This is a genomic window from Ruegeria sp. CDSB113 (assembly GCF_059611045.1).
The window spans coordinates 224029-403869 of record NZ_JBXWOU010000004.1; the positions used below are offsets into that span (position 1 = coordinate 224029).

General features: G+C 56.4%; 179 protein-coding genes, 3 tRNA genes, 2 pseudogenes and 2 riboswitches (1 of these 186 only partly in view). Of the genes and pseudogenes, 78 read left to right on the forward strand and 106 right to left on the reverse strand.

Annotation, left to right across the window (positions count from 1 at the left end; all coding sequences use genetic code 11):
• The 3 genes in view from AC2FIS_RS09990 to rfbC (AC2FIS_RS10000) are tightly spaced (at most 35 nt apart) and all read right to left on the reverse strand, a layout consistent with a single transcriptional unit that may run on beyond the window.
• On the reverse strand, positions 1 to 284 hold the 5' end (the start) of the coding sequence (locus tag AC2FIS_RS09990; RefSeq protein WP_496773167.1) for a protoporphyrinogen/coproporphyrinogen oxidase. 1039 nt of this gene lie to the left of the window's left edge; the window shows 284 of its 1323 coding nt (coding positions 1-284); its start codon is at positions 282 to 284; its stop codon lies beyond the left edge, outside the window.
• 1 nt (position 285) lies between these two features.
• Positions 286 to 1224: an NAD-dependent epimerase/dehydratase family protein gene (locus AC2FIS_RS09995; protein ID WP_496773169.1), complete on the reverse strand. Its 939-nt coding sequence runs from the start codon at positions 1222 to 1224 to the stop codon at positions 286 to 288.
• Positions 1225 to 1259: 35 nt separating this feature from the next.
• Positions 1260 to 1790, reverse strand: a complete 531-nt coding sequence (rfbC, locus tag AC2FIS_RS10000; RefSeq protein ID WP_496773170.1) for a dTDP-4-dehydrorhamnose 3,5-epimerase — start codon at positions 1788 to 1790, stop codon at positions 1260 to 1262.
• Between the two features lie 319 nt (positions 1791 to 2109).
• On the opposite strand from rfbC (AC2FIS_RS10000), the gene AC2FIS_RS10005 reads away from it, so the two are divergent.
• On the forward strand, positions 2110 to 3279 hold the full coding sequence (locus AC2FIS_RS10005; RefSeq protein WP_496773171.1) for a glycosyltransferase family protein: 1170 nt from the start codon (positions 2110 to 2112) through the stop codon (positions 3277 to 3279).
• Positions 3280 to 3312: 33 nt separating this feature from the next.
• Here AC2FIS_RS10005 and AC2FIS_RS10010 read toward each other — a convergent pair.
• Positions 3313 to 3388 (reverse strand) — tRNA-Lys (locus AC2FIS_RS10010).
• Positions 3389 to 3599: 211 nt separating this feature from the next.
• Here AC2FIS_RS10010 and dapF point away from each other — a divergent pair.
• Together dapF and mtaB are read left to right on the forward strand one after the other, a co-directional pair.
• Positions 3600 to 4442, forward strand: coding sequence for a diaminopimelate epimerase (gene dapF / locus AC2FIS_RS10015; RefSeq protein WP_496773172.1), 843 nt, complete (start codon positions 3600 to 3602; stop codon positions 4440 to 4442).
• A complete protein-coding gene (gene mtaB, locus AC2FIS_RS10020) occupies positions 4439 to 5695 on the forward strand; it encodes a tRNA (N(6)-L-threonylcarbamoyladenosine(37)-C(2))-methylthiotransferase MtaB (RefSeq protein ID WP_496773173.1) in 1257 nt (418 codons plus the stop codon). The genes dapF and mtaB overlap by 4 nt, the downstream gene beginning before the upstream one ends.
• Positions 5696 to 5786: 91 nt before the next feature.
• On the opposite strand, the gene AC2FIS_RS10025 is transcribed toward mtaB, so the two are convergent.
• The 3 genes from AC2FIS_RS10025 to petA are packed head-to-tail and all read right to left on the reverse strand — an operon-like array spanning position 5787 to position 8521.
• The gene (locus AC2FIS_RS10025) at positions 5787 to 6572 is read right to left on the reverse strand and encodes a cytochrome c1 (RefSeq protein WP_058272709.1); all 786 of its coding nucleotides are present in this window, start codon (positions 6570 to 6572) and stop codon (positions 5787 to 5789) included.
• A gap of 17 nt (positions 6573 to 6589) precedes the next feature.
• Positions 6590 to 7921, reverse strand: coding sequence for a cytochrome b (gene petB, locus AC2FIS_RS10030; RefSeq protein WP_108860628.1), 1332 nt, complete (start codon positions 7919 to 7921; stop codon positions 6590 to 6592).
• Between the two features lie 15 nt (positions 7922 to 7936).
• Positions 7937 to 8521: a ubiquinol-cytochrome c reductase iron-sulfur subunit gene (gene petA, locus AC2FIS_RS10035; RefSeq protein ID WP_058279154.1), complete on the reverse strand. Its 585-nt coding sequence runs from the start codon at positions 8519 to 8521 to the stop codon at positions 7937 to 7939.
• A 488-nt stretch (positions 8522 to 9009) separates the two neighbouring features.
• Between petA and AC2FIS_RS10040 the strand changes: the two genes are divergently transcribed.
• A complete protein-coding gene (locus AC2FIS_RS10040; protein WP_496773175.1) occupies positions 9010 to 9453 on the forward strand; it encodes a c-type cytochrome in 444 nt (147 codons plus the stop codon).
• Between the two features lie 52 nt (positions 9454 to 9505).
• On the opposite strand, the gene AC2FIS_RS10045 is transcribed toward AC2FIS_RS10040, so the two are convergent.
• Together AC2FIS_RS10045 and AC2FIS_RS10050 are read right to left on the reverse strand one after the other, a co-directional pair.
• Positions 9506 to 10114 carry a glutathione S-transferase gene (locus AC2FIS_RS10045; RefSeq protein WP_496773176.1) on the reverse strand — a complete coding sequence of 203 codons (609 nt, stop codon included), beginning with the start codon at positions 10112 to 10114 and terminating at the stop codon, positions 9506 to 9508.
• 74 nt (positions 10115 to 10188) lie between these two features.
• Positions 10189 to 10800, reverse strand: a complete 612-nt coding sequence (locus AC2FIS_RS10050; protein ID WP_496773177.1) for an FMN-binding negative transcriptional regulator — start codon at positions 10798 to 10800, stop codon at positions 10189 to 10191.
• Positions 10801 to 10853: 53 nt separating this feature from the next.
• Positions 10854 to 11001: riboswitch (FMN riboswitch) on the forward strand.
• Between the two features lie 72 nt (positions 11002 to 11073).
• Between AC2FIS_RS10050 and AC2FIS_RS10055 the strand changes: the two genes are divergently transcribed.
• The 5 genes from AC2FIS_RS10055 (at position 11074) to cobO (ending at position 14992) form a co-directional block, all read left to right on the forward strand.
• Positions 11074 to 11514 (forward strand): 6,7-dimethyl-8-ribityllumazine synthase, encoded by a 441-nt coding sequence (locus AC2FIS_RS10055; RefSeq protein WP_496773178.1) that lies wholly within the window; start codon positions 11074 to 11076, stop codon positions 11512 to 11514.
• A gap of 94 nt (positions 11515 to 11608) precedes the next feature.
• The gene (aroC, locus tag AC2FIS_RS10060; protein WP_496773179.1) at positions 11609 to 12709 is read left to right on the forward strand and encodes a chorismate synthase; all 1101 of its coding nucleotides are present in this window, start codon (positions 11609 to 11611) and stop codon (positions 12707 to 12709) included.
• The gene (locus AC2FIS_RS10065; RefSeq protein WP_496773181.1) at positions 12693 to 13355 is read left to right on the forward strand and encodes an HD domain-containing protein; all 663 of its coding nucleotides are present in this window, start codon (positions 12693 to 12695) and stop codon (positions 13353 to 13355) included. Before aroC ends, AC2FIS_RS10065 begins: the two co-directional genes overlap by 17 nt.
• 44 nt (positions 13356 to 13399) lie before the next feature.
• Positions 13400 to 14335, forward strand: a complete 936-nt coding sequence (locus AC2FIS_RS10070) for a DMT family transporter (RefSeq protein WP_496773182.1) — start codon at positions 13400 to 13402, stop codon at positions 14333 to 14335.
• Between the two features lie 57 nt (positions 14336 to 14392).
• Complete coding sequence (cobO, locus tag AC2FIS_RS10075) at positions 14393 to 14992, forward strand: cob(I)yrinic acid a,c-diamide adenosyltransferase (RefSeq protein WP_496773184.1); 600 nt, start codon at positions 14393 to 14395, stop codon at positions 14990 to 14992.
• Between the two features lie 34 nt (positions 14993 to 15026).
• Here the strand turns inward: cobO and AC2FIS_RS10080 are convergent, their stop codons facing one another.
• From AC2FIS_RS10080 to AC2FIS_RS10095, 4 genes are all read right to left on the reverse strand, one after another.
• Positions 15027 to 15224, reverse strand: coding sequence for a hypothetical protein (locus AC2FIS_RS10080; protein WP_496773185.1), 198 nt, complete (start codon positions 15222 to 15224; stop codon positions 15027 to 15029).
• A gap of 373 nt (positions 15225 to 15597) precedes the next feature.
• A complete protein-coding gene (locus AC2FIS_RS10085) occupies positions 15598 to 15963 on the reverse strand; it encodes a hypothetical protein (RefSeq protein WP_496773186.1) in 366 nt (121 codons plus the stop codon).
• Positions 15964 to 16072: 109 nt separating this feature from the next.
• Positions 16073 to 17023, reverse strand: a complete 951-nt coding sequence (locus AC2FIS_RS10090; RefSeq protein ID WP_496773344.1) for an AraC family transcriptional regulator — start codon at positions 17021 to 17023, stop codon at positions 16073 to 16075.
• 128 nt (positions 17024 to 17151) lie between these two features.
• Positions 17152 to 18018: a branched-chain amino acid aminotransferase gene (locus AC2FIS_RS10095; protein WP_058272722.1), complete on the reverse strand. Its 867-nt coding sequence runs from the start codon at positions 18016 to 18018 to the stop codon at positions 17152 to 17154.
• A gap of 158 nt (positions 18019 to 18176) precedes the next feature.
• On the opposite strand from AC2FIS_RS10095, the gene AC2FIS_RS10100 reads away from it, so the two are divergent.
• The 7 genes from AC2FIS_RS10100 (at position 18177) to AC2FIS_RS10130 (ending at position 24080) form a co-directional block, all read left to right on the forward strand.
• Positions 18177 to 18689: a MarR family winged helix-turn-helix transcriptional regulator gene (locus AC2FIS_RS10100; RefSeq protein WP_113791046.1), complete on the forward strand. Its 513-nt coding sequence runs from the start codon at positions 18177 to 18179 to the stop codon at positions 18687 to 18689.
• Positions 18686 to 19387: a response regulator gene (locus tag AC2FIS_RS10105; protein ID WP_058272724.1), complete on the forward strand. Its 702-nt coding sequence runs from the start codon at positions 18686 to 18688 to the stop codon at positions 19385 to 19387. The genes AC2FIS_RS10100 and AC2FIS_RS10105 overlap by 4 nt, the downstream gene beginning before the upstream one ends.
• A gap of 69 nt (positions 19388 to 19456) precedes the next feature.
• Positions 19457 to 20383: a histone deacetylase family protein gene (locus AC2FIS_RS10110; protein ID WP_496773187.1), complete on the forward strand. Its 927-nt coding sequence runs from the start codon at positions 19457 to 19459 to the stop codon at positions 20381 to 20383.
• Positions 20380 to 20622 carry an exodeoxyribonuclease VII small subunit gene (locus AC2FIS_RS10115; protein WP_058272726.1) on the forward strand — a complete coding sequence of 81 codons (243 nt, stop codon included), beginning with the start codon at positions 20380 to 20382 and terminating at the stop codon, positions 20620 to 20622. The genes AC2FIS_RS10110 and AC2FIS_RS10115 overlap by 4 nt, the downstream gene beginning before the upstream one ends.
• Positions 20623 to 21489, forward strand: a complete 867-nt coding sequence (locus AC2FIS_RS10120) for a polyprenyl synthetase family protein (RefSeq protein WP_496773188.1) — start codon at positions 20623 to 20625, stop codon at positions 21487 to 21489.
• A 14-nt stretch (positions 21490 to 21503) separates the two neighbouring features.
• Entirely contained in the window at positions 21504 to 23432 is a 1929-nt protein-coding gene (dxs, locus tag AC2FIS_RS10125) for a 1-deoxy-D-xylulose-5-phosphate synthase (protein WP_496773190.1), read from the forward strand.
• A 213-nt stretch (positions 23433 to 23645) separates the two neighbouring features.
• Positions 23646 to 24080: a hypothetical protein gene (locus AC2FIS_RS10130; protein WP_282170662.1), complete on the forward strand. Its 435-nt coding sequence runs from the start codon at positions 23646 to 23648 to the stop codon at positions 24078 to 24080.
• A gap of 78 nt (positions 24081 to 24158) precedes the next feature.
• On the opposite strand, the gene bfr is transcribed toward AC2FIS_RS10130, so the two are convergent.
• Positions 24159 to 24644, reverse strand: coding sequence for a bacterioferritin (gene bfr, locus AC2FIS_RS10135; RefSeq protein ID WP_108860610.1), 486 nt, complete (start codon positions 24642 to 24644; stop codon positions 24159 to 24161).
• 349 nt (positions 24645 to 24993) lie between these two features.
• A tRNA-Thr gene (locus AC2FIS_RS10140) sits at positions 24994 to 25069 on the reverse strand.
• Positions 25070 to 25292: 223 nt separating this feature from the next.
• On the opposite strand from AC2FIS_RS10140, the gene AC2FIS_RS10145 reads away from it, so the two are divergent.
• Genes AC2FIS_RS10145 through arsB form a run of 4 tightly spaced genes read left to right on the forward strand, consistent with a single transcriptional unit; the run spans position 25293 to position 29402 of the window.
• Positions 25293 to 26126 (forward strand): arsenate reductase/protein-tyrosine-phosphatase family protein, encoded by an 834-nt coding sequence (locus tag AC2FIS_RS10145; RefSeq protein WP_496773191.1) that lies wholly within the window; start codon positions 25293 to 25295, stop codon positions 26124 to 26126.
• On the forward strand, positions 26123 to 27121 hold the full coding sequence (locus AC2FIS_RS10150) for an ArsJ-associated glyceraldehyde-3-phosphate dehydrogenase (RefSeq protein WP_496773192.1): 999 nt from the start codon (positions 26123 to 26125) through the stop codon (positions 27119 to 27121). The genes AC2FIS_RS10145 and AC2FIS_RS10150 overlap by 4 nt, the downstream gene beginning before the upstream one ends.
• The gene (gene arsJ / locus AC2FIS_RS10155; protein WP_496773193.1) at positions 27118 to 28383 is read left to right on the forward strand and encodes an organoarsenical effux MFS transporter ArsJ; all 1266 of its coding nucleotides are present in this window, start codon (positions 27118 to 27120) and stop codon (positions 28381 to 28383) included. The genes AC2FIS_RS10150 and arsJ overlap by 4 nt, the downstream gene beginning before the upstream one ends.
• On the forward strand, positions 28380 to 29402 hold the full coding sequence (arsB, locus tag AC2FIS_RS10160; RefSeq protein ID WP_496773194.1) for an ACR3 family arsenite efflux transporter: 1023 nt from the start codon (positions 28380 to 28382) through the stop codon (positions 29400 to 29402). The genes arsJ and arsB overlap by 4 nt, the downstream gene beginning before the upstream one ends.
• A 26-nt stretch (positions 29403 to 29428) precedes the next feature.
• On the opposite strand, the gene glf is transcribed toward arsB, so the two are convergent.
• Genes glf through AC2FIS_RS10175 form a run of 3 tightly spaced genes read right to left on the reverse strand, consistent with a single transcriptional unit; the run spans position 29429 to position 32266 of the window.
• The gene (gene glf / locus AC2FIS_RS10165; RefSeq protein WP_496773195.1) at positions 29429 to 30577 is read right to left on the reverse strand and encodes a UDP-galactopyranose mutase; all 1149 of its coding nucleotides are present in this window, start codon (positions 30575 to 30577) and stop codon (positions 29429 to 29431) included.
• Position 30578: 1 nt separating this feature from the next.
• Complete coding sequence (locus AC2FIS_RS10170) at positions 30579 to 31469, reverse strand: hypothetical protein (protein WP_496773196.1); 891 nt, start codon at positions 31467 to 31469, stop codon at positions 30579 to 30581.
• Complete coding sequence (locus AC2FIS_RS10175) at positions 31466 to 32266, reverse strand: glycosyltransferase family 25 protein (RefSeq protein ID WP_496773198.1); 801 nt, start codon at positions 32264 to 32266, stop codon at positions 31466 to 31468. Before AC2FIS_RS10175 ends, AC2FIS_RS10170 begins: the two co-directional genes overlap by 4 nt.
• A gap of 587 nt (positions 32267 to 32853) precedes the next feature.
• Here AC2FIS_RS10175 and AC2FIS_RS10180 point away from each other — a divergent pair.
• The 3 genes from AC2FIS_RS10180 (at position 32854) to AC2FIS_RS10190 (ending at position 37064) form a co-directional block, all read left to right on the forward strand.
• Positions 32854 to 34632, forward strand: a complete 1779-nt coding sequence (locus AC2FIS_RS10180; protein WP_496773199.1) for an ABC transporter ATP-binding protein — start codon at positions 32854 to 32856, stop codon at positions 34630 to 34632.
• A 301-nt stretch (positions 34633 to 34933) separates the two neighbouring features.
• Positions 34934 to 35944 carry a glycosyltransferase family 8 protein gene (locus AC2FIS_RS10185; RefSeq protein WP_496773200.1) on the forward strand — a complete coding sequence of 337 codons (1011 nt, stop codon included), beginning with the start codon at positions 34934 to 34936 and terminating at the stop codon, positions 35942 to 35944.
• Positions 35934 to 37064, forward strand: coding sequence for a rhamnan synthesis F family protein (locus AC2FIS_RS10190; protein ID WP_496773202.1), 1131 nt, complete (start codon positions 35934 to 35936; stop codon positions 37062 to 37064). Before AC2FIS_RS10185 ends, AC2FIS_RS10190 begins: the two co-directional genes overlap by 11 nt.
• Positions 37065 to 37085: 21 nt before the next feature.
• Here AC2FIS_RS10190 and AC2FIS_RS10195 read toward each other — a convergent pair whose 3' ends face one another.
• Entirely contained in the window at positions 37086 to 37430 is a 345-nt protein-coding gene (locus AC2FIS_RS10195; protein WP_496773204.1) for a hypothetical protein, read from the reverse strand.
• A gap of 67 nt (positions 37431 to 37497) precedes the next feature.
• Between AC2FIS_RS10195 and AC2FIS_RS10200 the strand changes: the two are divergent.
• Positions 37498 to 37659, forward strand: a pseudogene (locus AC2FIS_RS10200) (integrase core domain-containing protein); the annotation flags it as partial.
• Between the two features lie 365 nt (positions 37660 to 38024).
• On the opposite strand, the gene rfbA reads toward AC2FIS_RS10200, so the two are convergent.
• From rfbA to AC2FIS_RS10225, 5 genes are all read right to left on the reverse strand, one after another.
• A complete protein-coding gene (gene rfbA / locus AC2FIS_RS10205) occupies positions 38025 to 38933 on the reverse strand; it encodes a glucose-1-phosphate thymidylyltransferase RfbA (RefSeq protein WP_496773206.1) in 909 nt (302 codons plus the stop codon).
• Positions 38930 to 39793 carry a dTDP-4-dehydrorhamnose reductase gene (rfbD, locus tag AC2FIS_RS10210; RefSeq protein WP_496773207.1) on the reverse strand — a complete coding sequence of 288 codons (864 nt, stop codon included), beginning with the start codon at positions 39791 to 39793 and terminating at the stop codon, positions 38930 to 38932. Before rfbD ends, rfbA begins: the two co-directional genes overlap by 4 nt.
• Positions 39790 to 40839, reverse strand: coding sequence for a dTDP-glucose 4,6-dehydratase (gene rfbB / locus AC2FIS_RS10215; RefSeq protein WP_496773208.1), 1050 nt, complete (start codon positions 40837 to 40839; stop codon positions 39790 to 39792). The genes rfbD and rfbB overlap by 4 nt, the downstream gene beginning before the upstream one ends.
• On the reverse strand, positions 40839 to 41408 hold the full coding sequence (rfbC, locus tag AC2FIS_RS10220; protein WP_496773209.1) for a dTDP-4-dehydrorhamnose 3,5-epimerase: 570 nt from the start codon (positions 41406 to 41408) through the stop codon (positions 40839 to 40841). Before rfbC (AC2FIS_RS10220) ends, rfbB begins: the two co-directional genes overlap by 1 nt.
• Positions 41409 to 41696: 288 nt before the next feature.
• Positions 41697 to 41773 (reverse strand) — tRNA-Arg (locus AC2FIS_RS10225).
• 114 nt (positions 41774 to 41887) lie between these two features.
• Between AC2FIS_RS10225 and AC2FIS_RS10230 the strand changes: the two genes are divergently transcribed.
• The 6 genes from AC2FIS_RS10230 (at position 41888) to AC2FIS_RS10255 (ending at position 49618) form a co-directional block, all read left to right on the forward strand.
• The gene (locus AC2FIS_RS10230; RefSeq protein ID WP_108860587.1) at positions 41888 to 42913 is read left to right on the forward strand and encodes a LacI family DNA-binding transcriptional regulator; all 1026 of its coding nucleotides are present in this window, start codon (positions 41888 to 41890) and stop codon (positions 42911 to 42913) included.
• A gap of 4 nt (positions 42914 to 42917) precedes the next feature.
• Positions 42918 to 44132 carry a winged helix-turn-helix domain-containing protein gene (locus AC2FIS_RS10235; RefSeq protein WP_496773210.1) on the forward strand — a complete coding sequence of 405 codons (1215 nt, stop codon included), beginning with the start codon at positions 42918 to 42920 and terminating at the stop codon, positions 44130 to 44132.
• A gap of 229 nt (positions 44133 to 44361) precedes the next feature.
• On the forward strand, positions 44362 to 45390 hold the full coding sequence (locus tag AC2FIS_RS10240) for a glycosyltransferase family A protein (protein ID WP_496773212.1): 1029 nt from the start codon (positions 44362 to 44364) through the stop codon (positions 45388 to 45390).
• 582 nt (positions 45391 to 45972) lie between these two features.
• Entirely contained in the window at positions 45973 to 47352 is a 1380-nt protein-coding gene (locus AC2FIS_RS10245; RefSeq protein WP_496773213.1) for a glycosyltransferase family 61 protein, read from the forward strand.
• Entirely contained in the window at positions 47349 to 48521 is a 1173-nt protein-coding gene (locus AC2FIS_RS10250; protein WP_496773215.1) for an ATP-grasp domain-containing protein, read from the forward strand. The genes AC2FIS_RS10245 and AC2FIS_RS10250 overlap by 4 nt, the downstream gene beginning before the upstream one ends.
• 116 nt (positions 48522 to 48637) lie before the next feature.
• Positions 48638 to 49618 carry an FkbM family methyltransferase gene (locus AC2FIS_RS10255; RefSeq protein WP_496773216.1) on the forward strand — a complete coding sequence of 327 codons (981 nt, stop codon included), beginning with the start codon at positions 48638 to 48640 and terminating at the stop codon, positions 49616 to 49618.
• A 5-nt stretch (positions 49619 to 49623) separates the two neighbouring features.
• On the opposite strand, the gene AC2FIS_RS10260 is transcribed toward AC2FIS_RS10255, so the two are convergent.
• From AC2FIS_RS10260 to hpaR, 5 genes are all read right to left on the reverse strand, one after another.
• Positions 49624 to 50685 carry a Gfo/Idh/MocA family oxidoreductase gene (locus AC2FIS_RS10260; RefSeq protein WP_496773217.1) on the reverse strand — a complete coding sequence of 354 codons (1062 nt, stop codon included), beginning with the start codon at positions 50683 to 50685 and terminating at the stop codon, positions 49624 to 49626.
• Positions 50682 to 51797 (reverse strand): DegT/DnrJ/EryC1/StrS family aminotransferase, encoded by a 1116-nt coding sequence (locus AC2FIS_RS10265; protein WP_496773219.1) that lies wholly within the window; start codon positions 51795 to 51797, stop codon positions 50682 to 50684. The genes AC2FIS_RS10260 and AC2FIS_RS10265 overlap by 4 nt, the downstream gene beginning before the upstream one ends.
• Entirely contained in the window at positions 51794 to 52210 is a 417-nt protein-coding gene (locus AC2FIS_RS10270) for a sugar 3,4-ketoisomerase (protein ID WP_496773221.1), read from the reverse strand. The genes AC2FIS_RS10265 and AC2FIS_RS10270 overlap by 4 nt, the downstream gene beginning before the upstream one ends.
• A gap of 574 nt (positions 52211 to 52784) precedes the next feature.
• A complete protein-coding gene (locus AC2FIS_RS10275) occupies positions 52785 to 53492 on the reverse strand; it encodes a fumarylacetoacetate hydrolase family protein (protein WP_496773223.1) in 708 nt (235 codons plus the stop codon).
• 512 nt (positions 53493 to 54004) lie between these two features.
• Entirely contained in the window at positions 54005 to 54439 is a 435-nt protein-coding gene (gene hpaR, locus AC2FIS_RS10280) for a homoprotocatechuate degradation operon regulator HpaR (protein ID WP_496721294.1), read from the reverse strand.
• A gap of 240 nt (positions 54440 to 54679) precedes the next feature.
• Between hpaR and AC2FIS_RS10285 the strand changes: the two genes are divergently transcribed.
• Entirely contained in the window at positions 54680 to 56092 is a 1413-nt protein-coding gene (locus AC2FIS_RS10285) for a pyridoxal phosphate-dependent decarboxylase family protein (RefSeq protein ID WP_496773225.1), read from the forward strand.
• Between the two features lie 15 nt (positions 56093 to 56107).
• Positions 56108 to 56878: an HpcH/HpaI aldolase family protein gene (locus AC2FIS_RS10290; protein ID WP_496721296.1), complete on the forward strand. Its 771-nt coding sequence runs from the start codon at positions 56108 to 56110 to the stop codon at positions 56876 to 56878.
• 4 nt (positions 56879 to 56882) lie between these two features.
• Here AC2FIS_RS10290 and AC2FIS_RS10295 read toward each other — a convergent pair whose 3' ends face one another.
• Positions 56883 to 58025: a DUF3095 domain-containing protein gene (locus AC2FIS_RS10295; protein WP_496773227.1), complete on the reverse strand. Its 1143-nt coding sequence runs from the start codon at positions 58023 to 58025 to the stop codon at positions 56883 to 56885.
• Between the two features lie 139 nt (positions 58026 to 58164).
• Between AC2FIS_RS10295 and AC2FIS_RS10300 the strand changes: the two genes are divergently transcribed.
• The 3 genes from AC2FIS_RS10300 (at position 58165) to AC2FIS_RS10310 (ending at position 61529) form a co-directional block, all read left to right on the forward strand.
• On the forward strand, positions 58165 to 59337 hold the full coding sequence (locus AC2FIS_RS10300; protein WP_282153584.1) for an MFS transporter: 1173 nt from the start codon (positions 58165 to 58167) through the stop codon (positions 59335 to 59337).
• Positions 59338 to 59360: 23 nt separating this feature from the next.
• On the forward strand, positions 59361 to 60395 hold the full coding sequence (locus AC2FIS_RS10305) for a glycosyltransferase family 4 protein (RefSeq protein ID WP_496773230.1): 1035 nt from the start codon (positions 59361 to 59363) through the stop codon (positions 60393 to 60395).
• A 111-nt stretch (positions 60396 to 60506) separates the two neighbouring features.
• Entirely contained in the window at positions 60507 to 61529 is a 1023-nt protein-coding gene (locus AC2FIS_RS10310) for an aspartate-semialdehyde dehydrogenase (protein WP_058275078.1), read from the forward strand.
• Between the two features lie 146 nt (positions 61530 to 61675).
• Here AC2FIS_RS10310 and AC2FIS_RS10315 read toward each other — a convergent pair whose 3' ends face one another.
• The 3 genes from AC2FIS_RS10315 to AC2FIS_RS10325 all read right to left on the reverse strand — a co-directional run bounded on the left by AC2FIS_RS10315 (position 61676) and on the right by AC2FIS_RS10325 (position 64173).
• Positions 61676 to 62821, reverse strand: coding sequence for a M24 family metallopeptidase (locus AC2FIS_RS10315; RefSeq protein ID WP_496773345.1), 1146 nt, complete (start codon positions 62819 to 62821; stop codon positions 61676 to 61678).
• 60 nt (positions 62822 to 62881) lie between these two features.
• Positions 62882 to 63418, reverse strand: a complete 537-nt coding sequence (locus AC2FIS_RS10320) for an SRPBCC family protein (RefSeq protein WP_496773232.1) — start codon at positions 63416 to 63418, stop codon at positions 62882 to 62884.
• A gap of 104 nt (positions 63419 to 63522) precedes the next feature.
• The gene (locus tag AC2FIS_RS10325; protein WP_113791237.1) at positions 63523 to 64173 is read right to left on the reverse strand and encodes a carbonic anhydrase; all 651 of its coding nucleotides are present in this window, start codon (positions 64171 to 64173) and stop codon (positions 63523 to 63525) included.
• 153 nt (positions 64174 to 64326) lie between these two features.
• On the opposite strand from AC2FIS_RS10325, the gene AC2FIS_RS10330 reads away from it, so the two are divergent.
• From AC2FIS_RS10330 to AC2FIS_RS10340, 3 genes are all read left to right on the forward strand, one after another.
• Positions 64327 to 64707 carry a hypothetical protein gene (locus tag AC2FIS_RS10330; RefSeq protein WP_496721301.1) on the forward strand — a complete coding sequence of 127 codons (381 nt, stop codon included), beginning with the start codon at positions 64327 to 64329 and terminating at the stop codon, positions 64705 to 64707.
• 63 nt (positions 64708 to 64770) lie between these two features.
• Positions 64771 to 66153, forward strand: coding sequence for a leucyl aminopeptidase family protein (locus tag AC2FIS_RS10335; protein WP_496773234.1), 1383 nt, complete (start codon positions 64771 to 64773; stop codon positions 66151 to 66153).
• Positions 66150 to 66887: a C40 family peptidase gene (locus AC2FIS_RS10340; RefSeq protein WP_496773235.1), complete on the forward strand. Its 738-nt coding sequence runs from the start codon at positions 66150 to 66152 to the stop codon at positions 66885 to 66887. Before AC2FIS_RS10335 ends, AC2FIS_RS10340 begins: the two co-directional genes overlap by 4 nt.
• On the opposite strand, the gene AC2FIS_RS10345 is transcribed toward AC2FIS_RS10340, so the two are convergent.
• From AC2FIS_RS10345 to AC2FIS_RS10410, 14 genes are all read right to left on the reverse strand, one after another.
• Positions 66884 to 67234 carry a DUF2794 domain-containing protein gene (locus AC2FIS_RS10345; protein ID WP_058275250.1) on the reverse strand — a complete coding sequence of 117 codons (351 nt, stop codon included), beginning with the start codon at positions 67232 to 67234 and terminating at the stop codon, positions 66884 to 66886. The two genes, AC2FIS_RS10340 and AC2FIS_RS10345, sit on opposite strands and share 4 nt — an antisense overlap.
• Positions 67235 to 67310: 76 nt before the next feature.
• On the reverse strand, positions 67311 to 68975 hold the full coding sequence (locus AC2FIS_RS10350) for an ABC transporter permease (RefSeq protein WP_496773237.1): 1665 nt from the start codon (positions 68973 to 68975) through the stop codon (positions 67311 to 67313).
• 119 nt (positions 68976 to 69094) lie between these two features.
• Complete coding sequence (locus tag AC2FIS_RS10355; protein ID WP_496773346.1) at positions 69095 to 70312, reverse strand: phenylacetate--CoA ligase family protein; 1218 nt, start codon at positions 70310 to 70312, stop codon at positions 69095 to 69097.
• A gap of 19 nt (positions 70313 to 70331) precedes the next feature.
• Positions 70332 to 71165 carry an ABC transporter ATP-binding protein gene (locus tag AC2FIS_RS10360; RefSeq protein ID WP_058275083.1) on the reverse strand — a complete coding sequence of 278 codons (834 nt, stop codon included), beginning with the start codon at positions 71163 to 71165 and terminating at the stop codon, positions 70332 to 70334.
• A 75-nt stretch (positions 71166 to 71240) separates the two neighbouring features.
• Positions 71241 to 72521, reverse strand: coding sequence for an ABC transporter substrate-binding protein (locus AC2FIS_RS10365; protein ID WP_496697506.1), 1281 nt, complete (start codon positions 72519 to 72521; stop codon positions 71241 to 71243).
• 75 nt (positions 72522 to 72596) lie between these two features.
• Positions 72597 to 73673 carry a branched-chain amino acid ABC transporter permease gene (locus tag AC2FIS_RS10370; RefSeq protein WP_113791111.1) on the reverse strand — a complete coding sequence of 359 codons (1077 nt, stop codon included), beginning with the start codon at positions 73671 to 73673 and terminating at the stop codon, positions 72597 to 72599.
• Positions 73674 to 73676: 3 nt separating this feature from the next.
• Complete coding sequence (locus tag AC2FIS_RS10375) at positions 73677 to 73934, reverse strand: hypothetical protein (protein WP_108860572.1); 258 nt, start codon at positions 73932 to 73934, stop codon at positions 73677 to 73679.
• A gap of 4 nt (positions 73935 to 73938) precedes the next feature.
• Complete coding sequence (locus AC2FIS_RS10380; RefSeq protein WP_496773238.1) at positions 73939 to 74925, reverse strand: branched-chain amino acid ABC transporter permease; 987 nt, start codon at positions 74923 to 74925, stop codon at positions 73939 to 73941.
• A 29-nt stretch (positions 74926 to 74954) separates the two neighbouring features.
• Positions 74955 to 75773, reverse strand: coding sequence for an ABC transporter ATP-binding protein (locus AC2FIS_RS10385; protein WP_058275088.1), 819 nt, complete (start codon positions 75771 to 75773; stop codon positions 74955 to 74957).
• Positions 75774 to 75851: 78 nt separating this feature from the next.
• Positions 75852 to 77795 carry an AMP-binding protein gene (locus AC2FIS_RS10390; RefSeq protein WP_496773347.1) on the reverse strand — a complete coding sequence of 648 codons (1944 nt, stop codon included), beginning with the start codon at positions 77793 to 77795 and terminating at the stop codon, positions 75852 to 75854.
• Between the two features lie 353 nt (positions 77796 to 78148).
• Positions 78149 to 78358: a hypothetical protein gene (locus AC2FIS_RS10395; RefSeq protein ID WP_496773239.1), complete on the reverse strand. Its 210-nt coding sequence runs from the start codon at positions 78356 to 78358 to the stop codon at positions 78149 to 78151.
• A 330-nt stretch (positions 78359 to 78688) separates the two neighbouring features.
• Positions 78689 to 79087, reverse strand: a complete 399-nt coding sequence (gene mutT, locus AC2FIS_RS10400) for an 8-oxo-dGTP diphosphatase MutT (protein ID WP_496773241.1) — start codon at positions 79085 to 79087, stop codon at positions 78689 to 78691.
• Complete coding sequence (gene argJ, locus AC2FIS_RS10405; RefSeq protein WP_496773243.1) at positions 79084 to 80310, reverse strand: bifunctional glutamate N-acetyltransferase/amino-acid acetyltransferase ArgJ; 1227 nt, start codon at positions 80308 to 80310, stop codon at positions 79084 to 79086. The genes mutT and argJ overlap by 4 nt, the downstream gene beginning before the upstream one ends.
• Positions 80311 to 80315: 5 nt before the next feature.
• Positions 80316 to 81164, reverse strand: coding sequence for a peptidylprolyl isomerase (locus AC2FIS_RS10410; RefSeq protein ID WP_496773245.1), 849 nt, complete (start codon positions 81162 to 81164; stop codon positions 80316 to 80318).
• A 176-nt stretch (positions 81165 to 81340) separates the two neighbouring features.
• On the opposite strand from AC2FIS_RS10410, the gene secA reads away from it, so the two are divergent.
• The 3 genes from secA (at position 81341) to AC2FIS_RS10425 (ending at position 86666) form a co-directional block, all read left to right on the forward strand.
• The gene (secA, locus tag AC2FIS_RS10415; RefSeq protein WP_496773247.1) at positions 81341 to 84058 is read left to right on the forward strand and encodes a preprotein translocase subunit SecA; all 2718 of its coding nucleotides are present in this window, start codon (positions 81341 to 81343) and stop codon (positions 84056 to 84058) included.
• Between the two features lie 100 nt (positions 84059 to 84158).
• The gene (locus AC2FIS_RS10420) at positions 84159 to 85085 is read left to right on the forward strand and encodes a hypothetical protein (protein WP_496773248.1); all 927 of its coding nucleotides are present in this window, start codon (positions 84159 to 84161) and stop codon (positions 85083 to 85085) included.
• Between the two features lie 24 nt (positions 85086 to 85109).
• Positions 85110 to 86666: a phosphate ABC transporter substrate-binding/OmpA family protein gene (locus tag AC2FIS_RS10425; protein WP_496773249.1), complete on the forward strand. Its 1557-nt coding sequence runs from the start codon at positions 85110 to 85112 to the stop codon at positions 86664 to 86666.
• A gap of 3 nt (positions 86667 to 86669) precedes the next feature.
• Here the strand turns inward: AC2FIS_RS10425 and radC are convergent, their stop codons facing one another.
• From radC to dnaK, 13 genes are all read right to left on the reverse strand, one after another.
• Positions 86670 to 87425, reverse strand: a complete 756-nt coding sequence (gene radC, locus AC2FIS_RS10430; protein WP_496773251.1) for a RadC family protein — start codon at positions 87423 to 87425, stop codon at positions 86670 to 86672.
• Positions 87426 to 87460: 35 nt separating this feature from the next.
• A complete protein-coding gene (locus AC2FIS_RS10435; protein ID WP_496773252.1) occupies positions 87461 to 88195 on the reverse strand; it encodes an ABC transporter permease in 735 nt (244 codons plus the stop codon).
• On the reverse strand, positions 88192 to 88920 hold the full coding sequence (locus AC2FIS_RS10440; RefSeq protein ID WP_496773253.1) for an ABC transporter ATP-binding protein: 729 nt from the start codon (positions 88918 to 88920) through the stop codon (positions 88192 to 88194). Before AC2FIS_RS10440 ends, AC2FIS_RS10435 begins: the two co-directional genes overlap by 4 nt.
• Positions 88917 to 89591 (reverse strand): thiaminase II, encoded by a 675-nt coding sequence (gene tenA, locus AC2FIS_RS10445; RefSeq protein WP_496773254.1) that lies wholly within the window; start codon positions 89589 to 89591, stop codon positions 88917 to 88919. The genes AC2FIS_RS10440 and tenA overlap by 4 nt, the downstream gene beginning before the upstream one ends.
• On the reverse strand, positions 89588 to 90523 hold the full coding sequence (locus AC2FIS_RS10450; RefSeq protein WP_496773255.1) for an ABC transporter substrate-binding protein: 936 nt from the start codon (positions 90521 to 90523) through the stop codon (positions 89588 to 89590). The genes tenA and AC2FIS_RS10450 overlap by 4 nt, the downstream gene beginning before the upstream one ends.
• Before the next feature lie 20 nt (positions 90524 to 90543).
• Positions 90544 to 91506: a HesA/MoeB/ThiF family protein gene (locus AC2FIS_RS10455; protein ID WP_496773256.1), complete on the reverse strand. Its 963-nt coding sequence runs from the start codon at positions 91504 to 91506 to the stop codon at positions 90544 to 90546.
• Positions 91503 to 92099: a thiamine phosphate synthase gene (locus tag AC2FIS_RS10460; RefSeq protein WP_496773257.1), complete on the reverse strand. Its 597-nt coding sequence runs from the start codon at positions 92097 to 92099 to the stop codon at positions 91503 to 91505. The genes AC2FIS_RS10455 and AC2FIS_RS10460 overlap by 4 nt, the downstream gene beginning before the upstream one ends.
• Positions 92096 to 92860 carry a thiazole synthase gene (locus AC2FIS_RS10465; RefSeq protein WP_496773259.1) on the reverse strand — a complete coding sequence of 255 codons (765 nt, stop codon included), beginning with the start codon at positions 92858 to 92860 and terminating at the stop codon, positions 92096 to 92098. The genes AC2FIS_RS10460 and AC2FIS_RS10465 overlap by 4 nt, the downstream gene beginning before the upstream one ends.
• Before the next feature lie 3 nt (positions 92861 to 92863).
• The gene (thiS, locus tag AC2FIS_RS10470; RefSeq protein ID WP_058279229.1) at positions 92864 to 93058 is read right to left on the reverse strand and encodes a sulfur carrier protein ThiS; all 195 of its coding nucleotides are present in this window, start codon (positions 93056 to 93058) and stop codon (positions 92864 to 92866) included.
• Positions 93042 to 94019 (reverse strand): FAD-dependent oxidoreductase, encoded by a 978-nt coding sequence (locus AC2FIS_RS10475; protein WP_496773260.1) that lies wholly within the window; start codon positions 94017 to 94019, stop codon positions 93042 to 93044. The genes thiS and AC2FIS_RS10475 overlap by 17 nt, the downstream gene beginning before the upstream one ends.
• On the reverse strand, positions 94016 to 94819 hold the full coding sequence (gene thiD / locus AC2FIS_RS10480) for a bifunctional hydroxymethylpyrimidine kinase/phosphomethylpyrimidine kinase (RefSeq protein ID WP_496773261.1): 804 nt from the start codon (positions 94817 to 94819) through the stop codon (positions 94016 to 94018). Before thiD ends, AC2FIS_RS10475 begins: the two co-directional genes overlap by 4 nt.
• A 45-nt stretch (positions 94820 to 94864) precedes the next feature.
• Positions 94865 to 94970: riboswitch (TPP riboswitch) on the reverse strand.
• A gap of 129 nt (positions 94971 to 95099) precedes the next feature.
• Positions 95100 to 96254, reverse strand: a complete 1155-nt coding sequence (gene dnaJ / locus AC2FIS_RS10485) for a molecular chaperone DnaJ (protein WP_496773262.1) — start codon at positions 96252 to 96254, stop codon at positions 95100 to 95102.
• Positions 96255 to 96328: 74 nt separating this feature from the next.
• Positions 96329 to 98239, reverse strand: a complete 1911-nt coding sequence (gene dnaK / locus AC2FIS_RS10490) for a molecular chaperone DnaK (RefSeq protein ID WP_058275103.1) — start codon at positions 98237 to 98239, stop codon at positions 96329 to 96331.
• 212 nt (positions 98240 to 98451) lie between these two features.
• Here dnaK and AC2FIS_RS10495 point away from each other — a divergent pair, with 212 nt between their 5' ends.
• Positions 98452 to 99054: an alpha-ketoglutarate-dependent dioxygenase AlkB family protein gene (locus tag AC2FIS_RS10495; protein WP_496773263.1), complete on the forward strand. Its 603-nt coding sequence runs from the start codon at positions 98452 to 98454 to the stop codon at positions 99052 to 99054.
• Here AC2FIS_RS10495 and AC2FIS_RS10500 read toward each other — a convergent pair.
• On the reverse strand, positions 99051 to 99872 hold the full coding sequence (locus tag AC2FIS_RS10500) for an ABC transporter permease (RefSeq protein WP_496773265.1): 822 nt from the start codon (positions 99870 to 99872) through the stop codon (positions 99051 to 99053). The two genes, AC2FIS_RS10495 and AC2FIS_RS10500, sit on opposite strands and share 4 nt — an antisense overlap.
• A gap of 123 nt (positions 99873 to 99995) precedes the next feature.
• Here AC2FIS_RS10500 and cysQ point away from each other — a divergent pair, with 123 nt between their 5' ends.
• The 7 genes from cysQ to AC2FIS_RS10535 all read left to right on the forward strand — a co-directional run bounded on the left by cysQ (position 99996) and on the right by AC2FIS_RS10535 (position 107994).
• Positions 99996 to 100793, forward strand: coding sequence for a 3'(2'),5'-bisphosphate nucleotidase CysQ (gene cysQ, locus AC2FIS_RS10505; RefSeq protein ID WP_496773266.1), 798 nt, complete (start codon positions 99996 to 99998; stop codon positions 100791 to 100793).
• A complete protein-coding gene (locus AC2FIS_RS10510; protein WP_496773267.1) occupies positions 100793 to 101593 on the forward strand; it encodes a 3-deoxy-manno-octulosonate cytidylyltransferase in 801 nt (266 codons plus the stop codon). Before cysQ ends, AC2FIS_RS10510 begins: the two co-directional genes overlap by 1 nt.
• Positions 101594 to 101661: 68 nt before the next feature.
• A complete protein-coding gene (gene galE, locus AC2FIS_RS10515; RefSeq protein ID WP_496773268.1) occupies positions 101662 to 102645 on the forward strand; it encodes a UDP-glucose 4-epimerase GalE in 984 nt (327 codons plus the stop codon).
• 55 nt (positions 102646 to 102700) lie between these two features.
• Positions 102701 to 103711, forward strand: a complete 1011-nt coding sequence (locus tag AC2FIS_RS10520; RefSeq protein WP_496773348.1) for a glycosyltransferase family 2 protein — start codon at positions 102701 to 102703, stop codon at positions 103709 to 103711.
• A 147-nt stretch (positions 103712 to 103858) separates the two neighbouring features.
• A complete protein-coding gene (locus AC2FIS_RS10525) occupies positions 103859 to 104845 on the forward strand; it encodes a glycosyltransferase family 2 protein (protein WP_496773269.1) in 987 nt (328 codons plus the stop codon).
• Complete coding sequence (locus AC2FIS_RS10530) at positions 104842 to 106542, forward strand: DUF5927 domain-containing protein (RefSeq protein ID WP_496773270.1); 1701 nt, start codon at positions 104842 to 104844, stop codon at positions 106540 to 106542. Before AC2FIS_RS10525 ends, AC2FIS_RS10530 begins: the two co-directional genes overlap by 4 nt.
• Positions 106543 to 106548: 6 nt before the next feature.
• Complete coding sequence (locus tag AC2FIS_RS10535) at positions 106549 to 107994, forward strand: nodulation protein NodH (protein WP_496773271.1); 1446 nt, start codon at positions 106549 to 106551, stop codon at positions 107992 to 107994.
• Here AC2FIS_RS10535 and AC2FIS_RS10540 read toward each other — a convergent pair.
• The 8 genes from AC2FIS_RS10540 to hslO all read right to left on the reverse strand — a co-directional run bounded on the left by AC2FIS_RS10540 (position 107978) and on the right by hslO (position 117199).
• The gene (locus AC2FIS_RS10540; protein WP_496773272.1) at positions 107978 to 108496 is read right to left on the reverse strand and encodes a L,D-transpeptidase family protein; all 519 of its coding nucleotides are present in this window, start codon (positions 108494 to 108496) and stop codon (positions 107978 to 107980) included. The two genes, AC2FIS_RS10535 and AC2FIS_RS10540, sit on opposite strands and share 17 nt — an antisense overlap.
• Positions 108497 to 108553: 57 nt before the next feature.
• Positions 108554 to 109339, reverse strand: a complete 786-nt coding sequence (locus AC2FIS_RS10545; protein ID WP_496755493.1) for an ion transporter — start codon at positions 109337 to 109339, stop codon at positions 108554 to 108556.
• Between the two features lie 21 nt (positions 109340 to 109360).
• Entirely contained in the window at positions 109361 to 110584 is a 1224-nt protein-coding gene (locus tag AC2FIS_RS10550) for a class I SAM-dependent RNA methyltransferase (protein WP_496773273.1), read from the reverse strand.
• A 39-nt stretch (positions 110585 to 110623) separates the two neighbouring features.
• Positions 110624 to 112456 carry an ABC transporter ATP-binding protein gene (locus AC2FIS_RS10555; protein ID WP_496773274.1) on the reverse strand — a complete coding sequence of 611 codons (1833 nt, stop codon included), beginning with the start codon at positions 112454 to 112456 and terminating at the stop codon, positions 110624 to 110626.
• A complete protein-coding gene (locus tag AC2FIS_RS10560) occupies positions 112453 to 114291 on the reverse strand; it encodes an ABC transporter ATP-binding protein (RefSeq protein ID WP_496773275.1) in 1839 nt (612 codons plus the stop codon). The genes AC2FIS_RS10555 and AC2FIS_RS10560 overlap by 4 nt, the downstream gene beginning before the upstream one ends.
• A 190-nt stretch (positions 114292 to 114481) precedes the next feature.
• Positions 114482 to 115636 carry a CCA tRNA nucleotidyltransferase gene (locus tag AC2FIS_RS10565; protein ID WP_496773276.1) on the reverse strand — a complete coding sequence of 385 codons (1155 nt, stop codon included), beginning with the start codon at positions 115634 to 115636 and terminating at the stop codon, positions 114482 to 114484.
• The gene (locus AC2FIS_RS10570) at positions 115633 to 116238 is read right to left on the reverse strand and encodes a CoA pyrophosphatase (protein ID WP_496773277.1); all 606 of its coding nucleotides are present in this window, start codon (positions 116236 to 116238) and stop codon (positions 115633 to 115635) included. Before AC2FIS_RS10570 ends, AC2FIS_RS10565 begins: the two co-directional genes overlap by 4 nt.
• On the reverse strand, positions 116222 to 117199 hold the full coding sequence (gene hslO / locus AC2FIS_RS10575; protein WP_496773279.1) for an Hsp33 family molecular chaperone HslO: 978 nt from the start codon (positions 117197 to 117199) through the stop codon (positions 116222 to 116224). The genes AC2FIS_RS10570 and hslO overlap by 17 nt, the downstream gene beginning before the upstream one ends.
• A gap of 76 nt (positions 117200 to 117275) precedes the next feature.
• Between hslO and AC2FIS_RS10580 the strand changes: the two genes are divergently transcribed.
• The gene (locus tag AC2FIS_RS10580; protein WP_496773280.1) at positions 117276 to 117719 is read left to right on the forward strand and encodes an NUDIX hydrolase; all 444 of its coding nucleotides are present in this window, start codon (positions 117276 to 117278) and stop codon (positions 117717 to 117719) included.
• Here AC2FIS_RS10580 and AC2FIS_RS10585 read toward each other — a convergent pair.
• Entirely contained in the window at positions 117716 to 118987 is a 1272-nt protein-coding gene (locus tag AC2FIS_RS10585) for a PP2C family protein-serine/threonine phosphatase (protein WP_496773282.1), read from the reverse strand. The two genes, AC2FIS_RS10580 and AC2FIS_RS10585, sit on opposite strands and share 4 nt — an antisense overlap.
• Positions 118988 to 119138: 151 nt before the next feature.
• Between AC2FIS_RS10585 and AC2FIS_RS10590 the strand changes: the two genes are divergently transcribed.
• Positions 119139 to 119462 (forward strand): Hpt domain-containing protein, encoded by a 324-nt coding sequence (locus tag AC2FIS_RS10590; protein ID WP_496773283.1) that lies wholly within the window; start codon positions 119139 to 119141, stop codon positions 119460 to 119462.
• Positions 119463 to 119493: 31 nt separating this feature from the next.
• Here the strand turns inward: AC2FIS_RS10590 and AC2FIS_RS10595 are convergent, their stop codons facing one another.
• The 3 genes from AC2FIS_RS10595 to AC2FIS_RS10605 form a co-directional block, all read right to left on the reverse strand.
• Positions 119494 to 120375, reverse strand: coding sequence for a hypothetical protein (locus AC2FIS_RS10595; protein WP_496773284.1), 882 nt, complete (start codon positions 120373 to 120375; stop codon positions 119494 to 119496).
• 115 nt (positions 120376 to 120490) lie between these two features.
• Positions 120491 to 121717, reverse strand: coding sequence for a threonine ammonia-lyase IlvA (gene ilvA / locus AC2FIS_RS10600; protein ID WP_496773286.1), 1227 nt, complete (start codon positions 121715 to 121717; stop codon positions 120491 to 120493).
• Between the two features lie 56 nt (positions 121718 to 121773).
• Positions 121774 to 122541 (reverse strand): hypothetical protein, encoded by a 768-nt coding sequence (locus AC2FIS_RS10605; protein WP_496773288.1) that lies wholly within the window; start codon positions 122539 to 122541, stop codon positions 121774 to 121776.
• A gap of 139 nt (positions 122542 to 122680) precedes the next feature.
• On the opposite strand from AC2FIS_RS10605, the gene AC2FIS_RS10610 reads away from it, so the two are divergent.
• The 3 genes from AC2FIS_RS10610 (at position 122681) to msrA (ending at position 125107) form a co-directional block, all read left to right on the forward strand.
• Positions 122681 to 123907, forward strand: a complete 1227-nt coding sequence (locus AC2FIS_RS10610) for an argininosuccinate synthase (RefSeq protein WP_472722508.1) — start codon at positions 122681 to 122683, stop codon at positions 123905 to 123907.
• A gap of 148 nt (positions 123908 to 124055) precedes the next feature.
• Positions 124056 to 124337, forward strand: coding sequence for an SCP2 sterol-binding domain-containing protein (locus AC2FIS_RS10615; protein WP_282153633.1), 282 nt, complete (start codon positions 124056 to 124058; stop codon positions 124335 to 124337).
• Between the two features lie 98 nt (positions 124338 to 124435).
• Complete coding sequence (gene msrA / locus AC2FIS_RS10620; RefSeq protein WP_496773289.1) at positions 124436 to 125107, forward strand: peptide-methionine (S)-S-oxide reductase MsrA; 672 nt, start codon at positions 124436 to 124438, stop codon at positions 125105 to 125107.
• Here the strand turns inward: msrA and AC2FIS_RS10625 are convergent.
• The gene (locus tag AC2FIS_RS10625; protein WP_496773290.1) at positions 125104 to 125976 is read right to left on the reverse strand and encodes a ribokinase; all 873 of its coding nucleotides are present in this window, start codon (positions 125974 to 125976) and stop codon (positions 125104 to 125106) included. The genes msrA and AC2FIS_RS10625 overlap by 4 nt on opposite strands.
• 3 nt (positions 125977 to 125979) lie before the next feature.
• Positions 125980 to 128235: an NADP-dependent malic enzyme gene (locus AC2FIS_RS10630; RefSeq protein ID WP_472722505.1), complete on the reverse strand. Its 2256-nt coding sequence runs from the start codon at positions 128233 to 128235 to the stop codon at positions 125980 to 125982.
• 161 nt (positions 128236 to 128396) lie between these two features.
• Between AC2FIS_RS10630 and mutS the strand changes: the two genes are divergently transcribed.
• Positions 128397 to 131012: a DNA mismatch repair protein MutS gene (mutS, locus tag AC2FIS_RS10635; RefSeq protein ID WP_496773350.1), complete on the forward strand. Its 2616-nt coding sequence runs from the start codon at positions 128397 to 128399 to the stop codon at positions 131010 to 131012.
• Positions 131013 to 131070: 58 nt separating this feature from the next.
• Here the strand turns inward: mutS and AC2FIS_RS10640 are convergent, their stop codons facing one another.
• Both AC2FIS_RS10640 and hrcA read right to left on the reverse strand, forming a co-directional pair.
• Positions 131071 to 131634, reverse strand: a complete 564-nt coding sequence (locus AC2FIS_RS10640; protein WP_108860525.1) for a nucleotide exchange factor GrpE — start codon at positions 131632 to 131634, stop codon at positions 131071 to 131073.
• Between the two features lie 10 nt (positions 131635 to 131644).
• Entirely contained in the window at positions 131645 to 132709 is a 1065-nt protein-coding gene (hrcA, locus tag AC2FIS_RS10645; protein ID WP_282170592.1) for a heat-inducible transcriptional repressor HrcA, read from the reverse strand.
• Positions 132710 to 132821: 112 nt separating this feature from the next.
• Here hrcA and rph point away from each other — a divergent pair, with 112 nt between their 5' ends.
• Genes rph through AC2FIS_RS10665 form a run of 4 tightly spaced genes read left to right on the forward strand, consistent with a single transcriptional unit; the run spans position 132822 to position 135647 of the window.
• Positions 132822 to 133535, forward strand: a complete 714-nt coding sequence (rph, locus tag AC2FIS_RS10650; protein WP_496773292.1) for a ribonuclease PH — start codon at positions 132822 to 132824, stop codon at positions 133533 to 133535.
• Positions 133532 to 134146 carry an RdgB/HAM1 family non-canonical purine NTP pyrophosphatase gene (gene rdgB / locus AC2FIS_RS10655; protein ID WP_496773294.1) on the forward strand — a complete coding sequence of 205 codons (615 nt, stop codon included), beginning with the start codon at positions 133532 to 133534 and terminating at the stop codon, positions 134144 to 134146. Before rph ends, rdgB begins: the two co-directional genes overlap by 4 nt.
• Positions 134139 to 135290, forward strand: coding sequence for a radical SAM family heme chaperone HemW (gene hemW / locus AC2FIS_RS10660; protein WP_496773295.1), 1152 nt, complete (start codon positions 134139 to 134141; stop codon positions 135288 to 135290). Before rdgB ends, hemW begins: the two co-directional genes overlap by 8 nt.
• Positions 135291 to 135293: 3 nt before the next feature.
• Positions 135294 to 135647, forward strand: coding sequence for a YbaN family protein (locus AC2FIS_RS10665; protein WP_282119793.1), 354 nt, complete (start codon positions 135294 to 135296; stop codon positions 135645 to 135647).
• Here AC2FIS_RS10665 and AC2FIS_RS10670 read toward each other — a convergent pair.
• The 7 genes from AC2FIS_RS10670 to AC2FIS_RS10700 form a co-directional block, all read right to left on the reverse strand.
• Entirely contained in the window at positions 135637 to 136533 is an 897-nt protein-coding gene (locus tag AC2FIS_RS10670) for a ParB/RepB/Spo0J family partition protein (RefSeq protein ID WP_496773298.1), read from the reverse strand. The two genes, AC2FIS_RS10665 and AC2FIS_RS10670, sit on opposite strands and share 11 nt — an antisense overlap.
• Before the next feature lie 20 nt (positions 136534 to 136553).
• Positions 136554 to 137357, reverse strand: coding sequence for a ParA family protein (locus tag AC2FIS_RS10675; RefSeq protein ID WP_058279264.1), 804 nt, complete (start codon positions 137355 to 137357; stop codon positions 136554 to 136556).
• Entirely contained in the window at positions 137350 to 137964 is a 615-nt protein-coding gene (gene rsmG, locus AC2FIS_RS10680; protein ID WP_496773300.1) for a 16S rRNA (guanine(527)-N(7))-methyltransferase RsmG, read from the reverse strand. The genes AC2FIS_RS10675 and rsmG overlap by 8 nt, the downstream gene beginning before the upstream one ends.
• On the reverse strand, positions 137961 to 139829 hold the full coding sequence (mnmG, locus tag AC2FIS_RS10685; protein ID WP_496773301.1) for a tRNA uridine-5-carboxymethylaminomethyl(34) synthesis enzyme MnmG: 1869 nt from the start codon (positions 139827 to 139829) through the stop codon (positions 137961 to 137963). Before mnmG ends, rsmG begins: the two co-directional genes overlap by 4 nt.
• 12 nt (positions 139830 to 139841) lie before the next feature.
• Entirely contained in the window at positions 139842 to 141128 is a 1287-nt protein-coding gene (gene mnmE, locus AC2FIS_RS10690) for a tRNA uridine-5-carboxymethylaminomethyl(34) synthesis GTPase MnmE (protein ID WP_496773303.1), read from the reverse strand.
• Positions 141129 to 141158: 30 nt separating this feature from the next.
• Positions 141159 to 142430 (reverse strand): transcription termination factor Rho, encoded by a 1272-nt coding sequence (rho, locus tag AC2FIS_RS10695; RefSeq protein ID WP_113791245.1) that lies wholly within the window; start codon positions 142428 to 142430, stop codon positions 141159 to 141161.
• A gap of 122 nt (positions 142431 to 142552) precedes the next feature.
• Complete coding sequence (locus AC2FIS_RS10700) at positions 142553 to 143002, reverse strand: CopD family protein (protein WP_282170586.1); 450 nt, start codon at positions 143000 to 143002, stop codon at positions 142553 to 142555.
• Positions 143003 to 143405: 403 nt separating this feature from the next.
• On the opposite strand from AC2FIS_RS10700, the gene AC2FIS_RS10705 reads away from it, so the two are divergent.
• Genes AC2FIS_RS10705 through dnaQ form a run of 4 tightly spaced genes read left to right on the forward strand, consistent with a single transcriptional unit; the run spans position 143406 to position 146140 of the window.
• Positions 143406 to 144005 carry a Maf family protein gene (locus AC2FIS_RS10705; protein WP_496773305.1) on the forward strand — a complete coding sequence of 200 codons (600 nt, stop codon included), beginning with the start codon at positions 143406 to 143408 and terminating at the stop codon, positions 144003 to 144005.
• Entirely contained in the window at positions 144002 to 144835 is an 834-nt protein-coding gene (locus AC2FIS_RS10710; RefSeq protein ID WP_496773307.1) for a shikimate dehydrogenase, read from the forward strand. Before AC2FIS_RS10705 ends, AC2FIS_RS10710 begins: the two co-directional genes overlap by 4 nt.
• Positions 144832 to 145425 (forward strand): dephospho-CoA kinase, encoded by a 594-nt coding sequence (coaE, locus tag AC2FIS_RS10715; protein ID WP_282119800.1) that lies wholly within the window; start codon positions 144832 to 144834, stop codon positions 145423 to 145425. Before AC2FIS_RS10710 ends, coaE begins: the two co-directional genes overlap by 4 nt.
• The gene (gene dnaQ / locus AC2FIS_RS10720) at positions 145418 to 146140 is read left to right on the forward strand and encodes a DNA polymerase III subunit epsilon (protein ID WP_496773309.1); all 723 of its coding nucleotides are present in this window, start codon (positions 145418 to 145420) and stop codon (positions 146138 to 146140) included. The genes coaE and dnaQ overlap by 8 nt, the downstream gene beginning before the upstream one ends.
• Positions 146141 to 146167: 27 nt before the next feature.
• Here dnaQ and secB read toward each other — a convergent pair whose 3' ends face one another.
• Entirely contained in the window at positions 146168 to 146665 is a 498-nt protein-coding gene (gene secB, locus AC2FIS_RS10725; protein ID WP_496773310.1) for a protein-export chaperone SecB, read from the reverse strand.
• Between the two features lie 54 nt (positions 146666 to 146719).
• The gene (locus AC2FIS_RS10730) at positions 146720 to 147220 is read right to left on the reverse strand and encodes an FxsA family protein (RefSeq protein WP_496773312.1); all 501 of its coding nucleotides are present in this window, start codon (positions 147218 to 147220) and stop codon (positions 146720 to 146722) included.
• Between the two features lie 107 nt (positions 147221 to 147327).
• On the opposite strand from AC2FIS_RS10730, the gene AC2FIS_RS10735 reads away from it, so the two are divergent.
• Genes AC2FIS_RS10735 through AC2FIS_RS10745 form a run of 3 tightly spaced genes read left to right on the forward strand, consistent with a single transcriptional unit; the run spans position 147328 to position 149605 of the window.
• Positions 147328 to 147987: a Tim44/TimA family putative adaptor protein gene (locus AC2FIS_RS10735; protein ID WP_282119801.1), complete on the forward strand. Its 660-nt coding sequence runs from the start codon at positions 147328 to 147330 to the stop codon at positions 147985 to 147987.
• Entirely contained in the window at positions 147984 to 149018 is a 1035-nt protein-coding gene (mltA, locus tag AC2FIS_RS10740) for a murein transglycosylase A (RefSeq protein ID WP_496773313.1), read from the forward strand. The genes AC2FIS_RS10735 and mltA overlap by 4 nt, the downstream gene beginning before the upstream one ends.
• Positions 149018 to 149605 (forward strand): Smr/MutS family protein, encoded by a 588-nt coding sequence (locus AC2FIS_RS10745; protein ID WP_496773314.1) that lies wholly within the window; start codon positions 149018 to 149020, stop codon positions 149603 to 149605. The genes mltA and AC2FIS_RS10745 overlap by 1 nt, the downstream gene beginning before the upstream one ends.
• Here AC2FIS_RS10745 and AC2FIS_RS10750 read toward each other — a convergent pair.
• The 3 genes from AC2FIS_RS10750 to hslU all read right to left on the reverse strand — a co-directional run bounded on the left by AC2FIS_RS10750 (position 149602) and on the right by hslU (position 153325).
• Complete coding sequence (locus AC2FIS_RS10750; protein ID WP_496773316.1) at positions 149602 to 150822, reverse strand: MFS transporter; 1221 nt, start codon at positions 150820 to 150822, stop codon at positions 149602 to 149604. The genes AC2FIS_RS10745 and AC2FIS_RS10750 overlap by 4 nt on opposite strands.
• Positions 150819 to 151919 carry an alpha/beta hydrolase gene (locus tag AC2FIS_RS10755; RefSeq protein WP_496706979.1) on the reverse strand — a complete coding sequence of 367 codons (1101 nt, stop codon included), beginning with the start codon at positions 151917 to 151919 and terminating at the stop codon, positions 150819 to 150821. Before AC2FIS_RS10755 ends, AC2FIS_RS10750 begins: the two co-directional genes overlap by 4 nt.
• 98 nt (positions 151920 to 152017) lie before the next feature.
• Positions 152018 to 153325 carry an ATP-dependent protease ATPase subunit HslU gene (gene hslU, locus AC2FIS_RS10760; RefSeq protein ID WP_108860507.1) on the reverse strand — a complete coding sequence of 436 codons (1308 nt, stop codon included), beginning with the start codon at positions 153323 to 153325 and terminating at the stop codon, positions 152018 to 152020.
• A 197-nt stretch (positions 153326 to 153522) separates the two neighbouring features.
• On the opposite strand from hslU, the gene AC2FIS_RS10765 reads away from it, so the two are divergent.
• Positions 153523 to 153924, forward strand: coding sequence for a DM13 domain-containing protein (locus tag AC2FIS_RS10765; RefSeq protein WP_058279372.1), 402 nt, complete (start codon positions 153523 to 153525; stop codon positions 153922 to 153924).
• A gap of 115 nt (positions 153925 to 154039) precedes the next feature.
• A complete protein-coding gene (locus tag AC2FIS_RS10770) occupies positions 154040 to 155281 on the forward strand; it encodes an MFS transporter (protein WP_472722488.1) in 1242 nt (413 codons plus the stop codon).
• Here the strand turns inward: AC2FIS_RS10770 and hslV are convergent.
• Entirely contained in the window at positions 155278 to 155829 is a 552-nt protein-coding gene (hslV, locus tag AC2FIS_RS10775; protein ID WP_472722487.1) for an ATP-dependent protease subunit HslV, read from the reverse strand. The genes AC2FIS_RS10770 and hslV overlap by 4 nt on opposite strands.
• 197 nt (positions 155830 to 156026) lie before the next feature.
• Between hslV and AC2FIS_RS10780 the strand changes: the two genes are divergently transcribed.
• Positions 156027 to 156221 carry a DUF1127 domain-containing protein gene (locus AC2FIS_RS10780; RefSeq protein WP_109313874.1) on the forward strand — a complete coding sequence of 65 codons (195 nt, stop codon included), beginning with the start codon at positions 156027 to 156029 and terminating at the stop codon, positions 156219 to 156221.
• 61 nt (positions 156222 to 156282) lie between these two features.
• On the opposite strand, the gene AC2FIS_RS10785 is transcribed toward AC2FIS_RS10780, so the two are convergent.
• From AC2FIS_RS10785 to regB, 10 genes are all read right to left on the reverse strand, one after another.
• On the reverse strand, positions 156283 to 156645 hold the full coding sequence (locus AC2FIS_RS10785) for a Lin0512 family protein (RefSeq protein WP_496773317.1): 363 nt from the start codon (positions 156643 to 156645) through the stop codon (positions 156283 to 156285).
• Positions 156642 to 156992, reverse strand: a complete 351-nt coding sequence (locus AC2FIS_RS10790; RefSeq protein WP_496773319.1) for a Lin0512 family protein — start codon at positions 156990 to 156992, stop codon at positions 156642 to 156644. Before AC2FIS_RS10790 ends, AC2FIS_RS10785 begins: the two co-directional genes overlap by 4 nt.
• Positions 156993 to 157083: 91 nt before the next feature.
• The gene (gene trxA, locus AC2FIS_RS10795; RefSeq protein ID WP_058275159.1) at positions 157084 to 157404 is read right to left on the reverse strand and encodes a thioredoxin; all 321 of its coding nucleotides are present in this window, start codon (positions 157402 to 157404) and stop codon (positions 157084 to 157086) included.
• 59 nt (positions 157405 to 157463) lie between these two features.
• Positions 157464 to 160823 carry a double-strand break repair helicase AddA gene (gene addA / locus AC2FIS_RS10800; RefSeq protein WP_496773320.1) on the reverse strand — a complete coding sequence of 1120 codons (3360 nt, stop codon included), beginning with the start codon at positions 160821 to 160823 and terminating at the stop codon, positions 157464 to 157466.
• Positions 160820 to 163759: a double-strand break repair protein AddB gene (gene addB / locus AC2FIS_RS10805; protein ID WP_496773321.1), complete on the reverse strand. Its 2940-nt coding sequence runs from the start codon at positions 163757 to 163759 to the stop codon at positions 160820 to 160822. The genes addA and addB overlap by 4 nt, the downstream gene beginning before the upstream one ends.
• Positions 163752 to 164438: a nucleotidyltransferase family protein gene (locus AC2FIS_RS10810; protein ID WP_496739291.1), complete on the reverse strand. Its 687-nt coding sequence runs from the start codon at positions 164436 to 164438 to the stop codon at positions 163752 to 163754. Before AC2FIS_RS10810 ends, addB begins: the two co-directional genes overlap by 8 nt.
• Entirely contained in the window at positions 164435 to 165439 is a 1005-nt protein-coding gene (locus AC2FIS_RS10815) for an aminoglycoside phosphotransferase family protein (RefSeq protein WP_496773323.1), read from the reverse strand. The genes AC2FIS_RS10810 and AC2FIS_RS10815 overlap by 4 nt, the downstream gene beginning before the upstream one ends.
• On the reverse strand, positions 165436 to 165909 hold the full coding sequence (tsaE, locus tag AC2FIS_RS10820; protein ID WP_496739293.1) for a tRNA (adenosine(37)-N6)-threonylcarbamoyltransferase complex ATPase subunit type 1 TsaE: 474 nt from the start codon (positions 165907 to 165909) through the stop codon (positions 165436 to 165438). Before tsaE ends, AC2FIS_RS10815 begins: the two co-directional genes overlap by 4 nt.
• 41 nt (positions 165910 to 165950) lie before the next feature.
• The gene (locus tag AC2FIS_RS10825) at positions 165951 to 167459 is read right to left on the reverse strand and encodes a PAS-domain containing protein (protein WP_496773324.1); all 1509 of its coding nucleotides are present in this window, start codon (positions 167457 to 167459) and stop codon (positions 165951 to 165953) included.
• A gap of 85 nt (positions 167460 to 167544) precedes the next feature.
• Positions 167545 to 168942, reverse strand: a complete 1398-nt coding sequence (regB, locus tag AC2FIS_RS10830; RefSeq protein WP_496721370.1) for a sensor histidine kinase RegB — start codon at positions 168940 to 168942, stop codon at positions 167545 to 167547.
• A gap of 92 nt (positions 168943 to 169034) precedes the next feature.
• On the opposite strand from regB, the gene AC2FIS_RS10835 reads away from it, so the two are divergent.
• The 3 genes from AC2FIS_RS10835 to AC2FIS_RS10845 all read left to right on the forward strand — a co-directional run bounded on the left by AC2FIS_RS10835 (position 169035) and on the right by AC2FIS_RS10845 (position 171232).
• Entirely contained in the window at positions 169035 to 169655 is a 621-nt protein-coding gene (locus AC2FIS_RS10835; protein WP_058275262.1) for an SCO family protein, read from the forward strand.
• A gap of 86 nt (positions 169656 to 169741) precedes the next feature.
• Positions 169742 to 170296, forward strand: a complete 555-nt coding sequence (locus AC2FIS_RS10840; protein ID WP_058275167.1) for an ActR/PrrA/RegA family redox response regulator transcription factor — start codon at positions 169742 to 169744, stop codon at positions 170294 to 170296.
• A 564-nt stretch (positions 170297 to 170860) separates the two neighbouring features.
• Positions 170861 to 171232, forward strand: a complete 372-nt coding sequence (locus tag AC2FIS_RS10845; protein ID WP_496773326.1) for a VOC family protein — start codon at positions 170861 to 170863, stop codon at positions 171230 to 171232.
• Here AC2FIS_RS10845 and AC2FIS_RS10850 read toward each other — a convergent pair.
• Positions 171229 to 171822 (reverse strand): HD domain-containing protein, encoded by a 594-nt coding sequence (locus AC2FIS_RS10850; RefSeq protein WP_496773328.1) that lies wholly within the window; start codon positions 171820 to 171822, stop codon positions 171229 to 171231. The two genes, AC2FIS_RS10845 and AC2FIS_RS10850, sit on opposite strands and share 4 nt — an antisense overlap.
• 204 nt (positions 171823 to 172026) lie before the next feature.
• On the opposite strand from AC2FIS_RS10850, the gene AC2FIS_RS10855 reads away from it, so the two are divergent.
• The 3 genes from AC2FIS_RS10855 to AC2FIS_RS10865 all read left to right on the forward strand — a co-directional run bounded on the left by AC2FIS_RS10855 (position 172027) and on the right by AC2FIS_RS10865 (position 174599).
• Positions 172027 to 172341, forward strand: a complete 315-nt coding sequence (locus AC2FIS_RS10855; protein ID WP_282170565.1) for a hypothetical protein — start codon at positions 172027 to 172029, stop codon at positions 172339 to 172341.
• A gap of 105 nt (positions 172342 to 172446) precedes the next feature.
• Positions 172447 to 173835 carry an adenosylhomocysteinase gene (gene ahcY, locus AC2FIS_RS10860; protein WP_496773351.1) on the forward strand — a complete coding sequence of 463 codons (1389 nt, stop codon included), beginning with the start codon at positions 172447 to 172449 and terminating at the stop codon, positions 173833 to 173835.
• 14 nt (positions 173836 to 173849) lie between these two features.
• On the forward strand, positions 173850 to 174599 hold the full coding sequence (locus AC2FIS_RS10865; protein ID WP_496773330.1) for an extensin-like domain-containing protein: 750 nt from the start codon (positions 173850 to 173852) through the stop codon (positions 174597 to 174599).
• A 17-nt stretch (positions 174600 to 174616) separates the two neighbouring features.
• Here AC2FIS_RS10865 and AC2FIS_RS10870 read toward each other — a convergent pair whose 3' ends face one another.
• Positions 174617 to 175264 carry a DUF899 family protein gene (locus AC2FIS_RS10870; protein ID WP_496773331.1) on the reverse strand — a complete coding sequence of 216 codons (648 nt, stop codon included), beginning with the start codon at positions 175262 to 175264 and terminating at the stop codon, positions 174617 to 174619.
• 198 nt (positions 175265 to 175462) lie between these two features.
• Here AC2FIS_RS10870 and AC2FIS_RS10875 point away from each other — a divergent pair, with 198 nt between their 5' ends.
• On the forward strand, positions 175463 to 175804 hold the full coding sequence (locus AC2FIS_RS10875) for a DUF2853 family protein (RefSeq protein WP_282153670.1): 342 nt from the start codon (positions 175463 to 175465) through the stop codon (positions 175802 to 175804).
• A 213-nt stretch (positions 175805 to 176017) separates the two neighbouring features.
• On the opposite strand, the gene AC2FIS_RS10880 is transcribed toward AC2FIS_RS10875, so the two are convergent.
• From AC2FIS_RS10880 to tsaD, 4 genes are read right to left on the reverse strand one after another with little or no spacing between them, the layout of a single operon-like run.
• Complete coding sequence (locus AC2FIS_RS10880; RefSeq protein WP_109313844.1) at positions 176018 to 176440, reverse strand: EVE domain-containing protein; 423 nt, start codon at positions 176438 to 176440, stop codon at positions 176018 to 176020.
• Positions 176440 to 176709, reverse strand: coding sequence for a YciI family protein (locus AC2FIS_RS10885; protein WP_496773332.1), 270 nt, complete (start codon positions 176707 to 176709; stop codon positions 176440 to 176442). The genes AC2FIS_RS10880 and AC2FIS_RS10885 overlap by 1 nt, the downstream gene beginning before the upstream one ends.
• Before the next feature lies 1 nt (position 176710).
• Positions 176711 to 177673, reverse strand: a complete 963-nt coding sequence (locus AC2FIS_RS10890) for an NAD(P)H-dependent glycerol-3-phosphate dehydrogenase (protein WP_496773333.1) — start codon at positions 177671 to 177673, stop codon at positions 176711 to 176713.
• A complete protein-coding gene (gene tsaD / locus AC2FIS_RS10895; protein ID WP_496773335.1) occupies positions 177670 to 178767 on the reverse strand; it encodes a tRNA (adenosine(37)-N6)-threonylcarbamoyltransferase complex transferase subunit TsaD in 1098 nt (365 codons plus the stop codon). The genes AC2FIS_RS10890 and tsaD overlap by 4 nt, the downstream gene beginning before the upstream one ends.
• Positions 178768 to 178863: 96 nt before the next feature.
• Between tsaD and AC2FIS_RS10900 the strand changes: the two genes are divergently transcribed.
• Together AC2FIS_RS10900 and AC2FIS_RS10905 are read left to right on the forward strand one after the other, a co-directional pair.
• Positions 178864 to 179577 carry a uroporphyrinogen-III synthase gene (locus AC2FIS_RS10900; RefSeq protein WP_496773336.1) on the forward strand — a complete coding sequence of 238 codons (714 nt, stop codon included), beginning with the start codon at positions 178864 to 178866 and terminating at the stop codon, positions 179575 to 179577.
• A gap of 54 nt (positions 179578 to 179631) precedes the next feature.
• A pseudogene (locus AC2FIS_RS10905) lies at positions 179632 to 179841 on the forward strand (hypothetical protein); the annotation flags it as partial.

Below are 179841 nucleotides of genomic sequence, written 5' to 3' on the forward strand. Positions count from 1 at the left end.
ACCCACGCCCCGTGGTAATAGTTGTTCACATAGGCCTGCAGCTTTTCGTATTCGCCGCCGACGTTTTCAGCAAACAGATCCTGAATGCGCGGGTCTTTTGAGAACGAGATATGCGGGCCATCGTCAAAGATGAAACCGCTGTCGTGGATGAATGTGGCGGTGTGACCGCCGGCGAAAGCGTTCTTGTCGTACATTCGCGACGGGATGCCCTGACCATGTAATTGGTGGGCTGCACCCAGACCAGCCATGCCGGACCCAAGAATAACTATGTTTTCGTTGCTCATATCAATTTTCTTTCGCAATTTCGCGGCGCCACCAAGCGATGGTATCCGCTACTCCGGTTTCCAATGTGAATTTCGGGGACCAGCCTAACATTTCGCGCAGGCGCGTCGTGTCAGCCTCAACCAAAGGCGGATCCCCTGCCCGCGCCTCGCGGGCGCCCAGGCGAACCAATTCTTCTGCGCCGATCTGACGGGCAATTTCGGCAATCAAGTCAGCAAGCGGAATAGCTGTGCCGCTGCCAATGTTGAACGGTCCTTCGAGATCGCTGTTCAGCAAACCAACCATCGCGCTGGCCACGTCGTCAACATGCAGAAAGTCCCTTTTCTGCCGCCCATGGGAGCACAAGGCCTCGCGCCCCTCCAGCAAGGACAAGATAACATCTGCAGCGAGGCGCTTGGGGTTCTCGCCCGGTCCGTACAGAAAGAAAGGTCGCGCCCAGACGCCAGACAGGCCCAACGCATTACACATCCGACCAAATGCAACAGACAGCCCTGCCTTTGCGGCCCCATACTCGGTCGCCGGATCAAGGGGCGTGGAGTCTTCGCACAGCTTTACGGGCTGGCTCCAGTCATACTCCATGCACGACCCGCAGAAGGTCACGCGTTGACCACCAGCTTCGGCAAAGGCGAACAAAAGGTCGATCGAATGCTGCATCCAACGGAAGTTGTCCAAAGCCTGCTGGTTGCCCGGCCCCATGTACCAGGCCAGCGCCAACAGATGGCTGGGTTGATGGTTCTGCAAGACCGCAGCAACTGCAGCTGCATCCGTCATATCGACCCGGACCCAACACACATCGCCGTCGACCTCGGGATGCGGATCACTGCGGTAGGTGGCGATCACCGAATGACCGGCGCTTGCAAGCTGTTGAACACAGGCGCGACCGATGAAGCCAGCGGCCCCTGTCACCAGCACTTTGGGTGTATCCATCTTCGAACTCGTCATGCTGCTGTCTACCGTTCTGAGAATCTGTTCAGGAATCAGGCGTTAATCAAAGGCCAACTGGCGTCTTTTTCGGAAACAATTGTAACAGGTATTGGCCATTGTATATCCAGAGCTGGGTCATCGTATCGAATCCCCTGTTCGACGCCCGGCGTATAAAATTCGCTGGCCGAATAGAAAGCCTGTGCTCCGTCGGTCAGCGCAAGATAGCCATGTGCGAACATCTCGGGCACATACAGCGCGCGTCTGTTCTGGACCGAAAGCTCAATCCCAAAATGCTGCTGAAAGGTCGGGCTGTCCGGTCGCAGGTCCACAATCACATCATAAATCGCGCCGGTAATACACCGCATGAACTTGGCCTCAGTCGCCGGGGCCTGTTGATAGTGAAGCCCGCGGATCGTCCCTTTTTTCTCATTAAATGATAGGTTTACCTGAGCGACGGCTGGTTTCAGACCGTGTTGTTCGAACTCATTCGCGCAAAAAGCACGGGCAAAAAATCCACGGTCGTCCGAAATTTCCTTCAGGTCGACAACAAATGCACCCTTTAAAGGGGTTTCAATAAAAATCATTAAACTCCCGCCTTTTTCAACAGCACGCAAACAATACGCCAGTCGGCTGCCTTGAAATCTGGCAAAGATGTCCGGGCGAATTCACCGCTTCGCAAGGATCCTAAAGATAGCGCCTGACATGAAAACTTAACCAGACACGCGATGTGTTTTCCATAGTTTTTAACCCGCACCAAAGCTAGCGTTGGCCGCGTACGGAAAACTTACTGATCCAGCGGGCCAAACCGCATCCCTGACGGGCTTCTGGCAAGAATTTCTTTGAAACGGTGCCTCTCGGGGTGTGTAATATGTCTGTATTTAATTTCTTTTGAAGGATTAAGCTTTGACCCGTCCAGCCGCGCCCATATCAGCGACCCGAGAGCTTTTGATCTTTTCCCAGCGCAACCTGAACGACAATGTGTCCCGCTGTTCCGGGTTCGAGTTCGAAGACGTGATCGCCGACATCGAAACCGCCGAGATCATCGCGCCGCGTCGCACCAGGGAACCGCGATTGCCATACAATCCAAAACGCTGGCTTTCCAAACGGACGGATCTGTTCAGATATTGGCCGTCCGGGGTCCCAAAAACGCACCTTGATCGGGACTATGACATCTTCTTTTGCGACGTTCAAAAGCCCCAGGAACTTTTGGTGCTTGACGCATTACCCAATTGGCGCGAGCGCTGCGGTGTTGCCATCTGTGTTCTTGAAGAGGTTTGGACCCAGGAACTGGAACGCCATATGCCGCTGGTCCGGACACTTGCCGATTTTGACCTCATCGGCTGCGCCTTTGCCGAAACCTGCGATGCGTTACGCCGGATTACCGGAAAGCCAGTCATTCACCTTCCGGGTGCCGCGGACATGGTTCGGTTCACGCCAGATTCCCTAGCCGCGGATCGTCCAATCGATGTCTATTGCATGGGCCGGCGGCGTCCCGAGATTCATGAAAGGCTGTTGAAAGTCATCAAGGACCGCGCGGGGTTCTATTTGTACGATTCCGCAACCAAACCACCGATTGCTGCGGATCACGTCGTTCACCGCGATCTGCTGGCCAATCTGGTCCAGCACACAAAGCTTTTCATGGTCGATATCGCCAAGATCGGTCACGCGGACCAAAAGCGCGGTAATGTTGCCTGGGGCCCCCGGCATGTCGAAGGCATTGCAGGCGGGGCCGTTCAGATCGGGTATGCACCGGATACCGAGGACTATCATCAGTATTTTGACTGGCCTGAATCAGTTGTCAGACTGCCGGAAGACCCGGACGAAGCGGTTGATCAGATCGTAAAGCTGCTGGACGACCCGGCCAAACTGGATCGGATGCGCCACATCAACCTCGCCGCCGCCCTGCACAAGCATGACTGGGTGCATCGGTGGGCCCAGCTTTTGGAGCATCTGCAGATACCCGAAACCGAAGGTATGACTCAGCGCCGCCAGCACCTGTTAGACATGGCTGATCGGCTAACCTTGCACAGCCGACCTCAGTTGGCATCGGCAAATCAGTCAGCAAAGCGCTGACGCGGATTGGCTCATACTTTGATTATAAAAAAGTGGTGAGCCGTGCAGGATTCGAACCTGCGACCCACTGATTAAAAGTCAGTTGCTCTACCAACTGAGCTAACGGCCCACTCTTTTGTTGGATCTTGTCGATCCGTGGCGCTCTTTAGGTCATTTTCCCAACCGGGTTCAAGACCTTATTTGCACCTCGTATCGCCAAAGTAATCAGTGTTTCCGGCGACCCGATAGGCGGCCTAATTAGGCAGGTGGCGCTGGGGGGTCAACCCCCTTTTTAAAGGAATCTGCGTCGCAGGGTGGATTCCTTTCAGGCGCAGGGTTATATGCGCGCCATGCAAGGATTACAGAACACTGGTTTGCCCTTCATGAAGATGCACGGGCTGGGCAATGACTTTGTCGTTGTGGACGCGCGCGCGTCTGCGACGCGGATTAGCCCGGCACTTGCGCGGGGAATCGGGCATCGTCAATTCGGCGTAGGTTTCGATCAGCTTGCCGTAATCGAAAACGGCAGGTCGGATGCGCATCTGGTGTTCTACAATTCAGATGGATCTACCTCGGCAGCATGTGGAAATGCCACCCGTTGCATCGCCCGCTTCCTGATGCAGGAATCGGATAGATCCGACCTGACACTGACGACCGAACGCGGCACTCTTTACGCCAAGGACGCCGGAGACGACCTGACCTCGGTCAATATGGGGCACCCCCAACTGAACTGGAACGAGGTTCCGTTGTCTGAGGAGGTCGACACGCTGGAACTGCCCATCGAGGGAGCGCCGACGGCCACCGGGATGGGCAATCCGCATTGCACCTTTTTTGTTGATGATGCCGAGGCTATCCCTCTGACCGAGTTCGGTTCGCGTTACGAGCACCATCCACTCTATCCTGAGCGTACGAATGTCCAAGTGGCACAAATCATTGGACCGGACCACATCCGCATGCGCGTGTGGGAGCGTGGCGTGGGCATCACCCTGGCTTCGGGATCATCCTCATGCGCCACAGCCGTTGCTGCTGCGCGTCGCGGCCTGACCGGGCGCAAAGTGCAAATTGAACTGGATGGCGGGACGATCTGGATCGACTGGCGCGACGATGGCGTCTGGATGACCGGACCAACCCGCCACGTCTTCTCGGGCACGTTGACACCTGAATTTCTGGAATCACTGGAATGAGCGCGCCGAAGTTCACCACCCTGGGCTGCCGCCTGAACGCCTATGAGACCGAGGCGATGAAAGAGCTGTCGGCGCAGGCCGGGCTCACCGACGCGGTGATCGTGAACACCTGCGCTGTCACGGCGGAAGCGGTGCGCAAAGCCCGGCAAGAGATTCGCAAGCTGCGGCGGGAAAACCCTGACGCGCGGCTGATTGTGACTGGCTGCGCGGCCCAGACCGAGCCTGACACCTTTGCCCGAATGGATGAGGTCGACGCGGTCATTGGCAATACCGAGAAAATGCAGCCCGAGACCTGGAAAGGCATGGCGGCGGACTTTATCGGCCAGACCGAGGCCGTGCAGGTCGACGACATCATGTCCGTTACCGAAACCGCAGGCCACCTGATCGACGGTTTTGGCACCCGCTCACGCGCGTATGTTCAGGTCCAGAACGGCTGTGACCATCGCTGCACTTTCTGCATTATCCCCTATGGCCGTGGGAACTCGCGCAGCGTCCCTGCCGGCGTTGTTGTGGATCAAATCAAGCGGTTGGTGGATCGGGGCTATAACGAAGTCGTACTGACCGGCGTTGACCTGACCTCATGGGGCGCCGACCTGCCTGCGCAGCCCAAGCTGGGCGATCTGGTCATGCGGATCCTAAAGCTGGTGCCCGATCTGCCGCGCCTGCGGATCAGTTCCATCGACTCGATCGAAGTGGATGAGAACCTGATGCAGGCCATCGCGACCGAACCGCGCCTGATGCCGCATCTGCACCTGTCCCTGCAACATGGCGACGACCTGATCCTGAAACGGATGAAACGCCGCCATCTGCGCGATGACGCCATCCGGTTCACCGAAGAAGCCCGCAAGCTGCGCCCCGAGATGACCTTTGGCGCCGATATCATCGCTGGCTTCCCGACTGAAACGGATGATCATTTCGAAAACTCGCTTAAGCTGGTGACAGATTGCGATCTGACTTGGTTGCACGTGTTCCCTTATTCCAAACGTGACGGCACGCCAGCCGCCCGCATTCCGCAGCAGATCAATGGTAATGTGATCAAAGATCGCGCCGCCCGACTGCGCGCGGCAGGCGAGGTGCAGGTCACACAGCATCTGCAGGCCCAAATCGGCAAAACCCATCACATCCTGATGGAAAACCCGCATATGGGCCGCACCGAACAATTCACCGAGGTCGCTTTTGAGGCACCACAGCCCGAAGGGCAAATCGTGAAGGCAACAATCACAAGCGTCACCGGCACGCAGCTACAAGCCTGATCCGGCCTTCATCTGGCTCCCTACCCGATTGCTACAAAAAAACCCCCGCAGCCGGTGGCGCGGGGGTTCAAACATTTCGGGACTGTGAAACTCAGTCTCGTTTCTTGCCTTTGACACCCGCCCACAGGCGCTTGTTCACAAGGTACAGAAGCACCGACAACAGCGACAGGAACAGCACGCCGACAAAGCCCGAGTATTTGCGCTCCATCATCTTCGGCTCGGCCGTCCACATCAGGAAGGCAGCGATGTCTTCGGACAAGGCTTCGACAGTGGCCGGGTGGCCATCGGCGAATTCAACCTGATCTTCGGACAGCGGGGGCGCCATCGAGATCCAGCCTCCGGGGAAGGCTTTGTTCTCATACAGGATGGTGCCTGCTTCTTCTTTTTCTTCACCAGTATAGCCGTCCAGCAGCGAGGCGATGTATTCTGCACCACCCATGCCTTTGAAGAACTGGTTGATCCCCAGACCATAAGGCCCGTGGAACCCCGCGCGGGCCTTGGCCATCAGGCTCAGGTCCGGTGCGCCAACACCGTCATTAACCGGGAAGTGGTCGGTCGGGATTGCCGGACGGAAATCGTCCAGCTCCGGATCGAACACTTCGAAGTTTTCTGCCGAATAGGCAATGACTTCTTCTTCCGAATACCCCAGCGCTTCGAGATCACGCAGAGGCACATAGCGCAGGCCGTGGCAGGCTGCGCAGACCTCGGTATAGATCTGAAGGCCACGCTGCAGCTGGTTTTGATCCCAAGTGCCAAAGGGGCCCTCAAACGAGAAGTGGAAGTCTTCGATGTGCTGCTCGCCCCCACCTGCTGCGAAGGACGCAGCAGGGGTAAGGGCCAAAGCAAACGCGGCACCGATTGCAAGTTTCTTGAACATGTTTCCGGTCCCTCTTCTTACTCGGCCGGCGTGGCGTCGGCGTCAGCCTTGCCATAATGCGCGTTGAAGTCTTCTTCGATGGTTTCTGGCTGCGGCAGCGGTTTTTCGATGACACCCAGGATCGGCAGGATCACGAAGAAATAGGCGAACCAGTAGGCGGATGCGATCAGCGAGAAGGTCGCATAGGGCTCTTCCGCGGGCATCGCACCCAGCCACATCAGGGCAAAGAAGTCGATGATCAGCAGGTAGAACCACCATTTGAACATTGGGCGGTATTTACCCGAACGCACGGTCGACGTGTCCAGCCAAGGCGCCAGCGCCATTGCCAGGATCGCACCGAACATCGCAATCACACCAAAGAACTTGGCGTCGACGATGCCACCGGTGATGAAGCTGGCGAATTGTACAACCCAAACTTCACCGGTGAAGGCGCGCAAGATCGCGTAGAATGGCAGGAAGTACCATTCGGGCACGATGTGTGCAGGCGTGACCAGCGGGTTGGCTTCGATGTAGTTGTCCGGGTGGCCCAGATAGTTCGGCATGTAGCCGACGATGGCCCAGAACACGACCAGGATCACGGCCAGTGCGAACAGGTCCTTGATCACGAAGTACGGCCAGAATGGCAGGGTGTCTTTCTCGGCATCGGCTTTCGACGTGCGGCGAACTTCAACACCTGTGGGGTTGTTGTTGCCGGTGGTGTGGAAGGCCCAGATATGCACGATGACCAGCGCCGCAATGACAAACGGCAGCAGATAGTGCAGCGAGAAGAAGCGGTTCAGCGTGGCATTGTCCACCGCGGGTCCGCCCAGCAGCCAGGTCTGAATTGCGTCACCCACAAACGGGATCGCGCCAAACAGGCCGGTGATAACGGTCGCACCCCAGAAGGACATCTGACCCCAGGGCAGAACGTAGCCCATGAACGCGGTGCCCATCATCATTAGATAGATAAGCATACCGATGATCCACGTGATCTCACGCGGGGCTTTGTACGAGCCGTAGAACAGGCCACGGAAGATGTGGATGTAGACCGCAACAAAGAACAGCGACGCGCCGTTCATGTGAATGTAGCGCAGCATATAGCCGCCATTCACGTTACGCATGATGTGCTCGATGCTGGCGAAGGCCAGATCGACATGCGGGGTGTAGTGCATCACCAGAACGATACCGGTGACGATTTGCAACGCCAGGCAGAACGCCAGGACGATGCCCCAGATCCACCACCAGTTCAGGTTCTTTGGGGTGGGGATCATGATGGTGTCGTAAATCAGGCCGACGATGGGCAAGCGGCTGTTCAGCCACTTCTCGCCGTTTGTCTTCGGCTCGTAATGATCGTGGGGAATTCCGGACATAAGTTTGGGTCTCCCTTAGCCGAGTTTGATGGTGCTGGCGTCGGTCCACTCAGCGGGCGGAACGGGCAGGTTTTCAGGTGCGGGACCCTTGCGGATACGTCCGGCCAGATCGTAGTGCGATCCGTGGCAGGGGCAGAACCAGCCGCCAAAGTCGCCAGCATCGCCCAGCGGCACACAGCCAAGGTGCGTGCATACGCCCATCTGAACAATCCACGCGCCCGGCGCTTCGCCCTCGGGCGACGGCATCACGCGGTTGGCGTCGGTTGCCGGAGCATCCGCGTTCAGGTTGAAGTTGCGGGCCAGCGGATCAGGCAGTGCATCAACGCCTTCGGCGTCCTGTTCCTGCGCTTCTTGAATTTCGGCACCGGTGCGGTGGCGGACAAACACAGGTTTACCCAGCCATTTCACGGTCAACTGCGTACCGGGTTCAACGCCGCTCACATCCACGCGGATCGAGGACAGCGCCTGAACGTCTGCCGATGGGTTCATTTGATTGATCAGGGGCCATACGGCTGCACCCGTCGCGACGACACCTGCGCCGCCTGCGACGTAGTAGAGGAAATCTCTGCGGGTGCCTTCGTGGTCTTCTGCGTGGGACACGAGGTTTTCTCCGATTCCGGCGCCCGGGGTCAGCCGGGCAAACATGCATCAGCACCGCATCAAAGCGGCGTCTCATCGCGGCTATCTAGCCGGGAGAAATCGGTTCGTCCAGCGGTCATAGGCGCGCAGTGCGCCGTATCTGGGCTTTCATGTCACAACGAAGGGCTGAATTTTCAAGTTGTCGGCGCATTTATGCGAGGAAATCTGCCAACCGCCGCTGATCAGTTCCAATGTGATTCGCTCGGGGTACGCATGCCTAAGATCTGTCGATCTGTTCCTGTCCCAGACGGTTCATCGGGTGCAGATTTGCGAAATCCTGACCTTGTTTTGCCACTCAGGCCTTATTGTCCAGCAGGTCGGAAACGGCGGATAAATTGAGTAGAAAATACATATTTTACAATGACCTAGCCTTGCTTGTTTTCGATTGTACTTTTGGTGGAAATCGACGATGGCCCTGAAGATATCCGAACCACTTTAGGACGTTCTCTATGTCAAAGCTCTATGCACCCGTACTGACATTCGTGCTGACCATGTCATCTCAGGCCGCCGCGGCTGGTGATCCGGCGAAAGGTGAAAAACTCTACAATCGCTGCTCTTCTTGCCACGCAATCATCAAAGATGGCCAAGTTCTGGTCAAAGGCGGCATCACTGGCCCGAATCTTTTCGGCGTCGTCGGTCGCATCGCCGGAACCGAGTCAGATTACCTGAACGGAAGCGAGCGTTTGCCCATCGGAATGTTCACCGACGACTTGATCCGGGCGGGCCAGGAAGGGCTGGTTTGGACGCAGGAGAATATCGCCACCTACTCCAAAGACCCGATCGCATTCATCAAGGAATATCTGGACGATGAGACGGCGCGCCCCAACATGAGCGTCAAACTGAAAAAGGGCGCCGATGACATCGCGGCCTATCTGGCGACGTTCAACGAGTGATGACTGTCGCTGGCCGTTCTGCCATCAGAGCGACCAGCGCATTGATCCCCGATTAGGCTGGCGGTTGCGTTGCGGCCATGCTGGGACGTTCCGAAAACTTCTCGTACCAGGCGGCCAGCGCGTCACTTCCCTTGCGCCACCCGCGCGCATCGTGACGGAAATCGACATAGCCCAGCGCGCAGGCCACTGCGACCTGCCCCATATCCAACGGTCCGGACAGATGCGCCATCCACCGCTGGTTCAGCGCGGCGCAGGCGCGTTCTATCTTGTCCCACTGCGCATCGGCCCAATCATCCCATTGCTTGTCTTCGGGCCGCATCCGAGCCTCATAGGTGATCAGCAACGCAGCATCCAGAATACCATCCGCCAGCGCCTCAAGCGTCAGCACGTCCCAATGCCGGGCACCGTCCTGATAAAGACCAGCCTGCGCGCGCGCGTCCAGAAACGCACAGATAACACGGCTGTCGAACAGGGTCGGCCCATCGGGGCGCTCTAACGCGGGCACCTTTGTCAGCGGAGCCTTGGCCAATAGGGGCTCGGCCGGGGACATTGGCGTTGTTGCAACATTCAGCAGCTCGACATCCTGCAACTGGTCTGTTTCATGCAACAAAACCATGACTTTGCGGACATAGGGCGAAGTGGGGCTGAAGTAGAGTTTCATTAGCGATCTCCCTGAATTGCCGGAACTCTACAGCACCCCATGCAAAACAAAACCCGTCAATTGGTGCGCCAACCTCACCCTCTCATCAACTCTTGCAGAGCACCAAGCTCGGACCCGATCCCGTCGTTTGCGATGTGATCTGCCGCGCTCAGGCGGACTGCATCGGGCTTGTTCTGGTTTAGCTTCCAGGTGCCTTGAATGTCGTCAATGCGAAACCGGAACGGCACGATCATGCGCATCATCTTATCCAACGCGTCCTGGCTCATCTTGCCGGTGGTCCAAGGGGGCTTGGGCAGCAAGTGCGCCTCATAAAAGGCGGACTGGCGATTTAACAGGTCCAGCAACTCCGCGTGCGGCCGCTGTTCTAACTGACCGATCAGATGCACAGCGACATAGTTCCATGTCGGAACCTGATCGGCGATCCCGTACCAATCCGGAGATACATATCCGTCTGGTCCTGTGATGGCGATTCTCGCTGGTTTAGGCTCTTTCAGCATGCGGACGATCGGATTGGATCTGACAAGATGCAGCTCGGCCAGCGCGCCATCCTCAGACAGCAGAAACGGCACGTGGCTAATCAACGGCGCTTCATCCGTCGACACCGCAAGAACCCCGAACGCGCGGTCACGCGCAAAGGTAACATTGCGCTCTGTCTCTTCTGCGCGGAAGGCTGGATTGGGGTGCATGGCTATCCTCCTGCAAAATCTCTTGCAGAACCGGCCGCACCTTGGCAAGGTCCCGCTGTTCTCAGGGCGGGGTGAAATTCCCCACCGGCGGTATGCGGGCGATGACCCGTAAGCCCGCGAGCGGCCCCGGTGTACGGGGTGTCAGCAGATCTGGTGAGAAGCCAGAGCCGACGGTCATAGTCCGGATGAAAGAGAACGTGCAGCGCGTCGGCCCTGGCTTGCGCCTGCCCGTGATCGCCTTGGGTGACGTGTCTGTTGCGAAAGGAGATCATGATGACACACACCCGCTATGCTTTTGTGAAAGCCAACTGGCATTCCGATATCGTTGACCAGGCTCTCGAAGGGTTTCTAGAACTCATCCCCGCCGAACAGGTTGACGTTTTCGACGTCCCCGGCGCATTCGAAATGCCCCTGCTCGCCCGCGATCTGGCTCAGACCGGCCAATATGCAGCCGTCGCCTGCGCAGCGTTTGTGGTGGATGGCGGCATATACCGGCACGATTTCGTCGCGCAAGCCGTTGTCGATGGGCTGATGCGCGCCAGCATGGATACCGGTGTTCCGGTTCTGTCGGTCTCGCTGACGCCGCACCAGTATCAGGAAACCGATCACCACAATGCCATCTACCGCGCGCATTTTGTCGAGAAGGGTCGCGAGGCGGCTCAGGCGGCCCTGAAGATCACCCAAACCCGTGCGTCGTTGACCCGTGCCGCATAGGCACAGCTGGTTGGGGTTCCCCTGCCCCAACCGCAAATCCGCTTGAGGCCAAGGGCCTTGCCCGCTAATCACAACGCGCAAAGGAGCATGCCCCATGTCGATGAACAGTTTTGGCCACCTTTTCCGCGTCACCACCTGGGGTGAAAGCCACGGGCCCGCATTGGGTGCGACCGTCGATGGCTGCCCTCCGGGTGTTACGATCGACGAGGCGATGATTCAGCAATGGCTGGACAAGCGCAAACCGGGTCAGAACAAGTTCACCACCCAGCGGCGCGAACCCGATCAGGTGAAAATCCTGTCCGGTGTATTCGAAGGCCAGACCACGGGCACACCGGTGCAGCTGATGATCGAGAACACCGATCAGCGCTCGAAAGACTACGGTGATATCATGGACAAGTTTCGTCCTGGGCACGCCGATATCACCTACTGGCAGAAGTACGGCATCCGTGACTATCGCGGCGGCGGGCGCAGTTCGGCCCGGGAAACCGCATCGCGTGTGGCGGCAGGCGGACTGGCGCGTGAAGCGATCAAGCAAATCGCGCCCAATGTACAGATTACCGGATACATGACCCAGATCGGCCCGCACAAGATTGACCGGGGCAATTTCGACTGGTCTCAGATCGAACAGAACCCGTTCTGGACCCCGGACGCACAAGCCGCCGAATACTGGGCCAACTATCTGGACGAATTGCGCAAATCCGGGAACTCGGTTGGTGCGATTGTCGAGGTTGTGGCCCGAGGCGTCCCGGCAGGCGTAGGCGCGCCGGTTTACGCCAAGTTAGACACTGATTTGGCCGCCGCTATGATGTCGATCAACGCGGTGAAAGGCGTTGAGATCGGCGAAGGCATGGCTGCCGCCGAACTGACTGGCGAGGCCAATGCGGACGAGATTTTCATGGGTCAGAATGGTCCGCAATACAGCTCGAACCACGCGGGCGGCATCTTGGGCGGGATTTCAACTGGGCAGGACGTTGTTGTGCGTTTTGCGGTCAAGCCTACCTCATCCATTCTGACGACGCGCAAAACCATCACCAAATCGGGTGAAGAAACCGAGATCATCACCAAAGGCCGTCACGACCCCTGCGTAGGCATCCGCGCCGTTCCGGTGGGTGAGGCGATGATGGCCTGCGTGATCCTCGACCACTTGCTGCTGCATCGCGGCCAGATCGGAGAGAACCGTGGACGGATCGGCTGATCTGCGCACGCGCCTGCGGGCCGTCGTTGCGCAACGTATGGAAACCGACCCTGCGCATGATCTGGCCCATCTGGACCGGGTCTGGGTAAACGCGCAGACCATTGCAAACGACCAGACCGACATGCCGGTGCTGCTGGCCGCCGCTTATCTGCATGATCTGGTAAATTTGTCCAAGGACGACCTAGACCGCCATTTGGCATCGCGCCGATCGGCCGAAGAATCAGAGTCTATTTTGGCAAACTTGGGCTATTCTGCAGGTCAGATCCACGCAATCAAACATGCTATCGAGGCACATAGTTTTTCGGCCAACATAACGCCGGAAACGCCCGAAGCCTGCATCCTGCGTGATGCTGACAGGCTGGACGCGCTGGGGGCGATTGGAGTTGCCCGGAATTTCTCGGTTTCCGGTGCCTTGGGACGTTCGCTTTATGATCCGGCAGATCCCTTTGCCGCCAACCGCCCGCTGGACGACCTGCATTTTTCAATCGACCACTGGAAGGTCAAACTATTGGGCCTTCCCGGCGATATGCTGACCGAGGGTGGCAAAGAGATCGCGCAGCGCAGAATCACACGCATGATCCGCTTTCTGGAAGAGTTCGCGCAAGAGATCGGCAGCCCACTGCCGACCGATTGGACCAATCTGTAAACAACGCGTTGATCTTTCCCTACCAAAAGCGCAGGTTCGCGCCGATGGCAAAACCCTTAACATCGCATCGACCTTTGCTGGCCGTCGCTCTGAAAACGAGCGCGGTGTTTTTGTTCACGGTCATGGCGGCGATTATCAAAGCGCAGTCCGATCACTTCCCACCTGGCGAGATGGTGTTTTTCCGATCCCTTTTTGCCATTCCGGTGATCGTCATCTGGCTGATGGCGCGCGGAGAATTGGCGCAAGGGTTCAAAGTCCGTAAACCCTCGGGCCATTTCTGGCGCGGCGTGCTGGGCACCACGGCGATGGGGCTTACATTTACCGGCCTTGGCTTGATCCCGCTGCCCGAAGCGACAGCGATTGGCTATGCCACCCCGATTTTCACCCTGATCCTTGCCGCAGTGATGTTAGGCGAACGCATCCGTAAGATCAGAATCGCCGCCGTGTCCATCGGCTTGTTGGGTGTCCTGATCATGATTTGGCCCAGACTGGGCGGCAACAACATGGAAGCAGCGGCCACCTTCGGCGCATTGTGTATTCTGGTTGCGACCGTTGCACGGGCCTTTGTGCAGATCCACATCAGGCAGCTGGTGCAGGTCGACCATCCTGCGGCCATTGTCTTCTATTTTTCGATGACGGCGACCATCCTGTCAGGGCTAACCATCTTTTGGGGGTGGGTCATACCCACATGGGAACAGGCTGGCTTTTTGATTCTGGCTGGTCTGATCGGAGGTGTGGCACAGATTCTGGTGACTTCGTCCTATCGCTTTGGGCAGGCTTCGATGCTGGCGCCCTACGATTACACCTCGATGCTCTTTGCCATCGTCATCGGTTATGTCTGGTTCAGTGAACTGCCAACCCTGGTCATGCTGGCCGGGGCGGCGCTGGTGATTGTGGGGAACGTCGTGGTGATCTGGCGCGAACATCAACTGGGCTTGGAGCGTGGCAAGGCTCGCGCCGTCACCGATCCCAAAGCCTGACCTTTACCTTTGCAGAACTTCCCCTAGGGTGTGCCCAACACAAGATGAGGGTTTCCCATGAACGACGCACAGGATCACAAGGAAAAGATGCAAAAGGTGCAGGCCCAGCACCGAAAGAAAGTGTCCGAGGCAGTTGATCCGGACCGCGGGCTGGTGCTGATCAACACTGGCAAGGGCAAAGGCAAATCCTCGGCCGCGTTCGGAGTCGTGATCCGTGCACTGGGTTGGGGTCAGAAGGTCGGCGTTGTTCAATTCATCAAGGGTAAGTGGAAAACCGGCGAACGTCGCTTTTTTGAAGAACGCGATCTGGTGACCTGGCACACGATGGGTGAAGGCTTCACCTGGGATACTCAGGACCGCGAACGCGACATTGCCGCCGCAAACTCTGCCTTTGACAAGGCACGCGCCCTCATGTCCAGCGGCGAATACGATCTGATCGTACTGGACGAGATCAACATCGCGCTTCGGTACGAATACCTGTCGGTCGAACAAGTGATCGATGGGCTGAAAGAACGGTCTGACAAGACCAGTGTTTTCCTGACGGGTCGGGACGCACCACAGGCGTTGCGGGACTATGCCGATCTGGTCACCGAGATGACCGAAGAAAAGCATCCGTTTCAAGCCGGAATCAAAGCCCAGCGCGGCGTGGATTTCTGAGCATCAGGGTCTAAACAGCCCCACTTAGGGGCTGTTACGCTGGCGGATTTTCGTTGAGAAACCTAACTGACCCGCGTCGGCAGGTGGCGCTGTCCGGCAACGGTTGTTCAGCCCTGTCGCCTTGGGCTGCCTTGGGTTTGTCGACATAGGCACAATAGTCGTCGTCACAGCAACATCCGCAAGCGGTGGCCGCTTCGTGCCGAGCCATGATTTCATCAAGTGGGTCACCCATCGTCATTTCCTGTTGCGCGTGTCGTTTCCGAGGCGGTGGCGCGCTCTCACCAGGCGATACGCTAAGCCCGCAGACCGCCTCGAAACCCCGTGCTGGATGCTAACACATCTGGCCTTGATCTTTATCTGATTATTTTTGTCGGAATTTGCAAGATCAAAATAACACATCCCGAGTAACCCCGAAGTTGATCGACTTGGAACGGAATTACTTCAGGCGTTTTGAGAAAACCAATTTCCTGAAATCTCCCGTTTTAGGGCCACATATGCTGGTACACGGCGCAATACACCGACCAAAGAGCCGCCTGTCGGTTAGACAAGCGGCTCTGGGGTTTTGGAAATTCACGTTGTTGCGGTGAACCCAAGGTGCGTCTGGTTCAGGCCGTAACACCCTGCTCTGGCGCGCTAAGCGAGATGACGGCGACAACCGCAGCCCCGTTCAGCCAGTAAAAGATCGCATCCATTCCCGAAAACCCAAACAGGCTGGGCGCGGCCAGGAAAACGACGCCGACCAGAAGATCAACCGCCAAGTGAAAGTTGTAGGGAAGAACACGCCAGATCCCCAAATGGTGATCGGTCAACACCGTCAGGACAAACGCCGCGACACCGGTGACCACCGACAGCCACAAGGCCAACGGGTTGGATTGCCCCAGTCCAAGCAAAAAGGGCAGCCCCATCAGCGCAAAGGCAACAGGGTAGTCCAGATAGGCGTGAATATTGCGGGTGACACAGCGAAGAGACATGAGAGTTCCTTTCCAGATATGAGACAGCTTCAAACTAGGAAAGGAACTCAGAACGTTTAATTCTGGATCGTTCGCGAAACGTTGCAGATCGTCCAGAGTTTCAACTCGATCAGTGCATTGATCGATAGACGGCTGGCGATACGCCAACTTGCTTCTTGAACACCCGCGAAAAGGCGGCTTCCGAGGCATAGCCGACCTCGGCCGCGGCGTCGGCCACGTTCCAACGGGCCTCAGTCAATCCGTGACACGCAATCTGCATCCGCCAATCGGTTAGATATTGCATGGGCGTTGTCCCCATCTTCTCTGCAAAGAGCTGTGCGAACGCAGTGCGAGACATTCCGGCCTCACGTGCCAGGGACTCGACGCTCCACTCTTGCGCGGGCGAATGATGAAACGCGGTCAATGCACGCGAAATGCGGGAATCGGCGAACCCGGCAAGCGCGGTATCGCTGGGGCTTTGATGTTCAAGATGGGCGCGGATGGCCTGCGCAAACAGGACCTCGGACAGTTTCAACGCTATGAGGTCACCACCAATCCGCGCGCCGTTGATCTCGGACCCGATCATACGCAGGGTGGCTTCGATCCAGGCCCCGGCTTCCTCGCCATAGTTTTCGATCAGGATGTATGGGGGAAGCCGATCAATCAGCATATGCCCGGTTCCCTGTCGCCCCGGCGGTCCGGTGAAAGAGAAATGACCGCAGATTAACTGCGTATCGCGGCTTTTGTCTTCGCCGCCATAAATCAGAACCCCGTCGCCCTTGTACCCGGCCTCTTCCAAAACCTGTTCAAGCGGCAGGGCATCCAGCGGTTGAACCTCATTGCACAATAACGCATGGGCGGATCCGTGCGGGATCACGATCAGGTCCCCTTGCTTTAATCGCAAGGTTTGTCGTGTGTTAGAGACGAATACTTTCAGCTCTCCGCGCTGTACAAAGTGAAATCTGGCCACATTTTGATAGGCCGGCACCTGTATACCAAAGGGCGGCGTGAAAGAGGTTCGAAAGTAAAACGTGCCCTTCAAGGACAGGCGGGTGAGAATATCGCTAAGCAGATCCAACATTGGTTTAAGATAGGCGCGGCTGCGCGTTCGTCCAGCCATGCGGACGATCTGCAAGTCTTTATGAACAAGCGGCAATGAAAAAGCCCCCGCGATAGCGCGAGGGCTTCTGTCAATGCATCTGAGTGTTATTAGGCGCGCACAAGTGCCTCATAATCGGCGGCGATCTCGCGGGTCAGGTCTCCGACCTCAAACGTATAATCGCCGATCTGACCCACTGGGGTCACCTCGGCTGCAGTGCCGGTCAGCCAGCATTGTTCGAAATCCGCCATTTCCTCGGGCTTGATGCGGCGCTCGTGGACGGTGATACCTTTGTCTTTCAGCATCTGAATGACGGTCTGACGGGTGATCCCGTTCAGGAAGCAATCGGCCAGAGGCGTATGAACCTCACCATCTTTTACGAAGAACACATTCGCACCGGTCGCCTCGGCCACGTAACCGCGCCAGTCCATGAACAGCGCGTCCGAGCAGCCCTTGGCCTCGGCCTTATGTTTCGAGATGGTGCAGATCATGTACAGACCCGCCGCCTTGGCGTGCACCGGGATAGTTTCCGGGCTGGGGCGTTTCCATTCCGCGATATCCAGCTTGGCACCCTGCATCTTGGCGTCACCATAGTAGGCGCCCCAAGGCCACACGGCGACGGCCATCCGGACCGGGTTCTTGGCTGATGCCACACCCATGTCTTCCCCCGAGCCACGCCAGACCAGCGCACGGACATAGGCGTCCTGCAGACCGCTGGCTTTCAGCGCTTCGTCCTTGGCGGCCTCGATGTCGTCCACCGAATAGGGCATAGGCATGTCCAGCGCTTCGGCCGAGGCAATCAAACGCTCAGAATGTTCGCGACTTTTGAAAATCTTGCCGTTATAAGCACGCTCACCTTCGAACACCGAAGACGCATAGTGCATCGCGTGGGACAGGATATGCACATTGGCTTCGCGCCAGGGCACCAGTTTGCCATCCAACCAGATGACGCCATCACGATCATCATACCCCGCCATGCGAAACCTCCTGACATGGGATCAATTTTCGATTGTTGCGTAAATTAAGTCCACATCGGACATAAAGTTGCGCAAAAACTGCGATTCGATACCCGTCCACTCTTGGAATGTCAATAACGCTGACATAAACTCGCGTCGAGTAACGAATGAGGCATACTATGTCGGATACCCGTCCCGCCCCAGCCTTTGGTGGCGAGAGCCTGTTGTTTTTGACCGACGAACAGTTGCGGCAGGGGATCGAGGCGATGTTTTTCGCCTATCGCGGCTTTACCGCAGATCCTGATCGCATACTGACCGAAATGGCCTATGGACGGGCGCACCACCGGGCAATCCACTTCATCAACCGCGCGCCGGGCACGACGGTCAATAACCTTCTGGCCATTCTGGGCGTAACAAAACAGTCTCTGAACAGGGTTTTGCGGACGTTGATCGACGACGGTCTGGTCGAAAGCCGGGTCGGATCAGTGGACAAACGCGAAAGACACCTATTTCTGACAGAACAGGGCAAGGCGTTAGAGGCCAAACTGTCTGAGGCCCAGCGCGTCCGAATGCGTGCAGCGTACAAAAAGGCGGGACCCGAGGCTGTGACGGGGTTTCGTAAAGTGCTTGAAGCGATGATGGATGCTGATATGCGTCATGCCTATACGAAACTGCGGGATACCACCTCATGAACGAAATGGATGCCCATCTGCTGATCGTCGACGATGACGAGCGCATTCGCGATCTGTTGAAGAAGTTTCTGATGCGGAACGGATTTCTGGTCACGGCTGCACGGGATGCAGCACATGCGCGGCGGGTGCTTTCGGGCTTGGATTTCGACATGATCGTGCTGGACGTGATGATGCCCGGCGAGGATGGGGTCAGCCTGACCAAGGCGCTTCGCGAGACCCATACCACTCCGATCCTGCTGTTGACCGCGCGCGGCGAAACCGAGCATCGCATTGCCGGGCTTGAGGCCGGAGCGGATGATTACCTGGCCAAACCGTTCGAGCCGAAAGAGCTGTTGCTGCGGATCAATGCGATCCTGCGGCGGATGCCGGAAACACCAGCACAGGATGCGACTGCCAAGATTTTGCACCTTGGCCCGATCCGGTACGATATCGAACGGGGCGAGATGTGGCAGGGAGAAGACCCGGTACGTTTGACGGCGACCGAAAGCCAGTTGATGAAGATTTTCTCGGCCCAGCCCGGTGAACCAATCAGCCGCACCAAACTGGTCGAGGATCTGGGTCGCGACAAGGGTCAGGCGCAAGAACGCGCGGTGGACGTTCAGATCACCCGTCTGCGCCGCAAGATCGAACAGGACCCCAAGCAGCCGCGTTACCTGCAGACCGTCCGCGGCGCCGGATATATGCTGGCACCAGATTGATTCAGCCGCGGCGCGGCGCTTTCTTGCCTTCGGCGAGGATACTTTTGGCCAGATGAAGATGGGATCCCGATGACAACCGCCCTTTTGACCCACGCCGATTGCCTTGATCACGTGACACCGCAAGGTCACCCCGAGAGGGTGGCGCGGTTGGAGCATATTCTGCATGCGCTGGAAGGGCTGGACCTGAACCGCATGACGGCCCCTATGGCCGCAGATGACGACCTGCTGCGTGTGCACCCTGAAAGCCATATCCGCAATATCCGTGACGCAAGACCTGCCGACGGGTTCAAACAGATTGACGGGGACACGTTCATGTCCTCGGGATCGGTGGATGCGGCTTACCGGGCAGCCGGTGCGGTTGTGCGTGCAGTAGACATGGTCTTAGGCGGCGACGCACAGAATGCCTTTTGCGCGATCCGCCCGCCCGGTCACCATGCCGAAACGGAAACAGCGATGGGCTTCTGCCTGTTTGGCAATGCAGCGCTGGCGGCCAAGCACGCATTGGATCATCACGGATTGAAGCGTGTGGCTGTCGTGGATTTCGACGTTCACCATGGAAACGGAACGCAGGATTTGCTGTGGGACGAGGCCCGCGCGCTGGTGATCACCAGCCAGCAGATGCCTTTGTGGCCCGGATCGGGTCGTCCGGATGAGACCGGTGCCTTTGAGACGGTTCTGAATATCCCTCTGGCCCCCGGCTCTGGCGGGGCCGAGATGCGGACAGCTTACGAAACGCAAGCCTTCCCGAGACTGCGCGCATTCAAGCCGGAGCTGATCATCATTTCGGCAGGTTTCGATGCGCATCAGGACGATCCGCTGGCCAACTTGAACTGGTCCACAGGCGATTTTGCCTGGGTTACGACTGAGCTGTGCAAGATCGCCGATGAGCTGTGTGAGGGCCGTATCGTCTCGACTTTGGAGGGCGGGTATGATCTGAACGCCCTTGCCGAGGCCACTCGTGCCCATGTGGAAGAACTGATGAAGGCAGCCCGATGACCGATACTCCTGTTGATCAGATGACATTCGAACAAGCGATGAAAGAGCTTGAGGCCGTTGTCGGCCAGTTGGAGCGTGGTGACGTGGCGCTGGATCAGTCCATTGCGCTGTATGAGCGCGGTGCCGCGTTGAAGAAACGCTGCGAAGACGAATTGAAGCGGGCTGAAGAAAAGGTCGCAGCCATTACTTTGGATGCCAATGGGCAGCCAACCGGGACGACGCCTGTCGAAGGTCAGTAAATGTTCAAGGAAATTCTGGCGCAGGATGCCGCGCGGATTCAGGCCCAATTCGATCTGGTCCTGAGCGCGCTGGACGAATTGGACGTTACCCGGGCGATGGCCTACACCACGCAGGGCGGCAAGCGATTGCGTGGGTGTCTCGTGATGGAAAGCGCACGGATGCATGGCATCGACGCAACACAGGCAATCTGGCCTGCGACAGGCATCGAAGCCCTGCACGCCTATTCTCTGGTCCATGATGACCTTCCCTGCATGGATGATGACGATCTACGACGTGGACGTCCGACCGTGCACGTAAAGTGGGACGAAGGCACCGCCGTTCTAGCCGGTGATGCCCTGCAGACATTGGCCTTTGAGCTGTGCACCCGGCCCGAGGTCGGAAGTGCAGAGATTCGTTCTGAATTGGCTCTAACGCTGGCCACAGCAAGCGGTGCGCAGGGTATGGTGCTGGGGCAAGCGCTGGATATGGCGGCTGAAACAGCGGCCGTGCCCCTGACACTGGAGCAGATCAGCACGCTTCAGGCTGGCAAAACCGGTGCTTTGATTGAATGGTCCGCCTGCGCCGGTGCGCGTTTGGCCCAGGCAGATCCCGAACCCTTGCGCCAATATGCCCGGGCGCTTGGCCTTGCTTTTCAGATCGCTGATGACATTCTGGATGTAGAAGGTGATGCCGAGAAGGCCGGTAAACGATTGCAAAAGGACGCTGAGGCGGGCAAAGCCACGTTTGTTTCGCTTTTGGGTCTGAACGCCGCGAAATCGCGCGCCGCAGAACTGGTCGATCAGGCCTGCGCCGCGTTGGATGGTTACGGTGCCAAGGCTGAAACCTTGAAGGACGCGGCACGCTTCGTTATTGCCCGGGACAGCTAAGCCAGGAACGCCATATGTCTGACCGCCCGAATACGCCCCTGCTGGACCTTGTGAACCGCCCTGCGGATCTCAAGCAGTTTTCGGACGCACAGTTGCATCAGTTGGCGCAGGAATTGCGGACCGAGACAATATCGGCCGTGTCTGTCACCGGTGGGCATCTGGGCGCAGGCCTGGGCGTGGTGGAATTGACGACCGCCCTGCACGCCGTGTTCGATACGCCGCGCGACAAGATCATCTGGGACGTTGGTCACCAATGCTATCCGCACAAAATCCTGACCGAACGGCGCGATCGCATCCGCACCCTGCGGATGAAAGACGGGTTGAGCGGCTTCACCAAGCGCAGCGAAAGCCCCTATGACCCGTTTGGCGCAGCACACAGCTCAACCTCGATCAGTGCCGCGCTGGGGTTTGCCGTTGCGCGCGATCTAGGCGGTGTGACGCCCGAGGGATTGGGTGACGCGATTGCCGTGATCGGTGACGGTTCAATGTCTGCAGGCATGGCCTTTGAGGCGATGAACAACGCCGGACACCTGAAGAAACGCCTGATCGTCATTCTCAATGACAATGAAATGAGCATCGCACCGCCCGTCGGCGCGCTGTCCAATTACCTGTCGCGCATTTACGCCGAAGAACCATTCCACGATCTGAAAGCCGCCGCCAAAGGTGCAGTGTCTTTGTTGCCGGAACCCTTCCGCGAGGGCGCCAAGCGCGCCAAGGAGATGCTCAAGGGCATGGCCGTGGGCGGCACATTGTTTGAGGAGCTAGGCTTTTCTTATCTCGGTCCGATCGACGGGCACGATATGGATCAGCTGTTGCCTGTCCTGCGCACGGTCAAGGCCCGCGCCACGGGCCCGATCCTGATTCATGTGCTGACAAAGAAGGGCAAGGGGTATGCCCCAGCCGAGCAGGCCCGCGACAAAGGCCATGCGACAGCGAAGTTCGACGTCGTCACGGGCGAGCAGAAGAAAGCACCTTCTAATGCTCCGTCTTACACGTCGGTCTTTGGCAAAACTCTGGTGGAAGAGGCCGCGCGCGATGACAAGATCGTTGCGGTCACCGCTGCGATGCCCGACGGCACCGGGCTGAACTTGTTTGCGGAACGCTACCCGTCACGCTGTTTCGATGTGGCGATTGCCGAACAGCACGGCGTGACCTTCGCCGCCGCTCTTGCCGCCGGCGGGATGAAGCCCTTCTGTGCAATTTATTCCACGTTTTTGCAGCGTGGCTACGATCAAGTCGTGCATGACGTAGCCATTCAGCGCCTGCCGGTTCGTTTTGCGATCGACCGTGCAGGGTTGGTGGGCGCGGATGGCGCGACCCATGCGGGGTCGTTCGATATCGCCTATTTGTCAAACCTGCCCGGTATTGTGGTCATGGCCGCAGCGGATGAGGCCGAGCTGGTGCATATGGTGGCCACCGCCGTCGCGCATAATGAAGGCCCGATTGCGTTCCGCTATCCTCGCGGTGAAGGTGTCGGCGTCGACTTGCCGGAACGTGGCGAGGTTCTGGAAATCGGCAAAGGCCGGATCATCCAAGAAGGCGCGCGGGTCGCACTGTTGTCCTTCGGGACACGGCTGGCCGAAGTGCAGAAAGCGGCCGAAGCTTTGACTGCGCGTGGGATCGCCCCCACTATCGCTGATGCTCGATTTGCCAAGCCCTTGGACCGCGACCTGATATTGGATCTGGCGGCCAACCACGAAGCACTGATCACCATTGAAGAAGGTGCCATCGGCGGTTTTGGCAGCCATGTTGCCCAGCTTTTGGCCGATGAGGGCGTCTTTGATCAAGGCCTCAAGTACCGTTCAATGGTTTTGCCCGATACCTTTATCGACCAGGCCAACCCCGCTGATATGTATGCGGTAGCGGGCCTGAATGCCGAACAGATCGAGGCCAAGGTGCTATCCGTTCTGGGTGTTGCAACCATCGGCGAAAAACGCGCCTGAGGCACGACGCTAGGCAACTGAATTTTGCCGTTGTTTGAAAATCCGTAAGCAGCGTTTTTTGCGTAATTTTCGGAAAGCCGTCGAATTCATCCGGTTTCGGGTGAGTCCTTGAGAACACAGAAACCACTTGCGTCCCGGCGCGCCGTTCCTGCACGCCCGCTTTTCTGATAATGGTAAGAAAAACGAAAACTCCACCCTTGAGCAGGCGGGCGGATGAGAAACACGATAGCAGCGTTGGCGACGCTCGTTCTGATGAGTATGCCGGCAAGTTCGAAAGAGATTCAGGTTGGCAATGATCCGGGTGGGCGGATTGTGGATCGCATGGTTCAGATCGAAATCGCCAACCGGACAAACGCGCAGTTTCAAATCATCGGAGATTTTTGCCACTCTAGCTGCACCATGCTGCTGGGTGCGGACGAAGTTTGCGTTTCGCCCGAGACTATCTTTGGCTTTCATGGCCCCCATCGCTCGAACCGAAAGAAAATGACGGCAGATGAGTTCGACAGGAAAAGCGCGTCACTGTCCAGCTACTACCCAAACCCGGTCAGAAACTGGTTCATGTCCAAAGCGCGGTTCGCCGGACCAAATGAGCTTTTGTTCGTGACCGGTGAATACTTGATAGGTCTCGGCGTGCAGGAATGTGTTTAGGGCAACGACGCCCTAATCCTGCAGCCTCCCGCTGATAGGAACCCCAATGCCCGCGACCATCGTCGCCAACACGACCACCTATTCGGCGTCTTCCATTTTAGTTGCATTGAGTTGCGCGAAAAGTTCGGGCCCGACGCGATCATACAGTTCGATCTGAGTCTCCAGAAAGTCGATATGGCCTTCCTCATCCGACATCAGGCTTTCGAACAATCCCATCGAGACATAGTCTCCGGCCTCTTTGCAGACATCCCGCGCCTCTTTGTAAAGCGCCCGCGCGCTTTGTTCCGCCGCAAGATCGCATTCCAGCGTTTCCCGGGGGTTTTCGCCGATCCGCAGGGGATCAAGTTTTTGCAGGTTGGGATGACCTTCCAGGAAAATGATCCGCTCGATCAGTTTGTCGGCGTGTTCCATCTCTTCAATGGATTCTTCACGGCTTTTCTTGGCCATGCTGCCAAGACCCCAATCGTCTTGCAGGCGATAGTGCAGCCAGTATTGGCTGACGGCCGTTAGTTCGTGACGCAGAGCTTTGTTCAGGTATTCGATTACCTTTTTGTCACCTTTCATGATGAAACTCCTTGGCTGTGTCAAAAAACTGGTAAGAAAACAACTTTTTAAGCTGAATGCTACCACCAGAGCAGCTTAACCCAAAACCTTCAAATATCTGTTTTAAAACAGGTAATTGAGGATATCCTGACGATTCTCATTTGGAAAAGAACACGTCATCCAAAAGCGTTCTTCCCGCAGGTACGCGATGTCCTGCACCTACCTACCGATCGAGCGCATAACTCCGGAGGATCATACTCAGGCAGGTAAAAACACCCGAGCGAGCGCTTCCGACGGAGGCCCAAAAGGGCGAACGAAATATGAGATTACTAGGTAAGTTGCTAATTGAGCATAACTATGCAGGGGAAAGTGGTGCCTCAAGAGGGACTCGAACCCCCGACCTTGTCCTTACGAAGGACCTGCTCTACCAGCTGAGCTATTGAGGCAAGCGACGGTTCCTTTAAACCCTCGGGCAGATGCGTGCAAGTCTCGATATCCTTGGACGCCTACCGGTGTGTGATGGTGATTCCCACAGCTCAGATTGCTTGAAGCCCTGTCCATCACCACACTCCAGCCAGAATATCACGCCTATTCGGACGCTTACCCACACCTTCGATGATCGTGTAATTTCGGTTGACTGGGTTGTCTTATTTTAATATTTCATGAAATATGATAGAACAGATAACAGACCAATTGGCCATCCTGGGTCATCCGCAGCGTATCCTTGTGTTTCGCATGCTCATGCGACGTTTTCCTGACAGCGTCCCGGCAGGCGAACTGGCGGCGGAACTCGACGTGAAGGCCAGCACCTTGTCGAACTATCTGAACGCGCTTCAGCGTTCGGGGTTGGTCACGCAGGAACGTTCCGGGACATCTCTGCTCTATTCGATTGAAATGAAGAACGTGCAGCAGATGCTCGATTATCTGATTGTCGATTGCTGTCGCGGTCGCCCTGATATCTGCATGCCATTTGCTCAGGGAAATAAGGCGGCGACGGATCGGAAATTCAACGTCTTGTTTTTGTGTGTGGGCAATTCTGCCCGCTCGATTTTTGCGGAATCCCTGCTGCGCACGCTGGGGGGTGACCGGTTCAACGTTTTCTCGGCCGGTACGCAACCCACATCCGAGCTCAACCCGATGGCCGTGCAAGTTCTGGACGACAAAGGGCATGACACATCCATCCTGCGGTCCAAGAACATGTCCGAATTTGCAGACCCCGGCGCGCCCGAGATGGATTTCGTCTTCACGGTCTGCAATCAGGCCGCAAATGAGGAATGTCCGGCCTGGGAAGGCCAGCCAATCAGTGGCCATTGGGGCATGCCGGACCCGGTCAGGGCCGAGGGCACGGATGCCGAAAGAAGCCTTGCATTTCAACATGCATATGGCGCGCTCAAGCGCCGGATTGAAGCCTTTACGTCTTTGCCGGTCGAAAGCCTCGACCGGATCGCACTGCAAACTGCTGTTGATGACATCGGCAGAACGCCCACTGAGGACATGAAATGACGACTTATGCTGTGAATGGGTTGGGCCGGATGGGAAAGCTGGCCTTGAAACCGCTGCTCGACAAAGGCGCCAAGATCGCCTGGATCAATGATGCGGTGGGTGACCCCGAAATGCACGCGCACCTGCTGGAGTTTGACACTGTTCATGGGCGCTGGGATGCCGCGTTCGCGCATGACGCCGACAGCGTTACGATCAACGGCATCCGCCTACCCTTTGTCGGCACCAGAGATCTGGCGGAACTACCGCTGGACGGTGTCGATGTGGTGATCGACTGCACCGGTGTCTTCAAGACCGAGGCCAAGCTGGCCCCCTATTTCGAAGCGGGTGTTAAGAAGGTTGTTGTCTCGGCCCCCGTCAAGGATGGCCCGACCGCCAACATCGTTATGGGCGTGAACGAGGCCACTTATGATCCGGATGTCCACAGCATCGTGACGGCGGCCTCCTGCACCACGAATTGTCTGGCCCCGGTGGTCAAGGTCATCCATGAAAACCTTGGTATTCGCCACGGATCAATGACCACAATTCACGACGTGACCAACACGCAAACCATCGTGGACCGCCCCGCCAAAGATCTGCGCCGGGCGCGATCTGCTTTGAACTCTCTGATCCCGACCACCACCGGGTCGGCTACTGCAATCACGCTGATCTACCCGGAACTCAAGGGGCGGCTGAATGGTCACGCCGTGCGGGTTCCGTTGCTAAACGCCTCGCTGACGGATTGCGTCTTCGAGGTTGAGCGTGAAACCACCGTCGAAGACGTCAACGCGCTGTTCAAGGCCGCTGCCGAAGGTGAGTTGAAAGACATCCTCGGCTATGAGACGCGACCGCTGGTTTCAACCGACTACACCAACGACGAACGGTCCTCGATTGTGGATGCGCCTTCGACCATGGTGGTGAACGGGACGCAGGTGAAAATCTATGCCTGGTACGACAATGAAATGGGTTACGCCCATCGTTTGGTCGACGTTGCCCTGATGGTTGGTGCCTCGCTGTGACCCAAAGGCCCGAAGGTATGTCGGCCTATATCACGGTCACAGCAGCCTATTGGGCCTTCATGCTGACTGACGGGGCCCTGCGTATGCTGGTGCTGCTGCACTTTCACAGCATGGGATTCTCACCGGTTCAGCTGGCGTATCTGTTTGTTTTGTATGAGATCGCCGGCATTGGCACGAACCTTGCCGCAGGTTGGATCGCGGCGCGGTTCGGGCTGACCTCGACGCTTTATGCGGGGCTGGCACTGCAGATTGGAGCGTTGCTGGTTCTTACGCAATTAGACCCTAATTGGGCGATTCCGGCGAAAGTTGTCTTTGTGATGATCGTGCAAGGGGCCAGCGGGGTTGCAAAGGATCTGGCCAAGATGTCCTCAAAATCCGCCGTCAAACTGCTGGCCCCGACCGAAGGCGGAGGTTTGTTCCGCTGGGTCGCGATTTTGACCGGCTCGAAGAACGCTGTGAAAGGGTTTGGGTTTCTGCTTGGAGCGGCACTGTTGGCGACAGTGGGCTTTATGTGGGCCGTTCTGGCAATGGCGATCATTCTTGCCGCATTCCTCGTCGCCGTCATCCTGTTCATGCCGACCGGCCTGCCCAAAGGGCGCAAAAGCGCCAAATTCTCCGAGGTCTTCTCAAAATCCGCCAACGTGAATTGGCTGTCCGCCGCTCGTGTCTTCTTGTTTGGCGCGCGGGATGTGTGGTTTGTAGTCGGCATCCCGATCTATTTCTACGCGGTGCTGTCGGATGGAACTGAGGATGGCAACCGTGCCGCATTTTTCATGATCGGTACATTCATGGCCGTTTGGGTCATACTTTACGGCGCTGTTCAGGCCAGCGCGCCGAAAATCCTGCGTGCAAAGGAACGCCCGGAAGGGGATCTGATCCATGCAGCCAAGAATTGGGCCGCGGCGCTGTTCTGCGTGCCTGCTGCCTTGACCATCGCAGTTCTGCTCTCATCCGGCCCCGAGACATGGCTGACCGTTACGCTAATCGCGGGCCTATTGGCTTTCGGGGCGATCTTCGCCGTCAATTCAGCGCTGCACTCATACCTTATCCTGGCTTTCACCAAGTCCGAGCGTGTGACGATGGATGTGGGCTTTTACTACATGGCCAACGCGACTGGCCGCCTGGTCGGCACTGTCCTGTCAGGACTTACCTATCAGATTGGCGGGCTTCCACTGGTTCTGGGCACCGTTGCTGCTATGGTCGCGCTGGCCGCCCTGACCTCCGGCAAACTAACCGACCAGACAACCGAGGCATATACATGAGCATCTTCGAACGCTACCTGACCGTCTGGGTCGCGCTGGCAATGGTCGGCGGCGTATTGATCGGACTGATTGCACCCGGGCTGGTTCAACTGATCGCCTCGGCCGAAGTGGCTAGCGTCAATCTGGTTGTGGCCTTGCTGATCTGGGCAATGGTCTACCCCATGATGGTCGGCGTCGATTTCGGTGCGGTGGCAGGCGTTGCACGCCAGCCGCGCGGGTTGATCGTAACGCTCGTCGTCAACTGGCTGATCAAACCATTCACCATGGCCTTTTTGGCAGTGCTGTTCTTTGAGCATGTCTTCGCACCATGGATCGAACCTGAAGACGCGTCTCAATACACCGCCGGGCTGATCCTGCTAGGTGCTGCACCGTGCACCGCAATGGTGTTCGTCTGGTCTCAGCTGACCAGGGGCGATGCGACCTATACGCTGGTACAGGTGTCAGTGAACGACTTGATCATGGTGGTGGCATTCGCCCCGATCGTGGCCTTTCTGCTGGGGGTGACCGATATCCAGGTGCCATGGCAGACTCTGGTTCTGGCAACTGTGCTGTACGTCGTTTTGCCGCTGATCGCCGGCCTGATAACGCGCCGTACATTGGGATCGCCCCAGGCCATCGACGCGTTTTCCGCACGAGTCAAACCCTGGTCGGTCATCGGCCTGATCGCCACTGTCGTCATTCTGTTCGGCTTGCAGGGACAGACTATTCTGGCCAAACCGCTGGTGATCGTCCTGATCGCAGTACCCATCCTGATCCAGAGCTACGGCATCTTTGCCCTGGCTTATGGTGCAGCCTATGCACTGAAGGTGCCACACCGGATCGCCGCACCTTGCGCGATGATCGGAACGTCGAACTTCTTTGAGCTGGCCGTCGCCGTGGCCATCAGCCTGTTCGGACTGAACTCGGGCGCGGCGCTAGCGACTGTGGTCGGCGTTTTGGTAGAGGTTCCGGTGATGCTGTCGCTGGTTGCCTTTGCAAACCGTACACGGGCGCGGTTTCCCGAACCCGCGCCGTCGTAGACCTAACTAACGCTCCATCGTGTGTGTCAGAGAACTGGAACAAAGAACGGCTTTAACCGTTCCTTTTCCGAGATCGCAGACAGCACCGCCCGGGCGGTATCCAGCGACTCGCGGATCGTGACATCCATATCCAGATATCGATAGGTGCCCAGACGACCAACAAATGTGACGTTTTGGGTGTCTTCCGCCAGCGCAACATACTCACCCAGCAGCGCTTTTTCCTTTAGCTGACGGATCGGGTAATACGGTATGTCATCCGGACCAGCGGCTCGAGAAAACTCGCGATAGCAGACCGAGCCGTCATGCGTTTCCCATGGCGAAAAGTGTTTGTGCTCAGTAATCCGGGTAAAGGGCACCTCTTCCTCGCCATAGTTCATCACCGCGCAGCCTTGATAGTCGCCGTCATAGGTGAACCGTTCGAAGTCAAGCGTGCGATAGCCCAGGCGGCCAAGCTCATAGTCGAAATAGCCATCCAGCGGGCCAGAATAGAACACGTGATCGAAGTTATCCGCCATGCTGCGATCGAAAGTGGTTTTCAGCTTCACCGTGATGCCGGGGTGATCGAGGATACCGGCGATCATATCGGTGTAACCGCTCTCGGGCATGCCCTGGAAATTATGGAAAAAGTAATTGTCGTCGTAGTTGAACCGAACCGGCAGGCGTTTCAGGATCGACGCCGGCAGCTCGGATGGGTGACATCCCCACTGTTTGATCGTGTAGCCTTTGAAAAACGCCTCATAAAGGTCGCGACCGACGAACCGCATCGCCTGTTCCTCGAAACTCTGCGGGTCGGTGATGGATGTATCAGCCTGTTCTTCGGTGATAAACGTGCGGGCCTCGTCCGGGTGCATGGTCTTTCCAAAGAACTGGTTGATTGTATGCAGGTTCACCGGCAGCGAGTAGACCTGCCCTTGGGACGTGGTTTTGACCCGGTTTTTATAGGGCAGGAAGTTGGTGTATTGGTTCACATACTGCCAGACCTCTTCATCATCAGTATGGAAGATGTGTGGCCCGTAGACATGAACCATGACGCCGGTATCGGCGTCACGTTCCGTGTGGCAATTGCCGCCGATATGGTCACGGCTGTCGACCACGGTGACATCATGCCCTTGTTCCGCAAGTTCCCGACCGATCACAGCCCCAGACAATCCGGCCCCAACCATCAAAAACTGCATATCAGGGGCTTTCCTGTTTCATCGAAATCGTCGTCATGTCGAGGGGTTTGATCAGCTGACGGCGGGCAATTTTGAAAATTCCCGAGCGCGCCTCGCTGGCACTGCGGAACTTCGGCAGGACCGACATCCATGCCCGGCACATGTGCCATCCCAACTGCAAACGACCTGAGATGGGTTGCCCACCTTGCAGGATCGCGGCAAAGACGACCGGAACGGTACGCCGCGACAGATCAAACATCTGCTTTAGAACGGCCTCTTCTTCCTCTGAGCTGAGGTTATTCGACTCGGCCATCGCAGCTTTCAGGTTCTTTCCGATCGGCCGCGTGTGGTGCATCGCGATCTCGTCCAGAATGGCGGTTCGAAACGCGCCAGCCTCAGCCCATCGGCACCAGATATAGTCCAGACCATAGCCACTCATGGTGCCCTGAAACAGCGGCAGTGCTTTCTTCAGGATATCCTTGTGCAGGCACGGGGCCATGATCTCAATATAGTTTGTGTACCGCAGCACGAAGCCCGGGCATTGGCTGAACACAAAATGCGAGAAATAGCTTTCGGGGGTCAGCGACGGTTGTGCAATACGCAATCCGTGAACCTGCATGGCATCAAACAGCGCATTTACATCCGCAGCGCTGATGTCCAGATCGTCATCCGGCAGCCAATAGTAGTCATACTTATCAAGGTCACGGTCGGCGAGGGTTTTGAACAATCCGTCCCATTTGCCGCCTTTTACCAGCACAGCCTCGACACCGGGTTCAGGTTTGAATGCCGCAAATGCCTCGTCTGAGAAATAGCTGATCAGAAGATCGTAGGTGCGATCTTCATAGGGGATTTCTTGCCACCGATGGTGCAATGACTTGTTGCCCGCACGGACAACCACAAGGCTATTCTTCATGCGCGGTTCCGAACCCGATTACCGGCCTGCATCAAAGGGCCGAGCCCCTCGATCATGTCTGGGTTCAACGGATGGCTCAACCGTCCGTACGTGTATTTTGTCTGGTACATTAGGTTTCGAACGAATCTGGCCATGGGCGAGCCGGGTTTCATTTTACTGCGGCAGTGGTCAATCGTGCTGTCTGTCTCTTTACGCTCTGCAACCATTTGCTCGGCGAGGGTGAGAATGGGCACGTTGTGTTCCCAATAGAACTTGAGGTCTATGTCGATGGGGCGCGTAATCGGGGCCTCGATCGCCAAAAGCTGAGCGGCGGCACGACGGCCAATGATGTAACCTGTGGTTCTGGGTGGCAGACGGTCCGACAGGACAAGATCCTGATCCGCAACGGATTTAATAACCTGCCCGTTGTTTCCGGACACACCATCGATCTTGATCATGACGTCTTCAAAACATTCACCACACTCAGCCAGTTCATTAAAAAATGGCCTGGGGTCCTGCACGAAAGTTGCGTCATCTTCCAAAACAAGGCTGACATAGTCGGAAGAGTCAGCAATTTCCTGCCAAATCTGACGATGCCCAAGGGTGCAGGCGACCTCGTTACGGCTGAGCGGGCGCTTGAATTTGATCCGGTTCATGTCGGCATCATACAAATGATGCAACTCAGAGTTGTTTAGCTGATCTCCGGCAATGGCGTCGCAAAACTCATGGCTCAAGCCAAAGCGGGCAAATTCGCTTTCGCAGAAACGTCGCCGTTCAACGTCTTTCGGCAAACTCAGAATGACGGCCTTAATCGACACTGTTCCATTACCAATAGTTTTTTGCACCGTGTTACTACGGGCCGTATTTACTAAGCACAAGCGAAACTGGTCTATCCTTTTCCCGCGACGCGTCAAGGATTTACTGCGGCAAAAAACCGCCGAAATTTAATCGTTACTCTCGCGCTACAGTAATTTGCCCCACAATATCAGAGCTTCCATTCTTCCAAGCATATACATATCACAATGAAACCAAAAAGAAAATCGCCTGGCCCCATCACGCGGGATAGCAATAGTTTCTGCCAACGCTTCAAGCTGCCCTTCACAATTCCGGATTCTAGTGCAGCAGGAGATGCAAACAAGACGCTATTAAGTTGTGCGGACTCCTTCCGGCTTAGACCTAAAAACTCCACGTAGAGGGCGGCGCGCGAAAGCCCACAATACATCGCGCGCCCTTGTTGAACGGGAGCATCAAAACCTTGTACAACGCAACGCCAACCCTTATCTGACGAGGCCCCTGCGCAACCTTGTGATTGGGCAACTCTGTCGCGTCATTTGATCTGCCCTTTAGGCGGGAGCGATTATAGGTTATCTGAGCGAGCGCATGATTTCACGATCTGGAGAAAGCAATGATTAAGCGTGCCTGGACCGAATGGCGATCAGGCTATATGGGCCGCCTCATTGGCGAGAGTTTTTTTGCCCAAGGACGCCTTTATGCCGTCGCCATCGTTGCGATGATCGCCGTTGCCGCGACCACCGCGGGCTCTGCGTTTATGATGGAGTATATTATCGATGCGATGACCAGTCCTGATATGCGCGAATGGGCGGTTGCAATCGCCCTCGGCGTAGTCGCGTTGTTTTTGGCAAAGGCAGTAGCGTCCTACATCCAGGCCATCTATTTGGCGCGCGCAGGCAATCGGATCGTGGCGATGCAACAGGATCGAGTGTATCGTAAACTACTTCGTCATGGTGTTTCATTTTTCGCCCAAAATGAGTCTTCGGATCTACTTACCAGGACAACTCTTGGCGCACAGTCAGCGCGAACGCTTATTGATGTTCTTGTAACTGGGTTTGTACGTGATGCGTTAACTTTGATTGGCCTTGTGATAGTCATGGTGTATCAGCAGCCCGTGCTGTCGATCATGTTTTTCCTGGTCGGACCGGTTGCCTTGCTGGGTGTGCGCTATCTTTTGAAAGGCGTGCGGTCGATCATGCAGCAGGAATTCAAATCTCTTGCCGAGATCATTCGTGTCCTCCAGGAGACAACCACCGGCATCAAGGTGATCAAGGTATTCGCACTTGAAGACAAGATGATCGACCGGATGGAAACAGCCATATTGAAGGTCGAAGAGCGATCGAACGACATTGCAAAATTGCAGTCTATTGCCAGCCCCTTAATGGAATTTCTGGCCGGTCTGGCTGTTGCTGGAGTTTTGATCGTTAGCACTCTCGGGATCGCAGGAAGCGAACCGCCAACTGCCGGTCAATTGATGTCCTTTATTACGGCTCTTCTGATGGCATACGAGCCTGCCAAGCGTCTATCAAAAATGCGCGTTCAGATTGAGGCGGCCATGGTCGGGGTCGGCATGTTGTTTAGCTTGCTGGATCAGGAAGACACTATGCAGGAAAGCCCCGAAGCGCGCGATTTGTTGGACGGGCCTGGCGAGATAACACTGCGCAACGTCACTTTTGGGTATCACGGCTCAATGCCCATTATCGAGAATATGAACCTGACCTTTGAAGCAAACAAAACAACAGCGCTGGTTGGTCAATCTGGCGGTGGAAAGTCTACAATCTTTGGTCTGATCATGCGGTTCTATGATCCCGACTCAGGAAGTGTCGAAATCGATGGGCAGAACATTCAGTTTGCAAGTTACCCCTCTCTGCGGCAAAAAATTTCTTACGTAGGGCAGGACACGTTCCTGTTTTCGACAACTGTCATGGAAAACCTGCGATGTTCAGCGCCAGAAGCGACCGACGAAGAGGTCATGGAAGCCGCAAAAGCTGCGCACGCGCATGATTTCATTTGCCAATTGTCGTCTGGTTATGACACGCAGGTTGGAGAAAACGGGACTTTCCTATCAGGCGGTCAGAAGCAACGCATTGCGATCGCTCGGGCGATCTTGCGCAATGCAGAAATATTGTTGCTGGATGAAGCCACCAGCGCGTTGGACGCGGAATCAGAAGCCTTGGTCAAATCAGCGTTGGATTCGCTGACGCAGAATATGACTGTGATTGTGATTGCGCACCGCCTCTCAACTGTCCTTGAGGCGGACAAAATCATGGTCGTTCAAGATGGTACCGTGGTCGAGCAAGGAAACCTAGATGAACTCATGCAACTTAATGGTCAATTCCGCAATCTGTTCGACCAGCAGTTCAAGAAACGCGAAACCGCAGCTATAGAGTGACGATTTCGTGAGGAAAGCTATTGGCAAGTAAGGTTTAGGTGAGCCGTTTTCCCGCTTCCTGGCCAAGGCTAGAAAACGAACGTAGCTTTAGGGAAAGATGTTGATCTGCCTTGCTTGATCTAGCTTGAAAACGCTCAATTTCCTGAGATGAGAGGCCCAAGACCCCATTCAAAGTTGCTAATATCTGGCGTAAATTCAAAAAACGGTTGGAGGCGCTTCTTTGGAAGCACCGTAACTGGCAATCGGAACGCAATACAAAGTTAGCTGTTTGGGTCATGACAACCCAAGAGCGAGGAACAATTTGACCTTACGTAACGACAAACTGGCAACGGAAATGGGCAAGCGGAACAATCAGGCCGCGCCGGAAAACACTCAAGAGCAACTTGAGTGCATGTCGCTAGGATCATCAAACGAAACGATTGAAATTTGTTTAGCGTTTGATCGCAATTTTGTTCAGCATGCAGCCGTAACACTCTTGTCCGCATCTCAGGCATTGAGCCCAACTGAAAAACTGATCGTGCACGTTTTGCAGGCGGGTGACATCGGTTCTGAAGTTCAGATCGCATTCGAGAACGTTGCGCCGGATTGCACATTTCACTGGTACGAAATCGACGTGGAACGTTTCAACAGCCTTCCAGATAACCGTGATCATGTTTCTCTGGCCACTTACCTCAGGCTTTTCATTCCCGAAGTACTAAGCGAGTTTTCCTCGCGGGTGATTTATCTGGATTGCGATACAATCGTCGCGGACGAACTTGGAAAGCTGTGGTGCCAAGACCTTGGCTCAAGCCCGATCGCAGCAGCACCGGATGAAGGCGGGTTGACACAAGCAAAGCGATTGAAGTTAGAAAACAACGCCTTCTATTTCAATGCCGGGGTTTTGGTTTTTGACCTAGAGGCGTTGGACCCTGCGAAGTATTGGCAATCAGTCAAAACAATCGTGTCTGATGAATCCATCAACCTCGAACTCCAGGACCAAGACATTTTAAACCTGGTCTTCAAGGGACGAACTCATTGCCTTGATCTTCGTTGGAACGCAAACACACGGCTGTTTATTCCTGACGATATTGAACCAGCTTACACACCAGAAGAAGCCCTAGCGTCAGCACTAACCCCTGGAATTCTCCATTTCACCGATAGAAAAAAGCCATGGTGCACCAACTGCAATCATCCATTGCGCCATCTCTACTGGGAACTTAGGAACCAAACACCTTGGCGTGAAACTACATCAAAGCGGTTCTTACGGCAGGTTAAAAACTCACTTCGAAATCGATTTAGCAAGTCCCGAAAGGCTGTAAACCGTGTCTGGTAAGAAGGCTTCAAAACTCATTCGTGAGATTGCACGGCCCGCGAAACAGTTAACAAAACTGACCCATAGGGTTTCGTCGCGGCTGTATTCGCCCTACCTCTATGACCTAACAGCACGCCGTCGCGTGCGGATTTCCCCAGGTGCGATCCACTGGAAAAACCATGCTGCGATCTATGTGATCGCGCCATTTCACGGTGTTTGGCCGTCGCACCTTCAAGCGCTCGATTTTTTGGTAGCATCAGGCGCCGCACCGATTGTTGTTTCAAATCTACCATTAAGCGAGACCGAGAAGAACAGCATCTCGGAGCGAGCGACTGTAGTTATCGAAAGACCAAATCAAGGATATGACTTCGGAGCATTTCGAGAAGGATACCTGTACCTGAGCGATCGTTTCGAAGAGTTATCGCGAGTAACTATGCTCAACGATTCTGTTTGGTTTCCTGCTCCGAATGCCACCAACTGGTTTTCGTCTCTAGATGCTCAGAACTCTATTTTTACAGGTGCAACTTCGAACTATGGGGGATCCCTTAAAGTTCCAAAATCACTGGGTCCGGAGACTTGGAGATACGGCCCACAGAGGAAGAACTTCCACTATCAGTCATACGCGCTTTCGTTCTCCGCGCGTGCATTCACAGATCCGGCATTTTCTAAGTATTGGGCTACTTTTCCACTGACAAATAGCAAGGACTTGACTGTCCTACGCGGAGAAATTGGTTTGTCTCAATGGGCACTTTCGCGGGGTTGGTCCACTTCGTCCACATACCCGATTGAAAGAATGAATGCGTTTATAGAACCCCTTTCAGAAACGCGCTTGAGAACCATCGCTGAGAACTTGATTGTGCTTGGAAATCCGGAATTTTTTGCGCTTAAACATCGAGTTTTGAAAGAAAAAACGGATAAAGACAGCCTGCGTGCACTGATCTTGTCTGCGGCACGATGTTTGGGAGTCGCCTACGCGACACCAGAATTCAACCTGAATGAAATGAAGTTCCCATTCCTGAAGAAGTCACCAGTTTGGCACCAACAGGAAGCATCCGACACGACGCTCCGCATAATTCGGGAGTATGGTGATACGTGGGGGATTTTGGAGGAAGCAGAGTTTCTAAGGCGCAAGTTGCTTTAGGCTGTCATGCTGCAATAGGATTCAAATGAGCCTTGTACAGCTGGAGGTGGCAACAACCTTGCCGCCGCCAAAAGAACTTATGAGCAGGTAGTTTTTGCGGTTCGGGGCCATAGTAGGAAGGATGCTGCGTTCACAGATGTAGTTGCCGATTTCAAGCCGCTCGTCGCTGAAATACTCCAGATCCCCGGCGGCATGCTGGCCGAACTGGCGCAAAGTACCGCCGCAGTCAGTGCAGTCTTCTCCTGCCGAAGGTACTGAGTCTCGCCGTTTCAGATGATCAGGCAGCGGCAAACGGCTTTGCTGACGTTTGGGTGGATCGCTCCTTTGCGGTTCAGCCGCGACTTCAATCTCTGAGTCTTTCGCCACATCTGCGTATTCCCTCTAGATTGCCGGTTGAATCCAAATTTCGCTGTGCTTTTGTCCCTTGGCCGCGGTGCTGAACAGCGAGACCTTCTACAGCCTACGGGACGCGCAAATCCTGATTGAACAATGGAGGAAACACCGCAACACAAAACGACCACATAGTGCCTTGGGCTACCGCCCACCGGCGCCGGAAACCATCGTGCCGATGGAACCTGGGCCGATCATGAACTAACATTCAAACTGGACCACTCAGGTAGGGCTGATCAGATCACGAAGCCAATTGTGGATCAGATTGGCGTTCATCGAATACCGACGCGCCACCTGCGCAACCCAGACGCCCGGCACCTGCGTCTAAGAACAGATCGACAGCTTCTTCTGACCATTCTTCCCGGCCATTGAATGCACCAAGATCTCTACTATGAAAGTGGGCATTTTCAACTCACTCCAAAAGTCGTCAGAGCAGGCAAACCGGACAAATACTTTGTAACTAAATTACCATCATGAGCATCTAACAACAAAATTATGCACTGTATTGAACGTCAACGGTTTGAAAAACCGTAAAGCACGACCAAAACCAGATTAGGGTGCCCACCTCTTTCAAAATGCCCTGTCGGAATTTTCGGCCTGGGTAGCGGTCTCGGCAAGCTCATAAAGGTATTGCCCATATGCATTTTTCTTTAGCATTGTCGCCAGTTCTTTCAATTTTGTGACACTTATCCATCCTTTGCGAAAAGCGATTTCCTCTGGGCTACCAACCTGTTGACCCTGTCGCTCGGACAAGGTTCTGACAAAGTTTCCTGCGTCAAGTAGGCTAGAATGAGTTCCCGTATCCAACCATGCAAATCCTCGACCCATTTGCTGAACTTCAAGCGTGCCCTCATCAAGATAGCTTTTTAGAAGATCAACGATTTCCAATTCCCCGCGCGCAGAAGGTTTTACCCCTCGCGCACGTTCAGGCGCTGTTCCATCCATGAAGTAAAGGCCTGTCACGGCGTAATTCGATGGGGGCACAATCGGCTTTTCAACGATTTCAGTTACCCGGCCACTCACGTCATACCCAACAACGCCGTATCGCTGTGGGTCAGAAACCCGGTATCCAAAAACGGTGCCGCCCTTATTGCCCACGTCAGCTGCTGCGAGCACGTCTTGCAAACCGTGCCCGAAAAACAGGTTATCTCCAAGAACCAACGCAGATGGCGCTCCGTCCAGAAATTCTTCGGCCAAAAGATAGGCTTGCGCCAGGCCATCTGGACTCGCTTGTTCAATGTAGGTGAAGGAAACGCCCCATTTGCCTCCGTCGCCCAAGACGCGCTTAAACTGATCTTGATCAAGTGGCGTCGTAATAATCGCGATTTCGCGGATACCAGCTAACATAAGCACACTGATTGGGTAGTAGATCATCGGCTTATCATAGATTGGCAGCAATTGCTTTGAGACTCCGATTGTGATCGGATAAAGCCGCGTTCCCGATCCACCAGCCAAGATAATTCCTTTGCGATCTGTCATGATTTCATCGCCTCTGATTCAAAAATTGTATCTTTAAGCCCATTGCGCCAATCTGGTCTTTCAATTCCAAAAACGCTCTCAAGACCACTGTTGTCCAATCTGGAGTTCAGGGGGCGCTTTGCCGGCGTCGGAAATGCGGTGCTTGGAATATCAGTGACTCGGCAACTAACCCCGCTCAACCGAAAAATCTCTCGGGCGAATTCGGCCCAACTTGTATCCGGCCCGCCCGAGTAGTGATAGGTTCCTGATTTTTCGGGCTGGCGAATAAGTTGTCTGGCACAGTTCAGACACGTATCTGCAATATCTTTTGCAGGCGTAGGCCCGCCGATCTGATCGGCAACGACCGAAATCTCATCTCGATCGGTACCCAAGCGTAGCATCGTTTTGACGAAGTTTTTTCCATGACTCGAAAAAACCCACGATGTCCGCAAAATCAAGTGTACTCCGCCTGCGACCCGCACGGCATCTTCGCCCTGCAGCTTTGTGCGTCCGTAGGCACCTAATGGACCTGTGGGATGGTCCACTTTGAAGGGCGCGGTGCCACTACCATCGAACACGTAATCAGTTGACAGGTGCAAAAAAGGCAAACCGCGTTCTGCTGCTGCTGACGCCATAGCTGCTGGAGAAACGGCGTTAACTATCCGCGCCGCTTCTTCTTGTCCTTCAGCAGCATCAACAGCCGTGAATGCCGCTGCGTTGATGACAGCGTCGGCATCAGTTGCCCTGACTAAAGATGCGCACGCATCAGGATCCGATAAATCGGCTACGTTTCGGCCGATTGCCTCCACAACAACGTCGCTTGCGTGCCGCTGCAATTCCTGGGCTACTTGGCCTGTCTTCCCGAAAACGACAACCTTCACGTTTTTGTCCCGAGCCGCTTGCCTACGCCGTCACGCTGCTGCAGCGGGCCCCACCATGCTTCGTTATCCAGATACCATTGCACTGTTTTGCGCAGGCCCTCGTCAAGAGTCACTGCGGGCTCCCATCCCAATTCCTCACTAATTCGCTTCGCATCGATGGCATATCGGGCGTCGTGTCCTAGCCTATCCTCCACAAAGGTGATTTGATCAGCGTAGCTACCGGCACTCTTTGGACGTAGCTCATCTAAAATAGCGCAAAGCGCCTTAACAAGATCAAGGTTGGAGGATTCGTTGTTCCCACCAATATTGTAGGAACGGCCAATCTGGCCTTTCGTCATGACCTCGATCAAAGCATCAGCGTGATCTTCCACATACAACCAGTCTCGAACGTTCGATCCATCACCGTAGATCGGCAACGGCTTACCAAACAACGCATTCAAAATGGTGACGGGGATGAGCTTTTCGGGAAAATGAAAAGGGCCGTAATTGTTTGAACAGTTACTTAAAACGACCGGCAATCCATAGGTAGCGTTCCAGGCGCGAACTAAGTGATCGCTCGCAGCTTTAGACGCGGAATATGGCGACCTTGGATCGTATGAAGTTTCTTCAGTGAACTTAATCGAAGTATCCATAGGAAGAGAGCCAAAGACTTCATCTGTAGAAACGTGATGAAACCTGAATTTCTTAGGTCGACCAGTCCGTTCCCAATGGTTGCGGGCCGCCTCGAGAAGGTTATAAGTTCCCTTTATGTTTGTATCGATAAAGTCCTCAGGCCCATCTATCGACCGGTCAACGTGACTTTCTGCCGCCAGATGCATAATCGCATCCGGCTTGTGTTTTTCCACAACTTCTTCGACTGCCGCTCGATGGCGCAAGTCCGCTTGTTCAAAACAGTAGTTTGGATGATCGGCGACACTTGCGACGTTTTCGAGGCAAGCAGCATAGGTCAAGGCGTCCAGGTTTACGACGTCATGCCGGCGAGCAATCGCCAATCGTACGACCGCAGAACCGATAAAACCGGCCCCACCGGTCACAAGAACTTTCATTATTGAGATCCTTCAAAAACGAATGGGCTAGCCACATCCCTTAACCGTCGGGCGGTCGAGTCTTTTGGGGATAGTATGGGCACTTGGCCCGCCAGACCCCAGTCAACATTAATATCGGGGTCATCGAAGCACACAGTTCCCTCGGACTCCGGCGAATAGTAGTCCGAGCATTTGTAGACTATTTCTGCATTCGATTCACGGGTTAGAAATCCATGCAAAAATCCTTTTGGAATATACAATTGCTTGCCATTTTCCGAACTAAGCTCCACACCCAACCATTTGCCGTAACTTGGGCTCCCGCGGCGGATGTCTACAATTACATCAAATAGGCGGCCATGACCGCAACGTACAAGTTTGGCTTGCGCAAACGGTGGCGCTTGGAAGTGAAAGCCACGCAATGTTCCCGATGATGTGGACAAAGAATGATTGTCCTGAACAAATTGCGTGTGGACACCAAACGACTTCATCTTCTCGTGGTTCCAAGTCTCACTGAAGTAGCCGCGATCATCTTCGAACCGTTCTGGTGTGACGACCAAAACCCCCGGAAAGGCAGTTCTTTCAACCTTCATTCAACGCTCCATCGTCTTTCTCGCCTATCTGAGTGCACGCTTGGAGCCAGGAATGAATCCGTCCAAATTTAGTAGCCCGGCTATGCAAATATTTGCACTAAAAAGGTTCTTGATCGTTGATCGAACCTTTATTCAACTTGCCGTGTCACTACAAGTACTTCGCTGGAGATCCAGCCACCGGCTGCTATTCATTGAAAAAACCACCAGGCAGATTTCACCGGTTTTATCACATATCGGATCGCACAAATTTGTTAGATCAATATTAGCAAGATATACTTTGTAAAATTTTGGCGACCCCGGCAGGATTCGAACCTGCAACCTGCCCCTTAGGAGGGGGCTGCTCTATCCAGTTGAGCCACGGGGCCGCGCGACGCTCTCTTTAGCCGGGTTTTTCAACCTTGTCATGGCCTTTGCGCGACGGTTGTAAGTCTCACTCTGTTCACGCTACCATCGGGCAAAACAACATCGCAGGTGCCCCAGTGACAACAGAAACCAAACGCCCGCTTACCCTTCGTGATGTTTCGGAAGCGTCCGGAGTGTCGGAAATGACGGTCAGTCGGGTTCTACGGAACAGGGGCGATGTTTCGGACGCCACGCGCACCCGCGTCTTGGCCGCCGCGAAAGAGCTGGGGTATGTCCCCAACAAAATTGCGGGCGCATTGGCATCTAGCCGGGTGAATTTGGTGGCGGTGATCATTCCCTCGCTGTCGAACATGGTCTTCCCCGAGGTTCTAACCGGCATCAATCAGGTGCTGGAAGACACCGAGCTGCAACCGGTTGTGGGCGTCACCGACTATATGCCGGAAAAAGAGGAAAAAGTGCTGTACGAGATGCTCTCGTGGCGGCCGTCCGGAGTAATCATTGCTGGCCTCGAACACACCGAGGCCGCGCGGGCGATGCTGGATTCAGCTGGTATTCCGGTGGTCGAAATCATGGACACAGACGGCAAGCCGGTGGACGCGATGGTCGGGATCTCTCATCGTCGTGCCGGGCGCGAAATGGCGCAGGCGATCCTGAAGGCTGGCTATGAGCATATCGGGTTCATGGGCACCAAAATGCCGCTGGATCACAGGGCCCGCAAACGGTTCGAAGGCTTCACCGAAGTTCTGGGCAAACACGGGGTCGAGATCGAGGATCGCGAATTCTACTCTGGTGGATCGGCTCTGGCCAAAGGGCGTGAGATGACCCAGACCATGCTGGAACGGTCCCCAGATCTGGATTTCCTCTACTACTCCAACGACATGATCGGTGCCGGTGGACTGCTGTATCTGCTGGATCAGGGTATTGATGTGCCGGGACAGATCGGCCTCGCCGGGTTCAACAATGTCGAGCTTCTGCAGGGTCTGCCGCGAAAATTGGCCACAATGGACGCCTGCAGGTTGGAGATCGGACGCACAGCCGCAGAGATCATCGCAGCGCAATTGGCTGATCCCAATGCCGAGGTCGACACGCGTGTGACCCTAACCCCCAAGATCAGCTTTGGCGACACCTTAAAGCGGCGCTGAACACGTGGCGCTGCAACGGCTTGACAACCGAACAGCTCGCGCGCTGTTCATGGATCATCATGCATTGGCCGAGCCGCCATCGGGCGGCGCAAAAGGCGCGGAATTGCTGGACCTGATCCATCGTCTTGGCTTTGTGCAATTGGACAGCATCAACACGGTTGCGCGCGCCCATGACATGATCCTGTTTTCGCGGCGCCCATCTTATCGCGCAGGCAATCTCAAACGCTTGTACGAGAGCGACAAGGCGCTTTTTGAACACTGGACCCATGACGCCGCTGTCATTCCGATGGCGTTTTATCCGCACTGGCATTTGCGGTTTCAGCGCGATGCGGATTTGCTGAAGTCCCGATGGAAGAACTGGCGCCGCGATGGGTTCGAGCAGCGATTTGCAACCGTTCTGCAACATATTCGGGATCACGGGCCGGTCTCTTCGTCCGACGTTGGCAAGGACGAGAAAAAGGGATCCGGCGGCTGGTGGGATTGGCATCCGTCAAAAACGGCGTTGGAGTTTCTTTGGCGCTCGGGTGCTCTGACGGTCATAGGGCGGCAAGGATTTCAAAAGCGCTATGATCTGACAGAACGGGTGATCGAATCGCATCTTTGCCCGGGCAATATGCCCTGTGAAGCCGAGGAGACAGTGGATTGGCTGTGCAACGCGGCACTTGACCGGCTGGGGTTCGCGACGTCTGGCGAACTGGCCGCATTTTGGGACACTGTCACAACGAGTGAGGCAAAGTCCTGGTATGAACAGGGTCTAATTCAGGGAAAATTGGAAGAGATCGAGGTGACCTGCGCGGACGGCAAGCTGCGCAAGGTGATCGCCCGACCAACCGTTTCCGAGAATGCACAGGCTGCACCCCGTCCCTCGGGCCGTATTCGGGTCCTTAGCCCATTTGATCCCATGCTGCGCGACCGCAACCGTGCGGAACGGTTGTTCGGCTTTCACTATCGCATCGAGGTTTTTGTACCCGCCCCAAAACGCACCTACGGCTACTATGTGTTCCCGCTGCTTGAGGGCGACCGATTGATCGGGCGGATTGACATGAAAGCCAACCGGGACCGCGGCGTGTTGCAGGTCAGCGCCTTTTGGCCGGAAAGATCCGTGCGCTGGTCTGATGCCAGGGCCAAAAAGTTGCAGTCAGAGCTCGACCGGGTCCGACGATTCACCGGGTTGGACAACGTAGAATTCGCCCGTGATTGGTTAAAAGACCCATTGTAAGTTGTTACAGAAGCACGACAACCGTAAACAATGACCTAGAAGCCTTGCCCAATATGGCCGTCCGTAGGTTTGTTGCTTCTTCACAGAAATTCTGTTCGAACTGAACAATGATTCACAGGTCTGATAAAAGTACAGATGAACTGCTTTAACGGATGAGTATCAGGACTGGTTTCCCACCTTGATCACATATATCAGTCCGTGACCGCACCCTGGGCTCAAAGGAGAATCCATGTCGAGTGAACTGCCGAAAGTTTCCGTGGTCGTGTTGACATATCAGCACGAGAAATACATCGAAGCTTGCCTGCGTAGCTTGTCATCTATCCGTTACCCAAATTTCGAGGTCGTTGTTTTGGACGACGGCTCGGCCGATCGCACTGCCGAAGTTGCCATATCCTTTGCCTCTCAAGCGAATTGCCCTATCAGGATCTTGCAGCAGGAAAATACGGGCCGCACGGCCGCGAATACTCAAAAATTAATCGACGCCACCGATGGGCCATATGTTCTAATGATGTCCGGGGATGATATGCTAACGCCTGGATATCCCCTTGATGATATTGTCGCAGGCCTAGAGAAAAATAAAAACTTAGATTTAGTCCTCCCCTATCTTGTTTATTTTGATGAAGATCCGGCCCAAAGAACACCTCATTTTTATGACACTGGTTTTATTGAACCACTACGAAGCGGCGATGCGAAAAGGGTGCTGGAAGAGCATTTATTTAGACAGGTCTCACGGATATTCCTTCAGGGAACCGTGATGCGTCGAGATCTAATAAACTCCGTGGGCGGGTTTGACGAAGAATTGCTTGCTGATGATTACTCATTTGTTCTTCGCGTTTTTACACACATGGCTAATAATGATCGTATTTTCGAATTCCACGAGAAAGCAACTTGGTTGTACCGAGTACACCAAAAAAACGTGCACCAAGTAAAATTGCGTCAGAGCAAACTGATATTGGAAGTAGTCGCCAAATATGTCCCCAATATATTTTGGAGTAGCTTTGACTGGTCACATATAGAAATTCGCAATTGGCACGACTACCAAACTATTCGACAATGGGTTTTTGAACATTTTGGTCCGACCTTCGGACCGGAAATATTGGGTCATATCGAACTGACAACTATTAGAGGAGCGCGCAATCGACAGGACCAAAAACTCTTGGTCAAATTTTGCAAATCCGCAAACACTACTTCCTCTTTGAGGCTCCGGGCACTGAGGTATTATTTAAAAAACAGATTAAAGGTCACGTTTATTAAGTGATGGAATACCGCCTTGCCATCCGGACGTCAAAGAATTGCTCAGCAAGTCCTGCACTCACATCCAGAACAGACAGACTCGGTGGTAGTTTCGGGTGAATTAACCGCAACAAGGATCCTTTGCTTAGGTTCTTGGCTGCAATAAATGAGAGAATTTTCACCTATACTTCAAAACCTACGCTCTTTTCGTGTGGTTTTTGGTCAACATCCAAAAAGATGCCCGAAAACGGTGTGCCCAAGAAACAGCGCAGTCAAACTATAGATTTGGCGAAGCAGATCAACCCAATGAAGGCTATCCTTTGTTTTAGAGCATCTAAGCGATACTCAGACAAGGTTACAGTTGTTTCAGGGCAACAATACCTCTCCCAATCTGCACGACAGTCTTTGATACGCAGCAAGTTCTCGATCAATTCTGGTGCCGTCGACGCGACGAAAGGAACCGACAGTGTAAGTTCACAACCGAAATCACCACCTTGGGGTTGCGCGTTTTAGCTCTGGATAATAGGGTCGCCGTCGACAAACGAATTCCAATACGATGATCACGGGACGCAGACTCCTCTGGCCGTCATAAACTCAGGCGAAAATTATGCCTAATAACGATAACAAACTCTATAACTTGCTCCGCCGCAAAGTTATGTCAAAGTCTTTTGAGTTAACCGATATATCCAAGATCTATGACGCTGACGGCGTCAAATTAACTAGACTCGCTCCTTCACAAGTCAAAAAAGGCCTTGCTCCAACTTTTTTTGGAGAAATTGGCGATATTGACACTAATGATTACAATGGGACGTTTAATTGCCCTGAATTAAAGATCTGTGAAATTAAAGATGTAAGTGTCGTTGGTCGCACGGAGTTTATTTTGAAAGATTCCACCGCGTATTATCCGACGGTGGTTGATCCATTGCGCGACATGTTTACCGCTGAGATCGAAGGAAGGGCTAAGCTCTCTTCCGGTTTCCAAAAGGTATCACTTTGGCTGAAAACAAAAAAGCTTAGGGTGGAACGGGGCATCAGTATTCTTGGGCAGTGTAATGGAAACTTCGCTCATTTCTTGATCGAGGCCATGCCTAGGCTGGCACTTATAGACGAAATACCTGAGTTTGATGGTTATCCACTTCTTATCGATCGCCCACTTCATCCACGACTACTTGAAACCCTCGCCCTGCTTAATCGCAAAAATCGCGAAGTTATACATGTTCCTAATTGGCAGCGAGTGCACGTCCAAAATTTGGTGTATTTGACACCTACAACTTATATTCCACCTGAAGATCGAGCACACGACACAGGCGGCGCTCAAAATGTGTCTCACACGCAGACGATGTACTTTTCGGATATGGCCCTCGCAAACTTAAGGGAAGTTGCATGCAAACAAGCTGAACATTTGTCGAACCGGACAGCGACCGCCGCGAGGTTACCGACAATTCAGTGGGTAAGAAAGACATCAAGCGGTGAGACAGACGCTTTAGTTTATGACGCTGGCGAGTCTAAGATTGGCGAAATGTCCAGCGCTGAACTGAAACGTGTGTACTTGCGAAGGGAAGATCGGACTTCCGGCAACGGCCGTAGTCTTCTCAACACCTTCAGTGTGGAAAATATGTTGTCAGAGAAAGGTTTTGTAGCGGTTGATCCAGCCGATCTCTCTGTCGCTCAACAAGTTCAATTGTTGAAAGACTGTGAGTGCGTCGTTTCTCCAATAGGCGCTGCATCTCTGAATTTATTGTTTCGGGCGCCGGGTGCTTCTGTCGTTTTGCTGGCACCTTCATATCGGGGCGCAAACTATTTCTACTTTTCCAATCTGTTTGCAGCGCTAGGCCATCGAGTATCTTTTGTCCTCGGTAGACAGATACCGAACCCCGATCAACCACGCTCGAATCGCGATTTTTTTGCCGACCTTTCTGCTTTAGAAGAGGCGCTGGACTGGGCGCTAAACGAATCCAAAACTCACAAAGAGATGGACGAACAATGAAAGCACTTCTCATCGGCTCCAGTTTCAGTGCGGCCCCAATATTTGAGGCAATGCGAGTACTCGGTGCTCAGGTAACCGTCATTGGCCGCAATCCGGATGATCCCTGCCACGCCTATGCACATGCGTCCATCTACGAAGATTACTCAAACCCTGAGACTTTGCTTGAAGCATGCAAGGCGAATGACTTCGATTGCATTGTACCATCGTGCAATGACTATGCGTATATGGCCGCAACCTATGTTGCCGACAAACTTGGCTACCCGGGTTTTGACACCCCGGAAGTTGCGCGTGTTCTTCACACGAAAGATGCATATCGGGAGAAGTTAGAGGAACTAACGATTCCTTCGCCCCGTAAATACGGTGAGTTTACTCCTGACAGCCTGTTTGACGCCGGTCATATCCCAATGCCCGCGATCGTAAAGCCAGTTGATAGTTTTAGCGGTCGTGGCGTTAATGTCGTTTACCAGCAAGGAGATTTAGAACGCGCGATCCAGGATGCGTTTGGCAGTTCCAGGCAGAAACGTGTCTTGATCGAACAGTTTGTTGAAGGAAGTCTGCATAGCCATACGGCATTTGTTTTCAATGGTGAGGTCTTTTGGCATGAATTCGCAGATGAGTATTGCGAGGTGTATCCCTATGCAGTCGATCGCTCGGTTTTTCCGTCCACCCTCCCGGAACAGATTAAGACGGGCGTACAAGAAAGCATGTGCCGCCTTGTCGACGATATGAAACCCAATAACGGACTGATGCACACACAATTCATCGCAAAGGGCGATGAATATTGGATTATTGAATGCATGAGAAGGTGTCCCGGCGATCTCTACGGACATAAGATCGAACTTTCATGCGGCATCGATTACGCAAAGTACTATGTGATGCCCTTCCTCGGTTTGACCTACGACACTCAAAAAGTGATGCCTCAGGCTACGGTTCAGGTTGAGCGTCGCATTTTGACAGTCTCTCAAAAACAGCCCTTGTTCTCTGTTACATTCAAAAATTCTGGAAACAGATTGGAATATGTACCATTAAAAACTAGTGGTGGGGAATTGGAAGTCGCCCCTTACGATAAAGCCGGGATACTATTCTCTGTAAGTAGCAGTGAGGATACTCCTAACCCACAATTTGAAGTGGATATGCAAGGTTATGACCACTCGCACTCCCAAAACTGAGAATAACTCTTTAGAAAGCTGAAAAATTGGAAAACAAACATAAATCCGAAGAGCGCACAAACATAGCTAAAGCGTTCTGCTCCCGGTTTCTCAATGCCGACACACGACAACGGTTCGTGTTTGGACGTAATGTTTATACAAAGAGCATTCTTGAACACGTCAGTATTGCCGGAGTAATCGACGATTTCACTAACGAGCAAGTTTACTGTGGAATTCCCGTGTTAAAGATCAGCGATCTTCCGGCAGATGCACTCGTTGTGGCTGCATCGGGCGGTAAACCCCTGACAGTGGCAAAGCTCCTGGACGATCTAAGCATTGATCACCTCGACTATTTTTCATTCCTAAAGCACTCGAATCTGTCGCTCCGCGATATTGTTTTCAATGAAGGGTTTGACGAAGCACTAGCCCAAAACCCTGAACGTGTTGAGTGGCTAAGAAATCTAATGGCGGATCCGACGTCGAGCGAGATTCTCGACAAGCTTTTTGGCTTTAGGTCCTCACTTGACCTGACACATTTGGACGGATTTTCGGATCGGCAAAAAGAACAGTATTTTGAACCCTTCATAACCTTTCCTGATGGCGCTGTTTTCTGGGACGTCGGTGGTTTTGATGGGTATACCTCTCAAGAGTTCGCCAGGCGATTCCCAGGATACGATTCCATCAAAATCTTCGAACCGGAACCGAGAAATCAAGAGAACTGCAAAAAGGCGACCGAAGACCTGCATGACGTGGAAATCATGCCCTACGGCGCCGGATCGGAGCCCGGTGAAGCGCGGTTTTCATCTGATGGCTCGGCATCCACCCTGGCAAAAAACGGCGAATTGGTAATCAATATACGCAAACTGGATGAGTTTGGAAGTGTTCCACCCACATTCCTAAAAATGGATATTGAAGGGGCAGAAATTGGCGCGTTAAAGGGCGCCGGGGAACTTATTTCAAAACACAGACCAACACTGGCGATTTCCGTCTATCATCGTCCCAGCGATTTTTGGGAAGTCCCAGAAATCGTGCTGGGCTTCAATCCCAATTATCAGGTCCATTTGCGACACTACACGGAATCGATTTATGAAACGGTGATGTACTTCATCCCGTCATAGCCACACTATGACGGGTTAGCACTCCGGGGCGTTGGTACTTTTAGATACCGCCCCGGTTCATCAAGTGCCTGACGGACAACCAACGCTGTGTTCAATGCGTTCGTTCCATCCCGCGCCGAAATTCTTGGCACAGCCTTGCCTAGAGCAACATCGTGAAAATGGGCGAGCTGATCTGAAAAAACACTCTGCCAGCTTTGCGTCAGCCTATTGCGATCTTCAGTTTCAAACGGCTTCGTCCAATCTGGGTCTTCTTGCTTCCAAATCTTTAATTGGGGAAACTCCACCGCCCCCCGGTCAAACAGAAACCGGTATGGGTTTTTCCGGGATTGAGGAAAAGTAGGTGCGTTCTCCCCAGTCGCTTGCTCCCAACTCCAAGGAGACGCAGCGCTGTCACTCAAGAGTATTGTCCCTAACGCCCCACTCTCGAATTCCATATTCAACGAAATTGTAGCTTCAACTTCTGGCCGGCGTCGCCGATTGGCGCAGAACGCCGACAGACCGTGGATTCGACCAACCATCGCCTGCAGATACTCAATTTCATGAATCAAGTTGATCATGATTGGCCCACCCGAAGGACCAACACGCCAATCAGTATTGAAGTAGTCGTCGGGCTTTCGAACAGACCAAACGCCCGAAAACCCTACCAAAGACCCCAGTTCTCCTCCTCGAATGAGGTCATGCATTTCTTGGATGACTGGATTGTACCTACGGTGATGCCCAACGAGTACCGGCACACCAGTGCGCGCTTCCGCGTCTAAGATGGCCTCACATTCTTCCAGAGATGCTGCGATGGGCTTTTCAATCAAAACGGGCATACCTGCTTCAAGCAAGTCAATTGCAATTTCCGCATGTGTCTCATTCGGGCTTGAGATAATCGCAGCCTCGGCAACGCCCGCGTCAATCAGATCTCGGTGCGACCCAAAATTTGGAACGCTATACGCTTCCATAATGTCTATTGGGGTGTGATTTGGATTCACAATTGCCGCCAATTCCAGACTAGGGTTCTCTGCAATCAAATCGATGTGTTTTCGACCGATCAATCCGCTTCCAATTACAGCGATCTTCATTTCTTAAACACCTTTTCCAGTGTGCAGCTCAACTCTCTGAGTACTTTGTTTTGGTCGTTTTGCGAAAAGTGTGGTCCGATTGGCAAGCTCAGCAGACTCTCGGCCATTTGGGTTGCAACTGGAAAGGCGTTGCTAGGAATAGCAGAATCTTGGTAGGCCTCCTGAAGGTGCGGAGGGACCGGGTAGTGAATCAGCGTGTTTATGCCAGCTTCTGTCAATTTGGACTGAACAATATCCCGTTGATCTACCTGAACTACAAACAAGTGCCAAACGGGCTCCGCCCAGTTTGGTACATAAGGCATGATCAGACCCGAGACATCGATCGAATCAAGGTAGTTCTTGGCAACAAGACGACGTCTTTCATTCCAATCGTCCAAATGCTGGAGTTTGACACGCAGTATTGCCGCCTGGATCGGATCCAATCGACTATTGGTCCCTTTGACTTGATGATAGTATTTTTTCTGAGATCCATAATTTCTATAGAGAGCAATTCGATCAGCAATATCGGGATTGTTCGTGGTCACTGCACCGCCATCGCCCATGGCACCAAGATTCTTGCCCGGATAGAAACTCCAACAAACTACATCGCCATGAGATCCAATGCGCTTTCCCTTGTACCGAGCTCCGTGCGATTGAGCGGCATCCTCTATAACGAATAGCCCGCGCTCTTTTGCCAAAGAGCAAATCGGATCAAGATCTGCCGGCTGTCCATAGAGGTGAACTGGCATAATTGCACGAGTCCGATCGGTTATCGCCCCTGAGATATTGTTGGATTCAATATTAAATGTCAAAGGGTTAGGGTCTACTCCTACAGGAGTTGCACCGACCGCAGAAACAGCGAGCCAGGACGCAATATACGTATTTGATGGCACTATGACCTCGTCACCGGGACCGATCCCGAGCGCCCGTAGAGATAGTATCAAGGCATCTAATCCATTACCGACACCTATTGCTCTTTCAGCCTCACAGTAATTGGCAAAATCATGCTCGAAGGATTCGACTTCTGGGCCCGAAATATAGTAGCCACTCGAGAGGACACGTCCAACAGCGGCGTCAATATCGACCTTTAGCTCTTGGTATGCTGCGGCGAGGTCAAGAAACGGCACAGTCATCGATTTTCTTCCTTCGCTTTCAGTAGAAATTCGTCATAGTCCCGATAGTAATCGGCTTCGTCGTAGGTTTCTGAAGCTAAAACCATACAGACTGCACCAGAAGTGAAATTATTGAGATCGCGCCATACCATCGGGCCGATGTACAGCCCTTTATGTGATCTGTTCAGTTGAATTGTTTTCTTCGAATGACCATCATCCAGTGTTACATCAAAGGCACCTGAAATTGCCACCATCAGTTGGTGCAGCGCCTTGTGTGCGTGACCGCCGCGAACACTTCCGCCGGGCACGTCATACAAATAGTAAACTCTTCGTATGCTAAAATCTATATGGTTGCCGCCTTCAATAAAGGTCAGATTACCGCGATGGTCCTCTATTTTGGGAAGGTCAAGGACCTTACAACCGTCAATTTTCATTCTGAAAACAATCCTTTAATCTTTGGATATTGACCCCAGCTCTAGCACATCGGACATCCGGCTATCGTTAAGAGAGAACGCCATTATCTACTCTATTATAACGTTTTTAGTAGTTACTTAAATGTCAGCAAATGGTAAAGGGTTCTGATCCAAAAACAACGGCTTAGGGCAAGGATTTGCCGCATCACCTCTCACTGTGCAATACAATGATTCAAAAAGCAGGCCGACTGGCGAATATTGACGCCAATAGCGGCTAAAATGGTGCAATCGCCCGCTGCAAGATCCACAACGAGAAAGAGTGTTTTCAGCAACCACCCCAATTTGGCCGACTACCAAAGTAATATCTTGTGCATCTTGAGTATTGACCTCTAACGGCCCTCAGACCAAGCAGAGCCCGAACACCCGGTAATCCGAGCTGACCAATCCGCAAGAAACCAGCCTCTAAAGCACCCAAGCCACCAAACAATCGGTAAACATTGACCGGAATTACAAATTATATATCAATCTCTTAACGCAATCTTGTTTTGCGTGCTTAGATTGCCAATCCTGCCTATAGTCCACCGGCGCAAACTATTTAAGCAGAGTCTTCAGACTCTAAAACAGCCATTCCGATGCGCTGTAACCCGTCAATCCCGCCTTCCAGGACATCGCCCGCCAACACCGGGCCAACCCCAGCCGGTGTACCAGTCAGGATCAGATCACCGGGCCGCAGGTGATAGTATCCAGACAAATGGCAGATGACCTCATCTATCTTCCAGATCAGCTCTTCCAGCGTCGCGTCCTGCCGCGTTTCCCCGTTCACGTTAAGATAAATGCGTTTATTGTCGTCCGGGGACCAATCTGCCGCGCGGGTCAAAGCGGCCAACACAGTGCCGTTTTCCAGATCCTTGCCCAGATCCCACGGGCGCTGTTTATTCCGTTCGCGGATTTGCAGGTCACGACGCGTCATGTCCAGCGCACAACCATAGCCATAAACCGTGTCCAGCGCCTCGGCCCGCGTCGCACGAAAAACGGGTCTGCCGATCGCGACCGCCAGCTCCATCTCGTGGTGAAAATTCTCAGTTCCCGGCGGATAAGGCACGGTTGCACCCGACAGAACCGCGTTCGGGGCAGATTTTGTAAAGTAGAACGGCGCCTCACGATCGACCTCATTTCCCATTTCGGCCGCATGGGCCGCATAATTGCGGCCAACACAGAAAATGCGTCCCACGGGATACGTCGACAATTCACCCTCAACCGGGATCGAAATCGGGTCGGGTAAGGAAAACAGATTGTCCGGCATCAAAGCCCCCTAACTGTAACTGGCGGCTTGTTTCTAAGTTGGCAGGACCAGTTGAACAAGCCATGCAGGGTCGCGCCTAGCATCACCATCACCATCACCATCACCATCACCATCACGCGAACTAGCCCCGTCGCTGGCTGTTCACAATTCAAAGTTTCGCCTTGGAAAGCCTTGGGTGCGCGCTACCTTTGGTTGTATCATGGATCACGCCACCATCGTTTTGACACTCATTCCCTGGCGATATCCGAAATCCACCCGTCGCTGATCAGGTGATTTGCCTGTAGGCGGGTGCAACTGAATCAGAGAGCGACGGCCAAAGACCTGTACCCCCACACGGTCTTTGCGTCCGGATGTCCGCTTATTTTCAGGTGGCTGTTTCTCTGAGGTGTGAGCCGGATAAATCCATCCGGCCACAGGCCAGACACGCAGTCCAGTCAAAGTCTGGCCACCCCGCCGGAGGATACCCATACTTCTCTGGCGGGGGCAAAAGCCTTTGCATGCCCGACGTGCGATCAGGTCTTCAAATCATGCAGATCGTTCAGCAGGTCCAGCAGCGCTTCGTGCCGATCCGGGCCTAGCTGGGTCTTGATCTCTTCAGCCAGACGAAGTGTCACCTGCATGTTGTCTTGGATGATCTTTTCGCCTTTGGCCGTGATATCGATGATCTGACGACGCTTATCCTCGGGATGGACCCGGCGCCGGATCAAATCCTTGGCTTCCAGTTTTTGCAGAATGCGCGTCAGACTGGGCAGCAAAAGGCACGATCGATCCGCGATATGCGTTGGCTCTTGAGGGCCTTCTTCTTTCAGAACACGCAGAACGCGCCATTGCTGTTCCGTAACACCCGCATCAGCCAGCATATGTCGAATGGGCCCCATGACCCTTTCGCGCGCCCGCAGCAGTGCAATCGGCAATGAGCGGGACGTATTAGGCAAGTCGCTGGTCATAGTGGAATTTTTGCCCAAATTGGATCAAACTGCAACTGGCCAAGCGTTTTACCCATGATATCATAAACTTGACCGTGTAATATACGACCCTTTTAGGCACATCGCGGCTTCGAGCCGCATCTCAAAATTAGTAAACAAAGCAATTAATATTGACGTTTTCTTCAGAATGACGATCACTGGACGCACAAAGAAACTAAGTCCCGGTCCGATCCCGGGGTTAGCAGAAATCTGAGGGTTGCGATGAAGTGGGACGAGTTTTCGGATTGGGGCAAACGAATTGCCGAGTGGACGCAGGATTACCACCTGACTGTAGGCGACAAACCCGTCCGCGCCCGGACTGAGCCGGGGGATATCCTCAACGCCCTACCCGCGCTGCCACCCGAGCACGCACAGCCACTGGAGGACGTGTTTCAGGATTTCGAACAGATCGTGATGCCGGGGATAACCCATTGGCAACATCCAAGGTTCTTTGCCTATTTCAATTCGAACGCCTCTGCCCCGTCGGTCCTAGCCGAGTTTCTGGCCAGCGCCATCGCACCGCAATGTATGTTGTGGCAGACCTCACCAGCCGCGACCGAGATGGAAACGCGGATGATGGACTGGTTGCGCCACGCGCTGGATCTGCCCGAGGGATTCGCTGGCGTTATTCAGGACTCCGCCTCATCCGCGACATTGGCTGCCGTGCTAACGATGCGGGAGAAGGCGTTGAAATGGCAGGGAAATCAACAGGGTCTTTTTGGGCAGAAACCCCTGCGCGTCTATTGCTCGGCCGAAGTGCACACCTCGGTCGATCGTGCCATTTGGGTTGCGGGGATCGGGCAAGACAATCTGGTGCGGATTCCGATCAAAGGACATTGGCGCGGGATGGATCCCGCAGCACTGGAGGCAGCGATCCAGGCCGATTTAGACTCTGGTTTGCATCCGGCGGGCGTCATCCTTTGCGTTGGTGGCACGGGAACGGGGGCCACCGATCCCGTTGATGAATGCCTGAAGATCGCCCAGAAATACGGGCTTTATTCCCACGTAGATGCGGCCTGGGCCGGATCGGCTATGATTTGCCCGGAATACCGCCACTACTGGCCTGGCGTGGATCAAGCCGACAGCATCGTGTTCAACCCGCATAAATGGCTGGGCGTGCAGTTCGATTGCTGCGCGCATTTCCTGAAAGACCCCGATGATCTGGTGCAGACGCTGGCGATCAGCCCGGAATACCTCAAAACTCACGGCAAGGATGGGATCATCAACTATTCGGAATGGTCGGTGCCTCTGGGTCGCCGGTTCCGGGCGCTCAAGCTGTGGTTTGTAATACGGGCCTATGGTTTGGAAGGGCTGCGCGCGCGGCTGCGCAATCACGTGAACTGGTCCGTGGCGCTGCATGAACGACTGGCTGCCGAGGCGGATTTCCAAATCGTGACCCAGCCCATGTGGTCGCTTTGGACGTTCCGCTATGCACCCACGGGCCAAACAGATCTGGACGATTTGAACCTGCGCCTGGTGAACGCCATCAATGACGACGGCCGCATCTATTTGACGCAAACCCGCGTGGATGGCGACCTGGTGATCCGGTTCCAGGCCGGTCAGTTCGAAACCACCGAAGACGATGTTCGAATGGCCTATGACGTCATAACCGAAATCGCCCGCTCACTTACATAAACAGGAGGTCCGGCCATGCCAGTCCAGAAAAACAGCTTCAAACAGGCTCTAAGAAGGGGAGATCGACAGATCGGCTGCTGGATGAGTTTTGCCGAATCCATCACTGCCGAAATTATGGGCACCGCCGGGTTCGACTGGCTGGTCATTGATGGTGAACATGCGCCGAACGATATCCGATCAATACGTGATCAGCTTATGGCGTTGGCGGCCTGCGCCTCGCATCCGGTGGTGCGGGTTCCGGTTGGCGACACCGCTTTGATCAAGATGGTGCTGGATGCCGGGGCGCAAACCGTTCTGGTACCTATGGTCGAAACCGCCGATCAGGCGCGACAGTTGGTTCGGGACTGCCACTATCCGCCGTCAGGTGTGCGTGGCGTTGGGGCCGGTGCGGCCCGGGCGACAATGTACGGCTCGATCCCCGAGTACATTCAAACTGCAGACGACCAAATCTGCCTTCTGGTGCAAGTGGAAAACCGCGCCGGAATTGCCGCGCTGGATGATATCCTGAAGGTCGACGGCATCGACGGGGTGTTCATTGGCCCAGCGGACCTGTCCACGGACATGGGGTTTCAGGGAAACAGCGCAGCACCCGAAGTGCGCGCTGTCATTGCGGATGCCATAGCGCGTATCAAGGCCGCCGGCAAAGCGCCCGGCATTCTGGGCACCAATGACGAGGCCAGCCAAGCATATTATGAAATGGGTGCACAGTTTCTTGCGGTCGGCATTGATGTGATGTTGCTGGCGCAGGCATCCCGGACGTTGGCGGCAAAATGGAAAGCTAAATAGCGCGTCAGGCGTACATGGTGGCAGCGGCCTGCGCATAACCACCCGAAGCCCCATCCACAAAGTGAACATGATCGTCGCGCGTCGCCGAGGGGACGATACAGGTCATCATCGCCTCGTCCTGCGCATGCAGTCCATAGCGGATCTTTCCCTGTCCGCGCGCCTGTTCAAGCATCATCCGGATTTGCGTCAACGTGGCGGCGTCACAATCCAGCGTCATTTTCAGCCCGTCATCGAATTTACGGTAATCGGCGTTACGGCTGACCATACGCTTGTAGTGCCCGGGTTCGAAATTGCCCAACCGTTTGCCTGATGCGAACAACAGGGCGATCAAAAAGTTCTGGCCCAGCAATTTGATCCGTTGCAGCAACAAATTGTTCCCGGCTCGTGATACGCGGGCATCCAGGCCAACATCCGGCGGCGGCCAGCTGATCGGCGGGCCATCTTCTGGTACTGGATGACCTGAACGCTCCAACCCCTCCGAAGCTGACAGAACCGAACGGGCCAGATCCGCAAAGTCACTCTCGGTCGCATTTGCTGTGGGCTGAACGACGACCGAGACGATCTGACCATTGCGTGCCTTGCTGTTGGACCACCGGCAGGACAAACCGGTTAGGTCGGGCTGTGCACCAGGTTTGGCAGGCGGCACCGAAAAGGTACCAGCCTTCATCTGCGCCTCGGCCCAGGCCAACCCGCCACCTGAGAACATGGCGTAATCCACCCCATCAGACGGCGCATAGCGCGCGACCCGCAGGTCTTTTCCTGCCTTACGAATTTCGGCAACCGGGACCAGCGCTGCGCGCAGCGAGATCGAGAATTCTTCGTCCGCCCAGCGCCTGAGGTCTGCCAATACCGCTTTAGCGGTGTCGATCTCACTTGCGGGCACGGCGAATCCGGCTCCGTCGCCGCCAAAAACATAAGGGAACTCCTTGCCGTGGAGCGCGTTGATCATGGCCGAGATCACCGCCGCGCCGACCATATTCACCGTCTTGTATCGCCCTTTTGCGATCTCACCGGTGGAGTCAACGATATCTGCGACGCCCAACGCCCAATCGCCCGGAACAGCAGAGAAACGCGCCGGGTCCACCAAACGGGTAAAGTCCCGCAACAGGGGAAGACTGTCATAGAACGCGGCCTGGGCGTCTTTCATTGGCACCTCGGATATTCGGTAAGGACAAGGATAGCCCGAATGTGATCACTGTCCGGCAAAATCAGTATAGCACACGCGCTTGTGTGTGGCACCGTGACGTGCCAAGCATTTCTTCGCCGGTTTGGGGGAGAGGGTTTTCATGAAGGCAGGTCTGGTGGTGTTGTGCCTGGGCTATGTGCTCAGCCAGTTCTTTCGCGCCTTTCTCGCGGTTCTCAGTGTTGATCTGGGGCGCGATATCGGGGCCACACCCGAGGATCTGGCCTTTGCGTCAGGTCTTTGGTTTCTGATCTTTGCCGCCATGCAGTTGCCCGTAGGCTGGGCACTGGACCGAGTTGGACCGCGCCTGACAGCGGCGGTCTTGCTGCTGGTCGGTGGTGCCGGCGGAGCGGCATTGTTTGCCCTATCCAGCTCCCCTTTTCACATCGCCATCGCCATGGGGCTGATCGGGGTCGGCTGCTCACCGGTGTTGATGGCATCTTACTATATCTTCGCCCGCGAATTCCCACCTGCCCGCTTCGCCACTTTGGCGGCTGTCATGCTGGGCGTTGGATCGGTCGGCAATCTGGTTGCCTCGTACCCTACTGCGCTGGCGGTTGAGCTGATGGGATGGCGGACCACGATGGGGACGCTGGCCGTTTTTTCCGCCGCGATCGCGTTGGGCATCTGGTTCAGCGTGCATGATCCCAAACGTGTCGAGACCGAACACAGGGGATCGGTGCTGGACCTGCTGAAAGAGCCCGCCCTGTGGGCGATCTTGCCGCTGATGCTGGTGGCCTATGCCCCGTCGGCGGCAACGCGCGGCCTTTGGGCCGGGCCATACCTCAGCGATATCTTCGGCCTTAGCACCACCCAGATCGGGACAGCGACCCTGATCATGGGGGCGGCGATGATTGCAGGTACCTTTGCGTATGGGCCGCTCGATCGAATGCTGGGCACGCGAAAATGGGTGATCTTTGGCGGCAACGCTCTGGGCACAGTGGGGTTGGTTCTGATGTGCCTTTGGGTCGACAACGCGGTTTGGCTGTCGGTTGTTTTGATGGCAGCGATCGGGTTTCTGGGGGCAAGCTTTCCGGTCATCATGGCTCATGGCCGGGCCTTTGTGCCGCCGCATCTGGTTGGGCGCGGCATGACCCTGTTGAACCTCTTCGGCATTGGCGGTGTAGGACTGGCGCAATTCGTCACCGGCCGCATCCATGCCGCCACGGTGGACATCAGCCCGACCGCGCCCTACACAGCGATATTCGGCTTTTTTGCGGTCACGCTGGCCATCGGCTGCGTGATCTATTTGTTCAGCCGCGACAGCGTCGACTAACGCTGGAACTGCCAGGAGTGTCCATGTCCGACCCGCGCGTCATTGCCCCCAACCTCAAACGCAGACTTTCGGGTGTGACCGCGACGATTGCCCGGTTGGTGCCGCTGCAAGTGCAATGGATCGACATCGCGGCCACCGGGCCGGGTCTGCCGGATGACATCCCACATATCCCGCTGGGCCGCCTACCCTTTTTGTCGCGCAAAACACTGCGCGTCTGGCACGCGCGCCGCAATACAGAGATGCTGCTGGGCCTGATCCTGCGCAATGTGCTGCGGCTGCGATTGAAGCTGCTGTTCACCAGCGCCTCGCAACGCGCGCATAGCGGCTACACCAAATGGCTGATTGACAAAATGGACGCGGTCGTCGCGACTTCGCGCAAAACCGCCGAGTATTTGGAGAGAGATGCGCAGGTCATCATGCATGGCATCAACTTGCAGGATTTCACACCGCCCGAAGACAAAGCAGCTGTTCGGGCGCGACTGGGTTTGCCAGATGGTCTATTGCTGGGCTGCTACGGCCGCATTCGTCACCAGAAGGGCACCGATGCTTTCGTCGATGCAATGATCGAACTGTGCGGCCGCTTTGACGACGTCCATGGCATCGTCATGGGCCGCGCCACGGAAAAGCACACCAGCTTCCTGACCGAACTGAAAGACAAGGTCGCCGAGGCGGGCCTGTCCGACCGCATTCTGTTCATGCCCGAGGTGACCGTCGATCAGATCGCCGAATGGTATCAGGTGCTGGACCTGTTCATCGCCCCGCAACGGTGGGAAGGGTTCGGCCTGACGCCGCTGGAAGCAATGGCATGCGGCGTGCCGGTTGTTGCGACCGACGTGGGCGCGTTTTCCGAGATTGTCACCGACCCGTCGCTGGGCCGCGTGGTCGAACCCGGCGATATCCCCGCGCTGGCCAACGCCGCCGCCGAGGTGTTGGCCGACCGCGATTCCCTTGCGCGTTCTGGTGCCGTCGCCCGTGTCCATGTCGAGCAGAATTTCGACATCAACGGCGAGGCAAAGACGCTAGTCGCGCTATATGAACGCCTTTTGACCGACACCTGAGGCGATGCGCCACGTCAAATCGGTGTCATTGCGCGAAATAAACCCCGAAAACTCTTTTTTATTTGCTGCAACGCGGCTATGAACGCGCGTCCTTAACATTGGAGACATGAAATGGGCTATCGCGTCGTAGTCGTCGGCGCCACGGGTAACGTGGGCCGCGAAATGCTGAACATTCTGGCTGAACGCCAGTTCCCCGTCGATGAACTTGCTGTTCTGGCAAGCCGTCGTTCGCTGGGCACCGAAGTAAGCTTTGGCGACACGACACTCACTACCAAGGATCTGGACACGTTCGATTTCACCGGCTGGGACATGGCGCTGTTCGCCGTGGGGTCCGAGGCGACCAAGGTATACGCCCCCAAGGCAGCCAAAGCTGGCTGCGTGGTGATCGATAACTCGTCGCTCTATCGCTATGACCCGGACATTCCGCTGATCGTGCCGGAATGTAACCCGCAGGCGATCCACGACTACAAAAACAAGAACATCATCGCCAACCCCAACTGCTCGACCGCGCAGATGGTTGTCGCGCTGAAGCCGCTGCATGACCGCGCGCGCATCAAGCGCGTCGTCGTGTCGACCTATCAGTCGGTGTCTGGCGCCGGTAAGGAAGGCATGGACGAGCTGTGGGATCAGACCAAAGCGATCTATAATCCCACTACGGACGTGCCGCCGAACAAGTTCCAGAAACAGATCGCCTTCAACGTCATTCCCCAGATCGACGTCTTCATGGAAGACGGCTCGACCAAGGAAGAGTGGAAGATGGTTGTTGAGACCAAAAAGATCGTCGATCCGTCGATCAAGGTCACAGCCACCTGCGTCCGCGTTCCAGTCTTTGTTGGCCACTCTGAGGCCGTGAACATCGAGTTCGAGGAATTCCTGGACGAAGATGAGGCCCGTGACATCCTGCGTGAGGCTCCGGGCATCATGGTGATCGACAAGCGCGAACCCGGCGGCTACGTCTCGCCGATCGAATGCGCGGGCGATTTTGCCACGTTCATCAGCCGGATCCGTCAGGACTCGACCGTTGAAAATGGTATCAACTTGTGGTGCGTATCTGACAACCTGCGTAAAGGTGCTGCTCTGAACGCAGTACAGATTGCGGAACTGCTGGGCCGTGAGGTTCTGAAAAAGGGCTGATCATACACCCCAAAGACGTTATGTCAGAAGAACCCGCCGACCCGGCGGGTTCTTTTTTGCGTATAGCCAATTCGCGGCCACCAGCTTCGGACAAAGGGATGGAAGACGGCAGGCTTTTGAACCTGTGAAGGCTACGATCAAAGTCTTCAGAGAATGACAGCATCCAACGACTTTGGATGTTCGGTTACAGCTTCCCAGCCATCTTCCGTAACAATGAAACTGTCGCCTACCTGCGCACGAAACGTATCCACTGTTACCGACCCATCTACGGCAAAAACCATTCCAGGCTGCAAGACGGTCGTGTCGCCAGTAACCAACTGCGGTTTCTCTAAATAGCTAAATCCCGTCGCACGTCCACATCGAAACGGATACTCATACCCCGCGCTCTGAATGGCCTCTGCATAGGCAGCATGTACGCTTTCGGCGGTCACGCCCGGACGCAGAGCATCTAACGCTGCCGCTTGGCTGGCAACAGCAACTTCGTAGATGCGTTCTTGTTCCTTATCCACGATCTCGCCGATCCAGAAAGTGCGGTCGAAGCCCAGTTTGAAACGGTGGAAATTGGTCATTCCGCAGAAACAAAGAAATACCGGCTCGCCTCGTCTCATGATCCGGGTGGTCGCGCGATGATGAGTTTTGGTGATGGTGTCTCCCGAGGCCATGATTTGCAGAAAATGAGTGTTGGGAGACATATCTGCCGCATCGTAATGCGCAGCTAGAAGCTCTGCAGCCTTTCGTGTGCCCGCCTGAGACGTCGCGAGCGCGACTTCAAATTCCGGTACTCCATCTCCAATGGTATTGCGTCCGGCCTCCATCATCGCCATGGCCACCTGCCCCGCATGGCGGGCCAACTTGAGTTCATCGACGGACTTAATCATGCGCATCTCAGCGAGTATTGGCGTGACGCTGACCATCCGTTCTGCAGGAACAAGTTTTTCCACAAAGGCGCGAACAACCGGTGGCATAAGATCGGGTTCAACCCCGACACTTAATGCGCCCTTTACTGCGGCGGGAAGTTCGGCTCTCCACTCGTCGCCCATTCCGTCGTTCCACGCGGCGATACGCCCGACTTTTGCCAAAGAGAGGGCTGCGTTCAGATCAATGGTGGGCGTGATCAACAGGCATTCGCCATCGCTGTGCACGACCAGGATCGTTGGTCTGCCGAACTCCATGTGAAGGTAGTCGTAGTAACCGGTCAAATAGTAGACGTTGTCGTCGTCCGTAACGAGGGCAACGTCGATTCCGGATTCACACATATGGCTCTGGAACTTTTGCATCCTCTTAGCAAACATCAACGGCTCCCTCCTGAGGTTGTAGGGCGAGCATTTTATGAGATTTCAGGCATTTGCCGCTCACCCTTGCTGCTCAACCAATGCCTTGAGGTTTGTCAGACCGCGCTCGTAATCTCCGCCGACCCACTTATCCATCATCAGGCCCATCCAGCGAGACATCGGGTTCATGCCTAGATCGGATTCGAACCCCCAGGTCACCTGAGTCTGTTCACCCTCCGGCGTCAGATCGAACGAGGCCGATGCGGACCCCATCGGACCGAAATCAAGCGCCGTTTTGACGGTTTGATCCGGAACGCTTTCGACGATTTCCTGTGATCCGGTGCCGACCTGCGGGTGTTCAGATGCCCAACTCAAGGTGTTGCCAACGCCCGCCTCGGGGCCGCTGTAGGACAGCTGGGTTTCGGGATCGCGCGTCAACCAAGGTGACCATTTTTCAGTTTCCTGCATCGAATTCACGTAAGGAAAGATCGTGCTGGCGGGCGCGTTGATCGTGATGCTGCGGGACAGTTCAGCCTTGCCGGGCAAAAGGTAAGACACGCCAACCAGAACCAGGATAAGAACAAGCAGAGTGATGAGAATACGTTTAATGAATCGCATGACGCGCTCCTGATCGAAAGAGTTTGGTTTCGATCATAACAAAAAATGGCGCGAAATCAGAGACCTGATCCGCGCCATTCGAAAATTCTCAGATGCCAGCCCGTTTAGACAACCACGAATTTCTTCTCGGCCGGGTCATAGCATTGCAGGCCACCTTCACCGATGTCGGTCCACAGCCCATGCAAGCTCAGCGAGCCGTCATCTACCGCAGAGGAAACGAAGGGAAAGGTCATCAGGTTCTCCAGCGACGCGACGACTGCCTGCCGTTCAAACTGACGCGCTTGATCGACGCTGTCTTCAACATCGGCAACCAGTTCATATTTCGGTTTCAGGATATCCATCCAGCGACCAACGAAGCTTTCTTTTGCTTCCAGCTGAGGGGCGTTACCCTTGCACATGTCGATGCAGCCTTGAACGCCACCGCATTGCGAATGGCCCAGCACAATCAGATGCGCAACTTTCAGCGCCGTAACCGCGTATTCGATGGCCGCACTGGTGCCATGGTGATCTCCATCGGGGGCATAAGGCGGTACAAGATTGGCGATGTTGCGATGAATAAAGAACTCGCCCTGATCGGCACCGAAGATCGATGTGACGTGAACCCGGCTGTCACAGCACGAAATCACCATCGCACGCGGGCGCTGCCCTTCGGTGGCCAGACGGCGATACCAGACCTGGTTTTCCGAATAGGTGGTGGCTTTCCATCCGTGGTACCGCTTGACCAGATAGGTCGGCAGAGGTTTGGCTAAGTCCATTCTCATGTCCCCGTTCTTTTGTCTGTCGGCTGCTGTAACCTGAATTCGCAGAAAATTCGACCCATTTTCCAGCATCGACGCAAGGTTTTGCAAAGGATTCTACCGCCAATGTCCAGCTATGCCGTGGGGGCGTAGAGAATTGGGGTAGATGTGGTGGATAAAATAGTCACGCTTGAACAAAAGGAAACCGTTCGGCTGGATACAGACCGCTTGAACGGGCTGTATCGCCAATTGGGCGACAAGAACGCATTGGATGTATTGTGCCGCACGGTCGAGGAATTGGCCGTGCGCCTGTCAAACTGCGAGCGGTTTTGGCGTCAGCGCGACTGGGCCGGGCTGCGGAAATGCGCGCGGTCACTGGTGGCCATTGCCGAACAGATTGGCATGACCGCGTTGGCCCGTGTCGCCGGTGATGTGGCGCAATCTGTGGATGCCGGGGATGCGGTCGCGACGGGGGCCACCCTGTCGCGCCTGATCCGTGTAGGTGAGAAATCGCTGACCGTGATCTGGGATCAGCAGGATCTTTCCCTCTGACGGGGCTTGCGGACGGATCGTGGGCAGCTAGGCTGGGCACAAATCGAACCAGCCGAGATGTCCATGACCCTGTCCTTCGCTTCGCCGTCCGAACCCTCTGTGCCGCTGCATATCATTTCGCAACCCGATCTCGACAGTTGGCTGAAAGACCAGCCAAGCCACATCGCATCGTGGGTCGAGGCCAGCGGATTCACCGGGGCCATGGGACAGGCTCTGCTGATCCCTCAATCGGATGGTGTGCCCCTAATGGCTTTGGCGGGTTACGGAAAAGGCAGCAAGCGCGCGCGCAAACGGTTCCCGCTGGCAGCGGCGGCCCAAGCCTTGCGGAAGGGAACTTATCACATCGCGTCCGGTGTGCCCGCAGATGCGCTAAGCAACGAGTGCCTGGGTTGGCTGCTCACAGGATATTCCTTTGACCGTTACGCCAATCAATCACCTGCCAAGGCACGACTCGTTGCACCCGAAGGTGTCGATGCCGCGCGGATTGAGGCGCTGGCCAGTGCCGAGGCGCTGACCCGCGATTTGGTCAACACACCGGCCTCGGACATGGGGCCGGATCAACTGCAGGCCGCAGCCGAGGATTTGGCGCAGGAATTTGGCGCGACATGCACTACGGTTCAAGGCGACGCCCTGCTGGATCAGAATTTCCCGCTGATTCACACGGTCGGACGCGCCGCCGCGCAAGCGCCGCGCCTGATCGAGATGACATGGGGCGACACCGGGCCCAAACTGACCCTTGTCGGCAAGGGTGTGTGCTTTGACACTGGCGGGCTGAATCTGAAACCAGGGAATTCGATGTCCCTGATGAAAAAGGACATGGGCGGCGCGGCCAATGTGCTGGGTTTGGCGGGGATGATCATGGCAACAAAGCTGCCTGTGCAACTGCGCGTGCTGATCCCGGCGGTCGAAAACTCGGTCGCCGGTAACGCATTTCGTCCGGGTGATATCCTGACCTCGCGCAAGGGTCTGACGGTTGAGATCAACAACACCGACGCCGAAGGGCGGTTGGTTCTGGCCGACGCATTGGCGCTGGCGGATGAGGGTGAACCTGACCTGATTATCTCGATGGCGACCCTTACCGGCGCGGCACGGGTAGCGGTTGGCCCCGATCTGGCGCCCTTTTACACTGATGACGATGGCGCGGCAGACGCGCTGGCCAACGCTGGTCGGCAATCGGCCGACCCGGTCTGGCGGATGCCTTTCCATGAACCCTATGAGGCGATGATCGAACCCGGAATCGCCGATCTGGACAACGCGCCTTCCGGCGGATTTGCTGGCTCGATAACCGCAGCCCTGTTCCTGCGCCGCTTTGTCGGTGACAGCCGCTATATGCATTTCGACATCTATTCCTGGCAGCCCAGCAAGGCCCCCGGGCGCAGCAGAGGGGGGCTGGGCCAAGGGCCGCGTGCCGTTCTGACCGCCCTGCCCGAGATTCTGAACCTATGACCCGCCTGCGCGTCATAAAGCCGGTTGTCGACCTTTTGCGCAGCCCAAAGGGTCCCAGGGACCGGCAGCTGTTGTTTGGCGACCCGGTAGATGTTGTTGACGAAACCGATGGGTGGAGCCGGATTACCTCGGACAAGGACGGCTATCCCGGTTGGGTCAGGTCCGATCAGCTGGGACCTGAGGCGCAACAGACCCACTGGGTCACCGCGCCCGCGACACATGCCTATCAACAGCCCGACATGAAAAGCCCGGACCGCGTATCGCTGAGTTTCGGTAGCAAATTATACGTGCTGTCGGAACAGAATAGATTTCTGGAAACAGAACTGGGGTTCATTCCGGCGATTCACGCCAAACTCAGCGCAACGCACCTGACCGATCCCGTAGCGGTGGCTGAGCTGTTTCTGGGCACACCCTATCTTTGGGGGGGAAACAGTCGCTTCGGCATTGATTGTTCCGGGTTGGTTCAGGCCGGTTTGCTGGCCTGCGGCATACCTTCCCCCGGTGATAGCGGCGATCAGGAACGCGAACTGGGTACGGCGCCGCCCGCCGGAACGCCAGTCAAACGCGGGGATCTGTTATTCTGGAAAGGCCACGTAGCATGGGTCTATGGCGAGAACATGCTGCTTCATGCCAACGCCTACCACATGGACGTGACGTTCGAGCCAATGGATCAGGCGATCACACGAATTCTGGAGCAGGGCGACGGGCCTGTAACAGCCCACAAAAGGCTCTAATCAAGGTCTACAGACCGGATCAGCTTGCGTTCCAGCACGCGTAGCACGGTGCGCAGGTCATGGCCTCGCTTCAGGATGCGCCCGTCCATGCCGATCACTGAATACATCCCCTGTTTGGACCGCAGACGAGGGTGTTTTTCGACCCGGTAGATCGGATGCTCTGCCGTGCGTCTGAAAATGGAAAAAACCGCCATATCGCGCAGGTTGGAAATGCCATAGTCGCGCCATTCTCCGGCGGCGACCATCTTGCCATAGACAGACAGTATATGTGACATCTCGCGCCGGTCGAACGCGACCGGCATCTGGGCCGAGTTTGCAGAAAACCGGCTGGGAGGCTGCATGTTCATACCCTCAGCCTTGCCGGAAAACGCATTTGAATCAAGTCCGGTGCCAACAGGTGTGGTAATTTTGAATCGTTTCGTCCTACCGCCGCCCAACTTGGCGACAGATCAGAATCACCGGCAAAAGCCCAACTGCCAGGATCACAAGCGAGGGAACCGCAGCCCCCTCCAACCGCTCGTCTGATGCCAGACGATAGGCCTGGACCGCAAGCGTATCAAAGTTGAAGGGGCGCATGATCAAGGTCGCGGGCAGCTCTTTCATCACATCCACAAATACGATCAGCAAGGCTGTCAGCAGCGAGGGTGTCAAGATAGGTAGATGCACACGGCGCAAGGTGCCCAGAGGCGATTGGCCCAAAGACCGGGACGCAGCATCCATATTGGCGTGCACTGTGCTCTGCCCGCCTTCGTAAGCGCTGAGCGCTGCCGCCAGAAAGCGCACCATGTAAGCTGCCACCAGCAACCAGATCGACCCGGTTACCAGCAGACCCGTCGAGACGTCGAACGTCTGGCGCATCCACGAATCCAGCGCGTTGTCGAATCTGGCGAAGGGTACCATCAGGCCAACGGCGATCACGCCGCCGGGCACCGCATAGCCCAACCGCGCCAGATAGCCTGTGGTCGATGATCCCCGACCCGGGCGAAGGCGCTGAAAGAACCCAACACAGATCGCGGCGCAAACCGTGACCACGGCGGCCACCCCTGCAAGTGTCAGCGAGTTTTGAATGAACCCAATGTAACGCCGCGACAGCAGGTTTTGTTCCGAGGTCAGGCCCATCTGGATCAAGATAAATACCGGCAGCAAGAACCCCAGCACTACTGGAATAGCGCACAAGGTTATGGCAGCTGCGGATTGCCAGCCCTTAAGTTGCGCCGAAGGCAGCGAGGCATGGCTTTTGCCTGCCTGATAGTACTTTGCCTTGCCGCGCTGCGTCCGCTCGGCCACGGCCATGACCAGCGCAAAGCCCAGTAGGCACAAGGCCAACTGCGCCGCACCCCCCCGGTCGCCGATTGAGAACCAGCTTGTGTAGATGCCCGTGGCAAAGGTCTGAACGCCAAAATAGGCGACGGTTCCAAAATCGGCGATGGTTTCCATGATGGCCAGCAGGACACCACCGGCAATGGCCGGGCGGGCCATCGGCAAAGACACGTGCCAGAACGCCAACCACGGGCTTTTGCCCAGCGCACGAGCGGCCAGAAAAGCGGCGGCGCTCTGCTGCAGAAACGCGGCCCGCGCCAGCAGGTAGACATAGGGGTAGAGCACAAGGATCAGCATCACCGCCGCGCCCTCGGTCGAGCGGATTTCCGGGAACCAATAGTCGCGCGGCCCCCAACCTGTCACGTCGCGCAGCGTGGTCTGGACGATACCGGGGTGATCCAGAATGAACGTATAGGCATAAGCCAGAACATAGGCCGGAAAAGCCAACGGCAGGACCAGTGCAATTTCCAGAAAGCGCACACCGGGAAAGCGTGTCATCGTCACCAGCCACGCCGCGCCAACCCCAATAGAGAACGTGCCGACAGCCACCAAAACGACAAGGATCACGGTTGTCAGCGCATACCCGGGTAAAACCGTCTCGAACAGATGTGAGACCGTATCCGTACCCCCCGTCACCGCCGCCAGAACAACCGCAACCATCGGCAGAAGACAAGCCGCTGCCACCAAATAGGCCACAGTGGCCACCAACCGGGTGCCCAGCGCGCCGCGATTGCGTTTCCCGTGTTCTGAATACTCGATTTCGGCCATGGACCCGGATTGTAACTGGCGTTGGCTATTGATCAGCCTTTAATCGACTAAAATGCTAAGAAACACCAGTGCAGGAAAAACAAATCTGCGGCACATACTGCCGCAGACATGGCTCGGGGCTATTCGTAAACGCGCTGATCCTCGATCACCAACCCGTCCTTCGGCAGTGATCCGGGGGTTACAACCTCGATTGCGCCTTTCAGTTTCAGCACTTCGACCACGGATTTGGCATAGGCCATGTCGTCTCCGCCTGCGCTTTCGATCTGAACGGTCATCGTGTCCATCTCACCCTGTCGGGCAGCGATGACACGGGCTTTGACGATTTCCTCGTGTTTGTCGACCAACGCGGCCACCTGTTCAGGACGCACAAACATGCCCTTGATCTTGGTGGTCTGGTCCGCGCGACCCATCCAACCCTTGATCCGAAGGTTGGTCCGCCCACAGGGCGAGACACCCGGCATAATCGCAGACAGGTCACCGGTGGCGAACCGGATTAGAGGGTAATCAGGATTCAGAGAAGTCACCACAACTTCACCCACTTCACCCATCGCCACCGGTGTTCCTGTGCCCGGGGTGACAACCTCGATGATGACATGTTCGTCGATGATCATCCCCTCCATCGCGACGCTTTCGTAGGCGATGTTGCCCAGATCAGCCGTGGCATAGCATTGCAGGCAGGAAATCCCCCGATCAGCATAGTCCTGACGCAAAGATGGGAACAGCGCGCCGCCGCCCACAACAGCCTTAGAGAAGTTCAGGGCCACGCCCATCTCATCCGCCTTGTCCAGAATGACCTTCAGATAATCTGGTGTGCCCGCATAAGACGTGCAGCCCACATCGCGTGCCGCGGTCACCTGCAATTCGGTCTGGCCGGTACCCGCTGGCAGCACAGCGGCCCCTACCGCGCGCGCGCCGCTCTCAAAAATCATACCAGCTGGCGTGAGGTGATAGCCGAAACAGTTTTGCACGATATCTCCGGGTCCGACGCCGGCGGCGTTCAGGAAACGCCCCATGCGCCACCAGTCATGATCCGTGCTGCCGGGCTCATAAATCGGACCGGGAGACTGGAACACATGATGGAAGTGCCGCGCCGGCTTGACGGTAAACCCGCCGAATGGCGGACGCGACGCCTGTGCTTGCGCCAGATCGGATTTCCGCAATACCGGCAGTTTCACCAGATCGTCGGCTGAAATCACCGCGCTGGTATCCGCATCCGCCAGATGCGCAGCAAAGCCCGGAGCGGACAGGGCGCGGTCAATCTGAGTACGCAGCGCCTGCGCCTGATCAGCTGAGCGTTCATCGGCTGATCGGGTTTCGAGAGCGTCGTAATAGGTCATCGCCAGATCCTCCATTCGCTTACAACCACCTCTTGCGGCGGCGGTAAGACCGCACGTCACGGAAGCTTTTGCGGCCTTCGTCGGACATGCCCAGATAGAACTCTTTCACGTCTGGGTTTTCGCGCAAATCTGCTGCCGGACCGTCCATTACGACGCGCCCGGATTCCAGAATATAGCCGTAATGGGCAAACCTTAGAGCCACATTGGTGTTCTGTTCGGCCAACAAGAAGGACACACCTTCTTTCTCGTTCAGGTCCTTCACGATACCGAAAATCTCTTCGACCAGCTGCGGCGCAAGTCCCATCGAGGGTTCGTCCAGCAGGATCGTCTCGGGCCGCGACATCAACGCCCGACCCATTGCAACCATCTGTTGCTCACCACCCGAGGTGTAGCCTGCCTGCGACCGGCGGCGTTCCTTCAGACGGGGAAAATACGTGTAGACCAGTTCAAGGTCCTGCTGGATCGCTGCCTTGCCATCCTTGCGGGTATAGGCGCCCGTCAGCAGGTTTTCTTCAACCGTCAGGTGTTCAAAACAATGGCGGCCTTCCATCACCTGGATGACGCCCTTTTCCACCAGATCGGCGGGATCGCTTTCATGCACGCTGGTGCCGCGATACTCGATCGTACCCTTGGTGACCTCACCGCGTTCCGAATGCAGCAGGTTCGACACCGCCTTGAGCGTTGTCGTCTTACCCGCACCGTTACCGCCCAGCAGGGCCGTGATACCACCCTTGGGCACAGTCAGGCTGACGCCTTTCAGGACGAGGATCACGTGATTGTAGATCACCTCGATATTATTGACCTCAAGCAGGGTTTCCGACTTGGTGTCAGTGGTTTGTGCCGCATCCAGCATCTGCGCGTGTCCTTAAGCGAGTGTGGGGTTCGGGACGGCGGTCTGCCGCCGCCCCGGGTTGTTCAAAGCGCTGTATCAGCAACGCCCTTCAATGTTGTTTTCTGCCGCATAGGCCGCAGAATCTTCATCGATCAACGCGCCGATCACTTCACCGTCGGTCTGCTTGAAGTCCGAGATCAGCGTCCAGGTCTTGTTCGCTGCATCCCACTGCGTCACACCCACAAGGGCGTCACCACCGTGGTTCTCGCAGGAGACCGAGAAGGTCGGACCAAAGTTCGCCAGGCCCAGTTCGGCCATCTTCTCTTCTGTCATCTCCAGTGCTTCCATACCGGCTCGCATCTCAGACGGGGTAATTTCCGCATTGCCCGAGATTTCCTGGGCTTTCTTGATGGCTTCGGCAGCCAGAACAGCCGCATAGAGACCACGGTTATACAGAACCGTGCCAACCTGATCACCCGCGCCTGCAGCCTTACCTGCATCGACAACGTGTTTCTGCAGATCGTCAAAGACCGGGAAGTCCGTGCCAACGTTGTGGAAAGTCAATGCTTTGTACCCATTGGCAGCTTCGCCCGCTGGCAGCACGTCGTTTTCAGAACCGGACCACCAGATGCCGATGAAGTTTTCCATCGGGAACCGGATGTTGGCGGCCTCTTGCACGGCAACCTGGTTCATAACCCCCCAGCCCCACATCAGGACATAGTCGGGACGATCACGACGGATTTGCAGCCACTGTGACTTCTGCTCCTGACCCGGATGATCCACCGGCAGGGCGACCAGCTCAAAGCCGTGCTTCTTGGACAGCTCTTCCAGGGTGCGGATCGGTTCCTTGCCATAGGCCGAGTTGTGATAGACCAGCGCGATTTTCTTGCCGCTCAGATCGCCACCGTTTTCCTCAAGCAGGTAATTGACCGCGCCCGAGGCCCCGTCCCAATAGTTGGCCGGGTAGTTGAAGGTATGGCTGAACACGTCTCCGTTCTTGGCCGAGGTCCGGCCATAACCCATCGTGTGCAGCGGAATGTCGTCTGCGGTGACTTTTGGGATCAGCTGATAGGTGATGCCAGTCGACAGCGGCTGATATACCAAAGCGCCTTCGCCCTTGGTGGATTCATAGCATTCCACGCCTTTTTCGGTGTTGTAGCCGGTTTCGCATTCGACCATCCGGATCGGAACACCGCCGATGCCGCCATCGCGCTCATTCAGCAGGGTGAAATAGTCGTTATAGCCATCCGAGAACGGAATGCCGCCAGCGGCGTAAGGCCCGGTACGATAGCTCAGATCGGGGATCACAAGATCCGCCAGAGCGGGTCCTGCAGCCATCAGGGCGCTTAGCGCCGCGGTTGCCAGTTTCAATTTCATCGGGTGTCTCCTCCCTTGGTTAGTCCGATGTTGCATTCAGGCTTGTTCCGCCCGTTTTTTCCTTGGGCCGATCCCTTAGTGTGGGAACGGCCATAGTCTGAGTTTTTCTTTCGCCACACGCCACAGCTGCGCCAGTCCGTGCGGTTCCAGGATCAGGAACATGATGATCAGCGCGCCGACGATCACCAGCTGTAGATGCGCCACGATGTCCGTGGGCCAGCCCAAAACGTCGACGCCCACCACTTTCAGGACCACCGGCAGCAAAACAAGGAAAGCTGCACCGGCGAACGATCCGAAAATAGACCCTAACCCGCCAATAATGATCATGAACAGGACCAGGAACGACTTCTGGATGCCAAAGACTTCGCCAACCTCGACCGCGCCGAGATAGACCGCGAAGAACAGCGCGCCCGCGATACCGATGAAGAACGAGCTGACGGCAAATGCGCTCATCTTGGCTTTCAATGGGTTTACCCCGATGATCTCGGCTGCGATGTCCATGTCGCGGATCGCCATCCATGTCCGGCCCGTAGTTCCGCGCGTCAGGTTGCGTGCGATCAGGGCGCTGAAGGCCAGGAAGATCAGGCAGAACATATAGGTGGCCCATGCCGGTGCATTCGGACCGGTGATGATGATGCCAAACACATCCCGTTCCGGCGCGTTGATCTGACCCGAGGCCGAATAGTTGTAGAACCACGGCACCCGGTTAAAGAGCCACACAAGGAAGAACTGCGCCGCCAGCGTGGCCACCGCCAGATAGAATCCCTTGATCCGCAGGCTTGGCAGGCCGAACAGCACACCGACAATAGCCGTTATGCCGCCCGCCAGAATGACATGGATGAACATGCTGACATCAGGGAATGAGGTCATCAGCTTGTAGCAGGCATAGGCACCCACAGCCATGAAACCACCGGTACCCAAGGATACCTGCCCGCAATAGCCCACAAGGATGTTCAACCCGATTGCCGCAATGGCGTAAATCAGGAACGGCAACAGCAGTGCATTGGCCCAGTAGTCGTTGATTATGAACGGAATGATCCCGAAAGCCACCGCCAGAACCACATAATACCGATACCGGTCGAACTTGATCGGAAAGGTCTGGCTGTCATCTGTGTAGGAGGTTTTGAAATCCCCGGCCTCACGATAAAACATGTCTTACTTTCCCCATTCTTCCTGCGCCCGGTTGCGGGCCTCGGCGTCCAGCTGCCTGGAGCCTTTTGCATATCCGCTCGCCTCTGAGGCGCGCACAAGTTTCATGTAAGCTAGGATGCCCATGACCAGCCCGGCAAACGCGAGGATCGCCGCAATCACCAATTGTCCATCGGTCAGGTCGTCGGAGGTGAACGCAATGTAGCCAAAAGCCCAGAACCCGGCCCACGCGATCACGTTGATGATGGCGATCAGCTTGGTCATGCTGCTAGACCCTCTCGATGATCTTCTCACCGAACAGACCTTGCGGCCGGAACACGAGGAAGATCAGCGCCAGAACATAAGCAAACCAGTTTTCGGTCGCACCGCCGACCAGCGGGCCGATGGCGAACTCGAACAGTTTCTCACCGACACCGATGATCAAACCACCCACGATGGCACCGGGGATCGAGGTGAACCCGCCCAACATCAGCACCGGCAGCGCCTTGAGCGCGATCAGCGACAGTGAGAACTGTACGCCTGACTTGGTGCCCCACATGATGCCTGCAACCAGCGCGACAAAACCCGCAACCGACCACACCATGATCCAGATGAAGTTCAGTGAGATGCCGACCGACAGAGCCGCCTGGTGGTCATCCGCCACGGCGCGCATCGCTCGGCCCTGCTTGGTGTATTGGCTGAACGCGACCAGTGCGGTCACCAGCAGCGCGGCTATCACCGTCGCCACAAGGTCCAGATTGTCGATAAAGAAGCCGTAGCCAAAGATATTGAACGTGGTCTCGTCGATCCAAAGGTTGATACCCTGCGGTAGACCGACATCCAGTTTCTTGATTTCAGACCCCCACATCAGGTCCGCCACACCCTCAAGGAAATAGGCCAGACCGATGGTCGCCATGAACAGGATGATTGGCTCCTGCCCGACCAGATGCCGCATCACAAAGCGCTGCACCGCCCAGGCCAGCAAAACCATGACACCCATCGTCAGTATAATCGCCACAAACGCAGGCACATTCCATCCGAACTTGTGGATATGGGTCCCGAAAGTCGCGTTGATCAGATGGGCAAACGGGACCTGCCCGTTCATGATCCCCACCAGCGTCATGGCGGCAAACAGGGCCATAACCCCTTGAGCATAGTTGAAGATTCCGGACGCCTTGTAGATCAGAACAAAGCCCAGTGCGACCAGAGCGTACAGCACACCGGCCATAAGACCGTTGAGGAAAACCTCCATCGCGAAAATCAGCTGATCAGGCATGTGCGCCCCCTCTCATGTCTGTCAGTTGCTCAGTCATGGCTCACACCCAGATAGGCGTCGATGACTTCCTGATTGCTGCGCACCTCGTCCGGGGTGCCGTCGCCGATCTTTTTGCCGTAATCCATCACGACCACGCGGTCGCTCAGGTCCATCACAACGCCCATGTCGTGCTCGATCAGTGCGATGGTGGTGCCAAACTCGTCATTCACGTCGAGGATAAAGCGGCTCATGTCCTCTTTCTCTTCAACGTTCATGCCGGCCATAGGTTCATCCAGCAGCAACAGCTTGGGTTCGGCCGCCAAAGCGCGGGCTAACTCGACCCGCTTTTTCAGCCCGTAAGGCAGGCGGGAAACTGGCGTCTTGCGGATGTGCTGAATTTCGAGAAAGTCGATGATTTTCTCGACCGCTTCGCGGTTTTCAACCTCTTCCGCCTCAGCCTTGCCCTTCCACATGGCCTGCTGAAAGAGGTTGGTTTTCATATAGTTCAGCCGCCCGGTCATAACGTTGTCCAGAACGCTCATGCCTTCGAAAAGGGCAATGTTCTGGAACGTCCGGGCAATACCTTGCCGCGCAACTTCATAAGGGCGCATCTGCGGACGCTTGGCCCCATGGAACCAGACCTCGCCCTCCTGCGGGATATAGAACCCGGATATCACGTTCAGCATCGAGGATTTACCGGCCCCGTTCGGACCGATGATCGCGCGGATCTCGCCCTCACGGATATCGAACGAGATATCCTTGATCGCCACCACGCCGCCAAAGCGCAGAGTGATGTTCTTCATCTCCATCACCACACCGCCGATTTTGCGGCCGTCTTCGGTGACATATCCTTCGGAGTTATCCAGCATCAGTCACTCCCAGACTTGCGGAAAAACGGGACGGCGGGCGGGGCGATGACCACAGGTCGAGCGGCGCATGACCGGCCCTCATTCCGCCGCCACCTTGTGCTGAGCAACCGGCACGACCGGTGCATCGATAATCTCAAGCGTTGCGCTGATCGAACCCTTTCGCCCGTCCTCATAAGTCACTTCGGTCGTGGTTGAGACCTGCTTGGACCCGTCATAAAGCGCATCGATGATGTCGCTGAACTTATCCTCAACAAATCCGCGGCGCACCTTCCGCGTGCGGGTCATCTCACCGTCATCCGCATCCAGTTCTTTGTGCAGAACCACAAAGCGATGCACCTGACAGCCCGACAACATCTCATCAGCGGCAACAGACTTGTTCACCTCTTCGACATGGCTACGAATCGTCTCTAAGACACGGGGATTCGCTGTCAGTTCCTGATAGGACGCATAGGCCACGTTGTTACGTTCGGCCCAGTTCCCAACAGCCGTCAGGTCGATATTGATAAACGCAACGCAGCGATCCTTGCCGTTTCCGAACAAAACAACCTCAAGGATGTCGGGATAGAATTTCAGCTTGTTCTCGACGTATTTCGGCGCAAACATCGACCCGTCGGCCATCTTGCCCACATCCTTTGCGCGGTCGATGATCCGCAGATGCCCCGAACTTTCCTCGATGAACCCCGCATCCCCAGTGGCCACCCAGCCTTCGGCATCTTTGGTCGAGGCCGTTGAATCCGGGTTGTTGTAATATTCGACGAACACACCGGGTGAGCGATAGTGGATCTCACCCTTGTCGTCGATCTTCAGTTCAACATCGGGCGCAGGCACACCAACGGTGTCGGCGCGCACCTCACCATCCGGCTGAACGGTGATGAAAACCGTCGCTTCAGTTTGACCATAAAGTTGTTTCAGGTTGATGCCGAGCGAGCGGTAGAAATCAAAAATCTCCGGCCCGATCGCCTCACCCGCCGTATAGCCAACGCGAAAGCGGCCATAACCCAGCGTATCCTTGAGCGGGCCATAGACCAGTAGGTTGCCCAGCGCGTATTTCACGCGGTCGCCAAAGCTCACCGGCTTGCCGTCCAGCAACAGGCCACCCACTTTCTTGGCATGCGCCATGAAATGGTGGAACATCCGTTGCTTCAGTTTACCTGCGTCCTCCATCCGGATCATCACATTGGTCAGCTGAGTCTCAAAAACCCGCGGCGGAGCAAAGAAATAAGTCGGCCCGATCTCACGCAGGTCCGTCATCATCGTATCGGCGCTTTCGGGGCAGTTCACGCAAAAGCCGCACCAATACGCCTGACCGATGGAAAAGATGAAATCGCCAACCCAGGCCATCGGCAGGTAAGACAGGATGTCTTCGTTCCGGTTCAAATGATCGAATTCGGCCGAGTTCTTGGCGCTTTCGATCACGTTGCGGTTCGACAACACCACTCCCTTGGGTTTACCCGTGGTGCCCGACGTATACAGCATGACGCAGGTGCCGTCGTATTCGATCTCGGCAATCCGACGATCCAGTTCCGCATCAAAACGCGCGTGACCGGCGCTGCCTTCGGCCATCAGATCGTCCAATGCGTTCATCTGGCTGTGATCGTATTTCCGCATCCCCCGCTTGTCGGTGTAGAGGATGTGTTTGACCTGATGCAGGTTCTCTTGAATCTCGATGACCTTGTCGACCTGCTCCTGATCACCACAAACGACGTATTTTGCGCCGCAATGATCCAGCACATAAGCCATCTCTTCGGCGACTGCGTCCTGATAAAGCGGCACCGGCACGGCACCCACCATCTGAGCCGCAACCATCGACCAGTAATGCGCCGGACGATTGCGCCCGATCACTGCGATGTGGTCGCCTTTCGCGACGCCAAGTTCCAGAAAGCCCAGGGCAATCGAACGGATTTCCCTGGCCGTTTCGGCCCAGGTCCAGCATTGCCAGATTCCGAATTCCTTTTCCCGGTAGGCCGGGGCGTCCCCGAACTGGGTCGCATTGCGGTGTAGCAGCGCCGGAAGAGAGTGCATCCCTTCAGCGCCCGACTGCGTCTGAGCCAATCTCTTTCTCCTCCCCATCCGACCCCTCCTCCGGGCCGGAAACGGCGGACCCGAGGACAACCCCGGACGCCAATGCCCCGATAAGGGACGCAGGAAAGTTCAGCGTCAACTTTTTCCTGATGTTTTCTCAATTCTTACGAATTGTAACAGTGGGGGCGCGGTCAACCTCAGCAGACTAAAAAACATACAAATCGCATTGAATGAAAATTGGATACTGCAATTTCAAGAAACGCCTAGTCGCCTCGGAAGGCTGTCTCGAGGAGATCGTTTTTTTGGTTTTTTGGTTCAATCCGTCAGTAGCGGAGTTTAGGGTCTAAAATTTCTTAGAAGATAAAAGGTTGATGAACGCCCACGACAACAAATGTCGATACCGCAATGACCATCGCAGAGGCGAAATACCTGAAACTATACTGTTTCTTTTCAGGCTTCATTGTCCACGTCGCCCACTTTTTCTGCAGGTCATCGTCAGTGGAACTTGAATCACTTTTCATAACATCACCATTCCAGTCAGTGCCATCTTTCAACGCAACCATACCTGATCTGATCCTTGGGCAACTTTGCATATCTCTCTCAGGCAGGCACACAAACTTCTTTTCTACTCGCCATGAGTAGATTGAGATTGCACTATTAACGATTAATACAGAAGCAACATATCGTTCACGCTACATTCACATTCTCTTGGGCGAGGCGATGAATAAGTTCGTTCCTGCGTCAGATCTGGCATTCGGCTTGGCAGTGAGAACTCAGCTAAAAATGATCTACACGGTGAGTAGCTTGTGACGAGGGGCCTTACGCAATGTAAGATGATGCGAGCTAGACAGGCCTTTAAAAGTTTGACAGCAACAATCAATAGGCTGGCCGAATTACAACCAATCCCGCAAAATCGGGATCAGCGGTACATCCGCCGCAGGCATCGGGTAGTTCCGCAACTCATTCGCACGGGCCCATTTCAGCGACTGACCTTCCTTGGATTGGGGGATGCCCTCCCACTTTCGGCAGGCAAACAGCGGCATCAACAGATGGAAATCGTCATAGCTGTGGCTGGCAAAGGTCAGCGGGGCGAGGCATGAGGCCCAGGTGTCGATGCCCAGTTCCTCGTGCAATTCGCGGATCAGGGCAGCCTCGGGGGTTTCGCCTGGTTCGATCTTGCCACCGGGGAATTCCCAGAGGCCGGCCATAGATTTGCCCTCGGGTCGTTGGGCCAGTAGCACCCGGCCCTCGATATCGATCAGGGCGACAGCGGACACCAGTAAGGTCTTCACGAGCGATAATCCGCATTGATTTCGATATAGCCGTGGGTCAGATCGCAGGTCCAAACGGTGGACTTGCCTTCACCAAGTCCCAGATCCACCGCAATCACAAGGTCCTGACCTTTCATATAGGCGGCGGCCTCATCCTCACGGTAATCCGGGCTGACCCAGCCCTTTTCGGCAACCAGAATATCCCCGAAGGAAATGCTCAGCAGGTCGCGGTCAGCGGCGGCACCGGATTTACCGATGGCCATGACGATGCGGCCCCAGTTCGGGTCTTCTCCAGCAATGGCCGTTTTCACCAAAGGTGAGTTGGCAATCGCCAGTCCGTGCACCTTGGCGTCCGCATCCGAGGCGGCACCGGTTACACAAATTTCCACGAATTTCGTAGCACCTTCGCCGTCACGCACAACCTGTTGCGCCAAGTCAAGCATCGCGCCCTCCAACGCCTCGGCAAACGCCGCATCGCCGGTTGCGTCCACGCCTGAGGCCCCGGTTGCACAGAGCAACAGACTGTCCGAGGTCGATGTGTCGCTGTCGACGGTGATGCAGTTAAATGTCCGGTCGGTTTGGGCGCCCAGCATAGCCTGCAAGGCGGGCTGTTCGACCTGTGCATCGGTAAAGATGTAGACCAGCATCGTCGCCATATCCGGCGCGATCATGCCTGACCCCTTGGCAATCCCTGCAATAGAGACTGTTTTTCCGTCAATATCGACCTGTGCGCTGGCCCCTTTAGGGAACGTATCCGTGGTCATGATCGCCCGCGCCGCGTCCTCGATTGCGTGGCGGCTGAGACCTGCCTTCAACGTCTCAAGCTGTGCCACGATGCGGTCATGGGGCAGCGGCTCACCAATCACGCCGGTGGATGAGGTGAAGACGCGTTCGACAGGAACGCCGGTCGCTGTGGACACAGCTTGCGTGACCTCGGCCACCGAGGTCTGGCCGTAGTGGCCGGTAAAGGCATTGGCATTGCCCGAGTTCACCAAAATCGCCGCGGGTCCGTCGCTGGACCCGCCGATCTTGTCCTGACAGTCCAGCACGGGGGCTGCGCGTGTGGCCGATCGGGTGAACACCCCGGCCACAGATGTGCCCGGATCCAGAACCGCCAACATAACGTCGGTACGGCCCTGATAACGCACGCCAGCCTCGACGGTGGCAAAACGCACACCGTCAATGGCAGGCAGATCGGGAAAACCCGCTGGCGCGAGCGGCGAAACCTTGGTGATCGTGGCCACAGGGGTTACTCCTGAATCAGGTCGATCTGACGGATGACTTCGGGGCCAACACCGTCCAAAGCGGGGCGTTCGATCTGCGACTGCTGCGTCAACTCGTCGATCTTGGCTTGAATCGCGTCCTGCTGAAGGGTCTGGGCCAGCTGTTCACGTACGGCATCAAGCCCCGGCGCTTCGGATTTTCGCATGTCGTTGAGAATGATCAGGTGCCAGCCGAACTGTGTTTGCACCGGATCCGATATCTGACCCTTTTCCAACGCAACAACGGCGTTTTCGAATTCCGGAACCATCTGGCCCTTGCCAAACCATCCCAATGATCCGCCATTAGGGCCCGATGGGCCGGTCGACTTTTCCTTGGCCGTCTCGGCAAAATCGCCGCCGTCATCCAGCAGAGTTTTGATTTCCTTGGCTTCTTCTTCGGTGGCAACAAGAATATGGCTGGCGTCGAACTCATCTTCGCCTTCGAAGTTGCCAAATTCCGCATCATAGGCTGCCTGAATTGACTCTTCGGTCACGACATCGCCCAGCAACGCATTTACTGTTTGCACCGCCCGCATGGACCGGCCTTCGTTTTCCAGCCCCAACTGGTTCAGCCGGTTCAGATCGTCCTGCTGCTGCGCCAACAATTGCTGCTGGATCAATTGCTCGATGACGAATTCGTACAGAACGTCATCTTCAATCTCGGCGTAATTCGGCGGCAGGGCTGCAACGGATGCGATAACGTGACCCAATGTGATTTCATCCCCGTTCACATTGGCGACAACCGTATCCGCGTCCGGCTTGGTTTCGGCGGCAAGCGGCATCGCCATCACGGCAGCCAGAGCCAGAGATGGCAGAAAAGTGAGGCCTTTGGGCATGGAATCATCCTATTTCTTTGCCGCGACGGGGCGTGGCGTTGACACTCTGGGACCTGCCGCTTACATCGCTTTGAAGCCTTGGACAGGGCCGCCTTTCATCCCCCGTATCTATGGGTTGCAAGCAAGGTGGGCAAGCCTGTCGCAACCAAGACAAGAACAGATCCGCTGGAGTGAACATGCTGGGACTCGGAACGCTCGCCAAAAAGGTGTTCGGAACACCGAACGACCGCAAGATCAAGGCGACCCGCCCGCTGGTCGAAAAGATCAATGCGCTGGAACCTGAGTTCGAAAAGCTGTCCGATGAGGGCCTGATCGAAAAGACCGCCGAACTGCGCAAACGCGCGCTGGAAGGTGAGGCGCTGGACGACTTGCTGCCCGAAGCTTTTGCCAACGTTCGCGAAGGTGCCAGACGCGCGCTGGGTCTGCGCGCCTTTGACGTACAGCTGATGGGCGGTGCGTTCCTGCATCAGGGCAACATCTCGGAAATGAAAACGGGTGAGGGCAAGACGCTGGTTGCGACCTTCCCCGCCTATCTGAACGCATTGACCGGCAAGGGCGTGCACGTGGTTACGGTAAACGAATACCTGGCCAAGCGTGACGCCGAATGGATGGGCAAGGTGTTTGGTGCCCTTGGCATGACCACCGGCGTGATCTGGTCGGGTCAGCCGGACGCCGAGAAAAAAGCCGCCTACGCCTGTGACGTCACCTATGCCACCAACAACGAGTTGGGCTTTGATTATCTGCGCGACAACATGAAGGCGGAGCTGGATCAGATTTACCAAAAGTACCACAATTTCGCGATTGTGGACGAGGTCGACTCGATCCTGATTGACGAGGCGCGGACGCCATTGATCATCTCGGGCCCTTCCGAGGACCGCTCGGATCTGTACACCGCCATCGACGCCCTGATCCCGTCGCTGAGCGATGATCACTTTACGCTGGACGAAAAGTCCCGGAGTGTGACCTTCACCGATGAGGGCAACGAGTTCCTGGAACAACAGCTGAACGCCAACGGTCTGATCCCGGAAGGCCATTCGCTGTATGATCCGGAAAGCACCACGGTCGTGCACCACGTCAACCAGGGCCTGCGCGCGCACAAGCTGTTTACGCGTGACAAGGACTACATCGTCCGTGACGGCAACGTCATTCTGATTGATGAATTCACTGGCCGGATGATGCCCGGGCGTCGCCTGTCCGAAGGCCTGCATCAGGCCATCGAAGCCAAGGAAGGCGTGCAGATTCAGCCTGAAAACGTGACACTGGCCAGTGTGACCTTCCAGAACTACTTCCGCCTGTATGACAAGCTAGGCGGCATGACCGGCACCGCGCTGACCGAGGCCGAAGAATTCGCCGAAATCTACGGTCTGGGCGTGGTCGAGGTTCCGACCAACAGGCCGATTGCCCGTCTTGACGAAGACGATCAGGTCTATCGCACTGCCGGTGAGAAATACGGCGCGATGATCAATGAGACCAAAGAAGCGCAGGAAAAGGGCCAGCCGGTTCTTTTGGGTACAACCTCGATCGAGAAATCCGAACTGCTAAGCCAGCTGCTGCAAAAGGAAGGTATCAAACACAACGTTCTGAACGCCCGCCAGCACGAGCAAGAAGCACAGATCGTGGCCGATGCCGGCCGGTATGGTGCGGTGACCATTGCCACCAACATGGCTGGCCGCGGCACCGACATTCAGCTGGGCGGCAATGTCGAGATGAATGTGCTGCAGGCGCTGGCCGAAAACCCCGAGGCCGATCCGGCTGAGCTGCGCGCCAAGGAAGAGGCCCACCACGCCGAGGAAAAGGAAAAGGTTCTGGCGGCCGGTGGTCTTTACGTCATGGCATCCGAACGTCACGAAAGCCGTCGGATCGACAACCAGCTGCGCGGTCGTTCGGGCCGTCAGGGCGACCCGGGCCGTACCGTGTTCTACCTGAGCCTCGAAGACGACCTGATGCGCATCTTCGGCTCAGAGCGGCTGGACAAGGTTCTGACCACGCTGGGCATGAAAGAGGGCGAGGCAATTGTTCATCCTTGGGTGAACAAGTCGCTGGAACGCGCACAGTCCAAGGTCGAAGGCCGAAACTTTGACATGCGTAAGAACGTTCTGAAATTTGACGACGTGATGAATGACCAACGTAAAGTGGTGTTCAGCCAGCGGCGCGAGATCATGTCGACCGACGACCTGTCCGAGATCGTCTCGGACATGCGCGAACAGGTGATCGACGATCTGATCGACGAATACATGCCGCCAAAAACCTATGCCGATCAGTGGGACACGGACGGCCTGCATGACGCGATCAAGGAAAAACTGACCATTGACGCACCGGTACAGGACTGGGCCGCCGAGGAAGGCGTCGATGATGAACAGGTGCGCGAGCGTCTGGTCAATGCCGCTGATGAGATGATGGCACAGAAAGCCGCGGCTTTTGGTCCCGAGAATATGCGCAACATCGAAAAGCAGGTTCTGCTGCAGACCATCGACGGCAAATGGCGCGAGCATCTGCTGACGCTGGAGCACCTGCGCTCGGTCGTTGGCTTCCGCGGTTACGCCCAGCGCGACCCGCTGAATGAATACAAGAACGAGAGCTTCCAGTTGTTTGAGTCCATGCTCGACAGTCTGCGCGAAACCGTGACTCAGCAATTGTCGCGCGTCCGTCCGCTGACCGAAGAGGAACAGCGCGAGATGCTGGCACAGATGCAGGCACAGCAAGCACAGGCACAACAGGCGGTGGATCAAGCTACCGATAAGGCAGAAGCACTGGCCGAAGCTCAGGCTTCAGGCGATGCACGCCCCGGCTTTGTCGAAGACGATTCCTCGACTTGGGGGAACCCGTCGCGCAACGATCTCTGCCCGTGTGGATCGGGCAAGAAATTCAAACATTGCCACGGCCGACTGACCTGACGTCACCTTGATCAAAACACATTGAGTCCGTTTCACGGCCACATATTGGCCGTGATTCAACTTCAGGATGCGACTCGCTCCTTCAACTGGGGAGGGTGTTTTGTTTGTAATAAAGAATTACGTGACCACTGGCGGCACCGTCGCTTGTGCCTTAGCCATTGGTTACCTGATGCAAAATGGATCGCCAGCGCAATCGGATGGCGCGCAGGCTCCTGTAACTGTGGTTGCCGCCAATCAGTCCTCGGTGATTGCCGGGCTGGAAGGAATTGTTCTGACCTCCTCGCTTCCGGCCGCTGATGCAACCACCGACATCAAGGCATCGCGGCGAGCCCTGCAACCCGCCCGATCGACCCCCTCTGATCAGAAAAGCTGCACTCTCAGTGCCCGCGCAAAATCCGTCCCCGGCGCTGCGGCGCGCCTGACCGTCAAAGCCCCCTGCCACGGCAATGAACGGATCGAAATCCATCACAGCGGACTAACAGTTACCCAACGAACGGACAAAAACGGCGCTTTGGATCTGACGATCCCGGCCCTGTCGGAATATGCGATCTTTCTGATCTCGGTAGATGATCAGACCGGGACCGTAGCCACCACTCACATCCCCGACCTGGCCAACTACAACCGCATCGCACTGCAATGGCAGGGTGAGACAGACCTGCAGATCCATGCGCTGGAATTTGGGGCCAGCTATGGAACCGCCGGACATGTATCGTCGAACCCTGACGCGAAAGGTGCGGGTAAGGTCGTGCATCTGGGCCAACAGGCGTTCGGCGACGCGCAGAATATCGAAATTTATTCCTTCCCTGCAGGCGAAACCAGCCAGACCGGTTCGATCGAACTGACGGTGGAGGCCGAAGTGACCGAAGCAAATTGCGGCCGGAATTTGGCCGTTCAATCACTCGAGCTGCGTGGCGATCGCCACCTGCGGTCGCGCGATTTGACGCTGCCCATGCCGGATTGCACGCAGGCCGGTGATTTTCTGGTGTTGAATAATCTGCTCCAAGACCTGACAATCGCGGCAAATTAAACCGTAGGCAGGCTCGACTTTCTTATGACATTTTTTCGTGTGGCAGTGGCTACACTGATTTCGGTGACTCTGGCGTCCTATGTGCACGCACAGGATATCACGCTGACCTCGCAAGACGGCAAAGTCGAGGTCACAGGCAACCTGCTGAGCTTTGATGGCGAGTTCTATCGCGTGGATACGCAGTTCGGTGAGCTGACAGTGGATGGGTCGGGTGTTACCTGCGAAGGACCCGCCTGCCCCAACCTTACGGATTTCGTGGCCGAGGTTCGGTTCTCTGGTTCCTCCGTCATGGCGGAAAAGGTACTGCCGGCCCTGATCGTTGGATTCGCCCAGCAAGAGGGGATGTCGGCGACGCCGCAGCGTTTGGATTCGGGCGCATTCACCTATGAGCTTCACCAGACCGGGCGCGATGCCCCTTTGGGACGGTTCTATTTCGCCCCCAACAACACAGGTGGCGGCTTTGCGGATCTGATCGCCGATGAGACCGATATCGTCATGGCGCTGCGTGAAATTCGCCCATCGGAACAAGAGGCTGTGCAAGCCGCTGGTCTGGGTGATCTGGCAGATGCAAGGCGATCCCGGGTCATCGCGCTGGACGCGCTGGTCCCAATTGTAGCCCGGGAAAACCCGGCGCGGCAAATTTCGCCCGCAGAACTGATGAGCGTGTTTTCCGGCGAGATCCAAAACTGGTCTGAATTAGGAGGACCTGATGCGCCCGTTTCCCTGCACTTACCAGACGCCGGTTCAGGTTTGGCGCAAGGGGTTGAGGATCGGTTGCTGGCCCCCGCTCAATCCACGCTGGCCGAGGGAATCGTCCGTCACACCCGTAGCAGCGATCTGGTTCTCGCTGTTGCTGACGACCCCTTTGCCATCGGTATCGCCAGCCATGCCGAGGTCGGGCCTGCCCGGGGCCTGCCTTTGTCCGGCGGTTGCGGTCACGCGCTGACCGCCACGCGGCAATCCATCAAGACCGAAGACTATCCGCTGACATCGCCGATGTTCCTGTATCTGCCGGAAATCCGCCTGCCCCGCATCGCACGGCAATTCCTGGCCTATTCGCAAAGCGCCGAGGCACAGATGGCGATCCGCGATGCCGGATTTGTGGATCAAGAACCCGAAACCATGCGGATCGGGTTGCAAGGGGATCGTCTGGCCAACGCAGTGGTTTCAGGTGGTGCCGAGGTCGGGTTGGAAGAGTTGCAGCGCATGATCGACACGCTGCGCCTGCAATCGCGCCTGTCGCTGTCGTTCCGGTTCGAGGCAGGTTCCTCAAAACCCGATGCGCAGTCACGCTCAAACATCCGGCAATTGGCCCATGCCCTTGAAACCGGAGCCATCGACGCGCGCAAACTGACCTTTGTCGGTTTCAGTGATGGTGACGGCGCGGCCTCATCCAATGCCAGGATCGCTTTGCTGCGGGCAAAAACCGTGCGCAACGCGGTGCTATCGGCGGTAGAAACAGCCATTCCGGATAGTGTCGAGATCGCCGTGGACGCATTTGGCGAGGCAATGCCCATGGCCTGTGATGACACAGACTGGGGCCGCAAAGTCAATCGCAGGGTCGAGGTCTGGGTTCAGTAACCCTTACAAATAGCCCTCGGACCGAAAGCTCAACTCATTCGATTTGCCAATGATCAGATGGTCATGCAGCGTCAGGCCCAGCGCGACGCAGGCATCCTGAATTCGGTTGGTCATATCGATATCCGATTGCGAAGGTGTCGGATCGCCCGATGGGTGATTGTGTACCAAGATTAGCGCCGAGGCATTCAGCTCCAGCGCGCGTTTGGCTACCTCACGCGGATAGACGGGAACGTGGTCGACAGTGCCTTTGGCCTGTTCTTCATCCGCGATAAGGACGTTCTTTCGATCGAGGTAGAACACGCGAAACTGCTCAGTCTCGCGATGCGCCATCGTCGTATGACAATAGTCCAGCAATGCGTCCCAGCCTGATACGACGTGCCGTTGCATGATCCGCGCGCGGGTCATCCGGTGCGCACAAGCCTCAAGGATTTTCAGGTCGGTGATCACCGTATCGCCGACGCCTTTGATTTGCCGCAGCCGTTCTTCGGGTGCGGTCAGCACGCGGTTAAAGTCGCCAAACGTATCCATCAGCGCACGGGCCAGGGGTTTGACATCCTGCCGGGGGATCGAGCGGAACAGGGCAAGTTCCAACAATTCGTAATCCGGCATTGCCGCCGATCCACCAGACATGAACCGTTCGCGCAAACGTTTGCGGTGATCTTTGATATACGACGGCAAGCGACCAGACGGCAGCGGTTGCACCGGGGCTTCGTCGGTTTCAAACAGCATCGGGGCTTCGGCAAAGGCGTCCTGAGTCATGGGACTACCGTGCCGCAGAATCGGTTTCTGAATGGTTAACGCGTCTCACCCGCAATGCGTGCGGTTGCCCGTCGAACGGTCAGGTGCAACAGGATCGAAAACACCCCCAGCGTCAGCATTGCCGCAAACATCAAATCGGTTTTGGCCCGCCCATTGGCTAGCAGCATTAGGTACCCCAATCCTTGCGACGACCCGACCCATTCGCCGATCACCGCTCCGATCGGGGCATAGACGGCCGCCAGCCGCATGCCCGAAGCCAATGAGGGCAAAGCTGCGGGGATACGAATGTGCCACAACAAGGCGCGCCGGCTGGCCTGCATGGTCCGCGCCAGATCAAGAAATCCGGGCGGCGTGCGCATCAACCCGTCAAAAAAGGAAGAGGTGATCGGGAAATAGATGATCAGCACTGCCATCGCGACCTTGGACCACAGACCATAGCCCAGCCAAAGCGTCAGCAACGGCGCCAGCGCGAAGACCGGCAACGCCTGCGTGAACACCAGCATCGGCTGCACCAGCACCCGCGCGGCGCGGGAATTCGCCAGTTGGAGCGCGGTAACGACCCCCAATACCGTCCCGCAGGCCAGGCCAATTATGACCTCAACGGCCGTGACCCATGTGTGCTCAGCAATGATCCAGCGGTATTGCCACCAGGTCTCAGCCACCAAAGCGGGGCCCGGAAGGATGAATTTCGGAAGGCCGGTTGCCGAGACGATTGCCTGCCAGATTGCCAACGCGAACAGAGTGGCGGCAAGGCCCGACAGCAGTTTCATGCCGCCTCCTCCCGCAACAGTCGCAGTAGCGCGCCTTGCGTTTCCAGCGTTTTCAGATCGTCCACCTTGCGCGGGGCCGGTGCATGTGGGGGCTGGCAGGGCGTTATGCCGTTCTGCGTCATGACCACGATGGATTGACCCAACCGCGCAGCCTCGCCCGGATCATGGGTGACCAGCAGAACAGTTCGGCCCTGTAACGCTTCGGCCGCAAGGTCCTGCATATCCGCGCGGGTGCGGGCGTCGAGGGCCGAAAACGGCTCATCCAACAAAACGATGGGCCGATCCTCCATCAACGTGCGAGCCAAGGCCACGCGTTGACGTTGCCCACCAGAGAGTTCGCCGGGCTTCTTCGTCATATGATCCTGCAGGCGCATCCGTTCGATCAGCTGATCACAGCGGCGCAAATCTGGCTTTTCTCCGCGCAACCGCGCACCCAACAAGACGTTCCGCGCCACAGTCGCCCAAGGCAGCAACAGATCGTCTTGCGCCATGTAGGCTACCCGCTCCCGCACAGATTGCCCGTCACTGGCGGTAATCTGACCGGTGAACTCTGCGCCAGTGTCCAAGCCCGCAATCAGGCGCAGAATGGTGGTTTTGCCGACCCCCGATCCACCCAGCAGACACGTCCACCGCCCTGCTGCAAGCGTCAGGGTCAACCGCGCGAACAATAACGCGTCGCCAATCGCAGCCGAACCACGGACGGTCAGATCGGGGGCTGGGGTCATGGGGTCAGGCCCATTTGCCAAAAATTGACCTCTAACTCGGTCGCGGTACGGAAGGTGTGGCACAGACGAGTCCAACGCGGGGATGCTTCGAAATTCTCGCCAATACGCCTCGTTAGAGCCTTATCCAACAATTCCCCAACCGCCACGCAGGCATCTTGGTAGTCATCGCTGGCATAGGTGGCGATCCAATCGCGATAGGTGTCAGACGTCGCCTCAGCGGCCAGCCGTGTGCCGATCTCTCCATAGCCCATCACACAAGGCACCAACGCCGCCAGGAGGTCGAGCAGATCGCCACTGTACCCCGCCTCAAGCACATAACGCGTATAGGCGAGGTTCTCAGCACGTTCCGGGGTGGAAAACAGCTGGTCCTGCGGGATGCCTTCGGCCTCGCAGATCCCGATATGCAGCTTCATCTCTTCGCTGATCAGCCCATTTACGGTGCGCGAGGCGGCCAACATTTCCGCGTGCGTTTCCGATTTCACCACCGCCAGCGCCCAGGCGCGCGAGAAATGAATCAGGAACACATAGTCCTGCCGCAGATAGTGCAGAAACGCCGCGCGCGGCAGAGTGCCGTCCTTCATCCCTTCGACAAAGGCGTGGCGGGTGTAATCCTGCCACGGCCCCTGCGCGGCATCGCGCATCAGCGCGAATGCTTTGCCATAGTCGCTCATTGCACGGTCACATCTATTGAGATGTCGCTGACCGGATTGATGCTGTCGATCATGCCGCTGTCTTTCAGGAACGCCTCGAAACGGGCATAGCGACCCGCATCAAAGCCCGCCGGGCGCAGCGCGAAACGGGGCAGTGTATCCACCCATGCGCGCGCGTTCAGCTCATCCTGCAATTCGGGCGAGGTGGCCGCAAAGATTTCCCAGCTTTTTTCCGGGTTGTTGACGATGAACTGGGTCGCTTTTTCGGTCGCAGCCAGGAAGCGGGCCACCTTGTCTGCATCCATCGTGTCGGGGTTGGCGACATAGATCAGCTCGTCATAGGACGGTACGCCTTCCTCCTCGATGTAGAAACAGCGACCCGCGACGCCTTCGATGTCCATCTGGTTCAGCTCAAAGTTCCGAAAGGCCCCGATCACCGCATCCACCTGACCGGTCATCAGCGAGGGCGACAGCGAGAAATTGACGTTGACCATCTCAATGTCGTCCAGCGCGACATCATGGGCGTTCAGCATGGCGCCCAGCACCGCCTCTTCCACGCCCGCGACCGAGAAGCCGATTTTTTTGCCCTTCAGATCGGCAAGCGTTTTGATCGGACCGTCCTGAAGCACCAGCAGACAATTCAACGGCGTCGCGACCAAGGTGCCGACGCGCTTCAGCGGCAGGCCCTCATGGATTTGCAGGTGAAGTTGCGGCTGGTAGGACACCGCCAGATCAGCTTGCCCGGCGGCAACCAGACGCGGAGGGGCCGATGGATCCGCGGGTGGCACAATCTCAATCTCCAGCCCCTCGTCGGCAAAGTATCCGTTCTCTTGCGCCACGATGATGGGCCCGTGGTCGGGGTTAACGAACCAGTCCAGCAGAACGGTCATCTTGTCTTCGGCCCAGGCCGGCGCGGCGGCCAGCAAGGCAATTGCTGTCATCAGCTTTTTCATATCTCGCGTATCCTTTTCATTCACGAGGTTGAGGCCGCGACGAGAACGATCTCGCCCGGCCAATCCGGTTGCAATTTTTCGGCGGCACGCCACGCACGCAGGCCCGTGGAACAGCAAAGTGCCAACCTTTTGTGCTTGTTAGGCTCATGTTTTACCGATTCAGGAGACCAGCGAAGCGCTTTGGGATGGATGGGTTCAGGGACCTCATCCGGGCTGCGCAACTCGATGATCAGATCCTCCGTGGTCAGTTGGCAGGCCGACACAAACGGGAAGTGATGGTTGGGCTCAGGCGCATCGTCAAAGCGGAACGTGCTGCTTCGCATCGTCTGGGCATCGAACTGTACCATCTGCCCCAAGGGCGAAGGGTCCAGCCCGAGAATAACGCTCAGCGCCATTTGCGCCTGCATTGCGCCAATCATTCCGACGATGGGACCCAACACACCGGCGGTGGCACAGCTTGCACCACTGCCCGGCGCGTCGGGAAAAACCGCCCGCAAAGATGGGGCACCGCCGCAGAAACCGGCGACATAGCCGGACAACCCCAGGACCGAAGCGCTTATCAACGGTTTGCACAGCGCGCGACACGTGTCCGACAACGTATAGCTTGCAGCATAACTGTCCGCGCAATCGAGAATGACGTCGGCTTGTGAGACAAAACGTTGCGAATTTAAATAAGTTAGAGCCTGATTTTTCGTGGAGATCGTAATTTCAGAGTTTAAGGCCTGACACCGCTCAGCCGCGACTTCGGCTTTGGGGCGGCCGCAATCCCGCTCGGCAAACAAGGTCTGGCGATGGAGGTTCGACAGGGCGACCTCATCGCGATCCTTGATGGTCAAATGCCCGACCCCGGCCCCAGCAAGCAAAGGCAAAACCGGCGCTGCCAGCCCCCCGGCCCCCACCACAAGAACCCGTGCGTCGGATAGGCGGGCTTGTCCACGCGCGCCGACCTCCGGCAAGATCATCTGACGGGCGTAGCGGCTCATCTGGTGACCTCGATCCACGCACGTACGCGGGCTTCTGGGTCTGCATTCAAGGTGATGTCTGTCACGACTGAGACAATGTCCGCCCCGGCCTGCAAGACGCCCGGCGCGCGCTCGACGCTCATCCCGCCAATACCGACTAAAGGGATATCCCCTACCCGCGCTTTCCATTCGGTGACCCGAGGAAGGCCCTGCTGTTCCCATTTCATCTTTTTCAGGATCGTTGGGTAGACCGGCCCCAGCGCGACATAGTCAGGGTTCATAGCCAGAACACGCTCAAGCTCGTCATCGTCATGGGTCGAGACACCCAGTTTCAGCCCTGCGCGTCGGATCGACTTCAGATCCGCATCATCCAGATCCTCTTGTCCCAGATGAATCCAGTCGCAGCCCGCCTCAATGGCAACCTGCCAATGGTCATTCACCACCAGAACAGCCCCATGCGCACGGCACAGATCCCGCGAAACCGCGATCTGTTCACGCACGACCGCATCCGCTTGGTCCTTGATCCGCAACTGCACCAGTTTCACGCCCAGGGGAAGCATCCGGCGCAACCAGTCGGAATGGTCGAAGATTGGATAAAACCGGTCGAGGTTCATGACAAAAACGCCTTTCCGATAACGGGGGTCGAGGGTTCGGCCATATCGCGCGCTTCGATCGGGTCGGCCTGATAGGCCAATCGCCCGGCCTCGATGGCCAGCTTCATCGCCTTGGCCATTGCGGCGGGATCGCCGGCCCGTGCCACCGCGGTGTTCAGCAGAACGGCATCATACCCAAGCTCCATCGCATGAGCGGCGTGGCTGGGCAGGCCGATACCTGCGTCGATCACCAGTGGTACTTCGGGAAACTCAACCCGCATTGCGCGCAGGGCGTATTCGTTGTTCAGACCGCGGCCCGAACCAATCGGGGCCCCCCAAGGCATCAGAACTTCACACCCTGCCGCCAAAAGGCGCTCACCCACGATCAGGTCGTCCGTGGTATAGGGAAACACCTCGAACCCGTCTTCGGTCAGAATGCGCGCGGCTTCGACCAGTTGGAACACATCAGGCTGCAGGCTGTCGGTATGCCCGATCAGTTCCAGCTTGATCCATTTGGTGTCAAACACCTCACGCGCCATATGAGCGGTGGTCACGGCCTCTTTCACAGTGTGGCAACCAGCCGTGTTCGGCAAAACCAGCGCACCCAAGTCGCGGATCATCTGCCAAAACGTCTGTCCTGCGCCAGCTTCGCGTCGCAAAGATACGGTGGCCACCCCGGCCCCGCTGTCCCGAAATGCCTGTTCCAAGATTGCGGGGCTTGGATATTGCGCGGTGCCCAGCATCAGCGGGTTCGTCAGTGATGTGCCGTAGAAGGTCTTCATCGCTCAGCCCCCCTGCATCGGGGCGACGACTTCGATCCGATCGCCATCCTTAATTTTACGGGCCTTGCGCAGGCTTGAGGGCACAAAACCCTCGTTCACAGCCGTCGCCACCCGGCCCGAAAACCCGCATTCCTGCAAAAGGTCGGCAAGAGTACCGGCCTGCACCTCGCGCATCTCGCCGTTAAGTACGATCTTCATCAACCAACTCCGAATGTTTGTTGTCCAACGCCAGGTCAGCCACGCCCTTTGCCAGCGCAGGAGCCAGCAGGTAGCCGTGGCGATAGAGGCCATTGGCGTAAATTGTCGGTCCCAGCCGCCGAATACGCGGCAGGTTGTCGGGGAAAGCCGGGCGCAGATCGACGCCGATTTCCAAAACTTCAGCCTCACCAAAGGCGGGGTTCAGGGCGTAGGCTGCGCTCAGCAACTCAAGCATCGAGCGTGCGGTAATTCGGCTGCTGTCCTCGGATTCGATCATTGTTGCGCCCAACATGTAGACGCAGTCGCCGCGTGGAACGATATACAGCGGCATCCGTGGATGAAGCAGGCGTATAGGCCGGGTCAGTGTCACGTCTGGGCACCGGATCACCAGCATCTCACCTTTCACGCCGCGCAAGTCCTGCAGGTATTCGCGCGCGTGCAGACCCCGGCAATCAATGGCGTTGTTCAACCCCGTCGGCGCACGCACATGGTGGAATTCAACACCGTGATCCTGAAGCTGGTGTGACAGATCCAGCAAGGCCTGACGCGGATCCAAATGGGCTTCCTCAGCAAAGTAGAGACCCTTACTGAAACCGTGGAGATCAGGCTCTAATAAAGCTAATTCTCTGTCATCAACTTCAGAAAATCCCTCCGTTCGTCGGGCGAAACGACGTAGATCCGGCAGGTCCCGTGGGTTTGCAACAGCCAGTGTGCCGCGCCTGTGAACCTGAGTTCGCTTTGCCCACCAGTCGATTGCCAATTGCCCCAGACGCAGGACAGGTTCCTCGGCGTTTTCATACTCGCACCACGGTGCCAACATTCCGCCCGCCCACCAGGAGCAACCATGCGGGCCCGGTGCACCGCCGGGATCAAACACCTGAACCTTGGCCCCACGCGCGACAAGTTCGGACGCGACGGCCAACCCGGCCACACCTGCCCCTATGATCGACCAGACGGTCACGCGGGCCAAACCTGATGGAAGTGATGAACAGGCCCGTGACCTTGCCCGATGTTCAAAGCATCGGCCTGAGCGATAGCGCCCTGCAGATAGTCATGTGCTTGCACCACGGTCTCGGTCAGCGAAAGGCTCTTGGCCAACCCGGCCGCTATGGATGAGGACAGGGTGCAGCCGGTTCCGTGGGTGTTGCGGGTCTGTCGGCGCGGCGCTTGAAACTGAGCAATCACGCCCGAATGTGAGATCAATATGTCGTGGCAGATGTCGCCCTTGCCGTGACCGCCCTTCATCAGAACCGCGCCAGCGCCAAGTGAACACAGATCTTGCCCTTGTGCGATCATCTGTTCGAGGCCGTCCGCGGACTCAAAGCCCAACAGACAGGCTGCTTCTGGAAGGTTTGGCGTCAACACGGTCGCGCGTGGCAACAATACGTCGCGCAGGGTTTGCACCGCCTCTTCTGCCAGCAAGGCATCGCCGGATTTCGCAATCATGACCGGATCTAAAACCACCGGCCCGTCAAAATCTGCGATACTGTCTGCGACACACTGGATGATCTGAGGGTTCGCCAGCATTCCAATCTTGATCGCACTAACATTCAGGTCGGTCAGAACAGCCTCGATCTGGGCTGAAATGACGTCCAGAGGGATGCCATGTACTGCCGTCACCGCGCGGGTATTCTGCGCTGTCACTGCGGTAATCACACTGGCACCGTAGACGCCAAGCGCCGACATGGCCTTGAGGTCTGCCTGAATTCCAGCCCCTCCGCCGCTGTCAGATCCTGCGATTGTTAAGGCAATAGGTGCCATGTCGTTGCTCCGGTTCAAAATGGGCAACGGGCATGGAAAACGTCTAAGCACTATAAGACCGTTCCCTACGCCGGTATTGCCCGGATCAGGTTCGATGGGTTAGCGCGTTCACGCCTCTCAGCCCTCAAGCAGGGCACCCCAACGGTTGGGGCGACACTCTCAGGGGAAGGCGGGGGAATCAAGGGCCAATTTTGGTGCAGATTACGGTCAAACTGGACTTATGAAATGCAAAAGCCGGCCTCAACGGACCGGCTTCTGTTTGATGTTCATGTGTGCAGGTTCAGCCCTTCATACCGTCCCAAAATGACTTGACGGACGAGAAAAAGCTTTTAGATTCCGGGTGGTTGTCTTCGCCCAGATCGTCGAACTCACGCAGCAGCTCTTTTTGACGGCTGGTCAGATTGACCGGGGTTTCGACGGCCAGTTCGATGAACATATCTCCAACGCCACCGCCGCGAAGGGCGGGCATGCCTTTGCTGCGCAAGCGCATCTGACGTCCTGACTGGCTGCCAGCCGGAATTTGCACGCGACCGCGACCACCGTCGATGGTGGGCACTTCGATCGAACCGCCCAGCGCTGCCTTGGCCATGCTGACCGGAACGCGGCAATACAAGTTCACACTGTCGCGTTCGAACAGCCTGTGGTCCGAGACCTCAACAAAAATGTACAGATCACCCGGAGGGCCTCCGCGCATCCCGGCCTCACCTTCGCCCGCAAGACGGATGCGTGTGCCGGTTTCGACACCGGCCGGAATGTTGACCGACAGCGCGCGTTCTTTTTCGACGCGCCCGGCGCCGCCGCATGATTTACAGGGGTTCTTGATAATTTGACCCAGACCCGAACAGGTCGGGCACGACCGTTCGACTGTAAAAAAGCCCTGTTGCGCCCGCACTTTCCCCATGCCCGAACAGGTCGGGCAGGTTGTGGGCTCAACCCCGCCTTCCGCACCCGAGCCGTCACAGGCCGAGCAGGCCACGGCAGCAGGCACGTTGATCGTCTTTTGCAGGCCCGCGAATGCTTCTTCCAAGCTTACGCGCAGGTTGTAGCGCAGGTCTGACCCGCGCGCGGCCCGTCGACCACCCCCGGTAGCACCGCGCTGACCACCCATGAAATCACCGAACAGGTCGTCGAACACGTCCGAGAAGGCACTGGAGAAATCGCCCTGTCCGCCAAATCCGCCGCCTGGACGGCCACCGCCGCCCATACCGTTTTCAAACGCGGCATGACCAAAACGGTCATACGCGGCCTTTTTTTCGGCATCGCGCAAGACGTCGTAAGCTTCGTTCGCTTCTTTGAACTGAGCCTCGGAATCCGGGTTGTCCTTGTTGCGGTCGGGATGCAATTCCTTGGCTTTCGTTCGAAAGCCCTTCTTGATCTCGTCCGCTGATGCGCCCTTGGACACGCCGAGCACATCATAGTAGTCGCGTTTTGACATCAGTATTTCCTTCTGCCGCAACGTAATCGGGCCGGCCCGGTGACCGGACCGGCCCGAATTGGCCCGGTTTCCCGTTACTTACGCTTTTCGTCGTCAAGATCTTCGAATTCGGCATCGACGATATCGTCTTCACCAGCCGGAGCAGCATCCGCCGCCGCAGGCTCATCCTCGGTCTCTTCAGACTGCGCCTTGTAGATGGCTTCGCCCAGCTTCATGGCGGCTTCGGTCACGTTCTGAATGCCTGACTTGATCTTGTCGGCATTCTCAGTTTCCAGCTCGTCCTTCAGCGCGACAATCGCCAGCTCGATGGCTTCGATGGTGGTCGGGTCGACCTTGTCGGCATGCTCTTCCATCGACTTCTCGGTCGAGTGGATGAGGCTTTCCGCCTGGTTCTTCGCCTCGATCAGCTCGCGGCGTTCCTTGTCCGCCTCGGCGTTCTCTTCGGCGTCCTTGACCATCTTGTCGATATCTTCGTCCGACAGACCACCCGATGCCTGGATGGTGATCTTCTGCTCTTTGCCGGTGCCTTTGTCCTTGGCCGAAACCGAGACAATGCCGTTGGCGTCGATGTCAAAAGTCACCTCGATCTGAGGCATGCCGCGCGGTGCGGGCGGGATATCTTCAAGGTTGAACTGACCCAGGATCTTGTTATCCGCAGCCATTTCGCGCTCACCCTGGAAACAGCGGATGGTCACAGCGTTCTGATTGTCCTCGGCGGTCGAGAAGACCTGAGACTTTTTCGTCGGGATCGTGGTGTTGCGATCGATCAGACGGGTGAACACGCCGCCCAGGGTTTCGATGCCCAAGCTCAGCGGGGTTACGTCCAGCAGAACCACGTCTTTGACGTCGCCCTGCAGAACACCGGCCTGAATGGCGGCGCCCATGGCAACAACTTCGTCCGGGTTCACGCCTTTGTGGGGCTCTTTGCCGAAGAATTTGGTGACCTCTTCGATCACCTTCGGCATGCGAGTCATACCACCGACCAGAACAACCTCATCAATGTCGCCCGCCGACAGACCGGCGTCTTTCAATGCGGCCTGACAGGGTTTCATCGACTTCTTGATCAGATCGCCGACCAGCGATTCCAGCTTGGCACGGGTCAGCTTCATGACCATGTGCAGCGGCTGACCGTTGGCGCCCATCGAGATGAACGGCTGGTTGATCTCGGTCTGCGAGGTCGAGGACAGTTCGATCTTGGCTTTTTCAGCGGCTTCTTTCAGACGCTGCAGGGCCATCTTGTCGCTGGACAGATCGACACCGTGTTCCTTTTTGAACTCATCCGCCAGGTAGTTGACGATGCGCATGTCAAAGTCTTCACCACCCAGGAAGGTGTCGCCATTGGTCGATTTGACCTCGAACAGCCCGTCGTCGATTTCCAGAATGGTCACGTCGAACGTACCACCACCAAGGTCATAGACCGCGATGGTTTGGGTTTCTTCTTTGTCCAGACCATAGGCCAGCGCAGCCGCTGTCGGTTCGTTGATGATCCGCAGCACTTCCAGACCGGCGATTTTGCCTGCGTCTTTGGTGGCCTGACGCTGGGCGTCATTGAAATACGCGGGAACGGTGATGACCGCCTGCGTGACTTCTTCACCCAGATAGCTCTCGGCGGTTTCCTTCATCTTGCCTAGAGTGAAGGCCGAAATCTGGCTTGGAGAGTATTTTTCACCGCGGGCTTCCACCCACGCGTCACCGTTGCCACCATCCACGATGGCGTACGGCACCATTTTCTTGTCCTTCTGGACTTCTGCATCATCCACACGACGACCGATCAGACGCTTGACGCCAAATATCGTGTTGTCGGGGTTGGTGACCGCCTGACGTTTTGCAGGCTGACCGACCAGACGCTCATCTTCGGTGAAGGCGACGATCGAAGGCGTGGTCCGCGCCCCTTCTGCGTTTTCGATGACCTTCGGCTGAGAGCCGTCCATGATGGCCACACACGAGTTGGTGGTCCCGAGGTCAATACCGATTACTTTTCCCATATGTTCAATCCCTTTCTCTTCAAGGCGATGTCTCGAGGTCCGGACCCGTTATGGCATCCGGTCCCGATCTGGTTTGCGCAACAGCACTACACCATCGCGCGTCCCGGCGTATATAAGGGCGAGATCAGAGGCCTGCAAGCGGTGTAAAAGGCAGGTTTTCGGGAATCTGCGGCCTTTTTGACAAGGTTTTGGCAAGGATTGGGGAATCTTCAATGGCGCGGCTGCTCTTGCGCGGATTTGACATCAGAAAAGCCTATCTGGACGTTGCGGCACAAACGCAACTGATTGAGGCGTTGCGCCCGATTCTGAAATCGGCGCCGCTGTTCCGGCCGGTTACGCCTTCGGGCAAGGAAATGTCGGTGCGCATGACCTCAGCCGGAGCGCTTGGCTGGGTCACTGACAAAGGGGGCTACCGATATCAGGCGCAGCACCCTAAAGGAACGGTGTGGCCCGACATTCCCGATACGATACTGGGCATCTGGCGCAAGCTTGCCAGCGCCCAACGCGATCCGGATTGCTGTCTGATCAACTACTACGGCGAAGGGGCGCGCATGGGGTTGCATCAAGACAAGGACGAGGCAGACTTTTCATGGCCAGTTCTGTCGATATCGCTGGGCGACGATGCCCTTTTCCGCATCGGAAACGAAACCCGGGGCGGCAAGACGGAGTCCATATGGTTGAGCTCGGGCGACGTCGTGGTCATGGGCGGCCCGGCCCGCCTAAAATATCACGGGGTAGACCGCATCCGTTTCGGTTCGTCCAAGCTGTTGCCCAAGGGCGGGCGGATCAACCTGACTTTACGGGTCGCGAATTAGCGGCGTGCGCCCCAACTGGCCGAGACATGCTGACGGGTGTAAAAAATCCCCAGCAATCCAATCATCAACAAGGCCAGCCCAACCCAGACCGCATATTCCCAACTGGAATTGCGCGGGAAGTAGTTACGAAAGACAAAGCCGCGGCACTGGTCGATCACATGAAACAGTGGATTCCAAGCAAAGAAACTCAGCATGAAGCCCCCCAGCGCATTTCCTACAACCATTTTGCCTGAAAAAATCATGTTCATGCGCCGGTACACGTTTTTCAGAATTTCAGAAGTCCCTGGGAACCACGGCTTGAGGGCCATGAAAACAACTCCCACCGCACATCCTGTGAACCAGGCCAGAATCAGCATATAGAACGCGCCGCCCGGCTCTTGGATCTCTAACGGCTCAATAATAACGCTGTAGGCGAAGAGGATCACAAGGACCGAGACCAATTGCGTATAAAGCGATCCGAAGGCAGTCGCCAACAGTGCGACCATCATATTCATCGGAGAGTGCAGCATCATCGGGTTGTTTCCTGTAGCCACGCCAGCGACCGCCGAGACGGCCTTAATGTGGGTCAGAAACAAAAAGACACCTGATAACAGAAACAGGATAAAGTTGCCCCTGATCTTGGCCACACGTGTGCCCAGCATCGTCATGATCAGATAAAACACAGTCACAAGTGCGAGAATTTGTACGATATTCACAATGATTGCGATCACGGCATTCGCATGATTGGAACGTATCCCACGCACCACCGCGTGATAGATAAGCTCAGCAGTCGTGAAAGCGCTGCCCAGAAGCGTCTGTTTTCGCTTAAAATAAAACACTCAGTACACTCTTTCCCGCTGAACTGCCTGCAAACTGCCACGAAATTCTTGCCGTTCCGTAACCGCCGCATCATAAGGCCCACAAGGATTTCGATCAACAAACTACAGCAACGGAGCATTTTTGTGACCTACGACGCCCTTATTCCCGTAATCAGACGTCTGGCGCTGGAAGCCGGGGACACGATCATGCAGATTTACGAGGCGGATGATTTCGACGTCAAAGTCAAATCCGACGCCAGCCCGGTGACCGAGGCGGATGAGGCAGCCGATGCCCTGATCTCGGCGGGCTTGCGCGCGGCATTCCCGGATATTCTGCTGGTGACCGAAGAACAGGCCGCCTCCCATTCCGAAAAAGGCGACACATTTCTGATCGTCGATCCGCTGGACGGCACCAAGGAATTCATCAACCGACGCGGTGATTTCACCGTGAATATCGCGCTGGTCGAAAACGGAGTGCCAACTCGGGGCGTTGTGTATGCACCGGCCAAGGGGCGCATGTTCTACACGCAAGCAGACGGTCAATCAGTTGAGGAAACCGGCGCGCTGAACAAAGCGCAGACCGGCGATGTGACCCCGATTTCGGTGTCTGAACCTGACAATTCGGCACTTTTGATCGTCGCGTCAAAATCACACCGCGATCAGGCGACCGAAGATTACATCAACAAATATCAGGTAAAGGACAGCAAAAGCGCAGGCTCGTCCCTGAAATTCTGTCTGGTCGCGACCGGAGAAGCGGATTTGTATCCCCGCGTCGGCCGCACAATGGAGTGGGACACCGCCGCTGGTCACGCCGTTTTGGCGGGTGCGGGTGGCAAGGTTGTTCGCTTCGATGACCACTCGTCATTGACCTATGGCAAGGACGGCTATGCAAACCCGTTCTTTATCGCCTACGCTCCGGGCGTTGACCTGAAGGAGGCCTGATGTCCGTATTGATTGCCATCCCCGCCCGCTATGCCTCGACCCGCTACCCCGGCAAGCCGCTGGTTCCGCTGACCGGGGCAAGCGGCAATGCGATGACCCTGATCGAACGATCCTGGCGCGCCGCCTGTTCCGTATCGGGCGTGGACAAGGTTGTTGTCGCCACCGACGACGACCGCATCCGCGACGTGGCCGAAGGGTTCGGGGCCGAGGTGGTGATGACATCCGAGACTTGCGGCAATGGCACCGAGCGCTGCGCCGAGGCCCATACAGCTTTGGGCGCGGGCTATGAGATCGTGGTGAACCTGCAAGGGGATGCACCACTGACACCACATTGGTTTGTCGAAGACCTGATCGCCGGTCTGCGCGCCGCACCCGAGGCAGGTGTCGCCACGCCGGTTCTGCGGTGTGACGGAGATGCTTTGAACAGCCTGCTGAACGATCGTAAAAACGGCCGGGTCGGCGGCACAACAGCCGTATTTGCGACTGATCACAGCGCAATGTATTTTTCGAAAGAGGTCGTGCCTTTTACCGCCGAAACTTTTGCTGGCATCGAACCGACGCCGGTGTTTCACCATGTCGGCGTTTACGCCTACCGCCCCGATGCGCTGTCAGCCTATCCAACCTGGCCAGTGGGACCTTTGGAACAATTGGAAGGGCTGGAACAGCTGCGCTTCATGGAAAACGGTCGCAAGGTTCTGTGCGTTGAGGTTGAGGCAAAGGGCCGCCAATTCTGGGAATTGAACAACCCGCAAGATGTGCCGAAACTCGAAGAGATGATGGCCGCTATGGGGTTGGATTGACCCATTTTCACCTGAACTCCTGTCAAGACGTCATCTAACCGGGCGTGGCACCACAATTTGGAACGAATATGAAAAACATTCTTGTCACTGGCGGCGCCGGGTACATTGGATCTCATGCCTGTAAGGCGCTTTCTCAGGCTGGTTATACGCCTGTAACCTTCGACAATCTGGTCACCGGCTGGCAGGACGCGGTGAAGTTTGGCCCGTTCGAACAGGGCGATCTGTTGGATCGTGCCCGGCTGGATGAGGTTTTCGCCAAATACGAACCCTTGGCCGTGATGCATTTTGCCGCCCTCAGCCAAGTGGGTGAGGCCATGTCCGAGCCTGGCAAATACTGGTCCAACAACGTGACCGGTTCACTAAATTTGATCGAAGCCGCCGTGGCCGCCGGATGTGAGAACTTTGTATTCTCGTCCACCTGCGCCACCTATGGCGAGCATGACAATGTGGTGCTGGACGAAGATACGCCGCAACTCCCGCTGAACGCATACGGTGCCTCAAAACGTGCCATCGAAGATATCCTGCGCGATTTCGAGGCCGCGCACGGGCTGAACCACGTGATCTTCCGGTATTTCAACGTGGCCGGTGCCGACCCTGATGGCGAAGTGGGTGAGTTCCACCGCCCGGAAACCCACCTTGTGCCACTGATGCTGGACGCCATCGACGGCAAGCGCGACGGATTGACTGTTTTCGGGACCGACTACGACACACCAGACGGCACCTGCATCCGCGATTATGTACATGTTTGCGATCTGGTCGATGCCCACGTTTTGGGATTGAACTGGTTGGAACAAGGCAAAGACAGCCGCGTCTTCAACCTGGGCACCGGATCGGGGTTTTCGGTGATGGAGGTGATCAGCCACTCCAACGCCGTCACCAACCGCGACGTGCCTTATGCAATCGGACCGCGCCGGGCTGGGGATTGCACAAAGTTGGTCTCTGGTTCTGTGCGCGCTGGCGAGGAACTTGGCTGGTTGCCCAAAAGGTCCACATTAGAGACGATGATTGCCGATGCGTGGCGCTGGCATCAGAACGGTCACTACGAAAAATGAGCCTGTTGTGACTGGTACAGGGGAAGATACGCTTCCGCCCATCTCATGGGTGCAAATGTACAAGCTTCGGCTAAAACGACAGCGGTTGTTGTGGCGGTCCTTTCGCAGCCGCCATCAATTGTCCAGTCTGAGCGACCGCACGGCGAACATCATTCCCGGTGGCATTCTGGCTTTCACTACGCTGCGCAATGAAATCACCCGCCTGCCCTGGTTCCTGCGCCATTATCGTGCATTGGGGGTTGATCACTTTCTGATCGTCGACAACGACAGCGACGATGGCTCGGTGCTCTTTCTCAAGGAACAGCCGGACGTGTCACTGTGGCAGACCCGGGACAGCTATCGCACGTCGCGCTATGGGCTGGATTGGCTGACTTGGTTGCAAATGCGCTATGGGCACCACCACTGGACTCTGATGGTCGATGCGGATGAGTTGTTGATTTACCCCGATCATGACACCCGGCCCCTACCGGACCTGACGAAATGGTTAGATGATCAGGGATGTGTAGCGTTTGGCGCGCTGATGCTGGATCTTTATCCCAAAGGCCCGTTGGGGGAACAAGGCTATGATCCTGAAACCGACCCGACTGAGGTGGTGAGTTGGTTTGATGCCGCCCCCTACCGGGCACAACGGCAAAGCCCGCTGGGCAACCTTTGGGTGCAGGGCGGCGCGCGCGAGCGTATGTTCTTTGCCGACGCCCCACGCCGATCCCCGACGCTTAACAAAATCCCGTTGGTCCGGTGGTCGCGGCGCAACGCCTATGTGAATTCGTGCCATTCCGCATTGCCACGACATCTGAACGCCAGTTACGGAGGGCCCGGCGGCACAGCACCATCTGGTGTCTTGTTACACACCAAATTCCTGCCCGAAGTTGTGGAAAAATCAAAGATCGAGAAAGAGCGCCGGCAACACTTTCACGATCCCGAACAGTTTGCAGACTACTATGACGGCATCACGGATCGCCCCGTCATGTGGGCGCCAGAGTCCAAGCGATACACCGGTTGGAACTCATTGCAGCAACTGGGTCTGATGGGAACAATTGACTGGGAAAGCCACAACTCGAACTAACGGTTTTTAAAGTCGTTGCTTCGAAAGACGGAAAAATGGCATAAAACGGCAATTGTCCGGTACCACTCTGGCTTGTAAAGGCTCCGGGCACGCTCGCGTAATTAACAAAGGTTGGGCAGTCGCGTGGGCCTATTGGATTCATACCGAATGAGATTGCGGCGCAAGCGCCGTATATTGCGTTGCCTTCGAAAGCGGCGCGACCTTGTTCCCGTTTCCGTAAATACAAATTCGATAACACGGAAAGACGTCCTGCTAGTCAGCGTCATACGGAATGAGAAAATTCGCCTGCCATATTTTCTGACCTACTACCGGCAGCTGGGCATCAACCATTTTCTGTTCGTTGATAACGCCAGCAATGACGGGTCACTGGAATATCTGGCGGGTCAACCCGATGTGTCGGTCTGGCGCGCTGATGCAAGCTATAGGCGTGCGTCGTTTGGGGTGGACTGGACAAACTATCTGTTGCGCAAATATGCGCACCGCCACTGGGTTCTGACCGTCGACCCGGACGAATTCTTCATCTATCCATTCTGCGATACCCGGCCGATCCGCGCCCTGACTGACTGGCTGGACGGCTGCGCCGTGCGCAGTTTCAGCGCAATGCTGATCGACATGTATCCCGAAGGGCCGGTCGAAGACGCCATCTATTCCGAGGGGCAAAACCCGTTCGAAATCGCCAAATGGTTTGATGCAGGAAATTATTCGATTACAAAGAACCCGACCTACGGAAATCTCTGGATTCAAGGCGGACCTCGCGCGCGTGTGTTCTTTAAGGACACGCCGAAAAAAGCGCCTGCGCTAAACAAGATTCCTTTGGTGAAATGGGACAAGCGCTATGTCTATGTCAGCTCGACCCATGCGTTGTTGCCGCGCGGATTGAACCAGGTATTTGATGAATGGGGTGGTGAAAAAACAAGCGGTGCGTTGTTGCACGCCAAACTTATCAGCACATTGGGCGAGAAGGCCCAGGAAGAGATGGAGCGCGGCCAGCATTACCGCAGCTCTGACGAATATCGCGCCTATGCCGAACATTTGGCGGACATGCCCGAGTTCTGGTGCGACAAGTCCGAAGCTTATATCAACTGGCGACAACTTGAGATTTTAGGCCTCATGTCAAAAGGAAACTGGGCATGAGCAATCTGGGCATCATTATGCTGGTTCACACCGCGCTGAACCGTGCCGGGCAAGTGGCCCGCCACTGGACGTCTTCGGGGTGCCCGGTGGTGATCCATGTGGACCGCAAGGTGCCAAACAAGGTCTATGCGGAATTCGTTGCCGCCTGTGCGAATGACCCGCTTATCCGGTTTTCTGACCGTCATGTCTGCAACTGGGGTGGGTGGGGCATCGTTGCCGCCTCGCAGTCAGCCGCCGCACTGATGCTTGAGACATTTCCCGATGTGCGCCATGTTTTCCTGACTTCGGGGTCCTGTCTTCCTTTGCGGCCAGTGGATGAACTGGTCAATTACCTCTCGGACAGGCCGCGCGTGGATTTCATCGAAAGCGCCACTACCTCTGATGTGAGCTGGACCATCGGAGGCTTGGATCAGGAACGCTTTACCCTGAGATTTCCGTTCTCGTGGCGCAAGAACCGCAAACTGTTTGACGCCTATGTGAAACTGCAACGCGCGTTGCGCATTCGACGCCACATACCCGAAGGGCTTGTGCCGCATATGGGTAGCCAGTGGTGGTGTCTGACCCGCCAAACCCTGTCGGCCATATTGCAGGATCCAAAGCGCGAGACTTATGATCGGTATTTCCGGCGCGTCTGGATCCCCGACGAAAGCTATTTCCAGACGCTGGCGCGCCTGTATTCTACCCACATCGAAAGCCGGTCTCTGACCCTATCCAAGTTCGACTATCAAGGTCGTCCACATATTTTCTATGACGACCACTTGCAGCTACTGCGCAGGTCCGACTGTTTTGTTGCCCGTAAAGCATGGCCCAACGCGGATCGCCTGTATCAGGCCTTTCTGACCGATCAGGCCGGCGCCATGAAACCCACAGAGCCCAACCCAAGCAAAATTGACCGGGTGTTTTCCAAAGCGGTCGAACGGCGCACACGTGGGCGTGACGGGTTGTACATGCAAAGCCGGTTTCCACGGCACGGCAACGAAAACGGGCTGACGTCCTCTCCGTATTCGGTTTTTCAGGGCTTTTCCGAAGTGTTCGAAGATTTTGAACCCTGGTTGAGCAAAATCACCGGCGCGCGTGTCCACGGGCATCTGTTTGACCCGAAGCGCGCTGAATTCGCCGACGGAGAAACCATCGTCAACGGCGGCCTCAGCGATTGCGCAAAGCTGCGGGACTACAACCCAACGGCTTTCCTGTCGAACCTGATCTGGAACACGCGTGGCGAAAAACAGTGTTTTCAGTTCGGCCCCGCTGACACGCAAGAGATCAACTGGCTCTTGGCTCGGGACAAGAATGCGCTGATTTCCGTCATTACCGGGGCCTGGGCAATCCCGCTGTTTCGATCAAACCTGAACTTTGCCGATATCCGCGCCGAGGCCGCGCGGCTGCAGCAGATCGAAACCAAGCAACTGGAAATCCTGTCTTCTGTCTGGACCAAGGCGCGGGTTCGCAGGTGGACACTGGCAGAATTCGTAGAATCTCCGGTCGAGCCTTTGCAGACCGCGGTCGAGGATACCGGAACCACGCAAACCAGCCACCTGACCGAAGCACCGAAAATGGTGGATCTGTCCGGGTTTGGCCAGTTCCTACAAAACCTGAAGAACCAGGGCATGCACCCTTATCTGATGGGCGACTTCCCACCGGACGACAGCTTTGCCGACCGGGTCCGGCCATATCGAAAACCCTATCTGGTGCAGTAAAGATAAATGACACCCCAATTTGACTATTTTATCATCCTTGCAGCAATGCGGACCGGTTCCAACCTGCTAGAGGCGAACCTGAACGCCATCGAAGGGGTCACCAGCTATGGCGAGGCGTTCAATCCCCATTTCATCGGGCGTCTGAAATCCGACACCCTGCTGGGCATCTCGATGGAAGAGAGGGATCGTGACCCTTCCACATTGCTTGAGGCGATCCGGCAGGCACCAGGGGAACTGAACGGGTTTCGCCTTTTTCAGGGACATGATCCACGTGTGTTAGAGCCAGCTTTGGGCGATCCGCGTTGCGCCAAGATCATTCTGACCCGAAACCCGCTGGACAGTTTCATCTCATTGAAGATTGCGCGCGAAACCAAGCAGTGGCAGCTGAAAAACATCAAGCGTCGTCGCGAAGCACAGGTTGAGTTCGATGCCGAAGCGTTCATGAAATACCTGAACCGGCAGCATGAATACCACCTGATGCTGTCGCAGCGTTTGCAGCAAAGCGGCCAGACCCCATTTTACATTGCCTATGAAGACCTGAATCAGCTGCACCTGCTGAATGGTCTTGCCGCCTGGCTCGGTGTGTCCGGCAGGCTGTCGGCGATCGACGAAACACTCAAACCACAAAACCCCGAGCCGGCGCTGGCAAAGGTGACGAACCCCGACGAAATGGAGCAGGCGTTGTCACAGATCGACAGCTTCAACCTGCACAGCACTCCGAATTTTGAACCACGCCGACGTCCATTGGTGGCGAATTACGTTGCCGCACCAAAGACGCCACTGATGTACATGCCGATCCGCGGGGGAATGGAAAGCCCGGTTACAAAGTGGATGGCCGCGCTGGACCATGTTGATGTCGAACAATTGCTGACCAATCAGAACAGAAAGCAGACGCGTCAGTGGTTTCTATCCAATCCCGGGCATCGAAAGTTCACCGTGCTGCAACACCCAATGGCGCGCGCGCACCGGGCCTTTTGCAGACATATCCTCAACACAGGTTCCGACGCATATCCGAAAATCCGACACGTCCTGCGCAACCGGCTAAAGATTCCAATTCCCGGACAATTGCGCGATGGCAATTACCCGGTTGAGCAGCATTACGAGGCGTTTTCGGCGTTCCTGACATTCCTGCGTCAGAACCTTGCCCAACAGACCGCCATACGCGTGGATGCGGCATGGTGCGGTCAGTCGCAGGCCCTTGAGGGGATGGCGCCCTTCGCATTGCCCGACCTGATCCTGAGGGAGGCTGAAGTCGCAACCGCCCTGCCCGATCTAGCGCGCCGGATGGGGCATAGCACACCGCCCCTACCCGAACTCAGTGAACCGGATACCCCGTTCACTCTGGCTGAGATTTATGACGACAAACTGGAAACGCTGGCTGCTCAGGCGTACCAGCGTGACTATATGCAGTTCGGATTTGAGCCCTGGAAACCGATTAGGGGCGCAGAGTAATCAGCGTTCCCCGGTTTACCATTGAATAGATCTCTTCGATCTCGTCATTCTTGACAGCGATGCAGCCCGCAGTCCAATCCGACGTCTTTTTGGCGCGCTTACGCTCTTTGCGACGGTTCGGTTGTCCGTGGATAAAGATATCGCCGCCGGGATCGACACCCATGGCCTTCGCTTTTGCGACATCCTCAGAATTCGGGTACGAAATCCCAAGCGACAGATGATAGCGGCTATTGGGATTGCGCCGATCGATCAGGTAGCTGCCTTCCGGCGTACGCCCATCGCCGCGCTTTGCTTTGGTACCATTTGGCGCAAAACCAAGATCAACCCTGTATTCTTTCAGGATCTTTTCATTGTGCAGAAGATATAGTTTCCGCGAGCCCTTGTTGATGACCAGAGAGGTCACTTCGGGCCCGTTGTAAGTTAGAATTCTGGGGTTGGCCGAGGCACAAGCTGAGAGGCTCAGCGTTGCCATTGCACCCAATCCAAATGCTCGACGATCCATGTTCACTGCCTGCTGCTCTTTTTTTCTGTATTATGCCAGAAAATGTGAAAACTGAAATCACTTTTTGATGTTTTGCTGCTCTGTCAGGCGACGTTCGATGCTTTCAAGCCGCTCCAGCACTTCGTCACGATAGGCATCGGTTTTGACTTCGTCTTCGGCATGGTGCGCGTCTTGCATCGAATTCACGATCAGACCAACCAGCAGGTTTACCACCGCAAAAGTGGTCACCATGATGAACGGCACAAAGAACAGCCAGGCGTAAGGATAGATCTCCATTACCGGGCGCACGATCCCCATGGACCAGCTTTCCAGCGTCATGATCTGGAACAGCGTATAGGCCGACAGGCCCAGATCGCCGAACCAGTCCGGGAAGGTCTGCGAGAACAGTTTGGTTGAAATCACCGCTCCAATGTAAAACAGGATCGCCATAAGAAGGAACACGCTGGCCATGCCAGGCAAGGCCGAAATGAAACCTTCAACCACGCGGCGCAGGCGTGGCGCGACTGAGATGACACGCAGAACCCGCAAAATCCGCAAAGCCCGCAGCACCGATAGGCCGGACCCACCCGGTACCAGAGCGATGCCGACAATCACGAAATCAAAGACATTCCAGCCGTTGGTGAAAAACCTGCGCCCTGTGGCCAGCAGTTTAATCGCAATTTCAACAACGAAAATGGTCAGGCAAAGGCTGTCCAGCGTCACGATCAATGGACCTGCAGCTTCCATTAGGGTCGGTGACGTCTCCATCCCCAGCAGCACCGCGTTGAAGATGATGACACCGGTAATGAACTTCCCGAAAGCTGGTGCTTCGATAAGGGTCAGCAGGCGTTGGGTGATCCCCATTCGGGTGGTCTCCTGTAAGTCTTAAGGGTTCAGGGTGAACCGTGCCGCAAGTTCGGTGTGTGACGACCATCGAAATTGGTCAACGACCTGTACCCATTCAAGGGTGTAGCCCGCATTAACAAGAATTTTCGCATCACGGGCGAAGGTCACCGGGTTGCAGGACACATAGGCAATCACCGGGCGCAGGGCTTGCGCCAGTTCGGCCACTTGCGCCTCGGCCCCGGCGCGTGGCGGGTCGATCACCGCTGCATCAAAGGATTTCAGCTCATCGGGCATCAGTGGCCGCCGAAACAGGTCTCGCGCTTCAGTCGTTACCCGCTTGAGACCCCGCGCCCTGCGCCACCCCTGATCCAGCGCTTGCGTCATCGCAGCTTCGCCCTCGACGGCGTGAACCTCTGCCCCCTCTGCCAGAGGCAAAGAGAATGTGCCGCTACCCGCAAACAGATCCACAACGCGTTTGGAACCACCCACAGCTTCGGAAACGGCCTTTAATAGAGCCTGTTCTCCGTCTTTTGTCGCCTGCAGAAACGCGCCGGGCGGCGGTACAACATTTGCCTGACCAAAACACTGAACGGGTGGCTGGCGCATGGCAATCACTTCGCCGTCCCAGCTGAGCCGGGCAAGACCGTGTTTCTCGGTCGCTTGTGCCAAAGCCGACTCAAGCGGGCCGTCCGGCGCTTTGCCGCCTTTGACCGCCACATCAAGCCCGGCCTCGGACAAGGTTAGCGTCACCGCCAACACGCCTTTACGGCTGCCACCCAGAATCGCCAGTGCTTCGGCCACCGGAATGGCCGCGATCAGGGCTGGGTCGAGCAAATGGCAATCCGGGATCTCGGTGATCGTGTCTGACGCGCGGCCATGAAACCCGGCCAGAGTGCCCTTTTTGGTCCGTCGAACCGCGATCGTCGCGCGACGCCTGGACCGTTCTGGTGACGTATGGATCGGGCGCATCGTCGCCTCCAACCCCTGCGCGGCCAGCGCGGTGCGCACCACTTCGACCTTCCAATCCGCAACGAATCTATCTGCCGCGTGCTGCAACTGGCATCCACCACAGGACTTGTAGTGACGGCACGGTGCCTTGACCCGCTGGTCCGAGGGCGTCTCGACGCGAATATCTGTCAGAAATTGATCCAACAGCGTTCCGCTGACGACCTCACCCGGCAAGGTGCGCGGAGCGTAAATGGGGCCATCAGCGATGCCGTCGCCTTGATGACCAAGGCGGGTAATGGTGTAGGTTTGCGTCATGAGGTGCCTGATACCGGGGCTTGGCCCGCAACAAAACCCTTATTCCGCAGCCTCGGCCTGAATGAACCCACCCGACTGGCGATGCCAGAACCGCGCATATAGCCCGCCCTGATCCAACAAGGCGTCATGGGTGCCGGTTTCAACGATACGTCCCTGGTCCAGGACAATAATCCGGTCCATCTCGCTGAGTGTGGACAGACGGTGCGCAATAGCCAGAACCGTCTTGCCTTGCATCACCCGATGCAAAGCCGTCTGGATCGATGCCTCAACCTCGGAATCCAGTGCCGAGGTTGCCTCATCCAGCACCAAAATAGGCGCATCCTTCAATATGGCGCGCGCCAGAGCAATCCGCTGACGCTGACCACCGCTAAGCTTCACTCCGCGCTCGCCCAGATGTGCGTCATAGCCGGTGCGGCCGTGGGCATCCTGAAGACTGAGGATGAATTCATGCGCCTCGGCCTTTTTGGCCGCCTCGATCATTTCCTCTTCCGAGGCGTCTGGGCGGCCGTAAAGAATATTCTCCCGCGCCGACCGATTGAACATCGCGGTTTCCTGCGTGACCATGCCGATCTGACGGCGCAAGCTGTCCTGCGTTACTCCGGATACGTCCTGACCATCTATCAGGATCGTGCCCTTTTCACCGTCGTACAGGCGCAACAGCAGCGAAACCAAGGTTGATTTCCCTGCCCCCGAAGCGCCGACAATGCCCAGTTTCTCACCGGGGTGCACGGTCATGTTCAGGCCTGATACACCGCCAACATCCCGACCGTAGGCAAAGCTGACATGATCAAAGGTGATCTGACCTTCGGGCACGGCCAGCTCCGCCGCGCCCGTTTGATCCTCAACCCGTTCACGCTTGGCCAGCGTATTCATGCCGTTCTCGATCTCGCCAACATTGGCGTAAAGACCCATGAGAGTGAAACTGACCCAGCCGGTCATCTGGGCAATGCGGATGGAAATGGCACCTGCGGCCACAATGTCACCGGCTGTTGCAGACCCCGCTTGCCACAGCCACAGCGTTGCACCTATCAGCAAAACCGGCAGAACCCCGGCCAACAGCATCAAGATAAAGCGGAAACTGGCCGACAGACTTCCGAACGCCAACATCTTTTCACGTAGATCAACCATGGAATTCCGCGCGGCATGATCTTCGAATTCCGAATGAGCGAACAGTTTAACGGTCTTGATATTGGTGATCGTGTCGACAACTTGCCCGGACACCATCGCGCGAGCGCCTGCCCGCGCCGCTGAGCGTTTACGGATGCGCGGCAGATACCAACGGACAAGCAGGAAATACACGACCAGCCAAGCCGCAAATGGCAACATAACCAGCGGATGAATAGACCCTAACAAAAGCAATGAACCCGCCAGCGAGGCCAAGGCAAACACGATCGCACTGATCGTCTCGGACACGACCGACGCCATCGCGTTGGATGTTTGCATCTGCTTTTGCGCGATCCGTCCGGCAAAATCGTCGTCGAAATATGTGACCGACTGGCCCAGCGTCCACCGGTTCAGCTTAGCCAGAACCAACGGCGTGATGTTGGGCATGACGATATAGTTGTTGGTCAGCGACGAAAGCCCGAACAGGGCTGGCCGCAGTAGCATGAAAAAAGAAACGACCCAAAGGATCATCCAGACGTTGTTGGCGGTCAGAAAGTTCCCAGGCCCGCTTGTGGTTGCTGCGTCAATGACCAGGCCCAGCATCCACGCAGTGCCCGCCTCCATCGCACCCGCCGTAGCCGAGAAAAACGCCGCAACGAATATCATTGGCCATGCGCCAGACAAGCACCAGCGAATGAACGCCCCCAGCGTTTGCGGCGGGGGCGTTTCGATGTTCTTGAACGGGTTTATGAGGTCGGCAATCCTCATTCAGCGGCCTCCGGGTTCAGGAAGCCCCCAGATTGCCGTGCCCAGAACTGGGCGTAAAGCCCACCTTGCGCCAGCAGTTCTGAATGCCCGCCCTGTTCAACGATCCGACCACCATCCATGACCAGAATACGGTCCATCTGCGCGATGGTGCTCAGCCGGTGGGCGATGGCGATCACAGTTTTTCCTTGCATCATACCGTAGAGAGTTTCCTGAATTGACGCTTCGACCTCGGAATCTAGAGCGGATGTCGCCTCGTCCAACAGCAAAATGGGTGCGTCCTTCAGGATCACCCGCGCCAGCGTCACGCGCTGCCGCTGACCGCCGCTGAGCTTAACACCTCGCTCGCCCACATGCGCATCATACCCCGTGCGCCCTTCTGGGTCTTGCAGATCAAGGATGAACTCATGCGCCTCGGCCTGTTTGGCGGCGGCGATCATCTGTTCTTCGGCGGCATCGGGGCGACCATAGAGGATGTTGTCACGCACCGACCGATGCAACAGGGCGCTGTCCTGCTGAACCATACCGATATGGCTGCGCAAACTGTCCTGCGTGACCCTGGCGATATCTTGATCGTCAATCAGGATCGCGCCCTGTTCAACGTCGTAAAACCGCAAAAGCAGCTTAACTAGGGTCGATTTTCCCGCACCCGACCGCCCGATCAGGCCGATCTTTTCGCCTGGGTGGAGGGTCAGATTGATGTGATCCAGCCCCCCGGTCTTGCGACCGTAATGGTGTGACAGATCACGGATGTCGATCTGGCCCTTGCTCAGCTGCAAGGACTTGGCATTCGGAACATCCAACAGGTCAACGGGCTGGGCAATGGTCTGCATGCCTTCGGCCACGACACCAAGCTGACGAAAGAAGCTGGTCAGCGCCCACATGATCCATCCAGTCATCGCGTTCAGTCGCAGGGTCAAAGCAGTCGCCGCCGCAACGACACCCACAGATGCACTCCCTTGCATCCACAGGGAAATGGCCCAACCAACCACGCCGACGATCAGCAAACCGTTCAGAGCGACCAGTACCGCATCCATTATGGTGAAAATCCGCATTTCGACCTGAAAGGTACGACGCGTTTCTTCAATGGCTTCGCGGGCATAGTCCAACTCTTGTTCGTTATGGGCGAACATCTTGACCGAATGGATGTTGGTATAGCTGTCCACCACCCGACCCGTCACAGCCGAGCGCGCATCGGACGCAGCCTGCGAAGCCGGGCCGACCCTTTTCACCGTCCAGCGCACCAGAATGGCGTAAAGCGCGAACCAGATCAGAAGCGGCAACAGCAACCGTGGATCCGCCGCCATCAACAGGATCGCCGCGCCAATCAGATAGGCTATTGAAAATGAGATGGCGTCAAACACCTGAAACACAGCCTCGCCTGCGGCAGGCGGCGTTTGCATGATCCGGTTGGCAATCCGACCGGCAAAGTCATTTTCGAACCACCCAACGGATTGGCGCAGAACGTGTTTGTGGGCACGCCAGCGGATCAAGGTGCCAAAGTTCGGCAGGATCGTGTTGTTTAACAACAGCACATCCACGACATGCAGCATCGGGCGCAGCAGCAGCACAAACGCCGCGACCAGGATAAATTCGGTGCCGTGGTTCTGCCAGACCTCGGCCGGAGGGCCCGACAGCAGGTCAACCACTCGGCCCATGTAGTAAATCAGACCAACTTCAACTGCCGCAACAACGACAGAGATCAAACCAGCCCAGAAGAACACCCACATAAACGGTTGCGAGTAATCCAGCATGAATGGCCACAACCGCGTCGGCGGCGTGTCGGTTTCCTTGTAGGCAATAAAAGGGTCAACGAGGTTTTCGAAATAGCGAAACATGGAGAGTGCTCCGGTTGAGCAAAAAGTAAGTCATGCGAAGAAAGATGGCGTCAGAACACCACCCCTACGGGTCAAAGTGTTCCAGCCTTAGCTGTCCCAGATCCCGTAATACATTCGCATCCCTCCATTCATGTGACAGGGGCAAATAATCATAAACTCTTTTACTTGTCATCCCCTTTTGAGACTTCCTTTATCCACCCAGCAATTCTTCGCGGCCCAGTGTGAACCCCGAGGCGATCCACTTCGCCTCAAGATCGGCCAGTTTCTGGCCCAGCGCAGGACCGGTGAACTCGGGGATCAGATCGGTTGCCCTGATCGGGAAGGTCGCGCCCGCACCAACGTGGAGATCGTGCTTTATCGAGTCTAACCAAGGCTGTTCCAGAAAGGCACACCGCAATAGTGCTTCATGAAGCCCGTCTGTCTCACCGTACCGAAATCCCAATTCGGCAAAGCTGGCCGGGCTGGACGCCTCATCCCGCATTCGGGTCAGGCGCTGCAATTGCGCGCGGCTCAGGCGCAGAGATTTTGCGACTTCGGGCGGCGCGATCGCCGCCAGTCGCCGCACCGGTTCCGGATCAGCGCCAGCCTGCTGTTCCAATGCAATCAACGGGGCCAATGCACGATCATCAGCACCCGGCAACAGTTGCACCAGTACTCCGGCGCTGCGCATTGCGGCGACGGACGGCGCGGGGTCTGGTGCGCCCAGAAGCTTTAAAAGCTCAGCACCCACGCGTTCGCGAGACAAGCCGGCCAGACCGTCCAGGTTGGACGCAATGGCGGCCAAAGCGTCGGGATCGAACCCCACCTCGGCGTCGCCATACCATGCGTGAAACCGGAAATAGCGCAGCGAACGCAAGTAATCCTCGCGAATACGATTGGCGGCGGTGCCGATGAACCGGACGCGGCGCGCTTGCAAGTCTGGCAAACCGTTCAGAGGGTCCAGAACGGCGCCATCGGGCCGTGCATAGATCGCGTTCATCGTGAAATCGCGACGCGCGGCATCCTCTTCGACCTTGTCCGAAAAGGCGACGACGGCGCGGCGGCCATCCGTTTCCACGTCACGGCGAAAGGTGGTGATCTCATGCGGGATGCCCTGGCTAACCACGGTGATTGTGCCGTGATCGATCCCGGTGGGTATGGCCTTGAGCCCAGCTTGTTGTGCCAGCTCGACCACTTTGTCGGGCCGCGCATCTGTGGCGATGTCAATATCCGATACCGGAGCGCCCAACAACGCGTTGCGCACACACCCACCCACAAACAAGGCTTGGTACCCGGCATCGGTCACGGCAGCACAGACCCGTTGCGTTGCAGGTTCCGACACCCAGTCTTCTTTGATTTGCGTCATTCGTTGATCCGTGCTGCCAATCCCCGCAGAATTCGGGCTGTTGCGCCCCAGATGTAATAAGGGCCGAAAGGTACCGTGAAGTAATACCGCCTTTGCCCCCGCCAGCGGCGCGATTCAACGATATAATTCGCGGGGTTGAGCACATGTGCAAGCGGAACCGAAAACACCTCTGCCACTTCGCCCGGTTCCGGTACCGGCTGGAAGGGTTTCCGCAGGATCGCCACCACAGGTGTGACCGTGAAGGAGGTCACCGTTTCATGTGTCGGTAAGTGGCCAAGAATTTCCGACATTTCCTGCGGCAGTCCGATCTCTTCGCGCGCCTCACGCAGTGCGGTGGCGGTTACGTCCGCATCGCCGCTATCCTGCTTGCCGCCTGGAAACGCTATCTGCCCCGGATGATGCTTAAGCGCCGAGGATCGCTTGGTCAAAATCAAGCGCGGGGCGCCATCTGCTACTGAAATCGGAACCAAAACACCGGCAGGGCGCAGTTTGCGACCCTCAGGCAGGGCAAAATCGGGGTTCAGGTCGAAATCGCTGGACCCGTTGCCGGGGCGGCGCAAGGCCGCCCGCAGCTGATCTGTTGGATCAGGCGTTGTCAGCATCAAATCCGACCGTGGCAGGATCCAGCACATAATGTGCACCACAGAACTGACAATCAGCCGTCACGTCGCCTTCGGGCGTGGTCATCTTTTCGATGTCCTTGGCCGAATAGATCGACAGACTCTGGCGAACACGGTCTTCTGAACAGGTACAGCCGAATTGCACTGACTGCGCATCGTATACCCGCGGCTGTTCCTCGTGAAACAGCCGAACCAACAGATCCGTAGGTGCAATCGACGGGCCGATCAGTTCCAAATCGTCGACCGTATCCAGCAGGATGTTGACGCGGCCCCAATTTTCACCTTCTTCACCATCGACAAGGTCATCCGCTGTCAGGATGTTCCCGTCGCCTTCGCTGGATGCAACGAAGGGCGAAGCCTTGGGCATGTGCTGCAGCATGACACCACCAGCGCGCCAATGCTCATCAACACCCGGCTCTGTTGATTTGCCAAAGCTCAGCGAAAACCGGGTCGGCAACTGTTCTGATTGGGCAAAATAGGCCTCGGCACAGGCACTCAGCGACCCACCGGCCAAAGGAGTGATCCCCTGATAAGGTTGGGTCCCCTCACCCTGGTCGATCATGATGGCAAAATACCCCTCGCCCACCTGGTCGAACGGCGCGCCATCTGTCAGGCGATCGCGGTCAAAGCTGGCATAGGCGCGAATGCGAGCTGATTCACCCTCTTGCTGAGGCGCATAATAGTCGGTCGCAATCATGCGCACCGGACCTTTAGACTGAACCTGCAGGGACAGCTTCCACCGCAGTGCAACAGTCTGGCCGATCAATGCGGTCAGCAGGGCCATTTCGGCCACCAGAGCCTCGACCTTTTCGGGATAGTCATGCTGGCTCAGGATGCCATCAAGCACACCATCCAGACGGGCCACGCGGCCGCGCATATCCGATACATCAAGTTGAAAAGGCAGGACGGTGTCGTCCCACGCGATTTTTGTTCCAAGAGACATGGGGTTTCCTTACACGCCACAGGTTGGCATACCGCCAGCATATAGGTCGAACTATTCGGGTTTTAAGGGGCCATACATGATCAGACGGTTTGGTGAAACCCCTCAGGCCGGGCGAACATATACACGCCGGGTGGGTGTTTATGCGTTGCTGCCCCGTGGCCGAAGCCTTTTGCTGACCTGTCAGACAGAACCCGGGCCCGATCTGCAATTGCCCGGCGGCGGAATTGATCCGGGCGAATCACCCATCACTGCCCTGCACCGCGAAGTCTTCGAGGAAACCGGCTGGTTGATCGCGTCGCCCCGCCGCATCGGCGCTTTTCGTCGGTTCACTTATATGCCCGAATACGATTTGTGGGCCGAAAAGCTGTGCCATATCTATCGCGCGCGTCCCATCCAGCGCATGGGTCCACCGTCTGAGCCGTTCCATGAAGCCATATGGATGGACACCGCCGATGCGGTCCAATTGCTGGGCAATGACGGAGATCGCCACTTTGCCACGCTGCATGAACAGCGGCTTTAGTGACCGTTGTATTCAAAGAAAACAGCCGAAACATCATCATCCATACCTCGGCCAGGTGCCATCGCCTGTGTCAGCCGCCAGAACATATCGTCAAGGAACTCCGTTCCGTTCCGATCCGGCCCGCAATCCAGCGCCATCTGTCGCAAGCCATCCTCGTCCAGCAGGCCACCGTCGGCGAGACTGCATTCTGTGAACCCATCGGAATACAGCAGTAGCCGGTCGCCAGGTTGCATGTAGAACTCGGTCCGCTGAAAAGCGGCGTCCGGTAGCAATCCGATAGGTAACCCACCCTCGCCCAGAAATTCTGTTCTGCCGTCCTGACATAACAACAGCGGATGCGGATGCCCGGCCTGCACCATTTTCACATGCCCGTTGCGCAGGTCTACAATAGCATAGACCATCGTGAAATATTCCTCGATCCCCGTGTCCGCCATCAGTCGCGAGTTCAGGGTTTCGGCAACTTCTTCAGGCGGCAGCAGGGCATAAAACTTGTCGAAACGCCGCGCCATCGCCACGTTCTGATCAAAATGATTGCTGGACAGATAACCCCCCAAACGCGCCGTCATCATCGCAGACGTAATGCCATGCCCGGACACATCAATACTGTAAAACCCCAGCCTGTTCACACCCGGAGAGAACATCCCCACCAGATCGCCCCCAATATGACCACATGGCTTCAGCAGCATGCTGACCCGGGACTTACCGAAATCGCGCGTCAGCTCGGGCACCAGCGATTCCTGTATCTTGCGTGCCTGGATCAGGTCCTTGTCGATCGCGTCATGGGCGACGCGGAGCTCCTCAAGCGCGGTTTCGATCATCTGATTTTTCTTGGACAATTCGCGCTGCATATCCAGAATACGCGCACCGGCTGATATACGCGCCCGCAGTTCATCCGCCTCAAGCGGTTTGATCAGAAAATCGTCCGCACCGGCATCCAGACCGCGCGCCACTTCTTGCTTTTCGCTTTTGGAGGTCAGCAGGATGAAATAGCTGTATTGCTTGTTGTCCAAGGCGCGGAACGCCTTGCAGAAATCCAGCCCGCTCATCCCCGGCATAACCCAATCGCTGAGAACAAGATCCGGCGGGTCCGCCGCGCACATTTCAATCGCAACGTCGCCGCTATCGGCCTCAAGCACGTCGAAGCCCCATTTTTTGAGCGAGGCGACCAGAATACGGCGCTGCAGGCGGCTGTCATCGACGACAAGCACCTTTTGGATCACACCAAAATCCAGATCTGATCCACTGTCTGCCTGACTGACCCTTGTCACCTTAACCCTCTGCCCAGCGGCGCTTATCAGAATGGGAGGACCCTATCGCGCCGCAATTTAACAATGGGTGAAAGCCGAAATTCATTCCGCTTAACCTGCTCTTTACTGGTTCTGCGGTACCAAATTCCCTGGCAGATAAAGCGAGGATGGCATGATCAACTGGTCCAGGGTCCGGCAACTAAGGGACGAGGTTGGCGCCAACGAGTTTGATGAGGTGGTGCAGATCTTCCTTGATGAGGTGAACGAAGCCCTTACCCGGCTTCGGAACGACACCACCCGCACAGAGTTTGAACAAAACCTGCATTTTGTGAAAGGCAGCGCCCTGAGCCTTGGGTTCGAGGCTTTGGCCAAACTGTGTCAGGACGGGGAACGGCAATCGGCACAGGGGGACAGCCAGGCAGTCGATTTTGCCAATATCCTCAATGTATTCGAGGGCTCTGCCATCGAATTCAAGGCAGGGCTGGGCAGTCTTTAGAGGCCAGAACCATTTTCGGGACCTTCGGGCGCTAGATTTTCACGGCAAACCCGTCGGGAAAGCGGAATTTCTTAAGGTCGAACTCCATTCCTCTGTCCTGCGTGAAATATCCGTCGCCCATCTTTTTCAGCGTCTGCGACGCCTCTTGCCGACAAAGCTCCACACAGTCCTGCATCGGCAATTCTGGTATGTTGGACAGCTCTCGACTCATGCGTTTGAAGCGGCGCGAACGTCTGCGCCAGCCGACGATGCCGACAGATTGACCAGGGGACTTTCTGATCTTTACACCATCCGCCATAGTTTCATCGACCAGCGGAGATCTTTCCTGTTCCCGACGTTGCATTTCCCGCCAGTTCGCAAAATGGAAATGAAGATTAAATAGGCCCGGCAGCAACTCAAAATTGTCATGCATAACCCCGTGCCCTCCGGTCCCAAAAGAAACCTTGCGCTGTACCAGACAGGGTTTGGAGTGGGGAATTTCAAACACGCAATACTTGCTGTCTGAAATCAGCGCACCCTGAACTTCATCATCCCGGGTCGCGACCAGGTTGAACCCCACGGCACCAGCGGCATTTTTCTGAAATTCAAATGGGTATTCGACCAATGGGCTGCCATCAACGGTCATCAGCAACTCGTCACAATCCGAGACAATGACCCGCTCATAGAATTGGGTCAGCATAGCGGAAAAGTCCGACAGCATCCGCCAACGGGCATAGTCAAACGACTGATGCAGGCCATCCCGAAGAATGGCGACAACGTTGCAACCCTGGCCAATCCGGTCGATCTCAGGGTCGGCGCCATGCGACAGGATGTAAACATTCTCCCGGCCAAGCTGGGACGCATAGTACCCGACCCATTTCTCAAGGTACCAGTAGTCGTGCCAAACCATAGTTACTGCAGCAAGCGGCTTCATTTTTGCTTCCCGGTCTCAAAAGTCTAGAACTGGGTAGGTCAATTCCGACCGACCGACAAGATCACCAAAATCCGCGCAATCACTTCTGTGGCCTTGAGGCCGTGAAACCCCGTGTTCAGATCACAAACTGTGCCAGCGTTTCGTCTTCGGTGATGTCGGTATAGGTAAAGCCCGCATCATCAAGATGTGCGAACAGGCGCACAAAATTCTCAGGCTTTCGCGTTTCGATACCGATCAGGACAGATCCGAAATTGCGGGCCGATTTTTTCATATACTCAAAGCGGGCAATATCGTCCTCAGGACCTAGAATGCCCAGAAATTCCTTCAACGCGCCTGGACGTTGTGGCAGGCGGAGGATGAAGTACTTTTTGACGCCCGAATACCGCTGCGCCCGCTCCTTGACCTCGGGCAAGCGTTCGAAATCGAAATTGCCGCCCGAGGTGACGCACACCACGGTCTTGCCGCCAATGAAGCTTTGCACGTCGCCCACGGCCTCAACCGCCAGGGCCCCCGCTGGTTCCAGAACGATGCCCTCGACGTTCAGCATTTCTATCATGGTGGTACAGATGCGGTCTTCTGACAGAACCAAAACGTCGGACAAGTGGCGGGATTTCAACAGCTCAAACGGTTTTTCACCGATCCGGCCCACGGCCGCACCGTCGACAAATGTATCCACGTGATCCAGAGCCACCGGATGGCCCGCCGCCAATGCAGCACGCAGACAGGCCCCACCCGCCGGTTCCACGAACAAACAATGGGTGCGATCCGCGAACCATGTGGCCACACCAGACGACATGCCACCACCACCCACTGGCAAGATGACATGATCGGGAACCTTTCCAAGCTGCTCCTCAATCTCAACCGCTAAGGAAGCCTGCCCTTCGATCACGTCTTCATCATCAAAGGGCGACAGAAAGTATCCACCTTGCTGGGCGCACCAGTCTTGCGCGGCGGCCAGCGTGTCGTCGAAATAGTCTCCGGTCAGGTGGATCTCGATATTGTCGCCGCCGAAAATCCGGGTCTTCTGGATTTTCTGCTGCGGCGTGGTCACAGGCATGAAAATGACACCGCGTACGTTCAGATGTTTGCACATATAAGCAACACCCTGCGCATGATTGCCCGCACTGGCGCAGACGAACAGATCCTGCCCTTGTTGCTTGCGCATGGCATTGAACGCGCCGCGGATCTTGTAAGACCGCACCGGGCTGAGATCCTCACGCTTAAGCCAGATATCGGCGCCATAGCGGTCGGACAGGTGGGCATTCCGTTGCAACGGCGTTGCCGGAAAAACAGAACGCATCACCTGTTCGGCGGCGCGGGCGCGGGTCATGAAATCGGTCATGCCGGTTTCCCTGCCCCATCACTGCTGAAAGGGCAAGGAATACATATGTGTACGGCTCACAAGAGCTCGCGTTTCTCGATATAGACGCCATAGATCGTGGTCAGGATGCTGACATTGATCAATGGGATAACCAGCATACTTGCAAACAACACGATCAAGACACCGATAACCGGGACAAAGAACAACAATGACGCCAACAGTTGAAGCAGCAATTGGAGGAGAATGGATAAAATGACCAGAAGCACAATTGCACCGTTGGCACCCGAGGTTGCCTGCCAGGCCTCCGACAGCTTTATCGGTTTTCCTATGGCTGCGCCGGGTAAAATAGGCGAGGCCCGATAAAACCCGATGGTGAAAAAGATAATCAATGCCAACCAGACCAAAATCCCCAACACCGCTGAGGCTTGCGCCATCAATCCCATGATCAGCATCGCTGGTAACATAATCACAAAGGCTATGAGGCCAAGCATAAGAAGACGCCCGAAATAGGCGAGAACCCGGTCGAACCGGAAGGGTGGAACCAGCCCGGTCGGGTATTCCTCAAGCAGGACAAATCGGTGCCACGACACGACAATCCAGAGCATGACACCCAAGACAACCACCATTAAACACAACGTAAAACCCGTGAAGGAAGCTGCTGTTACTCCTTCGGGGAAGCCGGTCGTTTCACTGTCGAATTCTTCAAAAGGGATGCCGAACAGAAAAAACAATCCGATGACCAGAAGCCCGCCGATAAGCGCAGGCACAACTGAAATCTGCAGCGCTTGTTTGAGGTTCCTTAAAACCATCTTCACCGAATGCACCAAAATCTCTAATCCCAGCACGTATACCGCCCTTTCAACCAATCCTTGTTCTCTATCCGCCCGTTTCACCTCAATTCCTGCCCTGCGTCAATCCTCACAACTTGCCCCCGCGTCCAAAACCCGCTAGGGGCCAATCGTCTTACGAATAAGGGGAAGTCAGATGTCCGCGCCCAAGAAAGTTGTTCTGGCCTATTCCGGTGGCCTTGATACCTCGATCATCCTGAAATGGCTGCAGACCGAGTATGGTTGTGAGGTCGTAACCTTCACCGCCGATCTGGGTCAGGGTGAGGAACTTGAGCCAGCGCGCCAAAAGGCCGAGATGCTGGGAATCAAGCCCGAGAATATCTTTATTGAGGATGTCCGCGAGGAATTCGTTCGCGATTTTGTCTTCCCCATGTTCCGCGCCAATGCGCAGTATGAGGGCCTGTATCTGCTGGGCACCTCGATCGCGCGCCCGCTGATTTCGAAACGTTTGGTTGAGATTGCCGAAGCCACCGGCGCCGACGCGGTTGCCCACGGCGCAACCGGCAAGGGCAATGATCAGGTGCGGTTCGAACTGGCGGCTTACGCGCTGAACCCCGACATCAAGGTGATCGCGCCCTGGCGCGAATGGGACCTGACCAGCCGCACTAAGCTGCTGGAATTCGCCGAAGCAAACCAGATCCCGATCGCCAAGGACAAACGCGGCGAGGCACCCTTTTCGGTCGATGCCAACCTGCTGCATACCTCGTCCGAGGGTAAGGTTCTGGAAGACCCCGCCGATATGGCGCCCGACTATGTATATCAGCGCACGGTCCACCCCGAGGATGCGCCGAACGAGCCTGAATTCATCGAGATTGGTTTTGAAAAAGGCGACGCGGTCAGCATCAATGGCGAAGCGATGAGCCCTGCCACCATCCTGACCAAGCTGAACGAATACGGCGGCAAGCACGGCATAGGCCGTCTCGATCTGGTCGAGGGTCGCTTTGTGGGAATGAAATCGCGCGGCATCTATGAAACGCCTGGCGGCACCGTCCTACTGGAAGCACACCGTGGTATCGAGTCGATCACCATGGACCGTGGCGCGATGCACCTGAAAGACCAGTTGATGCCGCAATATGCGGAAGCAATCTATAACGGCTTCTGGTACTCACCCGAACGCGAAATGCTGCAAGCCGCGATCGACAAGTCGCAGGAACACGTCACCGGTACCGTCCGCGTCAAACTGTACAAAGGTCTGGCCTCGACCGTTGGCCGCTGGTCGGATCACTCGCTGTATTCAGAGGAACACGTGACCTTTGAAGACGATGCCGGGGCATATGATCAGAAAGACGCAGCCGGATTTATCCAGTTGAACGCCCTGCGTCTGAAATTGCTGGCCGCGCGCGAAAAGCGTCTGTCCAAGTAAGTCACGCCATTGTTGGATGACGAACCCGGTGTCCAAGAGGGCGCCGGGTTTTTCTTTGTCTCCACTGGCCAGGCAGTTCCAGTGGCGTCACCCTTGCCTGTTTTGCCCGTTTTTCTTTACGCAAGGGTCAACAGGGAAAGGGTAGACTATGCTTCAGGACATCGCCGACGGGATTCAAAATGGTTTGAAAGACAAGACGTTTGAAGGCTCTCTCAAGTTCGATTGCGGTGATGACGGGGTGATCGTGCTGATCGACAATCAGGCGACGACGCAAGATCAGGATGCAGACTGCACAATACGAATTTCACAGGAAAACCTGACCAAACTGCTGACCGGCAAGCTGAACCCAATGACCGGCGTAGCATTGGGCAAGCTCAAGATCTCAGGCAATATGGGTGTGGCGATGAAGCTGGGGCAGCTGCTGGGCTAAGCTCCGATAAACTCGTCTCACCAGCGCGTGACAAACCATGTCAGCGGATTGCAACGGCAGAAAAGTCGGGGCAGCCTGATCTCAGAAGGAGATCTGCCATGACCCGGACCGCATACCTCTGTTTCGTTAAACCGTCGCTTCTGTTTGTCCTGATCACACTGGCCGCGATGTTGCGCGCCCTGCCCGCACCAGCTGCCGGCACCGAAACCCTGACCGTCGCCGGAGGGTGTTTCTGGTGCGTTGAATCCGATTTTGAATCTGTTCCTGGCGTGATTGGTGCCGTCTCCGGCTTTACCGGCGGCAAGACAGCCAATCCGACTTATGACCAAGTGACGAAAGGTGGCACCGGCCATTACGAAGCTGTTCAGATCACCTTCGACTCTGCGCGGGTTTCCCGTGAAACGCTTCTGAGCATGTTCTTCCGTTCCGTTGATCCGACCGATGCAGGCGGCCAGTTCTGTGATCGCGGCAACAGCTATCGCACTGCTGTTTTTGTCTCTAACACAGGCGAAAAGACGTTGGCGCAGAAAGCCAAAGCCAATGCGCAGAAAGCGCTGGGTCAAACCGTAGTCACGCCCATCTTGAATGCGGGCGCCTTTTACCCGGCCGAGGCTTACCATCAGGATTACTACAAGGGCGACAAGCTGGTGCTCACCCGCTTTGGTCCGAAACGCCAGAAAAACGCATACAAAGCCTACCGCAAAGCCTGCGGTCGGGATGCGCGCGTCAAACAGCTCTGGGGTAGCAATGCACCTTTCGCCGGGTCCTAACCGAACCGGGCCTCCAGCACCTCTTTGAGGTCGGGAATAACATCCGCCGTACCGTGCCGCGTGACCATCAGGGCCGCGGCACGATTTGCTTGTGCAATCGCCTGCGGCATCGGCAACCCGCGGTCCATTCCGGCCAGAACGTATCCGGTAAAGGTATCCCCCGCGCCGGTCGTGTCCACGGCTTTCACTTTGTGTGCCGAAATCTCAAGTGCCTCACCATCCTTGGGTAGGTAGCGCGCGCCTTTAGACCCCAACGTGACCAGTACATGCTTAACAGGCAATTCAGCGACGGATTGACCCGTACTTTCGCGCAGCTGTTCTGCTTCGACCTCATTCAGGATCAGGAAGTCCAGATAGGGCAGCACCGCCTGCACGGCATCAGCCTGAAACGGCGCGGCGGCATAGCAGACGGTCAGTCCCAGATCTCGGCCCATGCGGGCAGCCTCGACCTGGGCGTTGGTCTCGTTCTGCATGACCAGCAGATCACCGGGAACAGCCTGTGACAAGGCCTGACCCAACTGATCCTGTTCGATGGCGTGGTTCGCGCCGGGATACAGAATGATCTGGTTCTCACCCTGCTCATCCACCGCAATGATCGCGTGACCTGTAGGCACGTCGACCTCGGCAATGAACCGGGTGTCGACGCCATATTCGGTCATGCGATCCAGGGCCCAGCGCCCGTCCGGCCCAATGCCACCGATATGCGCCACACGCGATCCGGCACGCGCCGCTGCAACGGACATGTTGGCCCCTTTGCCACCCAGAAACCGCTCCAAATTCGAAGCGGCCAAGGTTTCACCGGCAGTGGGCAGATGCGGCAGGGCATAGACCATGTCCGCATTGATCGAGCCTAGGTTCCAGATCGTCACGGTTTATCCAATATCGCAAGAGGCCAGAATGGCCATGTTCAGAATGTCATTTGCTGTCGAGCCAGTTGAACAGATCTGAATCGGCTTATCGACACCAGTCAGGATCGGGCCAATGACGTTCGCGCCACCCATCTCTTGCATCAGTTTGGTCGAGATCGAGGCCGAATGCCGTGCTGGAACAATCAGGATATTCGCCGGGCCCGTCAGACGCGAGAAGGGATAAGCCTCTTGCTGTTCCACGTTCAGCGCCACATCCACGGTCATCTCGCCATCATATTCGAAATCGACGCCGCGCTTATCCAGAATCTCGGGCGCTACGTGCATTTTCTCAGCCCGCTCAGATACCGGATAGCCGAAGGTGGAAAAGCTGACAAAGGCAACGCGTGGGTCTAGCCCCAAATGCCGCGCGACCGAGGCCGAACGTTCGGCGATATTGGCCAGATCATGCTCATCCGGCCATTCATGGACCAGCGTGTCACCAATCAGAACGATTTTACCCTTGTGCAACAGCGCCGTCACACCAACGGCCCCATGTTCGGCATCAGCGTCAAACACATGATTGATGCGTTCCAGCACATGTGCCGATTTCCGCGTTGCACCGGTGACCATGCCGTCGGCGTGACCATGCGCCAACATCAAGCAAGAGAACACATGGCGATCCCGCGCGGCCAGACGATGGATATCCTTGCGATCAAAACCACTGCGCTGCAGACGCTTGTAAAGGAAATCCTTATAGGCTTCGAGATGCGTGGTTGTGGAGGCGTTAATCACCTCCAGCTCGCGCACCGCGTCCTCCAGACCGGCGGCTTCCAGCTTTTCCTTCACATCGTCTGGACGACCAACAACCAGCGCCTTGCCAAAGCCCGATCGCTGATACATCACCGCCGCGCGCAAAACGCGTGGATCGTCGCCTTCGGCAAAGATCATCCGGCTTTGCGCCTGACGTGCGCGGGCGTTCAGGCCGCGCAGGATGCTGGCGGTCGGGTCCATGCGGGATTTCAGGCTCAGCTCATAGGCGTCCATGTCGATGATCGGGCGGCGGGCTGCCCCAGTGTCCATCCCGGCCCTTGCCACGGCGGGCGGAATACGGTGAATCAGGCGTGGGTCGAACGGCGTCGGGATAATGTAATCCCGGCCAAAAGTCAGAGATTTGCCATAGGCCATGGCGACCTCATCCGGCACATCCTCGCGCGCCAGATTGGCCAGTGCATGGGCACAGGCGATCTTCATCTCGTCATTGATAGCGCGGGCGTGAATGTCCAGCGCGCCGCGGAACAGGTAAGGGAAACCCAGAACGTTGTTCACCTGGTTCGGATAATCGCTGCGCCCGGTGGCGACGATGGCATCAACGCGAACCTCATGCGCCTCTTCCGGCGTGATCTCAGGATCTGGGTTCGCCATGGCAAAAATAACGGGATTGTCCGCCATGCTGGCAACCATATCCTGCGTCACCGCGCCTTTGACCGACACGCCAAGGAACACGTCCGCGCCCTTCATCGCCTCTTCCAAAGTGCGCAACTCGGTGGTGATCGCGTGGGCGGATTTCCACTGGTTCATGCCCTCGGTTCGGCCTTGGTAGATCACGCCCTTGGTGTCGCAGACGATGCAGTTTTCGTGTTTTGCGCCCATCGACTTGAGCAGCTCGATACAGGCGATACCCGCCGCACCCGCTCCGTTCAGCACGATTTTCACGTCTTCGATCTTTTTGCCCGAGATACGCAGCGCGTTCAGCAGACCCGCCGCACAGATCACCGCCGTGCCGTGTTGGTCGTCGTGGAAGACGGGGATGTCCATCTCTTCCTTCAGGCGCTGTTCGATGATGAAACACTCGGGCGCCTTGATGTCTTCCAGGTTGATACCGCCAAAGGTCGGTCCCATCAGACGCACAGCGCGGCAGAATTCGTCCGGGTCTTCGGTATCCAGCTCGATATCGATCGAGTTCACATCAGCGAACCGTTTGAACAGGACTGATTTGCCCTCCATCACCGGTTTCGAACCCAGCGCACCCAGATTTCCAAGGCCCAGAACCGCCGTGCCGTTCGAGATCACCGCAACCAGATTGCCCTTGTTGGTGTAGTCGTAAGCAGTCTCTGGGTTTTCGGCGATAGCTTCACATGGAACAGCGACACCGGGGCTATAAGCCAGCGACAGATCGCGCTGCGTCGTCATGGGAACGGTGGCCTGAACCTCCCACTTGCCGGGTGTCGGGTCGAGGTGAAAGGCCAGCGCCTCTTCTTTGGTGATCTTCGCTTTGGGCATGTGATGGGTCGTTTCTTTACATCTGCGGGACTTTTGCCTCATAGCGCAGGCAGGCGCGCGCCTCAACGAGAATACTTTTCACCTTTCGTCGAGATGGGTGGATTTGTAAGGTCGCGACCGGAATACGCCAAAAGGGGTCAGCCTTGTCCACAGTCACGCCGATGATGGCGCAATATCTCGAAATCAAAGAGGCGCATGCCGATGCCTTGCTGTTTTACCGCATGGGCGACTTTTACGAGATGTTCTTTCAGGACGCCGTCAACGCCGCCGAAGCGCTGGACATCGCCCTGACCAAACGCGGAAAGCACAACGACACCGACATTCCGATGTGCGGCGTACCCGTCCATGCGGCCGAGGGGTATCTACTGACACTGATCCGGAAAGGGTTTCGCGTGGCCGTCTGCGAACAGATGGAAAGCCCGGCTGAAGCCAAGAAAAGAGGCTCTAAATCAGTCGTAAGACGCGATGTTGTGCGTCTTGTGACACCTGGCACGTTGACCGAAGATGCCCTGCTTGAGGCTCGCCGCCACAACTTCTTGGCCGCCTATGCCGAGGTTCGCGATGAGGCCGCGCTGGCTTGGGCCGATATCTCAACTGGCGCGTTTCACGTGATGCCTTTGACCTCAGTGCGCCTCAGTCCCGAACTGGCCCGGTTGGCACCATCCGAGTTGATCGTGGCCGATGGTGTGCAGGACAAACTGAACGAACCCGTTATGGATCTGGGTATCTCGCTGACCCCAATCGGGCGTGCCAGCTTCGACAGCACTGCGGCGGAAAAGCGCATCTGCGGGCTGTTTCACGTGGGCGCACTGGACGCGTTTGGCAGTTTCGGCCGAGCTGAGATTTCCGCCATGGGCGCACTGATCGACTATCTGGAAATCACGCAAAAGGGTAAACTGCCACTTCTGCAAACGCCATTGAAAGAATCCGAGGACCGAGTCGTTCAGATCGACGCCGCCACACGGCGCAATCTGGAACTGACCCGATCCCTGTCCGGTGGCCGCGCTGGTTCGCTGCTATCTGTGATGGATCGTACTGTCACACCGGGTGGCGCAAGGCTATTGGATCAACGACTTTCCAGCCCATCCCGCAATCTGGATGTCATCCATGGGCGGCTGGATGCTGTAACTTTTGCGGCCGAAGACAGCCTGATCACATCAGACCTGCGCGAGGCTTTGCGCAAAACCCCAGATCTGGATCGGGCGCTGTCCCGCCTGTCACTGGATCGGGGTGGCCCGCGGGATCTGACCGCCATTCGCAACGGCCTGACACAGGCCGCCGCAATCGCTGAACTCTGCGCGAGTCAAGACCTGCCGGTTGTCCTAGCCACCGCCCTGCAAAATCTGGTCGGATTTGACGACCTGCTGAACCTGCTTGACGAAGCGCTTGTGGCCGAACCCCCATTGCTGGCCCGGGATGGCGGGTTCATCGCCCCAGGTTATGATGCCGAACTGGACGAAGCCCGCACCCTACGCGACGAAGGTCGTTCCGTCATTGCCGGGTTTCAGCAGAAATATGCAGAACACACCGGCATCACGTCGCTTAAGATCAAGCACAACAATGTGCTGGGCTATTTCATCGAAACAACGGCTACCCATGCCGAGAAAATGCTGAATCTTCCATTTTCGGAGACCTATATCCACCGCCAAACAACCGCCAACCAAGTCCGGTTCACGACAGTGGAGCTGTCCGAGATCGAGACCCGCATTCTAAACGCCGGAAACTTGGCACTTGAGGTAGAAAAGCGGCTCTATGCAAGGCTTTCTGGTGAAATTCTGGATAAGGCCGCACGGCTCAACCAAGCCGCGCGCGGTTTGGCTGAACTGGATCTGACCACTGCTCTGGCCGATCTGGCGCGTGGTGAAAATTGGTGCCGCCCACAAGTCGATGCCTCGCGCGCCTTCGACGTTCAGGGCGGCAGGCATCCGGTCGTCGAACAGGCATTGCGCCAGCAAAACGGCGACGCTTTCGTTGCCAATGACTGCGATCTCAGCGCTGACAAAGGCGCAGCGATCTGGCTGCTGACCGGTCCCAACATGGCCGGTAAATCGACCTTCTTGCGCCAGAATGCCCTGATTGCCTTGCTGGCCCAGATGGGCAGTTACGTGCCTGCGGAACAGGCGCATGTCGGGCTTGTCAGTCAACTGTTCAGCCGCGTTGGTGCCTCTGACGATCTGGCCCGCGGACGCTCGACCTTTATGGTTGAAATGGTCGAAACCGCCGCCATCCTGAATCAGGCCGATGACCGCGCCCTTGTCATTCTTGACGAAATCGGCCGCGGCACGGCCACCTATGATGGCCTGTCCATCGCCTGGGCCACGCTGGAACATCTGCACGCCTCCAACAAATGCCGCGCCCTGTTCGCAACCCATTACCATGAACTCACCGCACTTGCCGGCAAACTGGAAGGCGTGGAAAACGCCACCGTTGCTGTCAAAGAATGGGAAGGCGAGGTGATCTTCCTGCACGAAGTCCACAAAGGCGCGGCTGACAGGTCCTATGGTGTCCAGGTCGCCCAATTGGCAGGACTGCCAGCTTCAGTCGTTGAACGTGCTCGTATCGTGCTGGACCAACTTGAAAAAACCGAACGTGAAGGGGAGAAGCAAAAGACCCTGATCGACGATCTGCCTTTGTTTTCAGCCGCCCCGCCACCGCCACCACCAGCGCCCAAAGCTTCTCCGGTAACCGGCATGCTGGACGATATTCTGCCGGATGAGCTTACCCCGCGAGAAGCGCTAGACCTGATCTACAAACTGAAAGAGGCGGCCAAAACCTGACCGCCCCTTCATCTTTTCAAAAATACTCTCGCCCAAGGCTTGGCTTCAACGAAGCCAATTAACTTGCCGGAGTAGACGACACACCAACCTGCGCCGGCCGCAGCAGGCGATCATGTAACATGAAGCCTTCTGCGGACACCTGTATTATGTCACCTGCACGGGTACCCGGCACCGGGGCCTCGAACATCGCTTCGTGCACGTTGGGATCAAACCGGTCGCCAACTTCGGGCGTGATCACTTCCATCCCATGCTTTTGGAACACGTCCTTCAGCGCACGCATGGTCAGTTCCACGCCTTCCAGAAGGGGTCCTGCCACTTCTTTCTGCTCATCGGTCGCGGCTTCAAGCGCACGTTTCATGTTGTCGTAAACCGGCAGCATGTCGCGGGCCAGTTTCGATCCGCCATATTGTTCCGCATCGCGGCGCGCTCTGTCGCCACGCTTGCGCGCGTTTTCCGCATCCGCCAGCGCGCGCATGAACTTGTCTTTGAAATCGTCCCGCTCAGCGCGTAGCGCATCAATTTCCAGCGCTTCTTCACTGATCTCAGCAAATTCCTCGGCCAGCTCTTCCGCCTCGGCGGCTGCAATATCGTCCAGAAATTCTTCGTTCTTGGGCTCTGCCATCTCTTACCCTCTAGCTCCGGTCGGAAATCAATTTGCCGACCAGTTGCGCCGTATAATCCACGATCGGCACGATCCGTCCATAGTTCAGACGTGTGGGCCCGATGACCCCAACCGCACCAATTATCTTTCGATCAGCGTTCATATATGGAGACACCACCAAAGAGGAACCCGAAAGTGAGAAAAGTTTGTTCTCAGAGCCGATAAAAATGCGCACGCCCTCACCTTCTTCGGTCAATTCGAGGAATTCAGCAATGTCCTGCTTACGCTCCAGGTCGTCAAACAACGTTCGGATTCGGTCCAATTCCTCGGCTTCACCGGGCTCCCCCAGCAGATTCGCCCGCCCACGCACGATCAAACGTGCCGAGTCGGTTCCATCCCCATCCCAGGCCGCCATACCGCTTTCGACCATCTCGCGGGCTAAAACATCAATTTCCTGCCTGCGCGCGGTAATCTGGGTCTGCATCTGACGCAGCACTTCGCTGAGCGTTCTTCCTTCGATCAGGGAATTCAGAAAATTCGCCGCCTCGCGCATCGAACTGGGCGTTTGGCCCGGCGGAGGCGTAAACAGACGGTTTTCCACGTGCCCATCCGCAAAGACCAGAACCACCAAAGCGCGGTCATGGGCCAGCGAGACGAACTCAATATGCTTGATCTCAGACTCTTGCTTGGGGGTCAGAACCAGCGATGCGCCATGTGTCACGTGTGACAAGGCCGAACCAACTCGGTCCAGCATCCCGCCCACATCACCCGCGTTAGAGCCTAGTGTTTCATCCAACTTCTGCCGATCGTCTACACCAAGATCACCCACTTCCAGCAACCCATCGACGAACATCCGCAGACCCATCTGCGTGGGCACCCGACCTGCACTGACATGCGGGCTGTCGAGAAGACCCAAAAATTCGAGATCCTGCATTACATTGCGTACGGTGGCGGCGCTGACCTTTTCCGACAATGTGCGGGTCAGCGAGCGGCTTCCGACCGGTTCGCCGCTGTCCAGATAGCTCTCGACGATCAACCGGAACACCTCGCGTGACCGGTCATTCATTTCGTCCAGAACTCTACTTGCTTTGCTCATCGGCAATCCTCTGCTGGATCGGCATTAAATCGCAGACATCTGAAAGGTCAATCGGGGTTGCATCCTAAGGCACGGGGACGTTATCCCCAACCCAGCAAACAAAGGATTTTCCATGCGACCGTCAGGACGAGATTTAAGCGAAATGCGCGCCGTTTCAATTGAAACGGGCTTTACCAAACATGCCGAAGGTTCCTGCCTGATCAAAATAGGCGATACCCATGTCCTGTGCACCGCCACGATTGAGGATCGCGTGCCACCGTTCATCAAGGGCTCGGGCTTAGGTTGGGTCACTGCCGAATACGGTATGTTGCCCCGCGCAACAAACACCCGCATGCGGCGCGAGGCGGCCAGCGGCAAGCAAGGTGGCCGTACAGTAGAAATTCAACGCCTGATCGGTCGCTCGCTGCGCGCCGGTGTGGATCGGGTTGCATTGGGTGAGCGTCAGATCACCGTGGACTGCGATGTTATCCAGGCTGATGGCGGCACCCGCTGCGCCTCGATCACCGGTGGTTGGGTGGCGCTGCGTCTGGCAGTGAACAAGCTGATGAAAACCGGGGGCGTCATTTCCGACCCGTTGGTCGATCCCGTAGCGGCCGTATCCTGCGGCATCTACGCGGGCCAACCGGTCCTGGATCTGGACTATCCCGAAGACAGCGAAGCCGGCGTGGATGGCAACTTCATCATGACCGGATCCGGCAAACTGATCGAAGTGCAGATGAGCGCCGAGGGCTCCGTTTTCAGCCGTGATCAAATGAACCAGCTGATGGATCTGGCAGAAAAAGGCGTGGGTGAGCTGGTTGCGGCCCAAAAGGCAGCCACCGCATGACCCGCAAGTTCGACGGCGACAGGCTGCTGGTGGCCACGCACAACAAAGGCAAGCTTGAGGAGATGACCCATCTCCTTGAGGCCTTCGGCGTGAAGGTTGTTGGCGCGGCAGAGATGAACCTGCCGGAACCGGAAGAAACCGAAGATACATTCGTCGGTAACGCCCGGATCAAGGCCCATGCGGCAGCACAAGCCACCGGCCTGCCTGCCCTGTCGGACGATTCCGGGATAACCATTGACGCACTGAATGGCGCTCCTGGTGTTTACACTGCCGATTGGGCTGAAACCGGCAATGGCCGCGATTTCCTGATGGCGATGACTCGCGCACATGATGAGCTTGAGGCCGTACAGGCGCCTCATCCCCGCACTGCACAATTTCGCTGCACGCTGGTTCTGGCCTGGCCCGATGGTCACGACGAAGTGTTTGAGGGTGTCATGCCCGGTCAGCTTGTCTGGCCCATCCGTGGGGAAAACGGCTTCGGTTATGACCCGATGTTCCAACCGGACGGGCACGATTTGACCTGTGCGGAAATGGTTCCGGCGGAAAAGCACAAAATCAGCCATCGCGGACGCGCCGTAAACGCCTTTGTTCAAGGCTGTTTCGGTGGATGACTGGCGGCATGGAGGCTTCGGCCTCTATGTGCACTGGCCTTTTTGCGAGGCTAAGTGCCCCTATTGCGATTTCAACAGCCATGTTTCCAAAAATATAAATCAAAAACAATGGCTTAGGTCGTATCTGTCTGAACTGCACCGCTCGGCATCTGAAACCCCTGATCGGGTTTTAAACACGATCTTCTTTGGTGGCGGCACGCCGTCCCTTATGGCACCAGAAACGGTGGCAGCCATTATCGACGAGGCGCGCAAGCTCTGGCGCCCTGCAAATGACATGGAAGTCACACTTGAGGCCAACCCCGGATCGGTCGAGGCAGGCCGGTTTGCCGCCTATCGCGATGCGGGCGTGAACCGCGTTTCCATGGGCGTTCAGGCCCTGAATGACGAAGACCTGCGCCGGTTGGGTCGTATCCACACGGTCGCCGAGGCCCGCGCCGCCTTTGACATCGCCCGCAACTGCTTTGACCGCGTCAGCTTTGATATGATTTACGCGCGTCAGCATCAAGCCCCGGAGGCTTGGAAAGCGGAGCTGACCGAGGCGCTGTCGATGGCCATCGATCACCTCTCGCTCTATCAACTGACGATCGAAGAAGGCACCGCCTTTGGGGACCGATATGCCGTCGGCAAGCTGCGTGGACTACCCGAGGATGACCACGCCGCCGACATGTATCTGGCCACACAAGAGATCTGCGAAGCCCACGGCCTGCCCGCCTATGAGGTTTCCAACCATGCCCGTCCAGGGGCAGAATCCCGGCACAACCTGATCTATTGGCGTTACGGAGATTACGTCGGTATCGGCCCCGGCGCACACGGGCGTATTACGCTGGACGGCCAGAAGATAGCGACAGAAACCTATCTGTCACCCAATGCCTGGCTCAGTGCTATCGACAAAGGAAATGGCGAGAAAGAAAGATCATTGCTATCTACGCAAGATCAGGCAAGTGAATACCTTATGATGGGTATGAGAATTACCGATGGACTAGATGTTGATCGTTTCAATGCGCTTTCTGATCTCACACTGCCAGAAACCAAACTGAGAGACCTGGAAGAGCTGGGTATGATACGCCGGTCAAACGGCCGATTGATCGCCACCAAAGATGGTCGAGCAGTCCTGAATGCGGTCATTCGAGAGTTATTGGGATAAACGATGCAGTACCTCTGGGCCGCAATGGGATTGATCTGCGTCGGGTTGGCTGTTGTCGGCATTGTCTTGCCACTGCTGCCGACGGTCCCGTTTCTTTTGCTCGCCGCGTTCTTTTTTGCCCGATCCTCATCCCGACTGCACACTTGGTTGGTCAGTCATGGAACCTTCGGGCCGATGATCTTGGATTGGCAACGCTCGGGCGCCATTCGTCCGGCCGCAAAAAAGGCGGCCACCCTGTCGGTTGCCGCCGTTTTTGGATTGTCTGTCATTCTTGCACTTCCAAGCCACGTCCTGATCATTCAGGCAGTTGTCCTCAGCTGCGTGATGATTTTTATCTGGACCCGCCCTAACGGCTGAGCTTGGCGCACAGATCGTCCAATTGATCGAGGTTTTCGTAGGTCAGCACGACCTGCCCCGTTTCCGATCCCGCTTTGTGGTTGATGGCTACTTTCATCGCCAGAATGGCCGAAAGATCCTTCTCCAGCGCGCGCGTATCCGCATCCTTGCCAGCATTCAGATTTCTGGATCGCGGCGCCGCCTGAGGAGCATCCCCCTGCTGTTGTTTTTTCACCAGCGCTTCGGTCGCACGCACGCTTAGCCCGTCCTTGACGACGATCTTCGCCAGCTCAGAAGGGTCTTCAGCCGTAATCAGAGCCCGGGCGTGACCGGCAGACAGTTTTCCTTCAACAACAAGTTTCTGAACGTCCATCGGCAACGACAGCAAACGCAAAAGGTTCGCAATATGGCTGCGGCTTTTGCCCAATGCTTCGGCCAGCTTTTCCTGTGTATGGCCAAAACGGTCCATCAACTGCTTGTAACCCGCGGCCTCTTCGACAGCATTCAGGTCTGCGCGTTGAATATTCTCGATAATGGCGACTTCCAGAACTTCGGTGTCGTCAAAATCCCGCACGATAACCGGGATATCATGCAGCTGCGCCATCTGAGCCGCACGCCAGCGGCGTTCGCCTGCCACGATTTCATAATCGCCGCCACGAACCTCACGCACGATCAGCGGTTGAATGATGCCCTTTTCCTTGACCGAGGCGGCAAGTTCATCCAGTCGATCCGGCTGGAAGGTTCTGCGCGGCTGGTTCGGGTTTGCGCGCAGCTTTTCAATCGGAACTTTCATATCCGGACGGCGCGGGTCCGAGGAAATAAGCCCTTCGGTATCCTGCGTCACATCCGCCATCAAAGCGGAAAGTCCCCGGCCCAAACCTCTGGGTTTTGCTTTTTTGGCGGCCACGGTGCCCTCCTCACTGTCGCTTAGGCGGCGACTTTCTTGTTCTTGTGCATGACTTCCCGGGCCAGGTGCCGGTAAGCCATCGCCCCCAGTGATCCCGAGTCGTATTGCAATACGGGCAACGCGTAAGACGGAGCCTCGCTGACCCGTACATTTCTGGGTATCTTGGTTTTAAATACCATCTCACCCAGATTGTCACGCGCGTCTTTTTCGACCTGACGGGACAAGTTGTTGCGATTGTCATACATGGTCAACACAACACCTTCGATTCTGAGGTCCGGATTCGCGGTTTGGCGCACCTCTCGGATGGTCAGCATCAGTTGCGACAATCCTTCCAGCGCAAAGAACTCACTCTGCAACGGAACCAGGACAGAATGTGCAGCGACCATAGCGTTGACAGTCAGAAGATTTAGCGAAGGTGGACAATCGATTAGCACAAAATCCAGGTCAAATTTGTCGATTGCAGTTTGACGCAGTGCGTCATGCAACAGATAGCTGCGTTTTTCATTGGATATCAGCTCAATATCCGCCGAGCTTAGATCAACCGTCGCCGGGACAACAAACAACCCCTCGATTTCGGTTTCCTGAACAACCGCCTCTAAAGGGGCATCATCCAGTATCAGGTCATACGTCGTCCAATCCCGATCTTCGACCCCCAATCCGGTGGACGCGTTCCCCTGAGGATCAAGATCGACAACCAGCACTTTGCATCCAGCCTCGGCCAGACCGGCCGCAAGGTTGATCGCCGTTGTGGTTTTCCCAACCCCGCCCTTCTGATTGGCTACCGCAATAATCCGGGGCCCTGAGGGACGAGACAAATCAACCACGTGATACTCCTTTGATTTTAAGGATAACGGCCTGAGGCTCAGTTAAACTTGTAATCGGGTCAACGTCGAAATTCCATTCTTCCTGCGCCTCTTCCAGCTCTTTTTTCCACCTTTCGCCTTTCGGCAACAGCGCCAGCCCCTTTTTGCTCAAATGTCTGTCGCAAAAGGACAATAGCGTAGGAAGATCAGCAAGAGCCCGTGCAGAAACAACATCTGCGCTCAACGGTTCAACCACTTCGATTCGCTTGGAAATAACTGTGCATTTTGCGCCGCACTCACGTGCAACGTTGCGCAGAAAGGCAGACTTTCGTTGGTCACTTTCAATAAAGGTGAACTGGGCATCTGGTACGTCTTCAATGGCCATTATGGCACAAACCATCCCGGGGAATCCGCCTCCACTACCCAAATCCACCCAGTTTTCGAATGGGCCTGCGCATCTATAAACTTGTACGGAATCTTTTATGTGTCGAATCCAGATGTCATCCAAGCTTTTCCGTGAAACAAGATTGATTTTTGGGTTCCACCGCTTCACAAGCTCCACATACGTTGTGAGGCGCTCGAATGTTTCACGTGAAACATCCAAATCATCAATAATGGCCCCATTCATACCCTACGGACCTTCTGATCGCGACGAAGCTTAGCCAAAAGCAGCGTAAGCGCCGCGGGAGTAACCCCTTCAACGCGTCCCGCCTGTGCAATGTTCTCGGGCTTTGCATTTGAAAGCTTTTGCTTCATCTCGGAAGACAGCCCTTCCATCGCAAAGTAGTCGAAACCCCGTGGAATCTCATAAGATTCATCGCGTTTCATCGCCTCAACATCTTTTTGTTGTCGGGCAATATAGTTTGCGTACAAAGCGTCCCGCTCTACTTGCAGACGGATCTCCTCCTCAACACTCTCAATCTCGGGCATCAGGGGAACAAGATCACCAAAGTGAACATCCGGGAACGCCAGAATAGCCATCCCGTCCCTGCGGTTTCCATCTTGATTAACATTAATACCAGCTGCCCGAACTTCTTTAGGAGTAAAGGTTTTTTCTGTCAGCTGGCACTTTGCGGCGGACAACCTCTCCATCTTGTTGGAAAACACGCCGCTCCGCTCATCGCCAACACAGCCGATATCCAACCCAATTGGCGTGAGGCGCTGGTCTGCATTATCCGCACGTAGTGACAAACGGAATTCTGCGCGTGATGTGAACATGCGATAAGGTTCGACAACACCGCGTGTTGTCAGGTCGTCGATCATCACGCCGATATAGCTGTCAGCACGTGTAAAATGCAGCGGTTCCCGGCCAAGCACCCTTAGCGCAGCATTTAACCCCGCAACCAAACCTTGCGCAGCTGCTTCCTCATATCCTGTGGTTCCATTTATTTGCCCCGCTAGATACAGTCCTTCGACATCTGGAAGCGCGAGAGTCGATGTTAGAACACGCGGATCCACATAGTCATACTCAATCGCATAACCAGGCTGCAGGATCTCTGCCGCCTCAAGACCTTTGATTGAATGCACATATTCAAGCTGTACGTCCTGAGGCAAAGAGGTCGAAATCCCATTCGGATAGATCGTGTGATCACCGACGCCTTCGGGTTCCAGGAAAATCTGATGTGATTCCTTATCGGCAAAGCGAACGATCTTATCCTCGATGGATGGGCAATACCTGGGGCCCACCCCATCAATATGTCCGCCATACATCGCCGATCGAGACAAGTTTTTTTCAATGATTTCGTGCGTTCGCGCGTTGGTATGCGTGATTCCGCAGGAAATCTGAGGGGCAATCACCTTTGTTGACAGGAATGAAAACAAGGTCGGGTCATCATCCCCATCTTGCTGTTCCAGACCACTCCAATCAATCGTCCGACCATCCAACCGCGGCGGTGTTCCTGTTTTCAAACGCCCCAAAGGTAGCTCGAAACTGTCGAGCCGTTCTGCCAATTTGACTGACGGGCGATCACCCATACGGCCGCCAGGCCGAGATACATCCCCAATATGAATGACACCGCGCAAGAAGGTCCCCGACGTCAGGATAACCGTTTTACTCTTGATTTCAGAACTGTCAGCCAGCTTCACACCGGAAACTTGGTTCCCGTCCATCAGAAAATCGACAACTTCCCCAGTAACGACGAACAGATTTGGCTGTTTTTCTGTCTCTTTCTGCATGGCCGCGCGGTACAGCGCACGATCTGCCTGCGTTCTGGGGCCTTGAACAGCTGGCCCCTTACGTCGATTAAGCAAGCGGAATTGAATGCCGGCCTGATCGGCAACATGCCCCATGACCCCGTCCAGGGCATCAATTTCACGGACCAAATGGCCTTTACCCAGCCCACCAATTGCTGGGTTGCAGGACATGACACCTATATCTGATGCGGACAATGTAACCAGTGCCGTCTTGACGCCCATACGCGCTGCCGCATGAGCTGCTTCTGTACCCGCATGGCCTGCGCCAATTACAATCACGTCAAAATCTGAATGTTTCACGTGAAACACTCCTTACTTACCCAGGCAGAAACTCGAGAAGATCTCATCCAAAAGGTCTTCAACACCGATCCTGCCAACCAAGGTTTCTAGGGCACGGATTGCCGTGCGTAATTCTTCTGCTGCAATATCATACAGGTCTGGACCCGATTCCAGAACCGCCATAGCAGAACTCAGGGATTCCCGCGATTTGATCAAAGCAACCCGGTGCCTTTCCCGTGTCGCAATACCATTGCTTGTGGTTCGGGTACCAAGTACATCCGAAATCTGGGAAATAAGTTGATCGATACCCTGCCCGGTTTTTCCGGATATTCCACCTTCGCACGGATCTCGAAGATCAGATTTTGGCAAAACCTGTATATCGCCATTCACCATCTGAACACCCAGGTCCTTCGGGTCATCCGTCAGGAACACGCGCAGATCAGCTGAATCCGCCCGCTTTCTTGCCAGTTCAATTCCCAAGCTTTCCACGTGATCCTCGGTTTCCCGCAATCCTGCGGTGTCCAGCAACGTGACCGGAAGTCCTGCAAGGTCCATTCGAACCTCGATCACATCGCGAGTAGTTCCGGCATATTCCGAAGTAATCGCCGCCTCTCGCCCTGCCAGAGCATTTAGCAAGGTTGATTTTCCGGCATTTGGAAGACCAACAATCGCGACTTCAAACCCTGTTCGAATGCGCTCTGCGATCTTTACGCCATCTGCTTCACGTTGCAGATCAGCCATAACGCCGGTCACAAGAGATTTTACCTCGGGCGTGACGTCTGTTGGGACGTCCTCATCCGCGAAATCAATGACAGCTTCCAGCAAGGATGCAGCGCGGATCAGATCGCGTCGCCACCGTTCCGCCAAAACACCCAAATCACCAGCCAAAATAGTCTGTGCTTGTTTGCGCTGCGCCTCAGTTTCCGCATCAATCAGATCAGCAAGACCTTCGACCTGTGTCAGGTCCATCTTACCGTTTTCCAGCGCCCTGCGTGTGAACTCTCCGGGTTCGGCCAGTCGTAGCCCGTCCATATCGGACAGGCACCGCATCACTGCGTTCACCGAAGCGGTGCTGCCATGGATCTGCAGTTCGGCCACGTCTTCGCCGGTAAAACTGGCCGGGGCCTGAAAGGTCAGAACCAGCCCGTCATCCAACCGTGCGCCATCCGCGGCATGTAACGACCGGACCCACATGCCACGAGGCGGCAGCGGGCTTCCGGTTAAGCTGGCAGCTGCGGAATGCGCGTGTGGTCCCGAGAGGCGGATGACCGCCACCCCGGCTTTGCCTTGCGCGCTGGCCAAGGCGAATATCGTATCCATTCGAAGGCCTCGCGTCGTTTAAGACCTGTGTCAGGTGTTCATCGAATCGAAGAACTCGCCGTTCGTCTTGGTCTGTTTCAACTTGGACAACAGGAACTCGACCGCGTCGGTCGTGCCCATCGGGTTGAGGATACGACGCAAGACGAATGTCTTAGCCAGATCTCCCTTATCGACCAAAAGTTCCTCTTTCCGGGTGCCGGACTTGAGGATGTCGATGGCCGGGAACACGCGCTTATCTGCGATCTTACGATCCAGAACGATTTCCGAGTTACCGGTTCCTTTGAATTCTTCGAAGATAACTTCGTCCATCCGACTGCCGGTGTCGATCAGCGCGGTGGCAATGATGGTCAGCGAGCCACCTTCTTCGATATTCCGCGCGGCACCAAAGAACCGCTTGGGCCGTTGCAGAGCATTCGCGTCCACACCACCGGTCAGAACTTTACCCGACGATGGCACCACAGTGTTGAAGGCCCTACCAAGTCTTGTGATCGAGTCAAGAAGAATAACAACATCTCGTTTATGCTCAACCAAACGCTTGGCTTTTTCGATCACCATCTCAGATACCGCCACGTGGCGCGTTGCGGGTTCGTCGAAGGTAGAAGATACAACTTCCCCCTTCACCGAACGCTGCATGTCGGTCACCTCTTCGGGGCGTTCGTCGATCAGCAGGACAATCAGATAGCACTCTGGGTGGTTCTGTTCGATCGAATGCGCGATGTTCTGCAGGATCACCGTTTTACCGGTCCGCGGCGGCGCCACAATCAGCGATCGCTGGCCTTTACCGATCGGGGCCACCAGATCGATCACACGCGCCGACTTGTCCTTGATGGTGGGATCCTCGATCTCCATCTTCAGGCGTTCATCGGGATAGAGCGGCGTCAGGTTGTCAAACGCGATCTTGTGTCTGGCTTTTTCCGGTTCTTCAAAGTTGATCTTGGTGACCTTGATCAGCGCAAAGTAACGCTCATTATCATCAGGCGCTTTGATATCCCCTTCGACCGTATCACCGGTGCGCAAGGAATGCTGGCGGATCATGTCGGGCGAGACATAGATATCGTCCGGACCTGGCAAATAGTTTGCCTCGGGCGAGCGCAGAAAGCCGAAGCCGTCTTGCAGCACTTCCAGCACGCCGTCGCCGCCAACGGTCCAGCCTTCATCCGCGCGTTCGCGCAGAATCTGGAACATCATTTCGCCTTTCCGCATGGTCGAGGCGTTTTCGATCTCCAGCTCTTCGGCCATCGCCAGAAGGTCTTTGGGGCTTTTGGCCTTCAGGTCGGCCAGATTCAGGGATTCAGTGGACATGATATATACCTTCGCCGCTGACATTGCGGCACGAAGTGGAATTTCAGTACGGAAGATACGCCGCCCGGACGGGCGTGTTGATCCCTACATAAGCGCGCGGGCCGTCGGAGTCAAACAGGCGTTCAGAACTTCACAACGACCGCCAGAACGATGATAACCATCAGAACGGTCGGAACCTCGTTCATCATGCGAAACTGCCGCCCAGTGAGCTTATTTCGGCCTTCCAGGAAATCCCTACGTCTCGCCATCAACCAATGATGGAACCAGGTCATGCCAATTACGGCAGCACCCTTGATCCAGGGCCAGGACCAATCCCACCCGACGATGCCGGGCGTGAACACCATGATCAACCCGCAAAGCCAGGCTACATACATCGCAGGGCGCATGATCACACGCAGCAGCTTCTCTTCCATCTCAAAGAAGATAGTTTCTGCGCCTTCGACCTTTTGGGCTTTCTCAACGTGATAGACGTACAGTCTGGGCAAATAGAACAAACCTGCCATCCATGAGATCACAGCCATGATGTGCAATGACTTCACCCACGGGTAAATCGTGAAAAGAAGATCGGTCATTCTGGCTCCGGACGTTGGTTGGAACCCTCCCTAATAAAAAAATAGGAAAAGAAAAAGGATGATGGTTTTGTAGGGTGAGTAAATTCCGTGGATTACTTTTTTACGCATGTGTTTTCCCCAGGTGGATAGAATTGTGCTGCGATTGGGTGATTCTGTTGATTTCAGTTTTTATGTTTTAATTTCAGTATCTTAGTTCTATTTCATTCAAGCGTGTCTGGGGATAACTCGTTGAGTAAGACCGGAAATCCCAGTTTTCCCGCGCAGCAAAGTTATCCTTGTCCCAAAAGGACGGTCTTCGAACGACTCAGGGAAGTTTCAGGCAAAATTCCCGGGGTTGCGTGTCAACCGGAAAACCATACAAACCATCCTAGAACGCTCAACGATTTGCTCAGGGGTTTTCCACATGTCTGTCCCCATCATCCTTGCCTCGGGGTCATCTATCCGCGCGCAGCTTTTGCGCAATGCGGGTGTGCCGTTCACGGTAGAAACCGCGCGCGTGGATGAGGATACTGCCAAACGCGCCTTGTTGGCCGAAGACGCCCCCCCTCGGGATATCGCAGACACTTTGGCCGAAATGAAGGCCCGCAAGGTTAGCGACAAGAACCCAGGCGCGATGGTTCTGGGTTGTGATCAGGTGCTGGACTTCGATGGCCAGCTTTTGTCGAAACCAGAAACGCCCGAAGGCGCGCTGGCGCAGTTGAAGGCAATGCGAGGCAAGCGGCATATGCTGCTGTCCGCGGCCGTGATCTATCAGAATGGCGAGCCGATCTGGCGCCATGTTGGTCAGGTACGTCTGCGCATGCGCATGAGTTCCGATGTCTATCTGCGTGACTACGTAGACCGCAACTGGGACAGTATTCGTCATGCGGTCGGGGCTTATAAGCTTGAGGAAGAAGGTGTGCGCCTTTTCGCGACCATTGACGGCGACTATTTTAATGTTTTGGGTATGCCCCTGTTGGAGTTGCTGAATTTTCTGGCTGTTAAAGGGGTGATTGATCAATGACGGATAACCAAATTCCTTTGGCTGGCGTAATTGGGCATCCGATTGGACATTCAAAGTCCCCTAAACTGCATGGACATTGGCTAAAGACCTATGGGCTGGCCGGGCACTATGTCCCCATGGACGTCGCACCTGAGGATTTGGAGAGTGTTCTGCGGACCCTGCCCAAAGCCGGGTATGTCGGCGCAAATGTAACCGTCCCCCATAAAGAAGCTGCCTTGCAGATTGCGGATCACGTGTCAGATCGGGCGGCAATGATTGGTGCGGCGAATACACTTGTCTTTCAGCCCGATGGCTCGATCCACGCAGACAATACCGATGGCTACGGATTTATGGAAAACCTGCTTGCAGGGGCGCCTGACTGGAACCCACAGGACGGTCCGGCCGTGGTCTTCGGCGCGGGCGGGGCTGCTCGCGCCGTTTTGCAGGCCCTGGTAGATGCCGGAGTGCCCGAGATTATGCTAACCAACCGCACGCGTGCCCGGGCCGACCAATTGAAAGAAGAATTTGGGCCGCGCATAACCGTGGTTGACTGGGTCAAGGCCGGCAATGTGATCGAGAATGCGGAATTGGTGGTGAACACCACATCGCTGGGTATGCAGGGGCAGCCTGAATTGCGTGTGCCGCTGGATGGGTTGCAGCCGGGCGCTGTGGTTACCGACCTTGTCTACGCGCCTTTAAAGACCAAGCTTCTGCAAGCGGCCGAAGAGGCCGGGTGCACAACAGTCGATGGTCTGGGCATGTTGCTGCACCAGGCGGTTCCGGGCTTTGAGCGTTGGTTTGGCAAACGGCCCGAGGTTACGGATGAGTTGCGCGCCACGGTGCTGGGATGAGCTTTGCTCTTGGCCTGACAGGCTCGATCGGAATGGGCAAAAGCACCACGGCGCAAATGTTCGTGGATGAAGGCTGTGCACTTTGGGATGCGGATGCGGCTGTGCATCGGCTTTATTCTGCAGGCGGTGCGGCGGTAGAGACGATGCGCGATGCGTTTCCTGAGGCAATTGTTGATGGCGCGGTCAGCCGGGATGCCTTGAAACAAGCCATATCCTTGGATCCGGCGGCATTGAAAGTGATCGAAAGCATCGTTCACCCTTTGGTGGCCGCCGACCGGGCGGGTTTTCGGGATAGCGCCACGGCGGACATTCTGGTTTTCGACATACCCTTGTTGTTTGAAACAGGCGGCAATGCGACGATGGATGCGGTTGCTTGTGTTCAGATCCCGGCGGACGAGCAAAAGCGACGTGTGATGGAGCGCGGAACGATGACTGAGGCGCAGTTCGAACAGATCCGCGCCAAGCAGATGCCCAATGACGAAAAATGCGCGCGGTCGGACTTTGTGATCGTGACGGACACACTGGACCACGCCCGCGCACAGGTGCAGGATGTGGTCAGGCAGATACGGGCGGGGATGGCTAATGCGTGAGATTGTACTCGATACCGAAACCACGGGGTTTGATCCCGAAAGCGGTGACCGGATCGTAGAAATCGGCGCGGTCGAACTGTGGAACCATATGGCCACGGGTGAGACCTATCACGTCTACATCAACCCCGAGCGTTCGATGCCCGAAGAGGCATTTGGTGTGCACGGTATCGGTCCCGACCTGCTGGACACTCCGCGCGCCCCGGAAAAGGGTGAGGTCACGCTGAAAGACAAGCCGGTTTTTGCCAAGGTTGGTCAGGGCTTCCTTGATTTCATTCAGGATTCCAAACTGGTAATCCACAACGCATCCTTCGACATGAAATTCCTGAATGCGGAACTCAGATGGATGGGGTTGCCCCAGCTGCCGATGGATCAGGCATTGGACACGTTGGTAATTGCGCGTAAACGGTTTCCGGGCTCGCCCGCGTCATTGGATGCGTTGTGTCGACGTTTCAACATCGACAATACGAACCGCGTGCTGCACGGCGCGCTGCTCGACTCGGAAATTCTGGCCGAGGTGTATCTGGAATTGATTGGCGGGCGACAGCCAGACTTTGGCCTGTCCACCAGCGCGGCATCTGCCGGTGGCGGAGGGGACGATTGGCGGCCAACAGCGCGCCCGACGCCGCTGGCGTCGAAAATCACCGAAGAAGAACGCGCGGCACATGAGACATTTGTGGAAAAACTGGGAGAAAACGCCCTGTGGACCCGCGCCTGAGCCCTTGCCCGGCGCGGGTCGTACCGATTAGGCTTCGGTTTTTTCGGTTTTGGCCTGACGGCGCATCAGCTCGTTGCGGTACAGCGCAACAAAGTCGATATTGTCCAGGTTGACCGGCGGGAAACCACCGTCACGGGTGATGTCGCTGACAATGCGGCGCAGGAACGGGAACAGCATGCGCGGGCATTCGATCATCAGGAACGGGTGCAACTGGTCTTCTGCCACGCCTTCGATGTGGAACAGGCCGCAATAATCCAGTTCGCACAGGAACAGAACGTCCTCCATGCCCTTAGCTTTGGAGGTCAGGTTCAGTTTTACGGCAACTTCGTACTGATGCTCGGTCGGGCGCTTTTTGGCGTCCAGGTTCACCTGAACGGCAATCTCGGGCTGAACGTCGCCAGACACGCCTTTTTGCGCCATCACGTTTTCAAAAGACATATCGCGAATGAACTGTCCCAGAACGCGCATCTGGATCTGAGGGGCGGTCTGTGCCGCGGTGTTTTCTGCAGGGCTTTCGTCAGCCATGGATCTACTCCGAAAATGAAATTTGCCACTGCTTAGCAAGTTGGGCGCGGCACCTCAATGCTGGGGTGGACCTTCGACCCATTTGGATGGCTTTGAGGGGTTCTGACGCGGGCGAACTTCGGTAAAATCTCCGTCGATCACGTCATCCTGATCAAACGGGGTGGGACCAGTGCGGAACTGCGCGCCGCTGCCCATCTGGAACTGTGTGATGGTCGCCTTGGATTTCAGGTATTTGAATACGGCCACCCGAATACCCGGAACAAGCAGTGCAAATCCAATGGCATCGGTGAAAAACCCCGGCGTCAGCAACAAAACACCAGACAGCAGGATCATGGCACCATGGGCTAAAGGCTCGGTCGGGTCGTCCAGTTCAGCAAAGGACCGCTGCAAGTTAGCCAGTGCCATGCGACCTTGTGTCCTGACCAAAACCGTGCCGATTACGGCTGTTAGAACGACTATCGCTAGCGTCGGCCACAGTCCGATCAGGCCGCCGACCTGTATGAACAGGGCGATCTCGATGATGGGCACCAACAAAAATGCCAAGAACAAGTACATCTGCGTTATCCTTTCCCTTAGGCCGGGCTGTGGACTTGCCACGATCTGTCACCTACATAGTGGCATGAGGCCGCGTATACAAAGTCGCGGTCTGAAAAGAGGATGAAATGAACGAACCGATGATCCAGTTGCTGGTCCTGGCCGGAATTGCCGTTTTCCTGATCCTGCGCCTGAAAAGCGTGCTGGGTACACGTGAGGGCTTTGAGAAACCCCCTGTTCAACAGCAACCCGAGGCGGACAAGTCGCGTCGCGGCTTCGAGGTGATCGAAGGCGGGCCGGATCATGACATCACAGACCATGTCGCCGAAGACAGCGAACAGGCGAAAACGCTGGCCGCGATGAAGCGGGTCGAGCCCGAATTCTCTGTTGGTGAATTCGTGCAGGGTGCCCGCGGAGCCTATGAGATGATCGTCATGGGGTTCGAAAAGGGCAATCTGGATGAAATCCAGCCCTTCCTGTCCGAAGAGGTGTTTGACACATTCGTTTCAGTCGTGGCGGCCCGCGAAGATCAGGGTCTGACCATCGAGGCTGAGTTTGTCGGCGTGCGCGAAACCGCGCTGGCGGATGCGACCTTCGACAAAGACACAAACCAGGCGGAAATCACCATGCGGTTTGTGGGTGAGCTGACCTCGGTCGTGCGTGATCGTGGCGGTGATATCATCGAAGGCAACCCAAACACTATTAAACGCCAAAAGGACAGCTGGACCTTTGCCCGTGTCATGGGCGCTGATGATCCAAACTGGCTGCTTGTTGCCACGGACGCATGATTGGCGCGCTCCGGTCGCTATTTCTGGTGGCAGTTATGACCACTGCCGCCAGCGCTGAACCGACGCGATCAATTCTTTCCTTTGACGATCTGGATGGATGGGCTGCCGACGATCACGGGGCGGCCCTTTCGGTATTTCTGAACACCTGCGGCGATCTGGACGATCCGGATTGGCAGGCATTGTGTCGCGTCGCCCGAACCTACGACGCAGACGCGGCGCAGTCGTTTTTTGAGCTGTTCTTTCGTCCAGTTCTGGTCGAGGACGGAGAAGAGGCCCTGTTCACCGGTTATTTCGAACCTGAACTAGACGGGTCCAAAACCCGGACCGACCGGTTCAAATACCCGATCTACAAAATGCCGCCGGAGGCGCGGGCCGAAGGGCTTTGGCTCAGCCGCCGTGAAATCCTGACGGGCGACGCGATGCAGGGCCGCGGCCTTGAGATCGCCTGGGTGGATGACCCGGTCGAGTTGTTCTTTCTGCAAATCCAGGGCTCGGGGCGTGTGCGCCTTCCAGACGGCAGTGCCTTGCGCGTCGGCTATGGCGGCGCGAACGGTCACCCCTATCGTTCCATCGGGACCGAGCTGATTCGTCAGGGTGCGCTGGGTGCGCATGAGGTTAGTGCTCAGATGATCCGCGCATGGGTCCGCAAAAATCCCGAAGCAGGGGCCGAGTTGCTGTTTCACAACCCTTCTTACGTGTTCTTCCGCGAGGTCTCGCGCGTTGCGCCCGAGCTTGGGCCGTTGGGTGCCATGAACCGGTCGGTCACCACGATGCGCAGTATTGCAGCTGATCCGGCTCATACGCCGCTTGGTGCCCCTGTTTGGGTGGAAAAGGACGGCAAAACCCCGTTGCGAAGGTTGATGATTGCGCAGGACACCGGTGCCGCCATCAAAGGGGCGCAGCGCGCGGATATATTCTTTGGCACAGGGGACGAGGCGGGAAAGGCCGCCGGGCGCCTCAGGGATCCGGGGCGGATGGTGTTGCTGCTGCCGATCCAGCGGGCCTATGCCCTGTTACCGGATGAATTCTGATGTCCCGACGCAAATTGACGGCAGACGAGATCGAGCTGTGGCGCAAGGTCGCCAAACAGGCTGAGCGGCTGCATCCCGAAATTCCACAATCGGTCCACCCGGTCACACTGCCCAAACCCAAGCCGAACAAACCCCCAAAACCCCGGTTTGAGGCATTCGAGGTCGGACAAAACGCGCCCGGTAAACCCGTGCGAAATGCGTTTAAGCCCTCGATCAGTGAAAATTTGCGTACCAGCCCGGTGCAAATGGACACCAAGGCATTTGGCCGTATGAAACGCGGCAAGATCAAGCCTGAAGGGAAACTGGACCTGCATGGCATGCGCATGGACACTGCGTATCCGGCGCTGACCCGGTTTATTCTAACGGCCCAGGCGTCAGGTAAGCGCCTTGTTCTGGTTGTCACCGGAAAGGGCAAGGACAGGGATGAACCCGGCCCAATCCCAACTCCACGCGGCGTATTGCGCAATCAGGTGCCGCAATGGTTGGCCTTGCCGCCGCTTGCACAGGCTGTTTTGCAAGTGACCCCAGCCCATATCAGCCACGGGGGCGAAGGGGCTTATTACGTCTATCTGCGCCGGACGCGTTAAAACGAGCGCATAGCGCGTGTAATTCCGATTTTAGCCGACAGGCATACAAGTATGAAAACACCGCCGATCCACAGGAACTGCGTGCTCAGCGGTATACCGGCGTCGATCAATATCCCGGTCAGGCCGGGGCCGATTGCTGATCCTAAAACCATAACGGCTGTGGCCATCGCCTTGATCGCCCCAATGTGCCTGGTACCGTAGAATTCAGCCCAAAAGGCGCTTGGTAGCGTGTTGTTTGCTCCAACCGTCAGGCCCAGAAAGATCATTGCAATCAGGGCCCCGCCGATTGAGTTTGTCATTCCTGCGATCACAAAACCAATTGCGATCGGGATTTGGTAAAAAGGCATCAGCCTCGCGGTGCCCCATTTGTCCAGCGCCCAGCCGGCCGCAAACATCCCAATCAAGGATACGCCGGTGAAAACCGGAAACAGGGCGACCAGTTCGATATGCTGCCAGCCCTTGACTTGGGCAAGATGCACCTGATGGAAGAAAAACGCGGTGATAAAGGCCGATGGGGCCAGTATAGTCGGGGCCATGAACCAAAACAGCGGATGAAACAGCGCGTCTTTTCGGGTCCAATGGCGGCCCTGCATCCCTGTCGCTGAATACGCATCCGCCAGACTTTGCGGCGTGCGCTCCTGACGCAAAAGTCGCGTCAGAACGGGTATCCCCATCAGGACGACCACTGCGGACAACACCCACAGCCACCGCCAGTCCAGAAACGCCATCGCGGCCACGAAAGCCAGCGGCAGCAGTGCCTCACCAATCGCGTAGCCAACCGATGCAATCGACAGGGCTTTGCCACGTGTAACGATGAACCATCGCGCCATGGCGACCTGTGCCAGATGAACGCTCATCCCCTGACCGAACAGGCGCAACAAAAAGACCACCAGCGGCAACAGGACAAGCCAGCTGTTCAAAGCCATGGCCACCGCCGCCACGGCCAGACCAGCCAGAACGGCGGGCCCCAAAACGCGGACGCGGAAAACATCCGTCAGCCCGCCGGCCCAGATCATAACGATGGCCGAAACGGTGGTGCCCAGAGAGTAAAGTCCACCCCAGGCGCCGTGCCCAAGACCAAATTCCGCGCGGATGTTTCCAGCGAAGATCGAGATAAAGAAGGTCTGCCCAAAGCTGGACAGAAAGGTCAGCAAAACCCCCGCGCCCAACCAGGTCGCGTTGTCCCGAAAATATTGACGCAGGCTGAACCGCGTCACGGGGTAGTGACCTGAGCCTGCCCTGTTTCTGTCAGAACGATTTCCGTGGCGCCGTCTGGATTACGCTCGCTGGGCGGCACCAGTATATCGATGCCGGGCCTGTCTTCGCGTCCGAACGTGTTATTGACGCGCCGCAACGAACTAAGGATCGACAACAGAGCCGGAGAAGTCGCCGCCACAAAATGCGAGGATTCGGCATCGCTGCTGAACGCAGTTGTGTCGATCACGTTGATCGGGAATTCCTCGAGCGACTCGAGTGAGGTGATGTTTCCCAGCCGCACACCCTCATCCGTGCCGCGCAGGCGGGCGGAAATGTTCAGGATTTTGTCCTTTTGCGAGACCATTACGATAAATGGGTCGGGCGGATTGTCGATCCGCCTCATCTGCGAGCGAAACAGATCCAGATCCAGATCGGGCGAGATCAGCACAACCCCTTCGAGGTTCCTTTTCGCCCAACCCGGTTCCTGCAGTTCCGTTTGGCGCATCATCTCCATCGTCAAAGCGCCACCCATGGAATGTGCTACCAGAATGACGCGTTTGACTCCCATGGATTTCAGTTCGCGGATGGTTTGCTCCAACCCGTCGCGGGCAAACAACATGCTGTCCAGATCATAGGCATATCCATACCCGGTCGCGCGGCTAGGCCAGGAGTAAACCAGCGTGGAGCCCGGAAGACCAATGTCATGGGTCAGCTGGGCCGCGCGGAAAATCGTTTCTGTCTGGGTCGAGTTGTAGCCGTGTACAAAAATCGTAACATCGTCTTCGCCGCGCAAATGTTCGCGTAAACCCTTTGGCCCGCCCAGTTCGGTCACATTTGTAAGAACAAATTCTTTTTTCGGGTTCGGATTCGCATAAGAGAATTTCAATGTTCCCGGTGTGTGTGATGGCGGGATCGACACTGTTGTTTCCAAAAACTTCAGCGCTTCCCCACGCTTGAATCCATAAGTTCCGTCTGCTTCACGCGCTCGCGTTGTGGCTGCGAATATCTTTTCAGGCGTTCCGACAGTTACGGCCGAGGGAACAATCTCGGTTACCGTCCGGTCGACACAGGCGCTTAGCGACAGGGATGTAATCAGAATTATTAAATAGCGCAGCACTGGTCAGCCCTCTGGGTGAATTGCGACTACGCTATCTCATTCTGGCCCGGCGTCCAGCGGCACAACGCTGCCAAAGCGGCAAAAACCGGCTGGCGATGTTACAAAACGTAACGGCTGAGGTCAGTGGATTTGGTCAATTCGCCCAGATTGTCGTCAACGAATTGCGCATCAACCGTGATCGAAATTCCGGCCTGATCGGGCGCGGTAAAGGACAGCTCTTCGAACACGCGCTCCATCACCGTGTACAAACGACGCGCACCGATGTTTTCGACGCTTTGGTTCACATCAGCTGCGATACGCGCAAGGGCCGCGATTCCGTCATCGGTAAAGCTGACCGTGACCTCTTCGGTGCCCATCAAAGCGGTGTATTGACGGGTCAGGGCGTTGTCGGTTTCGGTCAGGATGCGCACGAAATCTTCTTCGGTCAGCGCGCGCAATTCCACGCGGATCGGTAGGCGGCCCTGCAGTTCCGGCAACAGGTCCGACGGTTTGGCGATATGGAACGCACCCGACGCGATGAACAGGATATGGTCGGTTTTTACTGGGCCGTGCTTGGTGGATACTGTCGTGCCTTCGATCAAAGGCAACAGGTCGCGCTGTACCCCTTCGCGGCTGACATCGCCGCCCCGCGCGTCTGTACGGGCACAAACCTTATCGATCTCATCTAGGAACACGATGCCGTTCTGTTCAACGGATTCCAGCGCGATGCGGTTAACGATCTCATCATCCAGCAGCTTGTCGGCCTCTTCCCCGATCAGCGCTTCATAGCTTTCCGAGACAGTCATTTTTCGTTTCACAGTACGCCCGCCAAAGGCCTTGCCGAAGATATCGCCCAGATTCATCATCCCCATTTGGCTACCGGGCTGGCCGGGAATATCGAACATTGGCATCGGGTTCGACGAGTCGGACAGCTCCAGCTCAATCTCGGTATCATCCAGCTCGCCCGCCTTCAGCTTTTTGCGGAACATCTCGCGCGTGCCTTCGCGGGCATCGGTGCCTGCAATGGCTTCGATCACGCGGTCTTCGGCGGCTTGATGCGCCTTGGCTTTGACATCCTCGCGCATATATTCGCGGGTTTGCAGGATGGCAGCGTCCGCCAGATCGCGCACGATCTGTTCCACGTCACGACCGACATAGCCCACTTCGGTGAATTTGGTGGCTTCGACCTTGATGAAGGGCGCGCGGGCCAGTTTCGCCAGGCGGCGGCTGATTTCGGTCTTGCCGACACCGGTGGGGCCGATCATCAGGATGTTTTTCGGATAGACCTCGTCCCGGATGTCGTCGGCCAACTGCTTGCGCCGCCAGCGGTTGCGCAGCGCAACGGCCACGGCCCGTTTGGCATCCTTTTGCCCGATGATGAAACGGTCCAGTTCCGAGACGATTTCGCGCGGGGTCAGGTCGGTCATGTGAGTTCTATCCAATTGTTTCGCACCGGAACCTAATCATAAGCCACAAAAACACAAGCTGATCACGAAAAACTCACGCCAACACACGGTCTGCACACGGAAAATCGTGGTGATGTGAATCGCCAGACAGAAAATAGCTGCGCATAGTCTGCGTCGACGGGCAAGTTCGCCTGCACTTTGAAATGGAGACCCACATCATGATGACTCGTCGTTCGCTCTTTTTGAATGCCGCTGCAACGGGCGCCGCTCTGACTCTGGCCAGTGCCAATGTCGCTGCCGCCGGCGGTGCCAAGAAAAAGGGCACATTCGAGGGCCGCTCGAAACATATCACCACCGGTTCGGTCAAAGTGGTCAAAGACGGTGAGCGCTATATCGTTGAGCTGGGTGATGACTTTTCGCTGGATAACGGTCCCGACCCACGCGTGGCCTTCGGCAAGGATGGCACCTATGATCCGAACTCGAAGCTGGGCGCGCTGCTGAACCTGAAGGGCAAGCAGTCTTATGCCGTACCGCCGACTATGGATATCTCGGGCTATAACGAAGTTTACATCTGGTGTGACGTCGCCGGCGTTCCGCTGGGCGTTGCTGCGCTTTCGTAACCCAACGACGAATTGCGCCCGGAGGCCGGTAATTACCGGCCTCTGACAAGGCGTTAGGTGCCATTGCGCCTGTCTGCTACACTTACCTCAAGGGACCAGTTCCGAGGTGTGTATCATGACGAAGATTGCCAAGATTACGTTATTGTTCGTGGTATTCGTGGATCTGATCGGACAAGGGCTGGTCTTTCCCATCATCAACTCTTTGATCATGGAAACAAAATCCGGGTTCCTGCCGGAAAGAACTTCAATGGGTCAGCGCCATTTCTTCTACGGGCTGGTGATCGGGTGTTTCTTTCTGTCCTGGTTTCTGGGTGTGGTCTATGTCTCAAAGGTCTCGGACTCCATCGGGCGCAAGAATGCTTTGCTGGTGTGTTTAGGTGGGGCGCTGGCCGGTTATGCCATCACCATCACTGCACTTTACCTTAACAGTTTGCTTCTGCTGATCATTGGTCGGTCGATCACCGGCTTTACGGCAGGTAATCAGCCCATTGCACAAGCGGCGATGATCGACGGTAGTACCGATGCCGCCGACCGTGACCGCAATATGGGGTATATCATCACCGGCGTCAGCTTTGGTCTGGTCGGCGGCCCGATTATCGGGGCTGTTCTGTCCGACGCGGCGATACTGGGCAGCTACGCCACGCTCAAGATGCCGTTCTACGGCGCGTTTGTTCTGGTGATGATCGCCATCTTCCTGGTGAGCGTTTACTTCAAGGACACCCGAACCGAGCGGGCTGCGTTTGTCTTTCGCCCGCGCGATATCACCGACAGCCTGATCGCGGTGCGTGAACACCCGTTGGTTCTAAAAATCCTGCCCGTCTATGCGCTGTTCATGATTGCCAATGTCACGTTCTACGTATTCGTCGATAATTTCCTGACCAGTGCATGGGGCTACGGCGTGATCGGTGGCAGTATGGCAATGGTAGTCATCGGCTTTGCTTTGGCGTTTTCCAGCACATTCCTTGTGAAACCAGCGCAAGAGAGGTTCAGCAAGCATTCCATCATCCATACCTCATTGGTGGTGATGGTGATCTGCGGCTTTGGCTTTGCCTTCAGCCCCAGCGGGGTACTGAGCTATGTTCCGGTCTTCTTCTTCTATTTCTTCTTTGGCGTCGCTTACCCGACCCTGCTGGGTCTGTTTTCGTCCAGCGTTGGCGAAGCGGATCAGGGTTGGGTCATGGGCGTTACGACGGCGGTCTTCTGCCTTGCCGGTGGTGTCATGTCCCTGGTCGGCGGCGGATTGATGAGCATCGACATCCGCCTGCCCTATTACATCGTCATCGCAACCGCCCTGCTTGGGCTGGTCGGCATGTACCGGCGCTGGAAGGGGAAAGAAATCTCGGCGCTGCTGGCCTAGATCGTCTCAATCGTCAGATTGCCATTGGTATAGACGCAGATGTCTGCGGCAATCGCCATGGCTTCGCGCGCGACCTCTTCGGCGGGTTTATCGCCGCCCATCATTGCCCGCGCAGCGGCCAGGGCAAAGTTTCCACCTGATCCTATGGCGGCCACGTTGTGTTCGGGTTCCAGCACATCCCCCGCCCCGGTGATAACCAACAGGTCTTTGCCGTCGGTGACGATCAGCATTGCCTCAAGTTTTTGCAGGTACTTGTCGGTGCGCCAGTCCTTGGCCAGTTCAACGGACGCACGAGCGAGTTGGCCGGGTGTCGCTTCCAGTTTCGCCTCAAGCCGTTCCAGCAGAGTAAAAGCGTCAGCGGTCGAACCGGCAAATCCGGCGACAACTTCGAATCCGCCCGGTGACAGGCGGCGTACTTTACGCGCGGTCCCCTTGATCACGGTCTGGCCCAGGCTGACCTGTCCGTCCCCGGCAATAACGACTTGCCCGCCTTTTTTGACACCAATGATCGTGGTCCCGTGCCATCCGGGAAAATCGCTGTCCGCCATGAAAGCCTCCGTATTCTCAGTCGCTATATATGGGCCGGGCGCGGGATCGGCGCAACCCGTTGCACAACTGCCCAAAAGATATGCACAAAACGCAAACCGGGGTTACCAGACCAGCAATTGTGAGTCCCCGCGCTTGGGACTACATGAGGCTCACAACCGACAACGGGTCGGCTGTTTCAGATATAAGGACTGGGAACATGGCAACAACTGCAAACATCCATGCCCCACTCGGAGCAGCTACCATCCTGCACGTAGTGGATGCATTCATCAATGTCTTCGAATCCGCTGTTGAGTGGAACGAAAGCCGCAAGACACGCAAGATCCTGTCGGGTCTGACCAACGCACAGCTGGAAGACATCGGTCTGGTGCGCGCGGACATCGCAAAGATCTGATCCCGCAATCAGAACCAGAATTTGAAGCAGCCGCCCGGGTATCCGAGCGGCTTTTTCTTTGTCAGCTTTGCACGTATTTACCAGCCTGATCCGGCAAAAACGCCTCGATCGCGGCTGTGGCGATGACATGGCGCGTGCCAGCGGCGTCATCCACAACATCCAACCCACCCTTGACGGCCCGCACTTCGGCGCGGCCCCTTGGCAGATCGGCGGCGACCTTGTCACAGTCAACCTCATCAGGTTTTTGAACGGCGATGGTCACCTGAACCCGCATCTCCGTGTGGTCGATGCCCAGCTTGGAAAACAGCGTGATCGACGAATGATGCAGCGCGTCCTGCACGGCGCGACAGGCGGCTTTGGTGTAATCCTGACCGTACAGATCGTTGCCGGTGCCCATTTCCAGAATGATGCGTTTTTCGGTCATTGGGCGGGCTCCATATCGAATGAGACGATGACCGCCGCATTGGCGATCACAGTGCGGCCATCGGTGTGGGGTTTATCGATATCCAGACCACCCTGCGTTACTGTGATGTTAGGCTGGCCGTACGGAAAAATCGCCTTCAGCGTATCGGTATCGACCTGGTCGGGCTGCTGCACACCCACCTCGGCGTCGATGATCATCGCCTCTTTCGGAAACCCGAACAACTCGGCCATGTTCACCGAGTTATGCCACAGCGCATCCTTGATCGCCCGCAGGGCGGCCTCGGTATAATCCTCGCGCCGCAGGGATGTGCCCATCCCGAATTCCACCAGAACCCGTGTTTTTGCCATTTGCTTTCCCTGTATTGATGGCCCAATTGAGCCAACCACAAAAAAGGGCGCCCAAACTCGGACGCCCTTGATCAAAACCGATCACATCGGATCAGATGGATTCGTCGATCCAGCTTTGCAGTGCAGCTTTGGGGGCCGCACCGGCGCGGTTCGACACAACCTGACCGTCCTTGAAGATGAAGAGCGCCGGAATGCCACGCACACCCATGGCGGCAGCAGCGTTTGGGTTGCTGTCCACGTCTACCTTGGCAATTTTGATTTTGCCGCCGTATTCGTTGGCCAGTTCTTCCAGAGCGGGGCCGATTTGTTTACAGGGGCCGCACCATTCGGCCCAGAAATCCACCACAACGGGGACATCAGAGTTTTTGACTTCGGCGTCAAAGGTATCGTCGGTAACGGCAACGGTCGACATATTCTGTCTCCTGAATGGGGTGTCTCGGGAACAGAACGTAGGGGCCGGGCAATCCAAGGTCAAGATATCTGGGTGCGCGACAGGGCGTGCGTCACAAGATCGTGTGGCAGCCACATCAAATCTGCTGTCCTGGTCCATAAGATCGCAGTGCGGATTTCGTGGTTCGGATAGACCTGTGACAAGGCGTTGGCATACGCCCCCATCTGCCGCAAAAGCCCCTCAGGGCATGTCTCAGCACTGTTGGGAACCGTTGCATTTGTTTTGAAATCAATGACCTGAACCTCGGTATCAGTGACGATCAATCGGTCGATCACCCCGTGCATGCGGCGCCCGTTCAGGTCGGCCGTCACGGGCACCTCAGCCAAGGCGTCGGCGGCAAAGACAGGCCGAAGATGTGTGGCAGTCAAAACGTCGCATGCCTCGTCCATCAGCTCTTGCCGTTCCGCGTCCTGCATATCGGGCAGAACCCGCGCGCAAAGCTGCGGCCAGTCGTCCCGCGCGACCGAAGGCAAGTGTTCCAGCAGCAGGTGCAATCGTGTGCCGCGCAGCTTTGCCGCCTCTTCGTCCTGACCTGCATCGCCGGGCAAGGCCTTGGCACCCCCCAGATCGGAAGGGCTGAGTGTCTCGGGATCTGGTTCCGGTGGTGTGGCGGGCGACAGAAATGGGGCTGGCAAGTCCGTCACGGCCACAGCGGTCTCTGCGGCTTCAACAATCGGCGATGCATCCCAATCCCCGTGCGACAATCGCAGAGATTCTGAGCCGGGCAGCGCCACCGCCCCTGCCCGTTCCATCGCGGCCTGAACCATCTGATACCAGCTGGTCCCATCCTTACCGACATCGCCGGCAGCCGCCACGATCAACCACTTTTCAGCTCGAGTTAGAGCCACATAGAGCAAACGAAGCCGCTCACTTTCTTCCCGCGTTCGGGCTTCGTCGCGCGCACGCGCAATCAACGCCGGGGACGCGTCAGCCGGAACTTTCCAAAGCGGTGTGCCTTCGGCCACCATGATCTCGGCATCGCGCGGAGCTTGCCGTTTGCCCGTATCCGGCAGGATCACAATCGGCGCCTCCAACCCCTTGGAGCCATGCACGGTCATCACCCGGATCATGTTGCCCACACCGCTCATCTGCCGTTTGATTTCCAGATCGTCGGTCTGCATCCACACCAGAAATCCAGTTAGGCTGGGGATATCCGTGCGCTCATAGGCCAGCGCCTGCGACAATAGCGCGTTTATCCCGTCTTCTGCCTCGGCACCCAGCCTGCCCAGCAACTTGCGCCGCCCGTCGTGGCGGGTCAGGATGCGTTCAATCAGGTCGTAGGGGCGCAGAAAGTCGATCTGTCCACGCAGGTCGTTCAGAACGGCCAGTGTTTCAGGGTACTCTTCGGCGCGTTGACGCAGAGCCGCCCAAAGGAACTGTTCCTTGCGCCGATGTGCCAGGTCGAACAATTGTTGTTCGCCCCACCCGAACAGCGGCGATTTCAGAACTGTGGCAAGCGACAGGCTATCCTCGGGCGTAGCCAAAAAGCTTAGCAGCGCAGCCAGGTCTTTAACTGCCAATTCTGCGCCGACCTTCAACCGGTCTGCCCCGGCGATCGGCAGATCGGCGGCTTTGCAAGCCCGAATGATTTCGGCAAACAGGTCCGAACGGCGTTGAACGAGGATCAGAAAATCCCCCGGCTGAACCTTACGCCTTACAAATGTTCCGGGCGTTTCGCCATCCTCAGGGATCGTCTCACCCTGTTCGATCATTGCCTTGATCGACTGCGCCACCTTCTCGGCCAGAATGACGGTGTGATGCCGCGCGCCGGGCCGATCTACCGGATCGGTCCAGTCGGTATCGTCATCGTCTTCGACCTTTTCAACAACGGGCCACAGGTCCACCCGGCCCGGCAGATCCGCCTTGAACGCGCGGTGCTGGCTTTCCTTGTGAAATCCGGCCTCTGCGCGGTTTTCAAACAGGATGTCGACCAAGGACAAGATCGCACTGGAGGATCGGAATGAGTATTCTAACGTGGAATCCCACAATTTAGAGCCTGATTCAGAGAGCTTCCGCCCAAACTCAGCCTGCATCAGATCGAATGCCTGCGGATCGGCGCCTTGGAAGGAATAGATCGACTGCTTCTTGTCACCGACCACGAAAATCGTGCGTTCAACCCCGGACCGGGCCCCTTCCCCGCTGGTAAATTCCTGCGCTAGTTTTTCAACCACGTCCCACTGATCGGGACTGGTATCCTGAGCTTCGTCCACCAGTATGTGGTCAATACCACCATCCAGTCGGTACAACACCCATTCGGCAACCGCCGGATCATTCAGCACCTGCCGCGCACGTAAGATCAGGTCGTCAAAATCTAGCCATCCGCGCAGTTGCTTGCGCCGCTCATATTCCGGCAAAAACGCCGTCGCGAAGCGATGTAGCACCATTGTCTTGCGCGCGGCCACCAGTGCCAGCCGATGTTCGCGTGCGGCCTCCACCCGCAACATCAACGCTTCGAGCTGGGGCATCTGACCCACCAGCGCCCCTTCGCGCAGGGCTTTGGTCGGGAAACTGTTGATTTTAGCCGTAAAGGGTTCTTTGGCGGATTTTCCGGTCAGAAGTACGCTTTCCAAAATAGGTAAGCTACTGACGCGAGCCTCGGTAAATGCTGCAAGCTTATCGGCCGCCTTGGCGTTATTACCGCCACTTTCGGAAAGCACCGGCAGAATCGACCTGATCAATTCCACCTCGCCGCCCAGAAACACACGTCCTATTAAAGCGTCTTCATCGAACCCGTCGGCCAGTTCAAACCGTTGCTGCACATCGGCCCATTCCAGCGGCTGCGCAAACAGGTTGCGTTTCTGGGTGATGGCCGCGGTAAGCTTGTCGAACCCGGTATCTGTGACAAACCGGGCGACGTCTTCGATCAGATTCGCCTGCGGACCTGCGGCAAAATCCTCGACAATCTCTTCACGCAATAAGGCCGCCGCACGATCCTCCATCTCGGAAAATTGCGGGCTGACCCCGGCCTCAAGAGGGAAACGCCGCAGCAGCGAGGCGCAGAATGAGTGGATCGTCTGGATCTTCAGGCCACCGGGCGTTTCGATAGCGCGCGCAAATAAAGTTCTGGCCTGTGCAAGCCTGTCCGAGTCGATCGCGCCGGGTACACCCAGATCGGTCAGTTGGGACATCAGACCGGCATCATCCTTCATTGCCCATTGTCCGAGGCGATCAAACAACCGGTTTTGCATCTCACTGGCGGCGGCCTTGGTGTAGGTCAGGCAGAGGATGTGCTGAGGCTGGACGCCGCCCAACAGCAATCGGGCCACCCGATCAGTCAGCACCCGCGTTTTCCCCGAGCCTGCATTGGCCGCCAACCAGGTCGAGGCGTCGGGCCGCGCAGCCTGTACCTGCCGCTCGGTTGCGTCGTTGCGGGCGCTCATGTCAGGTCCTCAGGCGTTGTGTCATCCGTGCGGTCCCATTCACCGAACCGGGCCAGTTGATCGTAGTCACCCACATCCGAATCCTTGTGCAACATTCGACGGGATGAAAACCCCTGATCAGGCTCTAAATAGGCAGAGACCAGCTCTTTGAGCTCGGCTAGAACTTTGTCTGGCGGCTCTTTCGCCAGAGGTGCGGGTACTTCTTTGTAAGTGCCGCCCATGCCAATGAAAATCGCCTCGGCCACGGGTGAAGGGTCGAACCCGTCGATACCGCCCTCTTCGGCCATCGCGGCTTCGATCAGTAACTGTTTGTCGAACTTGGATTGTTGGCTTTCCGTCGGGGGCGTTCCTGTCTTGTAATCGACAATCCGCAACGCGCCGCGTTTGTTGCGATCTATCCTGTCGGCACGGCCCGCGATGGTGAAATCCAGGGGCGACAGCACAAGTTTCACCGCCGCCTCGAAGGCGACTGGGCCCCCGTCCCTTCGTCGCGCGATTTCGGCGGCCAGAAAATCATCCGCGATGCGTTCCAACCGCGCCAGCCACAGCTTACGCGCCGTGGGCCATGCAACATGTTGATCCAGCAAGGTTTCTGCGCGTTTCAAAAAATTCTCGCGGGTCAACAAGGCGGTGTCCAGAACACTGTCTTTGACGAAATGTTCCAGAATTTCGTGGATGACGATCCCGCGCAACAAGGCATCCGGCGCTTGCACCAAAGGGTCCAGCGGTTTCAGGCGCAGCACATGTTTGGCGTAAATCGCATAAGGATCGCGGATCAGCCGTTTGATTTCCGTCACGCTCAACCGGTTTGGGCGCGATGCCACTGGCGGCCGCGGAGACGGGCGCGTTGCCGGTTCGATATGCGGCGCGACTTCAAGCTGTTCCGCCCACTGCAGCCATTGCCGGCCTTTGTTGCGCATTTCTGACAGTGCCTCAGGCCCGCCCTGCCCTGGCAAGCCGTGCAGCAGGTTCGTAAGGCGGTTCAGCCAGCGTGACGGAACGGTTTCTGCGTCGTCGGACCGCTTGGCACGAGTCAGCCAGACCTCGGGCGCGCCGATGGCTTGTTGAAAGTCATGAGCCGACAAGCCGATCCGCCGTTCGGGCAGCAAAAGTCCGGCCTTGTCGCGCATCTGGCGGTTCAGCCAGGGGTCTGGCGCAGCGGCCTCGGGCCAACTGCCTTCATTTAGGCCGCCCAAGATAAGCAAATCTGCCCCTTGCACGCGCGCCTCGAGGGTGCCCCAGATCATGATGTGCGGATGTGGGGCGTCGCGATCTCGGACCTCTTCGCCCGCGAGCAATGCGCCCAACAGGTCGGCAAAGTCATGGGCGGTCATGGGGCCGCCATGTTCCGCTTCGTCTTCCAAAGCCGCAATTACAGAAAGAGCTTCTCTTCCGGCCTTCTTCTCCCAAAGTGTGACTTTTTGATAGTTAGGTCCGGCCGAAATGGCCTCAGCGTGAGAGCGCAGATGAGCGACCCAGTCGGAAAGCGTGCGCTCGCCCGAAATCACTTGGCCACAGAAATGAACCGCAACCCAACGGGCCCAGTTTTCAGTTCCGTCATTGCCTTCCGTTCGCTTGTTGCGAATAGCGAAGGCTTCTAAACTTTCACTATCTGGGAACGGAGGACCATATTGCCTCAAGTCCAACTCCAAGTTTTGTCGGTTTAAGGCCCCCCCCTCCGTGCCATCATGACACAGCGGGTGTTTCAGAAGTGTCAGCAATGCCTCGCCATCTAGACGCCGTGCGAAAAGCCCCGCCACATGACGCAGAAACCGGCCGGGCGGCGATAGTTGCAGCGGTAGACCAGCGCTGTCATCGGGAAGGATGTTCCAGCGATCTAAAGCAGCGCTGACTTGGCGGGTCAGCATCCTGTCAGGTGTGATTAGCGCGGCAGTTTGGCCGGTCTCGGCTGCTTGGCGCAGGCGCAGTGCGATGGCCAGGGCCTCGGACCTGGGCGATTGCGCCTCGACCAGTGTCACGTCCTTTGTGGCGCCATCCAGATCGGTCAGTTGCGGGCCTTCGGACATCCAGGCATCCGTGATCGGCGCTGGGCGTAAAGCCAGCGAAACTAAACGGTTGCGAGCAGGCGAGGGTGGTTGATCACCCGTCCAAGGCATGATCTGATCTGGCTCCAAGCCAAGCTGTGACATCAGCTTGCGGAACCGGTACTGCGGGTGATCTTCCGATGTTAGCGCATCGTCCAATCCGCGCCAAACGCGGTCGGGCTGATCGAAATCATACCCTGGCAGGATCAATGCGCCTTGCGGCAGGCGCGCGACCGCCTCCATCAGCATCAGGGTGGTTCCGCGTGACCCGGTTGACCCGGCAAGGATAACCGGATGCCGCGGCGGAGCGACTTGCCAGCGCTCTATCAGGTTTTCCACCACAAGTCGTTGCCGCGCCTGAACATCCAGCGCATCTGGGCCTGAATCTATGATTTGATCGGCAATTCCGATGAACTTTTGCGCCCTTTCCCAATGCCCGGACATGTCACTGACATCCAAATTCCGGATTGCATCAGGCGAAACGCCTTCGCCCTGCATTTCATCAATCAACGCGGCCAGACTATCGGAAAGATCAAACAGTGAGGACCGCGCAGCCAGATCTGGCTGTTGTTCCAACAGCTTAGCGATCAACTGCGTCAACTCTAACCTGCGCCGCAGCGGTGGAATCGCCGGAGGTATCTGCGCAAGATCGACGCTTTCCCCCAGATCGGTAACCAGTGAAAGACGCGGCAAAAGGCACGCCGGGCCTTGGTCAAACAGGTCGCGGACGCGCCGGGCCATACGCCTTGTATTGACGACCAGTTGAACGCGCGCCAGCATCTCGGGCGGATGCGCTGCACTGCGATCTTGCAGCCCCTGAACCAGCATTTTTGGGAAGTCCGAACCGGGCGGAACGGCAAAAACGCGCGGAGCTGGGCTGGGTTCAAACATCGGCAATCAACCCCTCGGCTAGTGCAATCCCTTCGGGGTGGCCGACATCGCACCAGCGACCGGGATAGGTGAGGGCAAACAGACGATCCTGCCGCTGCAACTGGTCCCATAGCACGTTAAGTGAGAACGCTTTCTCAGGGATATCCATCAACCCTTCGGATTTCATGATCTGCGCACCGCCATAGATCAAACTGCCGCCGCGCACGATCCGTCCGTTCTCATCTGCTGCGAAGTCGCCTTTGCCCGTGTGTCCGACAGTCTGATCCACCGGTACACACATCAACAGCGCGTCCATGTGATCGGGATTCCACGCCTCGCGGAGCATCGTCAAAGGGTTCGGTCCTGACCAGATCGCGTCTGGGTTCAGGGTGTAAACCGGGTGCGATCCAAGCAGGGGCAAAGCGGCGCGTGTTCCGCCGCCAGTCTCAAGAATCTCCGGCGTTTCATGGGAAAGCAGAACACCTTTTGGGACTAGATGAGCTTCAAGCTGATCTGGCAGATAATGTAGGTTGGCCACGATACGCTTGGGTTGCAGGGCAATCACCAAATCCAACGCGTGATCAATCAGAGGCCGGCCGGCGACCTTGATCAGAGGTTTGGGCCGATTTTCGGTCAATGCGCCCATACGGGTGCCAAACCCGGCTGCAAACAGCATGACGGCTTCGGGGTCTTGGGTCATTTCTGTCGGAGCCTGTCCAGATTTTCAGGGGTGGGTGCGGGCAGGGCGTCGCGCAGCAGGTCTGCGACAGCAACCAGTGCGGGATGTTCCAAATCCCGCATAACATGCGCCCAGGTTGCCGGGATCAGATCGACATAGCTGGGCTTGCCGTATTCGGTTGCCAGACGAGCAAAGACGCCCAGAATGCGCAGGTTTCGCTGTGCGCCCAGAACAGCGTAGGCAGTGCGAAAGTCATGATCATTCACCCCGGTCGCGGCGATATAGCGGTTCACCATTTGCATCTCAGTTCCAAGTGACACATCGCGACGCACGTCCTGCAACAACGATACCAGATCATAGGCCGGATGGCCCAGCATAGCGGTTTGAAAGTCCAACAGACCGGCGCGCTGAACCCCGTCGCGATCCGGCAACCAGATCAGGTTTTCGGCGTGGTAATCGCGCAGCACAACAACTTTGGACCCCGAAGTTTCCCGGTGCAGAATGTCCGAGAACCGGTTTTCGAAACGGTTACGCGCGTCGGCGTCGTGCGTGCCCTGCACGGCCTGCGCGTATTTGGTAAAAGACAACGCGGCCAGCTCGGTCATCAAACTCGGATCATAGGATGGCAAAGACAGGCTTGGCGCGCTGTGCAGGTCGATCAGAACATCCGTTGCAACCTCGTAAAGCGCACGCTCCATGCTGGGGGTCTGCGCAAGCACGCGCGCGAAGAGGTCGTCACCGAGGTCTTCGAGCAGAAGAAAGCCGTAATGCGTGTCCTCGGCATAAATCTCGGGCGCGCTCAGACCAAGGGACCGCAGGTATTCGGCCATGCGGGCAAAATCTTCGACATTTTCCGCCTTGCCCGGGGGTGAATCCATTAACACCGCCGTCTTGCCGGTTTCCGGATCGGTCAGCCGCTCGTACCGACGGTTCGAGGCATCCCCAGCCAGCGGCGCGTGCTTTGCATTTGACCATTTGGTCTGCGCGATCAACGCTTCGGCCAATACCGCGCGGTTTGTCATGCGGGAATCCTTAGTTTCACGGGCCATTTCGGATCTGACCAGGAAAGGGTCAGATGGCGTGCTTCTGTCATGTTAGGATCTGTTTCGAAAGATATTCTCGCTGCAGACTCCGGCGTCAGCGGGCCCAATTTATCCGGCCATTCAATCAGACAGATTGCGGTTTCGAAAGCCTCGGTCACGCCCAGTTCTTCGACCTCCTCAACCGCGCTCAGGCGATACAGATCGCAGTGCCAGATTTCCCCGGCCGGCGTGTCATAAGCCTGAACCAACGTGAAAGTCGGCGAAGGCACATCTTCGGGCTCGACCATCAGCGATTGGATCAGGCTGCGGGCAAAATGGGTCTTTCCGCTGCCGATCTCGCCCTCAAGCAGTAAGATGTCTCCAGATCTCAATTCTGCACCGAGGCGGGCAGCGAATTCTGCTGTTTCCTCGGGCGAATTCAAAGTGAACGTGCGGGGCGAATTGGTCATGGCGCCACAATGGCCTTGCGCCCGGTTGGCTGCAACCCGGTTCAGGCGCTGATTTGCTGCGCCTCTTGCCGCATCAGCGCATCCCGATCCACCGAGAAACGAACAATGGTGGCCCCGTTCTGCATCGGGCTGACAGTGCACAACACCTGGATACCGTTTCGCAGATAGATCACGCCTGACCATTCCGCGCGATTTTCCCGCGCCTCTACAAAATCGCGAATTTCGCCAAGGATTGGTGTCGCGGTGCAATGTTCCTGCCAGCTTTTGGTCACCTCAAGAACGGAGTCCGCGTCAAAGCCTGCGTCGCCTGTATCACCCCAAAGCTGTTGGTAGGCGAAATTGGTAAAAGCCAGTGTACCATCGTCACTGAAGACGGCGATGGCATCGGCCAGTTTGTCCAGAATGGATTGCATCAGATCCATTTCTGACCGGAACCGACGGGTCAGAGTGATCTCGGCAGTGATGTCCTCGAACAAGAAGGCAACCGCTCCGTCCGGGTGCGGGCGTCCACTGACCGAATAAACCGAGCCCGAGGGCAGGGACCATGTCTCTTGATAGTTTCCGTCCTCCGCCGCTTCGAGAAGGTCGTTCATCTGACTGCGCCAGCTGCGATAGTTCTTGGGCTCGGGCATCATGTGCTGATCCCGCAGGCGATCGAAAAAGCTGGATAGGCCGGGGCGGCAGCTTAGGAAATCCGGGGGCAGGGTGGTCAGGTCGATCAGGGCCGGGTTGAACAACGCCAACTGACGGTTACGGTCAAAAATAGCCAGCCCGATGGACAATTGCGCAAAGGTCTTGGTCATGGTCTGAACGAATTTGCGCTGCGCCATCTCCGCCTCGACGATTGCGTTGATGTCCACGGCATAAGACAAGTGCCCTTCGGGGTGATCTACCAACGTCAGATCGAACCACAGCTTGTTTTCACTGAACGCCGAAGAAATTGAGACCCGCGCCTTTGCGCTTAGCCGTTGGTCGGCATCGGGGACCGGAAACAATGGTGCGGTCAGGTCCGTGTCCTGATCCCGCACTTTGCGCACCAGCGAAACATAAGCGGCATTGCACCAGCGCACATCGCCTTGATGATCCAACAGCCAGACAGGATAGGGTGCCTTTTCCATGGCAAGGCGGTTTGGATCATTTGATGCGCTTTGAGGCATCGACAGGCATTCGGTCCTGTCGCGTAACTGAACGCGCACGATGCCGTCTATCCATTCGCACAGAACATCGCGTTCAACCGTACAATCGATGGCCGGGATGACCAAATTGCCTTCACGCCGGACCCGATCAGGTGTCTCGGGGAATGTCGGAAAATCCCTGTGTAGCAGTCGGCACAGATCGGCCCAGTCGCGGACCTGCTCGAACCCTTCCAGCGCGATGTCCGAGTGACTGATAAGTCGGTCACCATCAAACAAGAAGGCTGCATCAAACAAGGAGGCAGGTGAGGACAGCCCAAAGTTGTCCCCCCGTTCCCGCCTGCGGGGCAACAGCCACTGCACGGCAAGGCTTGCGGAAACAAGGCCGATGATGGCCAGAATGATCCAGTCGACCATGCGCCCTCCGGTGCGCGAAACCAAGAAACCGTACTATGCGCCTTAATGGTTAACGGGGTCTTAACCAATGTTCGCCAGTGTCAGGTCAGGTTTGAAACCGTTGGTTTACACCTGAAGGCACAGGCGTATCACCAGTTTGCGCATCCACAAGGTTACGTGGCCAGGTCACCTTGACGATCGCGCCCCGGCGTTCGGGGTTATCCGACAGGGTTTGGTATGGGTCCGATCCGTTGGCGAAATCCAGCTCGGCTCCGCTGCGTTCAAGCAGCGTTTTGGCAATGAAAAGACCCAGGCCCATGCCTTCATATTCCGGACGGGTCTTTTTGTCGGTCTCACTCCGGCGGCGACGCATGAAGGGATCGCCGATCCGACCGATCATCTGCGACGGATATCCACGACCGTCATCCATGATACTGACGGTGATCTGTTTGGTGGACCACTCCGCCTCGACCCAGACATTTCCGCGCGAAAAATCCACCGCGTTCTGGATCAGGTTGCGCAGGCCGTGAATGATCTCGGGCTTGCGCAGGATCGAGGGCTGCTGCACATCGCCATCCTCGGCCGGGCCTTCGAAGAAATGAACGGTCTTGCCACGGTTGATATGCGGCTCGGCTGCTTCGTGCACCACGGTCGAAAGCGGGGCTTGTCGCAAATGCAGATCATCTTTGCCCGCCCTGCCCATGTCTCGCAGGATATCGCGGCAACGGTTCGCCTGTTCGCGGATCAGGGCGGCGTCCTCGATAAGGTCGGGCCGGTCATCCAATTCCTCAATCAACTCGGAGCTCGCCAGTTTGATCGTTGCCAGCGGCGTGCCCAGCTCATGCGCGGCGGCGGCGACCACGCCGCCTAGATCGGTCAGCTTCTGTTCGCGCGCAAGCGCCATATGGGTGGCGGCCAGCGCTTCGGACATGGACTGCACCTCTGAGCTGACGCGATGCGAATACGCGCCCAGAAAGACAATTGCGATGACGATTGCGGCCCAGTTTCCGAACAGTAGAATATCTGGGATGTCCAGTTCTGCCCCCAATGCGGTGCGCAAAGGCAGGTGGAATTCGGCCAGAAGTGTTGTCAAGGCAATGGCAACGCCGCCGATTATCAGGGTTGACCGGGTGCTCATGACGCTCGCGGAAATCGTGACAGGCCCCACCAGCAACAGCGCAAACGGGTTGTTCAGCCCGCCTGTAAGGTACAGCAAAATGGTCAGCTGCAGCAGGTCGAACAGCACCATCAGGAAGTTCTCGAACTCGGACAGGCGCTTGTTGCGGGGAAACAGCAGAATTGCAGTCAGATTCCCCATGACCGAGACGCCAATCGCCAGATAGCAAAGCGTTGCGTCAAGCTGGATGTCATAAGTTTGCTGCGCGACGGTGATCGCCGTGATCTGGCCGAAAATGGCCACCCAGCGCAACAGGATCAGGGTGCGTAGCCGAATCCAGCTGCTGCGTTCCTGACCGCGCCATAATGTGATGTTGGAATTTGCCATCGGTCGATTATGTCCTGTTGCATCGGCTGAACTTCTTGATAGGTGTCCCGGCCGAAACGATCAACAACCCCTCTTATGTCAGGATTGATGTCATGGTCCGTCTTTACGCCATCCTCGCAACCGTTGTTCTTGCCGTGGGCCTGGGGGCCATGTGGCTGCTGACGCGCGGTGCCGGATCAGATGACAAGTTCGCACAATGCCGGACCAGTCAGATTGCTGGCGGGACGGCGGCCATCGGCGGGCCTTTTGAACTGCTCAACGGCAAGGGCGAAACAGTCACCGACACCGATGTGATCACCGAGCCGACGCTGGTATATTTCGGCTATACCTTCTGCCCCGACGTCTGCCCGTTCGATATGTCCCGCAATGCCGAGGCTGTGGACATTCTGGCCGAGCGTGGCCAGTCCGTGACGCCCTTGTTCATTTCAATTGACCCGGATCGCGATACGACCGAAGTGATGGCCGATTATGCCTTTAACCTGGGCGGTAAGACTATCGCGCTGACCGGCACGCCTGAGCAGGTCAAGGCCGCCAGCAAGGCCTACAAAACTTACTACAAGGCCCATGACAAAAGCGATGAGTACTATCTGGTAGACCACTCGACCTTTACCTATCTTGTCACGCCCGAGGATGGGTTCATCGAATTCTTCAACCGGGACGACACCGCCGAGCAGATGGCCGACAAGGTTGGGTGTTTCCTCGACAAAATCTAGAAAACGACGGGTTGTTTGACCTTTGGGATGGCGCTGCTATTACTCATGGTTAAGCCAAAGGCGTGAAATAGCGGAAAGAACAGAATATGGCGGACAGCTCTGACCTCGACATCGGCCCCGATAAAACGCTGCTTTTGGTGGACGATGACGAACCGTTTCTGAGACGTCTGGCAAAAGCGATGGAAAAACGCGGGTTCGAGGTTGAAACCGCAGGTTCCGTCGCCGCAGGCCGCGCCATTTCCACCGCCCGCCCGCCGGCCTACGCGGTCGTTGACCTGCGTCTCGAAGATGGCAACGGTTTGGATGTGGTCGAAGTTTTGCGCGAAAAGCGCCCCGACAGCCGGGTTGTGGTCCTGACCGGATACGGTGCGATTGCCACCGCCGTTGCTGCGGTCAAGATCGGCGCCACGGATTACCTGTCGAAACCCGCCGACGCCACGGACATCACCAATGCGCTACTGGCCAAGGGCGACGAACTGCCCCCACCTCCGGAAAACCCCATGAGCGCGGATCGCGTGCGCTGGGAGCATATCCAGCGTGTCTATGAGCTGTGTGACCGGAACGTTTCCGAGACTGCGCGTCGCTTGAACATGCACCGCCGGACATTGCAACGGATATTGGCGAAACGTAGTCCGCGGTAGTGAAGATCGTCTTCTTGAATTGCTAGAGTTACTGGCCCGATCAGCTCCTGAAACAGTTCCGCAACGTTTAGGGGCCGTTGCTATGGGTGCAATCTGGTCGATTTCAATGATTATTGTGGTGTTGATTGTTTCCGATTCTTGGAATGATCATTGGACAGTTACAGGAGTGTCAGCGAGTCTTTTTGGACTGGTAATTTGTTCAGTTTTGACAGTGACCGGGGTGGTCCACAGCCTTGTCGCAGTGTTTCCTGGCTTCATTACTCAATGGCGTCCGCGACCTTCTTCCAAGCCTTTTGATGCTAGCGAGTTCAACGCCGAGAAACTCAAATTCTTATATCATCTTATCGGGTGTGTGACACTGTTGGTGCTGGTAACTCTGGGAGTATACTTGGGCCTGTACCAAGTCTTCAAAATTTTCTCTTAGTAGAAACACAGGAAAAATGCCCCAAGTCCCAATGTTGGGCTGTCTGCACCTAGTTAAGTCACCGCTTCGTGATTTGCCAATATGATTTCTGGCTCAGACTGTTCGCCACGAAGAACTATTGCAAAACAGGAATATCTTAAATGATCGGCTATGTGACCATCGGCGTTTCGGACTTGGAGCGCGCTAAAAGTTTTTACACGACACTGTTTGCCGACAAGGGCGCAAAAGTTGTGATCGACGCGGGTCGCATCGCTTTCATTGGCAATGACCCTTCGGCGCCGATGCTCGCCGTTTGCACACCCTATGATGGCGAAGCCTGCGAGACCGGCAATGGCGGAATGGTTGCTTTTGCAGCTGACTCCAAGGATGAGGCTAAGGCGCTCTACGAGAAGGCAATCAGTCTTGGTGCTACAGATGAAGGAGAACCCGGCCAGCGCGTCCCTGATCGGTTCTACGGCGCTTATGCTCGCGATCCGGACGGAAACAAACTGTGTTTTTACGTCTTCGGCTAAAGCTTAGCCAGCAGCGCTATGTGACGTTCCATATACGCCCGCCGCACCTCAACCGGCGGGCGTAGCGTGATCTCCAACCCCTCCATCACTGACTTATCAGGACGGCCAAAGAACTTCGTCGCCTCAGCCTCGGAAAACCCCGCAATCTGTGTCGCTTCCATCCAGGCGCTGATCTTGTCGGCCTTCTTGATCTGCCGTTTCACTGTTTTCGGCACCTCCGCTGGAAGGCCGAAACGAATGTGGATCGCCGCAGCTAGCCGGTCATCCAGCGCGCCGTAGTCGGGACCGACGGCGGATTTAACGGGCGAGATCATATCTCCGATCACATATTCCGGCGCATCGTGTAACAGCGCGGCCAATCGCCATTTTACCGGGGCTTTGGGGGAAATCCGGCCGAAAAGCTCTTCAACCAGTAGGGAGTGCTCGGCCACGGAATAGGCAAAATCACCTGCTGTCTGACCGTTCCAGCGGGCCACAAAGGCCAGACCGTGCGCGATATCTTCGATCTCGATATCCACAGGGGTCGGGTCCAGCAAATCCAGTCTGCGACCGGAAAGCATTCGCTGCCATGCTCTGGGTTGTGTTGCCATTCTGCCATGCCTTGTGAAGTAGGACACGTTAACTTCGCGCTTTTGTGCTATGATGTACCTGTCTGGATCACAGGCTGCCAACAATTTATTGAGCTTTCGTGCTTTGAACCTGCACGTTTTGATCCCGACATATGGACTGAGGGGGGCGTACTCCTTTCAGTTGTGCCCCTCTCGTACTGAAACGCGTATCGAAAGGAGCATGTTATGTTCAAACGTCTATTTGCTATAACCCTGACCTTCGGCATGGCCGCCACTGCGCCGCCTGCCTTCGCCAAAAGCTGTGCACAGCGCGAACATGTGATCGCCAAACTGCAGGACAGTTATTCAGAAGAACTGGTCTTTGGCGGATTGCAGAAAACGCGGGGCGCACGGGCTGTTATGGAGGTTTGGACCTCGAAGACAACCGGAAGCTATACGGTTCTGGTGACCCAGGCGAACGGCATTAGTTGTATTGTCGCCGTTGGCACAGATTTTTTTGAAGCGATACCAAAGATAGAGCTAAAGGGTGAACCAAGTTGATTTGAACCACAGGTTCACCCAGTTTTCGGCCATTCGCGTTGCCACCTGCCCCAAGGAATGCTAGGGGCTGCCCGGACTGTGATTTACCGGAAAATGGAGCACCTGATGGCCGGGGACTATATCGTTAAAGACATTTCATTGGCTGGGTTTGGCCGCAAAGAGCTGGACATTGCCGAAACTGAGATGCCAGGTCTGATGGCATTGCGCGCGGAATTCGGTGAAAGCAAACCGTTGAACGGTGCGCGTATCGTCGGTTCGCTGCACATGACCATTCAGACAGCTGTTTTGATCGAAACTCTGGTCGCGCTGGGCGCTGATGTGCGCTGGGCATCGTGCAACATCTTCTCGACCCAGGACCACGCGGCGGCGGCAATTGCCGAGGCTGGCATTCCGGTTTTTGCCATCAAGGGTCAGACTCTGGAAGAGCATTGGGATTATCTGGACAAATCCTTCCTGTTCGACGAAGGCCCCAACATGATCCTGGACGATGGCGGTGACGCGACATTGTACATTCTGCTGGGCGCACGTGCCGAAGCGGGTGAGGACATCATCGCTGTTCCGACGTCAGAAGAGGAAGAGGCTATCAAGGCGCAGATCGGCAAGCGTTTGGCGGCATCCCCGGGCTGGTTCACCAAGATGCGCGACCAGATTCAGGGCGTGTCAGAGGAAACCACCACCGGCGTGAACCGCCTGTATCAACTGGTGAAAGACGGCCAACTGCCGTTCCCGGCGATCAATGTGAACGACTCGGTCACCAAGTCGAAGTTTGACAACAAATACGGCTGCAAGGAATCGCTGGTTGACGGCATCCGCCGCGCCACCGACACCATGATGGCCGGCAAGGTTGCCGTGGTTTGCGGTTACGGTGACGTTGGCAAAGGCTCGGCCGCGTCGCTGCGCGGTGCTGGTGCCCGTGTGAAAGTGACCGAAGTTGACCCGATTTGCGCCCTGCAGGCCGCGATGGACGGTTTCGAAGTCACGCTGCTGGAAGACGAAGTCGCATCTGCCGACATCTTTATCACCACCACCGGCAACAAGGACGTGATCCGCATCGAGCATATGCGCGAGATGAAGGACATGGCCATCGTCGGCAATATCGGTCACTTTGACAACGAGATTCAGGTGGCCAGCCTGAAGAACCACAAGTGGACCAATATCAAGGAACAGGTGGACATGATCGAACTGCCCTCGGGCAATCGCATCATCCTGCTGTCCGAAGGCCGCCTGTTGAACCTTGGCAACGCGACCGGTCACCCGTCTTTCGTGATGTCAGCCTCGTTCACCAACCAGGTTCTGGCGCAGATCGAGCTGTTCACCAAGGGCGATCAGTACAACAACGACGTCTACATCCTGCCCAAGCATCTGGATGAGAAGGTCGCGCGTTTGCATCTGGATCGCATCGGCGTGAAGCTGACCAAGATGGACAACGAGCAGGCATCTTACATTGGCGTGAAGCCCGAAGGCCCCTACAAGCCGGAACACTACCGTTATTGAGTGCGAAAGAACGCATGAGAAAACACACCGGACGCCGCCGATTCCTGTTATCGGCGGCGTCTTTTGTTTTTAGTATCGCCGTTGTATCCATCCTGTTCGGAGGGGGCGGATGGTGGTTGTTGGCGCACCCGGAAACACCCGTGCCATCGCATTGGAACCCTTTGCGAGAGCTGAAAATCACCGCGCCGGTCACGCCAATCACCCGGTTTCAGCTTAATCTCGCGCTGGCGAATGAAGTACAGTGCCGCGCCGCCTTGGCCGACGCCGGCGCAAACTTTGAAGCGATGGATGATCTGATCGTGGATGAGAATTGCGGCATCACCGGGCGCGGTCTGTTGTCTGCGCTGGTGACATCGGGTGTAAATGCAGTTGAAACCAGTTGCGCGACCACTCTGCGGCTGGCCATGTGGGAACATCATGTCGTTCAACCCACTGCGAGAGATCTTTTGGGCACGCAGGTCAGCCGATTGCGGCATGTGGGCAGTTACAATTGCCGCCAGATGCGGACCGCTCAGGGTCAGAGCAGTGGTTGGAGCAGCCATGCCAAGGCGGATTCCATTGATATTGTTGGTTTGCAATTCGCTGATGGGCGCAGTCTGACATTGCTATCCGATTGGGGCGCCGAAGGACCTGAGGGTCAATTTCTGCACCAGATCTGGCGCGGCGCATGTGATTGGTTTCGTGTGGTATTGGGTCCTGATTTCAATCACTTGCACGCGAACCACTTTCATCTGCAGGGTCCCGGTTGGGGTTATTGCCGATAGGTCACCTTGACGGGTATTTAACGCAGGGACGGAAAGAAATCTCCGCGTCCTTGTGGTGTGAAATCCAGAATATTCCACAGGGGCCACGCCGCATCCACGTGCCGCGGATGCCAGTCACTGGGTTCGAAGAACAGCTCGGAACTCCAGAAATGGCTTATGCCGTCCGCATCGCGCTGAAAGATGTTCAGGATCGGCAGTTGGCTTCCATCCTCGGCCTCAGCCAGATAGTCGCGCTGATAGTCTGTGCCCAATGCAGAATAAAGCGGTAGATCATCCCACGACATTTCCGCTTTCAGCGCTGCCAGCCTTTCACAGGTGTTTTGCGCCACGACCGCAAAGGCGATTTTCTGCGATATATGGGCGATCTGTCCATTCAACCCGTCCAGAAAGGCAGAACACATCGGGCAAGGTGACTCTGCATCTGGCCCGTACATAAGCGAGTATATAGCCAAGGTGTCATGTGATCCGAACAAAGACGACAGCGGTGTCGGCGCACCCTTGTCCGACCGGAATGCATAGTCCTGCGGAACTGCCCCGCCTTTGGGCAAACCGCGGCGCAGCTTTGCAACATTTTCAATCTGAGCCCGCAGTTCAGCCTCTGCCGACAGCAAGGTGTTTCGTGCGGTTCTGTATTGCGAAGTTTCGTTGGGTAGCGACACGGGCATTGTAGCCTCCTGGTTCTGGAACAAGTAACATATTTAACCTTATTGTTAAATAAAGGGCCATCAAAATCAAGCCTCAGATCAGACCGGCAGGGTTTAGGGGGAATGCCGCTAATTTTTCCCTTTGTGCAAATTCCCGCTCCCGTTACCGTGTCTGCGGCGCTGGTATGGCCAAAAACGAGTTTCAACCGGGAGATAACCATGGGAAAACGCGACGACCTGATCGCTAAATATGCCGAGGACCTGAAGTCCAAATGCGGTATGGACGCAGATATGGATCTGCTGACCAAAGTCACAATCGGCTGTGGACCTGCAATTTATGACGCCGATGCATCGACTGTCGCGGCAACTCAGGAAGGTGAGTTGGAAACGGTCAAGAACAACTTCCTCATCAAAAAGTTGGGCCTGTCAGATGGACCGGAATTGATGGAAGCGATCAACAAAGCACTGGAAACCTATGGCATGTCCGAGCGTAACAAATACCGCGCCGTCGTGTATTACATGCTGACCAAGCACTTCGGCAAAGAGGCTGTTTACGGCTGATCCCGCCACACCTTTTTTGCAGCGCCCGTCAGATCCCTGGCGGGCGTTTCCAATTTTAAGTACTTGCCGTTTGAACTGCGCCGCAAGGATCGGTTAGTGTCAGGACGTGACCAGGACGGTCAGAGCCAAAATTTCCATACGCGTGTGGTGAGTCGGGAGCACGCGGGGTAGGGAAGGTTCTGCATCTGTCAGGGCCTTCCCTTTAATCTGTTATTAAGTAGCCTGCGTGCCGCCCAGATCGCAGATCACCTGCCATTCCGCCTCGCTGACTGGCTGAACGGACAGGCGGGAGTTTTTGACCAACACCATTTCCCCCAAACGTTCGTCAGCCTTGATCTGGTCCAGCGTGACGGGGGTTGCAAACGGGCGAACGGCCTTGATGTCCACACATTCCCAACGCTCGTCATCCGTGGTGCTGTCGGGGTGCGCCTCAGCGCAGACCTCGACAATACCAACAATCGCCTTGTCCTTTTGCGAGTGGTAGAAGAACCCGCGATCTCCGACAGCCATCTGGCGCATGAAATTGCGCGCCTGATAGTTGCGCACGCCGTCCCATTCTTCGCCCGCATCCCCTTTTGCAACCTGCTGGTCCCAGCCCCAGGTCGATGGTTCGGATTTGAACAGCCAGTACGCCATCAGCCTATGACCTTTTTCCACGCAATCAGGTCAACCGATTGGAACAACCCGGCTTTTGCGTAAGGATCGTTGTCCGCCCAATTTTGCGCTGCGGCCATGTCCTCGACCTCCAGAATGATCAGCGAACCGATCATCGCTTCCCCGTCCAGCAAGGGACCCGCCTGCGCAACGACACCCGTTTCCTCGATATAGGCCAGGTGGGCAGCGCGATTGTCCAGCCGGGTTTGCAGCGCGCCGTCCTTGTCACGGGCGATGAGAGCGATCAGCATATTATTCCTCCTTCAGGGGTCGGTTGAGCAGGGTTTGAATGGCTTCGGTAACACTGTATGCGCCACTGCTTAGGTCTGCCACCGTCATACTGATGGGCATGTCCAGCCCTTCGGCGGTGGCAATTTCCGTCATGGCCCGCGCGGTGGCGACCCCTTCAACGGTGGTGTGGGTATCGAACTGTATATTCCGACCCAATGACAGGCCAAAGCGATAGTTTCGGGATAGTTCAGACGAACAAGTCAGGACCAGATCCCCCAATCCAGACAATCCCATAAGCGTATCGGGTCGCGCCCCGCGCATCAGCGCAAAGCGCTGCATTTCTGCAAACCCGCGTGTCATCAAGGCGGCGCGCGCGCTGTCGCCCAACCCGGCCCCGATTGCAGCGCCGCATCCGATGGCCATCACGTTCTTTAAGGCGCCGCCCAATTCCGCCCCGACAATGTCGGTGGTTCGATAAAGGCGCAGGTTGGCAGTGGTCAGGTCGTGTTGCAACGTCAGACTCAGCGAGTCATCTGCGCAGGCCAAGGTTAGCGCCGTTGGCAACCCGCGTGCAATGTCGTCGGCAAAGCTGGGGCCGGTCAGCAAGGCAGGTTGTGCATCCGGAATCGTTTGCCGGATCACAGATATCGGTCCAAGCCCGGACGATAGCTCGATACCCTTGCAGCACGCCACCAAGGTTTTTCCGGCCAGATCAGAGGCCTGCGCATGCAAGGCATCGCGCAACTTTTGCATGGGGACAGCTATCAGCAGAACATCAGCCTTGTTCGCCTGATCGATGTTCGATGTCACCGTGATATCAGCAGGCAAAGCCACGCCAGGCAAACGCTGGGTGTTTTCACGTTCTGTCTGCATGTGCCGGGCCTGATCTTGATCCCGAGACCACAGCGTAACCGGCCCATTCCCGGCCAGTGAAATGGCCAGGCTCGTTCCGAATGCGCCAGATCCCAGAACGGAAACGCTCATGCCTTGGCGCCTTTCTTGCCGCCGCCCAACATCGCGGGGCTGGTTTTATCCAGCGGCCAGCGTGGACGGGCGGTCAGGTCCAGCCCGTCGCGTGCGCCTATGCGATACCGTTCCATCCCGGCATAGGCGATCATGGCGGCATTGTCGGTACACAAGTTGAGTGGCGGTGCGGTAAACCGAGCGCCTTTTTCCGCGCAAACAGTCTCTAATACGGATCGAATGGCGGTGTTGGCGGCCACACCACCAGCCACCGCAACAACCGGGTCTGTAGGGTTTTCCTCAAGATACCCGTCAATCGCACGGCGGGTTTTCTCGGCCAGAGTATCGACGATGGCTTGTTGGAACCCGGCACACAGATCAGCGCGGTCTTGACGGGTCAGGCCGCCCTTTTCAGCAACAATCTGATCCCGCAGCCGCATCAACGCGGTTTTCAGCCCCGAAAAGGAGAGATCACATCCCGGCCGATCCAGCAGAGGTCGGGGAAACCGGAAACGCTTGGGATCGCCAGAACGTGCTTCAGTCTCCACAGAAGGACCACCGGGTTGCGACAGGCCTAGCAGGCGGGCGGTTTTGTCGAACGCCTCGCCGGGGGCATCGTCAATTGTTCCGCCCAGTCGGGTAAATTGCTCGGGTCCGTGCGCGATCAGGTACTGGCAGTGCCCGCCTGAAACCAGCAGCATTAGGTAGGGAAAGGCGATACCATCCGTCAGACGTGGCGTCAGCGCATGACCCGCCAGATGGTTTACGCCTATCAGGGGAAGTCCGGTCGCGGCACTCAGCCCCTTGGCGCACATGACGCCGGACATGACCCCACCGATCAGGCCGGGACCCGCAGTGACGGCGATCGCATCCATATCGGTCAGCGTCAGGCCGGCGGCCTCCAACGCTTGGACCACACATGTGTCCAGCTTTTCGGCATGGGCCCGCGCTGCGATTTCGGGCACGACCCCGCCAAATGCGCTGTGCAACTCGGTTTGACCGTGAACGATAGACGACAGAACCTCGGCACCCGCACCATCGGATTGGCGCACAACAGCGGCGGCCGTGTCATCACAGCTGCTTTCCAATCCAAGAACGGTAAGTGTTTGCACCATAGGCCTGATCCGTTGCATCATGACACGCAAGCGGGGTATCACCCTGCGCGGACGCAAACAATCCCAAGGCCGAAGGCCCCGCCATTGTATTTGTTGATGACCCGCCCTCGCGCCGCCTCTGAAAGGTTTGTCGCACAACTATCAGACCGCGTCAGGTCGCGAGTGGATGTCATCTATTCTCCGATCCTGGAAATCCGACCCCTGAGGGTTGCGGTCGAAACGGACGGAATTCGCGGGTTGATCTTTACTTCGGCCAACTCGGTCAATGCCGTCGCTTCGCTGGGCGTTAAACCCGATCTGCCCGCCTATTGTGTTGGTTCGGCGACCACCGGAACCGCCAAAGGGGCCGGATGGGATGCAATGATGGTGGGCAATACCGCCGAAGAACTGGTGGCCTACCTGTTGAAGCACCGGCCTGAAAGCCCGTTGCTGCATCTCAGGGGGGAACATACGCGGGGAAATGTTGCCGGGCGTCTGACCGAATCGGGGCTGACGGTTCACGAACAGATTGTTTATCAACAGCGTTTGTTACCGCTGACATCCGAAGCGGCTGCGGCCACATCCGGTGACAGACCCGTTCTCGCACCGTTGTTTTCGCCCCGAACGGCGCGACAATTTGCCGAAATTTGGACCGGAACCGCGCCCTTGTGGCTGGTTGCCATCAGCGAAGCCACGGCCGAGCCCCTTTATTCCTTGGGCTATGAGCGCCTGAAGATCGCCAAAGAACCGACACCCAAGAAAATGCGGAAAGCCGTGAAAAAGCTTGTCAAACACGCGTTGCGGGTTGAGCGTGGAGAGACCACTGATTAACTTAGAGCGGTCTGTTATTCATATGAAATTGGATTCGATAAGGGGAACGTTGCGGTGGCTCGTAAGAAAAAAACCGATCAAAAGCCGGTGGAAGACCCCAAGTCGGACGAAACAGTTGAATTCACCTCGCAGCGTGATGAGACAGTCGTTGACGCGGATGAGCCGCTAGAAGAGGCCCTTTCCGAAGCCGAAGCCGAAGCCGAAGCCGAAGCCGAAGCCGAAGCCGAAGCCGAAGCCGAAGCCGAAGCCGAAGCCGAAGCCGAA

Coding starts and splice junctions, on each gene's coding strand:
- AC2FIS_RS09995 (WP_496773169.1), bottom strand. CDS start 1,224: ATGACGAGTTCGAAGATGGATACACCCAAAGTGCTGGTGACAGGGGCC.
- rfbC (WP_496773170.1), bottom strand. CDS start 1,790: ATGATTTTTATTGAAACCCCTTTAAAGGGTGCATTTGTTGTCGACCTG.
- dapF (WP_496773172.1), top strand. CDS start 3,600: ATGCGCGCCATGCAAGGATTACAGAACACTGGTTTGCCCTTCATGAAG.
- mtaB (WP_496773173.1), top strand. CDS start 4,439: ATGAGCGCGCCGAAGTTCACCACCCTGGGCTGCCGCCTGAACGCCTAT.
- AC2FIS_RS10025 (WP_058272709.1), bottom strand. CDS start 6,572: ATGTTCAAGAAACTTGCAATCGGTGCCGCGTTTGCTTTGGCCCTTACC.
- petB (WP_108860628.1), bottom strand. CDS start 7,921: ATGTCCGGAATTCCCCACGATCATTACGAGCCGAAGACAAACGGCGAG.
- AC2FIS_RS10040 (WP_496773175.1), top strand. CDS start 9,010: ATGTCAAAGCTCTATGCACCCGTACTGACATTCGTGCTGACCATGTCA.
- AC2FIS_RS10045 (WP_496773176.1), bottom strand. CDS start 10,114: ATGAAACTCTACTTCAGCCCCACTTCGCCCTATGTCCGCAAAGTCATG.
- AC2FIS_RS10050 (WP_496773177.1), bottom strand. CDS start 10,800: ATGCACCCCAATCCAGCCTTCCGCGCAGAAGAGACAGAGCGCAATGTT.
- AC2FIS_RS10055 (WP_496773178.1), top strand. CDS start 11,074: ATGACACACACCCGCTATGCTTTTGTGAAAGCCAACTGGCATTCCGAT.
- aroC (WP_496773179.1), top strand. CDS start 11,609: ATGTCGATGAACAGTTTTGGCCACCTTTTCCGCGTCACCACCTGGGGT.
- AC2FIS_RS10070 (WP_496773182.1), top strand. CDS start 13,400: ATGGCAAAACCCTTAACATCGCATCGACCTTTGCTGGCCGTCGCTCTG.
- cobO (WP_496773184.1), top strand. CDS start 14,393: ATGAACGACGCACAGGATCACAAGGAAAAGATGCAAAAGGTGCAGGCC.
- AC2FIS_RS10080 (WP_496773185.1), bottom strand. CDS start 15,224: ATGGGTGACCCACTTGATGAAATCATGGCTCGGCACGAAGCGGCCACC.
- AC2FIS_RS10085 (WP_496773186.1), bottom strand. CDS start 15,963: ATGTCTCTTCGCTGTGTCACCCGCAATATTCACGCCTATCTGGACTAC.
- AC2FIS_RS10090 (WP_496773344.1), bottom strand. CDS start 17,023: ATGTTGGATCTGCTTAGCGATATTCTCACCCGCCTGTCCTTGAAGGGC.
- AC2FIS_RS10095 (WP_058272722.1), bottom strand. CDS start 18,018: ATGGCGGGGTATGATGATCGTGATGGCGTCATCTGGTTGGATGGCAAA.
- AC2FIS_RS10100 (WP_113791046.1), top strand. CDS start 18,177: ATGTCGGATACCCGTCCCGCCCCAGCCTTTGGTGGCGAGAGCCTGTTG.
- AC2FIS_RS10105 (WP_058272724.1), top strand. CDS start 18,686: ATGAACGAAATGGATGCCCATCTGCTGATCGTCGACGATGACGAGCGC.
- AC2FIS_RS10110 (WP_496773187.1), top strand. CDS start 19,457: ATGACAACCGCCCTTTTGACCCACGCCGATTGCCTTGATCACGTGACA.
- AC2FIS_RS10115 (WP_058272726.1), top strand. CDS start 20,380: ATGACCGATACTCCTGTTGATCAGATGACATTCGAACAAGCGATGAAA.
- AC2FIS_RS10120 (WP_496773188.1), top strand. CDS start 20,623: ATGTTCAAGGAAATTCTGGCGCAGGATGCCGCGCGGATTCAGGCCCAA.
- dxs (WP_496773190.1), top strand. CDS start 21,504: ATGTCTGACCGCCCGAATACGCCCCTGCTGGACCTTGTGAACCGCCCT.
- AC2FIS_RS10130 (WP_282170662.1), top strand. CDS start 23,646: ATGAGAAACACGATAGCAGCGTTGGCGACGCTCGTTCTGATGAGTATG.
- bfr (WP_108860610.1), bottom strand. CDS start 24,644: ATGAAAGGTGACAAAAAGGTAATCGAATACCTGAACAAAGCTCTGCGT.
- AC2FIS_RS10145 (WP_496773191.1), top strand. CDS start 25,293: ATGATAGAACAGATAACAGACCAATTGGCCATCCTGGGTCATCCGCAG.
- AC2FIS_RS10150 (WP_496773192.1), top strand. CDS start 26,123: ATGACGACTTATGCTGTGAATGGGTTGGGCCGGATGGGAAAGCTGGCC.
- arsB (WP_496773194.1), top strand. CDS start 28,380: ATGAGCATCTTCGAACGCTACCTGACCGTCTGGGTCGCGCTGGCAATG.
- glf (WP_496773195.1), bottom strand. CDS start 30,577: ATGCAGTTTTTGATGGTTGGGGCCGGATTGTCTGGGGCTGTGATCGGT.
- AC2FIS_RS10170 (WP_496773196.1), bottom strand. CDS start 31,469: ATGAAGAATAGCCTTGTGGTTGTCCGTGCGGGCAACAAGTCATTGCAC.
- AC2FIS_RS10180 (WP_496773199.1), top strand. CDS start 32,854: ATGATTAAGCGTGCCTGGACCGAATGGCGATCAGGCTATATGGGCCGC.
- rfbA (WP_496773206.1), bottom strand. CDS start 38,933: ATGACAGATCGCAAAGGAATTATCTTGGCTGGTGGATCGGGAACGCGG.
- rfbB (WP_496773208.1), bottom strand. CDS start 40,839: ATGAAAGTTCTTGTGACCGGTGGGGCCGGTTTTATCGGTTCTGCGGTC.
- rfbC (WP_496773209.1), bottom strand. CDS start 41,408: ATGAAGGTTGAAAGAACTGCCTTTCCGGGGGTTTTGGTCGTCACACCA.
- AC2FIS_RS10240 (WP_496773212.1), top strand. CDS start 44,362: ATGTCGAGTGAACTGCCGAAAGTTTCCGTGGTCGTGTTGACATATCAG.
- AC2FIS_RS10245 (WP_496773213.1), top strand. CDS start 45,973: ATGCCTAATAACGATAACAAACTCTATAACTTGCTCCGCCGCAAAGTT.
- AC2FIS_RS10250 (WP_496773215.1), top strand. CDS start 47,349: ATGAAAGCACTTCTCATCGGCTCCAGTTTCAGTGCGGCCCCAATATTT.
- AC2FIS_RS10260 (WP_496773217.1), bottom strand. CDS start 50,685: ATGAAGATCGCTGTAATTGGAAGCGGATTGATCGGTCGAAAACACATC.
- AC2FIS_RS10265 (WP_496773219.1), bottom strand. CDS start 51,797: ATGACTGTGCCGTTTCTTGACCTCGCCGCAGCATACCAAGAGCTAAAG.
- AC2FIS_RS10270 (WP_496773221.1), bottom strand. CDS start 52,210: ATGAAAATTGACGGTTGTAAGGTCCTTGACCTTCCCAAAATAGAGGAC.
- AC2FIS_RS10275 (WP_496773223.1), bottom strand. CDS start 53,492: ATGCCGGACAATCTGTTTTCCTTACCCGACCCGATTTCGATCCCGGTT.
- hpaR (WP_496721294.1), bottom strand. CDS start 54,439: ATGACCAGCGACTTGCCTAATACGTCCCGCTCATTGCCGATTGCACTG.
- AC2FIS_RS10285 (WP_496773225.1), top strand. CDS start 54,680: ATGAAGTGGGACGAGTTTTCGGATTGGGGCAAACGAATTGCCGAGTGG.
- AC2FIS_RS10290 (WP_496721296.1), top strand. CDS start 56,108: ATGCCAGTCCAGAAAAACAGCTTCAAACAGGCTCTAAGAAGGGGAGAT.
- AC2FIS_RS10295 (WP_496773227.1), bottom strand. CDS start 58,025: ATGAAAGACGCCCAGGCCGCGTTCTATGACAGTCTTCCCCTGTTGCGG.
- AC2FIS_RS10300 (WP_282153584.1), top strand. CDS start 58,165: ATGAAGGCAGGTCTGGTGGTGTTGTGCCTGGGCTATGTGCTCAGCCAG.
- AC2FIS_RS10305 (WP_496773230.1), top strand. CDS start 59,361: ATGTCCGACCCGCGCGTCATTGCCCCCAACCTCAAACGCAGACTTTCG.
- AC2FIS_RS10310 (WP_058275078.1), top strand. CDS start 60,507: ATGGGCTATCGCGTCGTAGTCGTCGGCGCCACGGGTAACGTGGGCCGC.
- AC2FIS_RS10315 (WP_496773345.1), bottom strand. CDS start 62,821: ATGTTTGCTAAGAGGATGCAAAAGTTCCAGAGCCATATGTGTGAATCC.
- AC2FIS_RS10320 (WP_496773232.1), bottom strand. CDS start 63,418: ATGCGATTCATTAAACGTATTCTCATCACTCTGCTTGTTCTTATCCTG.
- AC2FIS_RS10325 (WP_113791237.1), bottom strand. CDS start 64,173: ATGGACTTAGCCAAACCTCTGCCGACCTATCTGGTCAAGCGGTACCAC.
- AC2FIS_RS10335 (WP_496773234.1), top strand. CDS start 64,771: ATGACCCTGTCCTTCGCTTCGCCGTCCGAACCCTCTGTGCCGCTGCAT.
- AC2FIS_RS10340 (WP_496773235.1), top strand. CDS start 66,150: ATGACCCGCCTGCGCGTCATAAAGCCGGTTGTCGACCTTTTGCGCAGC.
- AC2FIS_RS10345 (WP_058275250.1), bottom strand. CDS start 67,234: ATGAACATGCAGCCTCCCAGCCGGTTTTCTGCAAACTCGGCCCAGATG.
- AC2FIS_RS10350 (WP_496773237.1), bottom strand. CDS start 68,975: ATGGCCGAAATCGAGTATTCAGAACACGGGAAACGCAATCGCGGCGCG.
- AC2FIS_RS10355 (WP_496773346.1), bottom strand. CDS start 70,312: ATGACCTATTACGACGCTCTCGAAACCCGATCAGCCGATGAACGCTCA.
- AC2FIS_RS10360 (WP_058275083.1), bottom strand. CDS start 71,165: ATGCTGGATGCGGCACAAACCACTGACACCAAGTCGGAAACCCTGCTT.
- AC2FIS_RS10365 (WP_496697506.1), bottom strand. CDS start 72,521: ATGAAATTGAAACTGGCAACCGCGGCGCTAAGCGCCCTGATGGCTGCA.
- AC2FIS_RS10370 (WP_113791111.1), bottom strand. CDS start 73,673: ATGTTTTATCGTGAGGCCGGGGATTTCAAAACCTCCTACACAGATGAC.
- AC2FIS_RS10375 (WP_108860572.1), bottom strand. CDS start 73,934: ATGACCAAGCTGATCGCCATCATCAACGTGATCGCGTGGGCCGGGTTC.
- AC2FIS_RS10380 (WP_496773238.1), bottom strand. CDS start 74,925: ATGCCTGATCAGCTGATTTTCGCGATGGAGGTTTTCCTCAACGGTCTT.
- AC2FIS_RS10385 (WP_058275088.1), bottom strand. CDS start 75,773: ATGCTGGATAACTCCGAAGGATATGTCACCGAAGACGGCCGCAAAATC.
- AC2FIS_RS10390 (WP_496773347.1), bottom strand. CDS start 77,795: ATGCACTCTCTTCCGGCGCTGCTACACCGCAATGCGACCCAGTTCGGG.
- AC2FIS_RS10395 (WP_496773239.1), bottom strand. CDS start 78,358: ATGGTTGCGTTGAAAGATGGCACTGACTGGAATGGTGATGTTATGAAA.
- AC2FIS_RS10410 (WP_496773245.1), bottom strand. CDS start 81,164: ATGCCCAAAGGCCTCACTTTTCTGCCATCTCTGGCTCTGGCTGCCGTG.
- secA (WP_496773247.1), top strand. CDS start 81,341: ATGCTGGGACTCGGAACGCTCGCCAAAAAGGTGTTCGGAACACCGAAC.
- AC2FIS_RS10425 (WP_496773249.1), top strand. CDS start 85,110: ATGACATTTTTTCGTGTGGCAGTGGCTACACTGATTTCGGTGACTCTG.
- radC (WP_496773251.1), bottom strand. CDS start 87,425: ATGACTCAGGACGCCTTTGCCGAAGCCCCGATGCTGTTTGAAACCGAC.
- AC2FIS_RS10435 (WP_496773252.1), bottom strand. CDS start 88,195: ATGAAACTGCTGTCGGGCCTTGCCGCCACTCTGTTCGCGTTGGCAATC.
- AC2FIS_RS10440 (WP_496773253.1), bottom strand. CDS start 88,920: ATGACCCCAGCCCCCGATCTGACCGTCCGTGGTTCGGCTGCGATTGGC.
- tenA (WP_496773254.1), bottom strand. CDS start 89,591: ATGAGCGACTATGGCAAAGCATTCGCGCTGATGCGCGATGCCGCGCAG.
- AC2FIS_RS10450 (WP_496773255.1), bottom strand. CDS start 90,523: ATGAAAAAGCTGATGACAGCAATTGCCTTGCTGGCCGCCGCGCCGGCC.
- AC2FIS_RS10455 (WP_496773256.1), bottom strand. CDS start 91,506: ATGAGCCGCTACGCCCGTCAGATGATCTTGCCGGAGGTCGGCGCGCGT.
- AC2FIS_RS10460 (WP_496773257.1), bottom strand. CDS start 92,099: ATGAACCTCGACCGGTTTTATCCAATCTTCGACCATTCCGACTGGTTG.
- AC2FIS_RS10465 (WP_496773259.1), bottom strand. CDS start 92,860: ATGAAGACCTTCTACGGCACATCACTGACGAACCCGCTGATGCTGGGC.
- thiS (WP_058279229.1), bottom strand. CDS start 93,058: ATGAAGATCGTACTTAACGGCGAGATGCGCGAGGTGCAGGCCGGTACT.
- thiD (WP_496773261.1), bottom strand. CDS start 94,819: ATGGCACCTATTGCCTTAACAATCGCAGGATCTGACAGCGGCGGAGGG.
- dnaJ (WP_496773262.1), bottom strand. CDS start 96,254: ATGTCAAAACGCGACTACTATGATGTGCTCGGCGTGTCCAAGGGCGCA.
- dnaK (WP_058275103.1), bottom strand. CDS start 98,239: ATGGGAAAAGTAATCGGTATTGACCTCGGGACCACCAACTCGTGTGTG.
- AC2FIS_RS10495 (WP_496773263.1), top strand. CDS start 98,452: ATGGCGCGGCTGCTCTTGCGCGGATTTGACATCAGAAAAGCCTATCTG.
- AC2FIS_RS10510 (WP_496773267.1), top strand. CDS start 100,793: ATGTCCGTATTGATTGCCATCCCCGCCCGCTATGCCTCGACCCGCTAC.
- galE (WP_496773268.1), top strand. CDS start 101,662: ATGAAAAACATTCTTGTCACTGGCGGCGCCGGGTACATTGGATCTCAT.
- AC2FIS_RS10520 (WP_496773348.1), top strand. CDS start 102,701: ATGTACAAGCTTCGGCTAAAACGACAGCGGTTGTTGTGGCGGTCCTTT.
- AC2FIS_RS10525 (WP_496773269.1), top strand. CDS start 103,859: ATGAGATTGCGGCGCAAGCGCCGTATATTGCGTTGCCTTCGAAAGCGG.
- AC2FIS_RS10530 (WP_496773270.1), top strand. CDS start 104,842: ATGAGCAATCTGGGCATCATTATGCTGGTTCACACCGCGCTGAACCGT.
- AC2FIS_RS10535 (WP_496773271.1), top strand. CDS start 106,549: ATGACACCCCAATTTGACTATTTTATCATCCTTGCAGCAATGCGGACC.
- AC2FIS_RS10540 (WP_496773272.1), bottom strand. CDS start 108,496: ATGGATCGTCGAGCATTTGGATTGGGTGCAATGGCAACGCTGAGCCTC.
- AC2FIS_RS10545 (WP_496755493.1), bottom strand. CDS start 109,339: ATGGGGATCACCCAACGCCTGCTGACCCTTATCGAAGCACCAGCTTTC.
- AC2FIS_RS10550 (WP_496773273.1), bottom strand. CDS start 110,584: ATGACGCAAACCTACACCATTACCCGCCTTGGTCATCAAGGCGACGGC.
- AC2FIS_RS10555 (WP_496773274.1), bottom strand. CDS start 112,456: ATGAGGATTGCCGACCTCATAAACCCGTTCAAGAACATCGAAACGCCC.
- AC2FIS_RS10560 (WP_496773275.1), bottom strand. CDS start 114,291: ATGTTTCGCTATTTCGAAAACCTCGTTGACCCTTTTATTGCCTACAAG.
- AC2FIS_RS10565 (WP_496773276.1), bottom strand. CDS start 115,636: ATGACGCAAATCAAAGAAGACTGGGTGTCGGAACCTGCAACGCAACGG.
- AC2FIS_RS10570 (WP_496773277.1), bottom strand. CDS start 116,238: ATGCTGACAACGCCTGATCCAACAGATCAGCTGCGGGCGGCCTTGCGC.
- hslO (WP_496773279.1), bottom strand. CDS start 117,199: ATGTCTCTTGGAACAAAAATCGCGTGGGACGACACCGTCCTGCCTTTT.
- AC2FIS_RS10580 (WP_496773280.1), top strand. CDS start 117,276: ATGATCAGACGGTTTGGTGAAACCCCTCAGGCCGGGCGAACATATACA.
- AC2FIS_RS10590 (WP_496773283.1), top strand. CDS start 119,139: ATGATCAACTGGTCCAGGGTCCGGCAACTAAGGGACGAGGTTGGCGCC.
- AC2FIS_RS10595 (WP_496773284.1), bottom strand. CDS start 120,375: ATGAAGCCGCTTGCTGCAGTAACTATGGTTTGGCACGACTACTGGTAC.
- ilvA (WP_496773286.1), bottom strand. CDS start 121,717: ATGACCGATTTCATGACCCGCGCCCGCGCCGCCGAACAGGTGATGCGT.
- AC2FIS_RS10610 (WP_472722508.1), top strand. CDS start 122,681: ATGTCCGCGCCCAAGAAAGTTGTTCTGGCCTATTCCGGTGGCCTTGAT.
- AC2FIS_RS10615 (WP_282153633.1), top strand. CDS start 124,056: ATGCTTCAGGACATCGCCGACGGGATTCAAAATGGTTTGAAAGACAAG.
- msrA (WP_496773289.1), top strand. CDS start 124,436: ATGACCCGGACCGCATACCTCTGTTTCGTTAAACCGTCGCTTCTGTTT.
- AC2FIS_RS10630 (WP_472722505.1), bottom strand. CDS start 128,235: ATGCCCAAAGCGAAGATCACCAAAGAAGAGGCGCTGGCCTTTCACCTC.
- mutS (WP_496773350.1), top strand. CDS start 128,397: ATGATGGCGCAATATCTCGAAATCAAAGAGGCGCATGCCGATGCCTTG.
- AC2FIS_RS10640 (WP_108860525.1), bottom strand. CDS start 131,634: ATGGCAGAGCCCAAGAACGAAGAATTTCTGGACGATATTGCAGCCGCC.
- hrcA (WP_282170592.1), bottom strand. CDS start 132,709: ATGAGCAAAGCAAGTAGAGTTCTGGACGAAATGAATGACCGGTCACGC.
- rph (WP_496773292.1), top strand. CDS start 132,822: ATGCGACCGTCAGGACGAGATTTAAGCGAAATGCGCGCCGTTTCAATT.
- rdgB (WP_496773294.1), top strand. CDS start 133,532: ATGACCCGCAAGTTCGACGGCGACAGGCTGCTGGTGGCCACGCACAAC.
- AC2FIS_RS10665 (WP_282119793.1), top strand. CDS start 135,294: ATGCAGTACCTCTGGGCCGCAATGGGATTGATCTGCGTCGGGTTGGCT.
- rsmG (WP_496773300.1), bottom strand. CDS start 137,964: ATGAATGGGGCCATTATTGATGATTTGGATGTTTCACGTGAAACATTC.
- mnmE (WP_496773303.1), bottom strand. CDS start 141,128: ATGGATACGATATTCGCCTTGGCCAGCGCGCAAGGCAAAGCCGGGGTG.
- rho (WP_113791245.1), bottom strand. CDS start 142,430: ATGTCCACTGAATCCCTGAATCTGGCCGACCTGAAGGCCAAAAGCCCC.
- AC2FIS_RS10700 (WP_282170586.1), bottom strand. CDS start 143,002: ATGACCGATCTTCTTTTCACGATTTACCCGTGGGTGAAGTCATTGCAC.
- AC2FIS_RS10705 (WP_496773305.1), top strand. CDS start 143,406: ATGTCTGTCCCCATCATCCTTGCCTCGGGGTCATCTATCCGCGCGCAG.
- AC2FIS_RS10710 (WP_496773307.1), top strand. CDS start 144,002: ATGACGGATAACCAAATTCCTTTGGCTGGCGTAATTGGGCATCCGATT.
- coaE (WP_282119800.1), top strand. CDS start 144,832: ATGAGCTTTGCTCTTGGCCTGACAGGCTCGATCGGAATGGGCAAAAGC.
- dnaQ (WP_496773309.1), top strand. CDS start 145,418: ATGCGTGAGATTGTACTCGATACCGAAACCACGGGGTTTGATCCCGAA.
- secB (WP_496773310.1), bottom strand. CDS start 146,665: ATGGCTGACGAAAGCCCTGCAGAAAACACCGCGGCACAGACCGCCCCT.
- AC2FIS_RS10730 (WP_496773312.1), bottom strand. CDS start 147,220: ATGTACTTGTTCTTGGCATTTTTGTTGGTGCCCATCATCGAGATCGCC.
- AC2FIS_RS10735 (WP_282119801.1), top strand. CDS start 147,328: ATGAACGAACCGATGATCCAGTTGCTGGTCCTGGCCGGAATTGCCGTT.
- mltA (WP_496773313.1), top strand. CDS start 147,984: ATGATTGGCGCGCTCCGGTCGCTATTTCTGGTGGCAGTTATGACCACT.
- AC2FIS_RS10745 (WP_496773314.1), top strand. CDS start 149,018: ATGTCCCGACGCAAATTGACGGCAGACGAGATCGAGCTGTGGCGCAAG.
- hslU (WP_108860507.1), bottom strand. CDS start 153,325: ATGACCGACCTGACCCCGCGCGAAATCGTCTCGGAACTGGACCGTTTC.
- AC2FIS_RS10765 (WP_058279372.1), top strand. CDS start 153,523: ATGATGACTCGTCGTTCGCTCTTTTTGAATGCCGCTGCAACGGGCGCC.
- AC2FIS_RS10770 (WP_472722488.1), top strand. CDS start 154,040: ATGACGAAGATTGCCAAGATTACGTTATTGTTCGTGGTATTCGTGGAT.
- hslV (WP_472722487.1), bottom strand. CDS start 155,829: ATGGCGGACAGCGATTTTCCCGGATGGCACGGGACCACGATCATTGGT.
- AC2FIS_RS10780 (WP_109313874.1), top strand. CDS start 156,027: ATGGCAACAACTGCAAACATCCATGCCCCACTCGGAGCAGCTACCATC.
- AC2FIS_RS10785 (WP_496773317.1), bottom strand. CDS start 156,645: ATGACCGAAAAACGCATCATTCTGGAAATGGGCACCGGCAACGATCTG.
- AC2FIS_RS10790 (WP_496773319.1), bottom strand. CDS start 156,992: ATGGCAAAAACACGGGTTCTGGTGGAATTCGGGATGGGCACATCCCTG.
- trxA (WP_058275159.1), bottom strand. CDS start 157,404: ATGTCGACCGTTGCCGTTACCGACGATACCTTTGACGCCGAAGTCAAA.
- addA (WP_496773320.1), bottom strand. CDS start 160,823: ATGAGCGCCCGCAACGACGCAACCGAGCGGCAGGTACAGGCTGCGCGG.
- addB (WP_496773321.1), bottom strand. CDS start 163,759: ATGTTTGAACCCAGCCCAGCTCCGCGCGTTTTTGCCGTTCCGCCCGGT.
- AC2FIS_RS10810 (WP_496739291.1), bottom strand. CDS start 164,438: ATGACCCAAGACCCCGAAGCCGTCATGCTGTTTGCAGCCGGGTTTGGC.
- AC2FIS_RS10815 (WP_496773323.1), bottom strand. CDS start 165,439: ATGACAAACCGCGCGGTATTGGCCGAAGCGTTGATCGCGCAGACCAAA.
- tsaE (WP_496739293.1), bottom strand. CDS start 165,909: ATGACCAATTCGCCCCGCACGTTCACTTTGAATTCGCCCGAGGAAACA.
- AC2FIS_RS10825 (WP_496773324.1), bottom strand. CDS start 167,459: ATGGTCGACTGGATCATTCTGGCCATCATCGGCCTTGTTTCCGCAAGC.
- regB (WP_496721370.1), bottom strand. CDS start 168,942: ATGGCAAATTCCAACATCACATTATGGCGCGGTCAGGAACGCAGCAGC.
- AC2FIS_RS10835 (WP_058275262.1), top strand. CDS start 169,035: ATGGTCCGTCTTTACGCCATCCTCGCAACCGTTGTTCTTGCCGTGGGC.
- AC2FIS_RS10840 (WP_058275167.1), top strand. CDS start 169,742: ATGGCGGACAGCTCTGACCTCGACATCGGCCCCGATAAAACGCTGCTT.
- AC2FIS_RS10845 (WP_496773326.1), top strand. CDS start 170,861: ATGATCGGCTATGTGACCATCGGCGTTTCGGACTTGGAGCGCGCTAAA.
- AC2FIS_RS10850 (WP_496773328.1), bottom strand. CDS start 171,822: ATGGCAACACAACCCAGAGCATGGCAGCGAATGCTTTCCGGTCGCAGA.
- AC2FIS_RS10855 (WP_282170565.1), top strand. CDS start 172,027: ATGTTCAAACGTCTATTTGCTATAACCCTGACCTTCGGCATGGCCGCC.
- ahcY (WP_496773351.1), top strand. CDS start 172,447: ATGGCCGGGGACTATATCGTTAAAGACATTTCATTGGCTGGGTTTGGC.
- AC2FIS_RS10865 (WP_496773330.1), top strand. CDS start 173,850: ATGAGAAAACACACCGGACGCCGCCGATTCCTGTTATCGGCGGCGTCT.
- AC2FIS_RS10870 (WP_496773331.1), bottom strand. CDS start 175,264: ATGCCCGTGTCGCTACCCAACGAAACTTCGCAATACAGAACCGCACGA.
- AC2FIS_RS10875 (WP_282153670.1), top strand. CDS start 175,463: ATGGGAAAACGCGACGACCTGATCGCTAAATATGCCGAGGACCTGAAG.
- AC2FIS_RS10880 (WP_109313844.1), bottom strand. CDS start 176,440: ATGGCGTACTGGCTGTTCAAATCCGAACCATCGACCTGGGGCTGGGAC.
- AC2FIS_RS10885 (WP_496773332.1), bottom strand. CDS start 176,709: ATGCTGATCGCTCTCATCGCCCGTGACAAGGACGGCGCGCTGCAAACC.
- AC2FIS_RS10890 (WP_496773333.1), bottom strand. CDS start 177,673: ATGAGCGTTTCCGTTCTGGGATCTGGCGCATTCGGAACGAGCCTGGCC.
- tsaD (WP_496773335.1), bottom strand. CDS start 178,767: ATGGTGCAAACACTTACCGTTCTTGGATTGGAAAGCAGCTGTGATGAC.
- AC2FIS_RS10900 (WP_496773336.1), top strand. CDS start 178,864: ATGACCCGCCCTCGCGCCGCCTCTGAAAGGTTTGTCGCACAACTATCA.